Below are 208,282 nucleotides of genomic sequence, written 5' to 3'. Positions count from 1 at the left end.
TTCCGTTGAAATTTAATTCGGACTGGGTCCAGCTCTGGGCAAAGGCGTTGCACGACAGCAATAAAAAAATGAGGCAAATGAAATTTTGTAAAATCTTAATTTGAGAAATCATGATATGTAAATTTGGACTAATAGCAAGGCAAATTTAAAAAACCTTAATGGTATCATATTCTCTTTAAAGAGGTTATTCGTTTAATTGTGTCTATTTGGGGTTGATGTGAAAGGTTTATTAAAAACACCTACATTCTTTTCAAGAGATAAAATGAAAATAGTAGTATTTACCTGTTTTTAATTGATAGAAAATCGTTTTGGGCAAGATTATGACGCATAATTTAAGATGAAGGCTTTTTTAATTTCCCAAAAAACCTTGATACCACTTCCCTGAAGCCTTAATAATGCGCTGCTGACTTTCAAAATCGGTGTAAACCAATCCGAATCTGGGGTGATAGCCTTCTGCCCATTCAAAATTATCGGTAAAGGTCCAAACAAAATAACCTTCAACAGGTATGCCTTCATTTTTGGCTTTATAAACTTGCTCCAAATGGGATTGTAAGTAATGAAGTCGGTCAACATCTTCCACTTCGCCATTCATTAAAGTATCAGGAAAAGCGGCGCCATTTTCAGTAATGATAATTTTTTTAATGCCTTTATATTGATGGAATTGTTTAATCATGTTATAAATACTGGGCGGATACACTTCCCAATCCATCAAGGTGGTTTTTACATTTCGTTTGGAGGCTTTTACAATTTTAGCCTGTAAATAAGGCACTAAATAGCTGTGAGTAATCATTTCACGTGTATAATTCTGTACGCCAATAAAATCGAAATCGAAGGCAGCATTTTTTAAATCGTCTGGTTTTATATAACCTTCAATGCGTTTTAAAACAGGAACATCTTCTGTTGGATAACCCAAACCTAATGATGGTTCAACAAATAACCGATTCAACAAAGCATCTGCCTTTTTTGCAGCTTTAAAATCTCTAGGCGTATCTCGAAAAGGCGTTGTTTGTGCACATGAAAATGTAGTACCAATAAAAGCATCAGATACTAAATTCCGCAAGATTCTACCTCCAGCAGCTTGGCATAATACGGCATGATGAATGGCGGGCAAAAAGTTTTTTAAGCCTTTATAACCTGGCGCGTGCACGCCTAAAAAATACCCAGCACCCGTAAACACCATCGGTTCATTCAACACCATCCAATTTTTGACGCGATCACCAAAATGTGTGGCGCACGCTTCCATATAATTTTCAAACCAAGAAACGATGTCCCTGTTCGTCCAACCGCCTTTGTCTTGAAGCGCTTGCGGTAAATCCCAGTGGTAAAGCGTTACCCATGGCGTGATGCAACATGCTAAACAAAAATCAATCACTTTATTATAGTAATCAATACCTGCTTGACTGACATTTCCAATGCCATTGGGAATGATGCGCGACCATGCTAATGAAAACCTAAAGTTTTTAATGTTCATGGATTTCATTAACAAAATATCCTCCTCAAATTTGTTGTAGAAATCGCAGGCTATTTGTCCGTGATGGTTCTTAAACGTATTTCCTTTTTTAGCCGTGAATTGGTCCCAAATTGAAGCGCCTTTATCATGAACACTGTGCGCGCCTTCAATTTGATAGGCAGCGGTGGAGACCCCAAAAGCAAAGTCTTTTCCGAAATCTTGAGGTTTTAAATTGAAGTTTGTTTGGGGATGGTTAAAAGCCATAAAGTTTTTTTGAAATAGTTCTCGATACAATTTTCTTTACTGACTTCGACTGCGCTCAGTCTGACAGAAAATCGAACTGACAGTCGATGTGTTATAGATTTTCTTCTAATATTTTATCTATAATTTGTTCTGTTATATCAGGATAATCTACGTTAACAATCGTGTCGTTTTCTATCCAATCTTTAATATTTTTAAGGTACTTCTTTTTAAAGGATTTTATAACAGGAACGCCCATATCTTTTAAAGCTGCGGCATTACACTGTTGTTCATATTGGCCTTTCATGGGGATGACCAACAATTTCTTTTTCATAAAAAGGGCTTCGGCGGGGGTTTCAAAACCCGCACCACAAAGAATGCCTTTGCTAGTTGCCATACTCGTTACAAAAGCTTCATTGGTAATAGGCTGTACTGTGATATTTTTATCTGTGAATGTTTTTTTATTGTGTTTTGAAAATACCTCCCAAGTAACATCTTCAATTTTTGATAGTATGTTTAGTATTTTTTCATCATCATATGATGGTAAATACACCGTGTAATGGTCGCCCGTTGTGCAATTTGCCAATCGAATATCTTGCCTGATGACTGGTGTAAATATGGTGTCTTCATAAGCCTTAAAATGAAACCCATATTGTTTGGTTGTTGGCGCATATTTTTTAAGAATGAGTTTTCCTAAAGGGTCTTTCTTTTTAGGTTTAGGCACAATGGGTGATAATACGGCAGATTGATGACTTAAACTAACACACGGTATTTTTTTCAGTTTACAAGCCCAAGCTGATACCGGTTCAAAATCGTTGATGATTAAATCGTAATTTTCAACAGGAAGCGACATGATTTCCTTATGAAGTCGCATGGTTTTCGCTTTAAAATACGTTTTCCAAACATCCACACCGCCTTTTTTACCAAAGATGAAACTCAATCCTTTTAATTGATAGGTGATGGGATAGGGCAGATTAATATCCGCCTGGGTGCCGCTAACAAGAATATCCAACGCAACACCTTTTTTTTGTAAAATGGGAATAATATCGCGGGCTCTACTTAAATGGCCATTGCCGGTTCCTTGAATGGCATATAGTATTTTCATTGGGGGCGAATTATAACACGTTTGTTTTGGACTGCTTTGGCTCGGTTTGAAACTCTTTCATTAGATTTTGAAACAAATCTTTGGTTTCCAATAGTTCTTCGTCTTCATCATCTTCATCTTCTTCAGTATGTGTATCATCAATCATTAAATTATCCTTAAAGCTAAACAAATGCCAGGCGTTATCATAATATTCCAAAGCAGTTAAATTTTCCACCCAATCGCCCGAATTCAAATACATGACGGATCCTTCGGGCGTTTCTATTTTTTTTATTTCTGGTTGATGGATGTGTCCACAAACCACATAATCATACGCGTTTTCTATGGCAATGTCGGCAGCGATTTTTTCAAAGTTATTGATGAATTTTACAGCCGATTTCACACCATTCTTTATTTTTTTTGACATCGAAATAGGCCCTCTACCAAATTTTGAAGCCAAAAAGTTGATGGCACTATTCAGTAAAATTAGCGAATCGTAACCCACGGCTCCCAATTTGGCGATGTATTTAGAATGTTGCATGGTGACATCGAACACATCGCCGTGAAACACCCAGGTTTTTTTACCGTCCAGTTCCAGCAATTCTTTGTTGGAAATACTGAACGTACCCAATTGAAACCCGACAAATTTCCGAAGCATTTCGTCATGGTTTCCGGTGATGTAATTCACTTCTACACCTTTAGAAATTAAAGATGTAATGTGTTTAATAACCTTCATGTGCGACTTAGGCCAATATCGTTTGCTAAACTGCCAAATGTCTATAATATCGCCGTTTAGAATGACCCGTTCTGGCTTCACGGACTTTAAATATTTCAATAATTCTTTGGCACGGCATCCATACGTGCCTAAATGCACATCGGAAATGACAACAATATCAACAGCTCGTTTTTTCATGTGTTGGTATGATGATTTGGTTGTTATGTATTTTGAATTGGAGAGAAGATGGGTAGCCACTTAAACAAGTAGTTAGGGTTTCTACCAGTGTAGATTGATGATTTAAAAATATCATCATTTGCTTAAAAAAGGTCTTTCGCAAATAGTTGTATTATAAAACCACAAAGGTGCAACCTATATTTAAAATGTAGGTTAATTGATTGTTATTATGGGGTTAAGGTTGTGGTTTCGGGAGTTTCAAAATAGATGAGAACAAGCAATTGCTTATAACTATAGTTGACGATATTACTTTATTTAATTATACTTTTCCATTCATTGTTTAGTCCAAATTCGTTGAATCCATTATAAGAATCACTTTCAAAGTGTCCAATGTACCTTAAGTTCAAATCAAAAATACTATAACCGTTTTGCTGATGTCTAACTCCAAATCTCGTATTCTCTAGATTATTATTGAAAATCTGAATAAATTCGTTATTTACTTGTACAATGAATTCTACTGCTGTCAATGACATGTTGTAAATGAATAAACCATTATAATTTATATTAATATTAGGGTTTATCATTCTGTTTAGATTGGGATTAATCTGTCTATTAATATTTGGATTAAGCATTCTATTAATATTTGGATTAATCATCCTGTTGATATTTGGATTAATCATCCTGTTGATGTTTGGATTAATCATCCTGTTGATGTTTGGATTAATCATCCTGTTGATGTTTGGATTAATCATCCTATTGATGTTTGGATTAATCATCCTATTGATATTAGGATTAATCATCCTATTGACTGAAGGGTTCTTTGTCCTAGGTATAATCATTTTACAATGGATTTGGATTTAATAATATGATTAATTATAGAATCTAAAGGTACACAAACAGCATATCCTGAATTATAAAATTCTTCACGGGTAAATTGCCTTTCGTGTTTATTTCTCCATTCCGTCACAAAAGGTATATATCTTGAAATAACACCAATTATTTTAGTTTCACCATTATCTAAAGGATAAACAACTGGGCCACCACTATTACCATAAAAAGCAGGGCAATCAATTATAAAAGTGTTTTCTCTACTATGAATTCCGGCTACAATACCTTTTCTCAATAAAGGTCTATTTATATCAAAGAATTGAAATCCTTCTAGATAGAGTGATGAAGGAAATCCAACTTGGATCACATTTGAAGCAATTCGTATGTCTTTAAGAGCTAATAAATCATCCTCTTTTGCTGAAATAATATTAATTCCTTCTTGTTGAATTTCATAATTTTTGTCCTTAATAAGTTCGACAATTACTAAATCCTCTCCATTGAATTCACTAATTTTTGATTTTGACAAGTCAATAATTATAGTTTTTGCTTCCTCTGGTTCCCCAATACTATTTTGAGATGTACATAAAAATGAATCACTCCTCAAATTATTATTTTTATCAATAATTACATGTTTAGCAGTAATTAAATATTCATTATCATCTATATCAAGTCTAAAACCAGAGCCAGTTGAAACACCAAAGTCCATACTGCTTAAAAAAGCGGAATAGCTAAAATTTTCTGTTGTTAAACTCATTTTGTTATTATTACCGCCAACTTTACCGAATATAGTTGAATTTTTTTATAAAATTAAACCAAAAACATTTATATAGTTCCTCATCAAATTACTTCCAACAATAATAAACATCAAAAAAGCCCCTCCACAGAAAGGTAACGCTCACCCGTATCATAATTCATGGTAAGAATGGTTGCTTTTTTGTCGGCTGTTTCTAACTGTTTCCTAACGGCAGCCAATGAGGCACCTGTGGAAATACCCACTAAAATACCTTCGGTTTTTGCAAGATTTTGAACTTCGGCAAAGGCTTCTTCTTTGGTGATTTTAAAAACGCCATCTAGTATTTTGGTATTCAATACGGCAGGGATAAAACCTGGTCCAATACCTTGTAAGGGGTGCGGTCCGGGTTCGCCACCAGAAATAACTGGAGAATCATTTGGTTCTACAGCGATTGCTTTTAAGTTGGGAAATTTTTGTTTTAAAATTTCTGCCATGCCAGTAATATGGCCACCAGTACCAACGCCCGTAATTAAATAATCAACCCCCTCTGGAAAATCTTTAACAATTTCTAAAGCCGTTGTTTTACGGTGAATGTCTGGATTGGCTGGATTGGTAAATTGGGAGGGCATCCACGCATTTTTATTTTCCGCAAGCAATTCATCGGCCTTGGCGATTGTGCCTTTTATACCCAATTCTCTAGGTGTGAGCACCAATTTGGCACCATAAGCGGCCATGAGGGTGCGTCTTTCAACCGACATGGATTCTGGCATCACTAAAGTCAGTTTGTAGTTTTTAACGGCGGCAACCATGGCGAGACCAATACCGGTATTTCCAGACGTTGGCTCAATGATTTCCATGCCGGGCTTTAGAATGTGTTTCTTTTCGGCATCTTCAATCATGGCTAGAGCAATTCTATCCTTAATGCTCCCACCTGGATTGTCTTTTTCGAGTTTCATCCACACATGGGCATTTGAGAATAATTTCGACAATTTCACCACAGGGGTGTTGCCTATACTTTCTAAAATAGTATTGATTTTCATTGTTTTATACTTGTTATTAGTTTTTTAACTAATGTACTTAAAAAAGTTTCACAAAAATGAGATGACTATTTATTTAGTCATCAACTTGTGTAATTCCTTAGCAAACTGCTCTCCAAAATCTATAAATCCAGCACTATCATAATGCCATTTATCGGAGTATTTATAATATTTTGTGGTTCTTACAATCGCGGCTTTGCTATCGGTTTTGGCAAATTTTTCTTGGGCATAGGTTACCAAATCACCATAATCCCAAACAAGGCCATCGGCATCATTAAAGGAGTCGGATATTTTTCCAATTACTACTGGTAAATCATCGGTAAGCAGGCTGGCACGCATCAAGTCCATCAAACGTTTTAAATGATGGTAATAACGAAGGGCAATCTCTTCGGTTTTATCGGCATCGGATTCCCCTTGCATCCACAGAATCCCCGAAGGCACCAACACATCTTCTTTGCCATCATTATTAATATCTTTTACGCTTAGGGCATTTTTGATGGTTTTTAAATAATGGTCGTATTGGTTGATACCGTTTTTACCATTAAAATCGGCTTCCCAAGAACCAAAGGAACTCGCCGCCAAACTGTCTATGCTGGAGCCATTTCGGGAGTATTTAATCAAGGCGATTTTATCATTTGGATACAGTTCTTGCATGCGTTTGGCAAACGATAATTCAATACCAAATCTATCGGAATATTTATTGGTTTTCCCATCCGTTTGAAAACCGATGCCATGACCGGGTTTTAGCATGCTCCAATAACCCAAACCGCCAGAGGTATCGCCATCTATGGCAGAATTCCCATGAAAAATATAAACATTTTTAAATTCTTTGTTCAGTTCTTTTGGCAACTCTTTATTATAACCGAACCCTTCCATATTGGATTGTCCGCCTAAATAAAATACCCGAATGGTATCCTTTGCTTTTTGTGCAGATAAGGTGATTGGTAAAACGAATAGAATGGCAAGAAATAGATTTTTCATTTAAATTTAGTTTTGTGGTGGTTTTGTTTTAAAATGATTGTTAAACGAGTGAATTTAAAACATTTTTGTTAACTAGGATGTCACTTCGAGTGAATTTGTGGAGCAAGCGGAGCAAATTTGTATCGAGAAGCCATACAAATAAAGTTCTCGATACAATTCGCTTTGGGCGAATCACTCGAACTGACAATGATCAACGATAGAATTATAATACTATTTATAGAAATTCATATCATCTAAATACTTCCAAACGCCTTGTGGCAACATGGGCTGCACATTGATGCCTTTTTTTATGGCACTGCGGATGTAGGTAGAAGATAATTCCATAATCGGCGCTTCTACACGATGTATTTTTTGATGGTTATCGAATTGGGTTTCTATCGGTCCTTCTGAAATTCTTGGATAGACGTAGATATCATGATTTTCTAAAATCACCTGATAGTTTTTCCACTTGTGAAACCCTTTTAGATTGTCCTCACCCATAATCAAGCAAAAATCGTGTTGTGGGTGTTTTTCCTGTAGATAGGCAAGCGTATTTACGGTATAATTGGGTTGGGGTAAGTTGAATTCAATATCCGAAGGTTTTAACTTTGGATACTCTTTGGTGGCTAAATAAACCATTTCCAAACGTTGGTAATTATCTAACAACGTATCTTTCTTTTTAAATGGATTATGGGGGGTTACCACAAACCAAATTTGATCTAAATCGCTATGTTCGGCTAAATAATTGCCAATGACCAAATGACCAATATTTATGGGATTGAAAGAACCGAAATATAAGCCAACTTTCATGGTTTAGGAGTTTATAAAATTACCAACCAGTGTTTCGGCTTTTTTTAAAGCATTTTCCAAGACATCATTTTCAATAATGACATCGAATAAAGGCGCGGTAGCGAGTTCAGCAGAAGCTTTGGCAACACGCATGTTTATTTTATCGGCACTTTCGGTACTGCGTTTTTTTAAACGGATTTTAAGCTCGTCGATGCTTGGTGGCTTTACAAAAATGGCCAAGGTTTGTTCAGGAAATTTTCTTTTGATACGTAATCCACCAGAGACATCAATATCAAAAATGACGTGTTTGCCTTTTGCCCAAATACGTTCGACCTCACTTTTTAAAGTACCGTAAAAATTATCACGGTACACTTCTTCCCATTCCAAAAAAGATTCGTTTTTTATCTTCGTTTTAAAGGCTTCTGTGGATAGAAAATAATAATCCTTTCCATCAACCTCCTCACCACGTTTTTCTCTAGAAGTGGCCGAAATGGAAAATTCTAAGTTTAAGGCATCAATGCCCAATAAATGTCTAACAATGGTTGTTTTTCCAGAACCAGATGGTGCCGAAAACACAATGAGTTTGCCTTGTTTATTATGAGTAGTTTCTTCTGTTGCCAATTTTTTAATTTTTAAGCACTTCGACTGCGCTCAGTGTGACATTCTATTATCTATGTTCTATCGTCTATTTTCTATAAAACATTTAATAATTGTTCTTTTATTTTCTCCAGTTCGTCCTTCATTTGAACCACAAGTTGCTGCATAGGCGCATAATTACTTTTAGAACCAATGGTATTGATTTCACGGCCCATTTCCTGACTGATGAAGCCCAATTTTTTTCCGTTTGAATCCACCGAATCAATAGATTCTATAAAATAATTTAAATGGTTTTTTAAACGGACTTTCTCTTCAGTAATATCAAATTTTTCAATGTAGTACACCAATTCTTGTTCAAATCGGTTTTCATCGTACTTATCTTTTAATTCTTCAACACCTTTAAGCAAACGTTCCCTAACACCTTCAATGCGCGCAGGGTCCATAGCAATCACCTTATCCAATAAATCGCTTATAATAACAACACGATTATTAAAGTCTTTTTCAAGCACTTTCCCTTCATTAAGGCGGTAATTATTTAAAGCTTCAATGGCTTTAGTGATTTCCGCTTGAATGGCTTGCCATTCTTCTTCATCAATTTCTTCACGAACGGTGTTTAAAGCATCCGGAAAACGAACGGCCATTTTTAGGAGTTCCAATTCATCACCGTCCACCACTTTTTTAAGCTGATTGATATATTGTTTTACTATGGGTATATTTATTTGGGTAGAAGTATCTTCCGCAGTCATTTCTATAAAAATAGAGAAATCTATTTTACCGCGTTCTAAGGTATCAGCTAGAATTTTTCTAATATCCAATTCTTTTTCCCTATAAATAGAGGGCATTCGGGTATTTAAATCTAAGCTTTTACTGTTTAAGGATTTTAACTCGATGGTTATTTTTTTTGTTGGTAACTGCAAAACAGATTTTCCGTAACCTGTCATTGAATATATCATATATGCGGCATTTAGTTACACAAAGGTAATTAAAACCCTAAGGCAATGAAACATTTAGAGCACACTTCTATGGGTTTTGCTTAAGAACATCCAATCCACATTGCAAAAATTGTGCATAGTCGTCTTCATTTGGCGTGTATCCCACTGGAGAATTCAATATTTGTTTACCATCTGGACTTAAAAGCACATAATACGGTTGTGAGTTTGTTTGAAAGAACTGCGTTTGAAAATTTGCCCACTTATGTCCGTAATTTTCCAATTTTCTCGTCCCACCGTTGATTCGGTTAACAAGCACTTGCTGGTCTTCCGGAAGGTCTTTTTTATCATCGACATACAATGAAATCAACACATAATCATTTCTTAAATAATCGTCAATTCTCTTTTTAGGCCAAACATGTTCTTCCATTTTTCTACAGTTTACACACGCATATCCTGTGAAATCGAGCATGATGGGTTTGTTGACTTTTTGCGCGTATGCAATGCCTTCCTTTAAATCCTTAAAGCAATCTAAGTTATTCGGACAATCATTTGGATATAGAAAACTATAACCTACAGGCGGTGCCAAACCACTTAATAAAGTTAAAGGCGTGAAGGTCTTGGTTTCTTTATTAACCCTAAAACCAGAAGCTAAGTATATGACAAATGATGCCACTAAAACTCCAGAAGCGATTCTTAAAAACGATAATTTTTTTAAAGGCGAATCATGAGGAAATTTGATTTTTCCGAAGACGTATAATGCCAATCCAGCAAAAATGATAATCCATAAACCTAAAAAGACCTCAATTTTTAATAAGCCCCAATGTTTTACCAAATCGGCATTGGACAAAAATTTAAACGCCAATGCCAATTCAAAAAAGCCCAAAACCACTTTGGTAGTATTTAGCCATCCGCCTGATTTAGGTAAGGCGTTCATCATATTTGGGAACATGGCAAATAAGGCAAAAGGCAACCCTAGAGCCAACCCGAAACCGCCCATGCCTGCTGTTAGTTGCCAAGCGCCACCATCTGCTGTTAACGAGCCTGCTAAAAGCGACCCCAAAATAGGACCTGTACAAGAAAAAGATACCAATGCCAAGGTTAATGCCATAAAAAAGATGCCTAAAACACCACCAACATTTTCACCTTGAGTAGTTTTATTTGTCCAACTGGAAGGAATTGTTAGTTCATAATAGCCAAAAAACGAAAAAGCAAAAAATACAAAAACCAAAAAGAAAATAATATTTAGGGTGACGTTGGTGGAGATGTCGTTTAATATATCTGGGTTTATGGAATCCAATAAATGAAATGGGATACTTAATATCAAGTAAACAGCCAAAATAAAGAAGCCGTACAAAATCGCTTTTGAAATGCCCGCGCTTTTGTTACTACCACTTTTTTTGGTAAAAAAACTAACGGTTAGCGGAATCATGGGAAACACACAAGGTGTTAATAATGCCAATAAGCCACCTAAAAAGCCAAGTCCAAAAATACTCCAAAGTGATTTATCTTCCTTAGTTTCTGAAGAAGTAGAAGATATATCGGTGTTACAATTATTATTGGATTTAGCAAGGTCTATAGCTGTTAATCCGTATAAAAATTGATTAACAGAGGTGTTATCAACAGTGGTATTATTAGTTGCTTCCGCGGCATTATTTCCATTTAACTGAAACGTAAAATCCTCATAAATTTGTAAACAAACTTCTTTACAAACTTGACCTGTTAAAATAAGACTAACGGTTGAAACGTCCTTGTTTTTTAATTTGATCCGCTGTTTTAAAACGCCTTTGTGTTCAAAAAAAGTTTCAGTGACTTCAAAAATATCGTTGTATTTTTTTATGGTGTCACTTTCTACTGCTTTTCCAACAAGCTCAAAATTTTCATAGTTTTTATCACCTTGCTTTTTTGATATTTCTATAGGCAAAGAACCACCTTCAGCAGTATATTGGGAATATAAATGCCAATCCTTTTCAATATCAGCGGTAATCACTAAATCATATTCAGTATCGGATATTTTTTCAACGGACGTAGACCATTTCACAGGATCTAATATTTGTGAAAATCCGTTAAGGCCAAAAACAAAAAAAGCCAGTAATATGTAGTATTTCATCAAAAATTGAATTTATTCAAAGAAAAGCCTTGTATTTCTAAACCACAACGCTTTTAACATCATGATAGGAAAATAGTCGTAAATTAATTACGAACCTAATATACAAACCGAAAATTTGTTAAATGCAACCAAAGTTACTTTAATAAAAAATAGACTTAATCAAAATTGAATTTCTTAAGTATATTTGCAATTCATTTAAATGATTACTTTTGCAAGCATTATATTTTAAATTGTATAATAAAAGTTAAAAAAATGAAGAACATTTTAGTTCCAATAGGCACCTCTACAAATTCAGTGAGCCATTTGCAATACGCTATAGATTTCGCTAAGAGTTTTGGTGCTAAATTATTTGTTGTACAAACCTATAACGTGTATACAAAGGCAGGGACTATGGTAAATGTTGATGCCATTTTAGCGCGTGAAAGCAAAGCTTATTTAGATGATTTGATATCTAAAGTTGACACTAAAGGGGTTGATTATATCGTAAAAAGCTTAAAAGGAGATTTAATAGATACTTTGGAATTGGTTAGCAAAGCAGCCGATATTAATTTGATTTTAATTGAACCAAGAACAAATTCCATCAAGGAGGAAGTATTTTTAGGAAAAACATCGGGTAAGATTATTAAGCAAACTCAAATTCCGGCGCTTATTGTTCCTGAAGCAACGGTTTTTAAACCAGTTAATACTATTTTGATGGCAGTAAAGTCTGCTATTATCAAAAAAGAAGGTGTTTTAGCTCCTTTAAAATATTTCAAAGAGCATTTTAAAGCAACGGTTGATTTGTTGTTAGTAAAAACACATTATTACAATGAAGGGGATTTTGATTTGAATGATGAATTAAAGGAATTGATATCCAATACCATTTTTTCTGAAAATCCAACAACCTATCAAGGTGTTTTAGAGCACTATAGAGAACACAATCCAGATATGCTTTGTGTCGTAAGAAGAAAACGTGGTTTCTTTAGTAAATTATGGGAAAAAAATGAAATACTTAAAAAGGATTTTAGCAGTCATATTCCCGTATTGGTATTAAGTGAATTAAAATAATTATTGGGGATGTAGCTCAGTTGGCTAGAGCGCTTGGCTGGCAGCCAAGAGGTCGTGGGTTCGAGCCCCATCTTCTCCACTTTAAACGAAACCCAATGAGTTTTTTACTCGTTGGGTTTTTCTTTTAAAAATATTATAATATGCTTGTCTTAAAAACAGTAATAACCTTTGGTTATGTTGTTTTTTTTTAATTTATTTATAAATGTAAATTCAACACTTAAAAAGTGTATTAATAAATAGTAAAAACAGATGTTTATGTTAAAATTTAAATCAATCATTTCAAGATTTTTGGCAATCTTTTTTGTCTCAACGCTTAGTGTTTATTCACAAGCAGAAAGTACTGTTATCACAATAAAAAGTGATGAGAATGCCCCCGTAATTAACAAGCATATTTATGGTCATTTTGCAGAGCATTTAGGGAGATGCATTTATGATGGTTTTTTTGTTGGGGATAATTCTGAAATACCAAATACAAACGGTGTTCGTAATGATATTGTTGAAGCCTTGAAAAAATTACAGATACCAAATTTACGTTGGCCAGGAGGTTGCTTTGCAGACACATACCATTGGAAAGATGGTATTGGGCCTTTAGATAAAAGACCAACCATAGTGAATACTTGGTGGGGGGGCGTTACTGAAGATAATAGTTTTGGTACACACGATTTTTTAAACATGTGTGAATTACTTGGAGCTGAACCCTATTTGTCTGGAAATATAGGAAGTGGTAGTGTTCAAGAATTTGCAGATTGGGTTCAATACACCAATTTTGCCGGCACAAGTCCAATGAGCGATTTACGTAAAGAAAATGGTAGAGAAAAACCATGGAACGTAAAGTACTGGGGCATGGGAAATGAAGCTTGGGGCTGTGGTGGAAACATGACTGCAGAATACTATGCTAATGAATATAGAAAATATGCAACGTTCGTTACCGATTGGGAAAATACAGGAAGTGTAGTGCGTATCGCTTCTGGAGCAAGTAGTGATGATTATGCTTGGACAGAGACATTGATGAAAAACGTTCCAGCAAAAATGTTGGGCGGTTTGGCATTGCACCATTATTCAGTAATCGATTGGAACAAAAAAGGTGAGTCTGTAGATTTTACAGAAGACCAATATTTTGGAACCATGAGCGAAGCCTTGAAAATGGAAGAGTTAGTTACCAAGCATTCAGCTATCATGGATAAATATGATCCAGCTAAAAAAATTGATTTAGTAGTTGATGAATGGGGAGGTTGGTACGATGTTGAAAAAGGTTCAAATCCAGGATTTTTATATCAACAAAATACCATGAGGGATGCCGTTTTAGCTGGTTCAACCCTAAACATATTTCATAACCATGCCGATAGGGTTCGTATGGCAAATTTAGCGCAGTGTGTAAACGTGTTACAAGCCGTCATTCTTACTAAAGAAGCTAAGATGATTTTAACTCCAACGTATCATGTTATGGAAATGTATAAAGTACACCAAGACGCTAAACTGATTCCGATTAAGTTTGTATCACCTTTATATATTTACAACAACAAATCGCTTCCTGCATTGAATGTTTCTGCTTCAAAAGATAGTAAAGGATTGGTTCACGTGTCTATGGTAAATGTAGATTCTAAAAAGGAAAATAAAATTGAAATAGATATGAATGAGCTTGGCGTGAAAAGCATAACTGCAAAAGTGTTGACTTCAAAAGCATTGCAAGATCACAATTCATTTGAAAATCCAACAAAAATACAACCAGCCGATTACAAAGGTTTTGAGGTTAAAAAAGGAAAACTTATTGTAACAATACCTCCTTTTTCTGTTGTTGTGGTAGAAGGGAAGTAATATTTCCAAACTAGACTCAAAATAATGGTTTTGAAAACCTTCTTCTTAGTTATATGAAGAAGGTTTTTTTATTGATAGCAAATAGATTTTGATAGCAATCTTCATTAAGTAAAAGATTCATTTTTCTTTTTCATCTCTTTTTGAAAATTAATTCTTACAAAAATTGCCGTTTATCGATTAAATTTAGCAATTTTTTTAATGGTTTACACAAAAAAAGGATTTTTTAAAGGTCTTTTTTCTATGTTTACAGTAGTTTAATGCCCCAAACATGAAACAACTACTACTATTGACCTATTTTATAGGTCTTGGATTATTTGCGCAAGATGCTATTTATGACCCTTTAAAAAGCAAAGGCCATCTTTACGAATATGCCAATTTTTACGATGCAGGCAATCTTGATTTGACGCTTGATGAAGTTTCGAAAGATTCGCTATTTTACAATAATGTTTTAGAATCAGAGAACCACAGCGTTGGTTTTACCTCAAATAATTATTGGGTTCGTTTCAATATAACCAATAGTGCTGAACAAGCAACTACCTATTATCTAGAAACGGCTCGACCTGTGACTGATGTGGCTAATTTGTACCAAATTGAAAATAACCACGTAAAGCACTTTAAAAGCGGTGATAAAATTTCATTCAATGAACGACAAGTAAAGCATAGAGCCACCGTTTTTAAACTAGACTTGCCACCAAATTCAACCCACAAGATTTATTTGCATTTTAAAAGTGATGGAGAAACTTTAAATATCCCTCTTAATCTTTATACAGAAACATCTTTTTTGATGATGAATTACAGTCAACAATTGTTTCTTGGTTTGTTTTACGGGTTATTGTTTCTAGCGGGCATTATATATCTGTTTTTCTACACGAGTTTAAAGGAAAAGTCATTTTTGTATTATGGATTTTATGTGTTTTCTATTGGGTTTATGCAATCTGCACTCGATGGTTTTATATTTGAATTCATATTTCCGGAAGGTGGTTATCTAAACAGTAGGGCCGTGCTTATTACAGGGTTACTGTCTAATTTTTTCTTATTAAAGTACTGTGAACACTTTTTAAAGGTAGATACGCTTTTAAAAGATTTTAAAAAAGTCTACAATGCCATTTATGTAGTTTTATCTGTTTTATTCGTCATGCTTTTCATAAGTCCAATGACGATGGAAATTGTATATCCTTTAAGCAATTTGAATGGTTTATTTAGTTTAATATTAATTCTGTCAACCGTGTTTACAATGCGTTATAAGCGCATTGCCATAGACAAATATTTTTCTATTGGAATTTTCTTTTTGGTAATAGGTCTTTTGGGATTTGTAATGAATAATCTTAGTTTACTTCCCAACAATTTTTATACATTGAACAGTGCTAAATTTGGATCAGGACTCGAGGTCATTTTTCTATCGCTATCGATGACTAATTTGATAAAAAATTTAAGAATACAAAAAGAAACCTCACAAGCAGAGGCACTTCAAAAATCAGAAGAAATAAGCCAGTTAAAAACGTATTTCATGTCCAATATGAGCCACGAATTAAGAACACCCATTAATGCCATCATGGGAATAGCCGAAAATGAATTAGCAACCAGTGGAAATAGCGAAACCCGGAAACAATTCGAAATCATTAAAAATGCATCATTAAGTCTATTAAGTAATGTGAACGATATTATTGATTTTGAAAGAATCGAAAAAAACGAGCTTAAATTAAATTTAGAAGCATTTAATCCTACTATTTTATTACATCAAATTAATGAAAATTGGAGTGAAGAAGCTCATAAAAAAGGGTTGGAGTTTAAATTTGAAATAGATAAAGATATTCCAATTAAAGTACAGGGAGATTCAGAGCGCTTTATTCAAATTGTAAACAATGTATTGGCAAATGCTGTAAAATTCACCAAAGAAGGGCATATTCGCTTTAAACTTAACTGCATTCAACAACCTAATGATATTTGTCGTTTTTCTTTTAGAATTTCGGATACCGGTATTGGAATAGATGATGAAAACCAAAAATCCATTTTTGATAGTTTCAATCAAATGAGACTTAACCATCAGCGAGAATTTGGTGGGATTGGTTTGGGTTTAACCATTGTAAAACATTTAGTGGAACTTTTCGGTGGTACTATAGTTTTAGAAAGCAAGCTCAACAAAGGTACTGATATATATATAGATTTGCCTCTAAAAAATGTTGCTGTAGAAAAGGAAGTTGCTTATGAAGTTAAAAAAAATAAAAAAACAGTACTGCCATTACATGTTTTAGTTGTTGAAGACAACAAACTTAATCAAATGGTCATGCGTCAAATTCTTGGAAGTTTTTCGCATGTTAGTTTTACCGTTGTAAATAATGGACGGGAGGCATTGGATGCCTTAAAAAAAGATGTTTATAATCTTATTTTAATGGACTTACAGATGCCTATTATGGATGGCTATGAAGCTACAAAAATTATTAGAAGCGGCGAATTAGGTGAACGTATCGGGATTATACCAATAATTGCCATAACAGCCGATGCCATGCAAGAAACACGTCAAAAAGTTATCGATTTGGGAATGAATGATTATATGACAAAACCTGTCAATAAAGATTTGTTATTAGATAAAATAAACGGTTATAATACGAGTGAAAACGTGAAATTAAGAACCGCTTAATTCTTTTTAATGTCCTTTTCTACAAAATCTATAGTTGGGTTGCAAATTTCAATAATGAGCTTTTTGAGCTCTTCTTGAAAAGCATTTAAAGTGTCTTGTGCAATTAAAAAGTCTTTTTTAGCGCCATTCCCAGATTTATCCTTTTTTGCAAACTTCAAAAAGCCAGAATTTAAATTTTTAAATGAGATTATACCTGCTTCAATAGGAAGTTTTATTTCTCCAGAAAGTAACATCATGTAGGCATAAGATAGTATTTGAAAGCTTTTGCTGTATGTATCATAATCGGTGGTCAAATCTTCCCAATTAACAATTTCAACTTGGTTTTGTTGCACATTTCCTGTTTTATAATCAATAATTCTGGTTATTCCATTATACTCGTCAACACGATCTACTTTTCCAGTAAGATTTATTGGAAAATGGAGTTCTGGAATGTCAATTAAAACCCTGTTATTAGCTTCAACGGCTATTATTTTTATAGTATTTCCTACTTTTAAATCGGCTGTTTCCAAATCCAAAATATTAGAAACATAACGTTTGGCAATTTCAAAAATGATTAGGTTTTTACCTTTGGTGATATCACCTTCTTTATAAACATTTTTAAAGTGATTTGTAACCGTTTCCTGAATTTGGGATTTTAATTTTGTTAATACATCAACAGTCAAATAAGAACCGATTAAAGGCTTATAAAAATCCTCTAGGGTATTATGAACAACCGTTCCTAAAGTATTGGCGGCAACGGTTTCTTCGGCATCTTCATACTCTTGAATACCTAATATTTTTTGATTGTAAAAATCAATAGGGTTTCTAATATAATTGGTTAACGACGAAGGTGAAAATCCTTTTTCAGATACTTTAATCAGTTTTTCAATAATATCATTATTTTTAGAAACTTTAATCAATTCTTTTCCTATAATTGGCACATAGGGCGTAATAATTTGATGATTTATTTTATGGATGCCTTCCAATTCCAACTGCGTTATAAATCGGCTTTTTTCTCCACCAGTTAAAATATCTGCTTCTGTGTTGTATAATATATATATGTTCTTGGCACGTTGTAAGAGTCTGTAAAAGTGATAGGTGTAAACCGCATCTTTTTCTTTATAAGTAGGCAACTTATTTTCTAATTTAACATCAAAAGGAATGAACGAATTATTGCTTTTTCCTGACGGAAGAATGCCTTCATTTACAGATGAAATAATAACGGTTTCAAAATCCAAAGCCCGGGATTCCAGCATGCCCATAATTTGAAGACCTTGCAAAGGCTCTCCCTGAAAATCCAAGGTTTCAGAGTTTAATAGTTCTTTATAAACGCCATGTAACGTTTGAATGGTTTTAATGTGATTGTATCTTAAGTTTAATAGAGACAACTCATTAAATAATACATTAAAGCGATACAAATACTCTAAAGTAAGCAAGTTTGAGGCTTTATTTTTATCTAACGTGTTTTTGATAGTTAATATTAATTGCGAACAATTTTTAAGTATGGAATCAATCGTATTCCAATTAGAAAATAGTAGATCTATAAAATCCTCATTTGTATTTGAAAGGCTTTTTAATCGCTCTATTGAAATATAAATTAAATTATTTTCATGAATTGTATCTATGATTTCAGATGCATAATCCAAATCATTCACATAAAATAAAGGCCTTATAAATGGATGTGAAATAATATTAACAACATCTTTGAAGTAAAAGGAACTCGATGCTTTTTTATGAATATGGAACAGTTCTTCAAACAGCGATGCCAATGGAATGGATTTTAACGGAAAACCCATCGTGATATTTAACGCATCTATGTCCTCTGGCAATGAATTTAAAACAGGAATAAGTAAATGTTCATCACCCAAGACAACCGCTGTATTATCTAAGTTCTTCTTTTCTTTTTTTAAATGATCCAATATAAACCCAATCTGTTTTGCTTGCCCGATATTCTTTGGAATGCCATAAACAGACACATTTTTTTCTGTGGAATAGTTATTCGTTACCCAGTGAAACGGATTGTTTTTATAGTAATGCCATTTGAATTTATATTCTCTAGTAAATAAGGCAGCATCATGAATGGGATTATCTATAAAAATACCGTCTATATCCCAGTAGATTTTCGCTAAATTATTTTGAAGTAATTCTTGTATGATGGTTTCCTCGGAAGTGTTAAGCGCATTAAACCCCAAAAACACATGTTGCTTTTCAGAATTGTTTTGAATGTAAGATTCTAAATTTTCTACAGCTTCTCTATAAACAAGACCTTGATATCCTATTTTTTTATTTAAGAGTTGTTGTGAGACATGTAAATAGTAATCATAAAGTTTATTCCAAAAAGATAAATATTTTTTAACGAAATCGGTTTTATTCTCTTCCAATGACCAATGCTTTAAATCTTGAATAGCGCTTAAATAATTGAATATTTTTTTTTGAGGAATTAAATAACGGTCTATTTCATTAAAATCTTGAAGTAAAATTTGTGCCCATTTTGAAAATACTTCAAACGAATCTTTTTCTTCATCCTTGGTTAAAGAACAATAAACATTGTAAAATTCAAAAAGAAGTTCTGTGTTAGAAATAGTTTTTAATTGCGATAGTTCTTCAGTAAATTCTTCAATACTAATAATTGCAGGAGCAAAAGCAGTTTGTTCATTTACTTTATGAAGCTGATGTTTTAAAAATAATCCAGCCCGTTTACTTGGTAAAACAAAGGTTAATTCTGAAAGATTTATATTCTGATTTTTTAAATCTTTTAATACATCAAAAATGAAAGTTGCCATGTTATAAAAATAAAAAACGCTTCGGATATCCGAAGCGTTTTTATAAAACTTATTTATTGTTTTTAACTTAATTTTATTTTACTAAGTTAATTTCAACACGTCTGTTGTTAGCTCTACCTTTAGCAGTATTGTTAGTATCGATTGGGTTCGCTTCACCATAACCTTTAGATGAAAGTCTAAATGGATCAACACCATGACTAGTTAAGTAGTCTTTAACAGATAATGCTCTAGACTCTGATAATGTTTGGTTTAATTTATCGCTACCAACACTATCAGTGTGGCCTTCTACCGTAAATTTAGCAGTTGGGTACTCATTAAGTATTTTAACGATATCAGCCAATACAGCTTCAGATTGTGTTTTGATAGTTGATTTACCAGTATCAAACAAGATTGTTTTAGCGTAAGCATTCAATGTTTTTTGAACTTCTTCAGAAACTTCTGGACAACCATTGTTTGCAACAGTACCTTTAACATCTGGACATTTATCATCTTTATCTAAAACACCGTCACCATCTTTATCTGGCCAAGGACAACCACCGTTAGCAGCTGGACCAGCAACATTAGGACATTTATCATCACCATCAGTTACACCATCACCATCAGCATCTGGACAACCTGCTAAAGCTTTTAAACCAGCAACAGTTGGACATTTATCATCTTTATCAGCAACACCATCACCGTCGGTATCAGGACAACCATTAAATTCAGCTAAACCAGCTTCATTTGGACAAGAATCTTTGCTATCTTCAATACCATCACCGTCAGTATCAGGACAACCATTAAATGCAGCTATACCAGCAACATCTGGACAAGCATCGTCTTTGTCAAATATGCCATCACCATCAGTGTCAACGCCGCCAAATTTGATAGAGATACCAGCTGAATGTTGGAAATGTGTTTGTAAATAATCTTCAAATGCATGTTTGTAAGAAGTTTGAAGCGTTAAACCAATGTTTTCGCTAAACCAAATATTTAAACCTACTGATCCGTTAACGGTACCAGCTCCAATATCGTCAATCCAAGTGTAACCACCACCAACTCCTAAATAAGGATCTAAAACAGTTCCTTCTAAGAAATTGTATTTAATTATACCATCAACAGCATAGTAAGATAAATCAGAAACTTCGTTTGTTGTATCTGGACCAGTACTTATATCACCCCATTTAGTAATTTTGTTTATAGACCCACCAACTCCTAATGAGAAACCATTACCTAAATATTTAGATACAGTTATTGTAGATAATGATGGTAAAATATTCCAATGGTCTTCAACATTAAAATATTCATCACCAAAAGTTTCACTAAATAAACCTCCATCTCCAGAAGGATATGCATCTACTGCATTTGCCCCAATAAAAATTTGCCATGGGTTATTTTTGTCTTGTGCGTAAGAGTTACTAATAAAAAATACCAGTAACATAGCTAATAATAATCGGCTAAGATTTTTCATATTCAAAAAGTTTAATTTTAAGTGTTAATTGAAACAAAAGTAAGTTGTTAAATGTTATTAACAAAGACAAATATATAAAAAAATGATGATTTTATATTATTTATGCCCATTTGAAGATGAATTTATCAAATTGAGAGCAAAAAAAACAGTCAATTAGTCTTACAGAATCTATAATATTATCGCTAAATAATTCTTACAAGAATAGTATCGTTTATGTAAACAAGTATTTTATTAGTGATTTTCAGGCTCATGTCTTCAAGCACATCTTGGTAAGATTGTAATTGTTGCTTGTGTTTTTTATTTTCTAGCCCAGACTTATAATCAATAATGACTACTTCATTTTTGGAATTTACAACAATTCTATCGGGCCTTAAAATGACACCTTGTTTGCTTATAATGTCCCGTTCATTAAATATTTTCAAGTCATTATCATAGTATGATTTAAGTAACGGATGATTAACAATTTCAACAATTTTCTCTTTTAAAACGATAGCCTGCTTGTTGTTTATCAAGGAAGCATCAATAAAATCATTTACAACAAAATCAATATCTTCCTTAGTTTTTACGAAAGACATCATGTTATGGATAAGATTTCCTTTTTCAATGGCTTCCTGTTGGTTGGTGTCCCATAAATAACCAGATTTCGTAACCACTTTTATATTATGGATTTCTTTAGACGTTGAAATAAATGAATTCTGAATAATATTCTCTTTTGAGCCTAATCTAATTTTCTTTGATTCTGAGGATTTTGGATTCCCAAAAGAACAGACGGATTGTGAATCCTTCCAAATACCTATATGTTCAAGATAGCTAATAAATAATCCTGAATACTTTTTATCATTCACTTCTTTTTTTGAAGAGGTGTTTTTTGTTGAAATAATATATAACTGTTCAATAGCACGAGTTAAGGTTACGTAAAGCAGATTGATATTATCAAGTTCCTGCTCGGAGGTATGATTATTAAAAATATCAATTCCGACTCTATCAAAATTCTCAAAATCTTTATTGAAGTTAAGCAATGTATGTGAAAAACCGTTGTACGTTTCTTTGTTTATAGGAAACCATTCTTTAGGCTCTTTTTCATAATAAATATCCAAATCGGCATAAGGAAAAATAACAACAGGAAACTCTAAACCTTTCGATTTATGAATGGTCATTATTTGAATCGCATTTTGTCCTTTAGGAGACACAATGCTCAACGTTTCTTTTTTCTTATCAAAATAATCTAAAAACCCAGCAATATCAGAACCTTTTTTTCCTGAAAACTCTAAAACAACATCTAAATAAAACTGAACATAAGCGTTACTGGTTTTAACCAAATTGAAACTTCTAAAAATAGTTTCAACCGAATCAAACAATGGAAGTTGTAATAAATAATTATTACTTATATAAACATCAAAAGTTTCAAAACTTTTGAATAATTGCGCAAGTGATAAATTTAAATGATTACAAAAAAACTCATGCTTATTCTCAACTTCAAATAAAGAAGCTAAATAATTTAAAATAGCTATTTTAACCTCACTGTTTTTTGGCTGAATTAAAAGCGATAAAACATTATTTACAAAAATAACTTCGGGGGCATTGTAAATCAATAAGGTTTCTGAAGAAATGATAGGGATATGATGCTGACTCAAATAATTGGCAATAGCAACACCTTCTTTTTTCTTGCGAACCAAAATGCAAATGTCTTCCAAAGTAAATCCATTTTCCAGACATTTCTGGATGGTTTTTAAAACATTTTCTGAAAACATATCGTCTCTATCATCATCTTTTCCAATATCCAAAAATGATAGTTCAACATAACCTGCATCTTCTAAAAACGTGTTTTGATGGGCGCTTTCGTATAGGTTTTGGTATTCTTTTTTAGTAAAAACAACATCAGATAGATATTTAAAGAAATTGTTGTTAAAATCTACAATGTCTTTAAAACTTCTGTAATTAGAGGTTAAGTTTTTTATATTTTGTTCGATGACAAAAGGGATTGATTTTCTGTTGAACAAATCGATGAACTGTTCCGCCTTACCGCCACGCCAACGGTAAATAGCTTGTTTAGCATCACCAACCAACATCGCCGTTCCACTTTCAGTTGAAAGAGCATTATCTATAAGCGGAATCAAATTTTCCCATTGCAATTGGGAGGTATCTTGAAATTCATCAATGAAATAATGTTTGAACTTTTCGCCAATACGTTCGTAAATAAAAGGAGTTGGTTGGTTTTTTATTTCATGACTTATAATGTTATTAAATTCTGAAATAAGCAGTTTGTTTTGGTCTGTTTTTAGAGTGGTTAATTCATTATTTATAGCATTTAAAACCGATAATGGCGTGATGTTTCTATAAAAGTTTTTTAAGAATTTAAGATGAAAAACAAATGTTTTTATGGTTTTATAATATGCTTCAATTTGTGGCAATATGGAATCAATAATGCTTGCTAAATCGGGATTTAAAGTTTTTGTGTAAATGCCTGTTCGTTCTTCAATATTCTTTTCAAGATTGTTACCGTATAAACTGTCTAAATTTAACTCAGAAGCTTTTTTAAAATGATTTGGCAGTGTACCTCTTGAAAAATCTGAATGTTCTAACCCTGCCTCTTCAATGAATGTTAAAACGCTTTTGGCATTTTTAACAATAGTGTTTTCGGCATGTTTTATTTTTTCCCTTAATATAATTTTAAGTGCATTAAAATCTTCTAAGGTTTTATCCTTTAAAGTTTCAATAAATGGGATATCATTTTCATTGACCAATAATTTGGCGATCTTATTAAAATCATAAGACACATCCCAACTTTTATCATCGTCTGCTTTTTCAATTGCAAAATCTACCAAAACCTTTGTCAAAGCTTTATCAGTTCCCGCTTTAGCAATCAAACTATCAACAGCTTCATTTAACAACGCATCTTGGTCGAGTTCCACTTCAAAATTCAACGGCAATTTTAAATCGTAGGCAAAGGTTCTAATCAGTTTATGGGTAAATCCATCAATAGTTGAAATATCAAAAGCCGCATAATTATGGATGATGGTATTTAATAATTTTTCAGATTTTTTATGAAGTTCAATGGGTTGTATATTAAGTTCATCACAAATACTATTAAACATGCTGTTGGAGCTTGTTAAAATGCTTTCTTCAGAAAATTTCACCAACGTTTCTATAATACGTTCCTTCATTTCGGCAACCGCCTTATTTGTAAAGGTTATTGCTAAAATATTTTTAAAATAATTTGGGTTATTCGAAGCAAAAAGGATTTTCAAATACTCCTTAACAAGCGTAAATGTTTTTCCGCTACCAGCGGATGCATTATAAATATTAAAATAATTTAATGCGTTCATTAAAAGGAATTTTGATACAATATAAAAACTATCAATGATTTGATAACTATTAATTATTTTTAATTGATGCGATTTATCCTTAAATTTGATGAAAACAAATATTAATATATAAAAACTAAAAATTATGGCTTTCGAATTACCGAAATTAGGATATGCATATGATGCCCTAGAACCACATATTGATGCTCGTACTATGGAAATACACCATACAAAACATCACCAAGCTTATACAAACAATTTAAACGCAGCTATTGAAGGAACAGATTTAAAGGGAAAAACCATTGAAAACATCCTTATAAATTTAGATATGAATAATGCTGCGGTTAGAAATAATGGCGGTGGATTTTATAATCACAATTTATTTTGGGATGTTATGAGTCCTGAGAATAAAGGATATTTATCTGGCGAATTAAAAGATGCTATCATAGCTGCTTATGGTTCGGTAGATGCTTTTAAAGAGGCTTTTAGTAAAGCTGCTGCAACACGTTTTGGATCTGGTTGGGCATGGCTATGTGTACACAAAGGTGGTAAAGTTGAAGTTTGTTCATCAGCAAATCAAGATAATCCATTAATGCCAGGTATTGGTTGTGGTGGAACCCCAATTTTAGGATTGGATGTTTGGGAACACGCTTACTATTTAAATTATCAAAACCGTCGCCCAGATTATATTTCTGCATTTTTTAATGTAATAAACTGGAACGAAGTTGAAAGACGTTTCGCAAAAGCAAAATAAATTTTTTTAAAAATTAAAAAAGTGTCTAGATTTAAACATTCTAGACGCTTTTTTTTTGGGTTAACTTATGTAAAATAAAAAAGGTGAACAGACGTTCACCTTTTTTGCCCCAAATCTACCATGAACTTAACCTACTTATGTTATGGTGGTTCAAATATATAAACGAGAAATAGTTTCAGGAAATATTTTAGTTAAACTACATATTTATTGGCTTAAGCGGATTTATAAGCCTTTATTAGGCTTAAGATGATAAGAAGTGAAATCCCTAAATACGAAACTAAAAAGCATAAAAAAAGGCGAACAGATGTTCACCTTTTTTTGCCCCAAATCTACCATGAACTTAACCTACTTATGTTATGGTAGGTCTAATTTATATGTATTTGTTAAAACCTAATTATTTTTTAGATGAAACGCATTTATTTCGGACTAAATGTGAATTTTTAGGATTAAACGTTAAATTTTGAAAATAATATAATTAATAGGCACGTTCTTTATTGCCTTCATAAAAGTTTATAAATGCGCGGTTTACAACTCTATTTCCGCCAACAGTTGGGTAGTTTCCAGTAAAGTACCAATCACCTAAATGTTTTGGGCAAGCTTTATGTAAATTCTCAACAGATTGGAAAATAATTTTCACTTCTGCTTTTACACCGACATCACTTAGCAAGGCGGCAATTTTATCAGAAATTTGCTCATCTGTAAATGGCGCATACACTTCTTTAACAAAGTTTTGTACATCTATATCGTCTAAATCTTCTTGAGCCTTACACCTTTTATATATTTCTTCAATAATGTGGTATTTGCCAATATCTTGCAATAATTCCATAGCGGCTCTAAAAGCGACTAATCCTTCTAAATTTGCCATATCAATACCATAACAATCCGGATAACGTATTTGAGGCGCAGAAGACACCACCACGATTTTTTTGGGATGCAGTCTATCCAGCATTTTAATGATACTTTTTTTCAAAGTAGTACCTCTCACAATACTATCATCAATGATTACTAAATTATCTGTGGGTTTGATAACGCCATAAGTAATATCGTAAACATGAGCTACTAAATCGTCTCTACTACTATCTTCGGTAATAAACGTTCTTAATTTAGCATCTTTTATGGCAATTTTTTCTATCCGAGGTCTTTCAGAAAGAATTTGGGTTACTTTTTCAGCCGATAATTTGTAGTTACCTTTTAAAATAGCCGCTGTTTTCTTTTCATTAAGAAAGTCTTCCACAGTTTCTACCATACCATAAAACGATGTTTCCGCTGTATTAGGAATATATGAAAACACCGTATTTTTGGTATCGTTATTAATAGCGTCCAAAACTTTTGGCATCAATAATTTCCCAAGCATTTTACGTTCTTGATAAATTTCTGCATCACTTCCCCTTGAAAAATAAATACGTTCAAAAGAACATGCTTTTCGTTCTAAAGGCTCTAATATTTTTTTGATTTTAGTATCTCCGGATTTTTTTGTGATGATGGCATGTCCAGGAGCTAACTCTTTCACATCTTTGTATTCAACATTAAAAACAGTTTGTATCACTGGTCTTTCCGAAGCTATAACAACCACCTCATCATCTTTATAATAATATGCTGGACGGATGCCTGCAGGGTCTCTAAGAACAAAGGAATCGCCGTGACCAATCAGTCCAGCCATCGCATAGCCACCGTCCCAATTTTTAGCGGCACGTTTTAAAATTTTGGCAACATTTAAACGTTCGGCAATTAATGGCGAAGCTTCCATTTTATTGTAACCTTCTTTTTTTACTTCTTTATAAATTTTGCTTACGGCGTCATCCAAAAAGTGACCGATTTTTTCCATAATGGTTATGGTATCGGTATATTCTTTTGGATGCTGCCCAAGATCAACAAGATTTTTAAATAACTCTTTAACATTAGTCATGTTAAAGTTTCCTGCCATAATTAAATTGCGGTGCATCCAGTTATTTTGTCTTAAAAACGGATGCACACTTTCAACGCTATTTTTTCCAAAAGTACCATAACGAACGTGCCCTAATAATACTTCGCCTATGTATGGAATATGTCTTTTTTGAAGCTCCACATTATCTACATATTCCGGATTTTCGGTTAATTCCTTATTAATTCGTTCATTGATTTGAGCAAAAATATCTTGAATGGGTTGCTGCTGTACAGAACGCACCCTGCTAATGTAACGCTCACCGGGTTTTGTGTTTAGTTTAATGCTCGCAAAACCAGCACCATCTTGACCACGGTTATGTTGTTTTTCCATCATAAGGTACATTTTGTTTACCCCATAAAAAGCACTGCCATATTTTTCCTTGTAAAACTCAAGAGGTTTTAAAAGTCTTATAACTGCAATTCCACATTCGTGTTTTAAAGCATCACTCATTATTGTATACTTGAATAAATTTTATTAATTAAAAAACGCGCTCTTTTTAGGAGCGCGATATGTTATGCTAATTCTATTTCAAATTGGGTCAACTGTTTAAATTGAAGTAACCTTTTATGGACTTCTTTATTTGATAAATCTTGCATACGCTCTGTTCCAAATTTTTCGACACAAAATGACGCTAAGGTAGAGCCATGAATGATAGCGTTCTTCATGTTTTCAAAAGAAGTATCTCCTGTTTTGGCAATATAGCCGGCAAAACCCCCTGCAAACGTATCACCAGCACCTGTAGGGTCAAAAACTTCTTCTAACGGAAGTGCTGGCGCAAAAAACACATTATCACCATTAAACAAAAGCGCACCATGTTCTCCTTTTTTTATAACCACATATTTTGGCCCCATACTATGAATTTTCCTAGCAGCCACCACTAAAGAATATTCTCCAGTAAGTTGTCTAGCTTCTTCATCATTAATGGTAATCACGTCAATTTTTTTAATCACGGTATGCAAATCTTTCAAAGCGCAATCCATCCAAAAATTCATGGTATCTAAAATCACTAACTTAGGTTTTACAGTCATTTGATTTAGAACACTTAATTGGACGAGCGGATGTAGATTTCCTAACATAACAATATCGGCATCTCGATAATCTTCTGGAACAATTGGATTAAAATCCGCAAGGGTATTTAACTCCGTAGCTAAGGTGTCTCGGGAATTCATATCGTTGTGGTATTTACCACTCCAAAAAAATGTTTTACCATTTTTAACGATTTCAACACCAGAAATATCTATGTTTTTATTTGAAAGAAGGTCTAAATACTCTTGAGGAAAATCACCGCCAACTATAGAAACAATGGCAGCATCCACATTAAATTGCGAGGCTGATAAACCAATATAAGTTGCGGCACCACCAAGAATCTTATCAGTTTTTCCGAAAGGCGTCTCAATAGCATCAAAAGCTAAGGTACCAACAATTACTAATTTACCCATGAAGGAGTTTTTAAATTTTTGTGCAAATATAAGTTTTTTAAACGCTAAAAACCGAATTTATTTTCGTCCAAAATCGGCTGGAATTTCTCCCCAAGCTTTGGTTTCCCATTTAACAATGACGGTTTTGTAGCTGTTTGTTTTTAACCAATTTAAAGCTCTTTCAATCAATTCAAACAGCTTTTCGTTTTTTGGGCTGCGCTCTAGTTTAGTATTGCAAGTTTTCTTTTTTACCCAGCTTATGGCAGTTTTAGAGTCGGTGTAAATAAGTTTGTCACTATCGTGTTTTTTTAAAAGAGCCAATCCGTGAACAATGGCCAAAAACTCACCTATATTGTTGGTGCCTTCTTCAAAAGGGCCTTGAATAAATAATTGTTTTTTTGTTTGGGTATCCACGCCCCGATATTCCATAATACCAGGATTCCCACTTGATGCAGCATCTACAGAAATGGAATTGTAATTTGGTAGCCCTATTTTTTTAAGTTGTTCAGAGGATAAACCGCTTTTAAAATCCGTTTTATTTCCAATATAATCGAAGTAATTGCCTTTTAAGGCTTGTTTAGCGGCTTCAAAAGTTTCAAAAGATTTGTATTGAGCACCTTCAAAATGGGTTATTTGTGCTTTACAATCATTCCAAGTTTCAAAAACACCTGTGTGATGTCCTTTCCAAACGGTATAATATTTTTTTTTCTTCTTATTCATTTTACATTCCTGCGAAGGCAGAAATCTTTTAATTTCAAAGATTATTCAAAAGCAACTTTTCCACAACTTCAGGAAAATGTTCCATCTCCAATTCATGGATTTTTGCAGCAACATCGTCCGCAGAGTCGGAAGGTCTTACGTCGCATTTTGCTTGGAATATAATGGCACCTTCATCATAATGCTCGTTAACATAATGAATGGTAATTCCTGTTTCGGTTTCTTTATTTCCTACAACGGCTTCATGAATATGCATGCCAAACATGCCCTTTCCGCCATATTTAGGCAACAGCGCTGGGTGTATATTAATGACTTTGTTAGGAAATTCATTTAAAATAGCCTCTGGAAACTTCCATAAAAAGCCGGCAAGTATGATGAGGTCAGGGTTTGAAGCTTTTAAAACATTAAGTACATCATTTGTTTCTGTAAATGCTATTTTATTGAAAGACATGGCACTTACTTTAAGGTTTTTACATCTATCTAAAACTTTGGCATAAGCATTGTTGGTAAGAACTAGAACAACAGAAGCATTATGTCTGTTTTGAAAAAACTTGATTAAATTTTCAGCATTAGTCCCACTTCCAGACGCAAAAATTACAATACGTTTCATTTATTACTTTTATATTTTAAGTTATTTGATATTATTCGTATTTAATTTAATAGATTGCCCCGTAAAATTTATGAGTCTATTTTTAAGAAACAGATTCACACTTTAAAAATTCAAAAACAAAAAAAAGAATAATTATTAACATTATTATGGTTAAAATAAAAATACTTAAAACTTATTTTAGTAAATTACAATCATATTTTTAAATTAAAGATGTGTTTTGAAAATAAAGTTTTTTATTTTTGCCAACTAATTAAAACTTAAAATTAAAAGATTATGTCAGACATTGCATCAAGAGTAAAAGCGATTATCGTAGACAAATTGGGAGTTGATGAGAACGAAGTTGTAACGGAAGCTAGCTTCACTAACGATTTAGGAGCAGACTCATTAGACACTGTAGAATTAATCATGGAATTCGAAAAAGAATTTGACATCCAAATTCCAGACGACCAAGCTGAGAACATCGCAACAGTTGGTCAAGCTATTTCTTATATAGAAGCGGCAAAATAAGCATTACATTTTATGGAATTAAAGCGAGTTGTAGTCACAGGATTAGGAGCTTTAACACCAATTGGCAATACCATAGACGAATATTGGGAGGGCTTAGTTAGTGGAAAAAGTGGTGCTGCGCCTATAACATATTATGATACCGAAAAATTCAAGACCAAATTTGCTTGCGAATTAAAGGGTTTTGAAGTTACCGACTTTATTGATAAAAAGGAGGCTAGAAAAATGGACAAGTTTGCGCAGTACGCTATGGTTGCTGCCGATGAAGCCATTGCCGATGCCAAATTAAATCTAGACGAAGTAAATAAGTTAAGAGTAGGTGTTATATGGGGCGCTGGTATTGGGGGATTGGAAACGTTCCAGCAAGAAGTTTTGAACTTTGCTGGCGGTGATGGAACTCCTAGGTTTAATCCATTTTTTATTCCTAAAATGATTGCAGATATTGCTCCTGCCAACATTTCTATTAAATATGGTTTCATGGGGCCAAACTATACCACGGTTTCTGCCTGTGCTTCTTCAGCAAATGCTATGTTTGATGCTTTAAACATGATTCGTTTAGGGCATTGTGATGTTATTGTTACAGGGGGAAGTGAAGCAGCAGTTACCATTGCGGGTATGGGAGGTTTTAATGCCATGCATGCTTTATCAACCAGAAATGAAAGTCCTGAAACAGCATCCAGACCATTTGATGGTACAAGAGATGGATTTGTTCTTGGCGAAGGCGCAGGTGCACTTGTTTTAGAAGACTATGAGCACGCTAAAGCAAGAGGCGCTAAAATTTATGCTGAGTTTCTTGGTGGTGGATTATCCTCTGATGCTTACCACATGACAGCACCGCATCCAGATGGTATTGGCGTTATAGCAGTAATGAAAAATTGTTTGGAGAATGCTGGACTAAAAGCCGAAGATGTAGATCATATTAATACACACGGAACCTCAACACCTCTTGGAGATGTTGCTGAGCTTAAGGCTATATCGGAAATATTTGGAGACCACGCTAAAAAAATTAATATTAATTCAACAAAGTCAATGACGGGTCACTTATTGGGTGCTGCCGGAGCTATTGAAGCCATTTCGGTTATTTTAGCTATGGAGCATGGCATTGTGCCACCAACAATTAACCATTCAACAGTCGACGAAAACATTGATCCAGAATTAAATTTAACTTTAAATAAGGCTCAAAAGCGAGACGTTAAAGTAGCTATGAGCAATACATTTGGATTTGGCGGTCACAACGCCTGTGTATTGTTCAAAAAAATAGATTAAATCCCGAATGAATTACATTCGTAACATACTAAATTCCCGTTTTAAACGCAGCGGGAATTTTTTTATGGAAATAACTAAAATACTTGGCTTTAAGCCTAAGCAAATTAAATTCTACGAAACGGCGTTTACACATCGTTCCATGAATATTAAAGATAGTATTGGAAACGTTATTAATTATGAACGTTTGGAATTCTTGGGAGACGCCATGCTAAGCGCTGTTATTGCATCACATTTATTTCTTGAAGTACCTAGTGGCGATGAAGGCTATTTAACTAAAATGCGCTCAAAAATAGTTAGTAGGGAACATTTAAATGAACTGGGAAGGGAATTAAACCTCATAAAATTGGTTGAAAGTAAAATTCCAACTGGGCAATTTGGAGATAATATCCACGGTAATTTGTTTGAAGCTTTGGTAGGGGCTATATTTTTAGACAAAGGCTATAAGTATTGCGAAAAATTCATATACAATCGTGTCATTATCCCATATGTAGATATTGAAACACTTGAAGGCAAGGTTATTAGCTATAAAAGCTTGCTTATTGAATGGTGCCAAAAAGAGAAGAAAACCTTTGGTTACCATGTTTACGAAGATACTGGAAACGATGAGATTAGGCATTTTTCGGTGAAACTTTCCATAGACGGAAAGGTTATTGCAAAAGCTAGAGCAACTTCTAAGAAAAAAGCCGAAGAAAAAGCATCAAAGCGTGCTTTTTTCGTTTTTCAAAATAGAATGTCGAAATTAATTTAAAAGAATGTCGATTATTAAAACCAACTATAACGTTTTAGTTATACTTCATAATTAAGATTAAGCAAAAGATACAATGACTATTTATTATTAATACTATATTTACATCAATTTATAATTTATGGCTGTACACAAGCTTATTCTTGATGATTTTTTTGAAGAAGCTTCATATACTTTAATAGCAATTTATTGCGCTGTTGAAGATTATAGGTTAGCATATCTTCTGAATGAGTATTTGAAAATACATCTTAAAAGAAAACCATCAGACTTAGATTATAACAACGGAAAATCAATATTTTCCATTTTTGAATGGGAAGACCCTAAATATTTAATAACATGGAATTTAGTGCATAACATCTGCAAATCAGAAGTATATCAAAAAACAAATCAGCAATCATTATTCGATTCAGAAGAGAAGATCACTAAAACGTTTTACCTGATTCCAGAATACAAACAGGTTAATTTTTTTTTAAAGATTGATACTGAATTTGAAGATAACGAAGAAAAACGTATTATAGATAACATATTAAAAATACCCCAAATATCAACGGCTTATAGCATTGATGGGAATCAATTAAAATCTAAAAACAATTTAATTTTTAGCTAATGCAATTAAGAAAAAAAACCAAAATAGTAGCCACATTAGGACCAGCAACAAGTACCAAAGAAGTTTTAAAAGGAATGCTCGAGGAAGGTACCGATGTATTTAGAATCAATTTTTCGCATGCCGATTATAATGATGTAGCCGCTCGTATAAAAATGATAAGAGACCTTAATGAAGAATTTGGTTTTACAGCAGCTATTTTGGCAGATTTACAAGGTCCAAAACTTCGTGTAGGAGTTATGGAAGACGACGTCATGGTTAATCCTGGAGATGAAATTATTTTTGCCACCGGAGAACGCTTTGTAGGCACCAAAGAGCGTGTTTATATGACCTATGATAGGTTTCCACAAGACGCAAAACCAGGAGAGCGCATTCTTTTAGATGATGGAAAATTAATGTTTGTAGTTGTTTCAACTGATGGAGAAAAAGAAGTAAAAGCACGTGTTGTTCAAGGAGGTCCTTTAAAATCTAAAAAAGGGGTTAACCTACCAAACACCAATATTTCGCAGCCAGCACTTACGGAAAAAGATATAGAAGATGCCATTTTTGCTATTAAACAAAATGTAGATTGGATTGCTTTATCCTTTGTTCGTCATGCCGAAGATTTGATTCAACTACGCGATTTAATAGCTGAACATGGCGAGGAAAAAATACCAATCATTGCAAAAATTGAAAAACCGGAAGCGGTAGAAAATATTGATAAGATTGTAGCACATTGTGACGGTTTGATGGTAGCAAGAGGCGATTTGGGCGTGGAAGTTCCTGCTGAAGAAGTACCATTAATTCAAAAACAATTGGTATTAAGAGCGAAAAAAGCTAGAATACCTGTTATCATAGCTACCCAAATGATGGAAACCATGATTACCAGCTTAACACCAACAAGAGCTGAGGTTAACGATGTTGCCAACTCTGTTATGGATGGGGCAGATGCTGTGATGCTTTCTGGTGAAACATCCGTTGGTATGTATCCAGTGCAGGTTATCAGACAAATGGCTAATATTTTAAAAAGCGTGGAAAACTCGCCATTGATTAAAGTGCCACAATTACCACCTCACATTCGTACTAACCGTTATATTACAAAATCAATTTGTTATCATGCAGCCAATATGGCAAACGAAATTAATGCCAAAGCCATTTCTACATTAACAAATAGTGGTTATACAGCGTTTCAAATTTCAGCTTGGAGACCTTTATCACATATATTGGTTTTCACATCTAACAAACGCATATTAACAAGATTGAGTTTGCTTTGGGGCGTTCGTGCTTTTTATTACGATAAGTTTGTAAGCACAGACGAAACTATTGAAGATGTTAATGCCATAGCTTGTAAAATGGGTTATTTAGAAGAGGGCGATATGCTCATCAGTTTAGCCGCGATGCCTATTCAAGATAAAGGGATGGTAAATACGTTGCGAGTTACAGAGATAAAGACTTGTAATTTTTGATAAAATACAATTTAGAATAATAGAAAAACCCACAACTTTATAATTGTGGGTTTTATTTTGTGCTTAAGTCTAGATTATCAAAAACAAGATTATTACTGAACTAGTTATCAGAACTAAAATATATCTTGTTATTCCTTTATATACTAAATAATTGTAGAGCTTTTTTAATCAGCAATACACGTTATTTCTGACCCTATTTGCTTTTAAAGTCCGTGATGGTCTTTCCATCATAACGATACACGCCATCAAATGAGCCAAACCAAATATTTCTATCATTAGCTTCAAAAATCCCAAACAGGTTTAATGATTCTGTTATTTCAATTACAGTTGGCTTTTTATCAGACAAAGACTTTTCATCAAAGCGGAAAAGTGCCCATCTTCCATTAATACTTCCACTCCCCCAAATGTTACCTCTTTTATCTTCGTAGACATAACGAACAGAGTTCTCGGTAAAATTGGTAAATGTGTCGGGGCCTGTCCTGAGCACTGCCGAAGGGTCATAGCGCCAAAACCCATCACCACCTAGCCATATATTTCCTTTTTTATCTTGTATTATCGACCAAACGTTGGTAAAAGTTCTACCTTCTTTATTTGAAACTACGTTAAATATTTTTCCATCATAAATGAAGGTATTGCCATTTGTACCAAACCATAACTTGCCTGTTTTGTCTTCAAAAATAGGGTTAACTCCATTAGAGCCCGAACTCAAATTCGGAAAAGATTTTCCTGTACTATCTTCAATTACACTATTTCCTTCCATAATATAATTTCGAAACGATTTTCCATCATAACGGCTTGCTCCTCCATTAGCCCCAAACCAAATATTGCCGACTTTATCTTCATAAATAGATGAAATTCTATTATTAATAAGCCCCTCCTTGGTTGTGAAATGTTGCAGGGATTTACCATTGTAATAATAAACACCTGAACCATAATTACCGAACCAGAAATTTTCATTTTTATCTTGTAAAACTGAAAAGAAGCGGTCTGAACCTAAGTTACCTGTGATATTGGTAAAAGTTTTTCCATCGTAACGAATAATACCCTCGTTTGAAGCAAGCCAAATGTTGCCTTGTTTATCTTGGATGATGGTGCGAACAGATGAAGTAGGTCCGTAAGGGCTGATTGAGCCTTTGGATTCGGAGTTGATATTATCTTTTGAGAGGTCTGTTTTTTTGTTTTGCCCTTCACAGGAAGCGCAAAAGACAAGCATTATGAATAAAGGGTATGCGTGTGTGTATTTCATAATTTATTTACTCAGCAACCACCTTTGGGAGGGACACTCTTAAAAATTACTTTACTATCTCGTTCTACATAGTCGCCCCATATTATTGGATATGAATACTTGGGCGCGTGCGATACGGTATGGCTTCTTATAATTATTTTGTCGTTAACTTTCAGGCTTTGCAATTGATCAAGTTGAGACTTTTCTGGCTCAAATTTTACAATATAATCGACGCCATTAATCCTGACCATCACTCCGAAACCTAATCTTGAGTCTGGCGGAAGAGAAAGAGAGGTTACAACAGCCTCCATATTTGTAAAAGCACTTATATGATTGCTTATTTTAGCTATGCCGATAAGCACTTTTTCACCTTCGGGAGACGCTTCCCATTTTTTGTAATTTCTACCATCAGGGGTAGCCTCCCATTTTTTCATTTCGTCTTTCCTTTCAACAGCAGAGAGTTGCTTTGGGGTTGGTTTTTTAGAAGCTTCGTTTTTAATTTCGCGATTAGCAAATACTAGTCCGCTTACCAAAACCAGTGTATAAATAACTTTTCTCATGTTTTTATAGGTTTAATTAACAATAGATATATCTCCTGATAAATCAGGTTTGTTTAAGGTATTTCTTTTATTTTTCATAATTTTATCTAATTGATTCAGCTAAACTATTTGATATCTTTCATTTTGAAGAACTTAGATTGTAAATAAAAATGTAAACTTTGTAAATAAAAATGTGACATTATGTTTGATAGCTTAAATCTTCTCTTCGGAAAACGCAAATATCTTTTCACATTAGTACTGCTCTTATGTATCTATGTAATCTGCGTAGCTTTCAATATGAAGGACAGCCACGATTTTGATATCGCTAGAAGGGAAGTTTTACTTCGAAGAATCGGACATGAACTACTTTTACAGTCGGGTGACAGTAAATCAAGAGTACTCCCGATAAAAAATATAGCCGAAAATGAATACCAAATCAGGTTTGAGAATGAGCTTACTTTTCAACCGGACTCTCTGGTGAATACTACCCGACGTTTATTGGGCAAAGAACCGCTCTCGGGTGATTATGTAGTTAATGTTCTGAACTGTGGCAACTCCAGTGTGGCCTACGGATACGTTATATCCCAAAATAAAAAAGAGGATATTGTAGCTTGCATAGGAAGAGAGCAACCCAAAGCATGTTACATGATCAACATTAAATTCAAACCGGCAGGAATTATAACGGCAAAGAATGGATATCTTTTGGGCAGCCTGCCATTTTTAGCATTTGTTGGTTTTGTTTTATTAAGATCTATTAAGCCGCGAAGAACTTTACCTGACGGTCATCAGTATGCTGACTTGATACATTTAGGTGCGGTGTTGTTCGATTCGAAGAATCGGAAGCTCATTATTAACGAAAAGACCATAGACCTGACAGGAACGGAAACCCGTGTATTGCTCGTTTTCGCATTATCTCCCAACAAGACCATAGAGAGAAGCCGACTTCAAAAAGAAATATGGGAAGACGAGGGTGTTATTGTAGGGCGCAGTCTAGATATGTTTATATCAAAACTTAGGAAAAAATTGGAGATGGATCCGAATATCAAAATTGTTGTAATACGCGGAAAAGGATATAAGCTTGAGGTTAGTTCTTAAGAAGAATCTTCTCGCTCATCAGTTTAGCCGCGATGCCGATTCAAAATAAAGGGATGGTAAACACGTTACGTGTTACTGAGATAAAGAACTGCAATTTTCTTTCTTAAATTCTTTGCAATTCCAATAAACCAAACTCTATTCTGTTTTTTAGATTCCTTTTAATGAAAACCCTCTAAGATCATTTGATGTTGGTGCGTTATGTCCAGGTCTTAGCTGTCCATTTTGCATATGATCTTCCTTCATACGCATAAAAGTTGCATCAGCATTAGATTTACTATACGAGTTTTTTTTGTTGAAGAATGAACCCCAACCTTAATTTTCCAAATTTTTATTAAGGCAGCTCCCAAAAAGCTATTTGTATTTTTATTATATTTATGAATACCAACCAATTAAATAATGAAAAACAATGAAATTATTTTCCTCATTCCTTAATGAAAAATCTTCCCGTCGTTCCTTCTTGTCTAAAACCACTCTAGGTGTTACAGGCGCGATGTTAGCCACGTCCTATAATGGGCTGGCATCTTCTATGGAAAGAACACCGAAGTCTTCAGCACCATCAGATCTTAAGATCACCGCAGTAAAATGTGGGTTTATTCGCAATGAGCATAGCCTTTTTGTCAAGATCTATACAAATCAGGATATTGTTGGTCATGGCCAAGGGGTTGATGGTGTTTACGGTACTTATTACGTTGTGAAGCATTTAGCTCAAAATCACTTAATCGGCAAGAATCCCTTGAATATTAATAGGCTTCAGGAAGAAATGCGCAGAGGAGGCCTCTTTAAAGGGGCTCAAGCCGGAATGTATGTATGTGTGATGACGGCAATAGAAACCGCTTTGTGGGACTTGGTGGGCAAGGCCTTAGGATTGCCAGTTTACCAGTTAATGGGAGGCAAATTTCGTGACAAGATACGAGTTTATTGCGATACGGCCGGAAGCCGGCTTGCACCAGAGGAAATGGGCCGGAGAGCGAAGGAAGATGTCGATAAATACGGTTTTACGGCTGTAAAATTTGATATTGATGATCGTCAGGACCCAAATAAACTGGACCAATACAACTGGAGTGTGAGCATCCCCGAGTTGAGGCGCATGGAAAGCCAAATTGCCGCCGTTCGTGAGGCTGTAGGTGAAAATATTGATATTTGTGTAGACTGTCATGGACGTTTTGACGAGGTTTCGGGCATGAAAATAGCCAAAGCTTTGGAACCATACAACCTAATGTGGTTGGAAGAACCAGTGCCAGCTGAAGTTCCAGAATCTTATGCTCGCATTCGTGAATCAACTACTACTCCTATTTGCGGTGGTGAAAATTGGTACTTGACATATGGTTTTAGACATCCTTTAGAAATTGGTGCTGTAGATGTTATCATGCCTGATCTTCAAAAGTGTGGAGGACTGGGAGAAGGGCTGCGTATTGCGAACATGGCCAACACCTATAATGTGCCTTTTGCGCCGCACATGGTGGCCTCATATCTTGGTGCCATATCTTCGGCACATGTTTGTGCGGCCGTACCAAACTTCCTTATTCTGGAGTGGCAGATTTACTTCCACGAAAATGAAATGTTTAAGGAAATTGTAGATTTTGAAGGGGATTTTTTAACTAAAGACGGTTACATTCCGCTACCGGATAAACCAGGGCTTGGAGTTGAAATCAATCAGGAAGCCATGCGCAAATACGCTACACCGGGCATTCCTTTTTTTGAATAGGATTGTACATAGCGCATAAGATTTTCAATTATATATAAATATTTGCTGACGGATTTATTCCATTACTAGTTCGGAGATAATATCTCATTTTGGCTCATGTTTATTTCTCAAATGAAGATTACACATATAAAATGTAATGCTCGGGGATTTGTATGAATAAAAAAGCCTAACACTTATGTTTTAAGTGTTAGGCTTTTAAGGTTGTACACTACATTGACTTATTCTCGAACCAAAGATTGGAATTGTTTACAAGCTTAGTTGAATTATAAAACTTTTTGCTAAGGATTCTATATAATAGGTCTGTGTTAAGTTCTCTATAATAAATATTAACTTGGGGTTTTAATTTTTCATTGGTTTTGGGCCAATGTAGGACTCTTTTAAACCTCCTAAATCAATAATAATTTTTTGAATTATCATGCCTGGGTCAACAGAATATATTTTAAGTGTATGTTTGCCTGAGCTTTCAATTGATATTTTCGTTTTATTTATGGTAGTATTTCTAACAACATTACTAGCCCATTCCCTAGAATATTCCTTAACATCATTTGATTTAATTATAATTTCTCCATCATCAATTTGAACACCATATGATGTTCCATGTTCTCTGTCTTTTGCAAAAAGGGGCAACATATAAGTGTGAATAATTACTTCACCTGTATGAGTAGTATAAAAGTCATATGAAACATATGAATCTTCTCCTGAGTCGTATTTGGCATTTCCTAATTGAAGAGACGAATTTGAGTATCCTAGGCCGTTAATTAAAGTAAATTTAATATTCCCATTTTCATTTTTCCTTTGATATTCAGTGGGATTGATGCTTATAACACCATTGTTAGCGACAAAGTGGTTTTTTGGAATATCAATTGGCTTAATTGCTGAAACCTGGATTTTTTGCGAAGTTTTACCATCTAATACAACGATTTCTCCTTCTCCTTCATTGTTTGTTGGAAATTTGTCCCAATCTACAGAAACCTTGATGCGTTGCTGTGTTTTTGTAGTTCCTTCACTTTTGTCCAGTTTTATCCAATCTTGAGAAACAGTAGCTTTCCAGTTTAAAGTTAAGCTTCCTTTGTTGTAAACTTCAAAAAAATGGGAGTCATTAAAATGTTTATTAAACTGGAGTAGTTTATATTTTTTTATTGTATCAGTGCACCCTTCAACAAAAAGTCCCATTTCAGAAACATTGGGTAATTCTATTTGTTTTGTTGGAGCCAGGTGTGGTGTTGGTAAAAATCCAGGAGCTGTCATCATGCCGTCCCATTTGCCTCCAAGCAGATTGTTATATTTCAAAGTGATTTGTGCAATGCTGTCTTGGTAAAGCTTAGCATCATTGGCCAATGAGTTTGTAATAGCACGCCCTTGTGCTGCATACCATCTGTTTTTTTGGGCGACCAACATTTTATGGTTGTAAAGTGATGCGCCTTTTACGGGGTAGTACAACAATTCAAAAAATGAAGGTTTTAGTTCTTCAGGTAACTTTTCTAAAATATTCTCAGCTTTATTTGCAATGTCTTTATATTCATTTAGTCTATTTTCTGCTTCATTGTAATTAACAAAAGAAAAGTCAGTGTCCTTTATATCTGGATGTAAGAAGATGCTATTCCAAGCCCAATCCCAACTCATGTATTCTGGTTTTCGAGTAAAACCATGATAATAGTATCTGTCCAAAATATAAGCGATGTCTTGTTTGTTCTTTTCTCCAAAAACAGATGTCAATTTGTTTACTTGATAATGATTGATATTCTCAAAATTGAATGCATCAAAATCCCAAGCCATGTCTAGAAAAAGTTGCATTCCCATTTCCCCAGGTTTAATATCACCTACATTTAAAAGCCAATATTTATTCGCTCCTAAATCGTAAGCTTTTTTCATTTCGGCATACATTAAAGCTGGAGGGGTTGTATTTAACCAAAGATAATCGTTTGGCCAACCTAGGTAGGATATATGGTAATAAACCCCAGAGCCTCCTTTTCGTTTTTGTTCTTCACTATTGCTTAGTTTTTTTATATATCCATAATTGTCATCAGGCCATACAATAGTAATGTCTTCAGGTAATTTCATGCCACTTTCATAAATATCCAAAACTTCTTTATAGGGCACAAATATTTGTGGAATTTCATTTTCAGGTTTTTTTATGTATTTAGTAAGTATATTTCTTTCTTCATCAATAACTTGTTCTAGTACATTTGATTTAGTATACCCCTCGGGTACATCATTCATTCCAGTATCATGTATGCCACGCATGCCAACGGTATATATATTTTCGAAGGGAGCTGCCTCAGCAACTCTTTTATCCAAGGCAGACAGTACGCCTTTTTTATTTTCAATATAATCCCAGTTACCATTAATTAACTGATGCCACTCTGTAGTATTATTGTATAATAAGGGCTCAGCATGGCTGCTGGTCATCATAATTGCAAATGTATCCGCAACAATTTTGTTTTCTGGATATTTAAAGAATGCACCTGTGCATTCGTGCATGGCAGGCGCTACCATATTGCCTTTTAATCTGAGTGCAAGTTCAAAAACTTTCGCATAAGTTTTTGGGCCAATATCATTTATTTCTGGGTCTATAAGTTTAGAAGCCCATGGTTTAAGTCCCCAGTCTTCATCATTAAGAAAAACACCTCTATATTTTACTGAAGGTGCTTTTGAAATATAGGATAAGTCCTTAATGTAAATCTCATTATTTTTTTTTACTGGCACATCGGCCCAATAGTACCAAGGCGAAACTCCTATGGCTTCAGAAAGACTAAAAACACCATAAGCAGTACCGCGTCTGTCGCTACCAGCGATAACCAATGCTTTTTTAACACCTTTAAATGGTTTGTTAATTGTTTGTATTGTATAACGTTCCCATTGGTTTATAATTGGAGAGACGTTAAGTTTTTTGTCTGCAATTAATTGGTCGATTATACGGTTATTACCTATACTGCCTATGATTATTATATAATCCTCAAGTTCTTCGTCAGTAGAAAGCAAATGCGGTTGCTTATCTGTGATCAACTTAATGTCATTAGCAAATAAGTTTGATACTTTCTTTACAACCTTATAATCATTAGCATCATAATATATAGATGTTGTGTATTCTGGATTCTGTATTGGGAAATAATTATTGCTATCCGGTACTTTGTTAATTATTTGAAATTGAGCAAATAAAATTTTTGGAAGCAATAAAGCGAGCAATGCAAGTTTTTTCATAATAAAAAGCTTAAGGAAAATAAAATTAAATGATGCTGAGTACAAAAGTAAACAAAATATAAATTTCTTATGGTTATTTTCGTTTATTTTCGTTTATTTGTTTTTTTAAAAATAGATAAAAATATGGCAATTTTACCCAATAAAAGGCGAGAAAAAATAATAGAGCTTATACAAGAGGATGGTTCTGCCAAAGTGATTGATTTGGCTAAAATTTTTAAGGTTACTGAAGTTACAATTAGGCAAGATTTAGAAAAATTAGAAGCACAAGGTTTAATTGTTAGAGAGCATGGAGGGGCTTTTCTCAAAAATATTGAAGATAATGTAAGGAACTTTTCTTTGCTGCAGCAGGAAAACATGGATAAAAAGGAATTGATAGCTCTTAAGTGCCTTGAATTCATTGAGAGTGGAGATACTATTATTTTAGATTCAGGAAGTACAACTACCGAAATAGCAAAAAAATTAATTGGCTATAAAAATTTAACGGTTATTACCAACGCATTAAATATAGCTTTAATGTTGGGGACCGAGCCAGGTATCGAGGTGATTATGACGGGAGGAGAGTTCAAACCTCCAACATTGTCGTTGACAGGACAAAAAGCGGCCGATTTTTTTGAAGGGGTTAATGTTCAAAAACTGTTTTTAGCTACGGCTGGAATTTCCCTAAAATCTGGTTTAACCTACCCTAGTATTAGTGATTTAGTGGTAAAAAAGGCAATGATAGATGCTGCTGATATTACTTATTTAGTGGCGGATAGCACAAAAATTGGCAAGAATGCATTGGCAAGCCTAGGGGCTTTATCGTTAATAGATTATATAATAACAGATCCAGAGATAGAAGAAAAAGACAAAGTGGTTTTTAAAGAAAATGAAATCGAAGTCATTTTGGCTTAAACATAAAACAACATAAATAATATCATGTCAAAATCATTATTAAATATAGGTGTAATAATAGGAAATCGCGATTTTTTCCCAGACAGTTTGGTTGAAAAGGCTCGAACAGAAATTATAGAGGTTTTTGAAAAATTAAAGCTAAAACCTATCATGTTAGAAACCACCGACACCAAACTTGGTGGTGTTGAAACCTATAAAGATTCGCAAAAATGTGCAGAACTTTTCAAAAAACACCGTGAAGAACTAGCTGGTATTTTAGTGCTTTTACCAAACTTTGGAGATGAAAGAGGTGTCGCCGATACATTAAAATTGGCCAACCTTAATGTTCCTGTTTTGATACAGGCTTATCCGGATGAGTTGTCTAAAATGAACGTAGTTAACCGTCGAGATTCATGGTGTGGTAAAATATCGGTTTGCAACAATTTGTACCAGTATGGTATTAAATACTCATTAACAACTCAACATGTTTCGCATCCGTCAGACCCAATTTTTCAAAAAGATTTAAAAGATTTCCTAGCTGTTTGTCGTGTTGTAAAAGGTATGAGGAACATTAGAATTGGTGCTATTGGTGCAAGACCAGGAGCATTCAACACAGTGCGTTATTCTGAAAAAATATTGCAAAGAAACGGCATCACAGTTGTAACAGCAGATTTATCTGAAATTTTAGGAAAAGCAAATAAACTTACTAAGGATGATGCCTCTGTTAAACAGCATTTAGAAAAAATAAATGCTTACGCACCAAAAGGAAAAACACCTAATGATGCTATGATTCAAATAGCAAAATTAGATGTTGTTTTAAATGATTATGTTGACGAATACGAATTAGATGCTACAGCAATTCAATGCTGGACTTCTTTGCAACAAAATTTTGGTTGTAATGTATGTACAACTATGAGTATCATGTCTGAAAACATGTTACCATCAGCTTGTGAGGTTGATGTTACAGGAACCTTAAGTATGTACGCTATGCAATTAGCATCAGGTTCTCCAAGCGCATTAGTAGATTGGAATAACAACTATGCAGACGACCCAGAAAAATGCGTGTTGTTCCATTGCGGAAACTGGGCAAAATCTTTTTTACCAGATATTGAAATAAGCAATGCGCCCATTTTAGGAACCAGTGTTGGCGTAGAGAACACCTATGGAGCTTTAGATGGTCGTACTCCAGCAATGCCACTTACTTACGGTAGGATTAGTACAGATGACCCAAAAGGCATTATTAAAGCATATATAGGTGAAGGAGAATTAACAAACGACCCTTTGAAAACCTTTGGTAATAGAGCTGTTGCAAAGATTAGAAATCTGCAAGGTCTAATGAATCATGTATGCAGAAATGGATTTGAGCATCATGTGGTTATGAATGCTTCTAAAACAGGAGCTATACTTGAAGAAGCCTTAGGAAACTACATGGGTTGGGATATTTATAACCACAAAGGGTAAAATATTCTAAAGAAAAACAAATGACAAATAAAGAATTAAAATTAAAATCGGTATTGTTGAGAAAAAACATTCTCAAATACATATATAAGGCAAAAGCAGGGCATACAGGAGGTAGTTTATCGTGTCTAGATATTTTAAATGTTCTATACAACAGGGTTCTAAATGTAGATCCAAACGATTTCAAAAATCTTAATCGAGATAGATATATTCAAAGTAAAGGGCACTGTGTTGAAGCGCTGTTTGTAACCTTAGCAGATCGAGGGTTTTTTCCAGAATCTGATTTAGAAACCCTCTGTCAATACCAATCACATTACATAGGTCACCCAACAAAAAAAGTAAATGGTGTTGAACAAAATACAGGGGCTTTAGGACACGGCCTACCTATTTGTGTGGGTGAGGCTATTGCAGCCAAATTAGATAATAAAACCCATAGGGTATTTACCTTACTTGGTGATGGAGAACTCCCAGAGGGGTCAAATTGGGAAGCTTTTTTAGCTGCTTCACATTACAAATTAGATAATCTATATGCCATTTTAGATTATAATAAACAACAGATAACAGGTAATAATAGTGAGGTTATGAATACCGATTCAGTTCGTCAAAAATTAGAATCTTTTGGATGGGCTGTTAAGGAGGTGGATGGACATAACCTCGAAGCTCTGGAGGAGGCCCTAAATTCTGGCCCATTAGAGGTTGGTAAACCCAGCTTTATCATTGCGCATACTATAAAAGGAAAAGGCGTTAGTTATATGGAGGGCAATATTAAATGGCATCATGGGGTTCCTACGCCAGAACAATATGAATTAGCCCTTTCTGAATTAAATCAAGTAGAATCATCATTATAACCATGCAGTTAGATAAAATTGAAGAGAAAGATTTGAAAATGGGAAAAGCCAATCAAGAAGTTTTTTCAGAAACTTTACAGGAATTGGCTGAAACCGATAGTAGTATTATTGTAGTAACTAGTGATTCTCGGGGTTCTGGTAAACTAGTACCTTTTGGACAAAAATTTCCTAGTCAAATTGTAGAAGTGGGTATTGCGGAACAAAATCTTGTAGGAGTGGCTGCTGGTTTAGCTTCTGCAGGTAAAAAAACATTTGCTGTTTCTCCAGCTTGTTTTTTAAGTGCACGTGCTTTAGAACAGATAAAAAATGATGTTTGCTATTCAGATAACCCTGTTGTTTTAGTTGGAATAAGTTCTGGGGTAAGTTACGGCGCTTTAGGCACTACACATCACAGTTTGCACGATTTTGCAGCCTTAAGATCCATTAACAATATAACGATTGTTGCACCTGCAGATAATTTTGAGACTGAGCAAGCTGTTCGTCTTGCAGTTAAGCATGATAAGCCGCTTTATATGCGTTTTGGCAAAAAGGCAATGCCTTTTTTAGATGAAGAAAATAAATCTTTTGAATTTGGGAAAGGACGTTTAGTTAGAAAAGGTAACGATTTAACCATAATTGCAACTGGTGAAACCGTTTATCCAGCATGGTTGGCAGCAAAAAAACTAGAAGATAAACATGGTGTAAAAGCTGCTGTGGTAAGTATGCATACCATAAAGCCACTCGATGTAAAACTGTTGGAGGATCTTGCTGAAAACGGCAAACCTATCGTAACCGTTGAAGAACACATGGTAAATGGGGGTTTAGGAGAGGCTTGTGCTTCTTATCTTTTCCAGAAAGGCTATAGTAATCCATTTAAAATAGTTGGTATCCCTGATGAGTATACTGTTACGGGTTCTCAAGTTGAAATTTTCAATCACTATGGAATTTCAAGGGAAGGCCTGTATGAAACCTGTAAAGGTTTGCTAGATATTTAAAATTAAATTTTATGAAAACACCAACTAAACCAATTAAACCACTCAATTTAATTTTATTATTACTAGTAGTTGTATTCACAATTTTTAGTTGTGCTAACAAAAAGGAAGATGCACCTAAGAAAATTGCTGTTGTAATTTCAACTTTAAACAACCCTTGGTTTGTTGTTTTAGGTGAGTCGGCAGCAGGACGCGCTAGAGAATTAGGCTATGAAGCCACTATTTTTGATTCTCAAAACAGCACTTCAAAAGAAGCTGAACATTTCGAAAATTTAATAGCTGCTGGTTACAGTGCTATTTTATTTAACCCTACGGATTCTGAAGGGTCGGTTTCTAACGTAAAGCGAGCTAAAAATGCAGGGATTCCGACTTTTTGTATGGATAGGGAAGTAAATTCCCTAGATGGGCCTGCTTCACAGGTTATTTCCGATAGTTTTTCTGGTTGTGTTGAATTAGGGGAGTATTTTGTTCGAAAACTAAACAAAAAAGGTAAATACGTAGAACTTCTAGGACTTGTAGGTGACAATAATACATGGAACCGTTCTAAAGGGTTTCATAGTGTGGTTGATTATTTCCCAGAATTAATAATGGTTGCACAGCAAAGTGCCGATTTTGATAGAAGTAAAGCTTTGGAAGTCTTAGAGTCAGTTTTACAATCTAATCCAGACATTAATGCTGTGTTTTGTGGTAATGATGCTATGGCTATGGGAGCATATCAGGCACTCGTTGCAGCTGGCAAAGAAAAAGAAGTTATGGTTTTTGGTTTTGATGGAGCAGATGATGTTATGAATGCTATAGCTGATAAGAAAATTATGGCTACGGTTATGCAATCACCTAAAAACATAGCCAAAACTGCTGCAGATTTGGCGGATGAATTTATAAACGGGAAAAATGATTTTAGTGCTAAAACGCCACTCGAGGTTGAATTGGTTACCCAAGAGAATATTAATGAGTTTGGAAATTATGGTTCTAAAAAATAAGATGTATGAGTAAATTGGTGAAATATTTTGTTTTTATAATAGCGACAGGTCTTTTGCTTTATAGCTCTATTTCTTTAGAGCCTTTAGATAAGCATAAAATAAAACAAGACAAAAATATCTTCAGCGCAAAAGATTTAGCAGCAAATTTTATGTTGAATGAAACTTCTTCACTTCCAGCTATTGATGCCTCAGATTTTTTAGAAGGGATATCTAAAAATGTAAACGAATATTGTTCAAGTTATGGTAAAAAACTTGGTATTAGTAGTGATTATAATTTCATAATAGAGGGCATTGGAACTGTTGAGTCTGTTAAAGAAGAGGATGTTCTTGTCTCACTTGTGAATAGCGATAAGTTGCAAATACTAATAGCAACAGATTTTATATTTGGAAATACCATTAGAGATGCTAGTGGCATTGCTGATATAGGAGATTTTCAAAATACTATGGATTTCAACAATATATCTGTTGAGCTCAATAATATAGTTAGAGAAACCATTGTGCCGTCATTTAAACAAAAAGTAAAAGAGGGTGATACACTTTATTTTAAAGGTGCAGTTGAGGTAAACATTAAACGTGTGAATTTGCAGAAGCTAAGAGTTATTCCGCTAATTGTAAAATTTAATAATTAAAAATTACATGGAAAAAAAACCAGGGATATTTCTTGAAGCTCAAAATATAACCAAAAAATTTGGTGGTATTACCGCGCTGAATAATGTAAATATAAATGTCCATACTGGTAAAGTGAATGCTATAGTTGGCGAAAATGGTGCGGGAAAATCTACGTTAATGAAAATTTTGTCTGGAGTATATCCTGATTATGAGGGTGACTTATATTTAAATGGCGAGAAAGTAAACTTTAGTAATCCAAAAGATGCCATGAAAAAAGGGATTGCAATAATGCATCAAGAGTTAAACTTAATTCCGTATTTGAGTATCGCTGATAATATTTTTTTGGGAAGGGAATTGCATAATGCACTTGGGGTTTTGGATTCTAAAAAAATGCACAAAAAAACAAAAGAACTTCTAGAACGCTTAAACTGTAATTTAAATCCTAAAACTTTAGTGTCAGAGCTAAGGGTGGGTGAACAACAGCTTGTTGAAATAGCTAAGGCACTGTTGGAAGAAGCTAAACTGGTTATAATGGATGAGCCTACTTCGGCCATTTCAGATTCTGAAATTGAGGTGCTATTTAAAATCATTGCATCCTTGAAAGAACAAGGTGTTTCTATTCTTTACATATCGCATAAGTTGGACAAATTAAGGTTAATAGCCGATAGGTATATTGGTCTAAGAGATGGAAATACAGTGGGAACTATAGAGAATGCTAAAGAAGCAAGTAAAGAAGACCTTATAAGGCTAATGGTTGGTAGGGATATAAAAAATATATACAAAAAAGATAGTGTAGATTTTGGCGATGAAGTTCTTAGAATTGAAAATATATGCTTACCCAAAGTAATTAACAAATCCACTTTTCTTCTTAAGGATATTAATTTTAGTGTAAAAAAAGGTGAGGTGCTTGGGCTTTTTGGATTAATGGGTGCTGGTAGAACAGAATTACTAGAAACGTTATTTGGCTTGCATTCAAAAATAATGAGTGGAAAAATTTACGTTGAAAATAAGGAGGTTAGAATAAAATCGGTTAGAGATGCTATAAAAAACGGCATAGGATTAGTGCCCGAAGACCGAAAAGAGGATGGCTTAGTATTGGGCATGGAAATAAGCAAAAATGTTAGTATGGCATCTATAAACAATGTGGTTAAAAGTGGTTTTCTAAGTACCAAGCTAGAAGCTGATTTGTCAAAAAAATATATTGAGGCACTAAAAATAAAAACCCCTTCTGAAAAACAATTATCAAAAAATTTAAGTGGAGGGAACCAGCAAAAAGTTGTACTTGCCAAATGGCTTGCTACTTCTCCTAAGGTTTTATTTCTAGACGAGCCTACAAGAGGTATAGATGTAAATGCCAAAAATGAGATTTATCACCTAATCAACAATTTAGCCAAGAAAGGTTTGGGTATTGTGGTTGTTTCATCTGAACTCCCTGAAATTATGGCTATTTCCGATAGAATTTTAGTTTTAAGCGACACAAGAATTACTGGGTATTTTGATCAGGCTAGTGCAAATGAAGAAGCTATTATGAAGGCTGCTGTGGTATAACTCAAAAATAATTAAAAAGATCAACAAAAAAATGACTGATATAAAATCCACTTTAGTAAAATTTCAATCCATTATAGCTCTTTTGGTTTTATGTATTGTTTTAACCATTTTATCTGATAGGTTTTTCACTTTAGAAAATGGTTGGAACATTGCTAGGCAAATATCTATTAATGTGTGCATATCGGTAGGGATGACCTTGGTTATACTTGCTAAAGGGATAGACCTATCGGTTGGGTCGATGTTGGCATTTAGCGGGGCTGTAGCTGCAGGGCTTTTAAAATTTGGTTTAGAAATTCCTGCTATTAACACCTTTGTTGGTTTTACGGTATTTGGAGCCATACTTGCAGGGGTGGTTGTTGGTGGGGCTTTGGGACTTTTTAATGGTTGGATGATAACCCGATTTAAAGTACCTCCTTTTGTAGCGACTTTGGCTATGTTAACTATTGCCAGGGGAGCAACTATGTTATGGACAGGAGGTTTTCCAATTACCGGCTTAGGAGAAAATTTTGCTTTTATAGGAACTGGCTGGTTTTTAGGTATGCCTATGCCTGTTTGGATCACGGCTATAGTTGTTGTTTTAGCTGTAATAATTACAAATAAAACAAAATTCGGAAGACATATTTATGCTATTGGAGGTAATGAGAGTGCGGCGCGTTTATCGGGAATAAATATCAATAAAGTGAAAATATGGGTGTACACAATTGCGGGCATTTTAGCAGCAGTTGGTGGTATTATATTAACTTCACGCTTAGATTCTGCACAACCAAATGCTGGCATGAGCTATGAGCTTGATTCCATTGCTGCTGTAGTAATTGGGGGGACTTCGCTATCAGGAGGTCGAGGCTCAATTATGGGAACCGTTCAAGGGGCTCTAATTATTGGTGTTCTAAATAGTGGATTGGTACTACTAAATGTATCACCTTTTTGGCAACAAGTTATAAAAGGTCTGGTAATACTAGTGGCTGTAATTATGGACAGATTAAATCATCCGCATGAAGACTAAATCTTATATTTTATCTATAGACCAAGGTACCAGTGGCACTAAAGCCATTATTTTTGATGAATTTGGAGAAGTAATCATTAAAACTACAGAACCGTTAACATCTTACTATCCATCCACCGGATTTGTTGAGCAAGATCCGAATGAAATTTATAAGTCTGTAATAAATGCCGTTAAAAATTGTGTTTCAAAATTTAATCTAAAGTATCCTGGTCAGGAAAAAAATATTGTGTCCTGTGGTATTTCAAACCAAAGGGAAACGTTTGTTATTTGGGATAAAAATGGAGATCCTTTACATAATGCTGTGGTTTGGCAATGCAAACGTTCTGCAAATATTTGTGAAAACTTAAAAAATCAAAATTTAGAAACGCTCATAAACAAAAGTACAGGTTTGACCATTGACCCTTATTTTTCGGCCACTAAGGTAACCTGGTTGTATGAAAATAACTCTAAGATTAAAACAGCTATTGATTCAAAAAACGCCTTTTTTGGAACTGTAGACACATGGCTTTTATATAAACTTACAAATGGGAAAAGTTATAAAACAGAATATACAAACGCTTCTAGAACGTTGTTTTTCAATATTTATAACTTAAAATGGGATGTTGAGTTGCTGAAGATTTTCAAAATTGATAATATAAACCTCCCTGAAGTTACTTTTTCTTCCGATTTTTTTGGTTTTTCCAATTTTGAAGGTGCTTTCGATAATCCGCTTGCAATTACAGGGATTATTGGTGATTCTCAGGCTGCCTTTTTTGGCGAGGAATGTTTTTCTATTGGTATGGCAAAAGCAACGCTAGGGACGGGGTCTTCTATTTTATGGAATGTAGAAAATCTATCCAATAAAACTGAAAATGGCATGTTAACTACCATTGGTTGGAGTATAGAAAATCAGGTTAATTATGCTGTAGAGGGTGTTATAGTGAGTTGTGGTTCTACTTTAGAATGGCTGAAAAACCAAATGGGTATTTTTGCATCTCATCAAGAAATTGAACCTATGGCGATATCTTTAAAAGACAACGAAGGGGTTTATTTGATTCCTGCTTTTAGTGGCATGGGGGCTCCTTATTGGCAAAAGAACTGGAAGGCTTCTATTCATGGGCTCACTTTTGGAACAACAAAAGAGCACCTTGTTCGTGCTGCTTTAGAATCGATTGCTTTTCAAATTAAGGATGTCATAAGCTCCATTGAAGTTGAAACTAAAACGGCTTTGAAAGAATTAAAAGTTAACGGTGGTATAACTGCCAACAAATTTTTAATGCAGTTTTTAGCCGATTTGTTAAGTACTCAAATTACTAGTATGGGCATTACGGATGTTTCTGCTTGGGGAGCCGCTTTAATTTCTGGTTTAGGTGTAAATATCTGGAATTCAATAGATTCAATACCAAATACATCTCCAAATAGAATTAAAAGATATACACCAAATTTAAATAATAACATACAGGATTACTATGATGAATGGTTATCCATCATAGATTCGAAAACAAAATAACTCTCGGTTGTAGGGTTATTACAAATTAGTTTAGTTGAATTAGGTGAAGTGTCATAAATTCATCTATGAAAAATGGGTGCGCTTACGTGTGTAGTGCACCCTTTTTGATTTTTCAAATAAAATATCTTTTATAATTTTTAATTATTTTTTTGTTTACTTATTATTTTTTTCGTTTATTTTCTTTTTGTACATTTAGCATTTATATTTCATTAGGTATGAAATAATTATATGTTATAAACTTTAAACAAAACAGAATGAGAATTATATCCTTTTTGGGAATGCTTTTTGTAATGCTTATATCACAGAATATTTGCGGTCAGTTAGTTGAGAAAAATAGAGTGATAATTTTAACAGATATTGAGGCAGACCCTGATGATACGCAGTCTTTAGTTCGTTTGTTGCTTTATTCCAATGAAATTGATATTAAGGGAATTGTAGCCACAACTTCATGTTGGCAACAAAACAGAATTGCTCCAGAGTCTATTGAAAAAGTGATTAGAGCCTACGACAAGGTGCAATCAAATTTAAAAAAACATGATCAGGGATTTCCTGAAATGGAAGAGCTTTTGGTGCTTATTAAAAATGGGCTTCCTAAGTATGGCATGACAGGTGTTGGTGAAGGGATGGACTCGGAAGGGTCTGATTGGATTATTAAAGAATTGGAAAAGGATGATGAAAGACCGTTATGGATATCTACATGGGGAGGAGTAAATACTTTGGCGCAGGCTTTGTATAAAATAAATAAAACAAAAAGTAAAAGCCAAGTTAAGAAACTGGTAGATAAGTTAAGGGTTTATACCATTTCCGATCAGGATGACAGTGGTATATGGATTCGAAATAATTTTCCAGATTTATTTTATATTGTAAGTCCAGGGGATAATTATGGTGACGCGACATGGACTGGGATAAATATCTTTGTTAAAGGTATTGATAATAGTGAAATTTCCAATAGTTGGATTGCGGAAAACATCCAGCAAGATCACGGCCCTTTGGGAACAGAATACCCAGATGTGTCTTGGGGTGTAGAAGGTGATACACCTGCTTTTTTATCGCTTATACCAAATGGATTGAATAATTCTGAACACCCTGAATGGGGTGGTTGGGGTGGTAGATACCAAAAATATATACCAGACTTTTCTAAAACCAAAGAAGGCAGTTCCATTGTAACTATTGCTCCAGAAACACGAGAAATATGGACCAATACAAGCGATACTTTTTCACCGTATATTTTTAAGGAATATGGTAGGGCTATTGGTAAAGACACCTTATCATTTACTGGTTATAAAGAAACGTTATGGAGATGGAGGGACGATTTTCAAAATGATTTTGCTGCTCGAATGGATTGGTGTCTGCAATCTTTTGAAGAGGCCAATCACCCGCCTATTCCTGTTCTGTCCCATTCTGAAAAAATAACCGTTAAATCAGGAGAATCATTTCATCTAGACGCTTCTAACTCATATGATCCAGATGGGGACAATCTAAGCTTTTTATGGTTTCCTTATCTCGAGGCAGGCTCATATAAGGGTGAATTTGAACTTGAGCAGCCTGAAAATGCCCATGAGGCCAATGGAAAAGCTCCAGTAGTTATAAAAAAAGAAACCCTGCATATTATACTTAAAGTTTCCGATAAAGGGACTCCTGCGTTATCGCGATATAAAAGAATAATAATCGAAGTAATACCAAAATAATAAAAAGTTGTTTGGTATGTTTCATCGTGTACTCGTTTAAAACTCTTAAATAAAACTATCATTCTAACTGGCTTAATAAACTATAGGCAGCTATGTCTTGGTTGAATGGCTTACTAATAGTATTCTAAATCATGAGAAAAAGCATTTTTTTAAAAAATGAAGCATTAGTGTTTTTGCTATTTGTAATTACAGCCTACACTGTTATATCATGCCAACATGCAGAGATTCAATCTGTAGAGCAATGGGGTGTTTACGAGCTATCGCTTGAGGGTGCTTCAGAAGGCAATCCTTATATGGATAATTCACTTGATGCAAAATTTACAAATGGTGTTAAAACGGTTACCGTTCCTGGATTTTATGATGGAGATGGTGTATATAAGGTAAGGTTTTCCCCAGACCAATTGGGTAATTGGAATTATACTACAGAAAGCAATTTATCCGAATTGAACAATTTAAAAGGAACAATAAAATGTGTGGAGCCAACTGAGAACAATCATGGCCCAGTTAAGCCAGTTAACACTTTTTATTTGGAATATGCTGATGGGACACCATTTTATAGTGTTGGTACTACTGCTTATCAATGGACTAGTGTAAAATTAAGTATTCAAGAAAAAACAATTGAAACATTAAAAGAAGCTCCATTCAATAAAATGCGTATGTGTTTTTTCCCAAAAAACTATAGATACGGTAATGATACCGACCCATGGGCATATCCCTTCCATAAAAAGGATAGTCTGAATGATTTTGCTCAACCAAACTATACGTTTTTTAAAAATTTTGATAAAAGGGTAGCGCAGCTTATGGATATGGGTATTGAGGCAGATGTGATTCTCTTTCATCCATATGATAAATGGGGGTATTCCCAAATGGGGAAAGAAATGAATGAAAAGTATGTACGATACATGATTGCCAGATTATCGGCCTATCGTAATGTTTGGTGGTCCCTTGCCAATGAGTGGGATATTCCGAGAATAAAGGAAACTATTGATTGGGAAGGAATTGGAACTTTACTTCAAAATGAGGATCCCCATCAGCGCCTTCGCGGTATTCATAATTGGTACCATGGTGAACACCATTTTTATGATCATACACGACCATGGATAACACATGTTAGTACACAGACTTACTATTTTTTTAACGCCATAAAGTGGCGAAATAAGTATCAAAAACCTGTATTATTTGATGAAATGCGTTATGAAGGAAACGTGCCAAATGATCATTGGGGAAGATTGTCAGCCGAGGAAATGACAAGCTATTTTTGGCAAGCGGGACTAAGTGGTGTTTATGGTACTCATGGTGAAACGTACATGAATGATTCTGATAAAGAAACTGAAGTTCGTTGGTGGGCAAAAGGGGGTACTTTAATGGGCGATAGTCCTAAGAGGATTGCTTTTTTTAAAAGTATTATGGAAGAAACACCAATTAAAGAAATGAAGCCCAAACTAGTTTCACTTTCGGAGGTAGCAATTCCAGAAACTATTTCCGATGAGGATTCTTCGGGGGATTTAATTGAGCAATTCAATAACAACATTTATATTCTATCAAAAGAAGGTGAATATTATCTTATTTACACTAAGAATTCTGGTCAAACAATAGCACTGAATTTGCCTGGTAGCAATAACTACCATTTGGAAGTAATCGATACATGGAATATGAAAATAGGGATAGAGGAAGTTATCAGGCCTGGGGAATTTCAATATGAAACGAAAATGACATATACAGCACTTAGAATTATACGTAAAAAATAGTAAATATTTAAAATCGAGTCAATCTTTTAAATTTTCAAACAATAATACTAACTAAATAAAACTAAAAAAATGAATTTAAAGAAAGTAACAACACCATTAATGATGCTTAGTTTGTGCATGTTCACTATTATTACTTATGGGCAAATTCAACCTGTTTCAAATATACCAGACCAACCAGGACAAGGATTAGACGGGAGATATTGGAAATACACAAAAGGCCCTATGGTCAAGATTGCAGGAGATGTTATAGCAACCATAAATGAACGCCCTGCTGATGCAAATTTTACTGCTAAAACATTGAGTTATGCAAGAAACGATATTTCGTTATTGGTAGATTGGTTAGGAGAAGATGGTAAAAGTATAGTTTTCTCAAATAAACCTAAAAGTCCAGATGTAGATGGAAGCGTTTTTAGTTTTACCGGATTCATCGCTATTGAAAAAGCAGGAGAGGTTAAATTCCGCGGCGTATCTGATGATGCATGCATTGTATGGATAGGTGACCAAAAAGTAATCAATAATGACGGACATGGTGGTGTTCCTGGTAAAAATCCTGATGGAAAGATGACTTTTAAATCTGCAGGGTTGTACCCTATAGAAATCGTTTACTACAATGGAAGTTGGAGAGATTATTTAAATCGCTACGGAGAAGGGGTCTTTAAATTTGAAATGAATGGAGCTCCTATAAAAACAGAAGTTCTTTATTCGGCTAATACAATTGATAAAACACTAATTTTTCCTTCTGCAGCTGAAAAAATACCATCTGAAAAGGGTGAAGGATTAGTTGGTCGTTTATGGAAAAGATCAGGTCAGCCATTATCTGGATTGGCTGGAGAAGGGGAACATATTATAAGAACAAATCCATCTCATGGACTTTTTATGGCTACAAAATTAAATTATGCAGGAAATGAATTAACGCCTATGGTAGACTGGTTAAAAGAAGACTCAGCTAGTTTGGAAATGTACTATGAAACTGAAATTGCTAATATTGACGAATGCCTATTTAGTTTCAATGGTTTTATTTCAATACCAGAAAAAGGAGAAGTTGATTTTTATATTTCTTCTGATGACGGAACTATACTTACTATTGGTGGACAAAAAGTCATTGTTAATGATGGCTACCGAGCAGCTCCTGGACCATCTCCATCTGGTAAGGCTGTTTTCATGAAAGCAGGACTTTACCCAATTGAAATTTTATATTACAACGGAGCGTATAAGGACGAAGAAGCAGGTACTAGAGGAGAGGGTATAATGAAATTTTCAATAAATGGAAAAGATGTTAATCCTGAAATATTATACCCTACTACGGTAACTAATTAGTATAAACGAATCTTGTCTTTTAGGTAAATATAGATTTAACTTCTTAACAATATTATGAGAACAAGAATAATTTTTTTGAGAAGGTTTTTACTTTTTTTTGTAATAATAACACCTTTAACTTGTTTAAAAGCTGAGTCCAAAAAAGTAGTTGAAATCTCAACGGAATACACAAATATAAAGTTTGTTATTTGGCTTAAGAATTACATTTCAGCAGAGTATCCTGAAGCTGTAATAGTTGATCATGGCGGATGGATTCAAGCCCGTATGCCTAAATTAGTAGCTAATTGGGCTGAATGGAATGATGATGGTATTACTTTGTCTCAAGTCCATGATATTGAAGAAGGGGAATCTGTATTTATCTCAAAGAATTATAAAGAAAATTGGGAAGAAAATAACACGGTAAAGTATTTTTTAAGAACGGGCTATTATCTTTCTGGGTATTCATCGTCAACTATGGCCCATTGGAATGTTGAAAATAGTACAGTAGTACAATATGATGGAGATTCTGAATTATTTACTGTAAAAATGGCTAAAGCATGGTTGGCGTTTATTGAAAGTAAGGAAAAAATGCGTGTTATCATGACGACTGATTTTCCGCCAATTGGAGTGGTAAAAGAGGGAGATGTGCCTAATTGGATGAAAAGTGACCCAGATGACATGCAATCCATGATACGTTTTCTATTGCATTCAAATGAATTTGAAGTAGAAGGGTTGATAGCTTCTGCTGGAACATTTGCAATGACTGCTGAAAAAAAGAATATTTTGTCCGTTATAGATCAATATGAAAAAGTTTATACTAACTTAAAGACATATGATGTTAATTATCCCACTGCAAATTATCTACGTTCAGTTACTTATGAAGGTAAAGGAAATAATAATGGAGTTAGTATTAAGTTTGGATGTGGAAAGCAAGATTATAAAGAAATTATAGGTAATGGGCTTGATTCAGAAGCTTCAAATGCTATAATAGCAGCAGCAGATAAACCTGATTCACGTCCAATTTGGATTGGTGTTTGGGGTGGACCCCGAGAGATTGCTCAGTCCATTTGGGATGTAAAAAATACGCGTAGTGAGGAAGAACTTAAAATCTTTATCGGTAAACTTCGTATATATTTAATTTATTGTCAGGATGCGACACATGAATGGTTGATGAATGAATTTCCTGATTTATTTATTATAGAATCAAGAAAAACTTATCAAGGTATGTTCGGTGCAAGTGACCCAATTTCTGATTTAACGTGGATTAACGAAAACATTCGCTTTAATCACGGACCTCTTTGTGATATATATCCACATGAGGGTATGGGTTGTACAGGTGTTTGTGAAGGTGACTCACCTGCATTCCTTTATCTGGTGAGCGCGAATCGAGGAATCAATGACCCGGAAAACCCCACCCAACCAAGCTGGGGCGGACAATATGTTCGTATTGAAGGTACAAATCATTATGTTGATGGACCTGGAAAATCCAGTATTTTAAAATGGCGGGAAGATTACCAAAAAGAATTCAAAGAACGCGCAGATTGGTGTATTAGCTCTAGATACGATACCCCTGTATTCAGAGATTGGCTTTTTGAATATATCCCACAAACCTATCTCAATGCAAAAATGATTGATCACGTTTATTGGTTGCAAGGACATGTAAATGAAAACTTAGTTGCTAACTGGGCGCTATTTGATCAGAAGGATGTTACATTAAAATTCATTGAAGACCACAACCTTACTGAGGGCAAAAATATTTTTATTGAAAAACCGGATAAATTAGATTGGGAAGAACATCCTTCGGTTACTTATTTTGAAGGAGCAGGATATTATATAGAAGGATACAATTCCGAAGACATGGGTGATTGGAATGTTGAAAACTGTAATGTAATACAATTTGATGGTGACGGAAGAGAATTTTCAAAAAAAATGTCAACAGCTTGGGTTGAAGCTCGCTATTAAAAAAATTTAATATGAAAACAAGCATCTTAAGTGTATTTTTTATAGTATTTAGTATTTATCATTTATTAGGACAGCAACTTGCTTTTCCAACTGCGGAAGGATATGGGAAATTTTCTAAAGGTGGCCGTGGGGGAGTTGTATATGAGGTTACAAACTTAAACGATGCTGGAAAAGGTAGCTTAAGAGCAGCTGTTGAGGCAACAGAGCCAAGAACTATAGTTTTTAGAATTTCAGGTACCATTACACTTGAAAGCCCTTTGAGAATTAAAAGCCCATATATTACTATTGCAGGACAAACAGCTCCTGGAGATGGAATTTCTCTACGTAAAAGCCCTTTAATTATTGAAGCAGATCATGTTATAATAAGATATATTCGAGTTCGATTGGGCGATGAGTCTGGAGAAGACCATGATGCAATATCAAGTAGATATGTTAGTAATTTAATTTTAGATCATATTTCGGCTAGTTGGAGCGTGGATGAATGTGTTTCTATTTATCATTGTGAAAATGTTACTGTTCAATGGAGTATAATTTCTGAAAGTATGAGTCAATCGAACCATATTAAAGGTTCGCATGGTTTTGGAGGAATTTGGGGAAGTAATTATGGGACATACCATCATAATTTACTTGCTCATCATTCAAGCCGTAACCCTAGAATGGCCTCTGGTTCAGGGAATACAGATTTTAGAAATAATGTAATATACAATTGGGGATATCAAAGTCTTTATGGTGGAGAAAAATCACAGCAGGGAAATGACAAATTTAATTTTTCGAACTTTAATATTGTTGCCAATTATTACAAACCTGGTCCAGCTACAATCCCAAATGAAATTTCATACCGTATTGCAAATCCATCTTCAAGGAGTGAAGAAGATTTTGGCAAATGGTACATTGCAGAAAACGTGGTTGTAGGTAATTCTAATGTTACAGCAAATAATTGGAATGGGGGCGTTCAAACAAGTATAGATTTTGAAAAAATTAAACTAGACAACCCTTGGGACTCGATGCCAATAGAGCAGCAAAACGCTGAAGAGGCATATATACTTGTGCTAAATGATGCGGGTGCAGTTTTTCCTATGCGGGATGAAGTTGACAATAGAATAATCAATGAGGTATTAAAAGGAAACGCAACCTATGAAGGTAAAAGTTATAAAAAAGGCCATAAGTTGGCTGATGATTCTAAAATAAGCGGAATTATTGATACACAAAAAGACGTGAGCGGTTGGCCAACACTAAAAAGTACATCTGCACCATTAGATTCTGACCATGATGGGTTACCTGATTATTGGGAGGAAATACATGGACTAAACAAAAATAATCCAGAAGACAGAAACACAATTACGTTTGATGGATATACTATGTTGGAAAAATACCTGAATATTATAAAATAAAAACGATGGTGTAAGAAAGTTTAAAAAAGAAAAGCATTATGAAAAAATTAAATATTATAAAAAAATCATCATTATTTACATTATTGCTTATTGTGTTTTTGATGATTATAACATCGCTGAGTACATTTTCGCAAAATATAACCAGCTATAAGCCAAGAATAATTAACACTACAGATTTAGGTGCCGACCCAGATGATGAACAATCGATGGTTAGACAATTGGTTTGCGCAAATGAATTTGATTTAGAAGGACTAATTGTTGCAACTGGTTGCTGGAAAAAGACACAAAGCAACACGAACATGCTGGATAAAATAGTAGATGCCTACGCTAAATCCTATGACAACTTGAAGGTTCATGCAGAAGGATTCCCATCTCCCGTATATCTGAAGTCCATTTCTGTAATAGGCCAAACAGGCTATGGTATGGCTGATGTAGGAAAAGGAAAAGACAGCCCTGGATCTGAATTGATAATTGCGTCGGTAGATAAAGATGACCCTCGTCCTGTTTGGGTAATGGGTTGGGGCGGCATGAACACTGTGGCACAGGCTATTTGGAAAGTCCGAGAGTCACGTTCGCCTGGCGAATTAAAAAAATTCCTTAGTAAATTAAGACTATACGATATACTTGGGCAAGATGATTCGGGAGCTTGGATTGCAAAAAATTTTCCTGAAGTGTTTTATATCCGCGCAACAGGTGTTTACGGTTGGCAAGCTACTAAAAATGGGGAATATTATAAAGAACACATCCAAAATCATGGGCCATTAGGGGCTGAATATCCAGACACAAAATGGGCTCCAGAGGGTGATACCCCCTCATTTATGCACGTGTATCCAAATGGGCTTAACGATCCTGATCAAATTGATCAAGGTGGTTGGGGAGGTCGCTTTAGCTTCGACAAAAAAGCAGGTATTCGAAGCATGTCTGAGGTAAAGAAAATAAATGAAAATGGAGAAACACAATATGACCCTTATTACATGTATGGCAATACTTCAGAAGGTTCAAAAGCTATTAAGCGTTGGAGTGAAGGTTACGATAATGATTTTGCAGCTCGTATGGACTGGAGTATCACACCAAACTACAAGGATGCAAATCACCACCCCATTGCAGTTTTAAATGGGGACAAATCTAGACAGGTATTAACAAAGTCAGTCTCAGCCAATTCTACAATAGAGCTTAGTGCGCTAGGGTCTAGTGACCCAGACGGAAATGCGCTGACCTACTCATGGTCTTTTTATGATGAACCAAGTTCATATGATGGGGCTATTACTATTCAGAATAGTTCATCTTCTTCAGCTAAATTGGTAATACCAAATGATTCAGAGGGCAAAAGTATTCATATCATATTGGAAATACATGATAATGGAGAGCCAAATCTTTATGCTTATAGGCGTTTAATATTAAATGTTCAGTCGTCGGCTAAATCTATGGGGGTGATTCAGGAAGAGCCTGCTGCAGGAATACCCTATTCACCTTTCCCAAGTAATGTGGTAGTCACTAAAGTAAAACATTTTGATAATATGTGTTGGAAAATTGCTGCTGCAGGAGGAACATGGTATTTTGAAAATGGAGAAACCGATGGAAAAACGGGATTTAGTAGTGCTTTTGATCAAGCGGGGAATGATTGGATTGGAAATGATGCAGACAAAGGTTATAATAAATCATCTAATAAGGGTGGTCGTCATGAGTATAGAGGATGGCCAAATTTTGGAGAAGGTAATTTTAACCATCCACAAAGAAAAAGTAACTCAACATCTTATTGGGTAGATGAGAATGGGAATAAAATTACGTTCAATGGTAAATTAGAAGGAGACCATCTAATTATGAGGTCTTCAAATGATGTTTACGAATTAGAATATCATTTTTACCCTTCACATGCTGTTATTAAAGTGTTGAGGGCTGATAATAAATATGCATTTTTATTTGAAGGACCTGTGGGAGGAGAACAAGATGTGTCTATTGAAAAAGATTATTATGTATTGAAAGATGGTAAACATAGAGAGATAAAAGCAGGAGGTTTGGGTTATTTAGAATCAGAATTTGGTAATAAATTTCCTTCTCCGTTTTTTTATCTTGTGGATAGTGACCCAAATGACAAACAAATATTCTATGTTGGTGTAAAAAATGTTGCTCCAAAAACGGCGGGAGATGAAGGATGGCGGCAAGGAGACAACATGGTTATTTTTAGTTACGGACGGGATGAGGATAAACGTGCATATACAGGAACTGATGCTATTTGTGTTTTTGGTTTTTATGAGAAAGATTCTCATAAAAAAACAAGTAAGGTCATTGAATCTCGATTAAAAAACCCATTTCAATTAATTAAATAGAATTAAATGATGAAAAACGAAACTAAACTTATGTTAGTGCTGAATAAATTATCAGGTGTAGCTATGGTAATTAATATCAAAAATAAAATAAAATTGTTTTTAGTTGCAGCATTGTTATTGGTAGGAATCAATACCGTCATAGCTCAACAAGAAGAAAAGCCTAGGGTGTTTGTACTTACAGATATTGAAAACGAACCTGATGATGCACAAAGCCTTGTTCGGTTTTTGACTTACTCTAATCAATGGGATGTTGAAGGAATTGTCGCTACTACTTCTTGTTGGCAAAGAAATAAAACTGCAGAATGGAGAATTCATGAAATAGTTGATGCTTATAATGAGGTACGCGACAATCTAGAGGTACATGAAAAAGGGTATCCTACATACAAGTATATAAAGAGCATTGTTAAGATTGGTGTGCCTAAATTTGGCATGGAAGGTGTTGGTCCTGGACAAGATTCTGAAGGATCTGAATGGCTGATTCAATCTCTTAAAAAGGAAGATTCACGTCCGCTTTATGTTCAAGCTTGGGGAGGCGCAAATGTTTTGGCACAAGCTCTTTGGAAAATGGAGCGTACACTTCCAAAATCTGAACTTGATAAAATCATAAACAAAATAAGAGTATATACGATTTCTGATCAGGATGATACTGGTCCATGGATTAGAAAGAACTATCCAAATATATTTTATGTGGTTAGTCCTGGGTTTCAGGAAAATGGTGGAGGGCAATATCATTATGCAACTTGGGTAGGTATTTCAGGGGATAAATTCCATGGAAAATTTAATGGCCCTGATTTTACCATTGTAGATAATCCATGGCTAGATGATAATATTCGAAAAAATCATGGACCATTAGGAGCACAACATCCTCATACTGAATATTTGATGGAAGGAGACACGCCATCGTTTTTAGGACTAGTAAGTAATGGTCTAAACAACCCAGAACGACCCGACTTTGGTGGTTGGGGTGGTCGTTATAATTTATATATCCCACCTTTCAAAAAGTATATGTATGAACCGGAGACTAGACCAATTTGGACAGATGTTCAAGATGAGGTTTGGAGTGATATAACAAAACAATATCATACGAGTAACCATGCAACAATTTGGAGGTGGCGTGAAGCATATCAACATGACTTTGCAGCAAGAATAGATTGGAGTAATACCCCTGAATATTCCAAAGCCAATCATCCTCCAGTAGCAAAACTAGGTCATGCTAATGAGATTATTGCTCACTCAGGAGATAAGGTTTTGTTAAGTGGTGAAGGGTCAATAGATCCTGATGGTAACAAACTCTGCTATCAATGGATATATTATAAAGAAGTTGGGACGCTTAATGCAAATGAGTTTAAATTGGAAGATTCAAATAACAAAGTAACTTCATTTATAGCTCCAAATGTAGCATCGGTTAAAACAATGCATTTTATTCTTGCAGTTACTGATGACGGATCCCCATCACTTACAAAATATCAGCGTGTTATTGTGAATGTTTTACCTAAGTAATTTTTTAGAGTCTTTAGGTATATCGTTAGTTGGGTCACCTATCGCTATACCTAAACCTAAATATATATTTTATTTTCATCCTTTTTATATTTCCTAACCGAGTTTTGACATAGATATATCATTCCTGTTTTCGTGAATATCATAATATTCTGCTTTTAAAAGATAGATTGTATCTAAATCACTTGTGTTTCTCATAATTACAATTGATGTTAAGTGGTAAGTTCTAAATTCTGTTAAACTAAAAATTTGAAAATAAATTCATAGGTAAGATTTTCCAAATTCAAGAGAATCTTTTGAAGTTAGATTAATGGCTGTTTTACCTATTCTAAGGGTTTATAGGGCTAAGTTTCGCTTTAAGGATTTGTAAGGGAATAAAAAAGGGACAAATCAAATAATAATGATTTGTCCCAGGATGTACTCAAGGTGGGAATCGAACCCACACTCCGAGGAACTGGATTTTGAATCCAGCGCGTCTACCAATTCCGCCACTTGAGCTTGTTTCGGATAGCAAAAATATAATATTTTCTTTAATTCACACAAAAATACAGCACAATATACTTTTTAGGTTAAAATAAATGTATAAATTTGCACCTCGTTTAAAATCAGGGTAGTGTTTATAAGCTACTAAACAACAAGTTAACTATGCCAATCGTTATTACCGAAGCTAAAATTTTTGCTTGTACTCAAAGTAAAGTGCTTGGTGAAAAAATTGCCAAAGCTTTTGGTGCTACATTAGGTAACGTCATAACGTCTACTTACAGTGATGGTGAGTTTCAACCTTCCTATGAAGAGTCCATTCGTGGAACAAGAATATTCATTATAGGTTCTACCAATCCAGGTCCAGAAAATTTAATGGAAATGTTGTTGATGATTGATGCCGCTAAACGCGCATCTGCGAGACATATTACAGCGGTGTTGCCTTATTTTGGTTGGGCAAGACAAGATAGAAAAGACAAACCAAGAGTGCCTATTGCAGCTAAATTAGTGGCAAAAATGTTAGAAGCAGCTGGTGCAACACGTATCATTACCATGGATTTGCATGCCGACCAAATTCAAGGATTTTTTGAAAAACCTGTAGATCATTTATTTGCTTCTACTATTTTTCTACCTTATTTGCAAAGCTTGAATCTAGATAATTTAACGATTGCATCACCAGACATGGGCGGTTCTAAAAGAGCTTATGCCTATTCAAAAGCTTTAGAGTGTGATGTTGTAATTTGCTATAAACAACGTGCCATAGCCAATACCATTTCGCACATGGAGCTTATTGGAGATGTAACGGGCAAAAATGTGGTATTGGTAGATGACATGGTCGATACTGCAGGGACATTAACCAAAGCGGCCGATTTAATGATGGAACGTGGCGCATTAAGTGTTAGAGCTATATGCACGCATGCCCTTTTATCTGGCAGTGCTTATGAAAGACTTGAAAAATCAAAATTAGAAGAATTAATCATTACAGATTCTATTCCACTAAAACAACATAGTGATAAGCTTAGGGTTTTAAGCTGTGCTAACTTATTTGCAGATGTGATGCATAAAGTGCACAACAATAAATCCATAAGTTCAAAATTTGTGATGTAGCATATTCTTTATGTTTTCATAAGGAATAACAAAGTGAGTATTAATTAATATATAAATAGAAAAATGAAATCAATTACAATCAACGGATCTCAAAGAGAAAGCGTGGGCAAAAAAGCAACAAAAGCCTTACGTAATGCTGGTCAGGTTCCTTGCGTATTATACGGAGGAGATACACCAGTTCATTTCTCAGCAAACGAACTAGCGTTCTCTAAACTTGTATACACACCAAATGCGCATACAGTTGTGATTGCTATAGAAGGCGGTAAAACGTATAATGCTATTTTACAAGACATTCAATTTCACCCGGTAACCGATAGAATTCTACATATAGATTTTTATCAGTTATTTGAAAACAAAGAAATCACTATGGAAATCCCTGTTTTATTTGTTGGAAATTCCAGAGGCGTTAAAAATGGTGGTGTATTACGTAAAAACTACCGTAGCTTAAAAGTAAAAGCGGTTCCAGCTAATTTACCAGATTTTATTGAAGTAGATATTACACCTCTTAAAATTGGAGGTAAACTTTATATCACTGCTTTAGAAAATAAATCATATAAATTTATGCATCCAGATAACACCGTTATTTGTCAAGTAAGACGTTCTAGAGCAGCTGTTACTGAAGATGAAGAAGAAGAAGGTGCAGAAGAAGGTGCAGAAACTACAGTAGCTGAAGCAACACAAGAATAAATCTATTCTTAATTAATTACAAAAAGCATCCTGCATTATTCAGGATGCTTTTTTATTTTTACAAATTAAAAACGATGTTTAGGTTTATTAATAAATTTTTTAAGAAAAGAAACCGCATAGAGGAAAGCAATTCCATGAAAAAATATTTAATAGTAGGGTTGGGAAATATTGGGGACGATTATAAAAACACGCGCCATAATATTGGTTTTAAAGTATTGGATTATTTAGCCGAACAAGAAAGCTTAACCTTTGAAACCCAAAAATTGGGAGACATCGCTACTTATAAATTAAAAGGAAGAACTTTTATGCTGCTCAAACCAAACACCTATATGAATTTGAGCGGAAAAGCAGTGTTGTATTGGTTAACCAAAGAAAATATTCCCTTAGAAAATTTATTGGTTATAACAGACGATTTAAACTTGCCTTTTGGAAGTATTCGTCTTAAAACCAAAGGGAGTGATGGTGGTCATAACGGATTAAAGGATATTCAAGAGAAACTGAATACCATAAATTATAACCGATTTAGGTTTGGTATTAGCGATGCCTTTAGCAAAGGAAAACAAATAGATTATGTTTTAGGGGAATGGACAGAAGAAGAAACCAAACATCTTAAGGAACGTTTGGACAAATCTGTAGAATTGATTAAATCTTTTGCATTAGCTGGTGTAAACCATACCATGAATGCCTTTAATGGTAAATAATTTTATTCAATAATAATTTTTTGTTTGGTTGCTATATTTCCATCATTAATAGTTAAAATATACATTCCCGATTTTAGCCCTATGGGGTTTATCTCTTCCCTAAAATTACCTCCTAAATTAGCATAAACGCTACTAAATACCAATCGACCTCTAATATCAAATAGAGTCATAGTAACATCATTATTGGTTTCGGAATTGAAAGCCACCCAAAAATTACCATTATTTGGATTTGGAAACACCTTTACACCAATAATAGTTTCTTCAATAATGGGGTTTGTCAATGTGTCGGTTTGGGTACAAATATCTAAAGACCATGAGTTTAAGGTTCCACTATCGCCAATACCTAAATCTTTCACGTTAATGCTCCATGCACCAGCAGCATCCAATCCTTCAAAAACATCCAATAATTCACTAGGGGCATAAGTGTTTCCTGCTCCAGTAGAATTACAGTTTATGTTGTTTGTCCAATCTTCAAAAGTCATCACAATATTACTTTGTGAAGAACAATTCCGGTTCCAAAGCTTGGAAGCTGAGGTTCCATTAGGATGCGTTACAGTAACAACCAAATCCTCAACATAGGTGTGTGATATATTCACATTGACTTTCAAGTCACTAATAACGCCAGAATCTGGAACATTTATAATATGATTGGCTTCTTGACTATCACTTACAGGCAAATTCAAATTTAAAGCTGAAGCATATGTTGGTGGGCACGTGGTGTTTACGGTATAATTAATAGCAAAATCTTCATCATTTACTGAATAAAAAATATTATTATCGGCCTCTACCATAATTCTACAACGTGGAGAATAAATAAAAGGAACACTAATATTTTGACTGCCATCATTTGGCGTATTTGCCACCAATATTGTTGGGAAGGTTAAACCACCATCCGTTGACAAAAGGATGTTTACATTTGAAGCATTAACAGAGCCTGTATTGGTATTGGCAACATTCCAAGTAATGGTTTCAACAGTTCCGGGGGTTAAGTTTAAATCTGTAACATTTTGAGAGGTCACTCTAAAAGGGCCAGAACTGGCATCAACCGTAATGCTCATAGTATCATAACTTGTTTGGCCATTTTGAATAACCGTTAAAGGGTCTCTATCGCGAACGGTTAACGCCCAATTGAGTGTTCTTGATACAGAAGACACCGATTCCCATGCGCTTCCAACCGTTGGATTTGTTTCCGTTAATTTTCCATTAAGTACACTTTTAAGGGTTGGAATGTATCTATTAGGCGATGTGGATGGTGGTAAAGATCGATTAATAGAACCGGAAGCTAAACTGGAGCTGAAATTGGCGCTAGTTACAATACCATTATCTATTTGTTCCCAAGTATAAGTTAGGTTATCACCACTATTGGCATCTGTGGCACTTCCCTTTAAAATATAAGGTGTTCCTTGTGGAATGGTATAATTATTTCCGGCATTTGCTATGGGAGAATTATTGGAAATCGCCGTGGTTGTTTGGCAGCTTTTGGTACTTAAGTTATTTAATATCTGTTTAATGCTTTGATAATGAAAATAAGGGTCGCTATTTAATTGAACGTTATCTAAATTGGTGACACCGGCATAAGCCATAATAGTGCTGCCACTTCCTGGTTCAGATTGCACATTATTAGAACTTTCATTTGTATAAGACCAAGTATGATTGGCTCCCATTTGATGCCCAATTTCATGAACTACAAAATTGATATCAAAGGTGTCGCCTTCAGGAATATCATCGGCAGGGGATGTATAGGCACTACCCTTAGAACCATTCACACAAACGCAGCCAATACAACCTGCATTTCCGCCACCGCCAGAAGCTCCAAATAAATGTCCTATATCATAAGCAGGTTCACCAATAACAGTAGTTAGGGTATTTTGAAGCTGTATATTCCATCCATTGGAATTATTTGCATTATCTTCATCTGTTCCTACGTCGGCATTAGAATATGGGTCGGTTATAGGATTTGTATAGATTAATTGTGTGGCATTAACCAATTCAAAAGTAACGGCCATATCCGTCTCAAAGATTTCATTAACCCTGGCTAAACTAGCGTTGATACCAGCAAGTGCATCAGCAACCGTTCCTCCAAAATAATTGGTGTATTCTCCCGTTACAGAAATAGCAATTCTAAATTTTTGAAGCGTTTGGTTGTTTGCGCCACCTTCATTGACTGTTGTTTTTGAGGTACTGCCATTTTTATTAAGTGTTTCGTTTAAGGCATCAATGGTTTGACATTCAAATGTGTCACGGCTATTATTTCTAGAGTCTTTACTGTATAAAATGTATTGATTGGATTTTCTAGAGGTCGGTTCCATAAAAATAGTTGGTTTTCCAACATAGGAAATCATGGTTTTAATGCCTAAATGAGAAACGCTCATTCGTATTCTGGTTTCAGGATTTTTAAGGCTATAGCCGACATACGATTTAATATCTGGAAATTGTTCAGCTAATTCTGGAGAAAATACAGACGCTTCAAAAACAGTAAATGATTCTAATTCCCCATTTTCTCCTGGAATGGTCACAATTGTGTTGCTTCGTTTCGTTTTAGCCGTTCTTTTTGATGCATGTGCTATGGTTTGTTTCAAAGAAATGGCGTTGAGTTCAAAATACGCCACCTTATTTTCGTTCAAGTGATATTTAGAAATCTTTTCTGAATCCTTAATATTTTGTAATTTTTTCCAAGAAGAATTTTGGGCAATAACTGAAAAGCCTAACAAAAACATTGCTATTGAAAAAACATAATGTAGTTTTGCTTTCATAAGTAGAAATTATTTTTTTTCAAAGGTCATAATGGTATCGTCTTTTATTTACTGGCGTTTTTTTAAAACGTTTGTTACTGGCAATTTCATAAAAATAATTAGGGCAATTTTTTAACCTTTGTCAAACAAATCTAATTTTTTTAATTCAGATTAGCAATTTATTCTTTACATGGGAATTCTTCAAAATATTAATACATATCATTCTAAAGAACCAACAGTAGTAACCATAGGGACGTTTGATGGTGTTCATGTTGGGCATCAAAAAATAATTAAGCGGTTGGTTGATGCAGGCATTAAAAATGATTTAAAATCGGTTATCCTTACTTTTTTCCCCCATCCGCGAATGGTTTTGCAAAAAGATACGGGGATAAAACTGATTAACACCATTGATGAACGTAGCGACATTTTAAATTCACTGGGTCTTGATTACTTGTTGATTAAAAAATTCACCAAAGAATTTTCCAGACTTTCAGCAGAAGATTTTGTCAAGAAAATTTTAGTCGATAAACTAAATGTAAAAAAAGTGATTATTGGTTATGATCACAGATTTGGTAGAAACAGAAATGCCGATTTTGAAGATTTAAAACGGTTTGGTGAGATATATAATTTTGAGGTTGAAGAAATTTCAGCAAAAGATATTGATGATGTTTCAGTAAGTTCAACAAAAATAAGAACGGCTTTAAAAGAAGGCGATATAACCAAGGCTAATACGTTTTTAGGGTATCAATTTATGTTAACTGGTATGGTGTCTAAAGGTAAAGGTTTGGGTAAGCAATTAGGATTTCCAACGGCAAATATTGTTATTGAAGAAGATTATAAATTGATTCCTAAGTACGGTTCATATATAGTAAGTTCAATTATAAATGACCAATTGGTTTACGGGATGATGAATATTGGCATGAACCCAACCGTTAATGGTGAAAATGAAAGCATAGAAGTTCATTTCTTTAATTTTGATGATACTATCTATAATAAAAAAATTCAAATTAATTTATTAAAACGTATTCGTGACGAACAAAAATTTGAATCGGTTGAAGCTTTGAAAAACCAATTATCAAAAGACAAACAAGCATCACTCGATTATATTAAGACTCAAGATATTTAACTCGAATATCTATACTATTTTACATTTAAAATACCACCAATTATAGTCGCAATTCATTAAATTTGTCGCTTAAAAATTCAATAGATGTTACAGGTTCCTTTTATAAGAGAAAATAAAGATTTGGTTATTGCTGGATTGGCAAAAAGAAATATAGATGCTACAAGTATCATTAATCAAGTCATTTCTTTGGATGAAGATAGAAGACGTATTCAAACCGAGTTAGATAATACCTTGGCAGAATCTAATACGCTTTCTAAAGAAATAGGCATTTTGTACAAATCTGGAGATACCCAAAAAGCCAATATTTTAAAGGAAAAAACAGTTCAGCTTAAGGATGTTTCAAAAGAGCTTAACGATTCGCTTAATAACAAAGTTGAAGAGTTAAACCAATTACTTTATAAAATACCAAACGTTCCCAATAGTCTTGTTCCTAAAGGAAGTTCAGAAACGGATAATGAAGAAGTTTATAGAGAAGGCGACATTCCTGTTTTATACGCTGGAGCTCAACCGCATTGGGAATTGGCAAAAAAATATGATATCATCGATTTTGAGCTTGGTAATAAAATTACAGGTGCTGGTTTTCCTGTTTACAAAGGCAAAGGCGCCAAATTGCAACGTGCGTTAATTACCTATTTTTTAGATAAAAATACAGATGCAGGTTATACCGAATATCAATTGCCACATCTGGTAAATGAAGCTTCTGGTTTTGGCACCGGACAATTGCCAGATAAAGAAGGACAAATGTACCATGTTACCGAAGATAATTTATATTTAATACCAACGGCAGAAGTGCCAGGGACCAATATTTTTAGGGATGTGTTGCTGAATGAAAGCGACTTACCCATTGGTATTACAGGATATACCCCATGTTTTCGCCGTGAGGCTGGAAGTTATGGTGCCCATGTAAGGGGATTGAACAGATTGCATCAATTTGATAAGGTTGAAATTATACGAGTTGAGCGCCCTGATAATTCGTACAATGCATTAGATGGGATGATTGAACATGTAAAAGGCATTTTAAAAGAACTTAAGTTACCATACAGAATTTTAAGATTATGTGGTGGGGATACCTCATTTGCATCGGCTTTGACTTATGACTTTGAAGTGTTTTCTACAGCACAAGATAGATGGTTGGAAATTTCGTCAGTATCAAACTTTGAAACCTTTCAAGCCAATCGTTTAAAATTGCGTTTTAAAAATAGCGATGGTAAAAACGAATTGGCTCATACGCTTAACGGTAGTTCGTTGGCACTTCCAAGGGTACTAGCTGGTATTCTGGAAAATTACCAAACCGAAAATGGCATTGTTATACCAGATGTTTTGCAACCTTATACAGGTTTTAAAATAATTGATTAATCAAATAAATAAGAGTACAAATCTTACTTATTTTGTTTTATACAATGTTTTTTAACGACGAAATGCATAATATTAACGTTGTTCAACGATTTTTATTAACTTTTCTTGTAGTTTTAAAAGATATTTCTCAAGTTAGCCCAACCAAATCTATCAAAGCCTACTAACCATGAAAAATCTTAAGCGAATTATTCTTTTAATTACATTAATTTTCTTCGCTAGCAAGGTTTTATTTTCTGATTTTGAAATCACTAAAACTGAAAATAAAACAGCTGCAATTGCAAGTAAATAATAAGTTTATTAGAAGATTGTCCCCAATCGATTCACGCTATCGTTTTTAATAATGATGGATAAATAGTTAATAGACATTTATTTTGATTGGTTAGTGCCCGAATTTATTCGGGCATTTTTTATAAAAAGATTCACAATTTCTACTTGCCACATTTCTTATCTTTACAACATGAGGGTTATTTTTATAATATGTTTCATAGTATGTTCCACCAATGCATTTTCGCAAAATGATGCCTTGGCTAACGAATATTATAAAAATGGTGATTTTGAAAAAGCCTTATTGGAATACAAAAAACTATATGCCCAATCACCTTCAAACGTTAATTATATTAACCAAATTGTTGAAACGCATCAACAGTTAGAACAATATGACGAAGCAGAAACTTTTTTACTGAAAATATTAGAAAGATTAAATTATCCCGCCTTTTTGGTCGAACTGGGGTATAATTATCAGTTAAAAAAAGATTTACAAAACGCCACTAAATATTATAACCAAGCCCTATCGAGCATAGATGAGAACGTAAATAGTGTTTTTTCGATTGCAAGAAGTTTCCAAAGTCATTCACTTTTAAATGAAACCATTGCAGCTTACGAAAAGGCCATGGTTTTAAAACCAGATCTAAATTTTCAACTGCAATTGGCGCAAATTTATGGAGAGCAGGGCAACACTGAAAAAATGTTTACCAGCTATATAAATTTTGCAAAAAACAATCCAACAGCTTTAAGTATTATAAAGCGCTCTATCAATGATTTTATAAGTGAAAATAGCACCAATGAGAATAATATACTACTAAGAAAAATTTTACTTAAAAACCTACAACAAGACCAGGATTTAATTTGGAACGATTTATTAAGTTGGTTGTTCATTCAACAAAAAGAATTTGGGAAAGCATTTGTTCAAGAGAAGGCCATTTTTAATAGGCAACCAGAAAGTTTAAATAGAATTGAAGAACTGGCACAAATTGCGGTAGATGAAAATGAAAACGACATTGCCAAAGAGATCTTATCCTATATTATTGATACTGCCCAAGATACAGATACCTTGCTTAACGCCTATTATAACTTACTTCAATTAGAAACCAAAACAAGCTCAAAAAGCAATTATCAAACCATTAGCAATCAATATTTAGAGTTATTTAAAAAGTTTGGAACCTTTGCCCAAACATTAAATCTTCAAATTGCATATGGGCACTTTTTGGCGTTTTATATGAACGAAACCGATGAAGCCATCACGTTTTTAGAGAAAACCTTAGGACTTCCACTAACCGAATTAGAAAAAGCAGAAATAAAGTTAGAGTTGGGAGATATTCTTGTTTTACAGGAAAATTTCAATAAGGCCTTAATATATTATACACAAATTCAGCGTAACTTAAAAAACAGTACCATTTCTCAAGAAGCCCGATTTAAAGTGGCTAAAGCGAGTTATTATAAAGGTGATTTTAAATGGGCAGAATCACAACTTAAGATATTAAAAGCATCAACGTCGCAACTTATCGCCAATGATGCGTTGGATTTAAAACTCCTCATTAGTGATTATAAATATGAAGATTCGCTTCAAACGGCATTAAAGCTTTATTCCAAAGCCGATTTATTTGCCTTTCAAAACAAAAACGATGAAGCGATTTCACTTTTAGAGAAGATATTACAAGAGCACAAAACCGAACCAATCGTAGCCCAAGCTTTGTTTAAACAAGCGCAATTATTTGAAATAAAACAAGAATTCGCCAAAGCAGAAAACAATTATAATTTGCTTATAGAAAATTATGGCAACGGTATTCTAATGGATAATACGTATTATGCTTTGGCAGAATTGTATGAAAACCATTTAAACCAACCTGAAAAGGCAAAAACATTTTACGAACAAATTATTTTTAACCATCCCGATAGTATCTACTTTGTTGAAGCGCGAAAGAAATATAGAGCGTTGCGTGGGGATGCTATTAATTAGATTTTTAGAAATTTAGACCAGAACCCAAGACCTAGCACCTAAGACCCAGAACCCAATGATTATATACAATGTCACCTCAAATATAGATGAAACCATTCATGACGAATGGCTTACATGGATTAAAGAACATATTCCGCAAGTATTAGCAACAGGAAAGTTTGAAAAAGCAACCTTAACAAAGGTTTTGGTTGATGAAGAAATGGGAGGCGTTACGTATTCTGTTCAATATAAAGCTTTTTCAAGAGAGTCTTTAAACGCTTTTTATAAAGACCATGCACCGGCTTTTAGAGCTGAAATTTCAAAAAAATTTGGAGACAAAATGTTGGCATTTAGAACCGAGCTGGAAATTTTAGACGAATATTCAGTGACGTTCAAATAGCTTTTATCACTTTTGCTGAGGTTGGAATCCATTTTAAAATGTAATTTAGCATATAAAATCTGTGAATCCGTGGCAAACAACCCCAACCAATATCAAGTAAAAGCCAAAAAACATCTAGGGCAACATTTTTTGAATGATGAAAGCATCGCAGAAAAAATTGCCGACACCTTATCTTTAAAAAACTATAAAACTCTTCTGGAAATTGGTCCGGGTATGGGTGTTCTTACCAAGTATTTATTAGAGAAAGAGGTCACCACATATGTTATTGAAATAGACTCAGAATCTGTTGAATACCTCAAAGCAAATTATTTTAGTTTAGCTCCCCGAATCATTGAAAAGGATTTTTTAAAATACGATTTAAATCTTGTTTTTAAAGGAGAACCTTTTGCCATTATAGGAAATTTTCCTTACAATATTTCCACGCAAATCGTTTTTAAAGTATTGGAAATGAGAGATCAAATCCCAGAGTTTTCGGGAATGTTTCAAAAAGAAGTTGCAGAACGCATTTGCTCTAAAGAAGGCAGTAAAGTATATGGTATTTTGTCTGTGTTGACTCAAGCTTTTTATGAAGCCGAATATTTATTTACGGTACCTCCAAGCGTATTCAGTCCACCACCAAAAGTAGATTCAGGGGTTTTAAGACTCACCCGAAAAGATGATTATTCATTGCCATGTGATGCCGAATTATTTTTTAAGGTTGTAAAAGCAGCATTTCAACAACGCAGGAAAACAATTCGTAACAGTTTAAAAACATTCAATTTAAGTGATAATTTAAGAGAAGATAGTATCTTTGACAAGCGTCCTGAACAGTTGAATGTTCAGCAATTTTTAGAACTTACAACGCGTATTGAAAAGGATATTTAAAACGTTTCAATTTGTCTGAAGAAAAAGAAAATATACAGTTCGAGCTTACTGATGAACTCATTGAACAAGTTGAGCAACTTATCGAATCCAAAAAAGATAGGGAGCTTAAAAAGTTATTAGATGAGTTTCACTACGCCGATATTGCCGAAATTCTAGATGAACTTAATCTAGAAGAGGCCGTATATATTATCAAGTTATTGGATTCGGAAACGACTTCAGAAATCCTCATGGAACTTGATGAAGACAACAGGGAAAAGGTTTTAAGAAACCTATCTTCAAAAGAAATTGCAGAAGAAATTGAAGAGCTGGATACTGATGATGCTGCCGATATTATTTCTGAACTCCCTGAAGAACGGCAACAAGAAGTTATTTCACATATTGAGGACGAAGAGCATAAAGCTGAAATCCGTGAGCTATTAGCGTATGATGAGGATACGGCGGGTGGACTCATGGCAAAGGAGCTGGTAAAAGTTTACGAAACGTGGACGGTAGCTGGATGCATGCGAAGGATAAGAGGACAAGCCAAGGAAGTGACCCGAGTGCATTCTATTTATGTGGTGAACAAAAAGAATAAATTGATTGGACGTCTCTCATTAAAAGACCTTATTGTTGCCAAAAGTGATCAAAAAATTTCCGAAATATACATTCCTAGTTTCGATTATGTAAACGTCAATGATGATGTTGAAGATGTTGCTAAAGTCATGGCGAAATACGATTTGGAAGCCATTCCCGTAGTCGATGAAAACATGATTTTACTAGGAAGAATTACCATTGACGACATTGTGGATGTCATGAAAGAAGAAGCCGATAAAGATTACCAATTGGCAGCAGGTATTACGGGCGATGTAGAAGCCGATGATACCATTTGGGAACTCACAAGAGCACGTTTGCCATGGTTGCTTATTGGTATGTTTGGTGGTATTGGAGCCGCAAGTATTATTAGCGGATTTAGCGATGCCATGCTAAAATTTCCAGCACTTTTAATGTTTATCCCATTAATACAAGCAACAGCTGGGAATGTTGGGGTACAATCTTCCGCCATTATCGTGCAAGGTCTGGCCAACGATTCCATAGATGGCAGTTTATTAAATCGCCTTTTAAAAGAATTTTTATTAGGCTTGGTAAACGGACTTGCCATTGCATTTATAGTTTTAATAATTAGTCATTTTGCATTTAACACCACCTATTTAGAGTCTTTAACCATTTGCGTAGCCCTCATTTCGGTTATTATTATGGCCGCATTAATCGGCACATTTATTCCCATATTTTTAGACAAACGTGGTATTGATGCCGCCGTAGCCACAGGGCCATTTATTACTACAAGCAATGATGTGTTTGGTATATTGTTGTACTTTGTAATCGCTAAATTTATTTTAGGGTTTTAAAATTTTTTTGCCAATTAAAACTTGTATCAGCATCACATGAAAATCCTTCACCTAGATACCAATCACGAACTTTTAATAAATCAGTTAAATGATTTAGGTTTTACTAATCATGAAGATTACACGTCTTCAAAGGAGCAAATCGAAGCCAAAATTTCAGATTATGATGGCATTATTTTAAGAAGCAGATTTATCATAGATAAACCATTTTTAAACGCTGCCAAAAACCTAAAATTTATCGGACGTGTTGGTGCTGGATTAGAAAATATAGATGTTGAATATGCAAAAAATAAAGGCATTGCATTAATTGCAGCACCCGAAGGCAATAGAAATGCCGTAGGCGAACACGCTTTAGGGATGTTATTGTCTCTTTTTAATAAACTAAATAAGGCTGATGCCGAAGTACGGCAAGGTAAATGGTTGCGAGAAGCTAATCGCGGCTTGGAATTGGATGGAAAAACAGTTGGCATTATTGGTTATGGAAATACAGGAAAATCCTTTGCAAAAAAATTAAAAGGGTTTGATGTTGAAGTATTGTGCTATGATATTTTAGACAACGTTGGCGATGAAAATGCCAAACAAGTGTCTCTTAAAGAATTACAAGAGGAAGCAGATGTGATAAGTTTACACACGCCACAAACAGCGTTAACGTTGAATATGATTAATGCAGACTTCATAAATCAATTTAAAAAACCTTTTTGGTTTATTAATACGGCGCGTGGTAAAAGCGTGGTGACAGCAGATTTGGTTTCGGCTTTAAAATCAGGAAAAATTCTTGGTATCGGATTGGATGTTTTGGAATATGAAAAAACATCGTTTGAAGCATTGTTTTCTTCTGAAATGCCAGAAGCTTTCAACTATTTAATACATGCACAAAATGTGATTTTATCCCCTCACGTAGCGGGTTGGACCATAGAAAGCAAAGAAAAATTGGCACAGACCATTGTAGATAAAATTAAATCTAGGTTTTGTAAGTAGTTTATACTAGTTTTAAAGATTGAAAATAATTATATTTATGAAACTACTACTAAATACAATTTTACAAGAGCCTTCTACAAATGCAGCTTATGATATGGGTTATAAAATAGGTCAGATTATCGGAACTATTTTACCTTTTTTGATTTTGGCAATTATTGGATTTTTTATATTTAAATTTGTAAAGCGAAAATCAAAAAAATAGATTATGGATATTTTAAGTTTTATAAGCGGTAACGGTCTTTTTCTTTTATTAGGGATTGTACTGATTGTGGTTTATTTTATAAACCGAAGAAAAAGAAGGTAATTATCGGGTTTTTAACCAACCAGTAATACTCAAGCGTTCTTTATTAACAGGCTTTACTTCGTGTTCAATAATTTGGCTTTCAAAAATAACGACTCGACCCGGAAGTGGATAAATAATTTTTTCGGTTTGTTCGCCGTTTTCGTCTAAATACAAAACCAATTCACCACCATTTTCAGGTAGCCATCCATCCTCATTCAAATAACAAACAAACGATAATTTTCGTCGGTCATCATTTTGAAAGGTATCAATATGCCGTTTATAAAATGTGCCTTTAGGGTATAAAGCATAATGGAATTCTTTATGTAAAATGCCCAAAAAACAAGTTCTATTAAGGTAGTTTATAAGGCTATTTATTTTATTGAAAAATAAGAGTTCAGAGGTATCTGCTTGGGTTTCATCCATCCATAATATGACATCACCTCGAATTGACCTTACTATGGTTTCTTCAAACCGATTGCCAATAGCCGCTTTTTTAAAAGCGTTGTCCTCATGCTTTTTAAGTAAGGATTGCCTTAAAACGGCAACGTCTTCCGCAGAAAAAAAATCCTCTACAATGCTATATTTTTTAGATAAAATATCAGTAATAATAGCTTCGTAAAGCGGATTTTCAACAAAATCAATATCCTCAAAAAGATGACTCATTCAATATAATATATATCAATTAGTAGCCAAAAGTAATCTAAAAACAAATTGCTTTTACAAAATGAATATCTTTGCAAAACAAATCCAAGTTTGATGAGTCACATACGCATTACAAAACAATTTTCTTTTGAAACAGGTCATGCCCTTTATGGTTACGATGGCAAGTGTAAAAACGTGCACGGACACAGTTATAAGCTGTCGGTAACCGTTATTGGAACGCCCATTACAGATACTAGTCATGTTAAGTTTGGAATGGTGATTGATTTTAGCGATTTAAAGAAAATCGTTAAGGAAGAGATTGTTGATGTGTTTGATCATGCCACTGTTTTTAATAAAAATACGCCTCATGTTGAACTCGCCAAAGAATTAGAAAATCGAGGGCACAACGTACTATTGGTAAATTATCAGCCAACTAGCGAAATGATGGTGATTGATTTTTCAAATAAAATAGTCAAGCGTTTACCGAGTCATATAAAATTACATTCATTAAAACTTCAAGAAACCGAAACATCGTTTGCCGAATGGTATGCTTCAGATAATGCTTAACGCAAAAAAACATTTTCTATATTTACATCATGCAAATACCTGAAGGCAAGAAAATATACTTCGCATCCGATAATCATTTAGGGGCTCCAACCACAGAAGCTTCGCGTCCGCGTGAAAAAAAGTTTGTTGCTTGGTTAGATACCATAAAACACGATGCGGCGGCTATTTTCCTTTTAGGGGATTTGTTCGATTTTTGGTTTGAATATAAAAAAGTAGTGCCAAAAGGCTTTACCAGAACCTTGGGTAAATTGGCAGAAATTAGTGATTCTGGAATCCCCATTTATTATTTTGTCGGCAATCATGATTTATGGATGCATGGCTATTTTGAAGAAGAACTTAACATTCCCGTTTATCATAAACCACAAGAATTCACGTTTAATGACAAGGTCTTTTTTATTGGTCATGGTGATGGTTTAGGCCCTGGGGACAAAGGGTACAAGCGCATGAAAAAAGTATTTACCAATCCGTTTTTTAGATGGGTGTTTCGATGGGCACATCCAGATATTGGTATGCGCATTGCTCAATATTTATCGGTAAAAAATAAATTGATTTCTGGTGAAGATGATGCTACCTTTTTAGGCGAAGATAAAGAGTGGTTGGCACAGTACAGCAAAAAGAAATTAGAAAGCAAACACCGCGATTATTTTGTGTTTGGTCACCGCCATTTACCTTTGGAAATTCAATTAAATGATACTTCTAAATACATCAATCTTGGGGATTGGATTACGTATTATACGTATGGTGTTTTTGATGGGGAAGAATTTGAACTGAAGATGTTTTAATTATCCCTTTGATGTTCCTCAATATCTTTTGTTAAATCCAATTTTCTAAAGGAAGGCGATACAATGCCTGTTGTTAAAACGGTGATTAGCGTCATCGTACCACCAAAAACTACGGCATTCACGGTTCCAAAAAGTTTGGCGGTTAAGCCACTTTCAAAAGCACCTAATTCATTTGAAGACCCCACAAACATAGAATTCACAGATGATACACGTCCGCGCATGTGGTCTGGCGTTTTAATTTGCAGAATGGTTTGTCGCACCACCATAGATACCCCATCGGTGACGCCACTAAAAAACAAGGCAACGACCGAAATCCAAAATATAGAGGATAACCCAAACACAATAATACTAAGTCCAAATCCAAAAACCGCCACCAATAATTTCATACCAGCATTTTTGCTAATCGGAATATGAGCGGTAATCATCAAGGTTATAAAAGCACCAACAGCAGGAGCGGCACGTAATATACCAAACCCTTCACTACCAACCTTTAAAATATCTTGGGCAAATATGGGTAAAAGCGCAATAGCCCCTCCAAATAAAACGGCTATCATATCCAACGTCATAGCCCCAAAACGGCTTTCGATTTAAAAACAAAACGCACACCTTCTTTCAGGCTTTCAATCACAGGTTCTCCAATTTTAGGGTTTAAAATGGGCTTACGCTTAATTTGAAGGAGTATAATTAACGATAAAACAACCAATCCGAAAATAATGCAAAGCGACCAATGCACACCCATCCATCCAATGGAAAAGCCTCCAAAAGCAGGGCCTAAAACGGATGCGACTTGCCATGTAGAACTGTTCCAAGTGGCGGCATTTGGATAGGCTTTTTTTGGAACAATTAATGCTATTAATGAGAAAATGGTTGGGCCAAAAAAGGAACGCAAAAAACCACCAAAAAAAACGAGTGCATAAATGCTGTATAAAATGGTTTTTGTAGACCAATCCGCTACTATTTTAGGCCAAGTAAGTAAAAACAACCCTAAACTGATTAATGAAAAAGCACCGATGCATAATAACAACAGATTTCGTTTTTCTTTTTGATCTACAATATGGCCTGCAAATAATGCCATGGTAAAAGCTGGGATTATTTCCATTAAACCAATCATGCCAAGAGACAAAGGGTCTTTGGTTATTGAATATACTTCCCATTCTATAACAATAAATTGCATGGACCAGCCAAATACTAAAAAAAACCGGACCAATAAAAAAATATTGAATTCTTTAAAACGCAGGGCGGCGTAAGGATCAATTTTTGACATGTTTATTCTTTAATATCCCTTAATTTAAGCTGAAGTGAGACATTACCTTGCCATGCATTTTCATCAATGGAATAAACGGCTTTAAATGATTTTTTATCAGAAATAATAGATTCTTTATCTCCCATTCCGAAACCAATGGCGACAAAACTATTGGATTGTGGTTGCGTAACCGTGATTCTTAAATGGGTTTTGTCTTCGCCCACACATTTTCCATAGCCGGTATCTTTTAAATTTTCGGTCATAAAAACAGGCGTCATGTTTTCTGGTCCAAAAGGCGCAAATTGTTTTAAAACTCTATAAAATTTAGGCGTGATATCTTCTAGATTTATTTGGGCATCTATTTTGATTTCTGGAATCAATAAGTTTCTGTCAATGGTTTTAAAAACTTCATCCTCAAAAGCCTGTTTAAAGGCTTCGTAGTTTTCTTCTTTAAGCGTCAATCCAGCCGCATATTTATGGCCGCCAAATTGTTCAAGATATGCGCTACAATTTTCTAAGGCATTGTAAATATCAAAATTCCTTACGGAACGCGCCGAAGCAGCCAGTTTGTCGCCACTTTTGGTGAATACCAAAGTAGGTCGGTAATAGGTTTCTGTTAATCTAGAAGCCACAATACCAATAACACCTTTATGCCAGTTTTCGTTATAAACAACAGTAGTAAGGCGTTCCTGTTCTTTTTGTTCTTCAATTTGCTTAAGAGCTTCTTGTGTAATGAGTTTATCTGCTTCACGGCGGTCTAAATTATAAGTGTTAATTCCTGAGGCTTGTTTGGCGGCTAATGTCTCATCTTGCTCCGTTAATAAAGACACGGCAAAATTACCGTGTTCCATACGGCCAGCCGCATTAATTCTGGGAGCGATAATAAAAACAACATCAGTAATAGTGAGTTCTGTTTTTTCAATCTGATTTAAAATAGCTTTAATGCCCGGTCTCGGATTGGTGTTTATTATGTCCAAACCAAAATAAGCCAAGGTTCTGTTTTCTCCAGTAATGGGGACAATATCGGCACCAATGGCGGTGGCAACTAAATCTAAATACTCGGTTAAATCTTCGGCCGTTTTACCTTCTTTTGAAGCTAATGCCTGAATGAGTTTAAAACCAACGCCACAACCGCATAATTCTTTATACGGATACTTGCAATCGTCTCGTTTTGGGTCTAAAACGGCAACCGCATTTGGGAGTTCAGCCGAAGGCCTGTGGTGATCGCAAATAATAAAGTCGATTCCTAAATTTTTGGCATAATCTACTTTTTCATTGGCTTTTATACCACAATCTAAGGCAATAATAAGTGTGAAATCATTCTCCAAAGCAAAGTCAATGCCTTTATATGAAACACCATAACCTTCGTCATATCTGTCAGGAATGTAAGTGTAAACTAGTGGATGGATGATTTTTAAATAGGAAGACATTAGGGCAACGGCTGTAGTGCCATCGACATCGTAATCGCCATACACTAAAATATTTTCTTTATTGGCGATCGCTTTTTCAATGCGTTCAACAGCTTTGTCCATGTCTTTCATCAAGAATGGATCGTGTAAATCACTTAAACTCGGACGAAAAAACCGTTTCGCATCTTCATAGGTTTCTATGCCACGCTGTAATAATAACGTCGCAATAACTTCATCGACTTTAAGCGACTCTTTTAAATCTGCCAGTTTTGTGGTATCTGGTTTTGGTTTAAGTGTCCAACGCAATTTTATAAGTTTTTAAGTTAAAATTATTGGAGGGTCCTAAAGTATAAAAATACAGAAATTAAACACAAATTTAAATATTTTAGACACTTAAAAACTTTAGGTACTTTTATTGTGAAAATGTGTTTCTACTTTCAAATCAGCAAATTGGCGAAACATTTCCATAACGCCACAATATTTTTCTACGGATAAATCAACAGCGCGTTGCAATTTTTTTTCATTTAAATCACTTCCTGAAAAATGAAAATGCATACCCACTTTGTCGTAATATTTAGGATCTTCTTCGGTGAGATTGGCATCGATTTCTATTTTAAAATCAGCAACCTCCAATTTCATTTTTTTTATAAGCGATGCCACATCCAAGCCAGAACAGCCCGCCAATGCAGAAAGCATCAAGGCTTTTGGCCTGTAACCTTCGCTGTTGCCACCATTTTCTGGACCCGCATCAATAAATAAGTTGTGTCCTGATGGGTTCGTGCTTTCAAACTTCATGTTGCCCAACCAAGTTGTTGTAATATGTAATGACATGTTAGTGTTTTTTTGATATTAGTAAAACAAAATTACGGATTAATTTATTAGTCGATTATGATTTAGTTTTATAACTAAACATTTGTATAATAGATTTTGTCTGTGCAAATAAGGGTTTATTTTATGTCTTAAACGGATTGTTACTTCTCCTTAAGAGGCATATTATCAAACACCAATCCTTCAAACCCTGTTTTCATAAAGTTTCTAATATTTTGATGGCCATTGCCATTTGGGTCGTTTGACACCTCTTCAAAATAGTATTTTCCAAAACACGCCAAGGTTTCCTCTTTAGTTAAACTTTGCAGTTTAGCAAACGCCAATAATTTACAAGAACCAGAATTCTCGCCAGCATTATTGCGTAATTCGCCATTTTTAAAAGCGGTAGGTGTAAAACTGTAGTTTGATTCAATAACACTTATGGTGTCTGTAAAATCAATGTCTTTTGGAGTTGTTTTTAATTTATTTAGGAATATTTCTAATGTCATAATTATTTATTTTTTCCACCAACAATAATAACAATCTCACCTTTTGGTGGTTTATTGGTGTAATAATCTAAAACTTCTTTGGCTGTGCCACGAATGGTTTCTTCATACAATTTGGTAAGTTCTCTAGATACGGAGACCTGTCTATCTTCACCAAAATACTCGCAAAAATGGGCTAATGTTTTCACAAGTTTATGCGGACTTTCATAAAAAATAATGGTTCGAGTTTCTTCGGCTAATAGTAATAACCGGGTTTGCCGCCCTTTCTTTACGGGCAAAAAACCTTCAAAAACAAATTTGTCGTTTGGTAAACCAGAATTCACCAATGCAGGGACAAAGGCTGTCGCACCTGGTAAACAATCGACTTCAATACCATGTTCAATGCAAGCCCGGGTTAATAAAAATCCAGGATCGGAAATAGCCGGTGTTCCGGCATCACTAATTAAAGCAACCGAGGCGCCACTTTTTAATCTATTAATTAGATTTTCAACCGTTTTATGCTCGTTGTGCATGTGGTGCGATTGCATGTGTGTGGAAATTTCAAAATGCTTTAAAAGCTTTCCAGAGGTTCGGGTGTCTTCCGCAAGAATTAAATCCACTTCCTTTAAAACATCCAATGCCCGAAGTGTGATGTCTTTTAAATTTCCAATCGGAGTTGGAACAATGTAGAGTTTGCCCATTATTAAAACTTACTTTCTATAATGTTCATAAAGCGGGCTTCAAATTCCTCTTTGCCAATCCAATTATTATAATCTGGTTTTACAATATTTTGAATGAAATTGGAGGCTTCCTCTAAAGAATTTAGGGTGTTTAATTGAGATAATACACGCTCATAATCTTCGGGCTTCCCATTAAATAAATGTTTAATAAAGGCAATTTTATCGTTAAGGCCTATATGTATGCCTCCGATTTTTAGCTTATCATTTAAAGATTTTTTATCTATACCATTTTGTGATTTAGAAACAGGCTCGAAAATGGGCATATTTTTAAAGTCGGCCGTAATATGTTCAAAATTATTTTTTAAATGGTCATGTTTCTGGGTAAGGGATTCCAATACCGTATCAACGTCTTCTGGTTTATCGGGCATTTGAGATACCATGTCTTTAATGGTTTCCATGCCGCGTTCCATAATGTTATCATCCTCAACCTCATCTAAATTAATGTATATTTTATCCTCTATTTCAATGGAATCACTTATTTTATTGTTGAAAGATTCATCTAACATCCCAAAAAATGAGGTATTGCTGCCAATGGTAGGCATGCTATCTTCAAAATTTTCGTAAGCAAATTTTAAAACCGATAGTTTTTCAAAAAGTACTTTAGCTTCATCATGCATTTTAATAACATCTTCCTTCCCTTTTAATTTAAGAATTCTGTGTGCAATACTAACAAGCTCAGATTCCAACTTCTTTTTCATTTTGTTTTATTTATTGTTATTTTAAAATTAATGCTATTTGGGCTTTTGATTTTTAATAAATTTATGTCACCTTTATACGAACGAAAAAAGGCTTTGTTTTAGTGTTAAAATTACGAAATGTTTCTTGAAAATACGGTAAATCATAAAGAACAATTTGGGTGGATTGAAGTTATCTGTGGTTCTATGTTTTCTGGAAAAACAGAAGAATTAATCCGCAGACTCAAGCGTGCACAATTTGCAAAACAAAAAGTTGAGATTTTTAAACCTGCAATTGATGTGCGTTATAACGAAGATAAAGTGGTGTCGCATGATGCTAATGAAATACGTTCTACGGCCGTTCCCGCAGCAGCGAATATCCCTATTTTAGCTGATGGTTGCGATGTGGTTGGCATAGATGAAGCCCAATTTTTTGATGATGAAATTGTTCGTGTTTGCAATGATTTGGCCAATAAAGGCGTGCGCGTTATTGTGGCCGGATTGGATATGGATTTTAAAGGAAATCCGTTTGGTCCCATGCCCAATTTAATGGCAACAGCCGATTATGTGACCAAGGTACACGCCGTTTGTACAAGAACAGGCAATTTGGCACAGTATAGCTATAGAAAATCTAAAAACGATAATTTGGTACTTTTAGGTGAAACCGATGAATACGAACCTTTAAGCAGAGCTGCTTTTTATAAAGCCATGACGCGTGACAAAGTTAGAAATATGAAAGTGAACGATCCAGAAGAAATCCCAAACAAACCAACAGACACGAATGCCTAAAGCACAAGAAACCGTTTTAGAAATAGATTTAAACGCTTTAAAACATAATTTTACGCATCTTAAATCCAAACTTAAAAATCATACCAAAGTTTTAGCAGTTGTAAAAGCATTCGCTTACGGAAACGATGCTAGAGAAATTGCTAAATATTTAGAAACCCTAAACGTTGATTATTTTGCGGTAGCCTATGCCAATGAAGGGGTTGCTTTAAGAGAAGCTGGCGTTACAAAATCTATTTTGGTGCTACATCCTATTGCCGTTAATTTTAAAACGTTGATTGCATATTGCCTAGAACCAAATTTATACAGCAAGAAAATTTTAGAAACATTTATTAAAGTAGCTTCGGAAGAAAATCAAACCAATTATCCGGTTCATATTAAATTCAACACCGGATTAAACCGATTGGGTTTTGATGAAAGTAATATCGATTTTATTGCCAATACTTTAGATAAAACGAATGTTGTTAAAGTCAAATCTTTGTTCTCACATTTGGCCGCTAGTGAAGATTTAAATGAAAGGGAATTTACTTTAAATCAAATAAATAAATTTAAAAAATATTCAGAAAAGCTTATTGATTTAATAGGATATGCCCCTATTCGCCACATGTGCAACACATCAGGGATTTTAAATTATCCCGAAGCACATTTTGATATGGTGAGAACTGGTATTGGATTGTATGGTTTTGGAAATTCTGTAAAGGAAAGTAAAAATCTGAAGCCCATAGCCACATTAAAAACTATTATTTCGCAAATTCATACTATTGAAAAAGGAGAATCTGTTGGCTATAATCGGGCATTTAAAAGTGAGTTGTTGTTGATGACTGCAACTCTTCCTATTGGGCATGCCGATGGGATTAATAGAATTTATGGCAACGGAAAAGGATTTGTTACCATCAATGGAAAAAAAGCACCTATTGTTGGCAATGTGTGTATGGATATGATTATGGTGAACATCACCAATATTGATTGTCAAGAAGGTGATGAGGTAATTGTTTTCGGCCCCGAATATACTTCAGCTGAAACTTTAGCCGAATCTGCCAGCACTATTTCATACGAACTCATAACTTCTATATCCCAAAGAGTTAAACGTGTTTTGTTAAAATAATAACGTTAGCAGATAATAACATTTGCCAATTTTTAACTATTTTAGTGATTCACTAACTATAAAACCGATTTTAATTATGGGAATGCTAAAAGAATTTAAGGAATTTGCAATGAAAGGCAACTTGGTAGATATTGCCGTTGCTTTTGTAATGGGTGCCGCTTTTAATAAAGTAGTCACAACATTTACAGGAGGGATTGTGTCACCACTTGTTGGATTGATTTTCCAATCCGATTTCAATGATTTAAAATACGTCATTACCCCAGGAACTCTTGATGAAGCAGGAAATGTAACGGGAGAAATAGCTGTTCTCTATGGCAGTTTTATAACAAGCTTAATTGATTTTATTATCGTGGCTTTCGTAATGTTTATGATTATAAAAGCGATTAACAAAATGAAAAAGAAAGAGGAGGCTGCTCCTGCGCCACCAGCTGGTCCAACCCAAGAAGAATTATTAATTCAAATCAGGGATTTGTTAAAAAAATAACAAACTGTTAAATATATAACAACGTGTTATTTGTTGTTAAAAAGCCCTTGTTTCATGAAAACAAGGGCTTTTTTTTGATTTTAAAATAGAATTAATAATTAGTTTTGTCGAGTAATTTAATAAAAAGTAAAGAAATGAAATATTCATAATAAAGATTTAATCATTATTTAAAATGATTATTTGAATGTTCATTTTACCATTAAAAATAATTAATATAAGAAAAATGAAAGTAGCTGTTGTTGGCGCCACTGGAATGGTGGGCGAAGTGATGTTAAAAGTATTGGAAGAACGTAATTTCCCTGTTACCGAATTATTGTTAGTAGCTTCAGAGCGTTCAGTAGGAAAAAAATTGACATATAAAAATAAGGAATATACTGTTATTGGGTTGGCTGATGCGGTTGCTGCAAAACCTCAAATAGCTATTTTTTCCGCTGGAGGAGACACGTCTTTAGAATGGGCTCCCAAGTTTGCCGAAGCTGGCACAACGGTGGTTGATAATTCATCTGCATGGCGCATGGATCCGACTAAAAAATTAATAGTTCCAGAAATTAATGCCAATGAATTGACCAAAGACGATAAGATTATAGCAAATCCTAATTGTTCAACCATACAAATGGTTTTGGCGTTATCGCAACTACATAAAAAATACAAAATGAAACGTATTGTGGTTTCAACTTACCAATCCGTTTCAGGTACTGGTGTTAAAGCCGTAAAACAATTGGAAAACGAAATTGCAGGTATAAAAGGGGATATGGCATATCCGTATCCAATTAGCAGAAATGTGCTGCCACATTGTGATGTGTTTTTAGAAAATGGTTATACTAAAGAAGAAATGAAATTGGCCAGAGAGCCTCAAAAAATATTTAACGACAAAACATTTTCGGTAACGGCTACGGCTGTGCGTGTTCCCACGTCTGGAGGGCATTCAGAATCTGTAAACGTTCAGTTTGAAAACGATTTTGATTTAGCCGATGTTCGACAAATCATCAGTGAAACACCTGGTGTTGTTTTACAAGATAATACGGCAACCAACACGTATCCCATGCCTATGTTTGCGCATGATAAAGATGAAGTTTTTGTGGGTCGTTTGCGTAGGGATGAATCACAACCAAATACATTAAATATGTGGATTGTTGCCGATAATTTGAGAAAAGGCGCCGCAACCAATGCCATACAAATTGCTGAATATTTAATTGATAAAAAATTAGTGTAAACCTTTATTTATCTTAGTTAGACTAAAGCTTCTATGTTACATAGGAGCTTTTTTTTGCTTATTTTTGTTATAAACCTACTTATTGATGAAAAAGATAACCCTATCTATTTTTGCCCTTATGATATTGTTAGCTTGTAACAAAAAATAATCCAAGGAAGAAGTGATTGAAATAAACTACCCTAAAACAAAAACTGTAGACAGTATTGATACCTATTTTGATGTTAAAGTTAAGGATCCTTACCGTTGGTTAGAAGATGATAGAAGCAAGGAAACTGAAGCTTGGGTAAAAGCTCAAAATGAGGTTACAAGTAATTATCTGGAAAACATTCCTTTTAGAGAGGAACTTAAAGAACGCCTTTCAAACCTTTGGAATTACGAAAAAGTAAGCGCCCCTTTTAAAGAAGGCGACTACATGTACTTTTCCAAAAATGATGGCTTACAAAATCAATATGTTGTTTATAGGAAAAAAATGGGCAGTGAAGATGAAGAACTATTTTTAGACCCAAACACGTTTTCGAAAGATGGCACAACCTCTTTAGATGCTTTAAGCTTTTCAAAAGATGGCAGTATTGTCGCCTATTCTATTTCGGAAGGTGGTAGTGATTGGAGAAAAATTCTAGTCATGGATGCTGAAACTAAAAAGGTTACAGAAGACACCCTCATCGATATAAAATTCACCCAAATATCATGGTACAAAAACGAAGGCTTTTATTATTCCAGTTACGACAAACCCATAGGGAGCGAGCTTTCAGCTAAAACAGATCAGCATAAAGTATATTACCATAAATTAGGAACGCCTCAAAAAGAAGATACTTTGATTTTTGGAGGGACGGCTGAAGAAAAGCATCGTTATATTTATGCTCATGTTACTGAAGACAATAAGTATTTAATTCTAACACCTAGAATTTCAACATCAGGGAATAAGCTTTTAATTAAAGATTTATCAGTTAAAAACAGTCCGTTTATAACCATTTTGAATGATACAGAGAGCGATACTTCCATCATTGAAAACAATGGCAGCACATTATATTTGGTAACAAACTTAAATGCGCCCAATAAAAGGATCGTTAAAGCTGATGCTTTAAACCCAAATCCAGATGATTGGATCGATGTCATTCCTGAAACAGACCATGTATTAAATGTTTCGGTTGGTGGAGGTTATTTTTTTTGCGAATATATGGTAGATGCCATATCTAAAGTAAAGCAATACGATTACCATGGTAAATTAATAAGTGATATAGAGTTGCCAGGATTAGGAACGGTGTCTGGTTTCTCTGGAAAAAAAGAAGATACAACACTATACTATTTATTCACCAATTACAATACGCCTTCTAGAATTTATTCGTTGAATCCCAAAACAGGTGAAACCAAATTATATTGGTTTCCAAAAATAGATTTCAACAGTAATGATTATGAAAGCAAACACGTTTTTTATAATTCAAAGGATGGGACAAAAATCCCCATGTTGATTACTTATAAAAAAGGATTGGAGCTAAATGGAAAAAATCCAACAATACTTTACGGTTATGGTGGTTTTAATATTAGTTTAACACCAGCCTTTAGTATAGCCAACGCCATTTGGATGGAACAAGGGGGCGTATTAGCCATACCAAATTTACGTGGCGGTGGCGAATATGGTCGGTCATGGCATGACGCCGGAACACAATTGAAAAAACAAAATGTGTTTGACGATTTTATTGCCGCCGCAGAATATTTAATAAAAAACAACTATACGTCTTCAAATTATTTGGCTTTAAGAGGTGGTTCCAATGGGGGTTTATTGGTGGGTGCCGTCATGACACAGAGACCTGATTTAGCAAAAGTAGCACTGCCTGCTGTTGGGGTTTTAGATATGTTACGCTACCATACATTTACGGCAGGCGCGGGTTGGGCTTACGATTATGGTACATCCGAACAAAGCAAAGAGATGTTTGAGTATATAAAAGGGTATTCCCCAGTTCATAATGTGAAAGCTGGTGTAGCATATCCTGCAACTTTAATCACAACTGCCGAGCATGATGACCGTGTGGTACCAGCACATAGTTTTAAATTTGCAGCCGAATTACAAAGCAAGCAATCGGGAAATAATCCAACATTGATACGCATTGAAACCGATGCAGGTCATGGGACAGGAACACCTGTAAACAAAACCATTGAGGAATATGCAGATATTTTTGTATTTACACTTTTTAATATGGGTTTTAAAGTATTACCTAGTAAAGCAAATGAAAAAATTAAAGGGTAATTGAACAGTAAGCCTAACTAGATTCTTAAGAATATTTAACTGATAAAACAACATCTATTATTAGGGTTGATTTACCTTTTTTGTTTCTTTTTATTGCCCCCAAAAATGGTAGATGACATAAATTATAACCAATCCAGTAAAAAGCAATACAATCCCCGCCAACCTTTTTTTCTTAATATATAACAATAGGATGAGGCCCGATAGTGAAATTACGGTCATTAAAATTGCAGATATGTCAATAACCCATAGCCATGCTTTGCCAGTATCCCTTCCTTTGTGTAAATCATTAAAAAACCCCATTAAACCTTGATTGGTTTCCATTAAGGAGTAACTGGCATCAGACCGATTTATAAATACATCAGCAGCATAACCCGGAGCTTTAAAAGTAACACTTATTTCACTGTCATAAATGTTAAAATCGGCAACAGCACCTTTTACTTTATATGTATTTCTAAAGTGTTCTACAATCTCAAGCTTTTTAATTTTCAATGTGTCCGTAGCATTTACCCAACTAGGCTCTAATGTGCCTTTATGTTGTGTAATGGAAGTGTTTTTTTGGAAAAAATCGGCATGGTTTAACGTTAGGCCTGTAATTGAAAAAAACAACACAATTATAAAGCTAACCATTGACAGATAAATATGTAGCCATCTTGAATATTTGGCTATTAACTTCTTAGCCATTTTATTTCTTTTTAATTTCTAAAGAAGCAGAAGCTACTTCAGGGTTTTTAGCCAATTCAATTTTATTCGCTTTATTATTTATCTTAATATCTTGGGTTATTAATTGGTAAGTGCCGTGTTCTCTAACAACTTCAATATTTACGATGTACGTGCCTTCTTTTACATATTCGCCTTTATCGTTTTTACCATCCCATTTAATAGCGTAGTTACCAGGGGGTCTTGTGGCACTCGATATGGAATTAATGGTTTGTGATTCTACATTAAAAGTTACATAATTAGCTCGATACCAAGCTTTCAAATCCCTCAGCCATTTTGGTTTGTTATACCAAACCAATAAGTTTCTTACGGGGGTTTTGTCTTGATTTTCAATCCAAATAGCAACAAATGGTCTTCTGTAAGGACCATTAAATTGTGCCAATTCAAGATTGATGGTTAACTCATATGCTGGATTCCACTGGCCATCTTTGGCAATAGTAATATCAGTATTATTTTGTTTGGTTATTTCAACCGATTTCCAATTATCACTTTCAATTCGTTTTCCGTCTTTGTTAATAATAAGATAGGCTACATCTGGAAACTGATTAGCCAGTTGAGTACTTTCCTCAATAGTCATGATATTAAAAGCGGTAGCTAATGCGCCCGCATCGATAGCATTATTTGCGATAACAGTAGCCGATATAATGTTATCTGCCGGCATACCTGTTGTTGGGTTAATGATGTGTGAATACCATTCATTTTTAATGAGATGGCCTCTTTTATAATTTCCACTGGTAGCGATAAATTTATTTTGAATTTTAACAACATCTAAGGCAGCATCGTTAATAGCACTGGCTTTTGGGTTGGCAATTTCTATCGTCTCGTTTTGATTGCCAACAACAAAAATATCACCTCCTATGTTCATCACAACACCTTCCACATCAGTATTTGCCATTACTTTTTTTGTGGCACGATCTATAATATAACTTTTCACAAAGGTATTTAGCTTTAATGGCGCGTTTGTAAGATGTGTAATGGTGCCGTTTTTATAATCAATTTTCCAGTGTGTTTGATTGGCCTTATTTGCAGCCATTTGCAACTCGTTTTTTGAAGGTGAAATTTGTGTGTTTTCGGCATTTTCCCAAACTTGGCTAACCACTTCAAAAGCAGGATTTATGGTGCCATTGGTATATTGTTTCCATGTATCGAATAAACTTAAAACTTCTATAAGTTCTTTGGATGCTTTCACAGGAATATTTTGGGTACGCATCCAAATACTAAATTCGCTTTGTGTATCATATGCACTTAATATTTTAGAAAGTCTATTTATTTCATTTAAAGCAATTTTTTCAGCAATGAGGGCTTGTTTGTTTGACGTTGTTTTTATTTTCATCTCAAAAGAAGTTCCCAATATATTTTCAAAATGGGATATAAAAACAGAGCTATTTTTTTCTTTGTTTTTTATTGGAAGATTCCAACTAGTTAATAAAATGGCTGAAAACAAGAACACTATAAATGATGCTTTGCTTTTTAGGATGTTAGTATTCATATTATTAATGATTATAATGCTTAGATAAAGTTTTAGTATAAAGGTTTAAGCGGATGTAATCTTTTTTAATATTTTGTATTAGTGCTTAATAACCTTGCTAGTAACAAAAAAGACCTTACATTTCTGTAAAGTCTTTTCTTGTTTTGCTCCCCCTCTTGGGCTCGAACCAAGGACCCTTTGATTAACAGTCAAATGCTCTAACCAACTGAGCTAAGGAGGAGTGTTTCTTTTCGCTTTTGCGAGCGCAAATATATATATATTTTTATACTTTGCAATATAAAAATTAAAAAAATATTAATTAAAAATAGCTTTAAAAATATCGTTCCCATTGGCAAAAAGAACCAAGGCTATAAGTATAAAGAAACCAACCATTTGCGCATATTCCATAAACTTGTCTCCAGGTTTTCTGCCCGATATCATTTCATATAACAAAAACATAACGTGCCCACCATCTAAAGCAGGTATTGGCAATAAGTTTAACACAGCAAGCATAATAGATAAGAAAGCTGTTAATTGCCAAAAAGCGGCCCAGTTCCATGTTGCAGGGAACATTTTGCCAATAGCAGCAAATCCACCAATTTGTGAGGCACCTTTTTTAGTAAAGATGTATTTAAACTGCGACAAATAATCTTTAATGGTCCAATAACCCACTGAAAAACCGGATACAATGCTTTCTCCAAAAGAATAATCCCGATGTCTGATAACAATTGAAGAATCTTCTATTCCTTCAATACTTACTCCAATTTTATTGTCATCTGTCGGAGTTATTTTTAAAGTTTTAACTTCTGAATTTCTTTCAACATCCAAGCTAACACTTGATTCTTTTCTGTTTTTTAAAGCATAGGTAAAATCGGTAAAATAATTTATTTCTTTTCCGTCAACACTTAAAATTTTATCTGTATCCAAAAGTCCTGCTTTAAATGCAGGTGAATCAGGAACTATAGAATCTATTTTGAATTTTTGCCTTGGTGCTAAAGCAGGAATGTCTCCTGTTTCAAAAAGCTCTGTTCCTATGTTTTCAGGTAATTTTAACTCTTCAATAGTGCCATCAATTCTTTTTACCGTTATATGTTCCGTTTTTCTAAACATTAAATGGGCAGATATATTGTCAGTTTCTGCAAAAGGGATATTGTTTATGGATACTATTTTATCTCCATCCTTAAAACCATATTTTTCCATGGTTTTAGTGACTCCAAACCCATATTTTATATCATCTGTATTTTGGTAATCTCTCCCCCATACAAACAATATCATCATATAAATAAAAAAGCCCAGTAAAAAATTCACCGTAACGCCACCCAACATAATAATTAATCGCTGCCATGCTGGCTTAGAGCGAAATTCCCACGGCTGTGGCGGTTGTGCCATTTGCTCAGTGTCCATACTTTCATCAATCATTCCAGAAATTTTCACATAGCCGCCTAATGGTAACCAGCCAATACCATAAACCGTATCGCCTATTTTCTTTTTAAACAATGAAAACTTAACATCAAAAAACAAATAGAATTTTTCTACCCTAGTTTTAAACAATTTAGCAGGGATAAAGTGCCCCAGTTCGTGTAAAACTACCAATATGGAAAGGCTTAATAATAATTGAGCCGCTTTTATTAAAAATACAGACATGTATTGCTTTTTTTTATAACCGCACAAAAGTAATCTTTTAAACCAACTTTAAAAAGCTAATTATAAATAGTGACGTGATTTAACAAGAAATTAAGCCATTATGTGGCAGTACATCTTTTAATTTCATTGTATTTTTGTATTAATTTAATTTTTATTCGTTTTAATGCAGTCATTCTTTAAAGAGTATAAAATTTTTGCTATTGTTTTTGGCATTATTTCTATTATAATTGTTACGATAATTTACGATACACTTAATGTTTATAAGCCTTTACCTGTTTATCAGCCAGAAATGGTTAATTCAGAATTGGTTGACAGTACCATTCAAAGCAAAAGAAAATATCATAAAATAGCCGATTTTAAACTTATTAATCAAAACGGAAAGACCATTACCCAAGATGATTACCAAAATAAAATCTATGTGGCCGATTTCTTTTTCACAACCTGTCAAACCATTTGCCCCATAATGACTAGCCATATGGCCGATGTTCAAAAAGAAATAATGGATGATAATGAAGTCATGCTATTATCTCACACAGTTACCCCAGAAATAGATACTGTTGAACAATTAAAACGTTACGCTAAAGAAAAAGGCGTTAATGATGCGAAGTGGAATTTAGTGACTGGCGATAAAAAACATATTTACGAGCTAGCAAGAAAAAGCTATTTAGCAGTTAAAAGCAATGGAGATGGCGGCCCCTTTGATATGATTCACACCGAAAACTTCATGCTTATTGATAAAAAGAAACAGATAAGAGGTTTTTATGATGGCACTAAACCTGAAGATATTGAACGTTTGCTAGATGATATTAAAATCCTTAAAAAGGAAAAATAAATCTTTGATTGTTTGTTGTTAAGCTCAAGCTTTGAAAACTTTATAACTTAGTTACTTTGTAACTATAAACTTTTACCTTACTTTTGCTTCTTTAAAATCAATCTAAATAAGCTTGCAAATTACACTAGCACATCTTAAACGGGGCGAACGCGGTATTATTACTGATGTTTCTTCAATACATATACCTTTAAAGTTGCTTGAAATGGGGTGTTTGCCAGGTAATTTTGTAGAACTTGTTCAGTTGGCACCGTTTAAAGATCCCATGTATTTAAACATTAATGGAACACATTTGGCCATCAGAAAGGAAACGGCTTCTCACATTCTAATTGAAAAAATAGAGCTATGAGTAAGCAAATAAATGTGGCTTTAATTGGTAATCCAAATACTGGAAAAACATCTGTTTTTAACGCCTTAACAGGACTCAATCAAAAGGTTGGAAATTATCCAGGCATTACCGTCGAGAAAAAACAAGGTGTTTGTAAACTACCTAGAGGTGTTAAAGCTCATATCATTGATTTACCGGGAACGTACAGTTTAAATGCGTCTTCACTTGATGAAAACGTAGTTATAGAATTGCTGCTCAATAAAAATGATAAGGATTTTCCAGATGTTGCTGTTGTAGTGAGCGATGTTGAAAATTTAAAACGCAACCTATTACTTTTTACTCAAATTAAAGATTTAGAGATACCAACCATTCTCGTCATTAATATGGCAGATAGAATGCGGTATAAAGGTATTTCTTTGGATATTGATCACCTAGAAGAGCGTCTTAATACCAAAGTAGCTTTAGTAAGTACCAGAAAAAAAGAAGGCATAGACCATTTAAAAAACTTAATAACCAATTATAAAGACATCTCTATAACGCCTTGTTTAGACACGTCTGAAATTGATAAAGACTACTTTGATAATTTACGAAAAGCATTTCCAAATCAATTAATTTATAAACTTTGGTTGGTTATTACGCAAGATGTTAATTTCGGCAAAATAGATAGAAATGAAATTGATGCTATTGCTAATTTTAAGACTAAAAGTAAAGCCGATTTAAAACGATTACAGCAAAAGGAAACCATTAAAAGATATCAGTTTATAAATGATGTTCTTAAAAACGGACAAACAATTGATGCTTCACAAGCTAAAGATTTACGGACGAAATTGGATAGGGTTTTAACCCATAAAGTTTGGGGATATCTTATTTTCTTCATCATTTTACTTACCATTTTTCAAGCTATTTATGATTGGTCCAGTGTGCCAATGGATTTTATTGATAGCGTTTTTGCGTCTTTAAGTGAGTGGGCAAAAAATGCATTGCCATCAGGTGTTTTTACTAATCTATTAGCTGAAGGTATCATTCCTGGTCTGGGCGGTATTGTTATTTTTATTCCTCAAATAGCATTTTTATTTTTATTTATTTCTGTTCTTGAGGAAAGTGGCTATATGAGTCGCGTGGTGTTTTTAATGGATAGAATTATGAGACGGTTTGGGTTAAGTGGAAAAAGTGTGGTGCCACTCATATCAGGTACCGCCTGTGCAATTCCTGCCATTATGGCCACCAGAAATATTGAAAGTTGGAAAGAACGCTTGATTACTATTTTGGTAACGCCTTTTACAACATGTTCAGCAAGACTTCCTGTATATTTAATTATTATTTCTTTGGTCATACCAGAAGGACGCTTTTTCGGTTTAGGATACCAAGCACTTACGCTTATGTTATTGTACTTGATTGGATTTGGTACGGCGATAATTTCAGCATACATCTTAAACAAAATATTGAAAATCAAAAGCAAAACATTTTTTGTGATTGAGATGCCCAATTACAAGCTGCCTTTATTTAAAAATGTGGTGTTAACGGTTGTTGAAAAAACAAAATCCTTTGTTTTTGGCGCAGGAAAAATAATTCTAGCCATTTCTATTTTACTTTGGGGCTTGGCATCTTATGGTCCTGGACCAGAATTTAATGATGCAGAGACCATCGTGAAAAAAGAGTATGCTTCCCAAAATTTAAGTGAAGACGAATTGCAACGCAAAATTTCGTCTCAAAAATTGGAATATTCATTTATTGGCATTACGGGTCGAGCTATAGAACCTGCGATAAGACCCTTGGGTTACGATTGGAAAATTGGTATTGCCATTGTGAGTAGTTTTGCTGCTCGCGAAGTATTCGTGGGCACACTAGCGACCATTTATAGTGTAGGAAGCGATGAAGAAGAGACCATTAAAAACAGAATGGCAGGTGAAGTAAACCCAATTCTTGGCGGCCCTTTATTTACTTTTGCATCAGGAGTATCATTACTATTGTTTTACGCATTTGCCATGCAGTGCATGAGTACATTAGCCATTGTTAAACGTGAAACAAACAGTTGGAAATGGCCTACTTTACAATTGATAATTATGAGTAGTTTTGCTTATATAGTAGCCTTATTGGCGTTTCAATTTTTAAAATAGTTTAAGGAAATAAAAGGATTTCCGACCAACATCATCATGAACACCATAATACAAAACATATTAGTTGTCGTTGCAGTAGGTTTGGCTATAATCTTTATGGTCAGAAAGTTTATTTGGAAACCGACTAAATCAAAAAAAGGGTGTGGAGGTAATGATGGGTGCGGATGCCATTAATTGTTGATTTTCTTTTTAGCAGCTTCAACAACATTTCTGGAATTCCCTATAAAAATAGCGTCATCACATATAATGACTGGCCTGCTTAAAAATGTATAATGTTCTAAAATATAGTGTTTATAATCACGTTCGGTCAACTCTTGGTTTTTCAAATCCATTTCTTTGTAAAGATTGGATCGTTTACTGAAAAGTACTTCATAGCTACCAGCTAATTTTTTCATCTCTTCAAGTTGTTTCACTGTAATCTCTTCAGTTTTAATATCCTGTAAAATATAATCAGAGGGAAGATTTAATTCCTTTAAAATTCGGTTACACGTACTACACGTTTTTAAATAATATACCTTTTTCATTTGATTGATTTTATTGTTTACTACACATGGAAATCTAGAAAATTTAACTACAATATAAAAGAAATGTTTTCATAAAAAAGTATATTTATCGAAAATTAATATAGCATAGTTCATGGATTTTATATTTGAAGTTTTACCAAACACAAGGAAATATTTACATAGCGTAATAGAAAGTAATTCGTTAGAAGATTTAAACAAAATCCCAAAAGGGTTTAATAACAACATTATTTGGAATATTGCCCACCTCATAGTTTCACAACAAATACTTGTTTATAAATTATCTGGATTGCCTCTTATGGTAAGCGATGCGTTTGTTGAAAAATATAGAAAAGGTTCTAAGCCAGAAGCTCCTATAACTTTAGATGAAGTCGAAGAAATTAAAGGATTGTTATTTTCTCCAATTCAAAAAACCCAAGAAGATTATAATAATGGGGTATTTCAAAATTATCAAGAATATGTGGTTGTTACAACTGGCAACACGCTTAAAAGTGTTGAAGATGCCCTTCAATTCACTGCTTTTCACGAAGGATTGCACATAGGTTATATTATGGCTTTATTGCGCGCTATCAAAATTTAAAAGGGGATTTATATTTTCAAAAGGAATAACAAATTCAATGATGCCTTCTGAGTAAGGTGCGATTTCATAAGCATTATAAAGTAATACAACACCTTCGTCATTAACGCCTATGTTTTCGGGTAATTTAAATGATTGAGGATCAAAGAGAACATCTTTGTCTTCAATGGTATCTTCAAAATAGCGATTTGCCAATGCATTAAAATCAGCCATATTTTTAAATAAATCTGAATTTTTAATCGGTTTTCCTGTTTTGGCATCAAAATTTAAAAATGAAATGGTTAGGTTTCCATGGGCACCACCGGTGTCTAGATAGGATGTTAGTGATATGCTAATTAATTCGGGTGATTGGTACATAATCTCGCCATCTATTTGTGCTTCCCAAGGCTGAGAGCTTTCTGGGAAATCAGCTTTAAAGCGATTGTATTCATCATTAAAAATATCAATACCTTCTTCAATCGTTTTGATGGTCACAGGTTCTGAAGGGTCCAAACGGAGCATTTCTATAACATGATTATTAACAACGGAATTTATATTATCAATAATGTTTATATTTCCCGTTGCGACAGGTATTAAAACTTCAACAAGAGTGTTTTCTTGAGTGGTAATATTTATGTCTGAAAAACTTATTTTTGGGTCGTCTTTGCAAGAACTCAAAATAAGAAAACCAATAAAAATAAAGTAATAAAAGTTTTTGAACATGGAGGGTAATGTTTACACACAACAAAGGTATAAATATTACGTTTGAATACAGCTTGTTAAAGGATGTTTCTTTAGAAAAATGAGCCTATTATAAATAAATAATATAACCTACATTCAGCCATAAAAGCCAGTCGTTATACTTGTTATAATTAAGGTTATGGTCAAGTCCATCAACCCTATCATTAAAGTAGTATTGCCATCTCAGGTCTAACATTAAATCAGAAAGTTTTCCAACTTTATATCTAAAACCTACACTGGTAACCATAGAAAATGTGTTGCCTGGAGAGGCGTCTACAGATCCTGGAGCCCAACCTGAGTAAAAATTACTTGGGTCTGTAACATCGCCAAAAGCAGCAGGATTTGGATTTGCATATGTTGTTTTAACCTTTGGTGTAAAAGAAGTATAATGAACACCTAAACTTACAAAAGGAGCAAGTCTATAGCTAAATGCCTGAAAAGAACGAATACTTAAGGGGAAAAACTCTAGCTGTGTACCAATATCTAAATTATTGGCAACGCCAGTGTGCCCCCTAAGCTGATTGGCCTCTATAGTGGTTCTGCTTGGGTCTACCCATTTACCAAGATGCTCTAAATTTGTTCTGTTCCAAGAGATTTCATTACGTAATTTAAAATGGTCATTAAAATAGGTGTCAGTGGTATAACAATTACAATCTGCGCTGTAAGAAAAGTTTAAGTAATGAATAATTCCAACGCCAATACCAGAATTTCCAAAATTTGTTTCTTCATCTGATCGATTCCCAAAGTCAGAACGAAACTGGACTGGACCAGCAATAACGCCTAGTTCGTGTGAAAAGCCTAATTGAGAGAATGCAGTTTGACTCAGTACAAACAAGCCAAAAAAGAAAGCTAACCGTTTCAAGTCAAGCATAATAAGGTTTTATTTTTTTGGAGCATTATTAAACAAATATATAAAAACTCGCATCACAAACAAATTTAAATAAATTAGTAGATAAGACCTGAAAAATATTGATTATGAATTTCATAAATAAAAACTATAATTTTTTAAATACAACGTATATTTGCACATAAAAATTATAAAATCAATAAAAGCAATACTTTTTGTGTCTATGAAAAATATAGTTGAAGAGTTTTTAAATCTTGTAAAAGAACGAAATGGTAATGAACCCGAGTTTTTACAAGCTGTTGAGGAAGTTGCAGAGACTGTGCTTCCATACATTGTTAAGCACGATATTTATTATGGCAAAAACATTTTATTAAGAATGGTAGAACCAGAACGTGCCATAACATTTAGAGTTTGTTGGGTTGATGATTCGGGTGTGATCCAAGTTAATAGAGGTTACAGAATTCAAATGAATTCCGCCATAGGCCCTTATAAAGGGGGCTTACGTTTTCATCCTACGGTTAATATGAGCATCCTAAAGTTTCTAGCTTTCGAGCAGGTTTTTAAAAACAGTTTAACCACATTGCCCATGGGTGGTGGTAAAGGGGGAAGTGATTTTGATCCTAAAGGGAAAAGTGATGGCGAAATTATGCGTTTTTGTCATTCGTTTATGAGTGAGTTATTTAGACATATAGGACCAAATACAGACATACCTGCAGGTGATATAGGTGTTGGTGCCAGAGAAGTAGGATTCCTTTTTGGGATGTATAAAAAATTAAAAAATGAGTTCACTGGCGTTTTAACAGGTAAGGGATTGTCTTGGGGAGGGTCATTAATCAGACCTGAAGCAACTGGCTATGGAACCGTTTATTTTGCTCAAAAAATGCTTGAAACAAAAGAGAAAGATTTTATTGGAAAGCAAGTTGTTGTGTCTGGCTCGGGAAATGTAGCTCAATATGCTGTTGAAAAATGTATTCAATTGGGGGCTAAAGTATTAACCATGTCTGATTCTTCTGGATATATTTACGATTTAGAAGGTATAAATGCTGAAAAACTAGCCCATATCATGCATATTAAAAATGTAAAAAGAGGCAGAATAAGTGATTATTTAGAAACTTATAAAAACGCCAAATTTATAAAAGGAAAAACTCCTTGGGAAGTAACATGCGATATTGCATTGCCATGTGCCACACAAAATGAGCTTAATGAAGCGGATGCCAAAATGTTGTTGAAGAATGGTTGCATTTGCGTTGCAGAAGGCGCCAATATGCCCTCTACACTTGGTGCTGTTCATGTGTTTCAGGAAGCTAAAATTTTATATGCACCAGGTAAAGCATCCAATGCAGGTGGTGTTGCAACTTCTGGTTTAGAGATGACTCAAAATTCATTAAGATACAATTGGACAAGAGAGGAAGTAGACTTAAAATTAAAAGAAATCATGTCCAATATTCATGATTCTTGCATCAAATATGGTAAAAATGAAGATGGTTATGTTGACTATGTAAAGGGAGCCAACATCGCTGGGTTTGTTAAAGTAGCCGATGCCATGCTTGCTCAAGGAATCGTATAAAGCCTTAATTTAAAATATCAATTACTAAAAGCTCCCTATAAAACAGGGAGCTTTTTCATTTAATTTATATTATTTTAAAGTAAAACTCGTTATATATAAATATATTTGGGTGAAGAAAACAACCTATGATTAAAAGAATTTTTGTCTTAGTAATTTACTTTTTTCCATTTTTACAATTTGCCCAAGATTTTTCAACCTTATGGCAAGGTCATTTTTCTTTTTATAATATAAAAGATGTTGTAGAAAGCGACACTAAAATTTATGCAGCTGCACAAAACGCCGTTTTTACTTATGATAAGCAAACTAGAGAATTAGAACAGCTTACCACAATTCACGGATTATCAGGTGAAAATATATCAACCATATACTATAGTGATACTTATGAATTGCTAATCATTGGTTATGAAAACGGATTAATAGAAATAGCATTCGATAATGACGATAATGTACTTACAATCAACGATATTGTTGATAAACCAACCATACCACCCAATAATAAAAGAGTCAATCATTTTAATGCCTATCAAAATGTGGTTTATATTTCTACAAATTATGGCATTTCCGTATTTGATTTAGATAGATTGGAATTTGGGGATACTTATTTTGTAGGAGATTTGGGAACACAAATTCAGGTCAGCCAAACAGCCATTATTGGAGACGAGATTTATGCTTCTTGTTTAGAAGGACATGGTATTAGAAAAGCCCAAGTTTCTAGTCCGAATTTAATAGATTATCAAAATTGGCAAACCATTGTTTCAGGAAGTTTTTCTTCCATTGAAACTTTAGAAGATAAATTATTTACAACACGAACCGATAATTGGATTTTTCAAATTACAAATAACACATTGTCCCAGTTGTTTCAATATGCCAATCCACCCCTTGATGTTAGAGCGGCTAATGGGAATTTAATAGTTATCACCATAAATAATGTTTTTGTTTACGATTCTAATTTTAATTTACTTTCCCAAGCAGCGGTTACCCCATCATTTAGCACACAATTCACATCGGCTACTGTAGATTCAGAATATATCTATATAGGAACCCATGATTTTGGTGTTTTAAAAACCCTAATCTCTAGTCCAGGAACCTATGAAGAAGTACATCCCGAAGGGCCCTTGCTAAACACCCCTTTTTCAATTCAGGCTACACCTAATAATCTTTGGGTTACTTTTGGAGATTATGATATTTTTTTCAATCCGTATCCTTTAAACAGTCTTGGCTTTAGTCATTTAAACGGGGATGAATGGATAAATACACCTTATAGTGCCGCTTTAAATGCTATGTGTTTAAATGCTATTTCTGTAAATCCTTTTAATAATAACCAAGTATTTATAAGTTCTTTTTTTAATGGGTTGTTAGAAGTTAATGAAGACATTCCAACCATGTTATACAATCAAAGCAATAGTGGTTTGGAATCGTTAGTTTTACCATCCGATCCCAACTATGTTGATATAAGAGTTGGCCCTTCTAAATTTGATAGTGCAGGATTATTATGGACAGTGACGAGTCAAATAGATAGACCATTAAAATCATATAACCCAACAACCAATCAATGGCAATCATATAGTTTTACAGATATTATACAGAGTAGAAATCTAGGCTATGGTGATATGGTTATTGGAAACGATGGCACTAAATGGATTGCCAGTTACGAACATGGTTTTATTGGGTTTAAAGAAAACGGCAATAGTTTTCAGTTAAAAAAAATATTCCGAGAAGAAGAAAATATGCCAATGAGTTATGTGACGGCATTAGCTTTGGATAGAAGAAATCAGCTTTGGATAGGAACTTATAGAGGATTAAGAGTGCTTTATAATACAACCAATTTTTTTGATGATAATGATATAAGCGTTGATGAAATCATTATTTCTGAAGACGGCATTGCTAAAGAACTTCTTTTTCAACAGATAATTACAGATATTGAAGTAGATGGCTCGAACAACAAATGGATTGGAACGGTAAGCTCTGGAATCTTTTATTTGTCATCTGACGGACAAAATACAATTTTTCATTTTACAACGGATAATTCCCCGTTGCCATCAAATGAAATAACAGATATTTCTATAGACCAAACCAACGGTAAAGTTTATATAGCAACCAGCAAAGGATTGGTGTCTTTTCGTTCGGGAAGTTCAGGAACTCAGGAAACATTGCAAGCAGCCCATGTGTACCCAAATCCGGTACGGCCAACATTTAATATTACCGAAGACCGTGTGAAAATCAAGGATATTTCTGAAAATGTCAATATTAAAATCACCGATATAGAAGGCAATTTGGTAGCCGAAGCACAATCAAGGATCAATTTAAGGTATAGAGGTTTTAATTTGGAAATTGATGGAGGTACAGCGTATTGGAATGGTAAAAACCTTGCTAATAATGTAGTGAAATCTGGAGTATATCTGGTCATGCTATCAGATTTAGATACGTTTGAAACCAAAGTCATTAAGTTAATGGTTATTAGGTAATGCTAGTATCTACAAATGGTATTGTTATTTCAAAATTAAAATATGGCGACAACGATCTTATTGTAAAATGTTACATGCAGCATTATGGCATGCTCAGTTTTTTATTAAGAGGTGTTTTAAAAAGTAAAAAAGGGATTGTTCAAACGGCTTATTTTCAGTTGCTTTCCCAATTGACTTTGGTCATCGATTATAAAGCCAACCGCTCTCTCCACACCATAAAAGAAGTTAAATTAAATCATCTTTATAGCAGTTTACATTCCAATGTTGTAAAAAGTGCCGTTGTTATGTTTTTGTCTGAAGCCCTGTCAAGTACATTAAAAGAAGAAGAACAAAACGAAACACTTTACACTTATTTGGAAAACACCTTGTTATGGTTCGATTCCCATGACGAATACGCGAATTTTCATTTGGTGTTTTTACTGAAGCTTACTAAATATTTAGGGTTTTACCCCGAAGTTAATAATATAGAATATGATTATTTTAATCTTCAAGATGGGAAATTCGAGTTGAAACCTTCCAGTAAATATGCTATTTCTGGCGAAAATCTAACACTTTTAAAGATACTTTTGCATACAAGTTTTGATATGTTATCCGAAATAAGAATAACTTCCAAACAAAGACAGTCATTTTTAAATATGCTATTGCTTTATTTCGAATTGCATTTAGGAAGTTTTAAAACTCCTAAATCCTTGCAGATTTTCAACCAAGTTTTTAATTAAACTATTTTTTAACCGCCTTTTTTGTAATAACAGATCCATTTGAAAGTTCCACTTTAGCGATGTAAATGTTGTTTTTCAGATTTGAAAGATGATATATTTCTTCGCTATTTTGCCCTTTGAACGCATATAACTCCCTTCCCAATAAATCAAAAACAGTCACGGTTTTAATCCTTAAATCATTGGTAATTGTAAACTTAACACGGTCGTTGTCCAAATCAATAATTTTTAAGGTGTTGGTATCGGCTACCAATTCATCGATTGATAGCGATTGGTTATTGAACATCACTACAAAACGGTCGTTAAACTCACCAACTTCTGATGTAAATGTATAATCGGAACCACATAGGTTATGTACTTTATTCAATAAATTATCCTTTAAATAAATGGTGTTATTTTTTAAAAACTCTCCTTGCAATTGCGCGATAGATAAAGTGTACAAAGTAGCAACGTTAATACTGGTTTTAAAGCCAAGTTTAATGGTTTCATTCGCATCTAGACTGCTTTCTGCTTTTCCTTGAATGGCGAATTTTTGAGTTGAACTCTCAATAATTGAATATAAAGCTGCTGGATAATCAGCTGTTAAAAGTTTTGGGGCATCATAAGATAAACCGTCATTGTCATTAGTTGCGCCGTCAACATAAGCCACCAAAATTTGGTTGAAAATTCCGTTATCAGATTTTAAGTCAACCCATAATTTGTTTTCCACAACATTTGAACTGTTCTTGGCACTTGTATTTTTAAAAAACTGTAAGTTACTGGTTCCGTCTGCCATACGCATGGCATTAGTAAAAGTAGCAGTCCCATTTGCTAAACCAGCAACAAAGAAACCTTGTCCTGATGGAATGTATTGAGTTGGTGTATCTGGGCCACCACCTGCAGTGCCTCCACTGCCCACAGTAAAGACGGCATAGTCGTTTAGGTTGAAGTTTAAATTTTGGTTTCCAGGGTTGGCAGCATCAGGCGGAGAAGCCTGTGACCAAAAATAAGCCGCACCATCAATAACACTTGAATTAGCTTGTTGAAACGTAATAAAATCAATGGCGGAAGGATAGGGATTACCGATAAAATTCCAGCTAAACGCAGGGAAAATATTTTCTGTATTATTTATAATTGTTATTGGAATATCACCTGTATTAAATTCCCCTATAAAAGTTGCTATACCTGTAGCTCCAGGAAAGTGAAACCGAGATTCAGTAACCGCATAACCAACGCCGGGTAGAACAGGGTCAGTTCCTAAAGCAATTTGCCAATCGTTGTTGTTGTCATCAATATCATCGGGGATGCCGTTGGTTGTGCCGACTGTATGTTCATCTATATAGTTTGCAGCGTTATACCAAAATCGTCTGTCTCCATCTACGTCTGGGAATGTCTCTTCAATGGTTTGACCATTGACGGGTGAACTCCAATAGGTGTAATAATACCATTGAGCTTTGTTAGCTGTTTGTTTAACAACTCTAGAATCTCCACCGGGACTTAATGTAAAAGTCCCATAATTACTACTTTGCACAAAATTACCTTGTGTTTCAACATACAGTTCGCCATCAACAACTACATCATTTACTACTTCAACATAAGTGCCATTGGCGACAAACAGTTCTGCTCCAGGGTTTATGGTTAAGTTACAGGCACTAAAACTTATTTCACTGCCTCCGTTTGAAGTATTATAATCGGCAGCAATAATAACTTCTGTGGTTGAATTTGGCACGCCACTCCAAGCACCATTCCAAGTTACTGTTGTAGAACAAGGCAGCGCAGATACTACGCCACTGAATGTAAAACTGTCAATGCTAAAAGTACCCGTGCCTGCGCCAGCACCCCAAGCATAAAATCTAAAAGTAATGGGTGATGTAATATTTTGATATGGGGTTAAATTTATAGTTGTGCCACCTGATGAAGGGGTTCCAATATTAGAGGTATATCCATCTAGACTACTTCTAAAAGCAAATAATGTAGGTCCGCCTGCGGATGCCTGACTTGTATATACAAAATTTCCAAAATCTATTTCATACCCTGCATTTGGGGTAATGGTGAATTCAAAATAATCATTGGCATCTATACTTCCCGTACTCCAGCCTCTTACATTATATCTATCATTTGTTCCAGTAGCAATACCCGAAACCCCCGTCCCTTTTCCGATACCTGAAACCGTAATACTTGGGTCAAAATATTGCCCATTTGTGTAGGGATTATTGACTTCTGCGTTAATAGCGTTTTCGGTTATTGGATTATTAAATATACTTTGCCCAAACCCAAAGCCTACAAAGAACAAGCCAAAAGCTAAAAAAGAGAATAATGGTTTTAAAGTAATTTTATGTACCATACGCTTACGTTTTTAAAATCTAAAAGATTTGTGTTTTTACAAATGTTGTTTCTGTTATTGTTATTTTTGGAAAACCATGCAGCCACCCAAAAAAACATATACGGTACAAGAAGCTACCAAAAAAATGGAGCATTATTGCGCCTATCAAGAACGTAGCCATCAAGAAGTGCAACAAAAATTAATGGACATGCACATGATACCCGAGGCTATCGATGTGATTACAATACATCTTTTAGAGCATAACTTTCTTAATGAAGAACGTTTTGCCAAAACATATGTGAGCGGTAAGTTTCATATCAAGAAATGGGGTAAAAGCCGTTTAACTTATCAACTTAAGCAAAAGGGCGTAAGCAAAGTTAATATAAATCAAGCTATTAGGGAGATATCTGACAAGGAGTATACCGATGTTTTTAATGACTTAACCGAAAAAAAAGTACTACAGATTAAAGAATCCAATAAACTGAAGAAAAAAAGGAAGTTTATAGATTATTTTTTACGCCTTGGTTGGGAATCGCATTTGGTGTATGATAAAGCCAATGAATTGATAAAGTAATTGATCATTGCGAGGAGGAACGACGAAGCAATCTGTTTCTTGTTTCGTTCTAATCATGAGATTGCTTCGTACCTCGCAATGACGGGCTTCGTGCCTCGCAAGAGCGTTAGTTACAAAGCAATACCATTCTTCCTATGTGTTCTTACAATGGCTTGTTCATTTTTCCAATCAATCCATTTTTGGCCTTTAAGCTTGCGCATGATGTTATCAAAATTTCGCATGATTGCCAAATTGTAAACAGCTTGGCCAAAATTCTTAGGATTTCTAGCAATAGCCCGCAAACTCATAGAGAAACCTGGGGTTATATAACGCATATAATGCCAGTAACCTTCAGGCATGTATAACACTTCGCCGTGGTTGAGTTCGGTTTTATAGCCTTGCGCTTTTTTAAGTAGGGGCCATTTATCAAAATCGGGGTTGGCAAAATCAATATCTTCCCTAGTGATTAATGAATGGGGCACTTTATATAAAAAGTCGTTCTGTTTTTGGTCGAATAAAATGATTTGTTTTTTTCCTTCAAAATGAAAATGGAAAATGTTTGCCAAATCAATATCATAATGCATAAAGGTGTACGAATCCTGTCCGCCAAAAAATAACATAGGAATCCCTTTCATGAGTTTCAATCCAAAATCCGGGAACGTAAAATCTTTTTGCAACTGAGGAATTTCCTTAATAGCATTCCATAAAAAAATACGGTATTTTGTGGGTTCGCGTTTCAGCAAATCGATGTAGTCTGCCAATTTCATTTTGGCATGCGCCTCGTTAAAACCATCTTTATAATCTACGGGTCTGTCGTCATAAAGTGGAACGGTAATATCGCCACCAATGGCTTTCATATAATCCAGGTTCCATTTGGTGTAAGCTGGCCAATGGTCTATAAAACGCTCGATAACCACGGGCTTTTGTGGTTTAAAGTAATGCTTAAAAAAATCCTCTTTAGTAATGGTTTTTACACGAGGAATATCCAATAAGTTTAGTGCCAAGGCTAAAAAAGTTTAGTGAGTCAAAGTTAAGAAAACGTTATCTAATTAAAAATAGTATTTGAGGTGTTAGATTGGTATTCACAAATTAAACGCGACTTGGTATCTATTTTGGCCTAATGATACTTTGTCTCGGTTGAAGTTATATTTAAAACAAAAATTCCACCCTTGGGTGGAATTTCTTCTTTTATTATTTATTCTCTGCCATATCAATATCTGTTTCGTCAGATGAAGGTTTCTTTTTACCTGCAGAATCTTTATTCTCAGGATCTTTCCCTTTTAAATAATCTGGCAAATCCATACCTGCCATATTAAACATGTCTTGTAATGGAGGCACTGATTGATACAGGCCAGAAAGGAAATTGGCCGTTGAAGATTTTCCATCTTTACCATTGCCATTTTCCCAAACAGTGACTTTATCAATTTTAATATTTTTAATGGCTTCAGCTTGTGTTTTTACAAGTTCAGGCAATTTATCGGCAATTAATAAGAGTACCGCATCTTTGGAATTGTTGCCAGCCGCTTTCACGATTTGGTCCAGACCAGCCGCTTGTTTGGTCAATATTTCATATAATCCTTGTGCTTCTGCTTGTGCTTTAAACAAAATGGCATCGGCTTCACCTCTTGCTAGTCTTCTTATTTGTTCGGCCTCCGCTTCAGCATTAATTTCTATTTTACGTTTATCAATTTCAGCAGGTACAATAACATCGGCCATTTGAGACGAACGTTCACGCTCTGCTCTGGCGGCCTCAGCTAACTGTTCAGCAGCATACGATTCTTCTAAGGCTTTTGCTGTTTGTACTTTTTCTGATGCAATAGCAACGCGTTCCGCTTCTGCTTCTCTTTGACGACGCAAAGAATCTGAATTAGCTACAGCTATTTTTGCGGTATTTTCACCTTCCACAGCTTGCGCATTGGCAGCAGCTACTTGGGTTCTTTCGTCTTGTACGGCGTTTGCTTCTCCAATAGAACCATCCCTGTTTTTTTCAGCAACCGATTTACGGGCGGCATTAATGGCATGTGCAGCAGCTTCTTTTCCTAAAGCTTCAATATAGCCAGACTCGTCAACAATGTCGGTGATGTTTACGTTGATAAGTTTTAACCCTACTTTTTTAAGCTCAGATTCTACACTTTCAGAAATATTGGTTAAAAATTTGTCTCTATCAGAATTGATTTCTTCAATATCCATGGAGGCCACCACCAAACGCAACTGGCCAAAAATGATTTCTTGAGCCAATTCCTGTATTTCATTTTGACCTAAGCCTAATAATCTTTCGGCAGCATTTTGCATGATGCCAGGCTCCGTAGAAATACCAATGGTAAAACGAGAAGGCACGTTAACACGAATGTTTTGTTTACTTAACGCATTAACTAGATTAACTTCAATGGAAATGGGCGTTAAATCTAAAAACTGATAATCTTGAATAACAGGAATGATGAATGCGGCACCACCATGAATACATTTTGCAGATTCACCACCGCCAACTTTACCATAAACAACTAATATTCTATCTGAAGGGCATCGTTTGTAACGCCTTACTAAGATTATAAAAAAGATAAATACGAATAAAACTGCGGCAATAATGGTCATTGGTAGTCCGAAGCTAAAAGCGTCTTGTGTTGCAATTAATAGCATAGTTTATTTGGTTAGTTGTTCAACAATTAATATTCCGTTTTCAGTAACATCTTTGACTCTGATGACAGAACTTGATTTTAAAGTAGTTTCAGAATCTGTAAGGGCTTCCAATTCGCGTAAAGCACCCTGTATTTTTACGTGCACTTTTCCAATGGATGAGCGATTAGCACCAATTGTTAGATAGACTTCACCAACAGCTCCAACAGCATTTTTAAAATCTAAAGTACCACTATCGTTAAGTTTTCGCATGTAGTAAAACATGGCAGCCATGATGGTCATCATTATCAAGCCACATATAAAAGAGATAACAACGGTTAATGGTTTTGAAAGATCAGAATCTATACATGCAATACCGCTCCATCCTAATATGGTAAAGAAACCAACGAGATTTTTAAATGTGATAAATTGAAAACCTATGCCGGTATCAGACTCTATTTCTGCATCCGTATCAATGCCATCACCATCTCCGCCCATAAAGGTGATTACCATGATTATAATAAAAATTAATGAGGACACTAATGCTATAACCCAATATATCTTAGGAAATAGTTCAAGGTTTGAAAACCACTCTGCCATAATTATTTAGTTTAGAAAATTTATGAAATATAAAACCTTTTTATGACTTTACCATGTTATTTTGAAAGTAAAATCGACACAATCCGCTCTTGGGTTGATGTATTAAATGTCATCCTTTTTATGTAAAAACATTTACAATTTAATAAGTATCTAAAAACATCGATTTGTTACGAAAAGAAAAAAGATTAAATTTTATTCTTCCTAAAATTTAATCTTTAAAAAATAAGTGCTTCAAAAAAATAATCCCTAAACTGTAAATGTTTTAATTGAAATTGTATCGAAGTCCAAAAAGCATATTGCCTTTAGGCATGGGCACTAAGTTGGTTTCGTAATAGTCGGCATTAAAAATATTACTGGCTGTTGCAGTTATTTCAAATTGTTTTAGGCTTACAATGATGGAGGCATCCCACACATTATAACTGTCTCCCGCAGTTCTTTCAGCATGTTTGTAAATGATATTCTGACTCACATTTTTAAACAATTGGGTGCTTAAACGACTCGTAAATTGATGTTTCAGCGAGTTTATGGCATATCTTGAAAAGTTAACGTTAAGCGCCTTCACTTCATCTTCTAAAAAGGTGTAACCTAAAGAAAGATTTTGATTAAATGTGTTTATTTTAAAGTAGTAAGACGTATTGATTTCAAAACCTTTAGTGTTTAAATCCCTAATATTAGTGGCTTGCCATAAATCTGGTGCATTGTCTTTTACATAGTCAATTAACTTACTGGCATCTCTATTAAAAACGGCTGCCGAAGCCGTAAACCTTGGCATAAAATATTTGATACCAATTTCTTCTGAAAGGGCTTCTTCTGGTTTTAAATTAGGGTCTCCAATGGTGGTTGGATCTGCATAATACAAATCGGTGTAGGTTGGTATTCTATAAGTGTAGCCTATATTTCCGTAGGCTTTTAAGTTGTCGTTCAAGCGATAGCCAACATCAATTCCTGGGAAGGCATGAAATTTAAAATCCGAGAAATAAGTAACGGCAACACCGGGCGTAATATCCAATTGGTTATTGGCTAATTTAAATTGATGTTCTAAAAATAGGGTGGTCATAAACCGATTTCTATCGCCTAAATTATTACTACGCAAATATATTTTAGACATATCAATACCAAAACCAGTCACTCCTAAACTTGAGGTGTATGAGACATTTACTTCAGCACCTATCTTATCTGTAATATGTAAGTTTCTGTAAATAGAAGGGTTTTGGCGTACAAAAACATATTCATCTTGATTGCGTTTCCAGTAAACGCGAGGTGTAATTTGCCACTTTTCTGAAGTAAATTGCGTTGAAAAACCAACCAAACTATTTTGGGTTTCTTCATATTGATTGATGGCCGATGGCGTAGAATAAAATCCATTGGCACCAAATTTACGCTCAGAGAAATTGGTAATCATTTCAATAGCTTGTGTTTTTTTATTAAAAGTACTTTTAACAAAATAATTAGTGTTTTCATAATCAGTATTATAGCGATACCCATCTGAAGTTAATCGACTTACATGTACAATATGTGATGAATTTTCAAGATTGGAAGCCGAAGTTACATATGTATTTAGCTGATTATAAGAACCGGTTTCTAAATTTACCGAAGTGGCGTTTTCGGTTACTTTTTTGGTAACAATATTAATCGCTCCTGTAAAGGCATTTTGACCAAATACTCTAGCAGCAGGCCCTTTTATGATTTCTATACGTTCTATAACTTCCAAAGGTAAAGCGGCGTTCATGGTGTGATGCCCCGTTTGTGCATCATCCATTTTTATACCATCAATTAGCAATAAGGTTTGGTCAAAACTACCACCACGAATATATAAATCGGCTTGCATGCCAGCAGTACCTCTTCGTCGGATATCAATACCGGCTTCTTGTTGTAATAAATCGGCTAGATTGGTAGCGGCACTGTTTTTAATCTCTGCGGAAGATATGATGGAAATGGTTCTGGAATTTTCTTTAAAGGGTAAACTTATTCGTGAGGAGGTGACCGTAACCTCACCAAGAGCTGTGGTATCTTGTTCCGTAATTGACACGTTTTGAGCATTTACCATCATTACTGAAACCAATAATGATAAAGTTAAAAAACCGTTATTTTTCATAATAAATAATTGAATGTATTTTTTCGGTGCAAAATTCGTAACTTTCTGGACTAGTTAAGTAGTCCACTTTTAAAATAATGGATAGTCCGGTTGGTAAGCTTTTAACGCAATTAATTCATCTCGAAAAATCGAATACAACACCTATATATATCCAAACGGCGCAACAAATTATTAATGCTATTCAACGTGGTTACTTAACAGAAGGTACTTGGTTACCTGGAACGCGCACGTTTAGTGAGCTATTTAATATTAATAGAAATACGGTTGTCGCTATTTATGATGAATTGGCGTCACAAGGTTGGGTAGAGATTATACCAAATAGAGGTACTTGTGTGTTAGTTCCAGAACAAAAAACCGCAGCTATAAAAGCAACATCTCAGCATGTAGACCAAGTGCATGAGTATTCCATAACCACAGGATTTCCGTTTCAGCCTTCATTTAATTTAGCTTCTACACGTGAACAGAATCAAAATAAATACAGTATTAATGACGGGCAACCCGATTTGAGATTACACCCTACACACCAATTTTCTAAATGGTACAGTGCTTCCATGAAACGAAAATCGTTGATTCCGAATTGGAATCAAACCTCATTATCTTCGCATTCAACGTTTGAAATTCAGCTATGTAATTACTTAAATGCCACGCGCGGATTTCATATAAAGCCGTCTAACTTAATGAGCACCAGAAGTACGGAAATGAGCCTTTATATTGTTTCCCAATTGCTCTTAAAACCCAATGATGTTGTTTTGGTTGGCAATTTAAGCAATTATGCTGCCAATATGATTTTTCAGCAATCGGGCGCTATAATTAAAACAATCCCCATAGATGACCACGGCATAGATGTTGAATATATTAGAAAACATTTCACAAAACGTACCATTCGTTGTATTTATGTGTGTGCCCATAGGCATTACCCAACTACGAGCACGCTTAGTGCCGAACGCCGTTTGCAATTGATGCAACTTGCTAAAGAGTATCAGTTTGCTATTATTGAAGACGATTACGATTACGATTTTCAGTTTGATGGTTCTGCCATGTTGCCCATGGCAAGCTCCGATGCCAATGGCGTTATAATTTATCTAGGTAAACTAGGGCAATCTTTGTTTCCTAGTTTTCAGACAGGGTTCGTGATAGCGCCAGAGAATTTAATTTCAGAAACAAAAAACTATTTAAAAATATTGGATAGACAGGGAGATTTAATTCAAGAACAAATGTTGTCTGAATTGATTTGTGAAGGCGAAATACATCGATTAATCAAGAAAAATGTCCTCATTTATAAACAAAGACGTGATTTTTTATGTGAGTGCCTTTCGGAACATTTTAAGCAACACGTATTTTGGGAAAAACCATCGGGAGGTTTAGCCCTATGGCTACGCTTTGAACCACAAATATCCTTGGTTAAGTTGGCTGAACACGCCCAAAGAAATGATTTATTTCTTCCAAAAACCATTCTTTACCAAGATAAAAATACCTGTTGTATCCGTTTCGGATTTGGGGATTTAAGCGAAGAAGAAATTGAGATGATTGTAAAGAAATTGAGAAAGGCTTATGATTTGGTTTTAAGTAGTTAATACGTTTTATTTTACAAGATTAGTTTCATCTTTTTCCATTAAAAAATGTATTTTTGGATTAATCAAAACGTCTAATTTCCATTTCTTATGAAAACCTCTTTATTAATCTTGTTATTTTTTATCTCGTTTATTGGTTTTTCACAAAATAATTACATTGTAAAAACAGACGATGGCAGACGTGTTTTACTTAAAGCCGATTTTACATGGGAATATATTGATGCAGAAGTGCCTGTTGTGAAGAATGCTATTGAAGAAAAAGTAAGAACAGCTGAAGTTAATGGATGTAATTTGGCTCAAGATTTTGTAGAACCAGAGTTGGATAAAAACATTCAAACGCAATTAAAAAGAGGACGCGCAACTATGGAGGACATAAAGAAAAAAGTGGCTAAAGACTATAAATGTCAAGTAGAAGACGTCATATTATTATCGGCATCAGAAGATAAAGCCAAAGGCGCTTACGATTTTTGTGCCAATGGCACTAAAGTGTCTTATAAGCGAAACGGACATACTATTTTAAAGAAAGGTCAATTAATTTAGTTCTTAGGGTTTCTTTAGTAATTACTTTCTAGATTTTTTAAGGTCTTTCTCGTATATTTACTTTTATGTACGCCCTAGTAGATTGTAACAATTTTTATGCGTCTTGCGAACGCGTTTTTAACCCTAATTTACGCCACAAACCCATTGCTATTTTAAGTAATAATGATGGTTGTGTTATTTCACGAAGTGATGAAGCCAAAGCTTTAGAGCTTCCTATGGGTGCGCCCATTTTTAAATGGGAAGCGTTCTGCAAAGAAAAAAACATCCGGGTATTGTCTTCAAATTATCCCTTATATGGCGATATGAGTAGCCGTGTGATGAAAATTTTAGAACAATTCACGCCCGATGTTGAGGTGTATAGTATAGACGAAGCTTTTTTGGAATTTAAAGGGTTTAAGGATTACGATTTCAATGATTACGGCAATCAAATTAGGCAACGCATTTTAAAATGGACAGGTATTCCAACCTGTGTGGGCATCGCGCCAACAAAAGCGTTGAGCAAGGTTGCCAATAAAATTGCACGTAAATTTCCTAATCAAACTAATGGTGTTTACGTTATTGATTCCGAAGAAAAAAGAATAAAAGCCTTAAAATGGATGAAGATTGAAGATGTTTGGGGCATTGGTCGGCAACTTCAAAAGCGATTAAAGGCTAAAAACTGCATGACGGCATTCGATTTCACACAACTATCAGATGATTGGGTGCGTAAAACCTTTTCTATCACCGAATGGAAATTAAAGAAGGATTTGGAAGGTATTTCAGAAATTAAATTAGAAGACATAAAGACAAAACACGCCATTGCCACCACTAGAAGTTTTGAATATACATTTTCCGATATAGATAATATAAAAGAGCGCATTTCCACATTTGCAACCAGTTGTGCCGAAAAACTCAGAAGGCAAAAATCCAGTTGCCATATTATTTATGTGACCTTAAGTAGCGACCGTCATAAAAAAGATTTAGAACAACATAGAGCAAGTAAAATAATAAGCCTACCTTTTCCAACAGATTCGAGTTTGATTATCAGTCAACAAGCCGTTCATGCTGTCACAACCATTTTTAAAGAAGGCATTAAGTATAAACGGGCAGGTGTTATCGTTACGGGTTTAGTGCCTACATATAATCATCAAATAGATTTATTTGAAAGCGAAAACCCGAAGCATAAACCATTGATGCATGCTATTGATGGGTTGAATAAAAAGTATGCAGATTATAAAGTAAAGCTTGGGAATCAAGATTTAAAACGCACTTGGAAAATGCGCCAAGAACGCTTATCACCCAGATATACAACGAATATTAATGACATTATTAAAGTGAAATAGTATTGTCATTCCTGCGCAGGCAGGAATCCATATAAAAAATTAATTATAAATTAGATTTCTGCCTACACAGGAATAGTAAAAGATGATATCACACAACGCTCAACCGTTAACATTTTTCACTCCAGATGACACCAATAATCTAGGAGCTTTGTTTTTTGATACTGGAATTTCTGCAGGATTTCCATCGCCAGCCGAAGATTTTAAAGAACAACGCTTGTCTTTGGATAAAGAACTTATTAAAAACAAAGAAGCTACTTTTTTTGCGCGTGTAAGCGGACAATCCATGATTGGTGCTGGACTCGATGATAACGATTTGTTGGTTATTGATAGGAGTCTGGAACCCGAAAACAACAAAATTGCTGTTTGTTTTTTAGATGGAGAATTCACCGTAAAACGCTTAAAAGTTGATAAAGATGAGGTTTGGTTACAGCCTGAAAATCCTAATTATCCCATTATAAAAATCACTAAAGACAATGATTTTATTATTTGGGGCATTGTTACCAACGTGATTAAAAAAGTGTAAATCAACCTTTAATATATGTCAGAAACAAATCAAGCACTTCCGCAAAAGAACAACACACTTATTCCCATTATTGTTATTGCGGGATTATTTTTCATCTTCGGATTTGTAACCTGGATTAATGGCGCATTAATTCCATTTATGAAAACCATTAATGAGTTAACAGATGCGCAATCGTATTTAGTGGCATCGGCCTCTTATATTTCATTTGTCTTTATGGCACTTCCTGCGTCTTATGTCATCAAAAGAATAGGGTTCAAAAAAAGTATGTCCTTAGGCTTAATTATTATGGCTGTAGGGGCTTTAATTTTTATACCAGCAGCCGAAGCCAGAACCTATTGGATGTTCTTAACTGGTATTTTTGTTCAAGGCGCTGGGATGACCCTATTACAAACAGCATCAAACCCCTATATTACCATTTTAGGACCCATAGAAAGTGCTGCAAAGCGTATTGCCATAATGGGTATCGCCAATAAAGTAGCAGGTGCGTTAGGCTCTGTTATTTTTGGAGCTTTATTGTTATCGGGCATTGATAAAATAAAAGCACAATTTGAGGTTGTTGATGCTGAGGAAAAGGGGCGTTTATTAGATACCATGGCAGATAGTGTGGTGACACCGTATATTGTTATGGCAATGGTGTTATTTATCTTAGGAATTTTAATAAGAAAAGCACCATTACCAAATGTAGAAGAATCGCTTATTGAAGAACCAAAAGTAGGCGACACGGTGAAAACCAGTATTTTTCAATTTCCTCATTTATGGTTAGGGGTATTGGCATTGTTTTTATACGTAGGTGTTGAAGTGATTGCTGGCGATACCATTATAGCTTACGGTATTGCTTTGGATATTCCTGTTGAGCAAGCTAAGTTTTTCACGCTGTTTACATTAATGGCGATGGTAGTAACGTATGCCTTGGGTGTTTTTTTAATTCCAAAATATATCAATCAAGCATTTGCTTTAAAAGCCAGCGCTGTTTTGGGAATTGTGTTTTCTTTTTTTATTCTTTTTACAGATGGTTTTGTATCCGTATTATTTGTTGCAGCTTTAGGAATCGCCAATGCTTTGGTATGGCCCGCCATTTGGCCCTTGGCTTTACAAGGCTTAGGAAAATTTACCAAAACGGCTTCTGCGTTGCTTATTATGGCGATCTCCGGAGGCGCTGTTATTCCACCGTTATATGGTATGTTGGTTGATGTTAAAAAGGAAGAATTGATTTTAACAGGTATGGGCGAAGCTTCCGCCATTGCTGAAGCCACTTCTTTTGGGTATTGGATTCTTTTACCGTGCTACCTCATTATTTTATATTACGCGTTTTCTGGGCATAAAGTGGGGGGTTGAAGGCTTAATTATAACCAACAAGAATATAAAACCGACAATACAAAATGAATAGTATTACAGAGATTTGGGCAAAAAGTAAAGGAACGTTCGACTCAAAATCACTTTCACAAATTCTTGCATTTGCAGGTGACGGAAAACTTAAAGACAATAATATAACATCAAAAGAATTTCGAGACCTTCTTGACCATGTTCCTTCATCACTTTTAAAACAATTCGCAGACAACTGTTTGACAGATGGGTTTTCTGATAGTGGACTTGCATTGCAAGACATCATTAATCAGATAGGAATACGACTTGGATTTAATATAGAACACGGACTTTATAGAGGTAGGCAAAATGATATTGGGTTTGACGGTATTTGGTCTTCAACCGAAGGGCATAGTTTGGTTCTTGAAGTTAAAACAACAGACGCTTATAGAATTAATCTTGACACCATTGCCGAATATAGAAGAAAACTTATTGAACAAAATCGAATAAGCAAAACACAATCATCAATTTTAATTGTAGTAGGAAGACAGGATACTGGTGACCTTGAAGCTCAAATTAGAGGCTCTCAGCATGCTTGGGATATTCGTTTATTGAGTACGGATTCTTTACTTAAACTTTTGAGCTTAAAAGAAACTTTGAATGATACAAAAACTATTCAACAAATCAATGAGCTTTTAAAACCTAGAGAATATACAAGGATTGATAAATTAATAGAATTAATATTCTTGACATCAAAAGACCTTCAGCTTGCAGAAAGAACAGATGAAGATATTGACGAAATAGAAGAACTACTAGTAGAAAAGAAAAAGCGAAAATCATCTGATGATAGAACAATTCAGGTAAACTTTCACGAAGAATGTTTAATAAGAATTACAGCTAAGCTAAACATCAACTTTATTAAGCAAACAAGAATATCTTATACTAACAAAGATAAAACTACGGGACTTATTTGTGCAATTTCAAAACATCACAAACAAGGGCAATACGAAAAGTTTTGGTTTGCATTTCATCCTTATCAAAATGATTTTTTAAGAACATTAGAGAACGCATGGGTTGCTTTTGGTTGCGGTTCTCCCGATAAATTATTCTTGATTCCTTACAAAGAGTTTGAACCATTAGTGCAAAATTTTTGGACAACAGAAAATGAAGATAGAATGTATTGGCATGTTGTAATTCATAATAGGGAAAATAAATATTTATTGGCTCAACCTCAAATTGAAAAAGGTTCTATGGTTGACATTACTAAATACAAATTATGAGTCACATCTATAGTATATTAATGAATAAAAAAACGCGAAACATATATGTTTCGCGTTTTTTGTTTTATATTTTGAATGAAACTAATCTAATCAGCTAAAATGATTATTTTGTTATCTTTCATTTCTAGCGTTCCAGAATTAATTTTAAGCAAAAGCGTGTTGTTGTCGCCTTTACTGAATTTATCTTTAACATTTTCAGCTAATTCTTTATTTCCTGAAATCTTCACAACCCCTTCTCTTAACAAAGAAACAATGGCAGCGTGGTTATTTAACATTTGAAAATCCCCATTAACTCCCGGAACAGTCACACTTGTTACTTCTCCATTAAATAAGGTTGCTTCAGGCGATACAATTTCTAAATACATAGTTAGACTTGTTTAACTACCCTGAATTTATTTCAGGGTCTTTTAATGTTTATTCGAGTTTCAATTTAAAAGATGCTGAAATAAATTCAGCATTAGCTTCGGCTATGCCTCAGCTAACATTTTTTCACCTGCTTCAATAGCTTCTTCAATAGTTCCTTTAAGGTTGAAAGCTGCTTCTGGTAAGTGATCTAATTCACCATCCATAATCATATTAAATCCTTTAATGGTTTCCTTAATATCTACTAAAACACCTGGGATACCTGTAAATTGCTCAGCAACATGGAATGGTTGTGACAAGAAACGTTGTACACGTCTTGCTCTTGATACAGCCAATTTATCTTCTTCTGAAAGCTCTTCCATACCCAAAATAGCAATGATATCTTGTAATTGCTTGTAGCGTTGTAATAACTCTTTTACACGTTGTGCACAATCGTAATGGTCTTTTCCTAAAATATCAGCTGTTAAAATTCTAGAAGTAGAATCTAATGGATCTACCGCAGGATAAATACCTAACTCAGCAATTTTACGTGATAATACCGTTGTAGCATCTAAGTGAGCAAATGTAGTAGCAGGAGCAGGGTCTGTTAAGTCGTCCGCAGGTACGTAAACCGCTTGTACAGATGTGATAGAACCTCTTTTTGTTGATGTGATACGTTCTTGCATCGCACCCATTTCTGTTGCTAATGTTGGTTGATAACCTACCGCAGATGGCATACGACCTAATAATGCCGATACCTCTGAACCAGCTTGTGTGAAGCGGAAGATGTTATCTACGAAGAAAAGCACGTCTTTTCCTTGCGCTTCACCAGCACCATCACGGAAATACTCAGCAATAGTTAAACCAGACAAGGCCACACGCGCACGCGCTCCAGGAGGTTCGTTCATTTGTCCGAATACGAAAGTCGCTTTAGATTCTTTCATTTTAGATTTATCAACTTTAGATAAATCCCATCCACCAGCTTCCATAGAATGCATGAAATCATCACCGTAGCGAATAATTCCAGATTCCAACATCTCTCTTAAAAGGTCATTTCCTTCACGTGTACGTTCTCCAACGCCAGCGAATACTGAAAGTCCACCATGTCCTTTTGCTATATTGTTAATCAACTCTTGAATCAATACTGTTTTACCTACACCAGCACCACCAAATAATCCAATTTTACCGCCTTTTGCATAAGGCTCAATTAAATCGATTACTTTAATACCTGTAAATAAGACTTCAGTAGAAGTTGATAAATCTTCAAATTTAGGTGCCTGACGGTGAATTGGTAAACCAGCGTTACCCGCTTTTGGTAAATCTCCAAGACCATCAATAGCATCACCAATCACATTAAATAAACGGCCATAAACATCATCACCAATTGGCATTTGTATTGGTGCGCCAGTTGCAACAACTTCAGTACCTCTACTTAAACCATCAGAAGAATCCATGGCGATGGTACGTACGGTATCTTCACCAATATGAGATTGAACTTCTAATACTAATAATGTACCATCTGGTCTTTTGATTTCTAATGAATCATAGATTTTTGGAAGGGTAGATCCTGCTTCGAATGCGACATCTATCACCGGACCAACTATTTGAGCAACTTTACCTGTAATTTTAGACATTACTTATATGTTTAATATTATGCGATTTAATTGTATGAAAACGCATTTTGTTTTCGCGTGCAAAGATATATTTTTTATATTTATAATTAAAGTCGTTTTTAAGCTTTTTTGTAATAAAAAAACACCTCCAAAAAGGAGGTGTTTCAGTATTGTAAATTAAGGCGTCATTATTGTAGTGTAGGCGAATAATTTGTTGGGTAATCTCCAGCTTTTGCAACGTTTCCTGAAGCTATAAAGTTGGAACCAAAGGCTTCATCAATTTTTTCTAAAAATTTATTTGCCAAATAGGCATAGCCCCTAGCCGTGAGATGTACACCGTCTAATCCTATGGCACCGCCTGTAACCAAACTTGTTTGTAGTATGTAATTATCAAAAATGATTCCGCTGATAGTTGCTTCTTGAAGAATACCTTTTAAATCTACTAAAGCCACATTCGGATTTGAGCTTGCAACCGATGCAATGGTTGTATTATAAGCATCTGTTGCTGTTTTTATTTCTTGTTGTTCACTTGGTATCAATACCCATTTGTCAGCTAATGGTAATGTAATGCCTTCAGCAGAAAATTGCCCCGCTAATGCTTGAGGTAAACCTTGGTTCATTAAAAAAGCAACAGATGTTGTATTAACAGTTCCTATTACGGAACTGCTTGGCAAAACCAATAAATCATTGTCATTGGCCATTCTTGCTTGCCCGTATGTTATTCCGAATAAACTAGCAACTAAAGGTGCTGCCTGAGCTGGTAACCCAAAACTTTGAACAAAAGCGGGAAATGTTGGACTTGCATTAAGAACCCCTTCAATTTGTGCGGATAAATTTACTAAAGACTCATCTTTAATGATTACAGGGCTTGCGGCAGTAGTTGAGAACACAATTGAACGCTCTGAAGCACCAAGAAAAGCAAATACTTGATTTAACTGACCAAAAATGCCATTAAGAGTTGGTATTTGAGGCCCGAAAGAAGGGTTTAATGGACTTAAAGGATTATATGGAACAGTTGTAAAATGAGGTAAATCTGTGATATAAGGGATATTTGTAACAACGCCTTTAGCTCCGGCTGATGTTAATGTTGTAACTATGTAGCTATATGTTTGGTCAAAACCTACTCCTAGTGGTCCTGCTGAGGGTGTTATGTTATCAATGGTGCTGTCTCCACCTGCCAGGGCATATCCTAAAACATCATTCCCGCCAATTTCCGATAAAGTAAAAAAAGTAGGGTTTTGTGCCATGGCATCACCTAATATGGTAGCACTAGTGCTAGATGCTATTCTCACAAAGTACGGATTAGCGGTTTTGGTTGCTAAATTTGCAATATTGCCATAACCATTAAATAGTAAATGATAACTTTTAGCACCAGGAACTCCCATGTTATTAAAAGGCCCTGTTGGTTTATTTAAAGCGATATCTGTGGTCACGGTTACAGGTCCAATTACAGATTCTAAAGGAACTGGGCCAGCACCACCAAAAATCAATCTTGGGTCAAAACCGGGAATTCTAGAACCACCTGCTGCTAAACCACCATAATTATCACTTGTTAAAGGTTGTTTAAAATCACCACCTTCAACTTTCGAAAATTGTTGTGATAATATGTTTGGGAATGAATTTGCTTGAGCAGCTTTAAATAAAGCATTATCGGTAAAACCTGCAGTAAATGATGCGCCAATTGCTACATAATTTGAAAAATCGGCAGAACCAGCTGTTAGTTCTGGTAATTCAGCTTCCGCTTCAAGTCTGCTAACATCCTCAATGTCGTTGCATGCTGTAAATCCAAACAGGATTATTAATAGCCATATATATTTTACGTTCATAATGATCTTTTTTATAAGTTGTTAATTGTCCATGAAGCATAATACATGGAGCCTATAAATCCAGTACCAAAGGCTGTGTAATATTCTTTGCCCCCTAAGTTAGTAGCTCCTACTTTGAATATAGATTTCAAACTAGGCACTACTAAGTTAATTTGAGCATCAACCACGTGGAATTCCGGTACAACACCATCGCCAAATGTGCCTTCCCAGAAGTAATCATCACTAAATCTATACGACACATTGAATCCAAAATTTTTAAATAGTTCTGTATTTCCAAAAGATGCTTTAAATTTATGTTCCGGTGTATTGAAATTGGTAACAAAGCTTGGGTATTTGGCTTGGTCGAAGTCTAATTTTGCATAGGTATAACTTCCACTTAAGTCAAAATCATTAAATATTTTAGTTGACAAACCTATGGAAGCGCCATAAGATTTAACATCAGCCTCAGCATTTGTATAAGAACCATAGATTTGATAATCTCTATTTTTTACGGCTTCAAAAGACAAAGAATTGTCACCAACTGTTCCATATAATGGAGAAATCACCCGTCCTTGAGAAATAAAATCTTTGTACTTATTATAATAAGCGCTAAAATCTACAATTAAGTTGCTGTATTTACCTCTATAGCCAATTTCGGAAGTAGTAATCTGCTCTGGTTTTATTAAATCAGGGTTTGCAATTTGTAGAAGGGCCGCATTTCCAGTTTCAGCTGCAGCTAGGGCAGAAGTTGCTGTATATGAATTAGTATAGGCGGCACGGCCAGTTTGTGTAATAGTAGCAGGCTGGCCCAACAATTGGCCTGATGCGCTGATATCATATGTTCTGGAAAAGCGGTCTAAATTATCAGGTGCAGAACCTACCAAGACATATGCGCCAGTATCTAAGCCTATGAATAAATCTTGCGTTGTTGGATTTCTAAATCCAGTTTGTATAGAGGCTCTGAAATTATGGTTTTTGTTTACAGTTAAACCAGCGGATATTCTAGGGGAAAAGAACCCGTCAAAGAATTCTGATTTATCATAACGAATAGAACCTGTTAATTTTAAATCCAGAGCATCATTTAATTCTAAATTTTTCTGAATTTGCGTATATACCCCAAATTCCGAATAATCAATAGGGCCATTATTATCAGTATAAATAGTGCCAAACGAGTTTAAACTGTATTGTCTATAAGAACCGCCTATTTGAATTTCAGCGATATCTGTTAAGTGGCTAAAGTTATAATTTCCGTCGGCATGATAGTATTTTGAAGCATCTTGAAATTTAGATCCGGTTACTAAATTGGGGTCGTTTATACTTTTATTGAAGGCTGCAATAAATTCTGGGCTACCTGGTTCAAAACGACCATTTTCTGCTGCTAATCTGGCAGCCGCATGAGATTGAGCCTCTGTTGCTCCGCCAATAGAAGCACCAACATAGGTGCTAATATAATCTCTAAACCATTGTGTATCACTTTTCCAAGTTCGGTTAATTTGAATAGCTGTGGCCTCCATATCATAAGATTTTCCCGCTTTATCACCAACAATATAGCCTCTAAGAAAAAAGTTATTATTTTTTATTTCCAATTTATGTTGTTCTTGAAAAAATCCATCAAGATAGTATCTATTGGTCCCTTGGTAAATTGTGGAACCTGTACCTACTTTGCCGACATATGATATTTCAAAGTCATTTTCAAACGGTCTATAATATAATCCCCAATCTGCTTTTATACTCTCTGCATTATAATCCGTCAAGTCTCTTTCATTATAACCTGTTCTGCTTACATTAACATTAGGTACAATGCCCAATCCACCTGAAGCCGCTCTAATATTAGTAAAAACAATATCTCCATAAACGTTTATGCCATTATAATTAACGTTGGTTGCTCTTGTTCCGCCTAGCATGTTTTTATCTACTTCACTATTAGCTGCCCAATCAGTACCTTTTAAGTAACCAAAATTCACTTTTCCAGCAAATTTATTACTAAACTTATGTCCCGCAGTAAAGCTAACATCAGTGTAGGCATTATCTCCAGCAGCTTTTTGAGAAGTAATCCCTCGTTTAATTGAGGTACGAATTCCTGGATGATCAAAAGGGTTTTTGCTCTGCATAAATAATATACCATTGAAGGCATTAGCACCATATAGTGCTGAGGATGCTCCAGGTAATAGCTCAACACTTAAAACATCAGTTTCAACCAGTCCAACTAAGTTACCTATTGGAAAATTTAATGCAGGAGTAGAATTGTCCATGCCGTCAACCAATTGCATAAAACGGTTATTGGCGAAAGTGGCAAAACCTCTAGTGTTCACCGATTTAAAAGTTAAACTATTTGTATTGACATCGACGCCTTTAAGATTTTCTAAACCATCATAAAAATCAACTGAAGCTGTATTTTTAATTTCTCTAAGTCCTATACGTTCTACCGTAACTGGCGATTCGAAGATACGCTCAGGAGTTCTTGAAGCAGAAATTACTACCTCATCTAAAGATGTTCCTTCTTTAAGTATGAAATTAACAGTTTGGTTTTTTGATGTTATTCGTTCCACAACTGTTTCAAAGCCCACACTACTTGCTTGTAAATCAAAAGGAGGTTCTTGTGTTATATTTAGTGTAAAATTGCCATCAAAATCAGTGACTGTTCCCGTAGAAGTTCCAATCACAATAATATTTGCCCCAGGAATGGGTTGTCCGCTGTCGTCAATAACAGTTCCAGAAATTGTTGTTTGGGAGTACGACAATCCAAATAAAAACAACAACAGAACAGAAAAAAATGTCTTCATTTATTTAGCTTAATTATTTCTCATTAAAAGATAGTGATTATCTTATAATGTTATGCGTAAATATAACAAAAATATTATGCTTGCATAATATTTTTGTTAAAAAAGCAAACTTTAGATTGTTTAATTGATAGAATACGGCTAAATAAATAACAAAATCTCATAATTTTAACTTAAAAATATGAGATTTTTAAAAAGCCATTTTTTAAAAGGTTTTATTCTACTGTTACAGATTTTGCAAGGTTTCGGGGTTGATCCACATTTTTGCCAAGCATAACCGCGATATAATAAGATAATAATTGAAGAGGAATAGTTGTTAATAAAGGTGTTAAAGACTCTAAAGTTTCTGGCACTTCGATAACATGGTCGGCAAGTTCCCTAACGGTTACATCACCTTCTGTAACAATACCAATGATTTTACCCTTACGAGATTTTATTTCTTGAATATTGCTTACAACTTTATCGTAATGTCCTGTTTTTGTTGCAATAACAACAATAGGCATATTTTCATCTATGAGTGCGATAGGGCCGTGTTTCATTTCAGCAGCAGGGTAGCCTTCAGCGTGAATATATGAAATCTCTTTTAATTTTAACGCACCTTCTAAAGCTACTGGAAAGTTATAACCCCTGCCTAAGTATAAGAAATTAGAAACATCTTTATATATATTGGCAATTTCTTTTATGTGCTCATCAGATTTTAAGGCTTTTTCAACTTTTTTAGGTATCATTTCCAATTCTAATAAATGATGACGGAAATCAGAACTAGAAATAGTTCCTTTGGCTCTAGCTAAACGTAAAGCAATCAATGTTAATAAGGTAATTTGAGTAGTAAAGGCTTTGGTTGATGCAACGCCAATTTCTGGCCCAGCATGTGTATAAGCGCCAGCATCTGTTTCTCTTGCTATTGAAGACCCTACAACATTACAAACACCAAAAACAAAAGCTCCTTTTGATTTTGCTAATTTTATAGCCGCAAGCGTATCGGCCGTTTCACCAGATTGCGAAATGGCAATAACAACATCTTTCTCAGTAATTATGGGATTACGGTATCTAAATTCAGAGGCATATTCAACTTCAACAGGAATCCTGGCCAAATCTTCAAAAATATATTCGGCTACCAATCCAGCATGCCACGAAGTGCCACAAGCTACGATGATAAAACGATTTGCATTAAGGAATTTTTTCATGTTATCCTCAACACCAGACATTTTTATAATGGCTTCCTTCCTTAAAAGTCTGCCTCTATAAGTATCGTTAATAGCTTTAGGTTGTTCATAAATTTCCTTTAACATGAAATGATCAAAACCGCCTTTTTCTATTTGCTCTAAGTTTAGCTGCAATTCTTGAACATAAGTATCTACTAAAGAATCATCTTTAATTTTTCTAATCCTGATGTCTTTACCCTCTCTAACAATAGCCATTTCTTCATCTTCTAAGTAAATGGCATTTTTAGTATATTCTATAAACGGAGATGCATCGCTTGCTATAAAAAACTCATTTTCTCCAATGCCAACGGCTAGAGGGCTTCCTAAACGAGCAATAATAATTTCATTGGGTTTTGTTTTGTCAAAAACAGCTATCGCATAGGCCCCAACAACTTGGTTTAGTGCTATTTGAACTGCTTTTCCTAGTTTTACATTTTCTTTCTTTTTAACATCTTCAATTAAGTTAATCAAAACCTCGGTATCTGTATCCGACTTAAATGTATAACCACGAGAAATAAGCTCCTGTTTGAGGGAATCGTAATTTTCGATAATGCCATTATGGATAATGACTAAATCACCCGAATTTGAAGTATGAGGATGCGAATTAACATCATTTGGAACACCATGAGTCGCCCATCTGGTATGTCCTATACCCAGTTTACCTTGCTTAGAAATTTGATTCTCAACACAATTTTCTAAGTCTGTGACTTTGCCTTTTGTTTTTGAAATATTAAGGTTCGTACCATCAAATAAAGCAATTCCCGCACTATCATAACCACGATACTCTAATCTTTTAAGACCTTCAATAATGATTGGGTAAGCATCCCTGTACCCTAAATATCCAACGATTCCACACATAATTAATTTGACTTGGGTTAATATTAATCAGTACAAATATGTAAAATAAACTCTAATGTATTATAATTATTATATATAAGTTTCTTTTTAAACGATGAAGTTCATTTAAAACAAACAAAATAATAATGTTCGATGTAAATTTACACCTAGATATTTATCTAATTTACTTAGGTTTAGTAAAAAATATTTCCAATGTCATTTTTTTATTTTCAGGAACATTTGTATTAGTTCCGTGTAAAATGGTGCCTCTTGGTGTTATAATTGATACGGCTGGGATATTAGTTACGATATCGTTACTGTTTAGAATACTTGAATTATTACTCAAATTTACATTTGAAGATAAAACTAAGCCAATTTTTGTGTTGGTTGAATCCCTAATTAAAATATTGTTTAAATGTTCAGTAAGTCGTATTTTGTATTTTAAAAGTTGAGGGTCTCTCTGTCCCAAACTTATTATTTTAGAACTTAAAGGGTTATTTGTATTAGTAGTAGGATCGTACGAAAGATAGTCAATTGTCGGGATGTTGTTTTTAATATCATAGGCATAAATTCTATCATATTTATGATAATCTGTAGTAGTACTTACCATAGCTTCATCTTCATAGATAACCAATCGCGCTTCATTAATCAATTGTTTTAAGATATAGTTGCCAGAGTTGTCTTTCTTATATCCACCATTGCCATCTGGAACCCGGTACGTTTCTTTAAAACAATCTAAGGCTGATGTGTCTAAGATACCATCTCCATCGCAATCAACCATGCCGCCAAATAAATCAACAATTGCCATAGAGCCTTCTGTACCTTTTAAATAAAGTTTTTCATCACCTAATGTTTTGTTTCCATTGCCTAAAGGAACGGTGTAATTATTTATAAATGTATTTAATCTATTACCCGCTATGTTTAAAACATAGGAGTCTTGCGTTCTCTCTCCAGTTGCTGCAGAATCGTCTTTTGAATAGTAAATGGTAATATTTGAAGCTGTAGATGCTATATTCAATAAAACCAAGTTGCCATTACCATTTATTGGTTCAGCTTTTAAATATAATCCTCTAAAATAATTTTTAAAATTATTTTCATTGCTAAGCTCTGATTGACCTCCTTTATTTATGATAGTTGTGGTCCAAAAGGAAGGGTCTAATTTAAATCTTAAAGCAGGTACAGATCTCGATCTTGTTATGGTGCTGTCTTCACCAATTGTTTTTGTGACAATAGCTTTACTGCTAGGGGTGAATATGGTATCTTTAAGTAACTCCCCTTTGTTGGTATCAAAATTTATAACGGTATTGTTCGTCAAAGCAAAATTATCTGTATTGTTTATTGAACCGTTTGCTTTTGAATAATAATTTTGGCGGGCATTAGTTGGGGAATTTGGATCAAAATCCCTTAAAAAGTAATTGTTTTTATAAATGGATAATCGGATAGGGCTATTTCCATACAATGAATCACTAATAGTATAGGTAGAATCTGTTAAAGCCCTGCTGAAATAAGGAATTGATAAAACAACAGAATCTATAACGGGGTTATCCCCAAAGTCTGGGTCATAAGTTGCAGGCGTTACTTGAGTTATGATACTAGCAATGGTTTGTCCGAACGCTGGATCATTAAAAACACCTAATAAATTTGATGATAAATTATTAATCTGTAAAGAGTCCAGTTTTTTATTGTAAGCAATGACAGGCAAGCTTACTCGGTCTGTATTAAAATTAATGTTATCCTCTCCTAAAACGTCACTTTCTATCGTGCTAAAATCTTTATCGCAAGCAATAAAAGAGATTATTAAAAACAGACTAACACCGGTAAGATTAAGGGCTTTAAATATCTTTTTCATATAATTATCTAAGAAATATTTTGTTAGCTTAAAACTTCTTTGTTGAAAAATTTTGTGTAAGCTTCACCAAAATCATCTCTATTTTTGTATTCTAAAACTGGTTTGTTTGAATTTTTAATGTAGGTCGTTAAATCTTTAGGAATTTCTTCTGATCCAACAATCAAAGCGTCAGAATAATCAATGGCAATTTTCATTAAATTAACATAAGATGGCTCTTCTAAAACTTTAATGGCGTCCTCATTAAGATTGTCAAATTTAACTTTATTAAACATATCAAGACTTAACGTATTGTTAAAACTTTGATTGTATACAGAGGTAACAATTTTACTTTCGTTAAACAAAGGTTCGTCTTTGTAATATTCTTTTAGGTAAATAGGAAGCAAGGCGGCTAACCAACCATGTATATGAATAACATCTGGAGACCAGTTTAATTTTTTAACTGTTTCTATAACGCCTTTGGCAAAGAAAATAGCACGTTCATCATTGTCGGTAAATAATACACCATTTTCGTCTGTTAGTGTTGCTTTTCTTTTAAAATATTCGTCATTATCAATAAAATAGACCTGAATACGTTCTTTTGGAATAGAAGCCACTTTTATTATCAGGGGCATATCCAAATCATTAATAACTAAATTTATACCAGAAAGCCTAATAACTTCGTGCAGTTGATGTCTTCTTTCGTTAATATTTCCGTATCTGGGCATGAAAATCCTTATTTGGCCGCCTTGTTGATTCACTAATCTTGGTGCTTCAAAAGACATTGAAGAAATTTCAGTCTCTGGTAAATAAGGCACTACTTCAGATGATACATATAATATCCTCTTATCTTTCATCTGCTTATATTTATTTGTTTTTTAATGGTCAGATGCAATTCGCCATTAAACGCTTCGGTTTGTATAAACTTATTGTTGTGGCTCATTTCATATGTTTGCTTTTGCCGTTTCTGATGATTTTATGTAACTGTTTTAGGCGATTTTTCTAATTTAAAAATCGTCTATGAGCGCTACATAAATGTCTTTCTTTTGAAAATTCAAAATAAAAAACACGCAAAAGTACAAAAATTTATGCAGATTGATTGTAAAATCTTAAGTTTGCCAGCGTAAATTTTATAATAAAAGGTGGAAGTTTTTTCAGAAAAGAGGGATATTATTGCGACTTTAGATACTTATAAGGCAAAACAACAAACCATTGGTTTTGTTCCAACCATGGGTGCATTGCACCAAGGACATTTGGCATTAGTTGAAAAAGCAACACAAAATAATGATGTGGTTGTGGTAAGTATTTTTGTAAATCCAACACAGTTTAATAATCCCGATGATCTTAAAAAATATCCAAGAACTTTAGAAAAGGACATCTCACTTTTAGCAACGCTCTCTAAGGATTTATTGATTTATGCGCCAACCGTTGAAGATATCTATGAAGGAAAAACGGCTTCAGAAAGTTTTGATTTTGATGGATTGGAATTTGAAATGGAAGGAAAATTTCGTCAGGGTCATTTTGATGGAGTAGGCACAGTTGTAAAACGTTTTTTCGATATTATAAAACCAAACAATGCGTATTTTGGAGAAAAAGATTTTCAGCAATTACAAATTATTAAAAAGCTGGTAAAAAAACAGCACATTCCCGTAAATGTGATTGGATGTAAAATACATCGGGAGACTAATGGTCTTGCAATGAGTTCAAGAAATACACGACTAAAGCCAGAGTTCATTAAAGAGGCACCTTTTATATATAAAACACTAAAAACTGCCAAAATGTATTTTGGCACAAAAAGTGCTAATTGGGTAACTAGCTGGGTTGAAAAACAGTTTGCAAATCATCAGTTGTTAAAATTGGAATATTTTATAATTGCAGATGTCGATACCCTAAAATTATTAAAACGAAAATCTAAGAATAAAAAATATAGAGGATTTATAGCGGTATATGCAGATGATGTTAGGCTGATTGACAATATCGCATTAAATTAATTATCTTTACCACATGCAAATTCAAGTAGTAAAATCTAAAATTCACAGGGTAAAATGTACTGGCGCTGAGCTTAACTACATTGGTAGTATTACTATTGATGAAGACTTAATGGACGCAGCAAACATCATACAAGGCGAAAAAGTTCAAGTTGTTAATAACGATAATGGTGAACGATTAGAAACCTATGTAATTCCCGGACCGAGAAATACGGGGGAAATTACACTAAATGGCGCTGCCGCCAGAAAAGTGTCCGTAGGAGACACCCTTATTTTAATTACATATGCTCTTATGGATATAGAAGAAGCAAAAGTATTCAAACCTTCTTTAGTCTTTCCAGACGAAGCCACAAACTTGCTAAAATAGACTTTTGAATCCGAAAATATCTAAAGCACTAAAAATCATTCTCCCATTACTTTTGGCTGTTTTTTTAGTTTGGTATTCATTACACAAAGTTTCTTTTGATAAATTAATTGTTTTTTTTAAAGAAGCAGATTATAGGTGGATTGTATTGGGTATGTTTTTTGGGTTTCTTAGCCATTTATCCAGAGCATATCGCTGGTTGTTTATGCTAGAGCCTTTAGGGTATAAAATGAAGTTTAATAACAGCGTGATGGCCATTTTTTCGGCATATTTAATTAATTATACCATACCAAGAGCTGGGGAAATTGCAAGGGCTACCATCATAACAAATTACGAGGATGTGCCTTTTGAAAAAGGATTTGGGACTATTGTGTCTGAGAGAATAGCCGATTTAATTATGATGTTTGCTATTATATTTATAACGCTCTTCATTGAATTTGATTTTTTATACAGTTTGCTAATTGAAAAATTCAATCCCTTAAAGATTGTGATTGCCTTTGTTTTGTTCATTTTTTTAGGAGTCTTACTTTTTAAATATTTAAAGAATAGTAGCTCAAAAATGGCATTAAAAATAAGAACTTTTGCTAAAGGTTTAATTGAAGGGGTGTTTAGTATTTTCAAAATGAAAAAAAAATGGGCCTTTATTTTTCATACACTGTTTATATGGACTATGTATGTGCTCATGTTTTATGTCACGTCTCTTGCTTTTAAAGATTTAGGGGATTTGCCCTTAGGCGCCGTTTTGGTTGGTTTTATTGCTGGCAGTTTTAGTATTGCCGCTACCAACAGCGGGATAGGATCTTATCCTGTGGCCATTTATGCCGCTTTATCCATTTTTAATATCCCCGAAGAACCTAGTATTGCTTTTGGTTGGATCATGTGGTTTGCACAAACACTTATGATTATTATTTTTGGCGGATTATCATTAATCTATTTACCGATTTACAATAGAAAAGAAGCCCATAAAGCCTTGTAAAAACAGTCGGAAGATTTCATTTTCATCTGTTTGAAAAGTTAGGGCTTATTTCTTACCTTGCCATATATTAAATCTCAAATCATTTTAAAATGAAGAAATCAATCATTTACCTATTACTTGTAATGTCTTCTACAAGTTTTATGGATGCTCAAGTCATATATAAAACACTAGAATCTTCAAAGCTTGGCAAAACAAGGGAATTAAAAATACAATTGCCAAGAGGCTATAACAACGATAAAGATAAAAGCTACCCGTTGTTCATTGTGTTGGATGGCGACTATTTATTTGAAGCAGTGGCTGGAAATGTTGATTATTATACCTATTGGGAAGATATGCCCGAAGCTATTGTAGTTGGGGTCAATCAATTCGATGATCGGTTTGAGGATTCCATGTATTCTTCACAAAACTCATTACCTGTAGAAACTGGAGCTGCTTTTTTTGAGTTTATTGGAGCAGAACTTATTCCATTTATTGAAACCACATACAGAACAGGAAAATTTAAAGTAGCGATTGGACATGGAGAAACAGCCAATTTCATAAATTATTATTTGCTTAAAGAACAACCGTTATTTCAAGCTTATATAGTGATAAGTCCAGAATTGGCGCCTAAAATGATAACGTATCTTCCGGAACGGTTGTCTAAAATACAAACAAAAACATTTTATTATTTAGCAACAACCAATAACGATTCGGAGTCCATTAAAAAAATGACCGAAGCCTTAAATGCTGATGTTAAAGCTATTGATAACAAAAACCTTTTATATAAATACGATACCTTTGAAAATCCAACGCATTATTCCGTTCCAGCACATGCACTGCCAAATGCTTTAGAGAGTATTTTTCATGTTTTTCAACCCATCAGTAAAAAGGAATATCAAGAAACCATACTTAAATTAGATACGTCCCCAGTCACTTATTTACAGGAAAAATATCAAACTATAAAAGACTTGTTTGGGATAGAAAAACAAATTCTTATTAACGATTTTAAAGCTATTTCCGCAGCTATAGAAAAAACTGAAAAGTTCGAATATTATGAAGAATTGGGTAAAATGGCGACAAAGGAATATCCAAAAACGCTTTTAGGAAGTTATTATATAGGGCGTTTCCATGAAGAGACAGGAGATCCAAAAAAAGCAATGAAGACCTATCAATCGGCTTATATTCTTGAAGAAATTGCAGGTATTACGAAAGATTTAATGTTAGAAAAATCAGATGCCATTAAAGCCGATTTTGGTTACTAATATAAATTGATAACAGAATTAATTCCTCTCCTTTTGAGAGGTTAGGATAGGAATATGGCTAAATTAAAAACGACTTTTTTTTGTCAGAGTTGTGGCAATCAATATGCCAAGTGGCAAGGGCAATGCACGGCTTGTAAAGAGTGGAATACCATTGTTGAAGAAGTGATTCAAACACCAGAGAAAAGCGATTGGAAATCACCAATATCAACAGTAAAAAAAGCCACCATACCATTAAAAATAAAAGACATAGATGCGTCTAATGAAATTCGATTGGATACTTTTGATGGTGAATTCAACAGAGTATTGGGCGGTGGTATTGTGCCTGGTTCTTTAACTTTGTTGGGCGGTGAACCGGGTATTGGAAAAAGCACTTTGCTACTTCAAATCTCATTAAAATTACCTTATAAAACTTTGTATGTTTCTGGTGAAGAAAGTCAGAAACAAATAAAAATGCGTGCCGAACGTATTAATCCTAGTAATAATAATTGTTACATTTTAACTGAGACCAAAACCCAAAATATTTTTAAACAAATTGAAGTTTTAGAGCCCGATATTGTGATTATTGATTCCATTCAAACGTTGCATAGTGATTATATCGAGTCATCTTCTGGAAGTATTTCACAAATAAAGGAATGTACGGCTGAGTTAATTAAGTTTGCAAAAGAAACCGCAACCCCCGTAGTTCTTATAGGGCATATCACTAAAGATGGAAATATAGCGGGGCCGAAAATTTTAGAGCACATGGTGGATACCGTGCTGCAATTTGAAGGCGACAGAAACCATGTGTTCAGAATTTTAAGGGCGCATAAAAATAGATTTGGTTCTACAAATGAACTTGGTATATATGAAATGCAAGGTTCTGGATTGCGTGAAGTTTCCAACCCATCGGAAATATTGATTTCTAAGAAAGATGAAGAATTATCTGGAAATGCTATTGCCGCAACCTTAGAAGGCATGCGCCCATTAATGATTGAAGTTCAAGCATTAGTGAGTACGGCAGTTTATGGAACGCCACAACGCAGTGCAACCGGTTTTAATGCCAAGCGATTAAATATGCTTTTGGCAGTTCTAGAAAAACGTGCTGGCTTTCGCTTGGGTGCTAAAGATGTTTTTTTAAATATTACTGGCGGTATTAATGTAGATGATCCGGCTATAGATTTAGCTGTAGTTGCCGCTATTTTATCTTCTAATGAAGATGTTGCTTTGCAAAAAGACGTGTGTTTTGCTGCTGAGGTTGGATTATCTGGTGAAATTAGGCCAGTTCAACGCGTGGAACAACGGATATTGGAAGCTGAAAAATTAGGATTTTCCACCATTTTTGTTTCTAAATATAACAAAATAGCACTTAAAAATACTCTCATTAAAATTCAATTGATTTCAAAAATTGAAGATTTGGTAGGTATTTTGGTTTAAATACTTATTTAATATAAATAAATATTTTTGTTTATATTATTGAAAATCAATGATTTAATTATATTTTTTTTAAATTAAAGATTAAATTCAAGTTAACTATATTTCATTTTTTATATCCATAACCATGTTATTTGTCGGGTTTTTTAATCACTTAATCGAAAAATAAATTACCTTTTCTTTGTTAATATCATGATTAATTTCTAATATTGCAGTGTTAATTGTATAAGAATTAAGTGATTTTTTTTTAACAATTAGCAATTTCCCTCAAAGTTTAAATCCATTTTACTATTATTTACGTTAGTACAGGTAATCAAATAGCCCCAAGCTATTAATTCTAACTTATGGAAAAAAATTACTCAAATTCCCATTACTGGGTTTTATTACTATTTTTTGGATTTTTTACAATTGGGCATATCCAAGCTCAATATTGCACTCCAACAAACATTGGAAATTTTAATGTCAATTATATTTCAAAAGTCAAGTTTGGAAGCATCGATAATTCAAGCTCTGGAACGACAGGTGGTTACAACTATTATTCTTCAGTAGCTGCAACTGATGTGACTGCTGGTCAAACAATAACAGGTACCATAAGCGTTACTATGAATGGCTGGAACACCAACACAAATACCGTAGCAGTTTGGGTAAATTTTAATGAAAATGCCGATGACGATTTTGAAGATAGTGGTGAACGCTTTTTGTTCACCATAAGAGATAATAATAGTGTTGGGGGCAATAAAACTGTAAATGTGCCAATAAGTATTCCAATACCTAGTAATACACCATCGGGAGCTTCTAGAATTCGAATAGGTTTTAGAACAAGTGATGCAACCAATTTCACATCATGTGATTACAATTGGCAAGCTGGAGATATTGAAGATTATAAAATTAATATTATATCGGGTTCAACTGATTCTGGGGATATTGTTTACCAACCTAATTATTGCGTGCCTTCAAATAGAGGTAATTTTAATGTAAATTATATTTCCAATGTTACATTTGGAAGTATCAACAATAGTAGCTCAGGTTCAACAGGAGGTTATACTTATTATTCTTCGGTAGCAGCAACTGATCTTTTAGTTGGTGAAACAATAAATGGTACTGTAAGTGTCACGATGAACGGTTGGAACACAAACTCAAATACACTTGTAGTTTGGATGAACTTCAATGAAAATGAAGATGATGATTTTAATGATCCAGGAGAACGTTTTCTATTTACGGTGCGAGATAACAGAAATATTGGTGGTAATAAAGTTGTAAACATACCCATAAGTATTCCAATACCAGATTCTACACCCACAGGTTTTACAATGTTGCGAGTTGGTTTTAGAACAGGCACCGATACTAATTTTACAGCGTGCGATTATAATTATCAATCAGGAGAAATTGAAGATTATAAAATAAATATGGCATCTAAAGATGATGATTCAGATTATTTTGAATCAACCCCGCCATCTAGTGCTACTTTATATTTTAATGGTATTGATAATTATGTATCTGGAGATTCATTTATAGACGGTTCGGATGATGTCACTATTATGGCTTGGGTAAAATCTGACAAAGGAAACACAGCAGATATGGTTATTGTAGGTGAAGATTTAGCTTGTCAATTATCATTAAAAGGCGGTAATAAACCTGTATTTACAATAACAACTACGGAAGGTAAAGAGAAAACTGCTGGAGATTGCAAAAATTGCAGTACCATTAATTTTGATGAATGGCATCATATTACAGGGAGTTACTCTAGTGCTACTGGCTTGATAATGCTATATGTTGATGGTTTTTTAATAGAGAAAAAGAACGTTGGGAAAAAGGATAAGCCAATCGCTGTAAGTCAAAATACCAATAAAACATTTGAGATAGGAAGATTTTCAAACAAACAAACTGATGGGCAATATTTTAAAGGAAATATTGATGAAGTTAGGGTTTTTAACGTAGCATTATCTGAAGACCAAATACATCAAATGGTTTATCAAGAAATTGAAAATAATTCTGATATAGTAAAAGGCATTATTGTAAAAAAAGATATTCAGGAAAAAGATACAGGTAACACGGTATCTTGGACTAATTTATTGGCCTATTACCCCATGACCGATGTTAAGGATAGAACCATTTTAGATTTTTCTGGTTATGACCATGATCTTAAACTATATAATCTAAAAACCATTCAAGAACAAACAGCACCAATGCCTTATGTTTCAGCAAATGATGGCGATTGGACAAATGCCTCAACATGGCTTCATGGGGATGTTTGGGATATCGAAAGAATTACAAATAATAAAGATTGGAGTATTATAAAAATTGCTAGTAATGTCACTGTTGAAGGTTCATTTAAAACAAGTGGATTGATAATTGATTCTGAAAAAACATTAACAGTTAAAGGGGATAATTTAGTTGAAAATAACTGGTATTTAGAGTTGAACGGCAAACTGGATTTATTGAATGATTCACAATTAATACAAACCATTAACAGCGATTTGGTAACTTCTGCAAACGGAAAAATTTTAAGAAGACAAGAAGGGGCTTCAAATCCTTTTTGGTATAACTATTGGTCATCGCCAGTTGGTGCTACGATTGCAACAACCTTATCAAATAACAATGGTTCAATCAACAACGCTAATAATTCTGCTTTTAGGTTAGAACTCCTTAAAGATGGTAATGGTTTAAATATGCAATTTACCAATGGATATACAGCAAATGGCAATATAAGCACCTACTGGTTATACACATTTAAAAATGGCGTTACCTATTATGACTGGGGCAAATTAACTAAAACCACCAATATAAGCCCAGGTGTTGGCTATACTCAAAAAGGAAGTGGCATTGTAGGTATGCAACAGCAATATATTTTTGAAGGTAAACCAAATAATGGTACCATTTTAATAGATGTTAAAGATAAAGGGGGGAAGGGGTCAGTGCCTTCAGTATCTGCAACCACTTATTTAGTGGGAAATCCTTACCCTTCAGCACTTAATATAAGTAAATTTATTAATGACAATAAAGGTATTATAAGTGGTAATTTACAATTATGGCAACAATGGAGTGGTAACTCACATAATCTTAAAGATTATAACGGGGGTTACGCTATGGTAAACAAATTAGGTTCTGTAAGAGCTTATCAATTTGTTGGGATATATGGAGCCACTAAAGGGTCGCAAGACGGTACATTAACCCCAACAAAATATCTTCCAGTAGGACAGGCATTTATGGTAGAAATTATTGCTGATGGAAAATTAGAATTTAATAATGGTCAGCGTTTGTTTATTAAAGAAGCAGATGCAGATAAGACTTATAACAATGGCTCGGTATTTTTTAAAGGAACTTCAGGTAAATCAGAAAGTGAAAGTATTTCAGAAAGTACAGATGAAGTAGAGGAAGAATTTAAAAAGATACGTTTAGAGCTTAATTCTGTAACTGGGCCAGCTACCAAAAGGGAACTGCTTTTAGGATTTAGTGATGTTACTTCTGATGACTTTGATTATGGTTATGATGCTGAAAACACAGATATAAACAACAATGATATACATTTAAACTTAGATGGTTTGGATATGAATATCCAAGCCTACAGTCAAATAACAAATGACAAAGTTGTGCCATTGAATTTTAAATCATCTGGAAGTAATTCATTTGAAATAAAGATAACAGACCTTGAAAATATCGATGATTCCCAAGAGATTTATTTAAAGGATAATTTTACAGGAACATATTTCAATTTAAAAGAGAGCAAACCTTATAGCTTCACTTCAGAGCAAGGTAAGTTTAATGAAAGGTTTGAAATTGTTTTCCAATCTGAGGAAAAAAGTTTGGATGTTCAAGAATCTAAAATCACTGAGAATTTTATTTATTACAAGAATTCTGAACGTAAATTGTTTGCCAAAAAATTAAACGCTTTGGTAACTAAATTGGCTATTGTAAATATGTTAGGTCAAACTACTGCTGAATTCAATAATGTATCACAAGACCAGTTAATTAATGGAGTGAATATTCCAAGTATGGCAAGTGGTGCCTATGTAGTTTATTTTAGAACAGATACCAACCAGGTTTTTACAAAAAAAATAATAATTAATTAAAATAATAATTTGAATTTGACATCAAAAACCAAAACAACTGTTTTGGTTTTTTTTATTTAAATTTGTAACATGAGAAAACGTTTTTTATACTTGGTGTTGGTTATTGTTTTGGTTTCATGTGGTACAAAGGTATCTAAAAACCCTGAAATTTTAGTAAAAGAAGTTGAACTACATTCCGCAAAAATAGATTCAGACAAAGCCTTAGAGATTGAAACTACAGAAGGAGCCCTAACAGACACCGACGGATTTGAAGATATCGGAAAATTTAAATTCACCGTATTTTTTAATAAGGAAACAAATGAATTATTAAAAATTACAAATGTAGAAACAACCGACAAAACCATCACCGAAACGTATTATTTTAAAAATAATAAGCTTAGTTATTTTGGTTCTCATTTGGGAAATTCGAAGCCTAAAAAAATATATCTCTACAATAGCAAAGTCGTTTCCATAGAAAATTTAAGCCCAGAAGAACAAAAACTTTTCATAGCTAAGGCAAAGCGTTTTCAAAAAGCATTTAAGGAAACGCACTAATCCATAGAGTTAATGGTTTTTTACCTTATTAAGGTTACTTTTTTATCAAAATTCCTTATTTTCGCGCATCGAAATGAAATTGGATATAATGAGCGCAAAATTTCCTGAGTATAAAGGACTTGACTTACCAAAAGTAGCAGAAGAAATTCTTAACTATTGGCAAGAAAATAACATATTTGAAAAAAGTATTTCCACTAGGGAAAACAACGAATCGTTTGTGTTTTTTGAAGGGCCACCTTCAGCAAATGGACTTCCAGGAATTCATCATGTTATGGCACGTGCCATTAAAGATATTTTTTGTCGTTACAAAACCCAAAAAGGTTTTCAAGTAAAACGTAAAGCTGGTTGGGATACGCACGGATTGCCGATTGAACTTGGCGTTGAAAAGGAATTAGGCATTACCAAAGAAGATATAGGCAAAACCATTTCTGTAGAAGATTATAATGCCGCTTGCCGCAAAGCCGTGATGCGCTACACGGATATTTGGAACGACCTCACCGAAAAAATGGGTTATTGGGTAGATATGGAACATCCATACATTACCTACGAACCAAAATACATGGAAAGTGTTTGGTGGTTACTAAAAGAAATTTATAATAAAAATTTATTATATAAGGGTTACACGATTCAACCCTATTCCCCAAAGGCAGGAACTGGTTTAAGTTCACACGAGTTGAACCAACCGGGAACGTATCAAGATGTTACGGATACAACGGTTGTGGCGCAGTTTAAAGCCATAGAAGAATCGCTTCCAAAATTTTTACAAAATGAAGGAGATATTTATTTCTTAGCTTGGACGACAACCCCATGGACACTGCCTTCAAATACAGCGTTGACTGTTGGTCCTAAAATTGAATATGTTTTAGTTGAAACATACAACCAATATACTTTCCAGCCAATAAATGTGGTTTTGGCTAAAAAATTAGTGAACTACCAATTTTCAGGAAAGTTTCATCTAGTCGAAACAAAAGCGGAATTATTAAATTACAAAGCGGATGATAAAAAGATTCCATTTTATGTTGTAAAGGAATTTATTGGCAAAGATTTAGTAGGAATTAAATACGAACAATTATTACCATACACGCTTCCAAACGACAATCCAGAAAATGCTTTTAGAGTGATTTCTGGAGATTTCGTAACTACCGAAGATGGTACAGGAATCGTTCATACCGCACCCACATTTGGAGCAGATGATGCTAAAGTTGCGAAAGAAGCCGTGCCAGAAGTACCGCCTATGTTGGTAAAAGACGAAAATGGCAACTTAGTGCCATTGGTTGATTTGCAAGGAAAGTTTCGTCCAGAAATCGGCGAGTTTGCTGGTAAATATGTGAAGAATGAATATTATAACGATGGTGAAGCTCCAGAACGTTCTGTTGATGTAGAAATTGCCATCAAGTTAAAAGAAGAAAACAAAGCCTTTAAGGTTGAAAAATATAAACACAGTTACCCAAATTGTTGGCGTACCGATAAACCCATTTTGTATTATCCGTTAGATTCTTGGTTCATTAAAGTTACTGATATTAAAGATAGAATGTTCCAACTTAACGAAACCATCAACTGGAAACCAAAAGCCACAGGAACGGGTCGTTTTGGTAATTGGTTGGCGAATGCAAACGATTGGAATTTATCACGCTCTCGTTATTGGGGTATTCCATTACCGATTTGGAGAACCGAGGATGGCAAGGAAGAAATTTGTATCGGTTCGGTTGAAGAACTAAAAGCAGAAATGCAAAAAGCAGTTTCAGCGGGTGTACTTTCAAAAGCTATTTTTGAAGATTTTGAAGTTGGTAATAATTCCGAAGAAAACTATGCCAAAATCGATTTACATAAAAACATTGTCGATGGCATTGTTTTAGTCTCAGCTTCCGGTAAAAAAATGTTCCGCGAAAGCGATTTAATTGATGTTTGGTTCGATTCTGGCGCCATGCCTTATGCACAATGGCATTATCCGTTTGAGAATAAAGAGTTGATAGATAAAGGCAAATCCTATCCAGCCGATTTTATAGCTGAAGGTGTTGACCAAACACGAGGTTGGTTTTACACGCTTCACGCCATTGCAACGATGGTTTTCGATTCGGTTGCCTATAAAAATGTAGTATCGAATGGATTGGTGTTGGATAAAAATGGACAAAAAATGTCCAAACGTCTTGGAAATGCCGTAGATCCTTTTGAAACCTTATCAACTTTTGGTGCAGATGCCACGCGTTGGTACATGATTTCAAACGCAAATCCTTGGGATAATTTAAAATTCGATGTTGAAGGTATTGAAGAAGTCAAACGTAAATTTTTTGGAACGCTTTATAATACCTATTCATTCTTTCAGCTATATGCTAATTTGGATGAGTTTGATTATAGTGAAGCTGACATTCCTTTAAATGAACGACCAGAAATAGACCGTTGGATACTTTCAGAATTACACACATTAATCAAAAAAGTAGATGAATATTATGCAGACTACGAGCCAACAAAAGCAGCAAGGGCCATTTCAGATTTCACACAAGATTATTTAAGCAATTGGTATGTGCGTTTAAGCAGAAGACGTTTCTGGAAAGGCGATTACCAACTAGATAAAATTTCGGCATACCAAACACTTTACACGTGTATGGTAACCATTGCAAAGTTAGGCGCGCCAATCGCACCGTTCTTTATGGATAGGTTGTATATGGATTTGAATGCCGTTACCAAAAAAGAAAACTTTGAGAGTGTACATTTGGCAAATTTTCCTGCGTTTAACGCGGCTTTTGTAGATAAAAGTTTAGAGCGCAAAATGGAAGCAGCACAAACAATATCATCTTTGGTATTATCGTTAAGAGCTAAGGAAAAGATAAAAGTACGTCAGCCTCTTCAAAAAATAATGATTCCTATTAGTGGTAAACAGCAAAAGGATGAAATTTTAGCAGTTTCAGACTTAATAAAGCATGAGGTTAATGTTAAGGAGATTGAGCTTTTAGAAGATGCTTCAGATATATTGGTAAAACAAATAAAACCCAATTTTAAAACCCTTGGCCCTCGTTTCGGAAAGGATATGAAAGCCATCGCGAACGAAGTAATTAACTTTACCTCGCAAGATATTAACAAAATAGAACAAAATGGGGTTTTGGATGTGGTTATTAATGGAAAAAATATAACTTTAGCCATTGATGATGTGGAAATTACATCGCAAGATATTGAAGGGTGGTTAGTAGCTAATGAAGGCGCATTAACTGTGGCTTTAGATATTACTATTACTGACGAATTGCGAAAAGAAGGCATTGCAAGGGAACTTGTAAACCGCATTCAAAATTTACGTAAAGACTCAGGTTTTGAAGTTACAGATCGTATTGATGTGAAGCTTCAAAAAGATGATAACATGACACAAGCCGTCCATTCGAATTTAGAATATATAAAAACAGAAACATTAACAGAAGAACTTGAAATTATAGATCAGATAACCCAAGGCATTGACATTGCCTTTGATGATGTAAACACCAAGTTGTTTATTCAAAAACACTAAAATTATGGCTATAGAAAATACAGTAAGATATTCAGACAAAGATTTAGCAGAATTTAAAGTGCTTATACAAGAAAAAATAGTGAAAGCGCAGCACGATTTAGATCTTATTAAAAGTGCTTATATGAACAATCTTAGTAATGGTACAGAAGATACGTCGCCAACGTTTAAAGCGTTTGATGAAGGTAGCGAGGTGATGAGCAAAGAATCGAATTCACAATTGGCCATCAGACAGGAAAAGTTTATCCGCGACCTTAAAAATGCTTTAATCCGTATTGAAAACAAAACCTACGGTATTTGCCGTGTTACAGGAAAATTAATTGCTAAAGAGCGATTGATGTTAGTGCCACACGCTACTTTGAGTATTGAAGCAAAAAACATGCAGCAATAAGATTGCTTAATTAATAGATTTTAAGCGTCTCGGTTTAAAACGAGACGTTTTTTATTTGTCATTCCTGTCATTTCGAAGTTTATGCTGAGCGGAGTTGAAGTAAATGCAGGAATCCAGTATTAAACAGCAATCTTTTCAATCGTAATTCAAAAATCGTAATTCGTAAATCCATTCATGTCATTAAAGAAATCAATTCTACTTATCATCATTGTTTTGCTTATAGACCAAATAAGTAAAATATATATAAAAACGCATTTTCAACTGCAAGACAGTATTGAGGTATTTAGTTGGTTTAAAATCTATTTTATTGAGAATGAAGGCATGGCTTGGGGTACGAGAATCAGCGATTTTTTGCCGTTTGTAACAGATAGATCGGCAAAAACAGCCTTAACACTTTTTAGGATTGTAGCTATTTTTGGTATTGGATATTGGCTGTACGATGCTACAAAAAATAAAGCCTCAAAAATATTGATTTGGGCGGTTGCATTGATTTTTGCAGGCGCCATGGGCAATATTATAGATTCTGTTTTTTATGGTGTGTTGTTTAATGATAGCTACATGCAAGTAGCCTCCTTTTTACCACGCGAAGGTGGTTATGATATGTTGTTACATGGCAAAGTTGTCGATATGCTTTATTTTCCTTTATATAAAGGTTATTTGCCCGAATGGCTACCAATTTATGGTGGCAAATTCTTCACATTTTTTGAACCCGTTTTTAACATTGCTGATATGGCTATAAGTGCTGGGTTTATCATGCTTATTGTTTTTAATAAAAAAGCGTTTCCTAAGAAGTAATATTTATTGCTCTTTTTTCTTCTATATGTAGGGTAATTAGTATATTTATTCTTCATATAACGAGTTGTGCAACATTTAAGACAAAAATTACGTTGAATTGAAAAATCTTAAACCTGACTTTACAATTAGCGAAATTGGAAAATTTCAATTTTACGGTGGAATTTTAATTGGGTTTGGATTTTGTTTAACTTTTAACAGCTTATTTCGACTGATTTCAAAAATATCTGACTTTGGAAATGTTATGGCCGAATCAAGTTGGAACAGAATCCTTAATTATGAATTTTCATTTTACTATTTAACTTTAATCGGATTTACTTCCTTCGCTTTCGCTTTTTGTTTTACGACATATCTTTGGATGAGCAAACCCTTTGCGAGAATAAAAAGGAAAAACTTAAAATTGAGATTTGCTCAAGCTAACTCATTATGGATTTTGTTTGGAACACTGATTTTCTTAACCAGAATGATTTGGTTTATTGGCGGAATAGAAATTTCAATCGAAAATGATTTTCCTTACTTGGGTTTTATGGTTCCAATTTTCATGTATTTCTATTGCTGGAATTTAATTTCAAATATTTATAAAAGTAATAGACCATTTATTTTGACAACTCTGATTTTTATAATTGGTGGATTTATTTTGAGTAAAATTTAAAAATAAAAAACGTTGTACAACACCGTGTATAAAAAATTGCTAGTTTTAGCTAACTCAAAGTTTGTTGCACTTTTGTCAGCTTTCTATTTTCATTTAATAAAATCCTTGTTTACAACCATGCAACTTTACAAAATACTTTATAGCCAATTAAACCATGGGAAAGAAATTAGATGTTATCACCCCCGAACTAAAAGAATTTATTGAAAACCAAAAACTATTTTTTGTGGGAACCGCTGCTAATGACGGCAGAGTGAATGTATCTCCAAAAGGCTCAGACTCATTTAGGGTTATTAATGAGAATAAAATTGTTTGGCTGAATTTAACAGGAAGTGGCAATGAAACCGCGGCACATTTACTAAAGAATAGTAGAATGACAATTATGTTTTGTGCTTTTGAAGGAAAACCTATGATTTTAAGGCTCTACGGACATGCAAAGATTTATCATAAAAGAGAAAGCAGTTTTCAAGAATATGCGAGTTTATTTCCAGAGAATGTTGGTGCTAGACAAATAATAGAAATGGACGTGGACTTGGTTCAAACATCTTGTGGATTTGCCGTGCCGTTTATGGATTTCAAGGAAGAACGAAACACCTTAAACGCTTGGGCAGAAAAACAAGGCGAAGACAACATTAAAGATTATTGGAAAGAGAAAAATACCGTAAGTATTGATGGGTTTGAAACTGGGATTTTTGAGAAGTAAAATTATATTTTTATTTTATTGTAAATCATAAAAATCAAAATCCATAAACTCGCTCAGGGGTTACGCAATAATCTAGTTTAACGTCACTTTCAAAAACATCATCAATAGCATCTTCGGGTTCAAAAAAGGAAAGTCCAATTTTAATGGTTTCTGGTTTGCATTCATTTAAAAATTTATCATAAAAGCCCTTTCCATAACCAATGCGATGACCTGCTTTATCAAAAGCCAACAAGGGCACAAAAACCACTTCAATTTTATTATTGGTAATTTCTATACCATCAACAGGTTCGGGAATGTTGTAGGCGTTTTTTTTAATTACTGTGTTATCCGTTAATAAATAATGCGTCATTAACGTGGTTTCAAAATCACTTTTTGAGAGCACTATGTGTTTGTCTTTTCCAGAAAGGATATTCAAAATATAATCGGTATTGACTTCTTTTTGTTCTTCAATCGTTAAAAAAATATGGTAAAACGAAGCATCCCAAATAGGCAATTTTAAAAGCTTATTGGCAATGGCCATACTTAAATGGTCAATGGCTTCAGCAGATAAGTCGCTACGAAGTGCTTTGTATTTTTTCCGCAATTCAGCTTTTTGCATATTATTATTAACGCTTAAGTTTTGTACTTATGTGGAATAGGGCATCGCCTTGATATACAATAGGTGATTCGTTTACATTAATAATATAACCAGCATTATTGGCTTTTACAAAGTGATTGAACTTGCCAAAAGGATCGGTAATCGTGCCCAGAACGTCTTTTTTGTTCACCTTAATCCCTACTTTTACAGCAGGCTTGAACATGCCGGAATATTTGGCTCGTTTCCAAGTGCTTTCCGTAATATAAATGGATTCATTAGATGGTTTTGCCACTGTAAAAGCGGACTTTAACATGCCGAAATGTTGCAAAATGCGTTTGGCACCTTTAATGCCAGATGCCGTAACGGTTTCATCTATGTGAAATGATTTGCCACCTTCAAAAAGCAACATGGGTTTTCCTAATTTATGGCAAGTATTTCTAAATGATTTATTTAAGTTTTTGGAATATAAAACAAAAGGTGCTCCAAACACTTTTGCTAAATCGTTGAGTTCTTTATTTTCCTTAACAAAGCGGAGTTGAGGTGCGTTAAATCTGCCAGCACTGCCTGTATGGTAATCAACAATTAAATCGACATGGGGAATGATGCCGTGAACCAATTTATAAGCGACCCTGCTTGCCAACGAACCATTTTTAGAACCAGGAAACACGCGGTTTAAATCCCTGCCATCTGGGAACTCACGATTTAAATTGATAAAGCCAAAAATATTAATAACAGGAATACAAATAATGGTGCCACATTTTGGTTTATTGATACCAGAAGCAATGAGCTGTCGTACAATTTCAACACCATTTACCTCGTCACCATGAATTCCTGCCGTAAATAAAATAGTAGGCCCCGGTAGTTTAGAGCGTTCTACAATAATAGGAACATCAACCGTTGAGGTGGTGTGGAGTTTGGCTAAATCTAAACTTATTTCTTTGCTTTCGCCTGGTAAAATAGTAACTCCTAGAATATGTAAAATGTCATTTTTGGCTTTAATCATTTAAATGATGTCATTTTGTTTTTTTCTATATGTGTTATAATATTTTTTGCAATATTTTTTCCGGTAGCACCTTCAATGCCTTCTAAACCTGGGGTAGAATTGACTTCTAACAACAAAGGACCTCTAGCCGATTGTAGCATATCGACACCACAAACAGGGAGTTTTAAAACTTTAGCGGCACTCATCGCTAACGCTAATTCTTGCTCATTTAGTTTTATGACTTCGGCAGTGCCACCTCGGTGTAAATTAGAACGAAACTCACCTTCTTTGCCTTGGCGTTTCATGGCTCCAACCACTTGTCCGTCCACAATAAGTGCTCGAATATCCGCACCTTTGGCTTCTTTAATGAATTCTTGAACAATCACGCGGGCTTCCAATCCGTTAAAGGCTTCCAAAACAGATTCCGCAGCATTTTTTGTTTCTGCCAAAACAACGCCCAAACCTTGAGTGCCTTCTAAAAGTTTAATAATTACCGGAACGCCACCAACGTGTTCAATGACTTCTTCCACATCGCGCGAGTAGTTGGTAAAAACCGTTTTTGGCATCCCAATACCCGCTTTGCTTAAGCGTTGTAAACTTCGTAGTTTATCCCTAGAACGTAGTATGGCATCAGAGGTAGCGATAACAAAAACGTTCATCATCTCAAATTGCCTTACCACAGCGCAGCCATAAAACGTAATGGACGCACCAATTCTGGGAATCACGGCATCTACATAATCCAAATAGCGGTCTTTATAATAAATTGTGGGTTTTTCCCTTTCTATAATGATATCGCATTTTAAGGGGTCGATGACTTCCATTTTATGGCCTCTTTTTTCGCCTTCTTCTATAAGCCTTGCGGTTGAGTATAGACTAGAGTTTCTTGATAGAATAACTATATTCATTGTGTTTTTAAATTAAAAGACAGGTTTTCTTTGTCTACATCAACCATAAACTTGTGCTTTAAAAATTGCCTGCCAATAAGTACGGGGAATTTCATGTCGTCACGCGTGCTTAAAGTTAAGTTAATCTTATATGTTTTTCCAAAAAATATAACTTCAGATTTTATCTTATATCTATTTTCCTTAAAACCATTGCTGCTTTTCACATTGGTTTTAGAAAAGGTTTCAAAAACGACTTCTTTTCCACTAAAATTAGCATGGCCTTCGCTGTAAAAAGTACATTTTAGCATATTGTTGTGTTCTACAATATTGGAACAATGAATAGCTGATGTGTAAGCACCCGTGTCAATTTTAACATTGATATTGAATAAATCCAAATTGGGAAAGTCCACTTTATCTACTCTGCCAATAATTTTTTTCTTCATGTTCAAAATCATTTAAAAAAGTTTGCGAAGGTAGCGAATTAGAAAAACCAAAAACTATTTATACAAAAAAGTTTAACGTTTTAATATATGGGTAAGTTAGCAATAAAAATTAAAATAATTACCTTTGAGTGATGAGTCATTCTCCTTTAGAAATACAGCTTATAACCCTTCCAGAACAACCCGGAGTGTATCAATATTTTGATGCTGAAGGCACTATTATTTACGTTGGAAAAGCTAAAAACCTTAAGAAGCGCGTCAGTTCATATTTTACTAAAACACATGATAATGGCAAAACCCGTGTGCTAGTCAAGAAAATTGCTAGCATAAGGCACATTGTTGTAGAGACGGAAACGGATGCGTTGTTGCTGGAGAATAACTTGATTAAAAAGCACCAGCCGCGTTATAATGTCATGCTGAAGGACGACAAATCATATCCTTGGATTTGCATAAAGAACGAACGTTTCCCCAGAGTGTTTTCTACACGTAGAGTTATTAAAGATGGTAGCGAGTATTTTGGGCCCTATACCAGTATGAAAACCGTTTCTACCTTATTGGATTTAATAAAAGAGATTTATCATTTACGGACGTGCAATTTTCATTTATCTGAAGAAAAAATTGACGCAGGAAGATACAAAGTGTGCTTGGAATACCATTTAGGAAACTGCAAAGGCCCCTGTGAGGGTTTGGAAACTGAAGCTGAGTACAGCCAAAACATCAAAGCCATTAAAGAGATTTTAAAAGGGAATTTTAAGGATTCGTTGTCGCAGTTTAAATCACAAATGAAGCAATATGCCGCAAATATGCAGTTTGAAGAGGCACAAAAAATAAAGGAAAAAATTGAAGTGCTTGAAAATTATCAAGCAAAATCGACCATTGTTAATCCCAAAATAAGTAATGTGGATGTGTTTTCCATTGTAAGCGATGAAACTTATGGTTATGTGAACTTTTTACAATTATCTTATGGGTCCATCATTCGTTCGCATACCTTGGAGATTAAAAAGAAACTCGATGAAACCGATTTGGAATTATTGGAACTTGCCATCATCGAAATTCGGCAACGATTTCATTCAAAATCCAAAGAAATTTATGTGCCTTTTAAAGTTGATTTAGGTGAAGATGTAAAAGTAACCGTTCCGCAATTGGGTGATAAAAAGCATATTTTGGATTTATCTATCCGTAATGCTAAATATTACAGAATGGAACGGTTTAAACAAGATAAAATTGTTGACCCAGACAGACATGCCAATAGAATTATGGCACAAATGAAAGCCGATTTACGTCTTCATGAAGAACCACGGCATATCGAGTGTTTTGATAACTCGAATATTCAAGGTACCAATCCGGTTGCTGCCTGTGTTGTTTTTAAAAACGGAAAACCAAGTAAAAAAGATTATCGGCATTTCAATATAAAAACAGTGGAAGGTCCAGACGATTTTGCTTCTATGGAAGAAGTGGTTTACAGACGCTATAAACGTATGTTGGATGAAGAACAATCCTTACCACAATTAATTATTATCGATGGTGGCAAAGGACAGTTATCTTCGGCTTTAAAAAGTTTGGAAATACTTAATTTAAGAGGAAAAATAGCCATTATCGGCATTGCAAAACGTTTAGAGGAATTATTCTATCCAAATGATCCAATTCCGTTATATTTAGATAAAAAAAGCGAAACTTTAAAAGTCATTCAACAATTAAGAAACGAAGCGCACCGTTTTGGTATAGAACACCATAGAAATAAGCGCAGTAAAAGTGCGCTGAATACAGAATTGGAAACCATTATTGGTGTTGGTGAAAAAACGGTGGTCGATTTATTAAAGCATTTCAAATCCGCCAAACGAATCGCAAACGCCAAATTAGATGAATTAGAGCAAGTTGTTGGCGTGGCCAGAGCGGAAAAAGTATATAATTATTACCATAATAAATGAAGTATATTTTAACCATTGTAGTTTTTTTTATCTGTATTCAGGGGTTTTCCCAAGATCCAGAAAAAAAAGATATTAAAGTTGGTTTGGTATTAAGTGGCGGTGGCGCTAAAGGACTGGCGCATATAGGTGTATTAAAAGTAATAGATAGTTTAGGCTTAAAAATTGATTACATAGCAGGCACTAGCATGGGTGCTATTATTGGTTCTTTATATGCCTCAGGGTATTCTGGAAAACAAATCGATTCCATTTTTAAGTCGGTAAATTTTGATGATATTTTGAATGATAATTTACCGCGGGAAGCAAGAACATTTTATGAGCGCGACAACAACGAACGGTATGCTTTTACATTACCATTTAATAGCTTTAAAATTAAATTGCCTTCGGCGCTTTCCAGAGGTCAAAATACCTATGGATTACTTTCAAGATTAACATTACATGTTAATACCATTGATAATTTTAGCAAATTGCCCATTCCTTTTTTCTGTATAGCAACCAATATAGAAACAGGAAAAGCAGTGATGCTTGATAGAGGTAATTTATCACAAGCAGTCATGGCGAGTGGTGCATTTCCTTCATTGTTTCAGCCCGTTATTATTGACGATCAAGTTTTAATTGATGGAGGTGTTGTTAATAATTATCCAATTGATGAGTTGAGGGAAAAAGGCATGGATGTCATTATAGGCGTGGATGTTCAAGATGGTTTGATGTCTCGAGAAAAACTCACATCGGCTCCCGACGTTTTACTCCAAATCAACAATTTTAGGACTATTAACGATATGAAGGTTAAGTCAAAAAAGACAGATATTTACATAAAACCTGATATTACAAATTTTTCGGTTGTGTCGTTTAGTGAGCTTAAAAAAATTACGAAAACAGGTACAGTAGCTACGCTTAGCCATTTAGAGGCATTGAATGGGATTGCCAAATTCCAATCAAAAAAGAGTCCGCAAACACGCATAAAAACGGTTGACAGTTTAAAAATCAATGCTATAAATTTATCTGGTGAAAGTAATTATACCAGATCATATGTTTTAGGGAAATTAAAATTAAAGACCAATGAAAATATAAGTTATGACGATTTTAATAAAGGCGTTAATAACTTAATAGCGACCAATAATTTTGATAGTTTTTTATACGAATTAAAACCTTCGGATAGTATTGATGGTTTCGATTTGAATGCGACGTTAAAGGAAAGCAAGGAATCAACATTCTTAAAATTAGGGGTTCATTATGATGATTTATACAAAAGTTCGGCATTAATAAATCTTACTAAAAAGAGATTGTTGACAAAAAATGATTTGGCTTCTTTCGATTTTATACTTGGAGATAACGTAAGATATAATTTTGATTATTATATAGATAAAGGTTTTTATTGGAGTATTGGATTGAATTCTAGATTCGATAGTTTTAATCATAATGTGGCGGCTGAAACTATTTTATCGCCAGAACAATTAAGTTTAATAAACGTTAATAAGCTTGCTATAAAAGTTAGTGACTTTACCAATCAGTTTTATATACAAACACTCTTTAGAAAAGACCTTTCCTTAACATTAGGAGCAGAGTATAAACATTTAAGAATTACTTCCGAAACAATTTTAGACAATAATAATGATGAAAAATCGGTGTTTGAAAGAGGAGATTATATGAGCGTATTTGGTAAATTAAGATTTGACACATATGATAATAAGTACTTTCCTAAAAAAGGGGTTTTATTTAATGCCGATTTACATACCTATTTGCATGCATCTGAATTCAGGGATGATTTCTCAAGTTTTTCAATAGCCAAAGCTACGTTTGGGTACTCACAATCGTTTTCTAATAAATTTTCAGCTAACATAACATCTGATGCCGGTTTTAGGGTAGGTCAAGATACAAATCCATACTTAAATTTTGTTTTGGGAGGTTATGGCGGACACTTAATAAACAATTATATGCCATTTTATGGCTACGATTTTCTTTCCATTTCTGGCAATAGTTTTATAAAATCTGCATTGACATTAGACTATGAGATCTTTAAGAAAAACCATTTAAATTTTGCAATAAATGTTGCAAATGTTGAAGATAATCTTTTTGAGACAACAGAATGGTTTTCAAAAATAGATTATACGGGGTATGCTTTAGGTTATAGCCTAGAAACATTTATTGGTCCTATAGAAATTAAGTATTCTTGGTCCCCAGAAACCAAAAAAAGTGTTTGGTTTTTCAATGTAGGTTTTTGGTTTTAAGTATGTTAATGGCATATTTTATACTTTCAAAGTAGTAAAAGACAAAAATCGCTTAGTCATTATTTAACAGTAATTTATTGTTCTAATAAGAAAATGCTATCAATTAATTTTGATGAAGTTTTTTTGTTTTAATACTTTTGGAATAGTAATTGTAATTTTGTTCATATTACAACAAAATAAGAAACAAAGAGTTACATTTAACTACTATGAAAATGAAAAAATATCTACTTATAATATGTATGTTCATTATGCAGGTGTCTTTTGCCCAAGAATCTGCATTTGATACTGGAGAATGGTTTAAATTTAAAATGAGCTACAGTAATTGGCTTAAAGCAGGAAGTGCCACCCTTACCATAAAAGACAACAATATTAATGGTAAAGATGTATATCATGTAGTTGGAAAAGGTTGGACCTCGGGAATGATTAAATGGTTTTTTAAAGTGGATGACAAGTATGAATCCTATTTTGATAAGAAAACCAATATCCCATATAAATTTATTAGAAATATTGATGAAGGAGGCTATACTAAAGATATAGAAATCGATTTTGATCAGGTAAATCATAAAGCATACAACCATGACAAAAAAAATAAAGTAAAAACAGTTTTTGATACCAAACCTAATATACAGGATATGGTATCCACATTTTACTACCTAAGAAATCGCATAGATGCTAAAAATATTAAAGTAGGAGACGAAGTTAAAGTCGATATGTTTTTTGATGAAGAAATTTATGGATTTAAACTAAAATACTTGGGAGAAGAAACCATACAAACCGATTTTGGTAAAATTAATGCACTTAAATTTAGACCATCAGTAATGGCGGGTCGCGTTTTTAAAGAAGAAGAGAGTTTAACCCTTTGGGTGTCTAATGATAAAAACAAAATTCCTTTGAGAATTAAAGCTGACTTAAGAATTGGCTCATTGAGAGCCGACCTAGAATCTTTCAAAGGATTAAAACACCCATTTAAAATAATTGTTGGTAATTAATAAGTTATCAAAAACCTTTCTTTTTTCGCCTTTTTTTGTGAGTTATTAAATCTTTGTACGCTATTAGTAAACTGTTGAAAAAAAGTAATAGATTAACATTTTTTCAAGATAAATACAAATAGGAATTTATTAGATTTACGCAGTTTAATAATTAACTATAGTCGTGAACTATACAAAAAATAGAGGTTTGGTAAAAAAGTATGTAATTGTGGCATTAATAGCCATAACTATTTTCAGTTGCAAAGATAAATCTGAAACTACAGAAGAAAACGAAGAAATAGCGATGGTTGAACCAGATGTTTTTGAGTTTGGTTTTAAGTTAAATGATTTTACAGTTAAGAGAGATACCATAAGAAGTGGTGATAGTTTCGGACTTATTCTTGAACGTAATAAAATAGGGTATCCACAAATATTTCAAATTGCTGAAAAAGCCAAAGACACCTTTAATATTAAAAATCTTCGAATAGGAAGACCTTACACGTTACTTTGCTCAAATGATTCTCTAGCAACCCCAAAACATTTCATATACCAACCAAACCAAGAAGAATTTGTGGTCATCAGTTTTCACGATTCCATCCATGCCTATACAAGCCGAAAGCCTATTAAATATGTTGAAAAAACAATTACAGGAATTGTTACAAGTAGTATTTCCCAGATTTTAGATAAACAAGGCATCAGCCCCATTTTAACAAATATGTTGGCAGAACAAATATATGCGTGGACTATAGATTTTACGCGCCTTCAAAAAGGAGATACATTTAAAGTTATTTACACCGATAAGTATATTGATGATACTATTTATGCAGGCGTATATAATGTGAAGGCCGCTTTTTTCAACCATAAAGAAACTCCTTATTACGCTTTTAGGTATCGAACGGATACTATAAAAAACATATATGAATACTACAATGAAGCTGCTAAAGATTTACGCAGAGCTTTCTTAAAAGCTCCAGTTCAATTTAGCAGAATTTCTTCAAGATATAATTTAAACCGCCGCATTGCTTATTACGGTTTTGCGTTACGCCCGCACAAAGGTACCGATTTTGCTGCCGCTGTAGGCACTCCTATTTTGGCCACTGCCAATGGTACTGTTACCGAATCCCAATTTAAAGGAGGTAATGGTAATTATGTAAAAATCAGGCATAATGCTACTTATGAAACACAATACCTCCATATGCAGAAAAGATTGGTAAAGGTAGGTCAGCATGTAAAACAAGGTGATGTTATTGGTACGGTAGGTATGACAGGAAATACTAGTGGCCCCCATGTATGCTATCGTTTTTGGAAAAATGGGGTGCAGGTAGATCCGTTAAAGGAAAAATTATCACAATCAGAGCCTATTGCTGAATCTCTTAAAGGAGACTATTTGGAGTTTATAAAACCCATAAAAACAAAATTAGATGCCTTGCCAATTATAGATAATTCAAAAAAGGAAGAAGATATAAATCTCATCTCTCAAAATAAATAACATTATGGCGTTACTAAGTATAAATCCGACTTCAACAAATTCTTGGAAAAAGCTTCAAGAACATTACAGTAAAGTAAGTAATACTCACATGAAAGATTTATTTGCTCAAGATGGTAAGAGAGCAGATAAATTTACAATCAAATGGGAAGATTTTTACGTTGATTACTCCAAAAATAGAATCACAGAGGAAACCATGACTTATTTGCTTCAATTGGCCGATGAGGTTAAATTGAAAGATGCCATTAAAAGTCAGTTTTCTGGAGATATTATAAATCAAACAGAAGAAAGAGCCGTATTACACACAGCCTTGCGAGCACCAAAAAATGCCGATTTTAAAGTTGATGGCGTCAATGTGATGCCAGAAATATATCAGGTAAAACAAAAAATAGAAAACTTCACGAATGAAGTGGTAAATGGTGGCAAAAAAGGATTTTCGGGCAAACCGTTTACAGATGTTGTAAATATTGGTATAGGAGGCTCCGATTTAGGTCCAGCTATGGTTGTGGAGTCTTTACAATATTATAAAAACCATTTAACAACCCATTTTGTAAGCAATGTTGATGGCGACCATGTGAATGAGGTTATAAAAAAACTAAATCCGGAAACAACGCTTTTTGTTATTGTTTCAAAAACATTTACGACGCAAGAAACACTTTCAAATGCCAATACCATTAAAGAATGGTTCTTAAAATCAGGTAAAGAAAGTGATATTGCAAAACATTTTGTAGCAGTTTCCACTAATATTAAAAATGTAAAAGCTTTTGGAATTGACGAAAACAATATTTTCCCTATGTGGGATTGGGTTGGTGGTCGTTTTTCACTATGGAGTGCTGTTGGTTTAACCATAAGCTTAGCGGTTGGTTATTCAAATTTTGATAGCTTGCTTTTAGGAGCTCATAAAATGGATGAGCATTTTAAAAATGAAGATTTTAAAACAAATATTCCAGTTGTATTGGCTTTAATAAGTGTTTGGTATAACAATTTCTTTAATGCCGAAAGTGAAGCAATTATACCTTATTCTCAATATTTAAGTCAGTTCGCCACCTATTTACAACAAGGCATTATGGAAAGTAATGGTAAAAGTGTTGATAGAAACGGAAACAAAATAGATTACCAAACAGGAACTATTATTTGGGGAGAACCAGGCACCAATTCTCAACACGCCTTTTTTCAGCTGATTCATCAAGGAACCAAATTAATTCCAGCCGATTTTATTGGGTTTGTGAAATCGTTACACGGCAATCAAGATCATCAAGATAAATTAACATCAAACTTTTTAGCGCAAACGGAAGCCTTGCTAAATGGTAAAACGGAAGCCGAAGTAAAAACGGAAGGTGCCTCTTCAGAATTGTTACCATTTAAAATATTTGAAGGTAATAAACCTACTAATACCATCTTCATTAACAAACTATCACCAGAAAGTTTAGGTAAATTAATTGCCATGTACGAGCATAAAATTTTCGTACAAGGTATCATTTGGAACATCTTCAGTTATGATCAATTTGGAGTAGAATTAGGAAAACAATTAGCAACAAAAATTTTACAGGAAATTAACAATACTGCAACAAATAAACATGATTCGTCAACCGAAAATTTATTGAATTATTATAAGCAATTATCTTAAGAAGCAATAAAAAATTCAACAAAAATGCCAAAATGCTCTATTATGTTTAAATAATTAGAGCATTTTTTTATTAACAATCGTTAAATTTCTTAACATATGCATAATACTAAAAGCATAATTATATGTATTTTTGCAGTGACTAATTTCAAAAAATAAATAATTAATTCATTTTAAAGCATGAAAAAAACTACTCAATTTTTATTGGTGGCTGTGGCGTTGTTATTTACTTCAGTTATCATGGCTCAAAGTACTGTTTCAGGTACGCTTATGGATGCCGAACTCAATGCTCCTCTTCCAGGAGCAAATATTGTTGAAAAAGGAACTACAAATGGAACAACCTCTGATTTCGATGGAAAGTTTACTTTAACAACACAAGCCACATCTGGACAAATTGTTATTTCTTATGTTGGTTATGGAACTGTAACAGTATCTTTTAACGGAAACACTAATTTAGGAAATGTTACTTTGGCTTCTGATGGTTCTCTTGACGAAATAGTGATTATTGGATCTGGAGTTATCGACTTAGCAGAAGGTAGAAAAACACCAATTGCTGTTTCTACAATCAAGGCAAACCAAATTCAAGAAAAAACGGGAACTTCAGATCTGCCCGAATTATTAAAATCAACACCTTCCGTACAATCCATTCAAGGTGGTGGATTTGGTGAAGGGCTAATGTTTTTAAGAGGTTTTGACCAAACAAATACGGCATTTATGCTAAACGGTCAGCCAATCAACAGTGTTGAAGATGGAAGGATGTTTTGGTCTAACTGGTCTGGAGTTTTAGATGTTGCGCAAGCCGTTCAAGTGCAACGTGGTTTAGGGTCTTCTAAATTAGCTATTTCTTCAGTAGGTGGAACCGTTAATATTGTGACAAAAACTATCGACAAAAAAGAAGGTGGTTTTATTCAGCAAATGATAGCAAATGATAATTATACCAAAACAACGGCAACCTACTCAACAGGATTGATGGAAAGTGGTTGGGCATTTTCTGCGTTACTAGGACATTGGCAAGGTGAAGGTTATGTTGAAGATACTGATGGACAAGGACAAACTTATTTTATTTCATTAGGGTATAAGCCAAACGACAATAATATTTTTAATTTTATGTTAACCGGTGCGCCACAATGGCATGCAACAGCAGGGTTCTTTAATTTAGAAACTTTATTGGAAAATGGTAGAAAACACAATACAGCATATGCTGGCGTAAATAGTCCAAATACATTACAGAGTGGCAATTATCCAACTGGAAGGAATATTTATCATAAGCCAGTTGCTAATTTAAGCTGGGACTTAACCATTAATGATAAATCTGCTTTATCAACCGTTTTGTATGGCTCAATAGGTCGTGGGGCTTTTGCTTCTACAATAACCGGTGGTACACCTAGGGTTCCTACGTATGCGAGAGGATCCAACAATAATCATAATTGGTATGGTTTAGTAACCAATTATAATAATGAATTGACAGAAAATTTAAGTTTAAATGTTGGAGCCGATGTACGTTTATATAATGGTATCCATTTTAGAAGTGTTAATGAATTCTTATCTGTGAATTCTGTAAATGCATTTAGTGATTACAATGGAGGCGCTTATCAAATAACTGAGGTTTTTGGAGGGATTAACCCATGGAATCTTACTTTCAATCCTAATGATGACCATGCGCAACGTTTTGGATATGACTATGAAGAAGATATAAATTATACTGGAGTTTTTGGACAAATAGAGTACGCTAATGATCAATTTTCTGCTTTTTTCCAAGGTTCAGCCTCTACACAATCCCATGTAAGAACAGAATATTTAAGTGCAGCTAATGAAGGTCAATCTGAAGAGTCTGAAAAAGTAAATAACACAGGGTTTAATGTAAAAGCTGGTCTGTCATATAGCTTGAATGAGGAAAATGTCGTTTTTGCAAATGCAGGTTATTACTCACGCCAACCTTACCATAGTGATTTGTATGTTGATGATAGGAATTCAAATCAGTTAAACCCTTTAGTTGAAGGGAATCAAAAAATTACGGGATTTGAAGCTGGCTATAAATTTTTAGGAAATAAGGTTTCTGCTAATTTGAATGTTTACCATACTACATGGGATAATAGAATTGGATATAGCTCTATTGATACAGACAATGATAATATTAATGATGAATTTGCTACAACGAGCCCATTGAAGCAAGTACATATGGGAGCAGAGTTAGAAATATTCACCCGTTTGGCGGATGGGTTAAATATTAATGGATTTATATCTGTAGGCGATTGGAAGTTTGATGGCAATGTAACAACCAGAATTACTGATGATCAAGGGAATTTGATTTCAACAGGAGATACAAGTTATATTGATGGCGTTAAAGTAGGACAGGCTGCTCAATTTACTGCGGGTGTTAGTGTAGACTATGAATTTTTACCCCGTTTAAAAGTTGGAGCAAACTGGAACCAGTATGATAATTTATATGGTACAGCCGATTTTGGTGGAGCTGAATTTGAAACACAAAATAACAGAGGATCTATTAAATTGCCATCTTACGATACGGTTGATGCAGGAGTATCTTATAGAATGCTATTAGGAAAAAATGAGGATAAATCATTACAATTCCGAGTTAACATCAATAATATTTTTGATGAAGTATATATTGAGAATTCAAGAGATAACATTCACGTAGGTTCTGGAGATGAAGCATGGAAAGGTGTTAATGTTAGGAATGGTGTAAGATTCGGTTATGGTAGAACTTGGAATGTTAGTATGCGTTACAATTTCTAATGATATTAAAAGAAATAATGAAAACCGCTTCAAACGAAGCGGTTTTTTTATTTTATAAATTATTACATTTGTTTTATTCTAAGAATCTAAATTTATAATTATGTACAGTACTGTTTTTAATCTTCATTCTTATTGGGCATATTTGGTGCTTTTGGTATTAATATTGGCTACGTTTAATGCTTTGTATAAAATGTTTGCAGATAAAGAGTACAGTGCTAAGGATTTTAGAATATCATTATTTACATTGATTGTATCACATATTCAATTATTAATTGGATTGGTATTATATTTTGTGTCACCAAGATTGCAAGCTTTTAGTGAATTAGGTATGGGCGGTGTTATGAAAGATTCCATAAGTAGATTGTATCTTGTAGAGCATCCATTTGTTAATATTATTGCAGTTGCCTTAATAACCATAGGCTATTCCAAACATAAAAAGAAATTGACTTCTAAGGCTAAATTAAAACCAATAGCTATTTTTTATACCATTGCTTTGGTATTGTTATTATCAAGAATCCCTTGGAACATGTGGTTGGCTTAATTAATTGGTCTCTTTTTGTAAGCTCTCAGATAAGATAGTTGGGACTTCCTTAATTACATAAACATATACAGGGAAATGGTCACTAAATCCACCTGAAAATCCACCATCAGACCAACTTCTAAAAGGATAGCCTTTATAAGTGCCTTTATTGGTAATTAAATAATCTTTATTGAATATCCCGGCTTTATAAAATTGATAAGTTGCATAGTCTTTTTCCAGTAAAGGTTTTGTGAACATGATTTGGTCAAATAAACTCCACGCATCTCGGTAAGCCGTCGTTCCCAAACCATCTTTAAAGAAATTTTCAAAAGGATTATAAATACCTTTAAAATCAATTTTGTTTCTATCTTTTTCAGTTTTTAAACCTTTTTTAATGCTAGTATTATTAGGATTGTCATTTAAATCGCCCATAATGAAAACTTTGGCATAAGGGTCTATAACTTGTAGTGAATCCACTAAATATTTAGATAATTTAGCAGCAGCTATGCGGTTATACTGACTTTTTGCTTCGCCACCACTTCTAGATGGCCAGTGATTCACTATAATATACATCAATTCACCATCCAAATAGCCACTTACTAATAATTGGTCTCTTGTGTAAACTCGTTTTCTAGTATTATTGTCATAAATCTTTAGCTCATGACTGCTTGTTGTAATAGGATAAAAAAATTCTTTTTGGTATAATAACGCCACATCAATGCCTCTGGCGTCTGGAGAATGATAATGAACAATGCCATAATTTTTATCTCTTAATAGAGAGTCATTTACAACATCTTCAAGGACTTCTTGATTTTCAACTTCACAAACCCCAATAATTGCAGGAGCATTGTTTGAAACCTCACTTCCAATATCGGCCAATACTCGGGCCATGTTTTTCACTTTCTTTTTGTATGCTTCATACCGATTGGTTTTTAATTCCATAATGGGGCTAGATTCATCAAATTTATTAGGGTCGTTTATGGTATCGAATAAATTTTCCAAATTATAAAAGGCAATGGTATGTATTTTATAATTTTTTTGTTCTTGAGACCCAACAATTGAAGTAGCCATCAAAAGAAAAAACAACAAACTAAATTTTAAAAATTTAATCATGATAGAAACATATTACTTTTTTAATATAAAAAAACTTATTACAAAAGTAGTTATTTCTTTCAAATAAACTATTTTAGCATTAAAGGAGTAATTATAATTTAAGAATTGAAAAAGTTAGGACTGGTTTTTTTGTTTTGTACGTTAGTGCCAATCTCGGCATTGTCTCAACAAACGCTTATTAAAGGAAGTGTTAAAGACGCTGCCTCTTTTGAACCTATTTCTGAAGTAACGGTCACTATCGAAGCAACATCTCAAAATACCAAAACAAATACATCGGGCGAATTTGAATTTTCTTTAAATGTACCATTAGGAGAACATATATTACTCATTTCTAAAATGGGATATATAACAACCAAGTACCCGATAACTGTTGATGAATTTCAAATAGTCAATATTACAGATATGATTCTTGAGCTTGATACAACGACAACCCAAGATTTGTTTACTATCAGCTTGACTGAAGATGAACTTGATAATGATGAAAGTGGATTTGGAAGTGTATCCGGTTTATTGCATGCGTCGTTAGATGTGTTTCAACGAACTGCAGCTTTCGAGTTTAGTTCTTCTTTTTTTAGGGTTAGGGGATTGGATTCTGATAATAGCTCCATGTTAATTAATGGTATCGAAATGAACAAAATATATAATGGCAGACCACAATGGAGCAATTGGGGTGGATTGAATGATGTAATGCGTAATCAAGAATTAGCTTCAGGGCTAAAACCATCTAGTTACCAATTTGGAGGTGTTTTAGGAACTAGCAATATCAATGTTAGGGCATCTCAAATGTCGCATGGTGGACGCATTACCTATTCATCCAGCAACCGAAGTTATGCCAACAGATTTATGGCAACTTATACCTCGGGGTTGTTGCAAGGTGGTTGGGCTTATGCTTTGTCTTTTGGAAGACGTTGGGGAAATGAAGGGTATCAAGATGCCACCTTATATGATGCAAATTCCGTTTTTGTGTCTGTAGAAAAAGTGATTAATGACAAGCATAGCTTGAACTTCACAGGCATTTATACACCAAACAGAAGAGGAAAATCGTCTCCAAACACACAAGAAGTTTACGATTTAAAAGGTATAAAATATAACGAATATTGGGGCTGGCAAGATGGGGAAAAGCGAAACTCCCGAATTAAAGAAGTGGATGAACCTATTTTCATGTTAAACCATTATTGGACGATGAATAGCAAACTATCATTGAATACCAATGTGGGGTATCAGTTTGGTAAAATAGGGAATAGCCGTTTGGCGTATGGTGGTGTAACAAGCGTGTTGTCATCAGATGGACAAGAAACATTTGAAGGTGGTGGGCGAAACCCAAGTCCAGCATACTACCAAAAATTACCAAGCTATTTTGAACGGAATTTTCCAGATGATTTAGAATTTGCATACGGCGCACAACAATCTTTTTTGGATGATGGTCAGATTCATTGGCAGCCTATGTATGAAGCCAATATGGCAAATGCGTCACAAGGTAAAAATGCAACTTATATGTTGTATGAAGATAGGGTTGATGATAAACAATTATCCTTTAACAGTGTTTTAAATGGTAAGATAAATGAGCATATTTTATTTGATGCCTCTTTAAGTTATAAAACATTGGAATCTGAAAATTTTGCTGAGGTTTTAGACCTTTTGGGTGGTACAGGATTTTTAAATGTAGATAGTTTTGATGGTATTCAGTTCGATTTAAGAAACCCGAACACGATAGCCAAAGTAGGCGATAGATATGGTTATAATTATAACATGTTTGCCAATGTACTTTCAGGATTTGCTCAGGCTCAATTTAAATATAATAAAATTGATTTTTATGCATCTGCCAGCGTTACTAACACACAATATCAGCGGGAAGGCTTGTTTCAACCAGAAAATTTTGCCAATAATTCCTTTGGAAAAGGTGATAAATTAGCATTCACTGGAATTGGGACTAAAGCGGGATTCACTTATAAATTATCAGGGAAACATCTGTTTGATGTTAATTTGGGTTACATTACAAGAGCTCCTTTCATAAGTAATAGTTATACAAATTCAAGATCAAACCATAACGTTGTTCCGAATATTTCAGAAGAGCAAATAAGCAGTTTTGATGCCAGTTATATTTTCCGTTCTTCATATGTAAAAGCAAAATTTACTGGGTTTTATAATCAGCATAAAAATGCCAATGAAATCTCATTTTTCTTTGCCGATGGTATTGGGAATATTATTGCCGATTCAGGCACACAACAATCTGGCAGGGATAACACCGAATTTATTCAAGAAATTTTACAAGGCATTAATAAAAATCATTTAGGAGGAGAATTTGGGGTTGAAGCCCAAGTTACGCCAACCATAAAATTAAAAGGAGCTGGCTCCATTGGGCAATATGCCTATGCCAATAACCCCGATTTATATCTGTCTTCCGATAGGTTCGAGAATGTCTATTTAGGCAAGTCCTATTTAAAGAATTACAAATTAGCTGTGGGTCCGCAACAAGCCTATTCTATCGGTTTTGAATATCGCGACCCCGATTATTGGTGGTTTGGGACAACGGCCAATTTTTTTAAAAACACCTATGTAGATGTAAGTCCGCTCACAAGAACCAATAATTTTTATACGGATGTTGACGGTCAACCTTTTATTGATTATGATGAAGATTTAGCAAAATCCTTACTAAAACAAGAACGTTTGGATGATTATATGGTCGTGAATTTAGTAGGTGGAAAATCTTGGTTGGTGGGCGATTATTACATTGGCTTTTTTGCAAGTGTAAATAATATTCTAGATGAAGTTTATAAAACCGGCGGCTTTGAACAAGGGCGAAATTCCAATTATAGGCAATTAAGGAACGATCAAGCTTTAAACAAGGCTGTTTTTGGCTCTAAATATTGGTATGGTAGAGGCGCCAATTATTTTGTGAACGTGTATGTTAGATTTTAATTATAAAATTATGAAAACTAAAATTATAATCATGTTGTTGCTGGTTTTTTTATCATCGTGTATAGATGATGGCGATTATGGTATTCCAATACCAGAAGAAGGACAAAATATCGATATTCCAGCAAACAAGTTAATCACATTTAAGGCATTATATGGCAGGTATGCCCAAGCGGTCGCGAATGATAAATTGATAGCAATAATTGGGGAAGACGAAGATTTATATATTGAAGGCTATGTAGTGTCTAGCGACCAGGCTGGTAATTTTTTTGAAGAACTCATCATTCAAAATAAGGTAGATGACAGTAATCCGGATGAAGACCCTAGATTAGGAATTCGGTTGGATATTAATGTGGGAAGTCTGTCCGATACTTACGAATTTGGCAGAAAAGTATATGTAAAACTAAGTGGATTGACCATTAGTGAGTCAAACGGCGTGTTAACTGTTGCCAAGGGTGAAGATCAAAATTTGGAACAAATACAGGAATTTGAATATAGAAAGATTGTTATTAGAACATCAGAAGTTGCAGTTATCACACCCAAAATAGCATCATTAATAGAATTGACAGACGCTGATGAAAACACCTTGATTCAGTTAAACAACATGCAAATAAAGAAGAGCGAATTACCATTAACCTATGCGGGTGAAGGCATTGATGAATTTGATGGATTCCGCACATTGGAGAGTTGCGATTTAGGACTTTCCATATTAATGCAAACCAGCACGTTTGCGGATTTTAAATCCATTCAAGTACCTCAAAAAAAGGGCTTCATAACGGGTGTTTTTTCTAGGGATTTTGGAGACGATTTTAATGTGTTAGTCATTAATAGCATTATCGATGTTCAATTTACTGATGAAAATCGTTGCGACCCATTGCAATTTAGCTGTGGTTTGGCGGATGTAGTAGGCACTGGAAATTTGTTTTACGAAAATTTCCAATCACAAGTAAATAACCGGTTGGTGACAGGCAATGGTTGGACCAATTATATTGAAGTAGGAAGCGAAGGTTGGGAAGCCTATGTAGCCACAGGAACCAATGCCTCTTTAGATAGATCGGCTAGGATGCAGTCTGCCAGTTCTGGGGATGTAAGCAATATAGCTTGGTTAATAACGCCTGCCATTAATTTAGATGTCCAAAATGGGGAAACCCTGCGTTTTAAAACCTCCAGTAGTTTTGCTGATAGCAGTGATATGCAAGTGTTATATTCTGCGGATTGGGATGGTAGCGAAGCCAACGTTACCAATGCTAACTGGAACATATTATCTGATGCTTACATTATTAAGGACACCGATTATTTTGGGTCATGGTTTAACTCTGGCAATGTGGATTTATCGTGTTTAACAGGTACTATACATATTGCTTTTAAATATATAGGTAGTGGCAACCCAACCTTTGATGGTACGTATGAGTTGGACGAGGTAAGTATTGATTATGTGCCTTAATATGTTAATAATTTTCCTTTCTTTGTAAAGCTATTATTCTAGTCTAAATAAAAACTGCAAGTTTTTTTGCTATATCAGTAAAAATAGTAAGTAGTTAACTCTCTCAATTAAATAATTATTAAAAAACAATTTAACCCTTGGCAAAAGTTGTTAGGGTGCTTATTAATTTAAATAATTTATCGAATGTTTTTTATTACAAATATATTTCGCAGCATGCCTCAGCATATTATTTATAATAAAAAAACATGAAAAAGCTTTTTTTTGCTACATTGACAATAGGTATAGCAAGTAATAACCAACTACATGAGCAATAGACAAGACTATAGCACACTATTTTATTTAAACCCTTTCCCCCACTGGGTCTATGATATAGGTACTTTTGAAATTCTTGATGTGAATCAAGCTACCATAGACCTTTATGGTTACAGCAAAGAAGAATTTTTAGCATTGACCATTAAAGATTTAAGACCTAAAGAAGAAATACCTAAGGTAATCGCGGTTCATGAAGGTATTGATACGCATGTGGGTAATAAACACTTTGGCACGTTTACCCATCAAAAAAAGGATGGAACCATCTTTCGTGTGGAAACGAATGGACATAGAGTAGAATTTCAAGGAAAAAGCTGCTTTATGATAGTTGGTCAGGATGTGACTGATAAAGAAAAGCTATTTAGGCAAAGTCAGGAAGCCATGCATATTATGAATGCTTCTTTGGACGTCATTTGTTCCATCGACGAAAATGGTATTTTCATCAGTGTGAGTCATGCAGCCGTTGACGTTTGGGGGTATCAACCAGAAGAGTTGGTGGGAAAGGCCTATTTAGAGTTAGTATATGAAGAAGATTTAGAATTAACTAGGCAAGTTGCCATAGACATTATGTCTGGTAAGGCAGTCACAACTTTTGAAAACCGTTATATCAAAAAAAATGGAAATATTGCCTATAATATTTGGTCGGCTCGGTGGGATTCAGAAACCAAAATCATGTATGCTATTGCTCGAAATGCCAATGAAAAAAGGAAGGCAGACCAAGTACTCGCCGAAAGTGAAAAAAGGTTTAAAGCGCTCGTACAGGAAGGTTCTGATTTAATAGCCATATTGGATATAGAAGGAAATTATAAATACGTAAGTCCTACCTCCATTGCTATTTTAGGCTTTACACCCGAAGAATTTCTGGGTAAAAGTCCGTTTGAATTTATTCACCCAGAAGATATTGAAAATACTATGCAAAGCTTGGGGAAAATAGCAACGGAGAACAGGGTAGCAGTGCAACCCTTCCGATTTAAAAATAAAGACGGGCAATGGCACTGGATAGAAACTGTGTTAACTAATATGTTGGAGCATCCATCAATACAAGGTATTGTTGCCAATTCCAGAGACATCACAGAAAAAAGAAATGAAGAACAGCATTCAAAACTTTTACAAAGCGTTATCACTCATACTAACGATGCTGTTTTGATAACTGAAGCTGAACCTCAGGATGAACCGGGTCCCAGAATTATATATGTAAATGAAGCATTTACTAAAATGACAGGCTATACGGCAGAGGAAGTGATTGGAAAATCGCCGCGCTTGTTGCAAGGGCCAAAAACCGATAAAAAGGAACTGGCAAGATTAGGTAAAGCTCTTAGAAACTGGCAGCCTTGCGAGGTAACCACTCTTAATTATAAAAAAAACGGCGAGGAATTCTGGATTAACTTCACCGTTTCTCCGGTAGCCGATGAAACGGGGTGGTACACCCACTGGATTGCGATTGAGCGTGATGTCACCGCCGCTAAAAACGAACAATTTAAAAATGATTTTTTAAACAATATAAGCACTGTTTTTAATGACGGCATAGACCTAAATATGTCTCTTGAGCGACTTTGCGAACTCATTGCTAACTATGGAGATTTTAGTTTTTGTGAAATTTGGTTGCCTACCATCCATCAAAAAGCCTTAAAACTTTTATCTCGTATTGAGATGGATGCCACAGCAAAAAAATTCTATATAGAGTCAGAAGATATAGATGAAATAGGTTTTGATAAAGGGCTTCCGGGTAAAGTATGGAAAAGTAAAGAATCCATTATATGGCAAGATAGTGATATAGAGACATTTTTTATAAGAAATGATGCTGCTAAAAAAGCAGGTTTGAAATCGGTACTTGGCATTCCCCTTACTCACCAAGAAAAAATAGTAGGAGTCATGGTTGTGGGAACAAAGGAAGATGTTGATAAAATGGAACACTTCCAGTCAATGTTAACCGAAATGGAATCATTTATAGGTTCAAAAATCAACAGGAAGCGCTTAGAGAGTGATCTACACCATTTGTTCGATACCTTACCAGACATTATTTGTATAGCGGATTCAAAAGGACATTTTTTGAAAATAAACAAGGCGGGATGTGAGCTTCTTGGTTATGAAGAACATGAGATTGTAGGATACCCATTTGAAAAATTTACGCACCCTTTAGATAAAACTATTTACTCGAATGAAATAAAAAAAGGAGATAGCATTCTTAATTTTGAAAACCGATATATCACAAAAAAGAATGACACCATTTGGCTTAACTGGCATTGTAATTCTATTAAAGAAGAAGGGGTCATTTATGCTACAGCAAAAAACATTACAGAAGAGAAAAAACTACGAGAGTTGTTAGTTGATGCTTCTCAATTGGCTAAAATTGGAAGTTGGGAACTCGATTTGCTCTCAAAGGATGAAACCGACACATTGTATTGGTCGCCCATGGTCAAAAAAATCATGGAAGTAGATAGTAATTACAATCCATCATTTACAGGAGGCCGAGAGTTTTATAAACCTGAAAGCAAAGACCGCATTGAAAAAGTAGTTGAGGTCCTTATTAAAGGAGGCAGTGGATTTGATGAAGAACTCCAAATTGTGACCAAAAGAGGAAAAGAAAAATGGATAAGGATTATAGCTAAAGGTGAGCATGTAAATGGAGTTTGCACAAAAATATTTGGTAGTATTCAAGACATTAATGCCATGAAGACGACCGAATTTCAGCTTAAAGAAATTCTAGGAAGTATTTCCGATGGGTTTTATGCTTTGGATGAACATTGGAACTTCACTTATTTCAATAAAGAAGCTGAAAACTTATTGAACCGAAAAAGTAGTGAGGTACTTGGTAAAAGTATATGGGAAGGATTATCACATCTAAAAGGGACCGAGTTGGAAAGAGTGTATAAAAAAGTTGCTAAATCAAGAAAGCCCATAAGCATTGAATATCTATCGCCCAAGTATGGAAACTGGTTCGAAATTAATGTCTATCCTTCTGTTGGGGGGATCTCTGTTTATTTCAAAAATATCGACGAACGAATAAATACTGCAGAAAAATTACAAAATGCTTACCAAGAAAAAATCAAAATTATCGAAAGCATAGGTGATGCCTTCTTTACCATGGATAGAGACTTTACCGTGACCTATTGGAATAAGACGGCTGAAAAACTTCTTGGTTTTAAAAGAGAATCATTGTTGGGAAAAAATTTATGGAGTGTTTTTCCAACCGCTGTAAACTTACCTTCGTATGCCAATTATCATAAGGTCATGGAGACTGGAGAACCTATCATGTTTGAAGATTATTATGGTGTATGGTTAGAAGTTAATGCGTATCCTTCGGCTGACGGAATTAGCGTATTTTTTAGAGATATTACACATAGAAAGGAAGCAGACGATCGCCTACTAAAAGCCTACGATGAAAAAAATCAAATTCTAGAAAGTATTGGTGATGCCTTTTTTGCTGTTGATAAGGATTGGACCGTTACCTATTGGAATAAAGAAGCAGAAAATATATTAGGAAGGAAAAGGGATGTTATATTGGGCAAAAACCTGTGGGAGGAGTATGCGGATGCCGTAGAATCAGATTTTTACAGACAATATCACCTAGCGGTATCAACAGCTAAAATGGTGTCATTTGAGGAGTATTATTCTACATTGGGCAAGTGGTTTGAAGTTACCGCCTATCCAAATTCTAACGGCTTGTCGGTTTATTTTAAGGACGTAACACTTCGTAAAGAAACAGATATACGCATACTACAAGCCAATGAACGTTTTGAAAAAGTAACCAAGGCCACAACCGATGCTATTTGGGACTGGGATATTGAAAATGATGTGTTTTACCGTGGAGACGGTTTCGAAAAACTATTTGGGTATGAGGTAAAAAAAACATTGACTGGAGAGGTGTTTTGGCAAGATAGTTTCCATCCCGAAGATCTTCCCAAAATACAAGCTAGTCTACATGAATGTTTACAGGATTCCGCAATGGATCTTTGGCGACAAGAATACCGAATTATTCGTAAAGGTGGAGAAGAAAAAACGGTTATCGACAAAGGGGTGGTTATTAGAAATGAGGAAGGAAAAGCCATCAGGATGGTTGGTGCGATTACCGATATTACCCATCGTGTTGTGTATGAAAAGGAAGTGATCGAATTGAATAAAATGCTTAAAAAACATATTAAGGAACTTGAAATATCCAATGAAGAATTGGAACAATTTGCTTTTATAGCCTCTCACGATTTACAAGAACCTTTACGAATGATTTCGAGTTTTTTAAATCAAATTCAACGAAAATATGGAGATCAATTGGATGACAAAGCCCATCAGTACATTAATTTTGCTACCGATGGAGCCAAACGCATGAAACAAATCATATTGGATTTGCTGGATTATTCCAAAGCAGGGAAACTTGCCGAAAATCTTGAACGTATTAAATTAAACGAACTTATCGACGAGTATGGTATCTTAAGAAGGCGGCTCATTCAAGAAAAAGGAGCAACAATTATTGTTAATAATCTTCCAAATGTGACTTGTTATAAAGCGCCTCTTTTGCAAACGCTACATTGTTTGCTTGATAATGCCATTAAATACTCAAGGGAAAACGTGCCTCCCGTGATAAAAATTAGCGCATTGGAAACAGATACCTATTGGCAGATAAGTATTGAAGATAACGGTATTGGAATCGATGCGCAGTTTTTTGACAAAATTTTTATTATCTTTCAGAGATTGCACAATCGAGATAGATATGAAGGTACGGGTATTGGTTTGTCAATCGCGAAAAAGCATATAGAGTACTGGGGAGGTAAGATTTGGGTTGAATCGGAATTGGATAAAGGAAGTGCATTTTATTTTACTATTAATAAAGATGTAGACAAATAGCAATGAAACCCGTATGGAAATGCTTTTTATAAGCATGATCATATAAGATGTTGCATATGCCCTTAAAATATAAATAATAATGAAACATTCATGGCAACAGATTTGATATTCACGGGAATTACAATTGTATGTTTGCATGTGACCGTTGAAAAAAAATAGAAACACATGAAAGAAGTCCATATATTATTGGTTGAGGATAATGAAGGAGATATTGTTCTAACCCTTGATGCTTTTGAAGAAAGTAAGATAAGAACTAAAATTAGTGTGGTAAAAAATGGTGCTGATGCGCTCGATTTTGTGTTTAAAAGAGGAGAGTATATAGAAGTAGATCGTCCAGATTTAATACTACTTGATATTAACATCCCAATTTACAATGGACATTATGTTCTGGAAAAAATTAAAGAGGATGTGTCACTAAAGAAAATACCCGTAATAATCCTTACAACGTCTTCCAATCAAAAGGATGTTAATAAAGCCTATGAAAATCATAGTAATAGCTATGTAAGCAAACCCATTGATATGGAGGATTTTTTAAAAGTCATTTTAAAAATAGAGGAGTTTTGGTTACAACTTTCAAAACTGGCCAAGTAACCTTACCTTTGTTAAAATTTAAAATCAGGTGCAATGAGTAAGGATAGCCTGCCACTTACAATTTTAATTATAGAGGACAATCTTGGAGATTTTGTGTTACTTGAAGATTATCTGCTTGAAAAATTTGATGTTATCCGAATTTTCCAAGAAGAGTCATTTGACGGAGCTATTTTAAAGATAAAGTCTGCAAATAAAATAGATATTATCCTCTTGGATTTGATACTACCATACCTCCAAGGAGGAGCTTTAGTAGAAAAAATCCAAGAGTATTCGGGTGATATCCCTATAATAATTTTAACGGGTTATACAGATATTGATTTGGCTCAAAAGATACTCTCTATGGGGGTATCCGATTTTTTAATTAAAGATGAAATTAATCCAGAAATCCTATACAAGTCCATCATTTATTCACTAGAAAGAAAAAGCTATATAAACGGCCTCAATAAAACTAAAAAAACATATCAAGATTTATTCAATTTGAGCCCACAGCCTATGTGGCTTTACGATATTTCCTCTTTAGCTTTTTTGGATGTAAACCAAGCGGCAATTACCAAATATGGCTATACCCTTGAGGAATTTAAAAACATGACCATACGCGATATTAGACCCAAAGAAGAAATGGAATCTTTAGACGATAGCTTAGCCCAGCGGGTATCTAAAGATGCCTACGGTTTTGCTGGGGTTTTTGTGCACCGGCTTAAGTCTGGGAAACATATAAATGTTGAGATTTACAGTAGTAACATAGAATATAACAATAAGATTGTTAGGTTGGTATTGGCAAATGATGTAACAGATAAATTAGAATATATAAAACAAATTGAGGCACAAAACGTTAAATTAAAAGATATAGCTTGGACGCAATCCCATGTGGTTCGTGCTCCTTTATCACGAATTTTAGGGATCATTAATCTTATTGAACTTGAGTCCTTTAATTCTGAGGATTTACCGTACTTGATAGGACAGCTTAAACTATCGGGAAATGAAATGGACGATATAGTAAGAAATATTGTAAGTGAAACCAAATTATTGAATTTAAATGGGTTGAACAATGGATAAGCATGTATTATTAATAGACGACGATCCCATTTTCCATATAATTTTTACCAGAATGATAAAAAAGGTTTACCCTTCGTTAAACGTAAACTCATCCTTAAATGGCAAAATAGGACTGGAATATCTAAATAAAAATTATAATATTAATGATCAATATATTATTTTGTTGGATATTAATATGCCAATACATAATGGTTGGCAATTTTTAGATGGAATCAAAAAGAAAGGTATTATGCAAAATAATAATATAACAATATTTGTAGTGACATCCTCAACCGATTTAGATGATATAAAGCGGGCTAAAAGCTATGGTTTTGTTAAAGACACACTTTCAAAGCCATTATCTGTAGATTCTTTAAATCATGTTTTGAAGCCCTTAATTAATTAATTTAATTATCTCAGACGATTTTTAGCTTTTGAATTTATTATTTCTTAAAAATAGCATACACTGGAAAATGATCGCTATAACCACCTGTATATTTTTTACCAGCATACGTTCTAAAAGGGGTGCCTTTATATCGTCCTCTAAAAGTTTTTAAAAAAGCATCATCAAAAATATCGGCTTTAAAAAACTCAAACTGGTTTTCAGTACTTTTAAGAAAGTTTATTGAAATGATGATTTGGTCAAATAAATTCCATTTTCTATCATGGATGGTCGAACCTCTACTAAAAGAACGAATTGTTTTCATGGGGTTATGTAATTGGTTGGTGCCTATCAAAGTTATAATGCTCTCGCTAAAGGGTTCATCATTAAAATCGCCCATAATAATAATTTTAGCATCGGCATCTTCAGCTCTTAAAAACCGTATAATCTCACTCACTTTATTGCTAGAAGCCATCCGTTTATGCTCGGTTTCTTTTTCGCCTTCCCTTCTAGATGACCAATGGTTTACAATAACATGCATTTTTTCTCCATCCAACAAACCGCTTACCAATAAAATATCTCTGGTAACATCTAAATTGCCATCTAGTACATTAACTAAATCAATAGAAAATGTTTCGGAATGGGTTACTTTAAAAATGGTTCTATCATAAATTAAGGCCACATCAATACCGCGTTTGTCTAAAGAATTATAATGTATATAATTATAATTACAGTCTTCGAGATTTGCTTGACTTATAAGATCTTTAACAACTTTAGCGTTTTCAACTTCAGCCAATCCAACCAAAGCAGGGTGTTTTCCAGTTTCTTTCTTACCAATATTAGAGATGGCAAAACTTAGTTTTCTAAGTTTGTTTTCATACCGTTGGGGCGTCCATTTTCTTGAGGAATTAAGTGTATAATCATTATCATTTGTTCGCTTATCATCGTAAACATCAAAGAGGTTTTCACAATTATAAAATGCCATGGTTTGCATATCGTGCCTTACCAAAATATCTTCCATATAATCTGTCATAAGTACAAATAAACGATAAAAATATAAAAATTAAAATGGCTGTAATTATGTAACTTTGTACATTAAATTTTTTTATGTTAGAAAAGAAAGATATTACTTTAGAAAGAGCTGTTTTAATAGGTCTTATTACTAAAGATCAAGATGAAGATAAATCTAAGGAATACTTAGATGAGCTGGAGTTTTTAACATTTACCGCTGGTGGTTATGCCGTAAAACGCTTCACTCAAAAGATGGAAATGCCCAACCCTAAAACCTTTATGGGAACGGGTAAAATTGAAGAAATAAAGCAATATATTGATGAAAACGATATAGGAACTGCCATTTTTGATGATGAATTGTCTTCGGCCCAAGAACGTAATATTAGTAAAATTCTTAATTGTAAGGTTTTAGACAGAACCAATTTAATCCTTGATATTTTTGCACAACGAGCCCAAACTAGTTATGCCAGAACACAAGTAGAATTGGCGCAGTGCGAATATTTATTGCCCCGATTAAGAGGTATGTGGACGCATCTTGAGCGACAAAAAGGGGGTATTGGTATGCGTGGTCCTGGGGAGACCGAAATTGAAACCGATAGACGTATTGTTCGTGATAAAATTTCCCTTTTAAAAGAGCGTATTAAAACCATAGACAAGCAAATGTCTGTGCAGCGTGGTAATCGAGGAGCCATGGTAAGAGTTGCTTTGGTGGGTTATACCAATGTGGGGAAATCGACCTTAATGAATGTAATTAGTAAAAGCGACGTGTTTGCAGAGAACAAATTGTTTGCCACATTAGATACTACCGTGAGAAAAGTAGTGATTCAAAACTTGCCATTTTTGTTAAGTGATACTGTTGGATTTATTAGAAAATTGCCAACCCAATTGGTTGAAAGTTTTAAGAGTACGCTTGATGAGGTTCGGGAAGCCGATTTACTGCTTCATGTGGTTGATATTTCACATCCTAATTTTGAAGAGCATATAGAATCTGTAAACAAAATATTAGGAGAAATTAAAAGTAATGATAAGCCGACTATTATGGTGTTCAACAAGATTGACGCCTATGAAGCTGAGCCTTTTGATAAAGATGATTTAGTTGCGGTTAGAACCAAAGCAAATTATACTTTAGATGAGTGGAAACGTACTTGGATGGGCAGAGTAGGCAAAAACAATGCTTTGTTCATTTCGGCATTGAACAAACAAAATTTAGAAGATTTTAAAAAGCGGGTTTATGATGAGGTTAGGGAAATCCACGTCACTCGTTTTCCATATAACAAGTTTTTGTATCCTGATTATGATGCGACACAAGAATAAAAAAAGCGCTTCTTTTTAGAAGCGCTTTTTTTATGTATAACAAGGAATATTATTCAGCGTTTGCTGATACATCACCTGTACCTGTGGTATAGTTAATTTTTAAAGCATTGGCTTTTCTAAGTTCTTGCTTAACATCTCCAACAATACCCATATTAGATTTTTTATCAACTTTTAAAGACACTGTTAAGAAAGGAATAAGTTCTTCTCTTAAAGCAGCTCTTTCTTGGTTTATAAAAGGCACTATTTCGCTTACATCAGCAAAGTCGTCGTTTAATTGTATTCTTGCTTCAGTTCCAAATTTAGAAGCATAATTGTCGCTAGGTTTTCCAATATAAATATAACTTATTGGATTCTTCTTGTCAAGTTTTTCTACTTGATTTGCTACAGGTAGAATATTAGCTATTTTAAGAGTGTTCTCTCTCATTACTGTAGCTACCATGAAGAAGAATAACAACATGAATACAATATCAGGCAATGCTGCTGTATTAACTGGAGGTAAATCTCCACTCTTTTTTTTATTAAATTTTGCCATAATTGTTGTTTTTTTCCAAATGAAAGTTATTATTGTACTTCAGATAATTTTTGAGGAATCTCCAATTGTATCTGCTCAATAACTTCTTTTAACTTCGTTTTATTTCCACTCCACCTTACATCATCAAGCTTAGCCTGCATTTCAATAAAGTTCATGTTAGGAAATCCTTTTTGTGCCCCTATTTCTAGAGCTCTTCTATTCCTTAGTTCGTTATAAGCTGCAACTAATTCATTTTGAACCGAAATGTAAGTGGCGTAAGAGGTTTCTCTTTCGTTCTTTAATGAGATTACAGCTTTATCTGGGTTATCAGAAGAGTTTGGGTCTCTTTTTCCTTTACAAAAAGTACAGGTTCCATCACCATTATTATCCAGAAACTCAACAGCTGCCGCTCTTAAATCTTCGATTTCCATAAGATTTTCTTCAACTAGCATTTGATTTCTATTATTAAGAGAAACAGTGAAAATGTTTTTTTGTCTAATAATAGGAGGTTCTGTTTCGCTTTCATCAATAGGAGGCAGTTTTCTGCTGATTCCAGAATCTTTAGGAATGGTTGTAGTAACCAAGAAAAATATTAATAATAAGAAAGCAATGTCGGCCATTGAGCCTGCATTAACTTCGGGTGCTGCTCTTTTTGCCATAATTATTTAGATATTTTATTAAATCCAGAATAAACCATAGAGGCTATTGCTAAAAACCCTAAAATATAAAAAGCAATTAAACCTGCCCCTACATTTTTAGAAATGGCTTCTGTAATACCTAATCCTTTACTGTTGAATGCTGTTAGGTCTAAATCTGTTCCAGATGATAAGATGTATGATATAAGAATGATTGCTACAAAAGCACCTACAGACATTAACGTCTTTTTGATGTTTCCTGTAAATAATCCTTTTACAACAAAAAATAAAACTATGGCTAAAGTTGCAAATAAAATTATGTACGAAATATACATAAATGTATCTACAGATCCGCTAGCTTCACCTGCGCTGATGGCCTCATCTCCTACATTTATTATTATAAATAGGAACACCATGGATATGATTCCAATAATTCCTAATATAATAGTTAATAATTTTTGTGAATTCATGATTTTTGTTGTTTAATTATTACTTTTTTTGTCTGATTAGCAAATCCATTAACGTGATAGAAGCATCTTCCATATCGTTAACAATGCTATCAATTTTTGCAATAATGTAATTGTAAAATACTTGAAGTATAATAGCAACAATAAGACCAAATACTGTAGTTAAAAGGGCGATTTTAATACCTCCTGCTACCAATGCTGGGTTCATATCTCCCGCTGCTTCAATTTTATCGAAGGCATCAATCATCCCGATTACTGTACCCATGAATCCAAGCATCGGTGCCAATGCGATAAATAATGTAATCCAAGAAACGTTTTTCTCTAATTGTCCCATTTGAACACCACCATAAGCTACAACAGCTTTTTCAGCAGCTTCTAAACCTTCGTCTGTTCTATCTAATCCTTGATAATAGATAGAGGCAATAGGTCCTCTTGTGTTTCTGCAAACTTCTTTTGCGGCTTCAACACCACCAGAGGCTAAAGCGTCTTCTACTTCTTGAGTTAATTTTTTTGTGTTGGTTGTAGAAAGACTTAAAAAGATAATTCTCTCGATAGCTATGGCTAATCCAAAAATTAAACATAATAATACAATACCCATAAACCCTGGGCCTCCTTCAATAAACCTCTTTTTTAATCCTTGATGAAATCCCAACTCCTCTTCAACAGGAGCGTCATCTTGTGTTGTACTAGCTACTGTGGTTATAGCTGCGCTAGTAGTTGCATTTGTAGTTGCATTAACAGTTCCAAAAGCCATCATTCCAGATATGGCAAGGATAGAAAATAATCTTTTCATGTTCAAATCTTAATTTATTAGTTAAAGTGTTAAAGATATAAAAAAATACATTAAAAAAATAAAAATATCAGCAGAGAGGAAGGGATTCGAACCCTCGATACGCTTTTGGCGTATACACACTTTCCAGGCGTGCGCCTTCGACCACTCGGCCACCTCTCTTTATTCTGAGAATTTTATTTTAGGCAGGCAAATAACGAAAAAATTGTTAAATGCTAAAACTTTAAAAGTTAATTTTATAACAATTCTCCACGTAAAGACATTTCATACATTGTTTTGAATGATTCATGAGAAATTTCGGCTGATAACAAGTGCATAAGTTTACAAATGGCAGATTCTGTTGTCATGTCTTTTCCTGAAATAACCCCTATCTCTTTGAGTTGGCTACTGGTTTCATATTGCCCCATATTAACTTTGCCGGCAATACATTGGGTGATGTTAATAATATGTATTCCATTCAAAATAGTTTCTTTTAATAAATTGATAAACCATGATTCGGTCATACAGTTTCCTGCACCAAATGTTTCTAAAATAACCCCTTTTAATTGTGGTGTGTTTAACATGGTCTTTAAAAACACTTCCGTTATCCCGGGAAATAGTTTAATTAAAGCAATATTAGTATTTAATGTTTTATGAACTTTTAAAGGGTCGGTTACATTTGACTTCCATAAATATGGATAATTAATTTTTAAATGAACCCCAGATTCTGCTAACTCGGGATAATTGGAAGACGCAAAAGCTTCAAAATTTTCGGCATTAATTTTAGTAGTTCTATTGGCTCTGTATAATTTATATTCAAAATATAAACATACCTCAGTGATTACTGGTTTGCCATCCTTATATAAAGAGGCTAGTTCTACTGCTGTTATCAAATTTTCTTTGGCGTCGGTTCGTAAATCTCCAATAGGCAATTGTGAGCCAGTGAAAATAACTGGTTTGGCTAAATTCTCAAGCATGAAACTTAATGCTGAAGATGTATAACTCATGGTATCACTTCCATGTAATATGACAAAGCCATCAAAGATATTATAATGAGATTCTATGATTTCTGCAATTTGGATCCAATGATTTGGGTTCATGTTGCTTGAATCTATTGGCTTTATAAATGAAATTGATTTTACATCACATTTCAATTGTTGGAGTTCAGGAATTTTATCCAAAAGATTTTTAAAATCGAAAACACGCAACGATCCCGTTTCCGAATCCCGTATCATACCAATAGTGCCCCCTGTATATATAAGCAATATGCTTGGTTTGGTTTTCATACTTTAAATTTTAAAAATATCTTTTGAGTTTTGAGTCGTAATCTCTGCTATGTCCTTTGAAGGCATATTATATAACTCCGATAATTTTTCCAAAACCTTTATAATATAAACACTTTCGTTTCTTTTGCCTCTAAATGGCACTGGTGCTAAATAGGGCGCGTCTGTTTCCAAAACAATATGTTTCAAATCGATTTCTTTTAAAAACTGGTCAATCTTGCCATTTTTAAAAGTGATTACGCCTCCTATTCCCAATTTCATATTATAAGAAATGGCCTGGTGCGCTTGCTCTAAAGTTCCTGTAAAACAATGGAAAATCCCAAATAAATCATCACTCTTTTCTGTTTCCAAAACCTCAAAGATTTCATCGAAAGCCTCACGGCAATGAATGGCTATGGGCAGCTTATGTTTTTTAGCTAGTTGAATTTGATATTTAAAAGCTTCTTGCTGAATTTTTAACGTCGATTTGTCCCAATATAAATCAATGCCAATTTCACCAACGGCGTAAAATTTTCTTTTTGAGAGCATGTCTTCAACATGTTTAAGTTCATCTTTATAATTGTCTTTCACATGGGTAGGATGTAAACCCATCATTAAAAAAACATGATTTGGATAATCCCGTTCAAGCTGAAACATGGCTTCTGTATAAGTAGAATCGATTGCTGGAATAAAGAATCGGGATATATTTTCATCTAAAGCCCGTTTTATCATGTCATTTCTATCATCATTAAAAGCTTCGCTATATAAATGGGTGTGCGTATCTGTGACAATCATCTTTACTTTAGTTATAAAACTTGTGATGTAAAAATAAATGTTTTACATCATTATCTTTGTTTAAAATTGATAATAGATGCAATCACTTGAAAAATTTCTTTTTGAAAAAAACTATACTAAAGTTAAGCTTCATTTAACTAAAACGAATCATTTTGAAATTAAGGCAACCATTAACGGGCGCAAAGGATTGTTCATTTTAGATACAGGAGCTTCTAGTTCTTGTTTGAGATTTGAAGCCATTGAGACATTTAAATTGGATGTAGAAGATTCTGAAATTAAGGCTGCTGGAGCTGGAGCTGTTAATATGGATACCAAAATGTCCATAAGAAACAAAGTGAAAATCGGAAAATGGCGTAGCAATAAAACGGCTTTAATATTGTTTAATCTTACCCATGTAAACGAAGCGCTTACATATCATAAGTCTAAGCCAGTTGACGGTATTATTGGTGCAGATATTTTAAAAAAGGGAAAGGCTATCATTGATTATGATAAAAAACATCTTTATTTAAAATTGTAAGGCATTGCTTTTAAAAAAGGCTTATTTTTGGGTTTAATAGTAACAAACTATTCTTATAACTAATGAATATCTCTATAGTAATAGCAGACGACCACCCTCTTATGCTTAGAGGTTTAACAGACTTCTTAACTTCTAAAAACTTCAACATTATAGGAAGTGCACAAGATGGAAATACTGCTTACAGCTTAATAGTAAAATATAAACCAGATATAGCCATTCTAGATATTAGAATGCCCCATAAAACAGGTTTGGAAATTGCAGAGGCCTGTAAAAAAAACAATCTTAAAACAAAAATTATTTTAATAACCTTTGACAAAGAAGAAGAACTCTTCGATCAGGCAATGGAACTTGATATATATGGTTACATTTTAAAAGAGTTTGCTGTTGAAGAAATAGAAATTTGTATTAACAATGCCTTACAGAATAAGCCTTACTTTAGTAAAGAATTATCGGCCCATCTAAAAACCAATAATATGTCTAATAAACCAGACTGTTTAGATTTGTTAACTAAATCTGAGTTAAAAATTCTTAAGCTAATTTCTGAAAATAAGACAAGCCAAGACATAGCTGATGAACTTTGTATTTCTATAAAAACGGTGCATAAACATAGAAGTCATATTGTTGCCAAACTTAAACTTGATAATAAACCGACATCACTTTCTATTTGGGCGTCTTTAAATAAGGACTTCTTATAAAATACGCAGAACTACGTATTTTTTATTACATATCTATAATTTACATTTACAGAGCTATTAATTAGTTCTTAGGGAGAATTATTGAAGGCTCTGGATTATATATCTGGAGCTTTCTTTTTTAAATCAAAAAATGCTTTTTATTAAGAAAATAAAATACTTACAAGTGCGTATTTTATTTCACCTATTTAAAATTTAGTTTTACAACGCTATTAATTAATTCTTAGAGAGAGGATTTTTTAAAAAACCCCTGTACTGTAATGGTACAGGGTTTTCAAAAAAAAATTTAAATTTCAAGAGAGCCCCAAAGACTAGCTAATAAATTTATCTATGGAAAAAAAGAGCAAATTCTTGAATACGTTCATCATGATTTCTTTGATCGTTATGGTAATTGCTATTATTGCCATTAATATTGTAGTCAATTTTTTCTAGTTTTAATTGGTTACTAAAACTGTCTCAAACGAAAAGTGCGACTTAAATAAAGTCGCACTTTCTTTTTTACATTTATTATGTTTCTAATACTAAATAGAAGCCTTCATTAATTCTCTATTCATTCTAGCAATATTTTCTAAAGAAATGCCTTTAGGGCACTCAATTTCGCAAGCACCTGTGTTTGTGCAATTTCCAAAGCCTTCTAAATCCATTTGCGCCACCATGTTTCTCACACGGTCTGCAGCTTCTACTTGTCCTTGCGGCAACAACGCATATTGAGACACTTTTGCTCCAACAAATAACATGGCACTAGAATTTTTACAAGTAGCGACACAAGCACCGCAACCTATACAGGTTGCTGCATCCATCGCTTCATCGGCAGCATGTTTAGAAATTGGAATGGAATTAGCATCTTGGGTGTTCCCTGATGTATTAACTGAAATATAGCCTCCTGCTTGTTGAATGCGCTCAAAGGCACTTCTATCAACAACCAAATCCTTTATGACTGGAAAAGCAGTCGCCCTAAACGGTTCGATAGTTATGGTATCACCATCCTTAAACATTCGCATGTGTAATTGGCAAGTGGTTACACCTCTATCTGGGCCATGTGCTTCACCATTAATGTACATTGAGCACATACCACAAATACCTTCACGACAATCATGATCAAAAGCAACTGGATCTTCACCTTTATTAACAAGTTGTTCATTCAAAACATCCATCATTTCTAAAAAAGACATATGTTCTGAAATCTCAGTAACTTTATAATCAACCATTCGACCCTTTGATTTTGAGTCTTCTTGTCTCCAAATTTTAAGCGTTAAATTCATATGTTTTAGTTGTTGGTTGTTGGTCATTGGTTGCTAGCTGTTTGATATGTTTAAATTTTAAAACATCAACTAACAACCACAAACCATCAACTATTTATAACTACGTTGTTTTAGTTCAATATCTTTAAACTCTAGTACTTCTTTATGTAAAACAGCAGCCGAAGGTTCTCCTTTATATTCCCAAGCTGCTACATAAGCATACTCTTTATCATTACGTTTGGCTTCTCCTTTTTGCTCTCCATCTATTTCAACGGATTCTTCTCTAAAATGGCCTCCACAAGATTCATTTCTATGTAATGCATCTTTGGCGAAAAGCTCACCTAACTCTAAAAAGTCTGCAACGCGTCCCGCTTTTTCCAATTCTGGATTCATTTCGTTTAACTTCCCGGGAACTTTTACATTTTTCCAGAAATCCTCTCGAAGTTCTTTAATTTCAGCCATAGCTTCTTTAAGGCCTTGTTCATTTCTAGACATGCCTACTTTATCCCACATGATTTTACCTAATTTTTTATGGTAATAATCTACAGAATGTTCTCCCTTATTATTAATGAAGAAGTTTAGTCGTTCTTTAACATCATTTTCTGCCTCATCAAATTCTGGAGTGTTTGTTGGAATTTTTCCTGTTCTAATTTCATTTGACAAGTAATCGCCAATGGTATAAGGCAATACAAAATAACCATCGGCCAACCCTTGCATTAATGCTGAAGCTCCCAATCTATTGGCACCATGTTCAGAGAAATTAGCTTCTCCAATACAATATAAGCCATCAACAGTAGTCATTAAATTATAATCTACCCAAATTCCTCCCATAGTATAATGGGTTGCTGGGTAAATCATCATTGGTGTTTTATATGGATCTTCATCAACAATTTTCTCATACATTTGAAATAAGTTTCCGTATTTCTCTTCAACAATTGCTTTTCCTAAATCGTATATTTTTTCCTTGGAAGGATTTTCTAAATTCTGAATTTTAGCTTGTGTTTTTCCGTAACGTTCGATTGAAGAAGCAAAATCTAAATACACCGCTTCTCCAGTTGCATTCACTCCAAAACCAGCATCACAACGCTCTTTGGCTGCTCTAGAAGCCACGTCACGAGGCACCAGATTACCAAAAGCAGGGTAACGCCTTTCTAAGAAATAATCCCTGTTTTCCTCAGGAATATCTGTAGGTTTCATTTTTCTTTGTTGCAGCGCTTTGGCATCTTCAATATGTTTTGGTACCCAAATACGGCCGTCATTCCTTAAAGATTCAGACATCAATGTCAATTTGGATTGATAATCTCCTGAACGCGGAATACAAGTTGGATGGATTTGCGTAAAACATGGATTGGCAAAAAACGCTCCTTTTTTGTGTATTTTCCAAGCTGCAGTAGCATTACTTCCCATAGCATTGGTAGATAAATAATATACATTGCCATAGCCTCCAGACGCAATTACAACTGCATGAGCCGAATGACGTTCGATTTCTCCAGTAACCAAATTACGTGCTATAATACCCCTTGCTTTTCCATTAACTTTAACAACATCAAGCATTTCATGACGGTTAAACATTTCTATTTTACCACGAGCAATCTGTCTGTTCATGGCAGAATAAGCTCCTAATAATAACTGTTGTCCGGTTTGTCCTTTTGCATAAAATGTTCTGGAAACCAATACACCTCCAAATGAGCGGTTATCTAGTAATCCGCCATAATCACGTGCAAAAGGAACGCCTTGAGCAACACATTGGTCAATAATATTGGCAGATACTTCAGCTAAACGATATACATTCGCTTCACGAGAACGGTAATCACCTCCTTTTACGGTATCGTAAAATAATCGGTATGTAGAATCTCCATCACCTTGATAGTTTTTTGCAGCATTAATACCTCCTTGCGCAGCAATTGAATGTGCGCGACGCGGAGAGTCTTGGTAAGCAAATGCCTTTACGTTATAGCCTAATTCCGCTAAAGTAGCAGCAGCAGAACCACCAGCTAAACCCGTTCCAACAACGATGATGTCGATGTGACGCTTATTAGCTGGATTTACTAAATTAATATGATTTTTATAATCTGTCCATTTATCTTTAATTGGACCTTCAGGTATTTTTGAATTTAAAGCCATATTTATAAGATTAATGGTTAAAATGATGGTATAAAGCGATAAATATAAATCCTAACGGGATTAAAATGGCATACGCTTTACCTATACTTTGTAATGTTTTCTTTCTGCCAGCAGTAATTCCTAATGATTGGAATGCTGATGTAAAACCATGTGCCAAGTGTAATCCTAGTAAAATGAATGCTATGATATATGCAGCAACTCTCCATATATGCACAAATTTTTCTTGTAATTCATGAAAATAACGTGTTGGATCTTCAGGATTTCCAACAATGTACTTATAGTTTAACTCGGGAAACCAAAAATCAATGAAATGTAAAACGATAAAGGCCAGGATTACCAATCCACTATAAATCATATTTCTACTCATCCAAGTAGAATTGGCAGCACCGTTATTTTTAACATAAGCTATATCTCTAGCTTTCTTATTTTTAACTTCAAGTACAAATCCCATAACAAAATGAAAAACGACTCCAAAAATTAAAATGGGTTGCATTATAAATTGAACAAGCCAATTTGTACCCATAAAATGCGATGCTGTGTTAAATGCATTTTCACTAAAAACAGATAATAAATTTACAGAAACATGCATTATTAAAAATATCATAAGAAAAAAAGCCGAAAGTGCCATGGCTACTTTTCTTCCAATCGAAGATTTAAAAAATCCACTCATTTTTTAGAAGTTATTTGATAAGAATGCAAATGTAGGTTAGGATGCTATTTTAGACAAGAAACTAAGTATTTGTTTTTATTATTTAGAATGATTTTAAAAAAGATTGACTGATGATAAAAGGCATAATGTGAAACTCGCATAGCCTATTATACTTTAGAAGTAAATATTGAAGAAACATTAAAAATACTGGTCTTTTCCTTTCAATTTAATGAACCATGACCTTTTTGGTAACTTCAGCAGTATCAGATTTAATTTTGAGAAAGTACATCCCTTTAGAAACATTCAACAAATCAATGGTTTTAACTTTTGAAGGGTTTGAAATGTTATATTCTGATATCAATCTACCATTAATATCATAAATAATTGCCTTTACTAAATTAGATGTTGAAGCAGATTCTATAAATAGTTGATTCCTCACAGGATTAGGATAAACCAAGAGATTATTGTTTAATTCATCTTCCACTACACTTAAAGAACAAGAACCAGCATAATCCATTGCATCCAATTGGCCACAAACACTGGATGCAGTGCTTCTAGTTTGAACAATACTTGCGGCCAGTATGTTACTTGAGGCTAGAACCCTTTGCTCTTCATTTGAACCAATACTCCAATTCATCAAATCGTTTGCGTCATTAACATGACCTAATTGATGGCCATGGCCTAATTCATGAAGTGCAATGGTTTGGAAATCATATTCAAGTGCAGTTGTCCCATCTGGTCCAAAATTCCAATTGGTGCTACCATCGAAAACAATATCCATTCCTACTACGTACCAATTATAATTTGGGTAACTTCCACAACCTAGATAGAAAGAATAACAAGTGCCTAGAACTCCGGCATCAAGTTCTGCTCCGTTGTCAAATCTTACAACATTAGCATCGCTCCCACTTACAATATCAATTGATGTTGCAGAAGATGAAATTGTCCAATTTATACCAGTATTACAACGCCAAGTTTCAATAGCTCTTTCAAATGCTGCTTTAGCACCGGGATGCTCTGTATCGTTAAAAAAATCCGTTTGCATGCGCCATAAGCCAGCATTTCCCCCAATATGCTGAACATTATATGCTCTTCTTTCTAAAGGTCCATTGGTGCCTGGGGGGGTGTCTTCTGTATCATCATCTGGATCATATTCCACATTGGTTTCTGAATACTCTATGGTTAAATCATCCGCAGAAGTAAATGTAGAAACGCCATTGACACGAACTTTACCAGTGCCTGCGCCACTAGGTATTTCTACTTGAATAGTAGTATTGCTCCAAGATACTATTTGAGTAGTTAAAGCATCCATAAAGCTAGCTCCACCATCATCGGCATCTGCAAAACTAACAGTTCCTGGACTAGCTCCAAACCCAGACCCATTGATGGTGAGAATTGATTTTGTGCCTGCTGTAGCTGTTGTTGGCGTAAAATTAGTAATAGCTAAAACCTTATTTACTGTTGCTTCCTTGGCATAAATTGAAGTGTCAAAACTTTTAACATTAATATAATCGGCTCTGGTTTTATCTGTTATCTCTTTATAGAATGAAGATTTGATGTTATCTCTTTTTCCAAAGGGATTTGAGGCTGTATTTCCATACAAATCATATTTATAAAAACCCTGTGAAGAACTGTAAGGCCTAAATTCATTTGTATTATTTTGTTTGCTTTGGGATAAATTAATATTAGAGTTGTACAGCATAAAAACGCCAATATTACCTTCGCGAAGTTTTAAGCTAGTTGAGGAAATTAAAGCATCTAAGCCAACTGTACCCCCAACTGTTATTACCTCAACCGTTTCAATATATTTACCCTTGAATACTTTATAAACCTCTACAGTATTGGATGTGTAAATTAGTCGGTGTTCAGCATCCCAAAAAGATTTCTTTGATGTTACTTTTCCTTCAATAACTAAACTTGAATTTTCAATCTGTTGGCTTAAAGGAATTTCCCTAAGAAAAGATTGAGCAAAAACAATTTTAATATTAAACAACAAAAGTAAAACAAGAAAAATAGTATTTTTTTTCATGTAATAAGAGTTAAATGGGTTAACACAAAACATTCAAGGAAACTAATATAATAAAAAGAATTCTTAATTATGAAATAACTCTGATTTTTAAATTAACGCCAATTTTTAATTTGCTTTTTTTACTTTTACATGAAACAGATACGTTATGAAATATCCTCCGATAAATAATTCGCTATTCATAAAAAATCGTAAAAATTTCACAGCTAAAATGAAACCTAATAGTTTAGCTGTATTTAATTCTAACGATATTTATCCTATTAGTGCCGATAGCACCTTGCCTTTTGAGCAGCATAGGGATATTTTTTATTTAAGTGGGATTGACCAAGAAGAAAGTGTGTTGGTTTTGTTTCCAGACTGCCCCAAAGAAAAACATCGCGACATTTTATTTCTAAAAGAAACGAATGAGCATATTGCTATTTGGGAAGGTGAAAAACTTACCAAAGAAGCCGCTTTTAAGGTTTCTGGAATTAAAACAGTTTATTGGCTTAGTGAGATGGAAAAAGTCTTGCATGAACTTATGACGCAATGCGAGACCATTTACATCAACACCAATGAACATTATAGATCATCCATAGAAACCGAAACCAGGGAAGACCGTTTCACTAAATGGCTTAAAAATAAATATCCTGCACATTCGGTTGCCAAGAGCAATCCCATATTACAAAGGTTGCGGTCGGTAAAAGACCCAATTGAAATAGATTTAATCCAACAAGCTTGTAATATTACCGAAAAAGGATTCCGCCGTATTTTGAATTTTGTAAAACCCAATGTTTGGGAGTATGAGGTTGAAGCGGAATTTATTCATGAATTCATAAAAAGCCGTTCCAAAAAATTTGCTTACACCCCCATTATTGCTTCGGGAAGTAATGCGAACGTATTGCACTATATTGAAAATAATAAACAATGCAAAGCAGGCGATTTGTTGTTGTTGGATGTCGCCGCAGAATATGCCAACTATTCTAGTGATATGACCCGAACCATTCCCGTTTCGGGCAGCTTTACAACTAGACAAAAAGATGTTTATAATGCCGTAAATAGAGTAAAGAAAGAAGCAACAAAGATGTTAACTCCAGGAACTTTTTGGGCGGATTATCATGTTGAAGTAGGCAGGCTTATGACTTCGGAATTATTGGGTTTAGGCTTATTGGATAAAGCCGATGTGCAAAATGAAAATCCAGAATGGCCAGCCTATAAAAAATATTTTATGCACGGCACCTCCCATCACATGGGCTTAGACACACATGATTACGGGATTTTAACCGAACCTATGCAGGCGAATATGGTATTTACTGTTGAACCAGCTATTTATATTCCTGCGGAAGGATTTGGAATTCGATTAGAAGACAATGTGGTTATTCAAGAAACAGGGGAACCATTTAATTTAATGAAAAACATTCCGATTGAAGCTGACGACATTGAATCTTTAATGAACACTTAAAAAACAAAAAGGCCGTTTTTAAAAAACGGCCTAAGGCTAATTTACTAAATTGAAGTGTAATTTAAAGAGTGACTAATTCAAATAAATAATCGTTTAGTTTTCTTAGCGTGTTGATTTTATCTTTTGAATGAACTAATAGAGATATATTATTATTGCTACCTCCATAAGAAATCATTCTAATTTTTACGTCTTGAAGTATTTGGAACATTTTATAGGTATCTTCATGATTTACAACTGAATGTCCTACCAAGCATATAATACTTTGGTCTTTATCTACTTCAATGGAAGCAAATTTTTCTAATTCAGCAATGATTTTATCTAGATTTTTATCATCATCAATTGTTAATGATACAGCAACTTCAGAGGTTGTAATCATGTCAATGGATGTTTCATAAACTTCGAAAATCTCAAACACTCTTTTTAAGAAACCATGTGCTTGTAACATTCTGCCAGACTTAATTTTTATGGCAGTAATATTATCTTTAGCTGCAATAGCTTTGATACCATTTTCACTAGTATCATTAGAAATTAATGTACCATAAGCACTTGGGTTCATGGTGTTTTTTAGTCGCACCGGAATATGATCTTCTCGAACGGGAGTTACCGTTTGAGGGTGTAATATTTTTGCTCCAAAATAGGCCAATTCAGCAGCTTCATCAAATGACAGATTTGAAATTGGGCGCGTATTTTCAACATATCTCGGGTCGTTATTATGCATCCCATCAATGTCTGTCCAAATTTGCACCTCTTCAGCTTTTAAAACCGCTCCAATAATGGTTGCTGAATAATCACTGCCTCCTCTTTGCAAATTGGATATATCGCCATTTTCATCTAAACAAATAAATCCTTGAGTGATATAAATTTCCGATTTTGGGGCTTTATTTATAACTGTTGCTATTTCCTTTTTAATGTAAGCTAAGTCCGGGTCTTTAAATTTATCTATGCGCATAAAATCTAAAGCAGGCAATAAAGCAGAACTTACGCCTTCTTGCTGTAAATAGCAATTAAACATATATGTAGAAAGTAATTCGCCTTGGGCTAAAATAGCATTTTCAATAATCTTTGAAAAATCCTTATAAGTACAGTCTACCAAAAAATTAAAAACACTTGTAATATATTCTTTAACCTCTTTATTTAAAGGTTGATTTGTAATAAGTCCATCAACTACATTAAAATAATTTTCATGTAACTTGTTAATGGTTTCAATGGCTTTATTGGGTTCTTTATTCTCAATATCCTTGGCAATAGTAACTAAAGTATTTGTCATACCGGACATCGCCGATAGTACAACCACTTTTTGCTCACCATCATTAATGATGCTTTTTACATTTTTTATATTTTCTATGGAACCCACAGAAGTCCCTCCAAACTTTAATACCTTCATTTTACAAAAAATAATACCATGCGAAATTAAACTTCAATTCTTAATTACCTATATTTTTATAAAAAATTGTTTATTTTAGCACATATTGTTAAATAATTAACATGAAAACTGTATCTAACTGTGTTGAAGACATTTTAATAACACAACCTTACCTAGAAGAAGCACTTTCTAGAAACATCATAAACTTTAGTGCATTGGCTTTGGAACTTACCGAACCCATAAGCCATATGCTAAAAAAAGATGTGAAACCGGGAGCCATTATGATGGCGCTAAGACGCTATAATCCCCCCGTTGCATTAACTAATTCAGTAAAAATGAAAAAGTACATGCAGAATTTAGGAGACATCACGGTTCGGTCTAATTTAACGGATTTCACCATAAAAAACTCTGAAACTATCATTGATAATCATGCAAAAATTTTAGATTGCATAAATCAAGAGTCCAAATTATTTTATACGTTTACTAGAGGTATTCATGAAAGTAATTTTATTATTTCAAGTAGTTTAAAGGAGTTTATTGAAGAAAATTTAAAAAATGAAACCTTTTTGGCGTCTCAAGATGGTTTATCTGCCATTAGCATCAATTTACCTCAAGATAATTCCAAAATTTCGGGCCTTTACTATCACTTTTTCAAACGGTTGGCATGGGAAGGCATTGTTCTATATGAAGTTATTTCAACCACAAATGAGTTTACTATTTTAGTGGAAGATGAGTTTGTTGATAAAGCATTTGCGGCTATTAAAAAATTGAAGAATTAATGATTTTAGATTATAAAAATATCAATGTCTTTTACACAGATTCTGGCAAAGGAAATCCTATTGTTCTCCTTCATGGTTTTCTAGAAAATTCTACTATATGGAATCATTTTGTTCCTAAACTATCAGAAAAAAACAGAGTCATTTGTATAGATTTACTTGGCCATGGTAAAACGGGGTGTCTGGGTTACATCCATACCATGGAGCTTATGGCAGAAGTTGTTGAAGCCGTTCTTAATCATTTAAATATCAAAAAAGCTATCTTAATAGGTCACTCTATGGGTGGATATGTTGCCCTCGCTTTTGCTGAAAAAAATCCTGATGCTATTAGTGGATTATGTTTAATGAACTCAACTGCAATGGCTGATACTAAAGAAAAGCAAGAAAACAGAGTTAGGGCAATTGTTGCTGTAAAACAAAACCACAGAACGTTTGTGCGTATGGCTATTGCTAATTTATTCAGACCAAAAAATCGGACTATTTTTTCTGATAGAATAAAAGACGTTATAAATGAGGCGCTTCAAACACCATTGCAAGGTATTGTTGCCGCTTTAGAAGGTATGAAAATTAGAAAGAATCGAGAATTCTTATTGCATACATGTACATTTAAAAAATTAATGGTTATTGGAAAAAAGGATCCTGCTTTAGACTACTTATCTTTAATTGAGCAAGTTAAGAATACAGATGTAATAATGGTTGAGTTTCCCGATGGACATATGAGTTATGTTGAAAATGAAAGTGAATTACTTCAAAAATTAGTGCATTTCACCGAAAATTAATTACTTTTTGTCGTTTTATCGAATTTTTTGCTTTATATTTAAAGACCAAAAATTATTTACCAATGCAAAAAAGTACTCAAAAACCAAACATCATCCCAAAAATATATTGCAATCTTTTTGGCCATGATTATGAAGTAAGTAAAAAAGTCACCTACTACGTAAAAGAATACACTTGTAGGCATTGTCAAAAACAATTAACTACCAATAGCAATGGTTATTTAATTGAGCTAACGCCTAAGTTTAAAGAGATAAATGCCATTTTAGAGCGTATTCATGAAAAGAGAACCGTGCGTTCAAGGGAGAAAATGGTCATTTCATCGATTTATTGACAAATCATTAAAATAACCTTAATTATATTAATAATTTAATAGCCTCTAAGCCAATTAATTGTTTAAAATATGAAACAAATTCAGTGTAAGATGTTTGGACATGATTTTCATGTTACTAGAGATGTTACGTTTCATGTTAAAGAATATACTTGCGTAAACTGTCAAAAGCAATTAACAACCAACAGTAACGGAAGTTTAATAGAGCTGACTCCGAAATTTAAAGAAATAAACGATATATTAGAGCGTATTCATCATAACCGCATGATGAAAAAAATAAATAACAAAAAGGCTACAAATAAAAAAGGCGTATTGATTCCTGCCTAAGCATTAAAATTTTTCCAACCTTGCGCCTTCAAAGGTATTTTCGATTCTGCTCTTGTTACTAAATGCATTCCAGCTTCAGCTTCTTTCATAAAACCAATAACCGTAAAATTTGGATTTGCTTTAATTTTAGGATAATCCTCTTGTGATATGGTAAATAAAAGTTCATAATCTTCCCCCCCATTTAAAGCAACCGTTGTACTATCAATCTTGAATTCTTCGCATACGGAAATAACAGCAGGATCCAATGGGATTTTTTCTTCGTACAAATCACAACCAACCTGACTTTGTTTGCATATGTGTATAATTTCAGAAGATAAGCCGTCACTAATATCAATCATAGAAGTTGGGGTAACGTTTAACTCTTCCAGTAATTTTATAATGTCTTTACGTGCTTCTGGTTTTAATTGCCTTTCAACAATATAAGTGTAAGGCTCTAAATCTGGCTGGGAATTCGGGTTCACCTTAAAAACTTCCTTTTCACGCTCCAAGACTTGCAAACCCATGTAAGCAGCTCCTAAATCTCCCGTAACCACCAATAAATCATTGGGTTTAGTGCCGTTCCTATACACTATTTTTTCATCTTCAACTTCACCAATAGCCGTAATGGAAATTAATAACCCCGTATTGGAAGATGTGGTATCACCTCCTATTAAATCCACATTATAAATTTTAGCAGCAGCTTCTATTCCAGCATACAAATCTTCTAGTGCTTCCAAAGGAAATCTGTTGGAAACGGCAATAGAAACGGTAATCTGAGTAGGTGTCGCATTCATAGCATAAACATCAGACAAATTAACCACAACTGCTTTGTATCCCAAGTGCTTTAAAGGCATATAGCTTAAATCGAAATGCACACTTTCAACAAGCAAATCGGTTGAAACCACTACTTTTTTATCCTTAAAATTTAAAATAGCTGCATCATCACCAATTCCTTTAATGGTTGATTTATGATTTATTTTAAAATTCTTTGTTAAATGCTCAATAAGAGCAAATTCTCCTAAATGACTTAATGGCGTTCTTTCTTGGTTTTTATCTTCTATCATACCGCAAAAATAAGAAGCATTATTTATATATCCATCTTTATATGTAAATCGATAAGAAAAAGCTATAAAACCATATGCTAATATAATGTTAGGTTATGCAAAATTCCATGACATATATTGTATATTTGTACTCTATTTAGACAAAATCTATTTAATAATTATGATTAAAGTTTCAGAAATAGCCAAAAAGAAAGTTATAGAACTTATGAATGACGACGGCTATAACCCAGTTACCGACTATGTCCGTGTTGGTGTTAAAAGTGGTGGTTGCTCTGGTTTGTCATATGATTTAAAATTTGACAAACAACAAGCAGAAGGCGATAAAGTATTTGAAGATAATGGTGTTAGAATTATAGTGGATAAAAAAAGCTTTTTATATTTAGTAGGCACCACCTTAGAATATTCAGGAGGATTAAATGGCACTGGATTTGTTTTTAACAATCCAAACGCCAACCGAACTTGTGGTTGTGGAGAAAGCTTTTCTTTGTAGTTTTTTAGATAATCCAATAATTTGAAATAAAATGAAAAGGCTAGTCTCTTTAATTGCAATTAATCTATTTTTAATCTATTCTCAAAGTGTATCTGGTCAAATAGATGCTGATTTAACCGATCTAAAAACTGGTAAAAATACAGGATTTCGCTATATAGATAACATTGATGGTATCAACAAAAATGCGCCAACCCTTCTTATAACTTGGAGTGGCGAGTTTTGTTTGCCTTGCGTTGAGTTAATTAATCGCTATAATAGTTGTGATTTGTCAATGCTAAACATAATTACAGTAAATGTTGACTACGAAAAAGATTTAGATAAAGTTTTAGCAAAAGGCTATCATTTAAAATGGAATAAATCTTTTAATTTTCATGGAAATATAGGTAAAAAAGGGGGTTTTGATTCTGTATTTAATATAAATAATGCACCTATGTTAATATTTTTAGATAATAAATTAATACTAGAAATTGGGTTTAGCCCGGCTGCATTCCCTTATCTTTTGGTGCAAAATGGTTTTATAAATGATATTAAATTCATTTGGAATAGTCCTAAAGATTTAAACGAATTAGCTTGGTCGTATTATAAAAATGAAAACGATAAAGATTTGCTTGAAAAAGCTAAAACATGGGCAATTCGTTCAATTGAATTAGATAAAAATTATAACAATACAGATACTTTAGCTGCATTGCTTTATAAAACAGGAAATTACACCGAAGCCTTAAAAATGGCTAAACAAGCAATAGAAATAGCTAAAATAAACAATACAGATTATAACACTACAACAAATTTGATAAATCAAATCATTGAAAAGTTATAAATTAAAGCAAAAAAATTTGAAAAATTAAACGCTTAAATAACAAAAATCATCAGGCGTAAAATACAAATGTATTTGTTTATTTAATTTTGAAATTAAACAATCCTATGTCCCCTAATAGGATTAACTTTTAAAGACTAGGGGTTAACTATGAGTAAATATACAGAAGACGATTTAAGGGAAGAACTTAAAACCAAGGAGTATGAGTACGGTTTTTATACGGATATAGAATCCGATACCTTTCCTGTGGGATTAAATGAAGATATTGTACGCGCTATTTCACTTAAAAAAGGAGAACCGGAATGGATGACCAATTGGAGGCTTCAAGCCTTTAAATCTTGGAAAGAAATGATGGAGCCAGAGTGGGCCAACGTTAGTTACGTAAAACCAGATTTTCAGGCCATTTCTTATTATTCAGCCCCTAATAGCAAACCAAAATATGATAGTCTTGATGAAGTGGATCCAGAATTATTAGCAACATTTGCTAAGTTGGGAATTTCATTGGACGAACAAAAAAAATTGTCTGGTGTTGCTATGGATGTGGTTGTAGACTCTGTTTCTGTTGCCACAACATTCAAAAAAACACTTGGAGAAAAAGGCATAATATTCTGCTCGATTAGTGAGGCCATCAAAGAACATCCAGAATTGGTAAAAAAATATATTGGTAGTGTCGTTCCACAAAAGGACAATTTTTATGCTGCCTTAAATAGTGCGGTTTTTAGTGATGGTAGTTTTTGTTACATTCCGAAAGGTGTTAGATGCCCTATGGAATTATCAACTTATTTTAGAATTAATCAAGCAGGAACCGGACAATTTGAACGCACATTGGTAATTGCCGATGAAGGCAGTTATGTCAGTTATTTAGAAGGTTGTACGGCACCAAGTCGTGACGAAAATCAATTACATGCCGCCGTTGTAGAATTAATTGCTCTTGATAATGCTGAAATAAAATATAGTACCGTTCAAAATTGGTATCCTGGAAATGCCGAAGGTAAAGGTGGTGTTTACAATTTTGTGACCAAACGTGGTTTGTGCGAAAAGAACGCAAAAATTTCTTGGACACAAGTAGAAACGGGGTCTGCAATTACATGGAAATATCCAAGTTGTATTTTAAAAGGCGATAATTCGGTTGGTGAATTTTATTCTATTGCTGTGACAAATAATTATCAACAGGCAGATACGGGTACCAAAATGATTCATTTGGGAAAAAATACCAAATCGACAATCATTTCAAAAGGAATTTCAGCAGGAAGATCCCAAAACAGTTACCGCGGATTGGTGAAGATTAGTCCGAATGCCGATAACGCCCGTAACTTTTCACAATGCGATAGTTTATTAATGGGGAATGAATGTGGTGCGCATACGTTTCCTTATATAGAAGCTAAAAATAAAACAGCAAAAATAGAGCACGAAGCAACTACAAGTAAAATTGGTGAAGACCAAATTTTTTATTGCAACCAACGAGGAATTGATACCGAAAAAGCCATTGCATTAATAGTCAATGGTTTTAGTAAAGATGTATTAAATAAATTGCCTATGGAGTTTGCTGTAGAAGCCCAAAAATTGTTGGAAATTAGTTTAGAAGGATCTGTAGGATAAAAAATTAGTAAATAAATATGTTAAAAATTGAAAATTTACACGCAAGTGTTGACGATAAAAGTATTTTAAAAGGCATCAACCTAGAAATAAAAGCAGGTGAAGTTCACGCTATTATGGGGCCAAATGGTTCTGGAAAAAGCACATTGGCTTCTGTTGTTGCTGGAAAAGAAGAATACGAGGTTACTAAAGGAAGTATCATTTTTAATGGTGAAGATATTGAAGATTTGGCTGCCGAAGAGCGTGCGCACAAAGGCATCTTTTTATCCTTTCAATATCCTGTTGAAATCCCAGGTGTTTCAGTAACCAACTTTATGAAAACGGCCATCAACGAAACCCGCAAAGCTAAAGGGTTGGAAGAAATGCCAGCGAAAGATATGCTTAAGTTGATACGTGAGAAATCTGAATTGCTTGAAATTGACAGGAAATTTTTATCGCGTTCCCTAAACGAAGGATTTTCTGGTGGTGAAAAAAAACGTAATGAAATTTTTCAAATGGCGATGTTAGAACCTCAATTAGCCATACTTGACGAAACCGATTCTGGTCTCGATATTGATGCACTTCGTATTGTGGCAAATGGTGTTAATAAACTAAAAAGTAAAGACAATGCCGTTCTTGTGATTACGCATTACCAACGCTTGTTAGATTATATAGTTCCAGATTTTGTTCACGTGTTGTACAATGGCCGTATTGTAAAATCTGGCGGTAAAGAACTGGCTCACGAGCTTGAGGAAAAGGGTTACGATTGGATTAAAGAGGAAGTGAACGCTTAATTAAGTTTAAAGTTTTGAGTTCAAAAGTTTCAGGCTAATGGCTACAATAAAACGCTTTGAAGATTTGGAAATTTGGCAAGAAGCCAGAAAATTCAATAGAAATCATAGCCATTGCTAAAACGACTGAATTGCGAAATGATTTTAGACTTAAAGACCAAATAAAAGGTTCTTCTGGTTCTGTCATGGATAATATAGCTGAAGGATTTGAGAGAGATGGAAATATTGAATTTAGACAATTCCTTTCAGTCGCAAAAGGTTCCGCAGGTGAAACAAGATCTCAATTATATAGAGCTTTTGATTGTGAATATATTTCGGAAGAAAAATTAAAATATTTAGTAAATCAATATGAACAACTAAGCAAAAGGATTTCTAGCTTTATTTCATATTTGAATAAAAAAGATTTCAAAGGAAACAAGTTTAAATAAAAAGAAGAGTTATTAATCAACTTGAAACTTTTAACATAAAACTTGAAACTATTTTAACAATGGATTTAAAAGAAAAATTATTATCATCATTTCTAGTGTTCGAAAATCAGCTTGATGATGACGCTTATTTGAACGACCTTAGAAATGATGCCATAAAAACATTTGAAGAAAAAGGCTTTCCTAGCAAGAAGGAAGAAGCTTGGAAATACACGTCTCTAAATAGTATCTTAAAAGAAGATTACAGCATATTTCCAAAACAGGAAAATTCCATAGAATTTAGCGATGTTAAAAAGTATTTTATTCATGATATAGACTCTTATAAAATAGTGTTTATTGACGGTAAATATTCGTCGCATTTATCCCAAACCACACATGATGGTATGGATATTTGCTTGATGTCCGCTGCTATGTCTAAACCAAAATACCGCTTGGTTATTGAAAATTATTTCAATAAAGCGGCTACTAAGGACAGTTTGTCATCACTTAACACGGCTTTTTCAAGCGAAGGAGCCTATATTCATATTCCTAAGAATAAAATGGTTGCAAAACCAATTCAAATCATACATTTTTCAACAGGAAACGAATCTGCAATCATGTTGCAACCACGTAACTTGGTTGTCGTTGACGAGAATTCACATGTGCAAATAATCGAGCGTCATCAAAGTTTAACAGATAATGCCGTATTAACCAATAGTGTTACCGAAATTTTCGCAAACAAACGAGCGATTGTAGATTATTATAAAATCCAGAATGATACTTTAAATGCGTCATTAATAGATAATACATTCATTAATCAACAACGAGAAAGTGTTGCCTCCGTGCACACATTTTCTTTTGGAGGAAAATTGGTTCGTAATAATCTGAATTTTTATCAGAAAGGCGAACGCATCGATTCTACTTTAAAAGGAATCACCATTATTGGTGAAAAACAACATGTAGACCATAACACGTTGGTACATCACATAGAACCCAATTGTGAAAGCCATCAAGATTATAAAGGTATTTTTGGTGAAAACTCAACCGGGGTTTTTAATGGTAAGATCATCGTTAATAAAGAAGCGCAAAAAACAAATGCGTTTCAAGCAAACAACAACATTTTAATAAGTGATAAAGCGACGATAAATACCAAACCGCAATTAGAAATTTTTGCTGATGATGTGAAGTGTTCGCACGGTTGTACCATTGGACAGTTAGATGAAAGTGCTATGTTTTATATGCGTTCGCGAGGTATTCCAGAAAAAGAAGCTAAAGCGCTTTTAATGTATGCTTTTAGTAATAATGTGCTGAGTTCGGTTAAAATTCCAGAGATAAAACAACGCATTACCAAAATTATAGCCAATAAATTAGGTGTTAATATTGGGTTTGATTTATAATTGTCTTCCGCATAGGCAGGAATCCATAAATAAAAAGATCTCCAAAAAATACCTCAATCGGTGCTAAACATAAAACCATGTTCAACGTAGAAAACATACGAAAAGATTTCCCCATACTTTCCAGAAAAGTAAATGGTAAACCTTTGGTATATTTTGATAATGCCGCCACATCGCAAACGCCAAAACAGGTTATCGATGTTATTGTAGATTATTATTCAAACTACAATGCCAATATCCATCGTGGCGTGCATGCGTTAAGTCAGGAGGCAACCGACAAATACGAAGAAGCCCGTAAAAAAATCCAAACGCATTTTAATGCTAAATTTGCTCACGAAATCATATTCACTTCGGGAACAACACATGGTATTAATTTAGTTGCAAATGGGTTTTCAACAATCCTAAAAAAAGGCGATGACATCATCGTGTCCGCTTTAGAACATCATAGTAATATTGTGCCTTGGCAAATGTTATGCGAACGTTCTGGGGCAACGTTAAAGGTGATTCCCATGAATTTGGAAGGCGAATTGGTAATGGGTGAATACGATAAACTCCTATCAAAAAACACAAAACTTGTTTTTGTGAATCATATTTCAAATGCTTTAGGAACCATTAATCCTATTGAGTATATTATTGAAAAAGCGCATGAAGTTGGAGCTGCGGTGTTGGTTGATGGCGCACAAGCGTGTCCGCATTTAAAACCAGATGTTCAAGCTTTGGATGTCGATTTTTACGTAGCCTCAGCTCATAAAATGTGTGGTCCAACAGGCGAAGGGATGCTCTACGGAAAAGAAAGTTGGTTAAACAAACTTCCTCCTTACCAAGGTGGTGGCGAAATGATTGCCGAAGTAACCTTTGAAAAAACAACGTATGCCGAGCTTCCGCATAAATTTGAAGCTGGCACACCAAATATTTGTGGTGGCATCGCTTTTGGGGCAGCCATCGATTATATGAATGCCATTGGTTTTGATGAAATCGCAAAATACGAAAGCGAACTTTTAGAATATGCCACTAAAAAATTATTGGATATTGAAGACTTGAAAATCTACGGCACTTCAAAACATAAAACCTCAGTTATTTCATTTAATTTAGAAGGCATCCATCCTTATGATGTTGGTGCTATTTTAGATAAATTGGGCATTGCCGTTCGTACTGGCCATCATTGTGCACAACCCATTATGGATTATTTTAAAATTCCAGGAACTGTTCGTGCCTCTTTCGCTTTTTACAATACAAAAACAGAAATTGATACTTTGGTTGAAGGCGTGAAAAAGGCTAAAATGATGTTGGCTTAATCTTTGGCTTCTTTTTTGTTATAGTCATTTAACAATAAAAACAATCCATGAAAATTATAATCCTTTTATCGGTTTTTATCTCTTTAAATGCTTGCTGCAATTCAAAAACAATGGCTGTTAAAGAAACTAACTTAATGACTTTAAATGGTACTTACCATGTAAAAACATTAAACAACATCGACGTTTCCGTAAATAACATGACCATAAATTTCAATAAAGAAGAGAGTGTCATTTCTGGTTTTTCAGGTTGTAATAGATTTACAGGAACATATTCTTTAGAAAATGGTTTATTAAAAGTAGGCCCTTTAGCTTCTACCAAAATGTTTTGCCAAGAGAGGCATCAAATAGAATCTGAAATGCAACAGGTATTATCTAAAGTAAATGAAATATTGATAGAAGAAGATGGGATCTTGAAACTATTAAGTGACAAAAAAATCATTTTAATGGCTAGTAAAGAACAAGATAATAAATTGGTTTCGTTCAACTATTCAGCAATGTCTAGAGGACGTTTTTTAGATATTAATGTCAATGATTCCCTTGTTTCCATCTCAAAAGATAGAGAAGCAAAACCTATTTCAAAAGCCATCAACAAAGAAACTTGGAAGAAATTAAATTCACTTTTAGAAGCTATAACCCTAGATAGTATATCTACGTTAAAATCGCCAACAGAAGCACGTTTTTATGATGGCGCTTCCATTGGCACATTAAAAATCTCTAAAAATGGTGCGGTTTATGAATCTTCTAGTTTCGACCACGGGACTCCTCCTCAGGAAATAGAACCTCTTGTTAAAGAAATACTATCATTATCAGAAAACATTGAATAGATGCATTTCATCTGTCTATCTTATTTTTTTAGAGGTCAGATGCAATGCCCTTTTAGACACTTGGGTTGAGTTTATAAATTTGTTAATGGGCATTTCTTATTGTATTTTTGTTTAAAATTATGATTGTGAGTATTGAAGATATACAAAAAGAACTGATTGATGAGTTTTCCATGTTTGAAGACTGGGAAGAACGGTATCAATACATGATAGATTTGGGTAAGGATTTGCCGTTAATTGACGACCAATACAAAACCGATAGCAACATTATTAAAGGTTGCCAAAGTAAAGTGTGGGTGCATGCTGAAATGAAGGATGATAAACTGGTTTTTACGGCCGATAGTGATGCCATCATCACCAAAGGCATTATAGCTATTTTAATCCGCGTGTTTTCAAATCAGCATCCCAAAGACATTATCAATGCCGAAACGGATTTTATTGATAAAATCGGGTTAAAAGAACATTTGTCCCCCACGCGTGCCAATGGATTGGTGAGTATGGTGAAACAACTAAAATTGTATGCGATTGCGTATCAAACACAACTAAAAAGTTGAATCGTTTTCGTTCAATCGCTTAAACGATTAAACAAATCAACAGTTAAACATTAAAAAAATGAGCGAACAAGATATAGAAGATAATAGTTTAGGCGATAAAATAGTTAGGGTTTTAAAAACAATTTACGATCCGGAAATTCCTGTGGACATTTATGAACTAGGATTGATTTATGATGTTTTTGTAAATGAAGATTCTGATGTTAAAATATTGATGACCTTAACAACGCCAAACTGCCCAGTAGCCGAAACGTTACCTATGGAAGTGGAGGAAAAAATTAAATCTATTAACGAAGTACATAGTGCCGAAGTAGAAATTACATTCGACCCACCATGGACTCAAGATTTAATGAGCGAAGAAGCTAAGTTGGAATTGGGGATGCTTTAATAGCAGTTTTCAGTATTTTTCCCAAACAACAATTAAATTACAAATCAAGATCGAAATGAAAAGAATAAGTACATTAATAATATTATTTCTATCAATTACATTTGGATTTTCGCAAGAAAAAAATTCAAAATTAACTCCTCTTGAAATTGTAAATAAAAGGATGGCTTCATATAATAGTCATGATTTCCAAGAGTTTATAAAACTCTATGCTGACGATGTTGAAATTTATACTTATCCTAATCAATTACTAGCAACTGGCACAGATAACTTAGCTTCGATTTTTGAGCCTAAGTTTGCCGCCAAATCTATAAAAGTTGAAATAGTTAGTCAAATGAATAATGGAAACTATGTTATTAATCATGAAATTGTGACTGAGGAAGGAAAGGATACAAAATATGTTTCTATTTATGAGGTCATAAATGGACTGATAAAAACCGTGAAATTTGTAAGAGACAAATAATCCAACAACAAATATTCTTGGAAGAAGAAATCATAAATCGCGTAGCAAATAGCCAACTAGTAACCGTTGACCTAGAGGATTATTACCCTAAAGGCAATCGTATGCTGTTTGATATTAAGGATTGGCTTCTTGAAGGTTTGGTATTGCGTGAAAAAGATTTTAGGGAACAGGTTTCCCAACATGATTGGTCGCAATATCAGGATAATTATATGGCTTTAACTTGCTCTACCGATGCCATTATTCCTGCTTGGGCGTTTATGCTCATTTCCATTCATTTACAACCTTTTGCGAAAAAGATTATTATTGGTGATTTGGAATCTTTAGAAACGTCCATTTATCAAGATATTATCAATAATTTGGATGTTTCAGCGTTTCAAGATAAACCTTTAATCATTAAAGGATGTTCTAAAAAACCTGTGCCGCAAAATGCGTATATCATGCTTTCCAATAAGTTAAAACCTATTGCAAAATCTATTATGTATGGGGAAGCATGCTCTTCTGTCCCGCTTTATAAAAAGAAATAAGTTGATTAAACTCTTGGAAATCACAATAAAAAATAATTCTTGTAGTTATATTTGCTCAAATTTTATAAAATGATGAAAATGAAAAAAACACTATTATTATTCACTCTTTTTATCGGAATCATTCATGTTAATGCACAAACTTTAGATGAACTTAAGGCTACTTTATCTGTTCAAAAAGATTCTCTTAAAGCAGCTCAAGGTCGTGTGGATGCCACTCAAGGAAAAATTGATGCGTTTCCCGGTTGGAAAAAGGGTGCTTTTGGTACTATTGGTGGAAGTGTTTCTAATTTCAGTAATTGGTATGCACAAAAATCGCCTAATAACAGATCAGGAAACATTGGCTTTACGGTAAACGCGTTTGCAAATTTGAATACAAATCTTTATTTCTGGAGAAATTCCGGTAACCTAAATTTGTCTTGGGTTAAATTCAATGACAAAGACAACCCAAACGATAATACACAGTGGCGCGAGGCAAACGATGTTTTTAATATCTCCTCTTTATATGGTATGAAATTAAGTGAAACGTTTGCATTTTCAGGTTTAGGCGAGTACAGAACGACCATTTTAAACAACTTTAACAACCCAGGCTACTTGGATGTCGGTGTGGGTGCTACTTGGACACCGATTAAAGACTTAGTTGTGGTGGTGCATCCCTTAAACTATAATTTGGTATTTAGCAGGAATGATGCTATTTTTCAATCATCTTATGGTACAAAAATATTAGTGGATTATACCAGACAAATTAAAGAGATTAGCTTTAAAACCAACTTATCTATGTTCCAAAGTTATAAGAGCAATAATTTATCAAACTGGACCTGGAATAACTCTTTTGGATATACCTTATGGAAAATGATTGGTGTTGGATTTGATTTTGGACTTAGAAACAACAAACAAGAAGCCTTAAAGTATGCTGTTGATAATTATGATGTTACAAGCGCCAATCCTGAGCCAACATTTGACAATATAAACAACAAACTTCAAACCTATTGGATGATTGGTTTGAATTATAAATTTTAATAAGTTATAATTTATGTAAAAAAGGTGTTCTTTTAAGAACGCCTTTTTATGTTTAATAATGTGATACTGTAAAATTGTATATTTGTTGTGTACAAATAATTATTGTTCTAAGGTTATAGTTAATACATGAAGGAATATTTAGTTTTAATAGGATTTATTGTTAGTAGTTACCTTGGAGCACAAGACAATAATACTAAAATTGTAGATTCTTTATATAAAGAAGATCAGTTTTATGCTGGTGTAACCTATAATCTTATTGGGAATAAACCTAACGATCTTTCACAAAACGGATTTTCTTTAGGGTTTCATGCGGGGTTTATAAAAGACATGCCTATCAATAAAGATAGAAATGTAGCCATTGGTATTGGATTAGGCTATTCTGCCAATTCATTTAATCAAAATTTACTCATTGTAAAAGATGATGTAGGTAATATCAATTACAGTATTATTGACGAAAATAATGTATCCTTTTCTAGAAACAAATTTTCTCAGCATTTAGTAGAACTTCCCATCGAGTTTAGATGGAGGACATCAACCCCAACAAATTATAATTTCTGGCGTATTTATACAGGTTTTAAAATTGGGTATGTATTTGCTAATACCACAAAGTTTAAAGGGGATTTAGGGAGTTTTAAATATAACAATATTGATGACTTTAATAAGTTCCAATACGGATTAACAGTAAGCATGGGCTACAATACATGGAATTTATATTTGTATTATGCTTTAAATCCTATTTTTTCTAGTGATGCCAAATTAAACGGAGAAACTATTGATATGAATGCCGTTAAAATAGGATTGATGTTTTATGTTTTATAACCAATTACTAATTAGCAATAATTGGGGGATTAGGCCAACAAAAAAACCTAAAATAAGTTCTTTATAAGTATGTGCTTTAAGGTGTAATCTAGACGTTGCGATGGCACCAGTAATAATACTCATTAAAGCCAATGTGCCATTAATATTGATACTAAAATGGATGCTTAAAGCAATAAAGAACATGAACAAACCAGAAACGGCAATCATGTGTATACTAGCTTTAAATTTCATGATAACCAGTATTAAACAGCTAAGTGTAGATATCAATATTCCTAAAAAGAAATAATATAGTTCTATAATTTCATTGTCACTTATAACCCTTTCCAGAACCAATAGGATAATAAGGCAGTTGATAGCTAAAGGGATAATGCGCTCTTTGGTAGTTTCGAGTTCTATTGAGTTTACTCTTTCTAAAGTTTTCAACAAAAAATATAGCAGAATAGGTAAAACAATTGTTAAGATAAAAAGCGAGATTATTTTAGCATAAATAATTTCTTGTGGAAAGTATTTTGGACTTACTTTAAAATAAAAAAGCACCCCCAATAAAGGCATTATTAAAGGATGAAATATGTACGAGATACTTTTTAAGATACGATGTATCATATCTTTTTGCGTAATCGTGCTACGGGAATATCTAATTGCTCTCTGTATTTAGCAACAGTGCGTCGGGCAATAGGGTAGCCCTTATCTTTTAAAATAGCCGCTAATGTATCATCAGTTAATGGTTTTCTTTTGTCCTCTTCTTCAAGAACCGTTTCAAGAATTTTTTTTATTTCCTTAGTTGAAACATCTTCCCCTTGATCATTTTTCATGGATTCTGAAAAGAAATCCTTTATGAGTTTGGTACCATAAGGCGTATCGACATATTTACTGTTGGCAACTCTCGAAACCGTAGAAACATCCATGGAAATTTCATCCGCTATATCTTTAAGAATCATAGGTCTTAAATTACGTTCATCACCTGTTAAAAAGTATTCTTCTTGGTAATGCATGATGGCACTCATGGTTATGAATAAGGTTTGTTGGCGTTGTTTTATAGCTTCAATAAACCACTTGGCAGCATCTAATTTTTGTTTGATGAATATAACGGCATCTTTTTGGGACTTCGATTTGTCTTTGGAATCTTTATAGCCTTTAAGCATATCATTATACTCCCTAGATACATGAAGCTCTGGAGCATTTCTACCATTAAGTGTCAATTCCAATTCACCATCTACAATTTTTATGGCAAAATCTGGAACTACATGTTCAACAATTCTATTGTTCCCAGAATAAGAACCACCGGGTTTCGGATTTAAATGTTCAATTTCCCGAATAGCATCTTTTAGTTGAAGTTCGGTAACATCAAATTTTTGAATGAGCTTATCGTAATGTTTTTTAGTAAATTGATCAAAAGCATTATCAATAATATCAATGGCCAATTCAACATCTGGATTTTTTTCTTTTCTATGTAACTGAATACTTAAGCACTCTTGAAGGCTACGAGCACCTACTCCAGCAGGATCCAATTGATGTACAATTTTTAAAACATGCTCAATTTTGTCTTCCGTGGTGTAAACATTTTGTGTGAACGCCAAATCGTCCATAATATCTGTTACAGACCTACGTATGTATCCACTTTCATCTACATTGCCAACCAAAAACTCAGCAATGGCATATTCTTCATCGGTTAATCTATATGTATTTAATTGACTGATTAAGTGTTGCGTAAAAGACGTTCCTGCGGCATAAGGCATGGTTTTTTCCTCATCATCACTGCTATAATTATTGACTTGAGTTCTGTAATCTGGTATTTCGTCGTCACTTAAATATTCATCTACATTGATATCATCATTGCCTATAGTTTCACTATCATTATAATCATCAGTTGAATTATCTAAATCGGAATCATAATCATTTTCAACTTCTTCTACACCACCTTCTAGTGCTGGGTTTTCTTCCAATTCTTGTTTTAGGCGTTGTTCAAATTCTTGTGTTGGCAACTGAATCAATTTCATTAATTGAATTTGCTGCGGAGATAGTTTTTGTG

General features: G+C 34.2%; 170 protein-coding genes, 4 tRNA genes and 4 pseudogenes (1 of these 178 cut by a window edge). 108 read left to right on the top strand and 70 right to left on the bottom strand.

The features are described from left to right. Positions 1-349: 349 nt before the first annotated feature. The 11 genes from CDH50_RS06845 to CDH50_RS06795 form a co-directional block, all read right to left on the bottom strand. The gene (locus CDH50_RS06845) at positions 350-1,714 is read right to left on the bottom strand and encodes a GH1 family beta-glucosidase (protein ID WP_100611248.1); all 1,365 of its coding nucleotides are present in this window, start codon (positions 1,712-1,714) and stop codon (positions 350-352) included. Between the two features lie 91 nt (positions 1,715-1,805). Then, positions 1,806-2,795: a glycosyltransferase family protein gene (locus CDH50_RS06840; protein WP_100611247.1), complete on the bottom strand. Its 990-nt coding sequence runs from the start codon at positions 2,793-2,795 to the stop codon at positions 1,806-1,808. Positions 2,796-2,805: 10 nt separating this feature from the next. Beyond that, positions 2,806-3,684, bottom strand: a complete 879-nt coding sequence (locus CDH50_RS06835; RefSeq protein WP_100611246.1) for a UDP-2,3-diacylglucosamine diphosphatase — start codon at positions 3,682-3,684, stop codon at positions 2,806-2,808. 290 nt (positions 3,685-3,974) lie between these two features. Next, positions 3,975-4,415 (bottom strand): hypothetical protein, encoded by a 441-nt coding sequence (locus CDH50_RS06830; protein WP_232731977.1) that lies wholly within the window; start codon positions 4,413-4,415, stop codon positions 3,975-3,977. Positions 4,416-4,498: 83 nt separating this feature from the next. Further along, on the bottom strand, positions 4,499-5,245 hold the full coding sequence (locus tag CDH50_RS06825; protein ID WP_100611244.1) for a trypsin-like peptidase domain-containing protein: 747 nt from the start codon (positions 5,243-5,245) through the stop codon (positions 4,499-4,501). 110 nt (positions 5,246-5,355) lie between these two features. After that, complete coding sequence (cysK, locus tag CDH50_RS06820) at positions 5,356-6,264, bottom strand: cysteine synthase A (protein WP_100611243.1); 909 nt, start codon at positions 6,262-6,264, stop codon at positions 5,356-5,358. A 69-nt stretch (positions 6,265-6,333) separates the two neighbouring features. Further along, on the bottom strand, positions 6,334-7,242 hold the full coding sequence (locus CDH50_RS06815; protein WP_100611242.1) for a sialate O-acetylesterase: 909 nt from the start codon (positions 7,240-7,242) through the stop codon (positions 6,334-6,336). A gap of 210 nt (positions 7,243-7,452) precedes the next feature. After that, positions 7,453-8,031, bottom strand: coding sequence for a nicotinate (nicotinamide) nucleotide adenylyltransferase (gene nadD / locus CDH50_RS06810; RefSeq protein WP_100611241.1), 579 nt, complete (start codon positions 8,029-8,031; stop codon positions 7,453-7,455). 3 nt (positions 8,032-8,034) lie between these two features. After that, the gene (gene gmk / locus CDH50_RS06805; RefSeq protein WP_100611240.1) at positions 8,035-8,631 is read right to left on the bottom strand and encodes a guanylate kinase; all 597 of its coding nucleotides are present in this window, start codon (positions 8,629-8,631) and stop codon (positions 8,035-8,037) included. 71 nt (positions 8,632-8,702) lie between these two features. After that, complete coding sequence (locus CDH50_RS06800; RefSeq protein ID WP_100611239.1) at positions 8,703-9,560, bottom strand: YicC/YloC family endoribonuclease; 858 nt, start codon at positions 9,558-9,560, stop codon at positions 8,703-8,705. Positions 9,561-9,627: 67 nt separating this feature from the next. Further along, positions 9,628-11,646, bottom strand: a complete 2,019-nt coding sequence (locus CDH50_RS06795) for a protein-disulfide reductase DsbD family protein (RefSeq protein WP_100611238.1) — start codon at positions 11,644-11,646, stop codon at positions 9,628-9,630. Positions 11,647-11,898: 252 nt separating this feature from the next. Between CDH50_RS06795 and CDH50_RS06790 the strand changes: the two genes are divergently transcribed. The 4 genes from CDH50_RS06790 (at position 11,899) to CDH50_RS06775 (ending at position 17,146) form a co-directional block, all read left to right on the top strand. After that, the gene (locus CDH50_RS06790; RefSeq protein WP_100611237.1) at positions 11,899-12,693 is read left to right on the top strand and encodes a universal stress protein; all 795 of its coding nucleotides are present in this window, start codon (positions 11,899-11,901) and stop codon (positions 12,691-12,693) included. A gap of 5 nt (positions 12,694-12,698) precedes the next feature. After that, positions 12,699-12,772, top strand: a tRNA-Ala gene (locus CDH50_RS06785). A gap of 176 nt (positions 12,773-12,948) precedes the next feature. Then, on the top strand, positions 12,949-14,508 hold the full coding sequence (locus CDH50_RS06780) for an alpha-N-arabinofuranosidase (RefSeq protein ID WP_100611284.1): 1,560 nt from the start codon (positions 12,949-12,951) through the stop codon (positions 14,506-14,508). Between the two features lie 268 nt (positions 14,509-14,776). Next, on the top strand, positions 14,777-17,146 hold the full coding sequence (locus CDH50_RS06775) for a 7TM diverse intracellular signaling domain-containing protein (RefSeq protein ID WP_100611236.1): 2,370 nt from the start codon (positions 14,777-14,779) through the stop codon (positions 17,144-17,146). Here CDH50_RS06775 and CDH50_RS06770 read toward each other — a convergent pair. The 3 genes from CDH50_RS06770 to CDH50_RS06760 all read right to left on the bottom strand — a co-directional run bounded on the left by CDH50_RS06770 (position 17,143) and on the right by CDH50_RS06760 (position 24,684). Further along, positions 17,143-19,908 carry a PD-(D/E)XK nuclease family protein gene (locus tag CDH50_RS06770; RefSeq protein ID WP_100611235.1) on the bottom strand — a complete coding sequence of 922 codons (2,766 nt, stop codon included), beginning with the start codon at positions 19,906-19,908 and terminating at the stop codon, positions 17,143-17,145. The two genes, CDH50_RS06775 and CDH50_RS06770, sit on opposite strands and share 4 nt — an antisense overlap. A gap of 73 nt (positions 19,909-19,981) precedes the next feature. Next, positions 19,982-21,358, bottom strand: coding sequence for an OmpA family protein (locus CDH50_RS06765; RefSeq protein WP_100611234.1), 1,377 nt, complete (start codon positions 21,356-21,358; stop codon positions 19,982-19,984). A gap of 182 nt (positions 21,359-21,540) precedes the next feature. After that, positions 21,541-24,684 (bottom strand): UvrD-helicase domain-containing protein, encoded by a 3,144-nt coding sequence (locus CDH50_RS06760; protein WP_100611233.1) that lies wholly within the window; start codon positions 24,682-24,684, stop codon positions 21,541-21,543. A gap of 124 nt (positions 24,685-24,808) precedes the next feature. On the opposite strand from CDH50_RS06760, the gene CDH50_RS06755 reads away from it, so the two are divergent. Further along, a complete protein-coding gene (locus CDH50_RS06755) occupies positions 24,809-25,417 on the top strand; it encodes a superoxide dismutase (RefSeq protein ID WP_100611232.1) in 609 nt (202 codons plus the stop codon). Positions 25,418-25,892: 475 nt separating this feature from the next. Here the strand turns inward: CDH50_RS06755 and CDH50_RS06750 are convergent, their stop codons facing one another. The 4 genes from CDH50_RS06750 to purN form a co-directional block, all read right to left on the bottom strand. Then, the gene (locus tag CDH50_RS06750; RefSeq protein WP_100611231.1) at positions 25,893-27,791 is read right to left on the bottom strand and encodes an amidophosphoribosyltransferase; all 1,899 of its coding nucleotides are present in this window, start codon (positions 27,789-27,791) and stop codon (positions 25,893-25,895) included. 62 nt (positions 27,792-27,853) lie between these two features. Next, complete coding sequence (locus CDH50_RS06745; RefSeq protein ID WP_100611230.1) at positions 27,854-28,780, bottom strand: PfkB family carbohydrate kinase; 927 nt, start codon at positions 28,778-28,780, stop codon at positions 27,854-27,856. A 57-nt stretch (positions 28,781-28,837) separates the two neighbouring features. Then, on the bottom strand, positions 28,838-29,479 hold the full coding sequence (locus tag CDH50_RS06740; protein ID WP_100611229.1) for a ribonuclease H1 domain-containing protein: 642 nt from the start codon (positions 29,477-29,479) through the stop codon (positions 28,838-28,840). A 34-nt stretch (positions 29,480-29,513) separates the two neighbouring features. After that, positions 29,514-30,086: a phosphoribosylglycinamide formyltransferase gene (gene purN, locus CDH50_RS06735; RefSeq protein WP_100611228.1), complete on the bottom strand. Its 573-nt coding sequence runs from the start codon at positions 30,084-30,086 to the stop codon at positions 29,514-29,516. Positions 30,087-30,359: 273 nt separating this feature from the next. Between purN and CDH50_RS06730 the strand changes: the two genes are divergently transcribed. From CDH50_RS06730 to pyk, 5 genes are all read left to right on the top strand, one after another. Continuing rightward, complete coding sequence (locus CDH50_RS06730; RefSeq protein ID WP_007647141.1) at positions 30,360-30,593, top strand: acyl carrier protein; 234 nt, start codon at positions 30,360-30,362, stop codon at positions 30,591-30,593. 12 nt (positions 30,594-30,605) lie between these two features. Further along, complete coding sequence (gene fabF, locus CDH50_RS06725) at positions 30,606-31,856, top strand: beta-ketoacyl-ACP synthase II (protein WP_100611227.1); 1,251 nt, start codon at positions 30,606-30,608, stop codon at positions 31,854-31,856. A 7-nt stretch (positions 31,857-31,863) separates the two neighbouring features. Further along, positions 31,864-32,604: a ribonuclease III gene (gene rnc, locus CDH50_RS06720; protein ID WP_100611226.1), complete on the top strand. Its 741-nt coding sequence runs from the start codon at positions 31,864-31,866 to the stop codon at positions 32,602-32,604. A 118-nt stretch (positions 32,605-32,722) separates the two neighbouring features. After that, complete coding sequence (locus CDH50_RS06715) at positions 32,723-33,208, top strand: IPExxxVDY family protein (RefSeq protein ID WP_100611225.1); 486 nt, start codon at positions 32,723-32,725, stop codon at positions 33,206-33,208. Continuing rightward, positions 33,208-34,650, top strand: coding sequence for a pyruvate kinase (pyk, locus tag CDH50_RS06710; RefSeq protein ID WP_100611224.1), 1,443 nt, complete (start codon positions 33,208-33,210; stop codon positions 34,648-34,650). The genes CDH50_RS06715 and pyk overlap by 1 nt, the downstream gene beginning before the upstream one ends. A gap of 193 nt (positions 34,651-34,843) precedes the next feature. Here pyk and CDH50_RS06705 read toward each other — a convergent pair whose 3' ends face one another. Both CDH50_RS06705 and CDH50_RS06700 read right to left on the bottom strand, forming a co-directional pair. Further along, positions 34,844-35,896, bottom strand: coding sequence for a ligand-binding sensor domain-containing protein (locus tag CDH50_RS06705; protein WP_100611223.1), 1,053 nt, complete (start codon positions 35,894-35,896; stop codon positions 34,844-34,846). A gap of 11 nt (positions 35,897-35,907) precedes the next feature. Further along, the gene (locus CDH50_RS06700; RefSeq protein WP_100611222.1) at positions 35,908-36,435 is read right to left on the bottom strand and encodes a hypothetical protein; all 528 of its coding nucleotides are present in this window, start codon (positions 36,433-36,435) and stop codon (positions 35,908-35,910) included. Positions 36,436-36,615: 180 nt separating this feature from the next. On the opposite strand from CDH50_RS06700, the gene CDH50_RS06695 reads away from it, so the two are divergent. The 3 genes and pseudogenes from CDH50_RS06695 (at position 36,616) to CDH50_RS15255 (ending at position 39,214) form a co-directional block, all read left to right on the top strand. After that, a complete protein-coding gene (locus tag CDH50_RS06695) occupies positions 36,616-37,509 on the top strand; it encodes a winged helix-turn-helix domain-containing protein (protein ID WP_100611221.1) in 894 nt (297 codons plus the stop codon). 406 nt (positions 37,510-37,915) lie between these two features. Beyond that, positions 37,916-38,386, top strand: a pseudogene (locus tag CDH50_RS15405) (hypothetical protein); the annotation flags it as partial. Positions 38,387-38,464: 78 nt separating this feature from the next. Further along, positions 38,465-39,214, top strand: coding sequence for a mandelate racemase/muconate lactonizing enzyme family protein (locus tag CDH50_RS15255; protein WP_232731976.1), 750 nt, complete (start codon positions 38,465-38,467; stop codon positions 39,212-39,214). 339 nt (positions 39,215-39,553) lie between these two features. On the opposite strand, the gene CDH50_RS06685 is transcribed toward CDH50_RS15255, so the two are convergent. After that, a complete protein-coding gene (locus CDH50_RS06685; RefSeq protein WP_100611219.1) occupies positions 39,554-42,415 on the bottom strand; it encodes a glycosyl hydrolase 115 family protein in 2,862 nt (953 codons plus the stop codon). A gap of 123 nt (positions 42,416-42,538) precedes the next feature. On the opposite strand from CDH50_RS06685, the gene CDH50_RS06680 reads away from it, so the two are divergent. From CDH50_RS06680 to CDH50_RS06605, 16 genes are all read left to right on the top strand, one after another. Then, positions 42,539-43,306, top strand: coding sequence for a DeoR/GlpR family DNA-binding transcription regulator (locus CDH50_RS06680; RefSeq protein WP_198513445.1), 768 nt, complete (start codon positions 42,539-42,541; stop codon positions 43,304-43,306). A gap of 24 nt (positions 43,307-43,330) precedes the next feature. Beyond that, on the top strand, positions 43,331-44,746 hold the full coding sequence (locus CDH50_RS06675; RefSeq protein WP_100611218.1) for an L-fucose/L-arabinose isomerase family protein: 1,416 nt from the start codon (positions 43,331-43,333) through the stop codon (positions 44,744-44,746). 20 nt (positions 44,747-44,766) lie between these two features. Next, the gene (locus CDH50_RS06670; RefSeq protein ID WP_100611217.1) at positions 44,767-45,591 is read left to right on the top strand and encodes a transketolase; all 825 of its coding nucleotides are present in this window, start codon (positions 44,767-44,769) and stop codon (positions 45,589-45,591) included. A 2-nt stretch (positions 45,592-45,593) separates the two neighbouring features. After that, positions 45,594-46,565, top strand: a complete 972-nt coding sequence (locus tag CDH50_RS06665; protein ID WP_100611216.1) for a transketolase family protein — start codon at positions 45,594-45,596, stop codon at positions 46,563-46,565. An 11-nt stretch (positions 46,566-46,576) separates the two neighbouring features. Continuing rightward, entirely contained in the window at positions 46,577-47,542 is a 966-nt protein-coding gene (locus tag CDH50_RS06660) for a D-ribose ABC transporter substrate-binding protein (RefSeq protein WP_100611215.1), read from the top strand. Between the two features lie 5 nt (positions 47,543-47,547). Then, positions 47,548-48,171, top strand: coding sequence for a DUF2291 family protein (locus tag CDH50_RS06655; RefSeq protein ID WP_100611214.1), 624 nt, complete (start codon positions 47,548-47,550; stop codon positions 48,169-48,171). Positions 48,172-48,178: 7 nt separating this feature from the next. Beyond that, complete coding sequence (locus tag CDH50_RS06650; RefSeq protein ID WP_100611213.1) at positions 48,179-49,699, top strand: sugar ABC transporter ATP-binding protein; 1,521 nt, start codon at positions 48,179-48,181, stop codon at positions 49,697-49,699. A gap of 31 nt (positions 49,700-49,730) precedes the next feature. Then, positions 49,731-50,702 (top strand): ABC transporter permease, encoded by a 972-nt coding sequence (locus tag CDH50_RS06645; protein WP_100611212.1) that lies wholly within the window; start codon positions 49,731-49,733, stop codon positions 50,700-50,702. Further along, positions 50,692-52,191 carry an FGGY family carbohydrate kinase gene (locus tag CDH50_RS06640; protein ID WP_100611211.1) on the top strand — a complete coding sequence of 500 codons (1,500 nt, stop codon included), beginning with the start codon at positions 50,692-50,694 and terminating at the stop codon, positions 52,189-52,191. Before CDH50_RS06645 ends, CDH50_RS06640 begins: the two co-directional genes overlap by 11 nt. Before the next feature lie 254 nt (positions 52,192-52,445). Then, on the top strand, positions 52,446-53,879 hold the full coding sequence (locus tag CDH50_RS06635) for a nucleoside hydrolase-like domain-containing protein (RefSeq protein WP_232731975.1): 1,434 nt from the start codon (positions 52,446-52,448) through the stop codon (positions 53,877-53,879). Positions 53,880-54,010: 131 nt separating this feature from the next. Next, complete coding sequence (locus CDH50_RS06630; RefSeq protein ID WP_100611210.1) at positions 54,011-55,627, top strand: DUF5060 domain-containing protein; 1,617 nt, start codon at positions 54,011-54,013, stop codon at positions 55,625-55,627. 69 nt (positions 55,628-55,696) lie between these two features. Then, positions 55,697-56,944 carry a PA14 domain-containing protein gene (locus tag CDH50_RS06625; protein ID WP_100611209.1) on the top strand — a complete coding sequence of 416 codons (1,248 nt, stop codon included), beginning with the start codon at positions 55,697-55,699 and terminating at the stop codon, positions 56,942-56,944. A gap of 54 nt (positions 56,945-56,998) precedes the next feature. Beyond that, positions 56,999-58,885, top strand: a complete 1,887-nt coding sequence (locus CDH50_RS06620; protein ID WP_100611208.1) for a DUF1593 domain-containing protein — start codon at positions 56,999-57,001, stop codon at positions 58,883-58,885. A gap of 11 nt (positions 58,886-58,896) precedes the next feature. Continuing rightward, positions 58,897-60,276: a pectate lyase family protein gene (locus CDH50_RS06615; RefSeq protein ID WP_100611207.1), complete on the top strand. Its 1,380-nt coding sequence runs from the start codon at positions 58,897-58,899 to the stop codon at positions 60,274-60,276. A gap of 38 nt (positions 60,277-60,314) precedes the next feature. After that, complete coding sequence (locus CDH50_RS15175; protein ID WP_198513444.1) at positions 60,315-62,603, top strand: nucleoside hydrolase-like domain-containing protein; 2,289 nt, start codon at positions 60,315-60,317, stop codon at positions 62,601-62,603. Between the two features lie 30 nt (positions 62,604-62,633). Continuing rightward, entirely contained in the window at positions 62,634-64,103 is a 1,470-nt protein-coding gene (locus CDH50_RS06605) for a DUF1593 domain-containing protein (RefSeq protein ID WP_198513443.1), read from the top strand. A gap of 415 nt (positions 64,104-64,518) precedes the next feature. Here CDH50_RS06605 and CDH50_RS06600 read toward each other — a convergent pair. After that, a tRNA-Leu gene (locus CDH50_RS06600) sits at positions 64,519-64,598 on the bottom strand. A gap of 147 nt (positions 64,599-64,745) precedes the next feature. On the opposite strand from CDH50_RS06600, the gene CDH50_RS06595 reads away from it, so the two are divergent. From CDH50_RS06595 to pth, 3 genes are all read left to right on the top strand, one after another. Beyond that, positions 64,746-65,687 carry a ribose-phosphate pyrophosphokinase gene (locus tag CDH50_RS06595; RefSeq protein WP_100611206.1) on the top strand — a complete coding sequence of 314 codons (942 nt, stop codon included), beginning with the start codon at positions 64,746-64,748 and terminating at the stop codon, positions 65,685-65,687. Positions 65,688-65,750: 63 nt separating this feature from the next. Further along, positions 65,751-66,374, top strand: coding sequence for a 50S ribosomal protein L25/general stress protein Ctc (locus tag CDH50_RS06590; RefSeq protein ID WP_100611205.1), 624 nt, complete (start codon positions 65,751-65,753; stop codon positions 66,372-66,374). A 134-nt stretch (positions 66,375-66,508) separates the two neighbouring features. Next, positions 66,509-67,075 (top strand): aminoacyl-tRNA hydrolase, encoded by a 567-nt coding sequence (gene pth, locus CDH50_RS06585; RefSeq protein WP_394337008.1) that lies wholly within the window; start codon positions 66,509-66,511, stop codon positions 67,073-67,075. Positions 67,076-67,077: 2 nt separating this feature from the next. On the opposite strand, the gene CDH50_RS06580 is transcribed toward pth, so the two are convergent. Continuing rightward, on the bottom strand, positions 67,078-69,828 hold the full coding sequence (locus tag CDH50_RS06580) for a zinc-dependent metalloprotease (protein WP_100611203.1): 2,751 nt from the start codon (positions 69,826-69,828) through the stop codon (positions 67,078-67,080). A 169-nt stretch (positions 69,829-69,997) separates the two neighbouring features. On the opposite strand from CDH50_RS06580, the gene CDH50_RS06575 reads away from it, so the two are divergent. The 7 genes from CDH50_RS06575 to CDH50_RS06545 all read left to right on the top strand — a co-directional run bounded on the left by CDH50_RS06575 (position 69,998) and on the right by CDH50_RS06545 (position 78,128). Further along, entirely contained in the window at positions 69,998-70,933 is a 936-nt protein-coding gene (locus CDH50_RS06575) for a bifunctional riboflavin kinase/FAD synthetase (RefSeq protein WP_100611202.1), read from the top strand. Positions 70,934-71,017: 84 nt separating this feature from the next. Further along, positions 71,018-72,289 (top strand): serine--tRNA ligase, encoded by a 1,272-nt coding sequence (serS, locus tag CDH50_RS06570; protein WP_100611201.1) that lies wholly within the window; start codon positions 71,018-71,020, stop codon positions 72,287-72,289. 457 nt (positions 72,290-72,746) lie between these two features. Continuing rightward, the gene (locus tag CDH50_RS06565; protein WP_100611200.1) at positions 72,747-74,525 is read left to right on the top strand and encodes a tetratricopeptide repeat protein; all 1,779 of its coding nucleotides are present in this window, start codon (positions 72,747-72,749) and stop codon (positions 74,523-74,525) included. Between the two features lie 55 nt (positions 74,526-74,580). After that, positions 74,581-74,904, top strand: a complete 324-nt coding sequence (locus CDH50_RS06560; protein ID WP_100611199.1) for a DUF4286 family protein — start codon at positions 74,581-74,583, stop codon at positions 74,902-74,904. Between the two features lie 69 nt (positions 74,905-74,973). Then, positions 74,974-75,768: a 16S rRNA (adenine(1518)-N(6)/adenine(1519)-N(6))-dimethyltransferase RsmA gene (rsmA, locus tag CDH50_RS06555; RefSeq protein WP_100611280.1), complete on the top strand. Its 795-nt coding sequence runs from the start codon at positions 74,974-74,976 to the stop codon at positions 75,766-75,768. Positions 75,769-75,779: 11 nt separating this feature from the next. Then, on the top strand, positions 75,780-77,153 hold the full coding sequence (gene mgtE, locus CDH50_RS06550; RefSeq protein WP_100611198.1) for a magnesium transporter: 1,374 nt from the start codon (positions 75,780-75,782) through the stop codon (positions 77,151-77,153). Positions 77,154-77,189: 36 nt separating this feature from the next. Next, complete coding sequence (locus CDH50_RS06545; RefSeq protein ID WP_100611197.1) at positions 77,190-78,128, top strand: 2-hydroxyacid dehydrogenase; 939 nt, start codon at positions 77,190-77,192, stop codon at positions 78,126-78,128. A gap of 304 nt (positions 78,129-78,432) precedes the next feature. On the opposite strand, the gene CDH50_RS06535 is transcribed toward CDH50_RS06545, so the two are convergent. Beyond that, entirely contained in the window at positions 78,433-79,074 is a 642-nt protein-coding gene (locus CDH50_RS06535; RefSeq protein WP_100611195.1) for a 2OG-Fe(II) oxygenase, read from the bottom strand. A 93-nt stretch (positions 79,075-79,167) separates the two neighbouring features. Here CDH50_RS06535 and CDH50_RS06530 point away from each other — a divergent pair, with 93 nt between their 5' ends. Both CDH50_RS06530 and CDH50_RS06525 read left to right on the top strand, forming a co-directional pair. After that, positions 79,168-79,620: a 6-pyruvoyl trahydropterin synthase family protein gene (locus tag CDH50_RS06530; protein WP_100611194.1), complete on the top strand. Its 453-nt coding sequence runs from the start codon at positions 79,168-79,170 to the stop codon at positions 79,618-79,620. 29 nt (positions 79,621-79,649) lie between these two features. Then, positions 79,650-80,402: a UDP-2,3-diacylglucosamine diphosphatase gene (locus tag CDH50_RS06525; protein WP_100611193.1), complete on the top strand. Its 753-nt coding sequence runs from the start codon at positions 79,650-79,652 to the stop codon at positions 80,400-80,402. Here the strand turns inward: CDH50_RS06525 and CDH50_RS06520 are convergent. From CDH50_RS06520 to CDH50_RS06495, 6 genes and pseudogenes are all read right to left on the bottom strand, one after another. Beyond that, positions 80,399-81,666, bottom strand: a pseudogene (locus CDH50_RS06520) (MFS transporter). The gene CDH50_RS06525 and the pseudogene CDH50_RS06520 overlap by 4 nt on opposite strands. 2 nt (positions 81,667-81,668) lie before the next feature. Then, a complete protein-coding gene (gene recJ, locus CDH50_RS06515; RefSeq protein ID WP_100611192.1) occupies positions 81,669-83,360 on the bottom strand; it encodes a single-stranded-DNA-specific exonuclease RecJ in 1,692 nt (563 codons plus the stop codon). Positions 83,361-83,456: 96 nt separating this feature from the next. Continuing rightward, entirely contained in the window at positions 83,457-83,885 is a 429-nt protein-coding gene (locus tag CDH50_RS06510) for an OsmC family protein (protein WP_100611191.1), read from the bottom strand. A 140-nt stretch (positions 83,886-84,025) separates the two neighbouring features. Then, entirely contained in the window at positions 84,026-84,370 is a 345-nt protein-coding gene (locus CDH50_RS06505; RefSeq protein ID WP_100611190.1) for a HopJ type III effector protein, read from the bottom strand. Between the two features lie 2 nt (positions 84,371-84,372). Further along, positions 84,373-85,047 (bottom strand): 16S rRNA (cytidine(1402)-2'-O)-methyltransferase, encoded by a 675-nt coding sequence (gene rsmI, locus CDH50_RS06500; protein ID WP_100611189.1) that lies wholly within the window; start codon positions 85,045-85,047, stop codon positions 84,373-84,375. A gap of 2 nt (positions 85,048-85,049) precedes the next feature. Beyond that, positions 85,050-85,784, bottom strand: a complete 735-nt coding sequence (locus CDH50_RS06495) for a hypothetical protein (protein ID WP_100611188.1) — start codon at positions 85,782-85,784, stop codon at positions 85,050-85,052. 117 nt (positions 85,785-85,901) lie between these two features. Between CDH50_RS06495 and CDH50_RS06490 the strand changes: the two genes are divergently transcribed. The 5 genes and pseudogenes from CDH50_RS06490 (at position 85,902) to CDH50_RS06470 (ending at position 91,593) form a co-directional block, all read left to right on the top strand. Further along, on the top strand, positions 85,902-86,549 hold the full coding sequence (locus tag CDH50_RS06490; protein ID WP_100611187.1) for a thymidine kinase: 648 nt from the start codon (positions 85,902-85,904) through the stop codon (positions 86,547-86,549). Beyond that, positions 86,542-87,651 carry an alanine racemase gene (gene alr, locus CDH50_RS06485; protein WP_100611186.1) on the top strand — a complete coding sequence of 370 codons (1,110 nt, stop codon included), beginning with the start codon at positions 86,542-86,544 and terminating at the stop codon, positions 87,649-87,651. Before CDH50_RS06490 ends, alr begins: the two co-directional genes overlap by 8 nt. Before the next feature lie 76 nt (positions 87,652-87,727). Beyond that, positions 87,728-88,135 (top strand): large-conductance mechanosensitive channel protein MscL, encoded by a 408-nt coding sequence (mscL, locus tag CDH50_RS06480; RefSeq protein WP_198513441.1) that lies wholly within the window; start codon positions 87,728-87,730, stop codon positions 88,133-88,135. A gap of 223 nt (positions 88,136-88,358) precedes the next feature. Beyond that, the gene (locus CDH50_RS06475) at positions 88,359-89,348 is read left to right on the top strand and encodes an aspartate-semialdehyde dehydrogenase (RefSeq protein ID WP_100611278.1); all 990 of its coding nucleotides are present in this window, start codon (positions 88,359-88,361) and stop codon (positions 89,346-89,348) included. An 85-nt stretch (positions 89,349-89,433) separates the two neighbouring features. Next, a pseudogene (locus CDH50_RS06470) lies at positions 89,434-91,593 on the top strand (prolyl oligopeptidase family serine peptidase). A 90-nt stretch (positions 91,594-91,683) separates the two neighbouring features. Here CDH50_RS06470 and CDH50_RS06465 read toward each other — a convergent pair. The 4 genes from CDH50_RS06465 to rseP all read right to left on the bottom strand — a co-directional run bounded on the left by CDH50_RS06465 (position 91,684) and on the right by rseP (position 95,422). Next, on the bottom strand, positions 91,684-92,274 hold the full coding sequence (locus CDH50_RS06465) for a PepSY-associated TM helix domain-containing protein (RefSeq protein ID WP_100611185.1): 591 nt from the start codon (positions 92,272-92,274) through the stop codon (positions 91,684-91,686). 1 nt (position 92,275) lies between these two features. Further along, positions 92,276-93,799, bottom strand: coding sequence for a DUF2271 domain-containing protein (locus CDH50_RS06460; protein ID WP_100611184.1), 1,524 nt, complete (start codon positions 93,797-93,799; stop codon positions 92,276-92,278). Between the two features lie 146 nt (positions 93,800-93,945). Next, a tRNA-Asn gene (locus CDH50_RS06455) sits at positions 93,946-94,019 on the bottom strand. Between the two features lie 74 nt (positions 94,020-94,093). Then, a complete protein-coding gene (gene rseP / locus CDH50_RS06450; RefSeq protein WP_100611183.1) occupies positions 94,094-95,422 on the bottom strand; it encodes an RIP metalloprotease RseP in 1,329 nt (442 codons plus the stop codon). A gap of 163 nt (positions 95,423-95,585) precedes the next feature. Here rseP and CDH50_RS06445 point away from each other — a divergent pair, with 163 nt between their 5' ends. The 4 genes from CDH50_RS06445 to CDH50_RS15315 all read left to right on the top strand — a co-directional run bounded on the left by CDH50_RS06445 (position 95,586) and on the right by CDH50_RS15315 (position 98,870). Next, positions 95,586-96,254 carry an SCO family protein gene (locus tag CDH50_RS06445; protein ID WP_100611182.1) on the top strand — a complete coding sequence of 223 codons (669 nt, stop codon included), beginning with the start codon at positions 95,586-95,588 and terminating at the stop codon, positions 96,252-96,254. Between the two features lie 112 nt (positions 96,255-96,366). After that, a complete protein-coding gene (locus CDH50_RS06440) occupies positions 96,367-96,600 on the top strand; it encodes a FeoA family protein (protein WP_100611181.1) in 234 nt (77 codons plus the stop codon). After that, the gene (feoB, locus tag CDH50_RS06435; RefSeq protein WP_100611180.1) at positions 96,597-98,696 is read left to right on the top strand and encodes a ferrous iron transport protein B; all 2,100 of its coding nucleotides are present in this window, start codon (positions 96,597-96,599) and stop codon (positions 98,694-98,696) included. Before CDH50_RS06440 ends, feoB begins: the two co-directional genes overlap by 4 nt. Before the next feature lie 36 nt (positions 98,697-98,732). Continuing rightward, the gene (locus tag CDH50_RS15315) at positions 98,733-98,870 is read left to right on the top strand and encodes a FeoB-associated Cys-rich membrane protein (protein WP_100611179.1); all 138 of its coding nucleotides are present in this window, start codon (positions 98,733-98,735) and stop codon (positions 98,868-98,870) included. Here the strand turns inward: CDH50_RS15315 and CDH50_RS06425 are convergent. Continuing rightward, positions 98,867-99,220: an arsenate reductase family protein gene (locus CDH50_RS06425; protein WP_100611178.1), complete on the bottom strand. Its 354-nt coding sequence runs from the start codon at positions 99,218-99,220 to the stop codon at positions 98,867-98,869. The two genes, CDH50_RS15315 and CDH50_RS06425, sit on opposite strands and share 4 nt — an antisense overlap. Positions 99,221-99,332: 112 nt before the next feature. Between CDH50_RS06425 and CDH50_RS06420 the strand changes: the two genes are divergently transcribed. Next, positions 99,333-99,797: a DinB family protein gene (locus tag CDH50_RS06420; protein WP_100611177.1), complete on the top strand. Its 465-nt coding sequence runs from the start codon at positions 99,333-99,335 to the stop codon at positions 99,795-99,797. Here CDH50_RS06420 and CDH50_RS06415 read toward each other — a convergent pair. Both CDH50_RS06415 and CDH50_RS06410 read right to left on the bottom strand, forming a co-directional pair. Next, positions 99,774-100,496, bottom strand: a complete 723-nt coding sequence (locus tag CDH50_RS06415; protein WP_100611176.1) for a DUF3298 and DUF4163 domain-containing protein — start codon at positions 100,494-100,496, stop codon at positions 99,774-99,776. The two genes, CDH50_RS06420 and CDH50_RS06415, sit on opposite strands and share 24 nt — an antisense overlap. An 88-nt stretch (positions 100,497-100,584) precedes the next feature. After that, positions 100,585-101,385: a THC0290_0291 family protein gene (locus tag CDH50_RS06410; RefSeq protein ID WP_100611175.1), complete on the bottom strand. Its 801-nt coding sequence runs from the start codon at positions 101,383-101,385 to the stop codon at positions 100,585-100,587. Between the two features lie 199 nt (positions 101,386-101,584). Between CDH50_RS06410 and gdhA the strand changes: the two genes are divergently transcribed. From gdhA to recO, 3 genes are all read left to right on the top strand, one after another. Beyond that, positions 101,585-102,928: an NADP-specific glutamate dehydrogenase gene (gdhA, locus tag CDH50_RS06405; RefSeq protein ID WP_100611174.1), complete on the top strand. Its 1,344-nt coding sequence runs from the start codon at positions 101,585-101,587 to the stop codon at positions 102,926-102,928. 125 nt (positions 102,929-103,053) lie between these two features. Further along, positions 103,054-105,393, top strand: a complete 2,340-nt coding sequence (gene porZ / locus CDH50_RS06400) for a type IX secretion system anionic LPS delivery protein PorZ (protein WP_100611173.1) — start codon at positions 103,054-103,056, stop codon at positions 105,391-105,393. After that, entirely contained in the window at positions 105,393-106,112 is a 720-nt protein-coding gene (recO, locus tag CDH50_RS06395) for a DNA repair protein RecO (protein ID WP_100611172.1), read from the top strand. Before porZ ends, recO begins: the two co-directional genes overlap by 1 nt. Before the next feature lies 1 nt (position 106,113). On the opposite strand, the gene CDH50_RS06390 is transcribed toward recO, so the two are convergent. Then, on the bottom strand, positions 106,114-108,432 hold the full coding sequence (locus CDH50_RS06390) for a T9SS type A sorting domain-containing protein (protein WP_100611171.1): 2,319 nt from the start codon (positions 108,430-108,432) through the stop codon (positions 106,114-106,116). 76 nt (positions 108,433-108,508) lie between these two features. On the opposite strand from CDH50_RS06390, the gene CDH50_RS06385 reads away from it, so the two are divergent. Then, the gene (locus CDH50_RS06385) at positions 108,509-108,985 is read left to right on the top strand and encodes a regulatory protein RecX (protein ID WP_100611170.1); all 477 of its coding nucleotides are present in this window, start codon (positions 108,509-108,511) and stop codon (positions 108,983-108,985) included. A 110-nt stretch (positions 108,986-109,095) separates the two neighbouring features. Here the strand turns inward: CDH50_RS06385 and CDH50_RS06380 are convergent, their stop codons facing one another. The 4 genes from CDH50_RS06380 to CDH50_RS06365 all read right to left on the bottom strand — a co-directional run bounded on the left by CDH50_RS06380 (position 109,096) and on the right by CDH50_RS06365 (position 114,272). Further along, entirely contained in the window at positions 109,096-109,968 is an 873-nt protein-coding gene (locus CDH50_RS06380) for a cupin-like domain-containing protein (RefSeq protein ID WP_100611169.1), read from the bottom strand. A gap of 187 nt (positions 109,969-110,155) precedes the next feature. After that, positions 110,156-111,601 (bottom strand): flotillin family protein, encoded by a 1,446-nt coding sequence (locus tag CDH50_RS06375; RefSeq protein WP_100611168.1) that lies wholly within the window; start codon positions 111,599-111,601, stop codon positions 110,156-110,158. Positions 111,602-111,604: 3 nt separating this feature from the next. Further along, positions 111,605-112,177, bottom strand: coding sequence for a hypothetical protein (locus tag CDH50_RS06370; protein WP_100611167.1), 573 nt, complete (start codon positions 112,175-112,177; stop codon positions 111,605-111,607). 262 nt (positions 112,178-112,439) lie between these two features. Further along, a complete protein-coding gene (locus CDH50_RS06365) occupies positions 112,440-114,272 on the bottom strand; it encodes a TonB-dependent receptor plug domain-containing protein (protein WP_100611166.1) in 1,833 nt (610 codons plus the stop codon). A 77-nt stretch (positions 114,273-114,349) separates the two neighbouring features. On the opposite strand from CDH50_RS06365, the gene CDH50_RS06360 reads away from it, so the two are divergent. The 6 genes from CDH50_RS06360 (at position 114,350) to CDH50_RS06335 (ending at position 120,810) form a co-directional block, all read left to right on the top strand. Further along, a complete protein-coding gene (locus CDH50_RS06360; protein WP_198513440.1) occupies positions 114,350-115,846 on the top strand; it encodes an aminotransferase-like domain-containing protein in 1,497 nt (498 codons plus the stop codon). Between the two features lie 87 nt (positions 115,847-115,933). Next, complete coding sequence (locus tag CDH50_RS06355; protein ID WP_100611164.1) at positions 115,934-116,383, top strand: DUF3157 family protein; 450 nt, start codon at positions 115,934-115,936, stop codon at positions 116,381-116,383. 65 nt (positions 116,384-116,448) lie between these two features. Continuing rightward, complete coding sequence (locus CDH50_RS06350) at positions 116,449-117,705, top strand: Y-family DNA polymerase (protein ID WP_100611163.1); 1,257 nt, start codon at positions 116,449-116,451, stop codon at positions 117,703-117,705. Positions 117,706-117,787: 82 nt separating this feature from the next. Beyond that, positions 117,788-118,228: a LexA family protein gene (locus CDH50_RS06345; protein WP_100611162.1), complete on the top strand. Its 441-nt coding sequence runs from the start codon at positions 117,788-117,790 to the stop codon at positions 118,226-118,228. Positions 118,229-118,243: 15 nt separating this feature from the next. Next, positions 118,244-119,563, top strand: a complete 1,320-nt coding sequence (locus tag CDH50_RS06340) for a sugar MFS transporter (RefSeq protein ID WP_100611161.1) — start codon at positions 118,244-118,246, stop codon at positions 119,561-119,563. 44 nt (positions 119,564-119,607) lie between these two features. Continuing rightward, positions 119,608-120,810 (top strand): hypothetical protein, encoded by a 1,203-nt coding sequence (locus tag CDH50_RS06335; RefSeq protein ID WP_100611160.1) that lies wholly within the window; start codon positions 119,608-119,610, stop codon positions 120,808-120,810. Positions 120,811-120,896: 86 nt separating this feature from the next. Here CDH50_RS06335 and CDH50_RS06330 read toward each other — a convergent pair whose 3' ends face one another. The 7 genes from CDH50_RS06330 to CDH50_RS06300 form a co-directional block, all read right to left on the bottom strand. Further along, positions 120,897-121,175 (bottom strand): F0F1 ATP synthase subunit epsilon, encoded by a 279-nt coding sequence (locus tag CDH50_RS06330; RefSeq protein WP_100611159.1) that lies wholly within the window; start codon positions 121,173-121,175, stop codon positions 120,897-120,899. A gap of 102 nt (positions 121,176-121,277) precedes the next feature. Beyond that, on the bottom strand, positions 121,278-122,786 hold the full coding sequence (gene atpD, locus CDH50_RS06325) for a F0F1 ATP synthase subunit beta (protein WP_100611158.1): 1,509 nt from the start codon (positions 122,784-122,786) through the stop codon (positions 121,278-121,280). 167 nt (positions 122,787-122,953) lie between these two features. Further along, positions 122,954-124,591 (bottom strand): SGNH/GDSL hydrolase family protein, encoded by a 1,638-nt coding sequence (locus tag CDH50_RS06320; RefSeq protein ID WP_100611157.1) that lies wholly within the window; start codon positions 124,589-124,591, stop codon positions 122,954-122,956. 11 nt (positions 124,592-124,602) lie between these two features. Beyond that, the gene (locus tag CDH50_RS06315) at positions 124,603-127,353 is read right to left on the bottom strand and encodes a TonB-dependent receptor (RefSeq protein ID WP_100611156.1); all 2,751 of its coding nucleotides are present in this window, start codon (positions 127,351-127,353) and stop codon (positions 124,603-124,605) included. 212 nt (positions 127,354-127,565) lie between these two features. Next, positions 127,566-129,413, bottom strand: coding sequence for a glutamine--fructose-6-phosphate transaminase (isomerizing) (gene glmS, locus CDH50_RS06310; protein ID WP_100611155.1), 1,848 nt, complete (start codon positions 129,411-129,413; stop codon positions 127,566-127,568). Between the two features lie 163 nt (positions 129,414-129,576). Further along, positions 129,577-131,241 (bottom strand): DUF4270 domain-containing protein, encoded by a 1,665-nt coding sequence (locus CDH50_RS06305; protein ID WP_100611154.1) that lies wholly within the window; start codon positions 131,239-131,241, stop codon positions 129,577-129,579. A 23-nt stretch (positions 131,242-131,264) separates the two neighbouring features. Beyond that, complete coding sequence (locus CDH50_RS06300; RefSeq protein ID WP_100611153.1) at positions 131,265-132,074, bottom strand: glycogen/starch synthase; 810 nt, start codon at positions 132,072-132,074, stop codon at positions 131,265-131,267. A gap of 285 nt (positions 132,075-132,359) precedes the next feature. Between CDH50_RS06300 and panC the strand changes: the two genes are divergently transcribed. The 12 genes from panC (at position 132,360) to CDH50_RS06240 (ending at position 147,825) form a co-directional block, all read left to right on the top strand. Further along, on the top strand, positions 132,360-133,208 hold the full coding sequence (gene panC / locus CDH50_RS06295; protein WP_100611152.1) for a pantoate--beta-alanine ligase: 849 nt from the start codon (positions 132,360-132,362) through the stop codon (positions 133,206-133,208). A 13-nt stretch (positions 133,209-133,221) separates the two neighbouring features. Further along, on the top strand, positions 133,222-133,572 hold the full coding sequence (gene panD / locus CDH50_RS06290) for an aspartate 1-decarboxylase (protein ID WP_100611151.1): 351 nt from the start codon (positions 133,222-133,224) through the stop codon (positions 133,570-133,572). Between the two features lie 4 nt (positions 133,573-133,576). After that, a complete protein-coding gene (locus CDH50_RS06285; protein ID WP_100611150.1) occupies positions 133,577-134,545 on the top strand; it encodes a lysylphosphatidylglycerol synthase transmembrane domain-containing protein in 969 nt (322 codons plus the stop codon). Between the two features lie 89 nt (positions 134,546-134,634). Then, entirely contained in the window at positions 134,635-135,786 is a 1,152-nt protein-coding gene (locus CDH50_RS06280) for an alpha/beta hydrolase (RefSeq protein WP_100611149.1), read from the top strand. A gap of 54 nt (positions 135,787-135,840) precedes the next feature. Next, the gene (gene radA / locus CDH50_RS06275; protein ID WP_100611148.1) at positions 135,841-137,199 is read left to right on the top strand and encodes a DNA repair protein RadA; all 1,359 of its coding nucleotides are present in this window, start codon (positions 135,841-135,843) and stop codon (positions 137,197-137,199) included. Between the two features lie 341 nt (positions 137,200-137,540). Next, positions 137,541-141,266 (top strand): LamG-like jellyroll fold domain-containing protein, encoded by a 3,726-nt coding sequence (locus CDH50_RS06270; protein WP_100611147.1) that lies wholly within the window; start codon positions 137,541-137,543, stop codon positions 141,264-141,266. A gap of 69 nt (positions 141,267-141,335) precedes the next feature. Continuing rightward, positions 141,336-141,800 carry a hypothetical protein gene (locus CDH50_RS06265; RefSeq protein WP_100611146.1) on the top strand — a complete coding sequence of 155 codons (465 nt, stop codon included), beginning with the start codon at positions 141,336-141,338 and terminating at the stop codon, positions 141,798-141,800. 88 nt (positions 141,801-141,888) lie between these two features. Further along, entirely contained in the window at positions 141,889-145,293 is a 3,405-nt protein-coding gene (gene ileS / locus CDH50_RS06260) for an isoleucine--tRNA ligase (RefSeq protein WP_100611277.1), read from the top strand. A 4-nt stretch (positions 145,294-145,297) separates the two neighbouring features. Continuing rightward, positions 145,298-145,681 carry a TraR/DksA family transcriptional regulator gene (locus CDH50_RS06255; protein ID WP_100611145.1) on the top strand — a complete coding sequence of 128 codons (384 nt, stop codon included), beginning with the start codon at positions 145,298-145,300 and terminating at the stop codon, positions 145,679-145,681. A gap of 174 nt (positions 145,682-145,855) precedes the next feature. Next, complete coding sequence (locus CDH50_RS06250; protein ID WP_100611144.1) at positions 145,856-146,476, top strand: lipoprotein signal peptidase; 621 nt, start codon at positions 145,856-145,858, stop codon at positions 146,474-146,476. Positions 146,477-146,573: 97 nt separating this feature from the next. Beyond that, positions 146,574-147,125 carry a hypothetical protein gene (locus CDH50_RS06245; RefSeq protein WP_100611143.1) on the top strand — a complete coding sequence of 184 codons (552 nt, stop codon included), beginning with the start codon at positions 146,574-146,576 and terminating at the stop codon, positions 147,123-147,125. Between the two features lie 154 nt (positions 147,126-147,279). Further along, positions 147,280-147,825, top strand: a complete 546-nt coding sequence (locus CDH50_RS06240; protein ID WP_100611142.1) for a pyridoxamine 5'-phosphate oxidase family protein — start codon at positions 147,280-147,282, stop codon at positions 147,823-147,825. Positions 147,826-147,859: 34 nt separating this feature from the next. Here CDH50_RS06240 and CDH50_RS06235 read toward each other — a convergent pair whose 3' ends face one another. Genes CDH50_RS06235 through CDH50_RS06220 form a run of 4 tightly spaced genes read right to left on the bottom strand, consistent with a single transcriptional unit; the run spans position 147,860 to position 150,711 of the window. Next, positions 147,860-148,423 carry a 5-formyltetrahydrofolate cyclo-ligase gene (locus tag CDH50_RS06235; protein ID WP_100611141.1) on the bottom strand — a complete coding sequence of 188 codons (564 nt, stop codon included), beginning with the start codon at positions 148,421-148,423 and terminating at the stop codon, positions 147,860-147,862. A gap of 7 nt (positions 148,424-148,430) precedes the next feature. Beyond that, on the bottom strand, positions 148,431-149,405 hold the full coding sequence (locus tag CDH50_RS06230; protein ID WP_100611140.1) for a succinylglutamate desuccinylase/aspartoacylase family protein: 975 nt from the start codon (positions 149,403-149,405) through the stop codon (positions 148,431-148,433). Continuing rightward, entirely contained in the window at positions 149,402-150,289 is an 888-nt protein-coding gene (gene rimK, locus CDH50_RS06225) for a 30S ribosomal protein S6--L-glutamate ligase (protein ID WP_100611139.1), read from the bottom strand. Before rimK ends, CDH50_RS06230 begins: the two co-directional genes overlap by 4 nt. Next, a complete protein-coding gene (locus CDH50_RS06220; protein WP_100611276.1) occupies positions 150,286-150,711 on the bottom strand; it encodes an ATP-dependent zinc protease family protein in 426 nt (141 codons plus the stop codon). Before CDH50_RS06220 ends, rimK begins: the two co-directional genes overlap by 4 nt. 131 nt (positions 150,712-150,842) lie before the next feature. Between CDH50_RS06220 and uvrC the strand changes: the two genes are divergently transcribed. The 7 genes from uvrC (at position 150,843) to CDH50_RS06185 (ending at position 162,234) form a co-directional block, all read left to right on the top strand. Next, a complete protein-coding gene (gene uvrC, locus CDH50_RS06215; RefSeq protein WP_100611138.1) occupies positions 150,843-152,636 on the top strand; it encodes an excinuclease ABC subunit UvrC in 1,794 nt (597 codons plus the stop codon). After that, complete coding sequence (locus CDH50_RS06210; RefSeq protein WP_100611137.1) at positions 152,633-154,861, top strand: patatin-like phospholipase family protein; 2,229 nt, start codon at positions 152,633-152,635, stop codon at positions 154,859-154,861. Before uvrC ends, CDH50_RS06210 begins: the two co-directional genes overlap by 4 nt. 212 nt (positions 154,862-155,073) lie before the next feature. Further along, positions 155,074-155,850 (top strand): DUF3108 domain-containing protein, encoded by a 777-nt coding sequence (locus CDH50_RS06205; RefSeq protein WP_100611275.1) that lies wholly within the window; start codon positions 155,074-155,076, stop codon positions 155,848-155,850. Positions 155,851-156,013: 163 nt separating this feature from the next. After that, positions 156,014-157,318: a M23 family metallopeptidase gene (locus CDH50_RS06200; protein WP_232731974.1), complete on the top strand. Its 1,305-nt coding sequence runs from the start codon at positions 156,014-156,016 to the stop codon at positions 157,316-157,318. A 4-nt stretch (positions 157,319-157,322) separates the two neighbouring features. Beyond that, on the top strand, positions 157,323-158,942 hold the full coding sequence (gene pgi / locus CDH50_RS06195; RefSeq protein ID WP_100611136.1) for a glucose-6-phosphate isomerase: 1,620 nt from the start codon (positions 157,323-157,325) through the stop codon (positions 158,940-158,942). Positions 158,943-159,119: 177 nt separating this feature from the next. Further along, complete coding sequence (locus tag CDH50_RS06190) at positions 159,120-161,693, top strand: TonB-dependent receptor (protein ID WP_100611135.1); 2,574 nt, start codon at positions 159,120-159,122, stop codon at positions 161,691-161,693. A gap of 100 nt (positions 161,694-161,793) precedes the next feature. Further along, the gene (locus CDH50_RS06185) at positions 161,794-162,234 is read left to right on the top strand and encodes a hypothetical protein (protein ID WP_100611134.1); all 441 of its coding nucleotides are present in this window, start codon (positions 161,794-161,796) and stop codon (positions 162,232-162,234) included. Here the strand turns inward: CDH50_RS06185 and CDH50_RS06180 are convergent, their stop codons facing one another. Then, positions 162,235-163,326 carry an endonuclease/exonuclease/phosphatase family protein gene (locus tag CDH50_RS06180; protein WP_232731973.1) on the bottom strand — a complete coding sequence of 364 codons (1,092 nt, stop codon included), beginning with the start codon at positions 163,324-163,326 and terminating at the stop codon, positions 162,235-162,237. A gap of 105 nt (positions 163,327-163,431) precedes the next feature. Here CDH50_RS06180 and CDH50_RS06175 point away from each other — a divergent pair, with 105 nt between their 5' ends. From CDH50_RS06175 to CDH50_RS06150, 6 genes are all read left to right on the top strand, one after another. Further along, complete coding sequence (locus tag CDH50_RS06175; RefSeq protein WP_100611133.1) at positions 163,432-166,245, top strand: TonB-dependent receptor; 2,814 nt, start codon at positions 163,432-163,434, stop codon at positions 166,243-166,245. A 10-nt stretch (positions 166,246-166,255) separates the two neighbouring features. Then, entirely contained in the window at positions 166,256-167,686 is a 1,431-nt protein-coding gene (locus tag CDH50_RS06170) for a DUF5689 domain-containing protein (RefSeq protein WP_157804944.1), read from the top strand. A 303-nt stretch (positions 167,687-167,989) separates the two neighbouring features. Further along, a complete protein-coding gene (locus CDH50_RS06165) occupies positions 167,990-172,834 on the top strand; it encodes a PAS domain S-box protein (protein WP_100611131.1) in 4,845 nt (1,614 codons plus the stop codon). 165 nt (positions 172,835-172,999) lie between these two features. Beyond that, complete coding sequence (locus CDH50_RS06160) at positions 173,000-173,425, top strand: response regulator (protein ID WP_100611130.1); 426 nt, start codon at positions 173,000-173,002, stop codon at positions 173,423-173,425. Between the two features lie 33 nt (positions 173,426-173,458). Next, the gene (locus CDH50_RS06155) at positions 173,459-174,481 is read left to right on the top strand and encodes a response regulator (protein WP_100611129.1); all 1,023 of its coding nucleotides are present in this window, start codon (positions 173,459-173,461) and stop codon (positions 174,479-174,481) included. Continuing rightward, on the top strand, positions 174,474-174,866 hold the full coding sequence (locus CDH50_RS06150) for a response regulator (RefSeq protein ID WP_100611128.1): 393 nt from the start codon (positions 174,474-174,476) through the stop codon (positions 174,864-174,866). The genes CDH50_RS06155 and CDH50_RS06150 overlap by 8 nt, the downstream gene beginning before the upstream one ends. 37 nt (positions 174,867-174,903) lie before the next feature. On the opposite strand, the gene CDH50_RS06145 is transcribed toward CDH50_RS06150, so the two are convergent. Beyond that, the gene (locus tag CDH50_RS06145) at positions 174,904-175,875 is read right to left on the bottom strand and encodes an endonuclease/exonuclease/phosphatase family protein (RefSeq protein ID WP_100611127.1); all 972 of its coding nucleotides are present in this window, start codon (positions 175,873-175,875) and stop codon (positions 174,904-174,906) included. A 74-nt stretch (positions 175,876-175,949) separates the two neighbouring features. Between CDH50_RS06145 and hflX the strand changes: the two genes are divergently transcribed. After that, entirely contained in the window at positions 175,950-177,167 is a 1,218-nt protein-coding gene (gene hflX, locus CDH50_RS06140) for a GTPase HflX (RefSeq protein WP_100611126.1), read from the top strand. A 49-nt stretch (positions 177,168-177,216) separates the two neighbouring features. Here the strand turns inward: hflX and CDH50_RS06135 are convergent, their stop codons facing one another. The 7 genes from CDH50_RS06135 to CDH50_RS06105 form a co-directional block, all read right to left on the bottom strand. Further along, positions 177,217-177,699: an ExbD/TolR family protein gene (locus tag CDH50_RS06135; RefSeq protein ID WP_100611125.1), complete on the bottom strand. Its 483-nt coding sequence runs from the start codon at positions 177,697-177,699 to the stop codon at positions 177,217-177,219. Positions 177,700-177,728: 29 nt separating this feature from the next. Further along, on the bottom strand, positions 177,729-178,337 hold the full coding sequence (locus tag CDH50_RS06130; protein WP_100611124.1) for an ExbD/TolR family protein: 609 nt from the start codon (positions 178,335-178,337) through the stop codon (positions 177,729-177,731). Between the two features lie 2 nt (positions 178,338-178,339). Next, positions 178,340-178,783, bottom strand: coding sequence for a hypothetical protein (locus tag CDH50_RS06125; protein ID WP_100611123.1), 444 nt, complete (start codon positions 178,781-178,783; stop codon positions 178,340-178,342). Between the two features lie 19 nt (positions 178,784-178,802). Further along, positions 178,803-179,573 (bottom strand): MotA/TolQ/ExbB proton channel family protein, encoded by a 771-nt coding sequence (locus CDH50_RS06120; RefSeq protein ID WP_100611122.1) that lies wholly within the window; start codon positions 179,571-179,573, stop codon positions 178,803-178,805. A gap of 71 nt (positions 179,574-179,644) precedes the next feature. Next, positions 179,645-179,732, bottom strand: a tRNA-Ser gene (locus CDH50_RS06115). 74 nt (positions 179,733-179,806) lie between these two features. Continuing rightward, a complete protein-coding gene (locus CDH50_RS06110; protein ID WP_100611121.1) occupies positions 179,807-180,835 on the bottom strand; it encodes an asparaginase in 1,029 nt (342 codons plus the stop codon). Positions 180,836-180,838: 3 nt separating this feature from the next. Beyond that, positions 180,839-181,606: a TatD family hydrolase gene (locus CDH50_RS06105; protein ID WP_100611120.1), complete on the bottom strand. Its 768-nt coding sequence runs from the start codon at positions 181,604-181,606 to the stop codon at positions 180,839-180,841. 76 nt (positions 181,607-181,682) lie between these two features. Between CDH50_RS06105 and CDH50_RS06100 the strand changes: the two genes are divergently transcribed. Further along, positions 181,683-182,123 carry a retropepsin-like aspartic protease gene (locus CDH50_RS06100; protein ID WP_100611119.1) on the top strand — a complete coding sequence of 147 codons (441 nt, stop codon included), beginning with the start codon at positions 181,683-181,685 and terminating at the stop codon, positions 182,121-182,123. A gap of 62 nt (positions 182,124-182,185) precedes the next feature. Then, positions 182,186-182,818 carry a response regulator gene (locus CDH50_RS06095; RefSeq protein ID WP_100611118.1) on the top strand — a complete coding sequence of 211 codons (633 nt, stop codon included), beginning with the start codon at positions 182,186-182,188 and terminating at the stop codon, positions 182,816-182,818. 518 nt (positions 182,819-183,336) lie between these two features. On the opposite strand, the gene CDH50_RS06090 is transcribed toward CDH50_RS06095, so the two are convergent. The 4 genes from CDH50_RS06090 to CDH50_RS06075 all read right to left on the bottom strand — a co-directional run bounded on the left by CDH50_RS06090 (position 183,337) and on the right by CDH50_RS06075 (position 188,858). Continuing rightward, positions 183,337-184,077 carry a succinate dehydrogenase/fumarate reductase iron-sulfur subunit gene (locus CDH50_RS06090; RefSeq protein WP_100611272.1) on the bottom strand — a complete coding sequence of 247 codons (741 nt, stop codon included), beginning with the start codon at positions 184,075-184,077 and terminating at the stop codon, positions 183,337-183,339. Positions 184,078-184,167: 90 nt separating this feature from the next. Then, the gene (locus CDH50_RS06085) at positions 184,168-186,180 is read right to left on the bottom strand and encodes a fumarate reductase/succinate dehydrogenase flavoprotein subunit (protein WP_100611117.1); all 2,013 of its coding nucleotides are present in this window, start codon (positions 186,178-186,180) and stop codon (positions 184,168-184,170) included. Between the two features lie 10 nt (positions 186,181-186,190). Then, on the bottom strand, positions 186,191-186,850 hold the full coding sequence (locus CDH50_RS06080; RefSeq protein ID WP_100611116.1) for a succinate dehydrogenase cytochrome b subunit: 660 nt from the start codon (positions 186,848-186,850) through the stop codon (positions 186,191-186,193). A 205-nt stretch (positions 186,851-187,055) separates the two neighbouring features. Next, complete coding sequence (locus CDH50_RS06075) at positions 187,056-188,858, bottom strand: T9SS type A sorting domain-containing protein (RefSeq protein WP_198513439.1); 1,803 nt, start codon at positions 188,856-188,858, stop codon at positions 187,056-187,058. Positions 188,859-189,003: 145 nt separating this feature from the next. Between CDH50_RS06075 and CDH50_RS06070 the strand changes: the two genes are divergently transcribed. Further along, positions 189,004-190,296 carry an aminopeptidase P family protein gene (locus tag CDH50_RS06070; protein WP_100611114.1) on the top strand — a complete coding sequence of 431 codons (1,293 nt, stop codon included), beginning with the start codon at positions 189,004-189,006 and terminating at the stop codon, positions 190,294-190,296. A gap of 61 nt (positions 190,297-190,357) precedes the next feature. On the opposite strand, the gene CDH50_RS06065 is transcribed toward CDH50_RS06070, so the two are convergent. Then, the gene (locus tag CDH50_RS06065) at positions 190,358-191,680 is read right to left on the bottom strand and encodes an aspartate kinase (protein WP_100611113.1); all 1,323 of its coding nucleotides are present in this window, start codon (positions 191,678-191,680) and stop codon (positions 190,358-190,360) included. A gap of 101 nt (positions 191,681-191,781) precedes the next feature. Between CDH50_RS06065 and CDH50_RS06060 the strand changes: the two genes are divergently transcribed. The 4 genes from CDH50_RS06060 to CDH50_RS06045 all read left to right on the top strand — a co-directional run bounded on the left by CDH50_RS06060 (position 191,782) and on the right by CDH50_RS06045 (position 193,867). Continuing rightward, positions 191,782-192,438, top strand: a complete 657-nt coding sequence (locus CDH50_RS06060; RefSeq protein ID WP_100611112.1) for a hypothetical protein — start codon at positions 191,782-191,784, stop codon at positions 192,436-192,438. Then, positions 192,438-193,214: an alpha/beta fold hydrolase gene (locus CDH50_RS06055; protein WP_100611111.1), complete on the top strand. Its 777-nt coding sequence runs from the start codon at positions 192,438-192,440 to the stop codon at positions 193,212-193,214. The genes CDH50_RS06060 and CDH50_RS06055 overlap by 1 nt, the downstream gene beginning before the upstream one ends. Before the next feature lie 62 nt (positions 193,215-193,276). Beyond that, positions 193,277-193,543, top strand: coding sequence for a hypothetical protein (locus CDH50_RS06050; protein WP_100611110.1), 267 nt, complete (start codon positions 193,277-193,279; stop codon positions 193,541-193,543). A 69-nt stretch (positions 193,544-193,612) separates the two neighbouring features. After that, complete coding sequence (locus CDH50_RS06045; protein WP_100611109.1) at positions 193,613-193,867, top strand: hypothetical protein; 255 nt, start codon at positions 193,613-193,615, stop codon at positions 193,865-193,867. Here CDH50_RS06045 and thiL read toward each other — a convergent pair. Beyond that, the gene (gene thiL, locus CDH50_RS06040) at positions 193,864-194,910 is read right to left on the bottom strand and encodes a thiamine-phosphate kinase (RefSeq protein ID WP_100611108.1); all 1,047 of its coding nucleotides are present in this window, start codon (positions 194,908-194,910) and stop codon (positions 193,864-193,866) included. The two genes, CDH50_RS06045 and thiL, sit on opposite strands and share 4 nt — an antisense overlap. 160 nt (positions 194,911-195,070) lie before the next feature. Between thiL and CDH50_RS06035 the strand changes: the two genes are divergently transcribed. The 14 genes and pseudogenes from CDH50_RS06035 (at position 195,071) to CDH50_RS05970 (ending at position 206,253) form a co-directional block, all read left to right on the top strand. Then, positions 195,071-195,400, top strand: a complete 330-nt coding sequence (locus CDH50_RS06035) for a HesB/IscA family protein (RefSeq protein ID WP_100611107.1) — start codon at positions 195,071-195,073, stop codon at positions 195,398-195,400. Between the two features lie 31 nt (positions 195,401-195,431). After that, entirely contained in the window at positions 195,432-196,217 is a 786-nt protein-coding gene (locus CDH50_RS06030) for a tetratricopeptide repeat protein (RefSeq protein ID WP_100611106.1), read from the top strand. Between the two features lie 147 nt (positions 196,218-196,364). After that, positions 196,365-197,813 carry a Fe-S cluster assembly protein SufB gene (sufB, locus tag CDH50_RS06025; protein WP_100611105.1) on the top strand — a complete coding sequence of 483 codons (1,449 nt, stop codon included), beginning with the start codon at positions 196,365-196,367 and terminating at the stop codon, positions 197,811-197,813. 17 nt (positions 197,814-197,830) lie between these two features. Beyond that, positions 197,831-198,583, top strand: a complete 753-nt coding sequence (gene sufC, locus CDH50_RS06020) for a Fe-S cluster assembly ATPase SufC (protein ID WP_100611104.1) — start codon at positions 197,831-197,833, stop codon at positions 198,581-198,583. A gap of 37 nt (positions 198,584-198,620) precedes the next feature. Continuing rightward, positions 198,621-199,008, top strand: a pseudogene (locus tag CDH50_RS06015) (four helix bundle protein). A 59-nt stretch (positions 199,009-199,067) separates the two neighbouring features. Next, complete coding sequence (gene sufD, locus CDH50_RS06010) at positions 199,068-200,381, top strand: Fe-S cluster assembly protein SufD (RefSeq protein ID WP_100611103.1); 1,314 nt, start codon at positions 199,068-199,070, stop codon at positions 200,379-200,381. Between the two features lie 77 nt (positions 200,382-200,458). After that, positions 200,459-201,673, top strand: coding sequence for an aminotransferase class V-fold PLP-dependent enzyme (locus tag CDH50_RS06005; RefSeq protein WP_100611102.1), 1,215 nt, complete (start codon positions 200,459-200,461; stop codon positions 201,671-201,673). Between the two features lie 47 nt (positions 201,674-201,720). Beyond that, entirely contained in the window at positions 201,721-202,497 is a 777-nt protein-coding gene (locus CDH50_RS06000) for an META domain-containing protein (RefSeq protein ID WP_100611101.1), read from the top strand. 125 nt (positions 202,498-202,622) lie between these two features. Continuing rightward, positions 202,623-203,048 (top strand): SufE family protein, encoded by a 426-nt coding sequence (locus tag CDH50_RS05995; RefSeq protein WP_100611271.1) that lies wholly within the window; start codon positions 202,623-202,625, stop codon positions 203,046-203,048. A gap of 58 nt (positions 203,049-203,106) precedes the next feature. After that, a complete protein-coding gene (locus CDH50_RS05990) occupies positions 203,107-203,433 on the top strand; it encodes an SUF system Fe-S cluster assembly protein (RefSeq protein ID WP_100611100.1) in 327 nt (108 codons plus the stop codon). Positions 203,434-203,488: 55 nt separating this feature from the next. Next, positions 203,489-203,893 (top strand): nuclear transport factor 2 family protein, encoded by a 405-nt coding sequence (locus CDH50_RS05985; protein ID WP_100611099.1) that lies wholly within the window; start codon positions 203,489-203,491, stop codon positions 203,891-203,893. Positions 203,894-203,910: 17 nt separating this feature from the next. Then, positions 203,911-204,417, top strand: a complete 507-nt coding sequence (locus CDH50_RS05980) for a DUF2480 family protein (RefSeq protein ID WP_100611098.1) — start codon at positions 203,911-203,913, stop codon at positions 204,415-204,417. Between the two features lie 78 nt (positions 204,418-204,495). After that, a complete protein-coding gene (locus CDH50_RS05975) occupies positions 204,496-205,434 on the top strand; it encodes a DUF3078 domain-containing protein (RefSeq protein WP_100611097.1) in 939 nt (312 codons plus the stop codon). A 126-nt stretch (positions 205,435-205,560) separates the two neighbouring features. Continuing rightward, positions 205,561-206,253, top strand: a complete 693-nt coding sequence (locus CDH50_RS05970; protein ID WP_100611096.1) for a porin family protein — start codon at positions 205,561-205,563, stop codon at positions 206,251-206,253. Here CDH50_RS05970 and CDH50_RS15245 read toward each other — a convergent pair. Both CDH50_RS15245 and rpoN read right to left on the bottom strand, forming a co-directional pair. Beyond that, the gene (locus CDH50_RS15245; protein ID WP_232731972.1) at positions 206,248-206,484 is read right to left on the bottom strand and encodes a hypothetical protein; all 237 of its coding nucleotides are present in this window, start codon (positions 206,482-206,484) and stop codon (positions 206,248-206,250) included. The genes CDH50_RS05970 and CDH50_RS15245 overlap by 6 nt on opposite strands. 368 nt (positions 206,485-206,852) lie before the next feature. Next, positions 206,853-208,282: the 3' portion of an RNA polymerase factor sigma-54 gene (gene rpoN, locus CDH50_RS05960; RefSeq protein ID WP_100611094.1), read on the bottom strand. Its footprint extends 31 nt past the window's final position; 1,430 of the gene's 1,461 nt are visible here — the last part of the coding sequence; the start codon falls outside the window, past its right edge; it ends in the stop codon at positions 206,853-206,855.

The organism is Confluentibacter lentus (assembly GCF_002806995.1).
In the GTDB taxonomy this organism is placed as follows: domain Bacteria; phylum Bacteroidota; class Bacteroidia; order Flavobacteriales; family Flavobacteriaceae; genus Confluentibacter; species Confluentibacter lentus.
The sequence above is the reverse complement of the archived record's forward strand: the minus strand, read 5'-3'. Positions and strand labels throughout refer to the sequence as shown.

Coding starts and splice junctions, on each gene's coding strand:
- CDH50_RS06845 (WP_100611248.1), bottom strand. CDS start 1,714: ATGGCTTTTAACCATCCCCAAACAAACTTCAATTTAAAACCTCAAGAT.
- CDH50_RS06840 (WP_100611247.1), bottom strand. CDS start 2,795: ATGAAAATACTATATGCCATTCAAGGAACCGGCAATGGCCATTTAAGT.
- CDH50_RS06835 (WP_100611246.1), bottom strand. CDS start 3,684: ATGAAAAAACGAGCTGTTGATATTGTTGTCATTTCCGATGTGCATTTA.
- CDH50_RS06830 (WP_232731977.1), bottom strand. CDS start 4,415: ATGATTAATCCAAACATCAACAGGATGATTAATCCAAACATCAACAGG.
- CDH50_RS06825 (WP_100611244.1), bottom strand. CDS start 5,245: ATGAGTTTAACAACAGAAAATTTTAGCTATTCCGCTTTTTTAAGCAGT.
- cysK (WP_100611243.1), bottom strand. CDS start 6,264: ATGAAAATCAATACTATTTTAGAAAGTATAGGCAACACCCCTGTGGTG.
- CDH50_RS06815 (WP_100611242.1), bottom strand. CDS start 7,242: ATGAAAAATCTATTTCTTGCCATTCTATTCGTTTTACCAATCACCTTA.
- nadD (WP_100611241.1), bottom strand. CDS start 8,031: ATGAAAGTTGGCTTATATTTCGGTTCTTTCAATCCCATAAATATTGGT.
- CDH50_RS06800 (WP_100611239.1), bottom strand. CDS start 9,560: ATGATATATTCAATGACAGGTTACGGAAAATCTGTTTTGCAGTTACCA.
- CDH50_RS06795 (WP_100611238.1), bottom strand. CDS start 11,646: ATGAAATACTACATATTACTGGCTTTTTTTGTTTTTGGCCTTAACGGA.
- CDH50_RS06790 (WP_100611237.1), top strand. CDS start 11,899: ATGAAGAACATTTTAGTTCCAATAGGCACCTCTACAAATTCAGTGAGC.
- CDH50_RS06780 (WP_100611284.1), top strand. CDS start 12,949: ATGTTAAAATTTAAATCAATCATTTCAAGATTTTTGGCAATCTTTTTT.
- CDH50_RS06775 (WP_100611236.1), top strand. CDS start 14,777: ATGAAACAACTACTACTATTGACCTATTTTATAGGTCTTGGATTATTT.
- CDH50_RS06770 (WP_100611235.1), bottom strand. CDS start 19,908: ATGGCAACTTTCATTTTTGATGTATTAAAAGATTTAAAAAATCAGAAT.
- CDH50_RS06765 (WP_100611234.1), bottom strand. CDS start 21,358: ATGAAAAATCTTAGCCGATTATTATTAGCTATGTTACTGGTATTTTTT.
- CDH50_RS06760 (WP_100611233.1), bottom strand. CDS start 24,684: ATGAACGCATTAAATTATTTTAATATTTATAATGCATCCGCTGGTAGC.
- CDH50_RS06755 (WP_100611232.1), top strand. CDS start 24,809: ATGGCTTTCGAATTACCGAAATTAGGATATGCATATGATGCCCTAGAA.
- CDH50_RS06750 (WP_100611231.1), bottom strand. CDS start 27,791: ATGAGTGATGCTTTAAAACACGAATGTGGAATTGCAGTTATAAGACTT.
- CDH50_RS06745 (WP_100611230.1), bottom strand. CDS start 28,780: ATGGGTAAATTAGTAATTGTTGGTACCTTAGCTTTTGATGCTATTGAG.
- CDH50_RS06740 (WP_100611229.1), bottom strand. CDS start 29,479: ATGAATAAGAAGAAAAAAAAATATTATACCGTTTGGAAAGGACATCAC.
- purN (WP_100611228.1), bottom strand. CDS start 30,086: ATGAAACGTATTGTAATTTTTGCGTCTGGAAGTGGGACTAATGCTGAA.
- CDH50_RS06730 (WP_007647141.1), top strand. CDS start 30,360: ATGTCAGACATTGCATCAAGAGTAAAAGCGATTATCGTAGACAAATTG.
- fabF (WP_100611227.1), top strand. CDS start 30,606: ATGGAATTAAAGCGAGTTGTAGTCACAGGATTAGGAGCTTTAACACCA.
- rnc (WP_100611226.1), top strand. CDS start 31,864: ATGAATTACATTCGTAACATACTAAATTCCCGTTTTAAACGCAGCGGG.
- CDH50_RS06715 (WP_100611225.1), top strand. CDS start 32,723: ATGGCTGTACACAAGCTTATTCTTGATGATTTTTTTGAAGAAGCTTCA.
- pyk (WP_100611224.1), top strand. CDS start 33,208: ATGCAATTAAGAAAAAAAACCAAAATAGTAGCCACATTAGGACCAGCA.
- CDH50_RS06705 (WP_100611223.1), bottom strand. CDS start 35,896: ATGAAATACACACACGCATACCCTTTATTCATAATGCTTGTCTTTTGC.
- CDH50_RS06700 (WP_100611222.1), bottom strand. CDS start 36,435: ATGAGAAAAGTTATTTATACACTGGTTTTGGTAAGCGGACTAGTATTT.
- CDH50_RS06695 (WP_100611221.1), top strand. CDS start 36,616: ATGTTTGATAGCTTAAATCTTCTCTTCGGAAAACGCAAATATCTTTTC.
- CDH50_RS15255 (WP_232731976.1), top strand. CDS start 38,465: ATGGGCCGGAGAGCGAAGGAAGATGTCGATAAATACGGTTTTACGGCT.
- CDH50_RS06685 (WP_100611219.1), bottom strand. CDS start 42,415: ATGAAAAAACTTGCATTGCTCGCTTTATTGCTTCCAAAAATTTTATTT.
- CDH50_RS06680 (WP_198513445.1), top strand. CDS start 42,539: ATGGCAATTTTACCCAATAAAAGGCGAGAAAAAATAATAGAGCTTATA.
- CDH50_RS06675 (WP_100611218.1), top strand. CDS start 43,331: ATGTCAAAATCATTATTAAATATAGGTGTAATAATAGGAAATCGCGAT.
- CDH50_RS06670 (WP_100611217.1), top strand. CDS start 44,767: ATGACAAATAAAGAATTAAAATTAAAATCGGTATTGTTGAGAAAAAAC.
- CDH50_RS06665 (WP_100611216.1), top strand. CDS start 45,594: ATGCAGTTAGATAAAATTGAAGAGAAAGATTTGAAAATGGGAAAAGCC.
- CDH50_RS06660 (WP_100611215.1), top strand. CDS start 46,577: ATGAAAACACCAACTAAACCAATTAAACCACTCAATTTAATTTTATTA.
- CDH50_RS06655 (WP_100611214.1), top strand. CDS start 47,548: ATGAGTAAATTGGTGAAATATTTTGTTTTTATAATAGCGACAGGTCTT.
- CDH50_RS06650 (WP_100611213.1), top strand. CDS start 48,179: ATGGAAAAAAAACCAGGGATATTTCTTGAAGCTCAAAATATAACCAAA.
- CDH50_RS06645 (WP_100611212.1), top strand. CDS start 49,731: ATGACTGATATAAAATCCACTTTAGTAAAATTTCAATCCATTATAGCT.
- CDH50_RS06640 (WP_100611211.1), top strand. CDS start 50,692: ATGAAGACTAAATCTTATATTTTATCTATAGACCAAGGTACCAGTGGC.
- CDH50_RS06635 (WP_232731975.1), top strand. CDS start 52,446: ATGAGAATTATATCCTTTTTGGGAATGCTTTTTGTAATGCTTATATCA.
- CDH50_RS06630 (WP_100611210.1), top strand. CDS start 54,011: ATGAGAAAAAGCATTTTTTTAAAAAATGAAGCATTAGTGTTTTTGCTA.
- CDH50_RS06625 (WP_100611209.1), top strand. CDS start 55,697: ATGAATTTAAAGAAAGTAACAACACCATTAATGATGCTTAGTTTGTGC.
- CDH50_RS06620 (WP_100611208.1), top strand. CDS start 56,999: ATGAGAACAAGAATAATTTTTTTGAGAAGGTTTTTACTTTTTTTTGTA.
- CDH50_RS06615 (WP_100611207.1), top strand. CDS start 58,897: ATGAAAACAAGCATCTTAAGTGTATTTTTTATAGTATTTAGTATTTAT.
- CDH50_RS15175 (WP_198513444.1), top strand. CDS start 60,315: ATGAAAAAATTAAATATTATAAAAAAATCATCATTATTTACATTATTG.
- CDH50_RS06605 (WP_198513443.1), top strand. CDS start 62,634: ATGTTAGTGCTGAATAAATTATCAGGTGTAGCTATGGTAATTAATATC.
- CDH50_RS06595 (WP_100611206.1), top strand. CDS start 64,746: ATGCCAATCGTTATTACCGAAGCTAAAATTTTTGCTTGTACTCAAAGT.
- CDH50_RS06590 (WP_100611205.1), top strand. CDS start 65,751: ATGAAATCAATTACAATCAACGGATCTCAAAGAGAAAGCGTGGGCAAA.
- pth (WP_394337008.1), top strand. CDS start 66,509: ATGAAAAAATATTTAATAGTAGGGTTGGGAAATATTGGGGACGATTAT.
- CDH50_RS06580 (WP_100611203.1), bottom strand. CDS start 69,828: ATGAAAGCAAAACTACATTATGTTTTTTCAATAGCAATGTTTTTGTTA.
- CDH50_RS06575 (WP_100611202.1), top strand. CDS start 69,998: ATGGGAATTCTTCAAAATATTAATACATATCATTCTAAAGAACCAACA.
- serS (WP_100611201.1), top strand. CDS start 71,018: ATGTTACAGGTTCCTTTTATAAGAGAAAATAAAGATTTGGTTATTGCT.
- CDH50_RS06565 (WP_100611200.1), top strand. CDS start 72,747: ATGAGGGTTATTTTTATAATATGTTTCATAGTATGTTCCACCAATGCA.
- CDH50_RS06560 (WP_100611199.1), top strand. CDS start 74,581: ATGATTATATACAATGTCACCTCAAATATAGATGAAACCATTCATGAC.
- CDH50_RS06545 (WP_100611197.1), top strand. CDS start 77,190: ATGAAAATCCTTCACCTAGATACCAATCACGAACTTTTAATAAATCAG.
- CDH50_RS06535 (WP_100611195.1), bottom strand. CDS start 79,074: ATGAGTCATCTTTTTGAGGATATTGATTTTGTTGAAAATCCGCTTTAC.
- CDH50_RS06530 (WP_100611194.1), top strand. CDS start 79,168: ATGAGTCACATACGCATTACAAAACAATTTTCTTTTGAAACAGGTCAT.
- CDH50_RS06525 (WP_100611193.1), top strand. CDS start 79,650: ATGCAAATACCTGAAGGCAAGAAAATATACTTCGCATCCGATAATCAT.
- CDH50_RS06510 (WP_100611191.1), bottom strand. CDS start 83,885: ATGTCATTACATATTACAACAACTTGGTTGGGCAACATGAAGTTTGAA.
- CDH50_RS06505 (WP_100611190.1), bottom strand. CDS start 84,370: ATGACATTAGAAATATTCCTAAATAAATTAAAAACAACTCCAAAAGAC.
- rsmI (WP_100611189.1), bottom strand. CDS start 85,047: ATGGGCAAACTCTACATTGTTCCAACTCCGATTGGAAATTTAAAAGAC.
- CDH50_RS06495 (WP_100611188.1), bottom strand. CDS start 85,784: ATGAAAAAGAAGTTGGAATCTGAGCTTGTTAGTATTGCACACAGAATT.
- CDH50_RS06490 (WP_100611187.1), top strand. CDS start 85,902: ATGTTTCTTGAAAATACGGTAAATCATAAAGAACAATTTGGGTGGATT.
- alr (WP_100611186.1), top strand. CDS start 86,542: ATGCCTAAAGCACAAGAAACCGTTTTAGAAATAGATTTAAACGCTTTA.
- mscL (WP_198513441.1), top strand. CDS start 87,728: ATGGGAATGCTAAAAGAATTTAAGGAATTTGCAATGAAAGGCAACTTG.
- CDH50_RS06475 (WP_100611278.1), top strand. CDS start 88,359: ATGAAAGTAGCTGTTGTTGGCGCCACTGGAATGGTGGGCGAAGTGATG.
- CDH50_RS06465 (WP_100611185.1), bottom strand. CDS start 92,274: ATGGCTAAGAAGTTAATAGCCAAATATTCAAGATGGCTACATATTTAT.
- CDH50_RS06460 (WP_100611184.1), bottom strand. CDS start 93,799: ATGAATACTAACATCCTAAAAAGCAAAGCATCATTTATAGTGTTCTTG.
- rseP (WP_100611183.1), bottom strand. CDS start 95,422: ATGTCTGTATTTTTAATAAAAGCGGCTCAATTATTATTAAGCCTTTCC.
- CDH50_RS06445 (WP_100611182.1), top strand. CDS start 95,586: ATGCAGTCATTCTTTAAAGAGTATAAAATTTTTGCTATTGTTTTTGGC.
- feoB (WP_100611180.1), top strand. CDS start 96,597: ATGAGTAAGCAAATAAATGTGGCTTTAATTGGTAATCCAAATACTGGA.
- CDH50_RS15315 (WP_100611179.1), top strand. CDS start 98,733: ATGAACACCATAATACAAAACATATTAGTTGTCGTTGCAGTAGGTTTG.
- CDH50_RS06425 (WP_100611178.1), bottom strand. CDS start 99,220: ATGAAAAAGGTATATTATTTAAAAACGTGTAGTACGTGTAACCGAATT.
- CDH50_RS06420 (WP_100611177.1), top strand. CDS start 99,333: ATGGATTTTATATTTGAAGTTTTACCAAACACAAGGAAATATTTACAT.
- CDH50_RS06415 (WP_100611176.1), bottom strand. CDS start 100,496: ATGTTCAAAAACTTTTATTACTTTATTTTTATTGGTTTTCTTATTTTG.
- CDH50_RS06410 (WP_100611175.1), bottom strand. CDS start 101,385: ATGCTTGACTTGAAACGGTTAGCTTTCTTTTTTGGCTTGTTTGTACTG.
- gdhA (WP_100611174.1), top strand. CDS start 101,585: ATGAAAAATATAGTTGAAGAGTTTTTAAATCTTGTAAAAGAACGAAAT.
- porZ (WP_100611173.1), top strand. CDS start 103,054: ATGATTAAAAGAATTTTTGTCTTAGTAATTTACTTTTTTCCATTTTTA.
- recO (WP_100611172.1), top strand. CDS start 105,393: ATGCTAGTATCTACAAATGGTATTGTTATTTCAAAATTAAAATATGGC.
- CDH50_RS06390 (WP_100611171.1), bottom strand. CDS start 108,432: ATGGTACATAAAATTACTTTAAAACCATTATTCTCTTTTTTAGCTTTT.
- CDH50_RS06385 (WP_100611170.1), top strand. CDS start 108,509: ATGCAGCCACCCAAAAAAACATATACGGTACAAGAAGCTACCAAAAAA.
- CDH50_RS06375 (WP_100611168.1), bottom strand. CDS start 111,601: ATGCTATTAATTGCAACACAAGACGCTTTTAGCTTCGGACTACCAATG.
- CDH50_RS06370 (WP_100611167.1), bottom strand. CDS start 112,177: ATGGCAGAGTGGTTTTCAAACCTTGAACTATTTCCTAAGATATATTGG.
- CDH50_RS06365 (WP_100611166.1), bottom strand. CDS start 114,272: ATGAAAAATAACGGTTTTTTAACTTTATCATTATTGGTTTCAGTAATG.
- CDH50_RS06360 (WP_198513440.1), top strand. CDS start 114,350: ATGGATAGTCCGGTTGGTAAGCTTTTAACGCAATTAATTCATCTCGAA.
- CDH50_RS06355 (WP_100611164.1), top strand. CDS start 115,934: ATGAAAACCTCTTTATTAATCTTGTTATTTTTTATCTCGTTTATTGGT.
- CDH50_RS06350 (WP_100611163.1), top strand. CDS start 116,449: ATGTACGCCCTAGTAGATTGTAACAATTTTTATGCGTCTTGCGAACGC.
- CDH50_RS06345 (WP_100611162.1), top strand. CDS start 117,788: ATGATATCACACAACGCTCAACCGTTAACATTTTTCACTCCAGATGAC.
- CDH50_RS06340 (WP_100611161.1), top strand. CDS start 118,244: ATGTCAGAAACAAATCAAGCACTTCCGCAAAAGAACAACACACTTATT.
- CDH50_RS06335 (WP_100611160.1), top strand. CDS start 119,608: ATGAATAGTATTACAGAGATTTGGGCAAAAAGTAAAGGAACGTTCGAC.
- CDH50_RS06330 (WP_100611159.1), bottom strand. CDS start 121,175: ATGTATTTAGAAATTGTATCGCCTGAAGCAACCTTATTTAATGGAGAA.
- atpD (WP_100611158.1), bottom strand. CDS start 122,786: ATGTCTAAAATTACAGGTAAAGTTGCTCAAATAGTTGGTCCGGTGATA.
- CDH50_RS06320 (WP_100611157.1), bottom strand. CDS start 124,591: ATGAACGTAAAATATATATGGCTATTAATAATCCTGTTTGGATTTACA.
- CDH50_RS06315 (WP_100611156.1), bottom strand. CDS start 127,353: ATGAAGACATTTTTTTCTGTTCTGTTGTTGTTTTTATTTGGATTGTCG.
- glmS (WP_100611155.1), bottom strand. CDS start 129,413: ATGTGTGGAATCGTTGGATATTTAGGGTACAGGGATGCTTACCCAATC.
- CDH50_RS06305 (WP_100611154.1), bottom strand. CDS start 131,241: ATGAAAAAGATATTTAAAGCCCTTAATCTTACCGGTGTTAGTCTGTTT.
- CDH50_RS06300 (WP_100611153.1), bottom strand. CDS start 132,074: ATGAAAGATAAGAGGATATTATATGTATCATCTGAAGTAGTGCCTTAT.
- panD (WP_100611151.1), top strand. CDS start 133,222: ATGCAAATTCAAGTAGTAAAATCTAAAATTCACAGGGTAAAATGTACT.
- CDH50_RS06280 (WP_100611149.1), top strand. CDS start 134,635: ATGAAGAAATCAATCATTTACCTATTACTTGTAATGTCTTCTACAAGT.
- radA (WP_100611148.1), top strand. CDS start 135,841: ATGGCTAAATTAAAAACGACTTTTTTTTGTCAGAGTTGTGGCAATCAA.
- CDH50_RS06270 (WP_100611147.1), top strand. CDS start 137,541: ATGGAAAAAAATTACTCAAATTCCCATTACTGGGTTTTATTACTATTT.
- CDH50_RS06265 (WP_100611146.1), top strand. CDS start 141,336: ATGAGAAAACGTTTTTTATACTTGGTGTTGGTTATTGTTTTGGTTTCA.
- ileS (WP_100611277.1), top strand. CDS start 141,889: ATGAGCGCAAAATTTCCTGAGTATAAAGGACTTGACTTACCAAAAGTA.
- CDH50_RS06255 (WP_100611145.1), top strand. CDS start 145,298: ATGGCTATAGAAAATACAGTAAGATATTCAGACAAAGATTTAGCAGAA.
- CDH50_RS06250 (WP_100611144.1), top strand. CDS start 145,856: ATGTCATTAAAGAAATCAATTCTACTTATCATCATTGTTTTGCTTATA.
- CDH50_RS06240 (WP_100611142.1), top strand. CDS start 147,280: ATGGGAAAGAAATTAGATGTTATCACCCCCGAACTAAAAGAATTTATT.
- CDH50_RS06235 (WP_100611141.1), bottom strand. CDS start 148,423: ATGCAAAAAGCTGAATTGCGGAAAAAATACAAAGCACTTCGTAGCGAC.
- CDH50_RS06230 (WP_100611140.1), bottom strand. CDS start 149,405: ATGATTAAAGCCAAAAATGACATTTTACATATTCTAGGAGTTACTATT.
- rimK (WP_100611139.1), bottom strand. CDS start 150,289: ATGAATATAGTTATTCTATCAAGAAACTCTAGTCTATACTCAACCGCA.
- CDH50_RS06220 (WP_100611276.1), bottom strand. CDS start 150,711: ATGAAGAAAAAAATTATTGGCAGAGTAGATAAAGTGGACTTTCCCAAT.
- uvrC (WP_100611138.1), top strand. CDS start 150,843: ATGAGTCATTCTCCTTTAGAAATACAGCTTATAACCCTTCCAGAACAA.
- CDH50_RS06210 (WP_100611137.1), top strand. CDS start 152,633: ATGAAGTATATTTTAACCATTGTAGTTTTTTTTATCTGTATTCAGGGG.
- CDH50_RS06205 (WP_100611275.1), top strand. CDS start 155,074: ATGAAAAAATATCTACTTATAATATGTATGTTCATTATGCAGGTGTCT.
- pgi (WP_100611136.1), top strand. CDS start 157,323: ATGGCGTTACTAAGTATAAATCCGACTTCAACAAATTCTTGGAAAAAG.
- CDH50_RS06190 (WP_100611135.1), top strand. CDS start 159,120: ATGAAAAAAACTACTCAATTTTTATTGGTGGCTGTGGCGTTGTTATTT.
- CDH50_RS06185 (WP_100611134.1), top strand. CDS start 161,794: ATGTACAGTACTGTTTTTAATCTTCATTCTTATTGGGCATATTTGGTG.
- CDH50_RS06180 (WP_232731973.1), bottom strand. CDS start 163,326: ATGATTAAATTTTTAAAATTTAGTTTGTTGTTTTTTCTTTTGATGGCT.
- CDH50_RS06170 (WP_157804944.1), top strand. CDS start 166,256: ATGAAAACTAAAATTATAATCATGTTGTTGCTGGTTTTTTTATCATCG.
- CDH50_RS06165 (WP_100611131.1), top strand. CDS start 167,990: ATGAGCAATAGACAAGACTATAGCACACTATTTTATTTAAACCCTTTC.
- CDH50_RS06160 (WP_100611130.1), top strand. CDS start 173,000: ATGAAAGAAGTCCATATATTATTGGTTGAGGATAATGAAGGAGATATT.
- CDH50_RS06155 (WP_100611129.1), top strand. CDS start 173,459: ATGAGTAAGGATAGCCTGCCACTTACAATTTTAATTATAGAGGACAAT.
- CDH50_RS06150 (WP_100611128.1), top strand. CDS start 174,474: ATGGATAAGCATGTATTATTAATAGACGACGATCCCATTTTCCATATA.
- CDH50_RS06145 (WP_100611127.1), bottom strand. CDS start 175,875: ATGACAGATTATATGGAAGATATTTTGGTAAGGCACGATATGCAAACC.
- hflX (WP_100611126.1), top strand. CDS start 175,950: ATGTTAGAAAAGAAAGATATTACTTTAGAAAGAGCTGTTTTAATAGGT.
- CDH50_RS06135 (WP_100611125.1), bottom strand. CDS start 177,699: ATGGCAAAATTTAATAAAAAAAAGAGTGGAGATTTACCTCCAGTTAAT.
- CDH50_RS06130 (WP_100611124.1), bottom strand. CDS start 178,337: ATGGCAAAAAGAGCAGCACCCGAAGTTAATGCAGGCTCAATGGCCGAC.
- CDH50_RS06125 (WP_100611123.1), bottom strand. CDS start 178,783: ATGAATTCACAAAAATTATTAACTATTATATTAGGAATTATTGGAATC.
- CDH50_RS06120 (WP_100611122.1), bottom strand. CDS start 179,573: ATGAAAAGATTATTTTCTATCCTTGCCATATCTGGAATGATGGCTTTT.
- CDH50_RS06110 (WP_100611121.1), bottom strand. CDS start 180,835: ATGAAAACCAAACCAAGCATATTGCTTATATATACAGGGGGCACTATT.
- CDH50_RS06105 (WP_100611120.1), bottom strand. CDS start 181,606: ATGATTGTCACAGATACGCACACCCATTTATATAGCGAAGCTTTTAAT.
- CDH50_RS06100 (WP_100611119.1), top strand. CDS start 181,683: ATGCAATCACTTGAAAAATTTCTTTTTGAAAAAAACTATACTAAAGTT.
- CDH50_RS06095 (WP_100611118.1), top strand. CDS start 182,186: ATGAATATCTCTATAGTAATAGCAGACGACCACCCTCTTATGCTTAGA.
- CDH50_RS06090 (WP_100611272.1), bottom strand. CDS start 184,077: ATGAATTTAACGCTTAAAATTTGGAGACAAGAAGACTCAAAATCAAAG.
- CDH50_RS06085 (WP_100611117.1), bottom strand. CDS start 186,180: ATGGCTTTAAATTCAAAAATACCTGAAGGTCCAATTAAAGATAAATGG.
- CDH50_RS06080 (WP_100611116.1), bottom strand. CDS start 186,850: ATGAGTGGATTTTTTAAATCTTCGATTGGAAGAAAAGTAGCCATGGCA.
- CDH50_RS06075 (WP_198513439.1), bottom strand. CDS start 188,858: ATGAAAAAAAATACTATTTTTCTTGTTTTACTTTTGTTGTTTAATATT.
- CDH50_RS06070 (WP_100611114.1), top strand. CDS start 189,004: ATGAAATATCCTCCGATAAATAATTCGCTATTCATAAAAAATCGTAAA.
- CDH50_RS06065 (WP_100611113.1), bottom strand. CDS start 191,680: ATGAAGGTATTAAAGTTTGGAGGGACTTCTGTGGGTTCCATAGAAAAT.
- CDH50_RS06060 (WP_100611112.1), top strand. CDS start 191,782: ATGAAAACTGTATCTAACTGTGTTGAAGACATTTTAATAACACAACCT.
- CDH50_RS06055 (WP_100611111.1), top strand. CDS start 192,438: ATGATTTTAGATTATAAAAATATCAATGTCTTTTACACAGATTCTGGC.
- CDH50_RS06050 (WP_100611110.1), top strand. CDS start 193,277: ATGCAAAAAAGTACTCAAAAACCAAACATCATCCCAAAAATATATTGC.
- CDH50_RS06045 (WP_100611109.1), top strand. CDS start 193,613: ATGAAACAAATTCAGTGTAAGATGTTTGGACATGATTTTCATGTTACT.
- thiL (WP_100611108.1), bottom strand. CDS start 194,910: ATGATAGAAGATAAAAACCAAGAAAGAACGCCATTAAGTCATTTAGGA.
- CDH50_RS06035 (WP_100611107.1), top strand. CDS start 195,071: ATGATTAAAGTTTCAGAAATAGCCAAAAAGAAAGTTATAGAACTTATG.
- CDH50_RS06030 (WP_100611106.1), top strand. CDS start 195,432: ATGAAAAGGCTAGTCTCTTTAATTGCAATTAATCTATTTTTAATCTAT.
- sufB (WP_100611105.1), top strand. CDS start 196,365: ATGAGTAAATATACAGAAGACGATTTAAGGGAAGAACTTAAAACCAAG.
- sufC (WP_100611104.1), top strand. CDS start 197,831: ATGTTAAAAATTGAAAATTTACACGCAAGTGTTGACGATAAAAGTATT.
- sufD (WP_100611103.1), top strand. CDS start 199,068: ATGGATTTAAAAGAAAAATTATTATCATCATTTCTAGTGTTCGAAAAT.
- CDH50_RS06005 (WP_100611102.1), top strand. CDS start 200,459: ATGTTCAACGTAGAAAACATACGAAAAGATTTCCCCATACTTTCCAGA.
- CDH50_RS06000 (WP_100611101.1), top strand. CDS start 201,721: ATGAAAATTATAATCCTTTTATCGGTTTTTATCTCTTTAAATGCTTGC.
- CDH50_RS05990 (WP_100611100.1), top strand. CDS start 203,107: ATGAGCGAACAAGATATAGAAGATAATAGTTTAGGCGATAAAATAGTT.
- CDH50_RS05985 (WP_100611099.1), top strand. CDS start 203,489: ATGAAAAGAATAAGTACATTAATAATATTATTTCTATCAATTACATTT.
- CDH50_RS05975 (WP_100611097.1), top strand. CDS start 204,496: ATGAAAAAAACACTATTATTATTCACTCTTTTTATCGGAATCATTCAT.
- CDH50_RS05970 (WP_100611096.1), top strand. CDS start 205,561: ATGAAGGAATATTTAGTTTTAATAGGATTTATTGTTAGTAGTTACCTT.
- CDH50_RS15245 (WP_232731972.1), bottom strand. CDS start 206,484: ATGAAATTTAAAGCTAGTATACACATGATTGCCGTTTCTGGTTTGTTC.